Origin of the sequence: Candidatus Tokpelaia sp. (assembly GCF_008636115.1) — a bacterium.
GTDB lineage: Bacteria > Pseudomonadota > Alphaproteobacteria > Rhizobiales > Rhizobiaceae > QLZD01.
The window spans coordinates 173,014-403,699 of sequence record NZ_QLZD01000033.1 but is presented as its reverse complement, the minus strand read 5'-3'; the positions used below and the strand labels follow the sequence as shown (position 1 = coordinate 403,699).

General features: G+C 50.8%; 203 protein-coding genes, 7 tRNA genes and 3 pseudogenes (2 of these 213 running past the window's edge). 141 read left to right on the top strand and 72 right to left on the bottom strand.

All coding sequences use genetic code 11. The features are described from left to right. The 5 genes from DPQ22_RS07655 to DPQ22_RS07635 form a co-directional block, all read left to right on the top strand. A protein-coding gene (locus DPQ22_RS07655) for a M23 family metallopeptidase (RefSeq protein WP_150214715.1) crosses the window boundary here: on the top strand, positions 1 to 609 show its end. The gene continues 684 nt to the left of window position 1, outside the view; the window shows 609 of its 1,293 coding nt (coding positions 685-1,293); its start codon lies beyond the left edge, outside the window; it ends in the stop codon at positions 607 to 609. 96 nt (positions 610 to 705) lie between these two features. Further along, complete coding sequence (locus DPQ22_RS07650) at positions 706 to 1,107, top strand: hypothetical protein (RefSeq protein WP_150214713.1); 402 nt, start codon at positions 706 to 708, stop codon at positions 1,105 to 1,107. Between the two features lie 225 nt (positions 1,108 to 1,332). Next, positions 1,333 to 1,671, top strand: coding sequence for a preprotein translocase subunit YajC (gene yajC, locus DPQ22_RS07645; protein WP_150214711.1), 339 nt, complete (start codon positions 1,333 to 1,335; stop codon positions 1,669 to 1,671). 204 nt (positions 1,672 to 1,875) lie between these two features. Then, positions 1,876 to 2,262, top strand: a complete 387-nt coding sequence (locus DPQ22_RS07640) for an Mth938-like domain-containing protein (RefSeq protein WP_150214709.1) — start codon at positions 1,876 to 1,878, stop codon at positions 2,260 to 2,262. 1 nt (position 2,263) lies between these two features. Then, positions 2,264 to 3,208: a phytoene/squalene synthase family protein gene (locus DPQ22_RS07635; protein ID WP_190323184.1), complete on the top strand. Its 945-nt coding sequence runs from the start codon at positions 2,264 to 2,266 to the stop codon at positions 3,206 to 3,208. 140 nt (positions 3,209 to 3,348) lie between these two features. Here the strand turns inward: DPQ22_RS07635 and DPQ22_RS07630 are convergent, their stop codons facing one another. Next, positions 3,349 to 5,256 carry a SurA N-terminal domain-containing protein gene (locus DPQ22_RS07630; RefSeq protein ID WP_150214705.1) on the bottom strand — a complete coding sequence of 636 codons (1,908 nt, stop codon included), beginning with the start codon at positions 5,254 to 5,256 and terminating at the stop codon, positions 3,349 to 3,351. Positions 5,257 to 5,482: 226 nt separating this feature from the next. On the opposite strand from DPQ22_RS07630, the gene tpiA reads away from it, so the two are divergent. The 17 genes from tpiA (at position 5,483) to DPQ22_RS07545 (ending at position 22,891) form a co-directional block, all read left to right on the top strand. Next, a complete protein-coding gene (tpiA, locus tag DPQ22_RS07625; RefSeq protein ID WP_150214703.1) occupies positions 5,483 to 6,250 on the top strand; it encodes a triose-phosphate isomerase in 768 nt (255 codons plus the stop codon). Positions 6,251 to 6,428: 178 nt separating this feature from the next. Continuing rightward, a complete protein-coding gene (gene secG / locus DPQ22_RS07620; RefSeq protein ID WP_150214701.1) occupies positions 6,429 to 6,842 on the top strand; it encodes a preprotein translocase subunit SecG in 414 nt (137 codons plus the stop codon). 367 nt (positions 6,843 to 7,209) lie between these two features. Further along, complete coding sequence (locus DPQ22_RS07615; RefSeq protein ID WP_150214698.1) at positions 7,210 to 8,835, top strand: CTP synthase; 1,626 nt, start codon at positions 7,210 to 7,212, stop codon at positions 8,833 to 8,835. A gap of 111 nt (positions 8,836 to 8,946) precedes the next feature. Then, on the top strand, positions 8,947 to 9,816 hold the full coding sequence (gene kdsA / locus DPQ22_RS07610) for a 3-deoxy-8-phosphooctulonate synthase (RefSeq protein WP_150214696.1): 870 nt from the start codon (positions 8,947 to 8,949) through the stop codon (positions 9,814 to 9,816). A 120-nt stretch (positions 9,817 to 9,936) separates the two neighbouring features. Then, a complete protein-coding gene (gene eno / locus DPQ22_RS07605) occupies positions 9,937 to 11,232 on the top strand; it encodes a phosphopyruvate hydratase (protein WP_150214694.1) in 1,296 nt (431 codons plus the stop codon). A 181-nt stretch (positions 11,233 to 11,413) separates the two neighbouring features. Next, positions 11,414 to 11,629 (top strand): hypothetical protein, encoded by a 216-nt coding sequence (locus DPQ22_RS07600; protein WP_150214692.1) that lies wholly within the window; start codon positions 11,414 to 11,416, stop codon positions 11,627 to 11,629. A 357-nt stretch (positions 11,630 to 11,986) separates the two neighbouring features. Further along, positions 11,987 to 12,316 carry an FtsB family cell division protein gene (locus DPQ22_RS07595; protein ID WP_150214690.1) on the top strand — a complete coding sequence of 110 codons (330 nt, stop codon included), beginning with the start codon at positions 11,987 to 11,989 and terminating at the stop codon, positions 12,314 to 12,316. A gap of 278 nt (positions 12,317 to 12,594) precedes the next feature. Next, positions 12,595 to 13,635 (top strand): pyruvate dehydrogenase (acetyl-transferring) E1 component subunit alpha, encoded by a 1,041-nt coding sequence (gene pdhA, locus DPQ22_RS07590; RefSeq protein ID WP_150214688.1) that lies wholly within the window; start codon positions 12,595 to 12,597, stop codon positions 13,633 to 13,635. Between the two features lie 11 nt (positions 13,636 to 13,646). After that, a complete protein-coding gene (locus DPQ22_RS07585) occupies positions 13,647 to 15,059 on the top strand; it encodes a pyruvate dehydrogenase complex E1 component subunit beta (RefSeq protein ID WP_150214687.1) in 1,413 nt (470 codons plus the stop codon). Positions 15,060 to 15,071: 12 nt separating this feature from the next. Next, complete coding sequence (locus DPQ22_RS07580) at positions 15,072 to 16,412, top strand: pyruvate dehydrogenase complex dihydrolipoamide acetyltransferase (protein ID WP_150214685.1); 1,341 nt, start codon at positions 15,072 to 15,074, stop codon at positions 16,410 to 16,412. A 113-nt stretch (positions 16,413 to 16,525) separates the two neighbouring features. Then, positions 16,526 to 17,974 carry a dihydrolipoyl dehydrogenase gene (gene lpdA / locus DPQ22_RS07575; RefSeq protein ID WP_150214682.1) on the top strand — a complete coding sequence of 483 codons (1,449 nt, stop codon included), beginning with the start codon at positions 16,526 to 16,528 and terminating at the stop codon, positions 17,972 to 17,974. Positions 17,975 to 18,446: 472 nt separating this feature from the next. Further along, on the top strand, positions 18,447 to 19,439 hold the full coding sequence (gene lipA / locus DPQ22_RS07570; protein ID WP_150214681.1) for a lipoyl synthase: 993 nt from the start codon (positions 18,447 to 18,449) through the stop codon (positions 19,437 to 19,439). 6 nt (positions 19,440 to 19,445) lie between these two features. After that, complete coding sequence (locus DPQ22_RS07565; protein WP_150214679.1) at positions 19,446 to 20,213, top strand: type II toxin-antitoxin system RatA family toxin; 768 nt, start codon at positions 19,446 to 19,448, stop codon at positions 20,211 to 20,213. A gap of 97 nt (positions 20,214 to 20,310) precedes the next feature. Next, positions 20,311 to 20,913 (top strand): hypothetical protein, encoded by a 603-nt coding sequence (locus DPQ22_RS07560; protein ID WP_150214676.1) that lies wholly within the window; start codon positions 20,311 to 20,313, stop codon positions 20,911 to 20,913. A gap of 10 nt (positions 20,914 to 20,923) precedes the next feature. Continuing rightward, positions 20,924 to 21,199 (top strand): hypothetical protein, encoded by a 276-nt coding sequence (locus DPQ22_RS07555; protein ID WP_150214674.1) that lies wholly within the window; start codon positions 20,924 to 20,926, stop codon positions 21,197 to 21,199. Continuing rightward, positions 21,187 to 21,798 carry a hypothetical protein gene (locus DPQ22_RS07550; RefSeq protein ID WP_150214672.1) on the top strand — a complete coding sequence of 204 codons (612 nt, stop codon included), beginning with the start codon at positions 21,187 to 21,189 and terminating at the stop codon, positions 21,796 to 21,798. Before DPQ22_RS07555 ends, DPQ22_RS07550 begins: the two co-directional genes overlap by 13 nt. Beyond that, positions 21,791 to 22,891: a DUF2806 domain-containing protein gene (locus tag DPQ22_RS07545; RefSeq protein WP_190323183.1), complete on the top strand. Its 1,101-nt coding sequence runs from the start codon at positions 21,791 to 21,793 to the stop codon at positions 22,889 to 22,891. Before DPQ22_RS07550 ends, DPQ22_RS07545 begins: the two co-directional genes overlap by 8 nt. Before the next feature lie 521 nt (positions 22,892 to 23,412). Here the strand turns inward: DPQ22_RS07545 and DPQ22_RS07540 are convergent. The 3 genes from DPQ22_RS07540 to rirA all read right to left on the bottom strand — a co-directional run bounded on the left by DPQ22_RS07540 (position 23,413) and on the right by rirA (position 25,874). Next, positions 23,413 to 23,904 (bottom strand): CinA family protein, encoded by a 492-nt coding sequence (locus DPQ22_RS07540; RefSeq protein ID WP_150214668.1) that lies wholly within the window; start codon positions 23,902 to 23,904, stop codon positions 23,413 to 23,415. 206 nt (positions 23,905 to 24,110) lie between these two features. Beyond that, positions 24,111 to 25,337, bottom strand: coding sequence for a bifunctional 2-C-methyl-D-erythritol 4-phosphate cytidylyltransferase/2-C-methyl-D-erythritol 2,4-cyclodiphosphate synthase (locus DPQ22_RS07535; protein WP_246681543.1), 1,227 nt, complete (start codon positions 25,335 to 25,337; stop codon positions 24,111 to 24,113). Positions 25,338 to 25,379: 42 nt separating this feature from the next. Continuing rightward, complete coding sequence (rirA, locus tag DPQ22_RS07530; RefSeq protein ID WP_150214664.1) at positions 25,380 to 25,874, bottom strand: iron-responsive transcriptional regulator RirA; 495 nt, start codon at positions 25,872 to 25,874, stop codon at positions 25,380 to 25,382. Positions 25,875 to 26,493: 619 nt separating this feature from the next. Between rirA and DPQ22_RS07525 the strand changes: the two genes are divergently transcribed. The 8 genes from DPQ22_RS07525 (at position 26,494) to DPQ22_RS07490 (ending at position 39,423) form a co-directional block, all read left to right on the top strand. Beyond that, positions 26,494 to 28,752, top strand: coding sequence for a sensor histidine kinase (locus DPQ22_RS07525; RefSeq protein ID WP_150214870.1), 2,259 nt, complete (start codon positions 26,494 to 26,496; stop codon positions 28,750 to 28,752). Positions 28,753 to 28,803: 51 nt separating this feature from the next. Further along, positions 28,804 to 30,168, top strand: a complete 1,365-nt coding sequence (locus DPQ22_RS07520) for a sigma-54-dependent transcriptional regulator (RefSeq protein ID WP_150214662.1) — start codon at positions 28,804 to 28,806, stop codon at positions 30,166 to 30,168. Between the two features lie 14 nt (positions 30,169 to 30,182). Then, entirely contained in the window at positions 30,183 to 31,559 is a 1,377-nt protein-coding gene (gene trkA / locus DPQ22_RS07515; protein ID WP_150214660.1) for a Trk system potassium transporter TrkA, read from the top strand. Between the two features lie 191 nt (positions 31,560 to 31,750). Continuing rightward, complete coding sequence (clpP, locus tag DPQ22_RS07510) at positions 31,751 to 32,374, top strand: ATP-dependent Clp endopeptidase proteolytic subunit ClpP (protein ID WP_150214868.1); 624 nt, start codon at positions 31,751 to 31,753, stop codon at positions 32,372 to 32,374. 234 nt (positions 32,375 to 32,608) lie between these two features. Beyond that, positions 32,609 to 33,889 carry an ATP-dependent Clp protease ATP-binding subunit ClpX gene (clpX, locus tag DPQ22_RS07505; protein WP_150214657.1) on the top strand — a complete coding sequence of 427 codons (1,281 nt, stop codon included), beginning with the start codon at positions 32,609 to 32,611 and terminating at the stop codon, positions 33,887 to 33,889. Between the two features lie 612 nt (positions 33,890 to 34,501). Then, positions 34,502 to 36,943 carry an endopeptidase La gene (lon, locus tag DPQ22_RS07500; protein ID WP_150214655.1) on the top strand — a complete coding sequence of 814 codons (2,442 nt, stop codon included), beginning with the start codon at positions 34,502 to 34,504 and terminating at the stop codon, positions 36,941 to 36,943. A gap of 252 nt (positions 36,944 to 37,195) precedes the next feature. Further along, positions 37,196 to 37,474, top strand: coding sequence for an HU family DNA-binding protein (locus DPQ22_RS07495; protein ID WP_150214652.1), 279 nt, complete (start codon positions 37,196 to 37,198; stop codon positions 37,472 to 37,474). Positions 37,475 to 37,896: 422 nt separating this feature from the next. Then, complete coding sequence (locus DPQ22_RS07490) at positions 37,897 to 39,423, top strand: SPOR domain-containing protein (protein ID WP_425305156.1); 1,527 nt, start codon at positions 37,897 to 37,899, stop codon at positions 39,421 to 39,423. A gap of 41 nt (positions 39,424 to 39,464) precedes the next feature. On the opposite strand, the gene DPQ22_RS07485 is transcribed toward DPQ22_RS07490, so the two are convergent. Beyond that, complete coding sequence (locus tag DPQ22_RS07485) at positions 39,465 to 39,932, bottom strand: HIT family protein (protein WP_150214649.1); 468 nt, start codon at positions 39,930 to 39,932, stop codon at positions 39,465 to 39,467. Between the two features lie 228 nt (positions 39,933 to 40,160). Between DPQ22_RS07485 and DPQ22_RS07480 the strand changes: the two genes are divergently transcribed. The 15 genes and pseudogenes from DPQ22_RS07480 to DPQ22_RS08950 all read left to right on the top strand — a co-directional run bounded on the left by DPQ22_RS07480 (position 40,161) and on the right by DPQ22_RS08950 (position 56,648). Further along, positions 40,161 to 41,081, top strand: coding sequence for a cell envelope integrity EipB family protein (locus DPQ22_RS07480; RefSeq protein WP_246681532.1), 921 nt, complete (start codon positions 40,161 to 40,163; stop codon positions 41,079 to 41,081). Between the two features lie 358 nt (positions 41,082 to 41,439). Further along, the gene (gene rpsB, locus DPQ22_RS07475) at positions 41,440 to 42,231 is read left to right on the top strand and encodes a 30S ribosomal protein S2 (RefSeq protein WP_150214647.1); all 792 of its coding nucleotides are present in this window, start codon (positions 41,440 to 41,442) and stop codon (positions 42,229 to 42,231) included. 162 nt (positions 42,232 to 42,393) lie between these two features. Then, on the top strand, positions 42,394 to 43,320 hold the full coding sequence (gene tsf / locus DPQ22_RS07470; RefSeq protein WP_150214645.1) for a translation elongation factor Ts: 927 nt from the start codon (positions 42,394 to 42,396) through the stop codon (positions 43,318 to 43,320). A gap of 456 nt (positions 43,321 to 43,776) precedes the next feature. Then, on the top strand, positions 43,777 to 44,496 hold the full coding sequence (pyrH, locus tag DPQ22_RS07465) for a UMP kinase (RefSeq protein ID WP_150214643.1): 720 nt from the start codon (positions 43,777 to 43,779) through the stop codon (positions 44,494 to 44,496). Between the two features lie 78 nt (positions 44,497 to 44,574). Next, entirely contained in the window at positions 44,575 to 45,126 is a 552-nt protein-coding gene (frr, locus tag DPQ22_RS07460; protein WP_150214640.1) for a ribosome recycling factor, read from the top strand. A 110-nt stretch (positions 45,127 to 45,236) separates the two neighbouring features. Continuing rightward, positions 45,237 to 45,986: pseudogene (locus tag DPQ22_RS07455) on the top strand (isoprenyl transferase); the annotation flags it as partial. Positions 45,987 to 46,075: 89 nt separating this feature from the next. Next, positions 46,076 to 47,011: a phosphatidate cytidylyltransferase gene (locus DPQ22_RS07450; protein WP_150214638.1), complete on the top strand. Its 936-nt coding sequence runs from the start codon at positions 46,076 to 46,078 to the stop codon at positions 47,009 to 47,011. Between the two features lie 81 nt (positions 47,012 to 47,092). Further along, positions 47,093 to 48,217, top strand: a complete 1,125-nt coding sequence (gene rseP, locus DPQ22_RS07445) for an RIP metalloprotease RseP (RefSeq protein ID WP_246681531.1) — start codon at positions 47,093 to 47,095, stop codon at positions 48,215 to 48,217. A 313-nt stretch (positions 48,218 to 48,530) separates the two neighbouring features. Then, positions 48,531 to 50,996 carry an outer membrane protein assembly factor BamA gene (gene bamA / locus DPQ22_RS07440; protein ID WP_150214636.1) on the top strand — a complete coding sequence of 822 codons (2,466 nt, stop codon included), beginning with the start codon at positions 48,531 to 48,533 and terminating at the stop codon, positions 50,994 to 50,996. Positions 50,997 to 51,455: 459 nt separating this feature from the next. Next, the gene (gene lpxD, locus DPQ22_RS07435; protein WP_150214634.1) at positions 51,456 to 52,499 is read left to right on the top strand and encodes a UDP-3-O-(3-hydroxymyristoyl)glucosamine N-acyltransferase; all 1,044 of its coding nucleotides are present in this window, start codon (positions 51,456 to 51,458) and stop codon (positions 52,497 to 52,499) included. Position 52,500: 1 nt separating this feature from the next. Further along, positions 52,501 to 52,995: a 3-hydroxyacyl-ACP dehydratase FabZ gene (gene fabZ / locus DPQ22_RS07430; RefSeq protein ID WP_150214632.1), complete on the top strand. Its 495-nt coding sequence runs from the start codon at positions 52,501 to 52,503 to the stop codon at positions 52,993 to 52,995. Positions 52,996 to 53,112: 117 nt separating this feature from the next. After that, complete coding sequence (lpxA, locus tag DPQ22_RS07425; RefSeq protein WP_150214858.1) at positions 53,113 to 53,931, top strand: acyl-ACP--UDP-N-acetylglucosamine O-acyltransferase; 819 nt, start codon at positions 53,113 to 53,115, stop codon at positions 53,929 to 53,931. A 68-nt stretch (positions 53,932 to 53,999) separates the two neighbouring features. After that, complete coding sequence (locus tag DPQ22_RS07420; protein WP_150214630.1) at positions 54,000 to 54,833, top strand: LpxI family protein; 834 nt, start codon at positions 54,000 to 54,002, stop codon at positions 54,831 to 54,833. Between the two features lie 84 nt (positions 54,834 to 54,917). Beyond that, entirely contained in the window at positions 54,918 to 56,129 is a 1,212-nt protein-coding gene (lpxB, locus tag DPQ22_RS07415; protein WP_150214628.1) for a lipid-A-disaccharide synthase, read from the top strand. 360 nt (positions 56,130 to 56,489) lie between these two features. Further along, positions 56,490 to 56,648, top strand: a complete 159-nt coding sequence (locus DPQ22_RS08950) for a hypothetical protein (protein ID WP_190323182.1) — start codon at positions 56,490 to 56,492, stop codon at positions 56,646 to 56,648. Positions 56,649 to 56,817: 169 nt separating this feature from the next. Here the strand turns inward: DPQ22_RS08950 and gltA are convergent, their stop codons facing one another. Both gltA and gltX read right to left on the bottom strand, forming a co-directional pair. After that, positions 56,818 to 58,122 (bottom strand): citrate synthase, encoded by a 1,305-nt coding sequence (gltA, locus tag DPQ22_RS07410; RefSeq protein ID WP_150214626.1) that lies wholly within the window; start codon positions 58,120 to 58,122, stop codon positions 56,818 to 56,820. A gap of 253 nt (positions 58,123 to 58,375) precedes the next feature. Continuing rightward, positions 58,376 to 59,794, bottom strand: coding sequence for a glutamate--tRNA ligase (gltX, locus tag DPQ22_RS07405; protein WP_150214624.1), 1,419 nt, complete (start codon positions 59,792 to 59,794; stop codon positions 58,376 to 58,378). Positions 59,795 to 60,059: 265 nt separating this feature from the next. Here gltX and DPQ22_RS07400 point away from each other — a divergent pair, with 265 nt between their 5' ends. Then, positions 60,060 to 62,435, top strand: a complete 2,376-nt coding sequence (locus DPQ22_RS07400; protein ID WP_190323181.1) for a ComEC/Rec2 family competence protein — start codon at positions 60,060 to 60,062, stop codon at positions 62,433 to 62,435. Between the two features lie 47 nt (positions 62,436 to 62,482). On the opposite strand, the gene hemB is transcribed toward DPQ22_RS07400, so the two are convergent. Next, positions 62,483 to 63,502 (bottom strand): porphobilinogen synthase, encoded by a 1,020-nt coding sequence (gene hemB / locus DPQ22_RS07395; RefSeq protein WP_150214619.1) that lies wholly within the window; start codon positions 63,500 to 63,502, stop codon positions 62,483 to 62,485. 273 nt (positions 63,503 to 63,775) lie between these two features. On the opposite strand from hemB, the gene DPQ22_RS07390 reads away from it, so the two are divergent. From DPQ22_RS07390 to DPQ22_RS07330, 13 genes are all read left to right on the top strand, one after another. Further along, on the top strand, positions 63,776 to 64,207 hold the full coding sequence (locus DPQ22_RS07390) for a DUF6163 family protein (protein ID WP_150214617.1): 432 nt from the start codon (positions 63,776 to 63,778) through the stop codon (positions 64,205 to 64,207). Positions 64,208 to 64,251: 44 nt separating this feature from the next. Continuing rightward, positions 64,252 to 65,541, top strand: a complete 1,290-nt coding sequence (locus DPQ22_RS07385) for a L,D-transpeptidase family protein (RefSeq protein ID WP_150214615.1) — start codon at positions 64,252 to 64,254, stop codon at positions 65,539 to 65,541. Positions 65,542 to 65,834: 293 nt separating this feature from the next. After that, complete coding sequence (locus DPQ22_RS07380) at positions 65,835 to 66,932, top strand: COX15/CtaA family protein (protein WP_150214613.1); 1,098 nt, start codon at positions 65,835 to 65,837, stop codon at positions 66,930 to 66,932. A 523-nt stretch (positions 66,933 to 67,455) separates the two neighbouring features. After that, on the top strand, positions 67,456 to 68,757 hold the full coding sequence (gene glyA / locus DPQ22_RS07375) for a serine hydroxymethyltransferase (RefSeq protein WP_150214611.1): 1,302 nt from the start codon (positions 67,456 to 67,458) through the stop codon (positions 68,755 to 68,757). Positions 68,758 to 68,860: 103 nt separating this feature from the next. Then, the gene (gene nrdR, locus DPQ22_RS07370) at positions 68,861 to 69,370 is read left to right on the top strand and encodes a transcriptional regulator NrdR (protein ID WP_150214608.1); all 510 of its coding nucleotides are present in this window, start codon (positions 68,861 to 68,863) and stop codon (positions 69,368 to 69,370) included. 50 nt (positions 69,371 to 69,420) lie between these two features. Next, the gene (gene ribD / locus DPQ22_RS07365; protein WP_150214606.1) at positions 69,421 to 70,638 is read left to right on the top strand and encodes a bifunctional diaminohydroxyphosphoribosylaminopyrimidine deaminase/5-amino-6-(5-phosphoribosylamino)uracil reductase RibD; all 1,218 of its coding nucleotides are present in this window, start codon (positions 69,421 to 69,423) and stop codon (positions 70,636 to 70,638) included. A 62-nt stretch (positions 70,639 to 70,700) separates the two neighbouring features. Then, positions 70,701 to 71,327, top strand: a complete 627-nt coding sequence (locus tag DPQ22_RS07360; RefSeq protein ID WP_150214604.1) for a riboflavin synthase — start codon at positions 70,701 to 70,703, stop codon at positions 71,325 to 71,327. Positions 71,328 to 71,378: 51 nt separating this feature from the next. After that, positions 71,379 to 71,849, top strand: coding sequence for a 6,7-dimethyl-8-ribityllumazine synthase (locus DPQ22_RS07355; RefSeq protein ID WP_256371587.1), 471 nt, complete (start codon positions 71,379 to 71,381; stop codon positions 71,847 to 71,849). Between the two features lie 90 nt (positions 71,850 to 71,939). Further along, the gene (gene nusB, locus DPQ22_RS07350) at positions 71,940 to 72,413 is read left to right on the top strand and encodes a transcription antitermination factor NusB (RefSeq protein WP_150214599.1); all 474 of its coding nucleotides are present in this window, start codon (positions 71,940 to 71,942) and stop codon (positions 72,411 to 72,413) included. A gap of 378 nt (positions 72,414 to 72,791) precedes the next feature. Further along, positions 72,792 to 73,097, top strand: coding sequence for a hypothetical protein (locus DPQ22_RS07345; RefSeq protein WP_150214597.1), 306 nt, complete (start codon positions 72,792 to 72,794; stop codon positions 73,095 to 73,097). 429 nt (positions 73,098 to 73,526) lie between these two features. Then, entirely contained in the window at positions 73,527 to 73,703 is a 177-nt protein-coding gene (locus DPQ22_RS09335) for a type II toxin-antitoxin system RelE/ParE family toxin (RefSeq protein WP_320411426.1), read from the top strand. A gap of 1 nt (position 73,704) precedes the next feature. Beyond that, entirely contained in the window at positions 73,705 to 74,019 is a 315-nt protein-coding gene (locus tag DPQ22_RS07335; RefSeq protein WP_150214595.1) for an addiction module antidote protein, read from the top strand. Continuing rightward, positions 74,019 to 74,315 (top strand): helix-turn-helix domain-containing protein, encoded by a 297-nt coding sequence (locus DPQ22_RS07330; RefSeq protein WP_150214593.1) that lies wholly within the window; start codon positions 74,019 to 74,021, stop codon positions 74,313 to 74,315. Before DPQ22_RS07335 ends, DPQ22_RS07330 begins: the two co-directional genes overlap by 1 nt. A gap of 428 nt (positions 74,316 to 74,743) precedes the next feature. Here DPQ22_RS07330 and DPQ22_RS09205 read toward each other — a convergent pair. After that, positions 74,744 to 74,875 (bottom strand): annotated as a pseudogene (locus DPQ22_RS09205) (antA/AntB antirepressor family protein); the annotation flags it as partial. 601 nt (positions 74,876 to 75,476) lie between these two features. Beyond that, positions 75,477 to 75,923 (bottom strand): outer membrane protein assembly factor BamE, encoded by a 447-nt coding sequence (locus tag DPQ22_RS07315; RefSeq protein ID WP_425305160.1) that lies wholly within the window; start codon positions 75,921 to 75,923, stop codon positions 75,477 to 75,479. A 368-nt stretch (positions 75,924 to 76,291) separates the two neighbouring features. Between DPQ22_RS07315 and DPQ22_RS07310 the strand changes: the two genes are divergently transcribed. The 7 genes from DPQ22_RS07310 to DPQ22_RS07280 all read left to right on the top strand — a co-directional run bounded on the left by DPQ22_RS07310 (position 76,292) and on the right by DPQ22_RS07280 (position 81,423). After that, positions 76,292 to 76,909, top strand: a complete 618-nt coding sequence (locus tag DPQ22_RS07310) for a DUF177 domain-containing protein (RefSeq protein ID WP_150214589.1) — start codon at positions 76,292 to 76,294, stop codon at positions 76,907 to 76,909. A gap of 270 nt (positions 76,910 to 77,179) precedes the next feature. Further along, on the top strand, positions 77,180 to 78,229 hold the full coding sequence (plsX, locus tag DPQ22_RS07305; protein WP_150214587.1) for a phosphate acyltransferase PlsX: 1,050 nt from the start codon (positions 77,180 to 77,182) through the stop codon (positions 78,227 to 78,229). Positions 78,230 to 78,392: 163 nt separating this feature from the next. Further along, complete coding sequence (locus tag DPQ22_RS07300) at positions 78,393 to 79,364, top strand: beta-ketoacyl-ACP synthase III (RefSeq protein ID WP_150214585.1); 972 nt, start codon at positions 78,393 to 78,395, stop codon at positions 79,362 to 79,364. 213 nt (positions 79,365 to 79,577) lie between these two features. After that, positions 79,578 to 79,889, top strand: a complete 312-nt coding sequence (locus DPQ22_RS07295) for an integration host factor subunit alpha (RefSeq protein WP_150214582.1) — start codon at positions 79,578 to 79,580, stop codon at positions 79,887 to 79,889. Between the two features lie 68 nt (positions 79,890 to 79,957). Then, a complete protein-coding gene (locus DPQ22_RS07290; protein ID WP_150214579.1) occupies positions 79,958 to 80,485 on the top strand; it encodes a MerR family transcriptional regulator in 528 nt (175 codons plus the stop codon). A gap of 111 nt (positions 80,486 to 80,596) precedes the next feature. Next, entirely contained in the window at positions 80,597 to 81,055 is a 459-nt protein-coding gene (locus DPQ22_RS07285; protein ID WP_150214577.1) for a Panacea domain-containing protein, read from the top strand. A gap of 5 nt (positions 81,056 to 81,060) precedes the next feature. Then, complete coding sequence (locus DPQ22_RS07280) at positions 81,061 to 81,423, top strand: hypothetical protein (protein WP_150214575.1); 363 nt, start codon at positions 81,061 to 81,063, stop codon at positions 81,421 to 81,423. Positions 81,424 to 81,501: 78 nt separating this feature from the next. Here DPQ22_RS07280 and DPQ22_RS07275 read toward each other — a convergent pair. The 8 genes from DPQ22_RS07275 to DPQ22_RS07240 all read right to left on the bottom strand — a co-directional run bounded on the left by DPQ22_RS07275 (position 81,502) and on the right by DPQ22_RS07240 (position 86,472). After that, positions 81,502 to 81,576 (bottom strand) — tRNA-Val (locus DPQ22_RS07275). A gap of 188 nt (positions 81,577 to 81,764) precedes the next feature. Beyond that, a tRNA-Val gene (locus DPQ22_RS07270) sits at positions 81,765 to 81,839 on the bottom strand. Between the two features lie 217 nt (positions 81,840 to 82,056). Further along, positions 82,057 to 82,419 carry a cell cycle two-component system response regulator CpdR gene (gene cpdR / locus DPQ22_RS07265; RefSeq protein WP_150214573.1) on the bottom strand — a complete coding sequence of 121 codons (363 nt, stop codon included), beginning with the start codon at positions 82,417 to 82,419 and terminating at the stop codon, positions 82,057 to 82,059. A 486-nt stretch (positions 82,420 to 82,905) separates the two neighbouring features. Then, positions 82,906 to 83,844, bottom strand: a complete 939-nt coding sequence (locus DPQ22_RS07260; RefSeq protein ID WP_150214571.1) for a hypothetical protein — start codon at positions 83,842 to 83,844, stop codon at positions 82,906 to 82,908. A 109-nt stretch (positions 83,845 to 83,953) separates the two neighbouring features. Further along, positions 83,954 to 84,030 (bottom strand) — tRNA-Pro (locus DPQ22_RS07255). Between the two features lie 148 nt (positions 84,031 to 84,178). Beyond that, positions 84,179 to 84,712: a hypothetical protein gene (locus DPQ22_RS07250; RefSeq protein WP_150214569.1), complete on the bottom strand. Its 534-nt coding sequence runs from the start codon at positions 84,710 to 84,712 to the stop codon at positions 84,179 to 84,181. 154 nt (positions 84,713 to 84,866) lie between these two features. Further along, positions 84,867 to 85,766: a 23S rRNA (adenine(2030)-N(6))-methyltransferase RlmJ gene (locus DPQ22_RS07245; RefSeq protein WP_425305159.1), complete on the bottom strand. Its 900-nt coding sequence runs from the start codon at positions 85,764 to 85,766 to the stop codon at positions 84,867 to 84,869. 64 nt (positions 85,767 to 85,830) lie between these two features. Continuing rightward, positions 85,831 to 86,472: a L,D-transpeptidase gene (locus tag DPQ22_RS07240; RefSeq protein WP_246681530.1), complete on the bottom strand. Its 642-nt coding sequence runs from the start codon at positions 86,470 to 86,472 to the stop codon at positions 85,831 to 85,833. Positions 86,473 to 86,838: 366 nt separating this feature from the next. Between DPQ22_RS07240 and nagZ the strand changes: the two genes are divergently transcribed. From nagZ to DPQ22_RS07195, 9 genes and pseudogenes are all read left to right on the top strand, one after another. Then, positions 86,839 to 87,864, top strand: coding sequence for a beta-N-acetylhexosaminidase (nagZ, locus tag DPQ22_RS07235; protein ID WP_150214563.1), 1,026 nt, complete (start codon positions 86,839 to 86,841; stop codon positions 87,862 to 87,864). Between the two features lie 401 nt (positions 87,865 to 88,265). After that, positions 88,266 to 88,520: a hypothetical protein gene (locus tag DPQ22_RS08945; RefSeq protein WP_190323180.1), complete on the top strand. Its 255-nt coding sequence runs from the start codon at positions 88,266 to 88,268 to the stop codon at positions 88,518 to 88,520. Between the two features lie 71 nt (positions 88,521 to 88,591). Beyond that, a complete protein-coding gene (locus tag DPQ22_RS07225; protein ID WP_150214559.1) occupies positions 88,592 to 88,804 on the top strand; it encodes a hypothetical protein in 213 nt (70 codons plus the stop codon). A 59-nt stretch (positions 88,805 to 88,863) separates the two neighbouring features. Then, positions 88,864 to 89,423, top strand: a pseudogene (gene scpB, locus DPQ22_RS07220) (SMC-Scp complex subunit ScpB). A gap of 249 nt (positions 89,424 to 89,672) precedes the next feature. Continuing rightward, the gene (gene tatA, locus DPQ22_RS07215; RefSeq protein ID WP_150214557.1) at positions 89,673 to 89,924 is read left to right on the top strand and encodes a twin-arginine translocase TatA/TatE family subunit; all 252 of its coding nucleotides are present in this window, start codon (positions 89,673 to 89,675) and stop codon (positions 89,922 to 89,924) included. Positions 89,925 to 90,027: 103 nt separating this feature from the next. After that, positions 90,028 to 90,627, top strand: a complete 600-nt coding sequence (gene tatB / locus DPQ22_RS07210) for a Sec-independent protein translocase protein TatB (RefSeq protein WP_150214555.1) — start codon at positions 90,028 to 90,030, stop codon at positions 90,625 to 90,627. After that, complete coding sequence (tatC, locus tag DPQ22_RS07205; protein WP_150214553.1) at positions 90,627 to 91,520, top strand: twin-arginine translocase subunit TatC; 894 nt, start codon at positions 90,627 to 90,629, stop codon at positions 91,518 to 91,520. The genes tatB and tatC overlap by 1 nt, the downstream gene beginning before the upstream one ends. An 18-nt stretch (positions 91,521 to 91,538) precedes the next feature. Beyond that, positions 91,539 to 92,813 carry a serine--tRNA ligase gene (serS, locus tag DPQ22_RS07200; protein ID WP_150214551.1) on the top strand — a complete coding sequence of 425 codons (1,275 nt, stop codon included), beginning with the start codon at positions 91,539 to 91,541 and terminating at the stop codon, positions 92,811 to 92,813. 79 nt (positions 92,814 to 92,892) lie between these two features. After that, positions 92,893 to 93,561, top strand: coding sequence for a protein-L-isoaspartate(D-aspartate) O-methyltransferase (locus tag DPQ22_RS07195; RefSeq protein ID WP_150214549.1), 669 nt, complete (start codon positions 92,893 to 92,895; stop codon positions 93,559 to 93,561). A 136-nt stretch (positions 93,562 to 93,697) separates the two neighbouring features. Here the strand turns inward: DPQ22_RS07195 and DPQ22_RS07190 are convergent, their stop codons facing one another. Beyond that, positions 93,698 to 94,771: a YeiH family protein gene (locus DPQ22_RS07190; protein WP_150214547.1), complete on the bottom strand. Its 1,074-nt coding sequence runs from the start codon at positions 94,769 to 94,771 to the stop codon at positions 93,698 to 93,700. Between the two features lie 245 nt (positions 94,772 to 95,016). Between DPQ22_RS07190 and alaS the strand changes: the two genes are divergently transcribed. From alaS to DPQ22_RS07160, 6 genes are all read left to right on the top strand, one after another. Continuing rightward, positions 95,017 to 97,695, top strand: coding sequence for an alanine--tRNA ligase (gene alaS, locus DPQ22_RS07185; protein WP_150214545.1), 2,679 nt, complete (start codon positions 95,017 to 95,019; stop codon positions 97,693 to 97,695). A gap of 84 nt (positions 97,696 to 97,779) precedes the next feature. Next, positions 97,780 to 98,727 carry an ACP S-malonyltransferase gene (gene fabD, locus DPQ22_RS07180; protein WP_256371585.1) on the top strand — a complete coding sequence of 316 codons (948 nt, stop codon included), beginning with the start codon at positions 97,780 to 97,782 and terminating at the stop codon, positions 98,725 to 98,727. Positions 98,728 to 98,860: 133 nt separating this feature from the next. Continuing rightward, complete coding sequence (gene fabG / locus DPQ22_RS07175) at positions 98,861 to 99,598, top strand: 3-oxoacyl-[acyl-carrier-protein] reductase (RefSeq protein WP_150214543.1); 738 nt, start codon at positions 98,861 to 98,863, stop codon at positions 99,596 to 99,598. A gap of 415 nt (positions 99,599 to 100,013) precedes the next feature. Next, positions 100,014 to 100,250 carry an acyl carrier protein gene (locus DPQ22_RS07170; protein ID WP_150214541.1) on the top strand — a complete coding sequence of 79 codons (237 nt, stop codon included), beginning with the start codon at positions 100,014 to 100,016 and terminating at the stop codon, positions 100,248 to 100,250. Positions 100,251 to 100,354: 104 nt separating this feature from the next. Continuing rightward, positions 100,355 to 101,617, top strand: coding sequence for a beta-ketoacyl-ACP synthase II (fabF, locus tag DPQ22_RS07165; RefSeq protein ID WP_150214849.1), 1,263 nt, complete (start codon positions 100,355 to 100,357; stop codon positions 101,615 to 101,617). A gap of 593 nt (positions 101,618 to 102,210) precedes the next feature. Next, complete coding sequence (locus DPQ22_RS07160) at positions 102,211 to 102,591, top strand: hypothetical protein (protein ID WP_150214538.1); 381 nt, start codon at positions 102,211 to 102,213, stop codon at positions 102,589 to 102,591. A gap of 413 nt (positions 102,592 to 103,004) precedes the next feature. Here DPQ22_RS07160 and DPQ22_RS09290 read toward each other — a convergent pair whose 3' ends face one another. Beyond that, the gene (locus DPQ22_RS09290) at positions 103,005 to 103,136 is read right to left on the bottom strand and encodes a hypothetical protein (RefSeq protein ID WP_256371584.1); all 132 of its coding nucleotides are present in this window, start codon (positions 103,134 to 103,136) and stop codon (positions 103,005 to 103,007) included. Positions 103,137 to 103,176: 40 nt separating this feature from the next. On the opposite strand from DPQ22_RS09290, the gene DPQ22_RS07155 reads away from it, so the two are divergent. The 3 genes from DPQ22_RS07155 to DPQ22_RS07145 all read left to right on the top strand — a co-directional run bounded on the left by DPQ22_RS07155 (position 103,177) and on the right by DPQ22_RS07145 (position 105,866). Then, the gene (locus DPQ22_RS07155; protein ID WP_150214536.1) at positions 103,177 to 104,112 is read left to right on the top strand and encodes a HEPN domain-containing protein; all 936 of its coding nucleotides are present in this window, start codon (positions 103,177 to 103,179) and stop codon (positions 104,110 to 104,112) included. Positions 104,113 to 104,308: 196 nt separating this feature from the next. Beyond that, on the top strand, positions 104,309 to 105,688 hold the full coding sequence (gene mltG / locus DPQ22_RS07150) for an endolytic transglycosylase MltG (RefSeq protein ID WP_150214534.1): 1,380 nt from the start codon (positions 104,309 to 104,311) through the stop codon (positions 105,686 to 105,688). A 102-nt stretch (positions 105,689 to 105,790) separates the two neighbouring features. Then, positions 105,791 to 105,866, top strand: a tRNA-Thr gene (locus DPQ22_RS07145). A gap of 125 nt (positions 105,867 to 105,991) precedes the next feature. On the opposite strand, the gene DPQ22_RS07140 is transcribed toward DPQ22_RS07145, so the two are convergent. Continuing rightward, positions 105,992 to 106,243 (bottom strand): tyrosine-type recombinase/integrase, encoded by a 252-nt coding sequence (locus DPQ22_RS07140; protein WP_190323179.1) that lies wholly within the window; start codon positions 106,241 to 106,243, stop codon positions 105,992 to 105,994. Between the two features lie 534 nt (positions 106,244 to 106,777). Between DPQ22_RS07140 and DPQ22_RS07135 the strand changes: the two genes are divergently transcribed. The 5 genes from DPQ22_RS07135 to DPQ22_RS07115 all read left to right on the top strand — a co-directional run bounded on the left by DPQ22_RS07135 (position 106,778) and on the right by DPQ22_RS07115 (position 109,526). Next, positions 106,778 to 107,893, top strand: a complete 1,116-nt coding sequence (locus tag DPQ22_RS07135; RefSeq protein ID WP_246681539.1) for an AI-2E family transporter — start codon at positions 106,778 to 106,780, stop codon at positions 107,891 to 107,893. A gap of 2 nt (positions 107,894 to 107,895) precedes the next feature. Beyond that, positions 107,896 to 108,672, top strand: coding sequence for a hypothetical protein (locus DPQ22_RS07130; RefSeq protein WP_190323178.1), 777 nt, complete (start codon positions 107,896 to 107,898; stop codon positions 108,670 to 108,672). 130 nt (positions 108,673 to 108,802) lie between these two features. Further along, positions 108,803 to 108,879 (top strand) — tRNA-Pro (locus tag DPQ22_RS07125). A 121-nt stretch (positions 108,880 to 109,000) separates the two neighbouring features. Continuing rightward, entirely contained in the window at positions 109,001 to 109,306 is a 306-nt protein-coding gene (locus tag DPQ22_RS07120) for an ETC complex I subunit (RefSeq protein ID WP_150214530.1), read from the top strand. A 143-nt stretch (positions 109,307 to 109,449) separates the two neighbouring features. Further along, positions 109,450 to 109,526 (top strand) — tRNA-Arg (locus DPQ22_RS07115). 169 nt (positions 109,527 to 109,695) lie between these two features. Here the strand turns inward: DPQ22_RS07115 and DPQ22_RS07110 are convergent. The 3 genes from DPQ22_RS07110 to topA form a co-directional block, all read right to left on the bottom strand. Beyond that, a complete protein-coding gene (locus DPQ22_RS07110; protein ID WP_150214528.1) occupies positions 109,696 to 110,223 on the bottom strand; it encodes a DUF4145 domain-containing protein in 528 nt (175 codons plus the stop codon). Between the two features lie 353 nt (positions 110,224 to 110,576). After that, positions 110,577 to 112,925 carry a ribonuclease R gene (gene rnr / locus DPQ22_RS07105; RefSeq protein ID WP_246681529.1) on the bottom strand — a complete coding sequence of 783 codons (2,349 nt, stop codon included), beginning with the start codon at positions 112,923 to 112,925 and terminating at the stop codon, positions 110,577 to 110,579. A 3-nt stretch (positions 112,926 to 112,928) separates the two neighbouring features. After that, complete coding sequence (topA, locus tag DPQ22_RS07100; RefSeq protein WP_150214526.1) at positions 112,929 to 115,529, bottom strand: type I DNA topoisomerase; 2,601 nt, start codon at positions 115,527 to 115,529, stop codon at positions 112,929 to 112,931. Positions 115,530 to 115,991: 462 nt separating this feature from the next. On the opposite strand from topA, the gene DPQ22_RS07095 reads away from it, so the two are divergent. Continuing rightward, positions 115,992 to 116,369 carry a hypothetical protein gene (locus tag DPQ22_RS07095; RefSeq protein ID WP_150214524.1) on the top strand — a complete coding sequence of 126 codons (378 nt, stop codon included), beginning with the start codon at positions 115,992 to 115,994 and terminating at the stop codon, positions 116,367 to 116,369. Here the strand turns inward: DPQ22_RS07095 and dprA are convergent. The 5 genes from dprA to ruvX form a co-directional block, all read right to left on the bottom strand. Then, positions 116,280 to 117,638 carry a DNA-processing protein DprA gene (dprA, locus tag DPQ22_RS09200; RefSeq protein ID WP_246681528.1) on the bottom strand — a complete coding sequence of 453 codons (1,359 nt, stop codon included), beginning with the start codon at positions 117,636 to 117,638 and terminating at the stop codon, positions 116,280 to 116,282. The genes DPQ22_RS07095 and dprA overlap by 90 nt on opposite strands. 36 nt (positions 117,639 to 117,674) lie before the next feature. Next, positions 117,675 to 118,304 carry a glycerol-3-phosphate 1-O-acyltransferase PlsY gene (plsY, locus tag DPQ22_RS07085; protein WP_150214522.1) on the bottom strand — a complete coding sequence of 210 codons (630 nt, stop codon included), beginning with the start codon at positions 118,302 to 118,304 and terminating at the stop codon, positions 117,675 to 117,677. Between the two features lie 29 nt (positions 118,305 to 118,333). Beyond that, the gene (locus tag DPQ22_RS07080; protein WP_150214520.1) at positions 118,334 to 119,650 is read right to left on the bottom strand and encodes an amidohydrolase family protein; all 1,317 of its coding nucleotides are present in this window, start codon (positions 119,648 to 119,650) and stop codon (positions 118,334 to 118,336) included. Positions 119,651 to 119,654: 4 nt separating this feature from the next. Beyond that, positions 119,655 to 120,686 carry an aspartate carbamoyltransferase catalytic subunit gene (locus DPQ22_RS07075; protein WP_150214518.1) on the bottom strand — a complete coding sequence of 344 codons (1,032 nt, stop codon included), beginning with the start codon at positions 120,684 to 120,686 and terminating at the stop codon, positions 119,655 to 119,657. 101 nt (positions 120,687 to 120,787) lie between these two features. Further along, positions 120,788 to 121,261: a Holliday junction resolvase RuvX gene (gene ruvX / locus DPQ22_RS07070; RefSeq protein WP_150214516.1), complete on the bottom strand. Its 474-nt coding sequence runs from the start codon at positions 121,259 to 121,261 to the stop codon at positions 120,788 to 120,790. A gap of 202 nt (positions 121,262 to 121,463) precedes the next feature. Here ruvX and DPQ22_RS07065 point away from each other — a divergent pair, with 202 nt between their 5' ends. The 4 genes from DPQ22_RS07065 to DPQ22_RS07050 all read left to right on the top strand — a co-directional run bounded on the left by DPQ22_RS07065 (position 121,464) and on the right by DPQ22_RS07050 (position 125,337). Then, a complete protein-coding gene (locus DPQ22_RS07065; protein ID WP_150214514.1) occupies positions 121,464 to 122,174 on the top strand; it encodes a metal-dependent hydrolase in 711 nt (236 codons plus the stop codon). A gap of 62 nt (positions 122,175 to 122,236) precedes the next feature. Then, positions 122,237 to 122,524: an Asp-tRNA(Asn)/Glu-tRNA(Gln) amidotransferase subunit GatC gene (gene gatC, locus DPQ22_RS07060; RefSeq protein WP_150214512.1), complete on the top strand. Its 288-nt coding sequence runs from the start codon at positions 122,237 to 122,239 to the stop codon at positions 122,522 to 122,524. Positions 122,525 to 122,742: 218 nt separating this feature from the next. Next, entirely contained in the window at positions 122,743 to 124,227 is a 1,485-nt protein-coding gene (gene gatA, locus DPQ22_RS07055; protein ID WP_150214839.1) for an Asp-tRNA(Asn)/Glu-tRNA(Gln) amidotransferase subunit GatA, read from the top strand. Between the two features lie 150 nt (positions 124,228 to 124,377). Next, on the top strand, positions 124,378 to 125,337 hold the full coding sequence (locus DPQ22_RS07050; RefSeq protein ID WP_150214510.1) for a serine/threonine protein kinase: 960 nt from the start codon (positions 124,378 to 124,380) through the stop codon (positions 125,335 to 125,337). A 332-nt stretch (positions 125,338 to 125,669) separates the two neighbouring features. Here the strand turns inward: DPQ22_RS07050 and DPQ22_RS07045 are convergent, their stop codons facing one another. Beyond that, complete coding sequence (locus tag DPQ22_RS07045) at positions 125,670 to 126,110, bottom strand: VOC family protein (protein WP_150214507.1); 441 nt, start codon at positions 126,108 to 126,110, stop codon at positions 125,670 to 125,672. Positions 126,111 to 126,544: 434 nt separating this feature from the next. Between DPQ22_RS07045 and DPQ22_RS07040 the strand changes: the two genes are divergently transcribed. The 5 genes from DPQ22_RS07040 to DPQ22_RS07020 all read left to right on the top strand — a co-directional run bounded on the left by DPQ22_RS07040 (position 126,545) and on the right by DPQ22_RS07020 (position 129,938). Next, positions 126,545 to 127,138, top strand: a complete 594-nt coding sequence (locus tag DPQ22_RS07040) for a cold-shock protein (protein WP_150214837.1) — start codon at positions 126,545 to 126,547, stop codon at positions 127,136 to 127,138. A gap of 197 nt (positions 127,139 to 127,335) precedes the next feature. Next, positions 127,336 to 127,863, top strand: coding sequence for a DUF192 domain-containing protein (locus tag DPQ22_RS07035; RefSeq protein WP_246681526.1), 528 nt, complete (start codon positions 127,336 to 127,338; stop codon positions 127,861 to 127,863). 15 nt (positions 127,864 to 127,878) lie between these two features. Continuing rightward, positions 127,879 to 128,655 carry an alpha/beta fold hydrolase gene (locus DPQ22_RS07030; RefSeq protein ID WP_150214505.1) on the top strand — a complete coding sequence of 259 codons (777 nt, stop codon included), beginning with the start codon at positions 127,879 to 127,881 and terminating at the stop codon, positions 128,653 to 128,655. A gap of 72 nt (positions 128,656 to 128,727) precedes the next feature. Further along, positions 128,728 to 129,540 (top strand): serine O-acetyltransferase, encoded by an 813-nt coding sequence (cysE, locus tag DPQ22_RS07025; protein ID WP_150214503.1) that lies wholly within the window; start codon positions 128,728 to 128,730, stop codon positions 129,538 to 129,540. Positions 129,541 to 129,731: 191 nt separating this feature from the next. Further along, the gene (locus DPQ22_RS07020; protein WP_150214501.1) at positions 129,732 to 129,938 is read left to right on the top strand and encodes a DUF3126 family protein; all 207 of its coding nucleotides are present in this window, start codon (positions 129,732 to 129,734) and stop codon (positions 129,936 to 129,938) included. 53 nt (positions 129,939 to 129,991) lie between these two features. On the opposite strand, the gene radC is transcribed toward DPQ22_RS07020, so the two are convergent. Together radC and map are read right to left on the bottom strand one after the other, a co-directional pair. Then, on the bottom strand, positions 129,992 to 130,867 hold the full coding sequence (gene radC, locus DPQ22_RS07015; RefSeq protein WP_150214499.1) for a RadC family protein: 876 nt from the start codon (positions 130,865 to 130,867) through the stop codon (positions 129,992 to 129,994). Positions 130,868 to 130,971: 104 nt separating this feature from the next. Next, on the bottom strand, positions 130,972 to 131,805 hold the full coding sequence (gene map / locus DPQ22_RS07010) for a type I methionyl aminopeptidase (RefSeq protein WP_150214497.1): 834 nt from the start codon (positions 131,803 to 131,805) through the stop codon (positions 130,972 to 130,974). Between the two features lie 292 nt (positions 131,806 to 132,097). Here map and DPQ22_RS07005 point away from each other — a divergent pair, with 292 nt between their 5' ends. The 7 genes from DPQ22_RS07005 (at position 132,098) to DPQ22_RS06975 (ending at position 140,497) form a co-directional block, all read left to right on the top strand. Next, positions 132,098 to 132,997, top strand: coding sequence for an RNA methyltransferase (locus DPQ22_RS07005; RefSeq protein WP_150214495.1), 900 nt, complete (start codon positions 132,098 to 132,100; stop codon positions 132,995 to 132,997). Beyond that, entirely contained in the window at positions 132,978 to 133,844 is an 867-nt protein-coding gene (murI, locus tag DPQ22_RS07000; protein ID WP_150214493.1) for a glutamate racemase, read from the top strand. The genes DPQ22_RS07005 and murI overlap by 20 nt, the downstream gene beginning before the upstream one ends. 329 nt (positions 133,845 to 134,173) lie before the next feature. Next, the gene (gene rpsD / locus DPQ22_RS06995; protein ID WP_150214491.1) at positions 134,174 to 134,791 is read left to right on the top strand and encodes a 30S ribosomal protein S4; all 618 of its coding nucleotides are present in this window, start codon (positions 134,174 to 134,176) and stop codon (positions 134,789 to 134,791) included. Positions 134,792 to 135,000: 209 nt separating this feature from the next. Further along, positions 135,001 to 135,849 (top strand): tRNA 2-thiocytidine(32) synthetase TtcA, encoded by an 849-nt coding sequence (ttcA, locus tag DPQ22_RS06990; RefSeq protein WP_150214489.1) that lies wholly within the window; start codon positions 135,001 to 135,003, stop codon positions 135,847 to 135,849. A 141-nt stretch (positions 135,850 to 135,990) separates the two neighbouring features. Further along, positions 135,991 to 137,382 carry an amino acid permease gene (locus tag DPQ22_RS06985; protein ID WP_150214833.1) on the top strand — a complete coding sequence of 464 codons (1,392 nt, stop codon included), beginning with the start codon at positions 135,991 to 135,993 and terminating at the stop codon, positions 137,380 to 137,382. A gap of 102 nt (positions 137,383 to 137,484) precedes the next feature. Continuing rightward, the gene (locus tag DPQ22_RS06980) at positions 137,485 to 138,948 is read left to right on the top strand and encodes an amino acid permease (RefSeq protein WP_150214487.1); all 1,464 of its coding nucleotides are present in this window, start codon (positions 137,485 to 137,487) and stop codon (positions 138,946 to 138,948) included. 82 nt (positions 138,949 to 139,030) lie between these two features. Then, on the top strand, positions 139,031 to 140,497 hold the full coding sequence (locus DPQ22_RS06975) for an amino acid permease (RefSeq protein WP_150214485.1): 1,467 nt from the start codon (positions 139,031 to 139,033) through the stop codon (positions 140,495 to 140,497). Between the two features lie 20 nt (positions 140,498 to 140,517). Here DPQ22_RS06975 and DPQ22_RS06970 read toward each other — a convergent pair whose 3' ends face one another. From DPQ22_RS06970 to DPQ22_RS06935, 8 genes are all read right to left on the bottom strand, one after another. Beyond that, positions 140,518 to 141,789 carry a multidrug effflux MFS transporter gene (locus DPQ22_RS06970; RefSeq protein ID WP_150214483.1) on the bottom strand — a complete coding sequence of 424 codons (1,272 nt, stop codon included), beginning with the start codon at positions 141,787 to 141,789 and terminating at the stop codon, positions 140,518 to 140,520. 209 nt (positions 141,790 to 141,998) lie between these two features. Beyond that, a complete protein-coding gene (gene grxD, locus DPQ22_RS06965; RefSeq protein WP_150214480.1) occupies positions 141,999 to 142,325 on the bottom strand; it encodes a Grx4 family monothiol glutaredoxin in 327 nt (108 codons plus the stop codon). An 18-nt stretch (positions 142,326 to 142,343) separates the two neighbouring features. Then, on the bottom strand, positions 142,344 to 142,583 hold the full coding sequence (locus tag DPQ22_RS06960; protein WP_150214478.1) for a BolA family protein: 240 nt from the start codon (positions 142,581 to 142,583) through the stop codon (positions 142,344 to 142,346). A 114-nt stretch (positions 142,584 to 142,697) separates the two neighbouring features. After that, the gene (locus tag DPQ22_RS06955; protein ID WP_246681525.1) at positions 142,698 to 143,114 is read right to left on the bottom strand and encodes a hypothetical protein; all 417 of its coding nucleotides are present in this window, start codon (positions 143,112 to 143,114) and stop codon (positions 142,698 to 142,700) included. Between the two features lie 124 nt (positions 143,115 to 143,238). Then, positions 143,239 to 144,075, bottom strand: a complete 837-nt coding sequence (locus DPQ22_RS06950; RefSeq protein WP_150214829.1) for a phosphoribosylaminoimidazolesuccinocarboxamide synthase — start codon at positions 144,073 to 144,075, stop codon at positions 143,239 to 143,241. Positions 144,076 to 144,201: 126 nt separating this feature from the next. After that, the gene (locus tag DPQ22_RS06945) at positions 144,202 to 144,801 is read right to left on the bottom strand and encodes an alpha/beta hydrolase (protein ID WP_150214476.1); all 600 of its coding nucleotides are present in this window, start codon (positions 144,799 to 144,801) and stop codon (positions 144,202 to 144,204) included. Positions 144,802 to 144,990: 189 nt separating this feature from the next. After that, a tRNA-Glu gene (locus tag DPQ22_RS06940) sits at positions 144,991 to 145,065 on the bottom strand. An 83-nt stretch (positions 145,066 to 145,148) separates the two neighbouring features. After that, positions 145,149 to 145,823 (bottom strand): YcbK family protein, encoded by a 675-nt coding sequence (locus DPQ22_RS06935; protein WP_150214474.1) that lies wholly within the window; start codon positions 145,821 to 145,823, stop codon positions 145,149 to 145,151. Between the two features lie 431 nt (positions 145,824 to 146,254). On the opposite strand from DPQ22_RS06935, the gene DPQ22_RS06930 reads away from it, so the two are divergent. The 4 genes from DPQ22_RS06930 to DPQ22_RS06915 all read left to right on the top strand — a co-directional run bounded on the left by DPQ22_RS06930 (position 146,255) and on the right by DPQ22_RS06915 (position 151,743). Continuing rightward, complete coding sequence (locus DPQ22_RS06930; RefSeq protein ID WP_150214472.1) at positions 146,255 to 146,626, top strand: hypothetical protein; 372 nt, start codon at positions 146,255 to 146,257, stop codon at positions 146,624 to 146,626. A gap of 243 nt (positions 146,627 to 146,869) precedes the next feature. Further along, positions 146,870 to 147,874: a class II fructose-bisphosphatase gene (gene glpX, locus DPQ22_RS06925; RefSeq protein WP_150214470.1), complete on the top strand. Its 1,005-nt coding sequence runs from the start codon at positions 146,870 to 146,872 to the stop codon at positions 147,872 to 147,874. Further along, positions 147,852 to 149,789, top strand: coding sequence for a single-stranded-DNA-specific exonuclease RecJ (recJ, locus tag DPQ22_RS06920; protein ID WP_320411424.1), 1,938 nt, complete (start codon positions 147,852 to 147,854; stop codon positions 149,787 to 149,789). The genes glpX and recJ overlap by 23 nt, the downstream gene beginning before the upstream one ends. 154 nt (positions 149,790 to 149,943) lie before the next feature. Further along, entirely contained in the window at positions 149,944 to 151,743 is a 1,800-nt protein-coding gene (locus tag DPQ22_RS06915) for a DUF4209 domain-containing protein (RefSeq protein ID WP_190323177.1), read from the top strand. On the opposite strand, the gene parE is transcribed toward DPQ22_RS06915, so the two are convergent. Both parE and lipB read right to left on the bottom strand, forming a co-directional pair. Further along, a complete protein-coding gene (parE, locus tag DPQ22_RS06910; protein ID WP_425305158.1) occupies positions 151,740 to 153,755 on the bottom strand; it encodes a DNA topoisomerase IV subunit B in 2,016 nt (671 codons plus the stop codon). The two genes, DPQ22_RS06915 and parE, sit on opposite strands and share 4 nt — an antisense overlap. Positions 153,756 to 153,960: 205 nt before the next feature. Further along, entirely contained in the window at positions 153,961 to 154,647 is a 687-nt protein-coding gene (lipB, locus tag DPQ22_RS06905; protein WP_246681538.1) for a lipoyl(octanoyl) transferase LipB, read from the bottom strand. 293 nt (positions 154,648 to 154,940) lie between these two features. Between lipB and gmk the strand changes: the two genes are divergently transcribed. After that, complete coding sequence (gmk, locus tag DPQ22_RS06900; RefSeq protein ID WP_150214462.1) at positions 154,941 to 155,567, top strand: guanylate kinase; 627 nt, start codon at positions 154,941 to 154,943, stop codon at positions 155,565 to 155,567. Between the two features lie 14 nt (positions 155,568 to 155,581). On the opposite strand, the gene rsmA is transcribed toward gmk, so the two are convergent. The 5 genes from rsmA to lptF all read right to left on the bottom strand — a co-directional run bounded on the left by rsmA (position 155,582) and on the right by lptF (position 162,460). Further along, the gene (rsmA, locus tag DPQ22_RS06895) at positions 155,582 to 156,457 is read right to left on the bottom strand and encodes a 16S rRNA (adenine(1518)-N(6)/adenine(1519)-N(6))-dimethyltransferase RsmA (RefSeq protein ID WP_150214459.1); all 876 of its coding nucleotides are present in this window, start codon (positions 156,455 to 156,457) and stop codon (positions 155,582 to 155,584) included. A gap of 93 nt (positions 156,458 to 156,550) precedes the next feature. Then, on the bottom strand, positions 156,551 to 157,495 hold the full coding sequence (locus tag DPQ22_RS06890; protein WP_150214457.1) for a SurA N-terminal domain-containing protein: 945 nt from the start codon (positions 157,493 to 157,495) through the stop codon (positions 156,551 to 156,553). Positions 157,496 to 157,748: 253 nt separating this feature from the next. Next, positions 157,749 to 160,163, bottom strand: a complete 2,415-nt coding sequence (locus DPQ22_RS06885; RefSeq protein ID WP_246681524.1) for an LPS-assembly protein LptD — start codon at positions 160,161 to 160,163, stop codon at positions 157,749 to 157,751. Next, on the bottom strand, positions 160,164 to 161,267 hold the full coding sequence (lptG, locus tag DPQ22_RS06880) for an LPS export ABC transporter permease LptG (protein WP_150214455.1): 1,104 nt from the start codon (positions 161,265 to 161,267) through the stop codon (positions 160,164 to 160,166). Next, positions 161,267 to 162,460 carry an LPS export ABC transporter permease LptF gene (gene lptF, locus DPQ22_RS06875; RefSeq protein WP_150214452.1) on the bottom strand — a complete coding sequence of 398 codons (1,194 nt, stop codon included), beginning with the start codon at positions 162,458 to 162,460 and terminating at the stop codon, positions 161,267 to 161,269. The genes lptG and lptF overlap by 1 nt, the downstream gene beginning before the upstream one ends. 385 nt (positions 162,461 to 162,845) lie before the next feature. Between lptF and DPQ22_RS06870 the strand changes: the two genes are divergently transcribed. The 4 genes from DPQ22_RS06870 to DPQ22_RS06860 all read left to right on the top strand — a co-directional run bounded on the left by DPQ22_RS06870 (position 162,846) and on the right by DPQ22_RS06860 (position 165,389). Next, the gene (locus DPQ22_RS06870) at positions 162,846 to 164,369 is read left to right on the top strand and encodes a leucyl aminopeptidase (RefSeq protein WP_150214449.1); all 1,524 of its coding nucleotides are present in this window, start codon (positions 162,846 to 162,848) and stop codon (positions 164,367 to 164,369) included. 98 nt (positions 164,370 to 164,467) lie between these two features. Further along, on the top strand, positions 164,468 to 164,935 hold the full coding sequence (locus DPQ22_RS06865) for a DNA polymerase III subunit chi (protein WP_150214823.1): 468 nt from the start codon (positions 164,468 to 164,470) through the stop codon (positions 164,933 to 164,935). 3 nt (positions 164,936 to 164,938) lie between these two features. Then, positions 164,939 to 165,109, top strand: a complete 171-nt coding sequence (locus DPQ22_RS08935; protein WP_190323176.1) for a hypothetical protein — start codon at positions 164,939 to 164,941, stop codon at positions 165,107 to 165,109. A gap of 13 nt (positions 165,110 to 165,122) precedes the next feature. Next, positions 165,123 to 165,389, top strand: a complete 267-nt coding sequence (locus DPQ22_RS06860; RefSeq protein ID WP_150214447.1) for a hypothetical protein — start codon at positions 165,123 to 165,125, stop codon at positions 165,387 to 165,389. Here DPQ22_RS06860 and DPQ22_RS06855 read toward each other — a convergent pair. Beyond that, positions 165,378 to 167,306 (bottom strand): ABC-F family ATP-binding cassette domain-containing protein, encoded by a 1,929-nt coding sequence (locus tag DPQ22_RS06855; RefSeq protein ID WP_150214445.1) that lies wholly within the window; start codon positions 167,304 to 167,306, stop codon positions 165,378 to 165,380. The two genes, DPQ22_RS06860 and DPQ22_RS06855, sit on opposite strands and share 12 nt — an antisense overlap. Before the next feature lie 178 nt (positions 167,307 to 167,484). Between DPQ22_RS06855 and ndk the strand changes: the two genes are divergently transcribed. Beyond that, on the top strand, positions 167,485 to 167,907 hold the full coding sequence (gene ndk / locus DPQ22_RS06850) for a nucleoside-diphosphate kinase (protein WP_150214442.1): 423 nt from the start codon (positions 167,485 to 167,487) through the stop codon (positions 167,905 to 167,907). An 18-nt stretch (positions 167,908 to 167,925) separates the two neighbouring features. On the opposite strand, the gene DPQ22_RS06845 is transcribed toward ndk, so the two are convergent. Both DPQ22_RS06845 and pgsA read right to left on the bottom strand, forming a co-directional pair. After that, the gene (locus DPQ22_RS06845) at positions 167,926 to 168,828 is read right to left on the bottom strand and encodes an META domain-containing protein (protein WP_150214439.1); all 903 of its coding nucleotides are present in this window, start codon (positions 168,826 to 168,828) and stop codon (positions 167,926 to 167,928) included. A 34-nt stretch (positions 168,829 to 168,862) separates the two neighbouring features. Next, positions 168,863 to 169,435 (bottom strand): CDP-diacylglycerol--glycerol-3-phosphate 3-phosphatidyltransferase, encoded by a 573-nt coding sequence (gene pgsA / locus DPQ22_RS06840; protein WP_150214437.1) that lies wholly within the window; start codon positions 169,433 to 169,435, stop codon positions 168,863 to 168,865. On the opposite strand from pgsA, the gene DPQ22_RS08930 reads away from it, so the two are divergent. After that, complete coding sequence (locus tag DPQ22_RS08930) at positions 169,424 to 169,582, top strand: hypothetical protein (RefSeq protein ID WP_190323175.1); 159 nt, start codon at positions 169,424 to 169,426, stop codon at positions 169,580 to 169,582. The two genes, pgsA and DPQ22_RS08930, sit on opposite strands and share 12 nt — an antisense overlap. 68 nt (positions 169,583 to 169,650) lie before the next feature. Here DPQ22_RS08930 and uvrC read toward each other — a convergent pair whose 3' ends face one another. Beyond that, positions 169,651 to 171,624, bottom strand: coding sequence for an excinuclease ABC subunit UvrC (gene uvrC / locus DPQ22_RS06835; RefSeq protein ID WP_150214821.1), 1,974 nt, complete (start codon positions 171,622 to 171,624; stop codon positions 169,651 to 169,653). A 682-nt stretch (positions 171,625 to 172,306) separates the two neighbouring features. Here uvrC and DPQ22_RS06830 point away from each other — a divergent pair. The 5 genes from DPQ22_RS06830 to DPQ22_RS08925 all read left to right on the top strand — a co-directional run bounded on the left by DPQ22_RS06830 (position 172,307) and on the right by DPQ22_RS08925 (position 177,554). Continuing rightward, positions 172,307 to 173,467 (top strand): alpha-hydroxy-acid oxidizing protein, encoded by a 1,161-nt coding sequence (locus DPQ22_RS06830; protein WP_150214435.1) that lies wholly within the window; start codon positions 172,307 to 172,309, stop codon positions 173,465 to 173,467. Positions 173,468 to 173,553: 86 nt separating this feature from the next. Further along, entirely contained in the window at positions 173,554 to 174,990 is a 1,437-nt protein-coding gene (locus tag DPQ22_RS06825) for a c-type cytochrome (RefSeq protein ID WP_190323174.1), read from the top strand. A gap of 11 nt (positions 174,991 to 175,001) precedes the next feature. Then, on the top strand, positions 175,002 to 175,376 hold the full coding sequence (locus DPQ22_RS06820) for a c-type cytochrome (RefSeq protein WP_190323173.1): 375 nt from the start codon (positions 175,002 to 175,004) through the stop codon (positions 175,374 to 175,376). Continuing rightward, positions 175,373 to 176,878: an FAD-binding oxidoreductase gene (locus DPQ22_RS06815; RefSeq protein ID WP_150214428.1), complete on the top strand. Its 1,506-nt coding sequence runs from the start codon at positions 175,373 to 175,375 to the stop codon at positions 176,876 to 176,878. Before DPQ22_RS06820 ends, DPQ22_RS06815 begins: the two co-directional genes overlap by 4 nt. Positions 176,879 to 177,377: 499 nt before the next feature. Next, positions 177,378 to 177,554 (top strand): hypothetical protein, encoded by a 177-nt coding sequence (locus DPQ22_RS08925; protein WP_190323172.1) that lies wholly within the window; start codon positions 177,378 to 177,380, stop codon positions 177,552 to 177,554. Positions 177,555 to 178,609: 1,055 nt separating this feature from the next. On the opposite strand, the gene DPQ22_RS06810 is transcribed toward DPQ22_RS08925, so the two are convergent. Then, on the bottom strand, positions 178,610 to 184,357 hold the full coding sequence (locus DPQ22_RS06810) for a hypothetical protein (RefSeq protein ID WP_150214426.1): 5,748 nt from the start codon (positions 184,355 to 184,357) through the stop codon (positions 178,610 to 178,612). 225 nt (positions 184,358 to 184,582) lie between these two features. Between DPQ22_RS06810 and DPQ22_RS06805 the strand changes: the two genes are divergently transcribed. Then, positions 184,583 to 184,894 (top strand): 2Fe-2S iron-sulfur cluster-binding protein, encoded by a 312-nt coding sequence (locus DPQ22_RS06805; RefSeq protein ID WP_150214424.1) that lies wholly within the window; start codon positions 184,583 to 184,585, stop codon positions 184,892 to 184,894. 77 nt (positions 184,895 to 184,971) lie between these two features. Here the strand turns inward: DPQ22_RS06805 and DPQ22_RS06800 are convergent, their stop codons facing one another. Further along, positions 184,972 to 185,631 (bottom strand): DUF922 domain-containing protein, encoded by a 660-nt coding sequence (locus DPQ22_RS06800; RefSeq protein ID WP_150214422.1) that lies wholly within the window; start codon positions 185,629 to 185,631, stop codon positions 184,972 to 184,974. A gap of 124 nt (positions 185,632 to 185,755) precedes the next feature. Here DPQ22_RS06800 and folP point away from each other — a divergent pair, with 124 nt between their 5' ends. The 6 genes from folP (at position 185,756) to DPQ22_RS06770 (ending at position 190,609) form a co-directional block, all read left to right on the top strand. Continuing rightward, positions 185,756 to 186,598, top strand: coding sequence for a dihydropteroate synthase (gene folP / locus DPQ22_RS06795; protein ID WP_150214420.1), 843 nt, complete (start codon positions 185,756 to 185,758; stop codon positions 186,596 to 186,598). 20 nt (positions 186,599 to 186,618) lie between these two features. Further along, positions 186,619 to 187,158: a 2-amino-4-hydroxy-6-hydroxymethyldihydropteridine diphosphokinase gene (gene folK / locus DPQ22_RS06790; protein WP_150214417.1), complete on the top strand. Its 540-nt coding sequence runs from the start codon at positions 186,619 to 186,621 to the stop codon at positions 187,156 to 187,158. A gap of 209 nt (positions 187,159 to 187,367) precedes the next feature. Further along, positions 187,368 to 187,640, top strand: a complete 273-nt coding sequence (gene hfq, locus DPQ22_RS06785; protein WP_150214415.1) for an RNA chaperone Hfq — start codon at positions 187,368 to 187,370, stop codon at positions 187,638 to 187,640. Positions 187,641 to 187,739: 99 nt separating this feature from the next. Continuing rightward, entirely contained in the window at positions 187,740 to 189,137 is a 1,398-nt protein-coding gene (gene hflX / locus DPQ22_RS06780; RefSeq protein WP_150214413.1) for a GTPase HflX, read from the top strand. A gap of 44 nt (positions 189,138 to 189,181) precedes the next feature. Continuing rightward, a complete protein-coding gene (locus tag DPQ22_RS06775) occupies positions 189,182 to 189,718 on the top strand; it encodes a gamma carbonic anhydrase family protein (RefSeq protein ID WP_150214411.1) in 537 nt (178 codons plus the stop codon). 45 nt (positions 189,719 to 189,763) lie between these two features. Then, positions 189,764 to 190,609, top strand: a complete 846-nt coding sequence (locus DPQ22_RS06770; RefSeq protein ID WP_150214409.1) for a class I SAM-dependent DNA methyltransferase — start codon at positions 189,764 to 189,766, stop codon at positions 190,607 to 190,609. A gap of 262 nt (positions 190,610 to 190,871) precedes the next feature. Here the strand turns inward: DPQ22_RS06770 and DPQ22_RS06765 are convergent, their stop codons facing one another. From DPQ22_RS06765 to DPQ22_RS06740, 6 genes are all read right to left on the bottom strand, one after another. Then, on the bottom strand, positions 190,872 to 191,681 hold the full coding sequence (locus DPQ22_RS06765) for an MBL fold metallo-hydrolase (protein WP_150214407.1): 810 nt from the start codon (positions 191,679 to 191,681) through the stop codon (positions 190,872 to 190,874). A 98-nt stretch (positions 191,682 to 191,779) separates the two neighbouring features. After that, entirely contained in the window at positions 191,780 to 192,586 is an 807-nt protein-coding gene (locus tag DPQ22_RS06760; RefSeq protein WP_150214405.1) for a TatD family hydrolase, read from the bottom strand. After that, positions 192,579 to 194,138 carry a methionine--tRNA ligase gene (metG, locus tag DPQ22_RS06755; RefSeq protein ID WP_150214403.1) on the bottom strand — a complete coding sequence of 520 codons (1,560 nt, stop codon included), beginning with the start codon at positions 194,136 to 194,138 and terminating at the stop codon, positions 192,579 to 192,581. Before metG ends, DPQ22_RS06760 begins: the two co-directional genes overlap by 8 nt. Positions 194,139 to 194,308: 170 nt before the next feature. Continuing rightward, complete coding sequence (locus DPQ22_RS06750; RefSeq protein ID WP_150214401.1) at positions 194,309 to 195,382, bottom strand: DNA polymerase III subunit delta'; 1,074 nt, start codon at positions 195,380 to 195,382, stop codon at positions 194,309 to 194,311. A 2-nt stretch (positions 195,383 to 195,384) separates the two neighbouring features. Then, positions 195,385 to 196,050: a dTMP kinase gene (gene tmk / locus DPQ22_RS06745; protein WP_246681523.1), complete on the bottom strand. Its 666-nt coding sequence runs from the start codon at positions 196,048 to 196,050 to the stop codon at positions 195,385 to 195,387. Positions 196,051 to 196,160: 110 nt separating this feature from the next. Beyond that, positions 196,161 to 197,303 carry a septal ring lytic transglycosylase RlpA family protein gene (locus tag DPQ22_RS06740; RefSeq protein WP_246681522.1) on the bottom strand — a complete coding sequence of 381 codons (1,143 nt, stop codon included), beginning with the start codon at positions 197,301 to 197,303 and terminating at the stop codon, positions 196,161 to 196,163. A gap of 194 nt (positions 197,304 to 197,497) precedes the next feature. Here DPQ22_RS06740 and DPQ22_RS06735 point away from each other — a divergent pair, with 194 nt between their 5' ends. From DPQ22_RS06735 to DPQ22_RS06725, 3 genes are read left to right on the top strand one after another with little or no spacing between them, the layout of a single operon-like run. Continuing rightward, positions 197,498 to 198,793, top strand: a complete 1,296-nt coding sequence (locus DPQ22_RS06735; protein ID WP_150214399.1) for a metallophosphoesterase family protein — start codon at positions 197,498 to 197,500, stop codon at positions 198,791 to 198,793. Beyond that, complete coding sequence (locus tag DPQ22_RS06730; RefSeq protein WP_150214397.1) at positions 198,793 to 200,172, top strand: AAA family ATPase; 1,380 nt, start codon at positions 198,793 to 198,795, stop codon at positions 200,170 to 200,172. Before DPQ22_RS06735 ends, DPQ22_RS06730 begins: the two co-directional genes overlap by 1 nt. After that, complete coding sequence (locus tag DPQ22_RS06725) at positions 200,169 to 201,647, top strand: ATP-binding protein (protein WP_150214395.1); 1,479 nt, start codon at positions 200,169 to 200,171, stop codon at positions 201,645 to 201,647. Before DPQ22_RS06730 ends, DPQ22_RS06725 begins: the two co-directional genes overlap by 4 nt. Positions 201,648 to 201,708: 61 nt before the next feature. Here DPQ22_RS06725 and DPQ22_RS06720 read toward each other — a convergent pair whose 3' ends face one another. The 6 genes from DPQ22_RS06720 to DPQ22_RS06695 all read right to left on the bottom strand — a co-directional run bounded on the left by DPQ22_RS06720 (position 201,709) and on the right by DPQ22_RS06695 (position 208,372). Next, a complete protein-coding gene (locus DPQ22_RS06720; protein ID WP_150214393.1) occupies positions 201,709 to 202,092 on the bottom strand; it encodes an SUF system Fe-S cluster assembly protein in 384 nt (127 codons plus the stop codon). 32 nt (positions 202,093 to 202,124) lie between these two features. Next, positions 202,125 to 203,366 carry an aminotransferase class V-fold PLP-dependent enzyme gene (locus tag DPQ22_RS06715; RefSeq protein WP_150214391.1) on the bottom strand — a complete coding sequence of 414 codons (1,242 nt, stop codon included), beginning with the start codon at positions 203,364 to 203,366 and terminating at the stop codon, positions 202,125 to 202,127. Between the two features lie 22 nt (positions 203,367 to 203,388). Further along, entirely contained in the window at positions 203,389 to 204,690 is a 1,302-nt protein-coding gene (gene sufD / locus DPQ22_RS06710) for a Fe-S cluster assembly protein SufD (protein ID WP_150214389.1), read from the bottom strand. 12 nt (positions 204,691 to 204,702) lie between these two features. Further along, positions 204,703 to 205,458 carry a Fe-S cluster assembly ATPase SufC gene (gene sufC / locus DPQ22_RS06705; RefSeq protein WP_150214387.1) on the bottom strand — a complete coding sequence of 252 codons (756 nt, stop codon included), beginning with the start codon at positions 205,456 to 205,458 and terminating at the stop codon, positions 204,703 to 204,705. Positions 205,459 to 205,524: 66 nt separating this feature from the next. Further along, positions 205,525 to 207,036 carry a Fe-S cluster assembly protein SufB gene (gene sufB, locus DPQ22_RS06700; RefSeq protein ID WP_150214385.1) on the bottom strand — a complete coding sequence of 504 codons (1,512 nt, stop codon included), beginning with the start codon at positions 207,034 to 207,036 and terminating at the stop codon, positions 205,525 to 205,527. A gap of 172 nt (positions 207,037 to 207,208) precedes the next feature. Beyond that, positions 207,209 to 208,372 carry a cysteine desulfurase family protein gene (locus DPQ22_RS06695; protein WP_150214814.1) on the bottom strand — a complete coding sequence of 388 codons (1,164 nt, stop codon included), beginning with the start codon at positions 208,370 to 208,372 and terminating at the stop codon, positions 207,209 to 207,211. Between the two features lie 188 nt (positions 208,373 to 208,560). Between DPQ22_RS06695 and DPQ22_RS06690 the strand changes: the two genes are divergently transcribed. Continuing rightward, a complete protein-coding gene (locus tag DPQ22_RS06690; RefSeq protein ID WP_150214383.1) occupies positions 208,561 to 209,235 on the top strand; it encodes an alpha/beta hydrolase in 675 nt (224 codons plus the stop codon). A gap of 38 nt (positions 209,236 to 209,273) precedes the next feature. Here the strand turns inward: DPQ22_RS06690 and DPQ22_RS06685 are convergent, their stop codons facing one another. Continuing rightward, positions 209,274 to 210,476 carry an anhydro-N-acetylmuramic acid kinase gene (locus DPQ22_RS06685; protein ID WP_150214381.1) on the bottom strand — a complete coding sequence of 401 codons (1,203 nt, stop codon included), beginning with the start codon at positions 210,474 to 210,476 and terminating at the stop codon, positions 209,274 to 209,276. A gap of 101 nt (positions 210,477 to 210,577) precedes the next feature. Between DPQ22_RS06685 and tyrS the strand changes: the two genes are divergently transcribed. Next, positions 210,578 to 211,834 (top strand): tyrosine--tRNA ligase, encoded by a 1,257-nt coding sequence (tyrS, locus tag DPQ22_RS06680; protein ID WP_150214379.1) that lies wholly within the window; start codon positions 210,578 to 210,580, stop codon positions 211,832 to 211,834. A gap of 218 nt (positions 211,835 to 212,052) precedes the next feature. Here tyrS and DPQ22_RS06675 read toward each other — a convergent pair whose 3' ends face one another. Then, the gene (locus DPQ22_RS06675; protein WP_150214377.1) at positions 212,053 to 215,502 is read right to left on the bottom strand and encodes a hypothetical protein; all 3,450 of its coding nucleotides are present in this window, start codon (positions 215,500 to 215,502) and stop codon (positions 212,053 to 212,055) included. 122 nt (positions 215,503 to 215,624) lie between these two features. Between DPQ22_RS06675 and bcp the strand changes: the two genes are divergently transcribed. Next, positions 215,625 to 216,101, top strand: coding sequence for a thioredoxin-dependent thiol peroxidase (gene bcp, locus DPQ22_RS06670; RefSeq protein WP_150214375.1), 477 nt, complete (start codon positions 215,625 to 215,627; stop codon positions 216,099 to 216,101). 66 nt (positions 216,102 to 216,167) lie between these two features. Here bcp and prfB read toward each other — a convergent pair. The 4 genes from prfB to DPQ22_RS06650 all read right to left on the bottom strand — a co-directional run bounded on the left by prfB (position 216,168) and on the right by DPQ22_RS06650 (position 221,671). Next, positions 216,168 to 217,296 (bottom strand): peptide chain release factor 2 gene (gene prfB / locus DPQ22_RS06665; RefSeq protein ID WP_150214373.1). Its coding sequence is split into 2 segments (ribosomal slippage): positions 216,168 to 217,226 and positions 217,228 to 217,296, totalling 1,128 coding nucleotides; the frame shifts between segments, so codons are not numbered across the junction. Positions 217,297 to 217,382: 86 nt separating this feature from the next. Further along, positions 217,383 to 219,848, bottom strand: a complete 2,466-nt coding sequence (locus DPQ22_RS06660; RefSeq protein WP_150214812.1) for a penicillin-binding protein 1A — start codon at positions 219,846 to 219,848, stop codon at positions 217,383 to 217,385. 271 nt (positions 219,849 to 220,119) lie between these two features. Beyond that, on the bottom strand, positions 220,120 to 221,439 hold the full coding sequence (locus tag DPQ22_RS06655; RefSeq protein WP_150214371.1) for an N-acetylmuramoyl-L-alanine amidase family protein: 1,320 nt from the start codon (positions 221,437 to 221,439) through the stop codon (positions 220,120 to 220,122). A 31-nt stretch (positions 221,440 to 221,470) separates the two neighbouring features. Next, complete coding sequence (locus DPQ22_RS06650) at positions 221,471 to 221,671, bottom strand: hypothetical protein (RefSeq protein WP_150214369.1); 201 nt, start codon at positions 221,669 to 221,671, stop codon at positions 221,471 to 221,473. Positions 221,672 to 222,245: 574 nt separating this feature from the next. Here DPQ22_RS06650 and DPQ22_RS06645 point away from each other — a divergent pair. From DPQ22_RS06645 to queF (DPQ22_RS06620), 6 genes are all read left to right on the top strand, one after another. Continuing rightward, positions 222,246 to 224,792, top strand: coding sequence for an Rne/Rng family ribonuclease (locus tag DPQ22_RS06645; protein WP_150214367.1), 2,547 nt, complete (start codon positions 222,246 to 222,248; stop codon positions 224,790 to 224,792). A 310-nt stretch (positions 224,793 to 225,102) separates the two neighbouring features. Beyond that, positions 225,103 to 225,852, top strand: coding sequence for a transcriptional repressor LexA (gene lexA, locus DPQ22_RS06640; protein ID WP_150214364.1), 750 nt, complete (start codon positions 225,103 to 225,105; stop codon positions 225,850 to 225,852). Between the two features lie 118 nt (positions 225,853 to 225,970). Then, entirely contained in the window at positions 225,971 to 226,627 is a 657-nt protein-coding gene (locus tag DPQ22_RS06635) for a YrbL family protein (protein ID WP_150214362.1), read from the top strand. An 8-nt stretch (positions 226,628 to 226,635) separates the two neighbouring features. Next, on the top strand, positions 226,636 to 227,352 hold the full coding sequence (gene queC / locus DPQ22_RS06630; RefSeq protein ID WP_150214360.1) for a 7-cyano-7-deazaguanine synthase QueC: 717 nt from the start codon (positions 226,636 to 226,638) through the stop codon (positions 227,350 to 227,352). Positions 227,353 to 227,394: 42 nt separating this feature from the next. After that, positions 227,395 to 227,853: a preQ(1) synthase gene (queF, locus tag DPQ22_RS06625; protein WP_150214358.1), complete on the top strand. Its 459-nt coding sequence runs from the start codon at positions 227,395 to 227,397 to the stop codon at positions 227,851 to 227,853. A 174-nt stretch (positions 227,854 to 228,027) separates the two neighbouring features. Next, on the top strand, positions 228,028 to 228,495 hold the full coding sequence (gene queF, locus DPQ22_RS06620; protein WP_150214356.1) for a preQ(1) synthase: 468 nt from the start codon (positions 228,028 to 228,030) through the stop codon (positions 228,493 to 228,495). A gap of 230 nt (positions 228,496 to 228,725) precedes the next feature. Here queF (DPQ22_RS06620) and parC read toward each other — a convergent pair whose 3' ends face one another. After that, positions 228,726 to 230,686: the 3' portion of a DNA topoisomerase IV subunit A gene (gene parC, locus DPQ22_RS06615; protein ID WP_150214353.1), read on the bottom strand. Its footprint extends 283 nt past the window's final position; the window shows 1,961 of its 2,244 coding nt (coding positions 284-2,244); the start codon falls outside the window, past its right edge; its stop codon occupies positions 228,726 to 228,728.

The following is a 230,686-nucleotide window of genomic DNA, read 5'->3' as shown; positions in this document are numbered from 1 at the left end:
GCAGAAAACACGGCAGAAAATACTATAAAGCCGGTAGGGCAAAGTGATAATCCTGGCAAAGAAGCCGTAAAAGCAGGCAGTGACACGGCGACTGCTGCTAGTGTCGACACTGCTGCAAATAGTGGCAAGGCCGCGACACTTACCGGTACACAAACGAGCAGCGCTACAGTGCCGGCCGAGGCGAGCGCTGGTACAGATAAAAATAAAAAAGCAGAAACTGCGGCGGCTATGCTGTGGCCGGTCAAAGGCAATATTATCAGTTCTTATGGCCAGCGCACCGGCACCAGCACCAATGACGGTATAGATATTGCCGTGCCTGAAGGCACGAAAGTGAAGGCTGCCGATAAAGGTATTGTTATTTATGCCGGTGACGGTTTAAAGGAATTCGGCAATACAATTCTGATTCGCCATGATGACAATATAGTGACCGTTTACGGCCACAACAGCAAGCTGCTGGTGCAGCGCGGCCAACAAGTGGAACGCGATGAAGATATTGCTTTATCCGGCAGCTCAGGCAATGCCTCTGTCGCGAAATTGCATTTTGAAGTGCGCAAAAATTCTTCCCCGGTTAATCCAATGAAATATTTGTCTCCGGCCGGTCAATTATAGCTTCTCCTTTATATTTTGAGTCTAAAAGGGCTTTCTTGATGGAAGGCTCTTTTTTTTGCGCCTATATCTTTGTCGATAAGACAGGGAGATTGGTGTATGGGCAATAATCATATTATTACGCACGATATACGTGTTGGTAAAAATGCCGCAGAAGATGATGATTTATTACAGGAATGTTTTATCGATAGCGGTGCCTGGACAGAAATTTTGGATAAAAGGGAATATAAATATGTCTTGCAAGGGAGAAGCGGCGCCGGAAAAAGCGCTATTATCAGGCGTATAAGGGAAGAAAAGGCAGATAAAGAGAAATTCTTGCAATGTATTTTTGCGCTTTTATATCGCGTGGGCGCGATTGGGCTCAAAATTCGTGCAACAGACAAAGTACAATATAGTTATTTAAATGATGTTTTGGTAGAAGAAACAGATATAAGAGCCGATACAGCTATATATGTTGTGAAAATGCTGCATAGCTATCTGGATATAAAAATTCACGGCTAAAAGAAGCAATTATATTATGATTATTTCTACCTGAGATATTTAAGACAGTGACATAAAATTGCGGTAGAAAGAGTTTGCCAAAAGATAAATTTGTGTTAGATAAAAATGTAATTGTGTGAAACCGGGTAAGATCCGGCCGGTTGACGGCGCTGTCGGGCAGATATTATTATCTGATATATTATTTGCGCGCTTGCCGCAAAATTTTGCCTCTATAAGGAGTTTGGAATGTCGTTTATCGCGCCTGCTTATGCTGCCGCAGGGGGGGGGCTGCCGGAAGGGGTGGGCATGTTTATCCCTCTGGTTTTGATTTTCGTTATTATGTATTTTTTGATTATTCGCCCGCAGCGCGCGCAAATGGCGAAGCATAAAGCCATGGTTAATGCGGTGCGCCGCGGCGATATAGTGGTGACCAGCGGCGGTATTGTCGGCAAAGTCAGCAAAGTTTACGATGATAATGGTGAAATTGATGTAGAAATTGCCGAAAATGTGCGGGTGCGCATTATTCGCGGCACTTTATCGGCCGTGCGCTCCAAGGGTGAAACTGCCGAATCCGCCAAAGCATAATCAGCCTTTTGAGGCCAGGTGAGACTGCATTTTGATCTGCCTCCTGCTGTTGATATTTGTAAGCTTTGTTGCGGTAAAGAGCGGGGCGCAGCTAAAGGAAATGCCGCCTTTACCGGGATTTGTAAACTGGAATAAAGCCCTGTTATCCGGGGCTTTCAACCTTACTGGCTGAGGCTCGTGCCGGAAATTGCAGGAGGCAGGCCTATGGCCGGCGGTATAGAAATACGGAAAGCGCATTTTCCCGGCCGGGCGCCGGTTGAAGCTTATGGTAATGGCGGTTTTCGGTTCGCCGATATGTCGCATCGCGGCTCTATTTTATGCTTGCCTTCGGGTATATATGGCTGGCAGCCGCAGGCAAATGTGCCGGATAGTAAGGATTTGGCGCGTATATTACAGGAAGCCGCCACTATAGAAATTTTATTTATCGGCACCGGCACAGTAATGAGATCACCGGCACCGCAAATTATGCAAATATTACAAGCTCATAATATTGCTGCTGAAATTATGACTACTGGGGCAGCCGCGCGCAGCCTGAATATTTTATTAAGTGAAGGGCGCGCTGTGGCTGCCGCTCTTTATGCGGTGGAATAGTATGAAGGCGGCTGAAACTTATTGTTTGCAACTGTTACGCAGCCGTGCTTATGAATTATATTTCGCCGTTCTTTTTGCTCCCCCGGCTAAAAGGGGAGCTTTGGCGGCGCTTTATGCCTTTCATCTGGAAATTTTGCATATTGGCGAGCAGGTGCAAGAGCCGTTATTGGGGGAAATGCGGCTGCAATGGTGGCGTGACAGCCTGATAGAGGCCCTTAAGAAAGACACACAACATATTGCAGAGAAAGAACAAAATTCGGTTAAAACTTTGCCGGTAATGGCGCCGCAAAATCCGGTGATTGCGGCAGTGACAGCGGCAATTAACCGGTATAATCTGCCGCCGGCAGATTTTTTGTGCCTTTGTGAAGCGGCGCGTTTCGATTTATATCATGATATTATGCCGAGCCGCGCAGCTTTGGAGACTTATTGCACTGCGCTTTATGGCACGGTTTTACAACTGGCCTGTAGGATTTTGCAAGGAGAAACAGGCGATTTAGCTGACAAAACCTGCCGGCATGGCGGTATAGCTCAAGGTCTGGCCGCACTTATACGGCATTTGCCGCGCACTCAGCGGCAAGGAAAAATCTATATTCCCGCTGATATTTTGGCGAGCGTGGGGGCAGATGAGCAAAGCTTACGGAATAGTGTAGTGAGGCAGGATCCGGCAGAAAATCCGACAAAACGGCATAAGATTATTATAGAAAAGCGCAAAATTGCGATTGCGGCAATTTTCGCCTGGTTTCATGAGCATTATAAGGCTTTTATCCCGGCGCAAAAATTATTGCCTGCCGGTTTTCGCCCGGCTTTTTTGCCTTTGGCGGTTTTGCCCGCTTCCATCAAGCAGGCGGAAAAGCAGCAGGAAGCCGTTTTTACTACGCCGATTATCATCTCCCCTTTATGTAAACAGGCGAAAATCAGCCGCGCTGCTTTTTTCAACCGGTTCTGATTTATAATTTTTGTTAGAGTTTTGCTGTATCCCGCACTTATCAAAGTGATTTTTGCCGTAAGTCGTGCCTTTTATCTTCACCGCTGCGAGGCGGCGATATAGAGCAGCAATAATCAAACAGGCCGTTTGAGTGACAATCATCACTCCTGCGCCTGCATAAGCCTGTCATAGACAGTTTTATTGATGCGAACCGGTGTTTGCAAAGCCTGGGCGGCAATATAAAGATTAAGAAAATCCAGCGCTGAACGCGCCGAAATATTGGCCTGTTCTTCAGCCGAAAGCAAATTGCGGCTTGCATTTTGCGGCTCAGTGACGGCATTAACGCGGAAAACAAGGCGGCTATTATCGTTTGCTCCAATAGTCAGGCCGCTTTCGCCTTTAACTACGGAAAATATGGCAGATATTGCCGCCTGACCGAGTTTTTCATCAACCGGATTGCGGCGCAAATTATCTCTATGATAAAGCGTTAACTTATTCCGCCTGGCCAACTCGGCAAAATTCTCCCCTTTATTCAAGGCTTTGGCCAGTTCTGTGGCCTGATTATCCAGTTTTTGCTGCTGTTGTTCCTGCTGCCATGCGGCAGTGACCTGAGCCTTTACCTCATTTAAAGCAGGCTGGCGCGGCGGGATAATTTTGTCAATATTATACCAGAGGTAACCCCCATTATTTAAATTGAGCGGATCGGCATCAATATTTTCTGCCGCCGCAAAAATATTGGGCAGTAAGGCAGTCTTTTGTGGAAAATCGACAGCCTGTCCCTGCGGGTTATTGCCACTTTCGTCCAGGGTGACAAAATGCAGAGGCAAATTATATTGTGCGGCAATATCTTTTAAACTGATACCGTCAAAGCGGGCATCTTCAATTTTTTTGCGATAATCCGGCAAGGCCGCGGCGGCGTTTTTCTGCGCAATATCCTGGCGGATCTGGGCGCTGACAGCGGCCAGGGCTTTTGGCCTGGCCGCCTCAATCTGCTGCACATAAACCAGAACCGGGCCTCGCAGATCATCAATAACGGCGCTCACTGTCCCCCGCGGCAGAGCAAAAACTTCTGCGCCAAGCAAAGCCGGCAAATCTGCCTGGGCAACTGCTTCTTTATGCTCGCTTTTATTTGCCGGCTGCTCAGCATAGGCAGCAAAAGCCTGAGCCGGCTCCCGGCCGTTTTTTATCGCTGTTTCTATAGCGGCATAAGCAGAGTCGGCCGATTTTTTATCGGCAAAGCGGATAAGATCAAAACTGCGTTTTTCCGGGCTTGCCAGATAAGAATTTTTATGTGTGCTGTAATAAGCAGCAACAGCCGCGTCATCAATACTATCTGTGCCGGCAATATCCGGCGCCGACAGGCTGATATAGCTGATTTGCCGGTATTCAGGGGTTTTAAATTGTTCGCTATTGGCCTTGAACCAGTTGGCCAGGCTCTCCGCCTCAGGCGCAGCGCCGGCGCCAATAGCAGCGGCTGTCAGTTCGACATAATCCACATTGCGCGTTTGCAGCTGATACAGAGCCAAAGCCCGGTAAAATGTGTCAGGCGCATCAAGCCCTTCTTGCAAAGTGGCGACAAGCTGGCTGCGCAAGGCGCCTTTCACATAAAAATTATCAAGAAAATCATCACGCTTTACCCGCAAATTTTGTAAATAGAAATTAAAGGCGCCAAGGTCAAATTTGCCGTCCGCACCGCTAAAAAGCGGATCTTTCCCCAGTAAAGCGGCAATATTCTTATCCGACAGGCCGAGCTTCATCTGCCCGGCCTCAGTATCCAGCACAAGATTGTCATAAAGTCCGCGGAAAACCGCCTGCTCCAGGCCAAGGCGCCGGATTTCGTCAGGCGTCAAATACCGGCCGATACGCATGGATAAACGTAAAACCTCATTGCGCAGGGCCAGATCATAGGCAGAGGCGCTGACTGACCTGTCCTTTGTCGCCATCAGCGTATCATCACCGCCTGCCTGAAAAGCGCTTTGCCCGCCCCAGGCGATAAAACTGAGCAGGACAAGACACAGTAATATTTTGGCCGGCCATGAATTAACGGCAGAGCGTAGTTGATCCAGCATAATAACCCCGTTTATTCTTTGCAGAAATTAAGCCTGCGACCTTATCGATTTGCCCCAAACAGGCAAAATATGCAAGCCGAAACAATAAAATTTCCATATTTCTTAAGGGTAAGCCGGGCAAAATTGCTAAAAAAGCTTGCGCCGGCGATTTTGCAGAGATAATTTCAGCCTGAATCAAGCACTAATCAGGTAATTGGGCCGCAGGCTGTTTTTCGGGGAGAATATTATGACAAAAGATTCTATGCTTATTGCCGGCAACTGGAAAATGAACGGTTTGAGCGCGGCTCTGGCTGAATTGCAGGCAATAGCGGCCGGCTTGCCGGCGGCCTGCGCTCAGGCTGATATTGCGGCGCTTGTCTGCCTGCCGGCCAGCCTGTTGTCACGCGGGGCAGAAGCGGTGAGAAACAGTCGTCTGGCTTTGGGCGGACAGGATTGCCATTTTGCCGATAGCGGCGCGCATACGGGAGATATTGCCGCGCCCATGCTGAAAGATGCCGGTGCTTCTTATGTTATTGTCGGGCATTCCGAGCGGCGGGCAGATCATTGCGAGACTGACGAGCTTATACACCGAAAGGCGGAAGCCGCCTGGCGCGCCGGTCTTGTTGCTGTTCTCTGTGTCGGTGAAACATTGGAGCAGCGTGAGCAAGGCGCGGCGCTGGAAATTGTCGGCCGTCAGTGCGAGGCCGCCATTCCCGCCGGCGCGGCGGCTGATAGACTGGTTATTGCTTATGAGCCTGTCTGGGCTATTGGCACCGGTAAAGTGCCGACCAGAGATAATGTGGCGGAAATGCACAATTTCATTCGGCAAAAACTGCACCGGCGGTTTGGGGAAATGGGCGAAAAAATCCGCTTGCTCTATGGCGGTTCGGTGAAGCCGGATAATGCGGCTGCCTTATTATCTGTGCCGCATGTGCATGGGGCGCTTATTGGCGGCGCCAGCCTTAATCACAAGGATTTCCTGGCTATTATTGCCGCGGCGGCAACTTTGCCGTAAGCCGGCTCAAGGCGCAGTATTGCACTATTTGCCTCGCTGCTCTATAGTGCATTGCCGCGGCGGGGTGTTTAGTAAGAGGCCGCGAACTGTTTATAACAGCCTGCAAAAGCGGGGCTGTAGGCTGTAAAGCCGCCGCCGGCCGGTGTGAATTTGTCAAAAAAAGGTAGAGCCTTAATCTATGCAAACGCTTATTATCACGATTCATTTGCTTATTGTGCTGGCGCTTGTTGGCGTTATTCTCATTCAGCGCTCGGAAGGCGGCGGTCTGGGGATTGGCGGCGGCTCAGGCTTTATGACGGCGCGCGGCACCAAAAATGCGCTGACAAGGCTGACAGCGATTTTGGCTGCCTGTTTTTTCCTGACTTCAATTACATTGACCGTTTTGCAGCTTGTTCCCGGCAGAAACGGTTCCAATATTTTACGGCAAATTCCCACGCAAGAGCAGGAAGAGCAGCCCGGCAATTTGCTTGACCAGTTAGGCGGGGCAAAAACGACAGCGCCTGCTGCTGATAATCAACCGGGAACGGGAAGCACTATGCCGGGCAGTAATGCGGCGCCGGCAGAACCGGCAGAGAAAACCGCTGCGCCGTAATGAGATGGCAGGCTGCAAAGCCCTGAAATGGGGAGGCCGCAAGCTTTGGGGGCAGAATATCAGCTCTGCGGGGCGCAATATTTTGCCAAAGCGGGTCGCGCTGCGAAATTGTTCCGGATATTATAGCCTTAGACAAGGCGCGCTGCCTGCTTTTGCTGCTGCCGGGGCGGTTTTGGGCCGGGGCCGTGCCGCGGCAGCGTGTGTAACAGGCTGTCCTTTATGCCGGCGGAGCATCTGGGCATTGGCCGCCTGATTTTTCGGCCTGATTGGTGATTTGTTTCATTTCGGCATATTTTCCGGTTAATTAATGTTTTTTTGCCGGAAAGTTTTTGACAAAAATCAGCGAAGAGTTTAAGAATATACACCCATGGTGCGATATGTTTTTATTACTGGCGGCGTGGTTTCCTCTCTGGGGAAGGGTGTCGCTGCGGCAGCTCTGGCGGCGCTTTTGCAATCTCGCGGCTATCGGGTGCGGATTCGCAAGCTTGATCCCTATCTCAATATAGATCCCGGCACAATGTCTCCCTATCAGCATGGGGAAGTATTTGTGACTGATGACGGTGCCGAGACGGATCTTGATCTTGGCCATTATGAGCGTTTTACCGGCCGCTCAGCCAGTAAAAATGACAATATCACCACCGGGCGGATTTATCGCAATATTATTGAGCGCGAGCGCCGCGGTGATTATCTGGGGGCGACTGTTCAGGTTATCCCCCATGTGACAGATGAGATTAAGAGCTTTATCACCCGGGATAATAATGGCTATGATTTTGTCCTGTGCGAAATTGGCGGCACAGTCGGCGATATTGAAGCCATGCCGTTTCTGGAAGCCATAAGACAGTTGCATAATGAGCTGGAGCCGCGCTCATCTGCCTTTATGCACTTGACTTTAATGCCTTATATTCCCACGGCCGGAGAGTTGAAAACCAAGCCGACCCAGCATTCTGTCAGAGAATTGCAATCTGTCGGTATTGCGCCTGATATTTTGCTGGTCAGGGCTGATCGGCCAATCCCCGAGGAAGAGCGGCGCAAACTTTCTTTATTCTGCAATGTTCGCCCTTCTGCCGTTATTCAGGGGCTTGATGTCGCTTCTATTTACGATGTGCCCATTGCCTATCAGCGCGAGGGGCTGGATAAGGAAATTCTGGCGGCTTTCGGGCTTGCTGCCGACAAACAGCCGGATATGAGCAAATGGGAAAATATTGCGCGCAATATTCATAATCCGGGGGGGGAAGTTACTATTGCGGTTATTGGTAAATATACCGGGCTGAAAGATGCTTATAAATCGCTGGCGGAAGCTTTGGGGCATGGCGGTCTGGCCAATAATGTTCGTGTTAATTTAAAATGGATTGAGGCCGCTGTTTTCGAGCAGGAGAAAAATATTGCATCGCATTTAACCGGGGTAGACGGTATTTTGGTGCCGGGCGCCTTTGGTGCGCGCGGGGCAGAAGGCAAAATTGCCGCTATTCGTTATGCGCGTGAGCATAATATTCCGTTTTTCGGCATTTGTTTTGGTATGCAAATGGCCTGTATTGAAGCGGCGCGCAATCTGGCGGGCATTAAAGACGCCTCTTCCAGCGAATTTGGCAAAACAACTGAGCCGGTTGTTGGCCTGATGACAGAATGGCTGAAAGGCAATGCCCTGGAAAAACGTTCGCAAAGCGGCAATCTGGGCGGGACAATGCGTCTTGGCGCTTATGAGGCCGTTTTGAAAAAAGGCTCACATATTGCTGAAATTTATGGCAAAACAACTGTTTCTGAGCGGCATCGCCACCGCTATGAGGTGAATACGCATTATCAAAAGCAGCTTGAGGCTTGCGGGCTTGTTTTTTCCGGTATGTCGCCGGATAATATTCTGCCTGAAGCGGTAGAATATAAAAACCACCCCTGGTTTATTGCCGTGCAATATCACCCTGAATTGAAATCGCGTCCTTTTGAGCCGCATCCTTTATTTGCTTCTTTTATTGCTGCGGCGGTAAAATATGGCAAATAATCGGGCTTTGCGGCGGGATCAATGGTTTCTGTATATAAACCGGCAAAGCGGTAAAAATAAATTGCATCAAATGTGATTCCGTTTAAACAGGATTATCAGGCGGGTTGGATTATGAGCGATAATGGAAAATTGCCACCGGGTGAAAAACGGCCTAATGCTGTTATCAGGCTGGGCAATGTCACTTTTGCCAATAAAGCGCCGCTGGCGCTGATTGCCGGCCCCTGCCAGATGGAAAGCCGCGCCCATGCTTTTGATATGGCTGGGCGGTTGAAGGAAATTACCGCTGATCTGGGCATTGGTCTGGTTTATAAATCAAGCTTTGACAAAGCCAATCGCACATCATTGTCGGCGCAGCGCGGTATCGGCCTGGAAAAGGCGCTGGAAATTTTTGCCGAATTAAAGCAGGTTTTCGATTTTCCGGTAATTACCGATGTTCATACAATAGAGCAATGTGCCTTGGTCGGCGCTGTTGCCGATATTGTGCAGATTCCGGCTTTTTTGTGCCGGCAGACAGATTTGCTGGTGGCGGCTGCCAAAACAAAGCGGGTTGTCAATATTAAAAAAGGGCAGTTTCTGGCACCGTGGGATATGAAAAATGTTCTGGCAAAAATTGTCGAAAGCGGTAATCCGAATGTTATGGCCTGTGAAAGAGGGGTCTCCTTTGGTTATAACACTCTGGTTTCGGATATGCGCGCGCTGCCGATTATGGCGCGTTTTGGCGCTCCGGTGATTTTTGACGCCACGCATTCCGTGCAGCAGCCCGGGGGGCTGGGCGGTGCAAGCGGCGGCCAGCGGGAATTTGTTGAAGTGTTGGCGCGCGCCGCGGTAGCAATAGGGGTGGCGGGGCTGTTTGTTGAAACACATCAGAATCCGGATAAAGCGCCTTCAGACGGGCCGAATATGGTGCGGCTTGAGGATATGCCGGCTATGCTGGAGCGCTTGCTGGCTTTTGATCGGATAGCCAAAGCGGCAGGTCAATAAATTCTGTCGGGCTGGGGCCGGCAGTCAAGAAAATGCTGTTTTGCTGATATATAATCGGTAAAGTGGAAAGAGGGGATATATTGGGTCTGGCTGACAAATTTGTCGTAAAGGGAGGTTTCTATGACTGTTATTGCCAATATTATCGGCCGCGAAATTTTGGATAGTCGCGGCAATCCGACAGTGGAAGTGGATATTGTGCTGGAAGACGGGGCTTTTGGCCGGGCGGCAGTGCCTTCGGGTGCGTCGACGGGTGTGCATGAGGCGGTGGAGCTGCGTGACGGCGGCGCTCGTTATCAAGGCAAGGGGGTTGAAAAAGCTGTTGCCGCCGTTAATGGGGAAATTGCCGATGAAGTTATCGGTTTTGACGCAGAAGAGCAAATTGCTCTTGATAAAATGATGATTGATCTGGACGGCACTCCGAATAAAGGCCGTGTAGGGGCCAATGCGATTTTGGGTGTGTCGCTGGCTGCGGCCAGGGCGCAGGCAGCCTCCAGCGGTTTGCCGCTTTATCGCTATATTGGCGGCACTCAGGCGCATATTCTGCCAACTCCGATGATGAATATTATCAATGGCGGCGCTCATGCCGATAATCCTATTGATTTTCAGGAATTTATGATTATTCCTTTTGGTGCGCCGAGCTTGCGTGAGGCTGTTCGCTACGGGGCTGAGGTTTTTCATTGTCTGAAAAAACGCCTGAAAGATGCCGGGCATAATACGAATGTCGGTGATGAAGGCGGTTTTGCTCCGGGGTTGAAAAGCGCAGAAGAAGCTTTGAAATTTATTGTCGATTCCATTGCTCAGGCAGGCTTTACGCCGGGCAAGGATATTGCTCTTGGCCTGGATTGTGCTGCCAGCGAATTTTTCAAGGACGGTCAATATATTTATAAGGGAGAAGGTGTAACCCGTGATATTGCCGCCCAAACGGAATATTTGGCCAAATTAAGCAGGGAATTCCCGATTATTTCTATTGAGGACGGCATGGCCGAAGATGATTGGGACGGTTGGCGGCATTTGACCAAAGCCATTGGGGCAAAATGTCAGCTCGTGGGTGATGATTTGTTTGTGACCAATTCTGCCCGCTTGCGTGAGGGTATTGAGAAAAATGTCGCCAATTCCATTCTCATAAAAGTGAATCAAATCGGCACATTGAGCGAAACCCTTGATGCTATTGAAACAGCGCATAAAGCCGGTTATACGGCCATAGTATCGCATCGTTCCGGTGAAACGGAAGATTCTACTATTGCCGATTTGGCGGTGGCGACAAATTGCGGGCAAATTAAAACCGGCTCGCTCTCACGCTCGGATCGCATGGCGAAATATAATCAGCTGATTCGTATTGAGGAAGAATTGGGTAATCAGGCACATTATGCCGGCATATCCGCTTTCCGCCTTGCCGATTGGCCAATGGATAAGTAATATTTTGGCGGCAGGCAGCAGAGGCCGACCGGTCTCTGCTGCCTGCTGTTATTTGTGAATCTCCGGGACGGAGCTTATATCTGCCTTGGAATGAGGTGATTTCCCTCATTATGGGCTTTCCTGCCGATTGTTTTTTCAGTAATGCCGGTGGTTTGCCCGGTAATTGGTTTGGGGAAGGCCTATGGAAAACAGCGATTTTGATAAAAGAGCAGAATATAGAAGAGAATCCGGTTATTTTACTATCGGTTTCAAATTAGCTTTGGGGGCAATGGCGGCTTTTTTCTGTGTGATGATGATATTATTTGTGCTTTCAATAGTGTTTGCGGGGATAATATCCGTGACCATGGCCGATGCAATAGCTTATCAATCTATCCCCCATATCAAGGGAAAAGGATAAGCAGGAACAGGGTCAAACAACAATATCAGGGGCAGAGCCTGTTGGGAAAAACCAGACAGGCTGGCGGTTGTTTTGTCGCGAATATTGTGATGGTGTGATAGCGCAATCCGCGCAGGAACAGGCCGGTGGTGTGCGTGGTATTTAGCTTGTCCAACAGGGGCGAAGCTGCTCTGCCAATCCCTATTGGCAGGGGAAACAGGCTCTAAAGAAAGCAGCCTGTTTTGGTTAATTATCTGCCGGGCGGCTATTATGCCGTTTTTCTAAGAAAATCTTAAACAAACTGCGTTACAGCACTCCCTTGGAGCTGTTGCTTTAGCACAGTGCAGGTTCGGGTTAGACAATTACCGGAAATTTTTAATGTGGACAAAACAAAAGCGTCGGACAAATAAAGGCCGTTTTATTTTGCCTGTTTTTACCGTGGCGGTTTTATCTTATTTCGCTTATCACATTTATCACGGTGAATATGGGCTGGAATCAGGTAAAGCGGTGGAAAAGCGCATTGTTTCGCTTAATGCGGAATATCAAAAATTAACGGCGGGGAATTTATTGCTGAAAAAGAGAATTGCTTTATTGCAGGACGGCAAAATTGAAAAAGACAGTTTAGATGAATATGCGCGGCGTAATTTAAATTTTTCCCGGCCGAATGAATTGACAATTATCACCTCAAAAGAAGATGCGGCTGACTAATATGAGTCGCTGCCGGGGAATCGGCGCTATTTGCTGTGGCGGCTCAGCCGGTCTTATAAAACCGGGTGGAGCTGTTACCGGGCGTGCGGCTTTCTCCGTCTATCCTACCTCTGCAAAATCTGCCTGTTTGCGCCTTGCTGTTTATGAAAATCGGCCTTCAGGCGGTCTGATTATGCCCTTTTCCGGCCCGGAGCAGCCATTGTATTTTTTCAAAACAGATAGCTTGTATATTAGTGCAAAGGCGTCTATTTTGAGACAAAAGAACAGGGAGCAAAATTATGGTAGAGAAAGCCGGAAAAAGAGCTTTCAAAAATTCAGGCGCAGTTTTGCCTAATTATAAATCCGCCCCGCCGCCGGCCGAATTTACCAGACAGGAAGAGCTTGATGCCTATCGCGATATGCTGCTTATCCGGCGGTTTGAAGAAAAGGCGGGCCAGCTTTACGGCATGGGGGAAATAGGCGGTTTTTGCCACCTTTATATCGGCCAGGAAGCCGTTATTGTCGGCATGAAAAAAGTGACCGGAGAAGGAGATCAATTTATCACTTCTTATCGCGATCACGGTCATGCTCTGGCGCTTGGTTGCGCGCCGCGCGCCGTTATGGCTGAGCTGACCGGGCGTCAGGGCGGCGTGGCCAAAGGCAAAGGCGGCTCAATGCATATGTTTTCCAAAGAGAAGAATTTTTACGGCGGTCACGGCATTGTTGCAGCGCAGGTGCCGCTGGGCACGGGTCTGGCTTTTGCCAATCAGTACCGCGGCAATAATAATGTGGCGCTGGTTTATTTTGGCGATGGGGCGGCCAATCAGGGGCAGGTCTATGAAAGTTTCAATATGGCCGCTTTGTGGAAATTGCCGGTTATTTATGTTATTGAAAATAATCGTTATGCCATGGGCACATCTGTTGCCCGCGCTTCGGCCGAAGTGGATTTTTCCCGCCGCGGCATTTCTTTCGGGATTCCCGGAATGGCGGTAGACGGTATGGACGTCTGTGCCGTTGCCTCGGCTACGGAAGAGGCGCTTGCCTTTGCGCGCGCCGGCAAGGGGCCGGTATTGCTCTCTGTCGAGACTTATCGTTATCGCGGCCATTCCATGTCGGATCCGGCCAAATATCGCTCCAAGGAAGAATTAGATGAAATACGCCGCGATCATGACCCTATTGATCAGGTGGCAAAGCGTTTGCTGGCCAAAGGCTGGGCGGTTGAGAATGATTTGAAATCCATTGATAAAAATGTGCGGGCAATTATCGCCGATGCGGTTGATTTTGCTGAAAAAGATATTGAACCGGAAGAGACGCAGCTTTATGCGGATATTCTGGCGTAAGAGAGGAAAAAATGGCGATAAATATTTTAATGCCCGCTCTCTCCCCCACTATGGAAGAAGGTAATCTTGCCCGGTGGCTGAAAAAAGAGGGAGATAAAATTGCCGCAGGCGATGTGCTTGCTGAAATTGAAACCGATAAGGCAACAATGGAAGTGGAAGCAGTCGATGACGGCGTATTAGGTAAAATTCTTGTTCCGGCAGGCACGGCCGGGGTAAAGGTGAACACCGCTATTGCTGTTTTGCTGGAGGAAGGTGAAACGGCAGAAAATATTAAGGTGCCTGCCCCTGCAACTGCCGACAAGCCCGAAGACAGACCGGCACAAGCCGATAAGGCCGTTATCGCTGCTGCCCCGCAAGCTGCTATTGCTGCTGCACCGCAGGCAGAAGCAAAGCCGGCAATAGCAGCGGCACCCGACCCGGCTCTCCCCGCCGGCACGGAAATGGTTTCTATGACAGTGCGCGAAGCGCTGCGTGAGGCTTTGGCAGAAGAAATGCGCCGCGACAAAGATGTTTTCCTGATGGGGGAGGAAGTTGCTCAATATCAGGGCGCTTATAAAATTTCACAAGGTCTGCTGGAAGAATTTGGCGCGCGCCGCATTGTTGATACGCCGATTACCGAGGCCGGTTTTGCCGGGTTGGGTGTTGGCGCGGCTTTTGCCGGTCTGCGGCCGGTTGTTGAATTTATGACTTTTAATTTTTCCATGCAGGCGATTGATCATATTGTCAATTCCGCTGCCAAAACACATTATATGTCGGGCGGGGAGTTGACTGTTCCTGTTGTCTTTCGCGGCCCTAACGGCGCCGCCGCCCGGGTGGCCGCCCAGCATTCGCAATGCTATGCCGCCTGGTATAGCCATATACCGGGGTTGCGGGTTATTGCCCCTTATCACGCGGCCGATGCCAAAGGTCTGCTCAAAGCCGCTATCCGCGATAATAATCCCGTGGTTTTTCTGGAAAATGAGCTGCTTTACGGGCATGAATTTGCTGTGCCCAAGCTTGATGATTTTGTTCTGCCTATTGGTAAAGCGCGCTTGCATAAAGCGGGCAGGGACGTAACGCTTGTTTCTTTTGGCGCCGGTATGAAACATGCCGTGGCAGCGTTGGAAGAGCTGGCTTCCCTCGGCATTGACGCGGAATTGCTGGATTTGCGCACTATCCGCCCTATGGATATGCCGGCGATTATCGAATCGGTAAAAAAGACGGGACGGCTGGTGACCGTTGAAGAAGGCTTTCCGCAATCTTCTGTCGGAACGGAAATTGCCACCCGTGTCATGCAGCAGGCTTTCGATTGGCTGGACGCGCCGATTATCACCATTGCCGGCAAAGATGTGCCCATGCCTTATGCGGCTAATCTGGAAAAGCTGGCTTTGCCCAATGTGCAAGAGATTATTGAGGCCGTTAAAACGGTCACCTATAAGGCATAGAGGAGAGGCTTGATGTCTATAAAAATTACTATGCCGGCGCTTTCTCCAACTATGGAAACAGGCAATCTGGCGAAATGGCTGGTCAAGGAAGGCGATAGCGTCCGCAGCGGCGATGTTATTGCCGAAATAGAAACAGATAAAGCAACAATGGAAGTTGAGGCGGCTGATGAAGGTGTCGTAGCGAAACTTGTTGTTCCTGCCGGCAGCGATAATGTTAAAGTAAACAGTTTGATTGCAGTTTTGGCTGAAGAGGGTGAAGATGCGGCGCAAGTGGCAAAAAACGCTTTGGCGGAAAATGGCAGCGCTGCTGTTCCTGCCCCGCAACAGCAGCAGGCGGGAACCGGCAGCGCGCTGCCGGTTCCCGCCGGGCAAAATAGCGCTGCTGCCGGTGAGCAAAATCCCGTATCTGCCGCTAAAACTGCCGGCATTTTTGCTTCCCCCCTGGCGCGGCGTCTGGCGGCGCAAGCCGGGCTGAATCTGACGGCGATTACCGGCAGCGGGCCGCGTGGTCGTATTATTCAGCGTGATGTTGAAGCGGCCAAACGGGCAGGCGGCGCTGCCGCAGCAGCAGGCGCTGCGGCTGGTTCTGCTCCTGCTCCGGCGGCAGATGAAAGCGCGATTCTGGCTGTGTTTAGGCCTGAGGATTATAAAATTGTGCCGCATCAGCCGATAAGGAAGGTGATTGCGCGCCGATTGGTAGAATCCAAACAGCATATTCCGCATTTTTATGTGACGGCGGATTGTAATCTGGACGCTTTATTGAAATTGCGCTCAGATCTGAATATGGCGGCGCCGGTGATTAAAAAGGAGGAAGGAAGCGCTCCCGCTTATCGGCTTTCGGTCAATGATATGATAATCAAAGCCGTGGCCGTGGCTCTTAAACGCGTTCCTGACGCCAATGTTTCCTGGTTGGATAGTGGCATGATTCGCCATAAACACAGCGATATTGGTGTGGCTGTTGCTATTCCCGATGGTTTGATTACGCCGATTATCCGCCAGGCGGAAGAAAAATCTTTGTCCGCTATTTCGGCAGAGATGAAGGATTTAATCAAACGCGCTAAACAAATGAAGCTGAAACCGGAAGAATATCAGGGCGGCACCAGCTCTGTTTCCAATATGGGCATGTTTGGTGTCAAAGATTTTGCGGCCATTATCAACCCGCCGCAAGCCACAATTTTTGCTATTGGCGCCGGGGAGAAACGCGCTACGGTAAAAGACGGCGCGGTAGTGAGTGCCGATATTATGTCGGTTACGCTCTCTGCCGATCACCGCGCTGTAGATGGCGCTTTGGCGGCGGAGCTGGTGCAATGCTTTAAAAACATTATTGAAAATCCGCTGGCTTTGCTGATTTAGCCGCCGCCTTCGGTAAATAAAAGGGGTAATGACAAAGGCCGCAGGGGTGCTTTTAATCATTGGCTTGCTTTTGCCGGCGGCGCTGTCAGGCTTTGCTGAGGAGAAATTTATCTATGGTTTATGATATTATTATAATCGGTTCGGGGCCGGGCGGCTATGTAACCGCCATTCGCGCGGCGCAATTAGGGTTTAAAACTGCTATTATTGAGCGGGAGCATCTTGGCGGTATTTGTTTGAACTGGGGGTGTATCCCCACCAAGGCTTTGCTGCGTTCGGCTGAAATTAAACATTTTTGTGAAAATGCCAAAGATTACGGTTTGACACTTTCCGGCAAGGTTGCGGTCGATAATAGCGCCGTTATTGCGCGCTCCCGTGCTGTTTCAGCCCGGTTAAATGCCGGTGTCGGCTATTTGATGAAAAAAAACAAAATTGATGTGATTTGGGGTGAAGCCAGACTGCAAGGCCAAAAAAACGGGCAGACGCAAATAGAAGTGCATAAACCGCTCAAGCCGGCTTATCAGCCGCAGCACCCTGTGCCGAAAACAGTATTGGGTGAAGGTGTTTATGAGGCGCGTCATGTTATTCTTGCCACGGGGGCGCGGCCGCGGGCGCTGCCGGGCATTGAGCCGGACGGCAAATTTATCTGGACATATTTTGAGGCTATGGTGCCGCCGAAATTGCCGAAATCGCTTATTATTATGGGTTCCGGTGCTATTGGTGTTGAATTTGCTTCTTTTTATCGCGATATGGGAGCAGAAGTTACTATTATTGAGCTTATGCCGCAAATTTTGCCGGTGGAAGATAGTGAAATTTCGGCTTTTGCCCGCAAGCAGCTGGAGCGGCGCGGTATCCGCATTATGACTTCCGCCAAAGTGATTAAGGTAGAAAAAGGTGCGGATTCCGTCACCGCGCATGTTGAAAGCAGCGGCAAAGTGGAAACTATTACCGCTGACAGGTTAATTGCGGCTGTTGGCGTGCAGGGTAATATTGAAAATCTTGGTCTGGAAGCTCTGGGGGTAAAAACCGGGCGCGGCTGTATTATAACTGATGAATGGAGCCGCACTAATATAGCGGGGATTTATGCTATAGGCGATGTTGCTGGGGCGCCGATGCTGGCGCATAAAGCGGAAGAAGAAGGCGTTATTTGTGTTGAGAAACTGGCTGATTTGCCTGATATACACCCGCTGGATAAAAGTAAAATCCCCGGTTGCACGTATTGCCGGCCACAAATTGCCTCTGTCGGTTTGACAGAAAAAAAGGCGCAAGAGGCAGGCTATGATATACGCATTGGGCGCTATAGTTTTGCGGCCAATGGCAAGGCTGTTGCTTTGGGGGAAGATCAGGGGCTGGTGAAAGTGATTTTTGACAATAAAACCGGCCGGCTTTTGGGGGCGCATATGGTGGGAGCAGAAGTGACAGAACTTATTCAAGGCTTTGTTGTAGCCATGAATCTGGAAACGACAGAAGAAGAGCTGATGCACACCGTCTTTCCGCACCCGACTTTGTCGGAAATGATGAAAGAAAGCGTTCTGGACGCCTATGGCCGGGTGTTGAATGCTTGAAATCAGGCTGTTGCTGCCTGGCGCCCGCGAGAGCTGCCTGGTGGGGTGGCCGGGCAGCGGCAGGGCAGAAGCGGCAGCAAAGGAGAGATGGCGGCCGCAGGCTTCGACTAGCGCTGGCTTTAGCCGGCAGGCTCATGGGCTTGGGGGGTGGTGTGCGGCGGCGCTTTGCCCATAGCGCTGCTTATATTGGTTAACCTTGCTCAGATTAGGTTTGGCACAAACGTATAATAGTGTTATTGCAGCAGCGGCAGGGCAGAAGCGGCAGCAAAGGGGAGATGGCGGCCACAGGCTTCGACTAGCGCTGGCTTTAGCCGGCAGGCTCACGGGCTTGGGGGTGGTGTGCGGCGGCGCTTTGCCCATAGCGCTGCTTATATTGGCTAAATCTTGCTGAGACCGGTTTGGCACAAACGTATAATAGTGTTATTGCAGAGGCAATCTTTTTATCACGCGGGGCGGGATATAAGGAAAATATATGGTAGTCGTGCTTGATAATTTGGCTGAAAAACGCGTGCGCCACCCGGAAAAGGCGCACCGGCCGGATAAGCCGGTTTTTCCAAAGCCGGCCTGGATACGCGTTAAAGCGCCGACTTCCCATATTTATGCCGAGACGCGTGATATTGTGCGCAGCAATCGGCTGGTGACCGTGTGTGAGGAGGCCGGCTGCCCGAATATGGGGGAATGCTGGCATCAGCGCCATGCCAGTTTTATGATTATGGGGGAAATTTGCACCCGCGCCTGCGCTTTTTGCAATGTGGCGACCGGTATTCCTCTGCCGCTGGATAAAAATGAGCCGGCCCGGGTGGCGGAAGCTGTCGCCCAGATGAAGCTGAAACATGTGGTGATTACTTCGGTCGATCGCGATGATCTGGCCGATGGCGGCGCGCAGCATTTTGCCGCGGTAATTAAGGCGATAAGGGCGCGCGCGCCGGCAACAACTATTGAGGTGCTGACGCCGGATTTCCGCCATAAAGACGGGGCAGTGGAAATTATTGTGGCGGCGCGGCCTGATGTTTTTAACCATAATCTGGAAACTGTGCCGTCCAAATATTTGCAGGTGCGGCCGGGGGCGCGTTATTTTCATTCGCTGCGCCTGTTACAGCGGGTAAAGGAGCTTGACCCCGGAATGTTTACCAAATCCGGCATTATGCTGGGGCTGGGGGAAGAGCGCAATGAGGTTTTGCAGCTCATGGACGATTTGCGCTCGGCTGATGTGGATTTTATGACGATTGGCCAATATTTGCAGCCGACCCGCAAGCACCACTCCGTTATGCGTTTTGTCCCGCCGGAAGAATTCCAGTCGCTGGCGGTAATCGGCAAAACCAAAGGCTTTTTGCATATGGCTTCCAGCCCGCTGACGCGCTCTTCGCACCATGCGGGTGATGATTTTGTGCAATTAAAGGCAGCGCGGGCGGCAAAATTGGCGCAAAAAGCAGGGCAGAATGCACTGGCGGCGCAGACTGTGTGAGGAATTATGCCAAATTTCCATATGCAAAAGCAGGTCGGGCATTCGGCGCAAAAAATGTTTGCCCTGGTAGCGGATATTGAGAGCTACCCGCAATTTCTGCCAATGTGCGAGGCGCTGACCATTCGTTCGCGTCAGGAAAAAGAAGGCAATACGCTGCTGGTGGCCGATATGACGGTCGGCTATAAATTGATACGGGAGAACTTTACCACGCAAGTTTATTTGCAGCCGGCAGCGCGGCGCATTGATGTCCATTATGTCGATGGCCCGTTTAAATATCTGGAAAATCGCTGGCAATTTTTGCCGCTAACCGCGCCGGCTGCCGGGCGAAGCGAGCAAGCGGGGGAAGAATATCGACCTGATTCGGCTATATTGGCTTCCGGATCAAGATCCGAAGAAACTCTGCCGGCGGGGGAAGCGGTGCAGGGGATTCCTGCTATCGATAATATCGAGGAAAAGAAAAGAAAACAGCAGCAAGAAGATTCGCGGCGCATATCGGTTGATATACCCGAAATTACGCCGGGAGGCAGGAAAAGGGCAGAATCAGAGATAACCGGGCGACAGCCAGCCGGTGCAGAAAGCAAGGGAAGAGCAGAAGCGGCGGTAACTGGGCGCGCAGCGGAAGCAGAAACCTGCCGGGTGGATTTTTATATTGATTATGCCTTTAAAAACCCGCTGCTGGCGGCATTGATGGGGACAATGTTTGATATCGCCTTCCGTAGATTTACGGCAGCCTTTGAAACCCGCGCCGATGCAATTTACGGCATTAGTGGATAATATTTAAAATTTTACAAAAAAAAGAAAAATAAGAATTGACAGGCTCCTGATTGGCATGCTATTACCAAAGCAAGCTGATAAGATACAGGAGCATAAAATGTCAGGTTTGCTCATAGACACCAAACTTATTACCGATATTGACGCTATTGCAGATTATTTCAACAAGGACAGCAATAAAATTCTGCGGGATTTGGTGGCCGCTGAACTGGAGCGCATTCGGCCGTTATTGGAAGCTAAAAAAGCCTTGAATGCGGCTAATATCTCTCATAAAAACCTGGAAAAGCAGCACCTTAGTAAGGAATTGCCGAAGGTTCACTCAACCACAGAGCTGGAGAAGAGCAAGCCGGTCGAGGGGAGTTTTGCCGGTGAAAAAATCTGGGAGCGTAACTGGCGCGCCGTGATTGCCCAAGTGTTGCAGGTCTTATACGACAAAGCCTACACAAAGCGCGAAGAATTCACCAGCCTGCTGCCGGCCATCGCCAATATCAATATTGCTCGAGGTGTTCGAGAAGATTCCGGCTATATCCCTATGCCGGAGCTGGATATATCGGTGCAAGGCCTGTCGGCGCCGCGCGCCGGTGAGTTTATTCAGAAAGTCGCCGAGCATTATCATATCCCGTTTAGTTTTAAGCTGCGCTGGAGCAGGGCCGAATCCGGCGATTCGGCCGAACAATTTGGGCTGTTTACATCGGATCTTTGAGGATTGGGCAATGCCGGACGATTCTTCTGAACATGTGAATTCTTTGACGAAACTTGCCGGCAAAGCGGTAGAAAGTGTCGCGGCGCATGGGGGGAGCGCTTTTGCCGCTGTCGCTCTCAGGCTTTTAGGCAGCGGCAGGGATAAAGTGAAGCTTTATTTAGCCGGCGGAGCAAAAGCACAAGCACAAACGCAAGCAGAAATAGAGCTTATAAAGGCAGTGAATAAGCAGATTGTGGATAAGTTGCACAAGCAAAACAGGGAGAGGAACATAAAATGTCAGGTTTAACTATAAAAAATACCAGACTGATTGCCGGCATTGAAGAGATTGCAGCCTATTTTGGCAAAGATAGCGATGAAGTTATGCAGGATTTGGTGGATACTGAACTGAAGCATATTGCGCCGGCAATGAAAGCGAAACGAAAATGGGAAGAGGCCAGGCAAGCTGCTGAGCAGACTAAGCGGCAATATGAAAAGCTGATAAAACAGCCTGTTAGCGAAAATTTGCCCAAAATCTCCTCACCCGAGAAATTGAAAGGCACAAAACCGGTGGAAGGATATTTTGACGGCATAGAAGTAAAAATGGCTGACTGGAATAAAGTGCTTGAACAGGTTTTAAAAATTTTGTGTAAGAAAATCGGTATAAAGAGCTGGGATTTAGCGGCTTTGCTGAAGGAATTTACCGGGAAAACGATTACTCAAAGCATTCAAGGTTATCAGCCTATAGAAGAGCTGGATATATCCCTGCCGAGTTTAAGCGTGCCGAATATTGCTAGAACTATCCAGAAAATCGCTGAAAAATATGACATTTCTTTTAGTTTTAAGGTGCGTTACAATAAACCAAAATTTGGCGATACTGAGAAATATTGGCTGTTTACCAATGCCTGACGATGTTTTGGACAATGAAATTACTGTCGCGATAGAAGCAAATGGGCTATCGGCTCTGCCGGTTGAGATTAAAGCGAAAGTGAGGTCCCGTTGCCTCTCTGCTATCGACAGGTTTGCGGGGAATCTTGTCGATTGGCCGAATGCCTGGCTGGAAGCCGGGCCGGCTAAAAAACGAGCGAAGACTGAGGCAGAGCTTGCCGCTATCAAAGCGTGCGGTGAAACCGAAGCTGATGCCATCAGGACAAGTATCGGGCAGATTGCGGCGCAAAATACTCTGCCAGGGGCATTTGTGCAAAAAGCGATGGAACAGTTTTGCCGGAAAGCTGTTCGGTCTCAGGAAAAGAAAATTCTGCTGTTGCAGGAGACTATGGAAGATTTAAAACAGCGTCCGCCTGACATGGAAGAATCGACAAATGGAGCGGAAATTTTAGATGAAAGCTTCCTGAATCGGCTGGAAAAACGGGTAGAAGAAGCGACAGAGGAAGAAATTCGAGCCAAATGGGGCAAGATATTGGCGGGTGAGATACGCCGGCCGGGGACATTTTCTGCCAAACTTATGCGCCTTGTTGACGAGCTGGAGCCGGAAACAGCCAAGCTGTTTGAAGATATTTGCTGCTGGCGGATAAATGGTGGTATCCCTGCTTATTTGGTAGTGAATTTAAATTCGCCTCAACTTAAGAGCTTAGAGGCAGCCGGCTTATTTGTTCCTTCTGAGGGAGGATTGCTGACAGAATATATCGATACCAAGGCGGAAACATGGGGTTTTGCATTTAAAAACTATCTTATTGCTGTTCCAAAACAAGCGGTTATTGTCTCAGGCTTTTCGGAGCCATTAGAGCAGTATTTGAGGAAGAATATCCCCATCACGAAACGGGAAGAGGGGAAAGCTCCTGGCATAGCTTGCTATTTCTTGACTCGTGAGGGTATGGCGCTTGCTTCTATTCTGGAAGATAAACAGCAAGAGGCTTTTTATACCTATCTCAAAAAATTGTCAGAATTTCTATCTGATACAGAAATAGGTGAATTTAAAAAAGCCGATGATAATTCTCTGGAACTTGTGCGGAAATGGAAAAACGGCAAGCCGCTTTCGTGAGACAAAGCTGCTACTCGGGAGAGGGGTAAAACAGCGGAAAAACCGCTTCGTAGCAGCGCGGGCGAAGCGGTAAGCTCATCTTTGGCTATGTCCGCATATAGCGCAGAGAAACAGGACGGCGAAGCATAGGGACGTTCGCGCTATAACAGCTTTCATTTAATAGGCATATAGACCCGGCAGAACTCAACAGCTTTGCGCAGGCGCTGCGGAGAATGGCCGCAAAGCACAACAATCGCGCGAGTGCAGCAGCGCTTTGTGGTGAAACGGTGCTGCCCTTTAAGGTGCTGTTTTGCACCCCGCCTGACGGCGAAGTCAACTACCCCCGGCTGCCTTTGCTCTTATTCCCCTTTGCCTCCGCTTTTGTGCCGCGGCAAAGGGGCGCCACCAAGCCCTGCTCTTATTCCTGTCTCCGCTTTTGCAGCGCCAGTTGCAAAGCCTGTTCCACCGCGGCACGGCGCACACTCTGGCGGCCTAAATCGCCGAAATGGGGCTAACCCTGTGCTTTGCCCGATAAGCGCTTATTATTCCTGCTCCAGCTTTTGCAGCGCCAGTTGCAAAGCCTGTTCCACTGCGGCGCGGCGGACATTCTGGCGGCCCAAATCGCCAAAATGCGCTTCATAATGCAGCGCTTTTGTCCCTTTTAGCGCTACGGCCAGGTGAACAAGGCCGACAGGCTTGTCGGCATTGCGGCTGGCCGGCCCGGCAATACCGGTTGCCGCCACGGCAATATCCGCATTGCTGTGGCGTAGGCCGCCTTCCGCCATAGCAAGCGCTGTCTCGCGCGAGACCGCGCCATATTTAACCAAAATCTCACCCGGCACGCCGACAAGCTGCACTTTCGCTGCGCCGGAATAGGTGATAAAACCGCATTCCACCACATCAGAAGAGCCGGCAATATCGGTCAGCGCTGCGGCTATCAGGCCGCCGGTGCAGGATTCTACCGTTGTCAGCCGCAGCCTGCGGGCGCGGCAGGCTTCCAGAAGTTTTTGCGCCAGTTCTGCTGCAATCATCATTTTCTTCCTCTCTTCTGCTTTCGCTCTACCGGTTTTATCACCAGCCGCCGGCGGCTGAAAATCTTCCGGCGGGGCAGGCGCACAGGCGGGCAGTGCTTACGGCTCGGCTATAAATATTGGCACAGTCCTATCTGGCCGGCCGGCACGCAGGACGCAGGAGGGGTTTTACTCTTCACACTCCCTGAACCCGTCCACCCCGGCCGGAATTATTGATAATAAACATTGGCTGTCGCAATGGCGGCAATGCCTTCCCCCCGGCCGATAAAACCAAGAGTCTCATTGGTTGTCGCTTTAATCGAAACTCTCCCGGCCGCAAGATCGAGCATGGTTTGCAAATTCTCTGCCATCGCTGCCCGATATGGAGCAATTTTCGGGGCTTCGCAAATCAGTGTTATATCGACATTGACAATTTGCCCGCCTTTTTGTGCCACAATTTCAGCGGCGCGGCGGACAAAAATTTCTGACGCCGCTCCCCGCCATTCTTGCTCACTCGGCGGGAAATGGCTGCCAATATCACCGGCGCCGCACGTAGCAAGCAGGGCATCAGTCAAAGCATGCAGAGCGACATCGGCATCAGAATGCCCCTGCAGAGCCAGTGAGCAGGGAATACGCACGCCGCACAGCACCACACCGCTGCCGGTGCCAAGGCTATGCACATCATAGCCATTGCCGGTGCGTATATCGGGGAAAAGCGGCTTTGTTTCCGCTGCCTCGCTTTGTCCGCTTTGCTGCAACAGGCTGTCAGCCATAGCAATATCCTCCTCCCAGGTGATTTTGATATTGCGGCTGTCGCCGGCAATAGATTTCACCGGCAAACCATAGGCTTCTGCCAGGGCGCTGTCATCAGTAAAATCCGTGCGGCCTGCCGCTGCCGCCTGTTCATGCACAGCCAATATGGCAGCAAAAGGGAAGATTTGCGGTGTCTGTGCGGCATAAAGCCGCCCCCGCGGCACAGTCTCAGCGATAAAATCCTGCGCATCAAGCCGTTTCAGAGTTTCTGCTACCGGCAAAACCGGCACAAGGCCATATATTGGCGCCAGAGCCGCGTGGACTTTGTCCAGCAAATCATGGCTGACAAAAGGGCGGGCGCCGTCATGAATATGCACATAAGAGGGGGGCGGCCTTTGTGTTTTTAATAAATGCAGGCCGTTTAAGGTTGATTCCTGCCGGGTTGCGCCGCCGTCAGCCAGCAGGATTTTATCAGCTAAATCTCCCAGTGCCTGCCGGTATAAAACGGCATCGGCAGGATTCACCACGACAATAACCGGCGCAACAGATTTTACCTGGCTGCCGTTTTTGCCTCGATAATTTAAAAAAATCTCCACTGTGCGGCGAATAAGCGGCACGCCGCCTAAACGGGCATATTGTTTGGGGTGACGGCCGCCGGCACGCAGGCCGCGCCCGGCGGCCAGAATAAGAGCTGCAACAGAAATTTTAAACCTCGCTTTGAATCATGCCTGAATATCCGGATATGTTCAGGAAAACGGTGTCTGCGATGCTGTTGCCGATAGTGCGGCGGCAGCCGGCGCTGCCGTATCGCGGCCTGTCAGCCCCAGGCGGGCACGGTTTGTCGGCCTTTGCAAATCGGCAATAGTAGTGGCAGACAAAACTCCAAAAAAAGCGTCCAGAGCTTTTTTCAGGGTAACATTAAGGCCGCAGGCATTCACCAAAGGGCACTCTACCGCACCATTTTCAAAACATTCGGCCATAGCGAAATTTTCTTCGGTCACACGCACCACATCGGCCACGGTAATAGTGCCGGCCGGCCTGGCCAGGCGCACCCCGCCATTGCGGCCGCGCACAGTCTGCACCAGGCCGGCCTCGACCAGCGGCTGCAAAATTTTGAACAAAAACAAAGGCGAGACAGAATAGGCTTTGGCAATATCGGGAACGCGGCTCAAGCCCTCTTCATTGGCGGCGCAATACATGAGCATACGAATAGCATAATTGGTTTGCTTGGTGAGACGCATGGCTGGCGCTTTCCTTGAACAATTTTGAACTGAGCGCTAAAGGCGCCCGGATTCCTGTTTTATATCAGTATTAACCCGCAGCCGGCAAAAAACCGCCGCAAAACGGGACGGGCTGCCAGACCGGGTAAACGGATTTATGCCCTAGTTTAGAATTATTCTCAATAAGGGAAAAGCTTTTTTCTATATTTGCCCGCTTTATATTTGTAAAACTATTGGCAATCTATGCGGTAAACCCGGCAAAAACAGCTTTGCCGTCCTGTTTTATTTGTCATGCGGCTTTCTGTCGCAGAATACAAGGAAGTGCCGGCAATTACGGTAAATTATGTGCGCAAAAAGCAAATACTGTTGTATTGTTGCCACTATTTTACTAATATGAAAGCAGGGAACCTCGGTAAAACAGCTTAAGTGAGAGCGGAAGAGCCGGTATTGTTACAGGGGAAAGCAACCGGCGCCAAAGCGGAATATTATGAAAAAAATCCTGTTGCCGGAACAGATCGAAGCGGCAGAAACAGCAGAAATATCTGCGCCGGCTATTTTGCCAATATCGGCAGCGGGGGGCGGGGCCGCAGGCAATGGCGGCGAAATCAGTTTGGCACCGATTAAAAATATCAAGCCGGCCATGCAGCCTCAGAATAAAAAAGGCGCCTTTGGTGAGAACCCGCATCGTTTGCGTGCCTTTGTCGGGCTGGCCGTTATTATTCTGGCTTTGCTTTCGGCTGTTTTGTCCTTTTTCATTTTGATGGGTTTGACGCCGATAATGCCCGACCGCGCGGTAACGCGTCTCTTGACCTATATCAATGCTTTTATGGTTTTATGCCTGATTACCGGCATTGGCGCGGCGCTTTATCCGATTATCAAATCGCGCCGCGCGCGGCGCGCGGCCTCGCGCCTGCATGTGCGGCTGATTGCGCTGTTTTCGCTGGCGGCGGCCGTGCCCGCTTTGGCTATTGCCATTGTTGCCGGCTTTACCCTGAATATCGGCCTGGATCGCTGGTTTGACGTAAATACACGGCAGATTGTTGCCTCTTCCGTTAATCTGGCCAATGCTTATGCCGGCGCTACTTTGCAATCCCTGCAGGCCGCCTCTTACACTATGGGCAGGCAGTTGGATAATCGCCAGCTTTTAACCCTGAATCGGCCCGAATATAGCCGCCAGCTGACTTTGCAGGCTATTGGGCGCGATTTACTGGGAGTATTTTTGCTCAGGAAAGACGGCTCAGTTATTATTTCCAGCGAGCGCGGTGATGAGAAAAATCTGCCAATACCGCCGCAAAACTGGATAAAGGAAGCGACACTGGATAATCCTGTCACCTTCCAGCCGGGTGCTCACGGCTATTTCGGCGTTATTTTGAAAATGGACGATATTGATGAGGCCTGGCTTTATGCCGTGCGCGAGACGGATCCGCGGGTGCTGGAGGCTTTGCGCCTGACAGAGGCCAATACTAATTATTATCGTGAGCTGGAAGCCAATCGTGTGCCGACCCAGATTGTCTTCAGCGTTTTATATTTTTGTTTGTTTCTGATTATGCTGTTATCGGCCATATGGGCGGGCATTGCCGTAGCCGACAGGCTGGTGCGGCCCATTCGCCGGCTGATTGATGCGGCCGATAATGTCGCCGGCGGTAATCTGGCGGTGCAGGTGCCGGTGCATGTGCGGGACGGCGATATTGGCCAACTGGCGCGGACTTTCAATTATATGGTGGGGGAATTAAACAGCCAGCGCAATGAGCTGATTGCCGCCGGCCGGCAAATAGATGAACGCCGCCGTTTTTCCGAAGCCGTATTATCGGGCGTCTCGGCGGCGGTTATCGGTGTTGATGAAGAGGGGTTTATCACTATTATCAACCGCTCGGCCGAGCATATGTTCAACCTTTCCGGCCAGGCGCCAATGGGTAAAAGCCTGATGGCGGTCAATGCCGCTATTGGCAATGTGTTTGAAATTGCCCGCGCGCGTGACAAAAATATTTACGGTGAGCAAATCACGGTGAAAGAACGCAATGGTTCGCGCGTTTATAATGTGCGCATTACTATGGAAAATTCGGATCGCGTGCGTCATTCATGGGTGGTGACGATTGATGATATTACCGATCTGGCAGAGGCGCAGCGCTCTTCCGCCTGGGCCGATGTGGCGCGCCGCATTGCCCATGAAATCAAAAATCCGCTGACGCCTATCCAGCTTTCGGCTGAGCGTATTCGCCGCCGTTTCGGCGGGCATATTGAAGATAAAGACAAGGAAATTTTTGACCGCTGTGTTGAAACAATTATTCGCCAGGTGGGGGATATTGGCCGCATGGTTGACGAATTTTCATCTTTTGCCCGTATGCCCAGGCCGCAACTGGAATATATGGATATACGCGGGGCTTTGAGTGAGGCGTTTTTTCTTATTGAGGTTTCGCGTCCCGACATTATTTTTGAAAGAGAGCTGGCGCCAGCCCCGCTTTTCGGAGCATTTGATGAGCAGCTTGCCGGCCGTGCTTTCGGCAATCTTATCAAAAATGCCAGCGAGGCGATTGATGCCGGCCTGGCAGAAGCAGCAGTTCTTGGCAGGACAGGGGATAAAGGGCATATAAAACTGCGCGCGCAGCAAAAAGGCGATAAAATTATTGTTGATATAATGGATAATGGCAAAGGCCTGCCCAAAAAGGAAAGGCAGAAATTGCTTGAGCCTTATATAACCATGCGTGAAAAAGGAACCGGGCTGGGGCTTGCCATTGTGCGGAAAATTGTGGAAGAGCATAGCGGGCGCATGGAATTGCTGGACGCGCCGGCGGATTTTTATCAGGGGCGCGGGGCGATGATTCGCCTGATTTTCCCCTTTATTGCCCCGGTCGCAGAAAGCGAAGACAGAGGGGAAGAAAGCAGTGTGCGCGCTGTTTGAAAAAATTAAGGATTGTCACTATTTTCAGTGCCATAATAACAGGTAAGGCAAATGGGTTCCGATATTTTAATTGTTGATGATGAGGCTGATATTCGTGAGCTTGTCGCCGGCATTTTGGCTGATGAAGGGCATGAAACCCGCATTGCCGCCGATGCCGATGCGGCCTTGGCCGCCATTGACGGGCGGGTGCCGCATCTGGTTTTTCTCGATATATGGTTACAGGGCAGCCGTCTGGACGGCCTGGCGCTTTTGGACGAAGTTAAAAAGCGCTATCCTGAGCTGCCGGTGGTAATGATTTCCGGCCATGGCAATATTGAAACTGCCGTTTCGGCGACAAAACGCGGCGCTTATGATTTTATTGAAAAGCCGTTTAAAGTAGACAGGCTCATTCATGTCGCCGAGCGCGCTTTGGAGACGCAGCGCCTGAAGCGCGAAGTGTCGGAACTGCGCCGGAACACCATGGATACGCCGGAATTTTTAGGCAATTCACTGATTATGAGCCAGTTGCGGCAGATGGTTGAAAAAGTGGCCGCCACGAATAGCCGGGTGATGATTTCCGGCCCTTCCGGCTCAGGCAAGGAAGTAGCGGCGCGCATGATTCATGCTTTATCGGCGCGCCGCCAGGCGCCGTTTGTCGCCTTGAATGCCGCCGCTATTACGCCCGAAAAAATGGAGATAGAATTATTCGGCACGGAAATGGACGGCGGCGCGCGCAAAATCGGCGCTCTGGAAGCTGCCCATGGCGGGGGTTTATATCTGGACGAAGTAGCCGATATGCCGCGCGAAACGCAAAGCAAGATTTTGCGTGTTTTGACCGAGCAGAAATTTGAGCGGGTTGGCGGGGCGACATCGGTTCAGGTTGATGTGCGGATTATTTCTTCCACTGCGCAAAATATTGAAAGCATGATTAGCGAAGGCCTGTTTCGCGAGGATTTGTTTCATCGCCTGGCGGTTGTGCCGGTTAATGTACCGCCTTTATCGCGCCGGCGGGAGGATATTCCGCTGCTGGTAGACCATTTTATGCGCCGGATTGCCGCGCAGGCGGGGATAAAACTGCGCCCGGTGGGCGATGATGCCATGGCGGTGCTGCAGGCGCATAACTGGCCGGGCAATGTGCGGCAATTACGCAATAATGTGGAGCGGCTGCTTATTTTGACCCGTGACGATAATAAAGGTGATGAGCCGATTTCAGCCGATTTGCTGCCGGCTGAAATCGGCGATAATTTGCCACGTCTGGCCAATGAAAGCGACCAGCATATTATGTCCCTGCCTTTGCGTGAAGCGCGCGAAATGTTTGAGAAAGAATATTTGACGGCGCAAATTAACCGTTTTAGCGGCAATATTTCGCGCACGGCCGAATTTATCGGTATGGAAAGATCTGCCCTGCATCGAAAACTGAAATCTTTGGGGCTCTGAACCGGGAACAGACAATGAAGGTTATTATTTGCGGCGCAGGGCAAGTAGGTTACGGCATTGCCGAGCGGCTGGTGGTAGAAAATATTGACGTAACCGTTATTGACAAAGATCCGAAGCGGATTGAGGCAATACGCGATACTCTGGACGTGCGCGGCCTTGTCGGGCACGGATCCCACCCTGATGTGCTGGCCGCGGCCGATGCCGCCAATGCCGATATGCTGATTGCTGTCACCCTTTATGATGAAATCAATATGATTGCCTGCCAGGTGGCGCATACCCATTTTAATGTGCCGATAAAAATTGCCCGGGTGCGGTCACAAGCTTATTTAGGCCCTGAATTTCAAAGCTTTTTTTCACGTGAGAGCCTGTCTATTGATGTGGTGATTTCGCCGGAAGTTGAAGTAGGTGAAGTGGTTTTGCGGCGTCTTGCCGAGCCGGGCGCGCTTGATGTGGTGGTAGCGGCGGAGGGCAAGGCTACCCTGCTGGCGGTAGAATGCCTTGATGATTGCCCACTGCTGGAAACGCCTTTGCGGCAATTAAGCCAGCTTTTCCCGGATTTGCGGGCGGTGATTGTCGGGCTGAAACGCGGGCGCGATATTTTTATCCCCAATGCCGAAACGCAGTTGCAAAAAAGCGATATTGCTTATGTGACCGTAGCCAGCGACCAGGTGCGGCGGCTATTATCGCTTTTCGGCCATGAAGAACAGGAGGCGCGGCGCATTATTATTGCTGGCGGCGGCCATATTGGCCTTTATGTCGCCAAAGCGATTGAAAGAAAAAACCTCAAAACCAATGTAAAAATTATTGAGGCCGATCGCCATCGGGCGCTACATATTGCCGATGAACTGGCCAATACGCCGGTATTAAACGGCAGCGCTCTGGAACAGGCAATTTTGCAGGACGCAAGGGTGGAAGAGACAGATTTAATGCTGGCCCTCACCAATCAGGAGCAGGTGAATGTGTTAAGCGCTATGATGGCCAGGCGGCTGGGTTGCAAGGCTAATATGGTTTTGGTCAATAATCCGCTTTATGAGGAACTGACTCGAACAAACGGTATTGACGCCCATATTAACCCGCGCAATGTGACTGTTTCCAAAATTCTGCAACAAATGCGCCGCGGGCGGATTCGTGCTGTGCATTCTGTCTCACACGGGCAGGCAGAGCTGATTGAAGCCCAGGCGCTGGAGACATCTTCTTTGGTCGGGCCGCCAATAGCTGAGCTGGATCTGCCGGGAAATTTGCGTATTGGAGTAATTTATCGTGACGGCGCTATTATCCGCCCTGTCGGCTCTACCCGGATTATAGCCGGCGATTGGGTTACTATTTTCGCTCTGGCTGAGGCGGTGCATGATGTTGAGCAAATGTTCCGTGTCGGCCTGGAGTTTTTTTGAGCCGAGCCATATCAGCCTTTTATCGGCTTTTTCCTGCTGCCGCGATTTTTCGGCTTTTATTACGGGCCGTATTGGTGCCTTATCTAATCCTTATTGCAATTCCCAGTGGAAAAGCCTATCAAAGGGAGTTTGCGCTGTTTTATCAAATGCGGTAAATAGCGGCATGAGCTGAGAGCAGAAACAGAGTGACCATGCAGGATAAAATCAGAACAGCAATGAATCTTGTGCCAATGGTGGTGGAGCAGACCAATCGCGGCGAGCGGGCTTATGATATTTTTTCGCGGCTGCTGAAAGAGCGGATTATTTTTATCAATGGCCCGGTGGAAGATAATATGGCTATGCTGGTTTGCGCCCAGCTTTTGTTTCTGGAAGCGGAAAATCCCAAAAAAGACATCAGCCTTTATATCAATTCGCCCGGCGGTTATGTGACTGCCGGTCTGGCTATTTATGACACAATGCAATTTATCCGCCCGCAAGTTGTCACTTTGTGTATGGGGCAGGCGGCCTCTATGGGGTCGCTATTATTGGCGGCGGGGGCAAAAGGGCAGCGTTTTGCTCTGCCTAATGCGCGGATTATGGTGCACCAGCCTTCCGGCGGCTTTAAGGGCGTGGCGGCGGATATTCAGCGCCATGCGCAGGATATTATCAAATTAAAGCGCCGTCTGAATGAAATTTATGTCGCACATACCGGGCGCGATTATGAAACTATTGAAAAAACGCTGGATCGCGACCATTTTATGTCGGCAGAAGAGGCGAAGGAATTTGGTCTGCTTGATCAGGTATTAAAAAAACGGCAGGATTTTGATGAAGCCTAGCGCGGCCGGAGCGGCCTGATATAGACTGCGGCGAGGCTTGGGGGCATTATCTTTGCATTTACATCTTTGCCGTAAAAATGGGTATTGTGCTGTCGGGCTTTGGTGTAAATCTATATGCGGCAGCAAATCTGAACCGGGAAGTGTAATCCCCATACGGCGGGTATTGTGCCGAAACCGGTTGTGAAATTTGCGGTAACAAAGCCTGAAAGCGCAGTGTTGGAAAGGAAGGATAAAATGAGCAAAGTTGCAAATAGCGGCAGCGGCGGCGACAGCAAAAATACGCTTTATTGCTCATTTTGCGGCAAAAGCCAGCATGAAGTGCGCAAATTGATAGCCGGGCCGACTGTTTTTATCTGTGATGAATGTGTCGGCTTGTGTATGGATATTATCAGCGAGGAGAACAAGGCGTCTTCGGCAAAATTGCGCGAAGGGGTGCCGACTCCGCAAGAAATTATGCACGTGCTTGATGATTATGTTATCGGCCAGAATAATGCCAAAAAGATTTTGGCAGTGGCCGTGCATAATCATTATAAAAGGCTGGCGCATCAATCTAAAAATTCCGATATTGAGCTGACAAAATCCAATATTTTGCTGGTTGGGCCGACAGGCTGCGGCAAGACTTATCTGGCGCAGACTTTGGCGCGCATTATTGATGTGCCTTTTACCATGGCCGATGCCACAACCTTGACCGAAGCCGGCTATGTTGGCGAAGATGTGGAAAATATTATCCTGAAATTGCTGCAGGCGGCCGATTATAATGTTGAGCGGGCGCAGCGCGGCATTGTTTATATTGACGAGGTCGATAAAATTACACGCAAGGCGGAAAATCCGTCTATTACGCGCGATGTTTCAGGTGAGGGGGTGCAGCAGGCACTGTTGAAGGTGATGGAGGGAACTGTGGCTTCTGTGCCGCCGCAAGGCGGGCGCAAACACCCGCAGCAGGAATTTCTGCAGGTGGATACAACCAATATTCTGTTTATTTGCGGCGGCGCTTTTGCCGGGCTGGATAAAATTATTCTGGCACGCAGTGAAAAAACCTCTATCGGTTTTGGTGCTAAAGTAGCGGCGCCGGACAGCCGCCGTCTGGGCGCTGTCTTCCGTGATCTGGAGCCGGAGGATTTGCTGAAATTCGGCCTTATTCCGGAATTTGTCGGCCGTTTGCCGGTTATTGCCACATTGGAAGATCTGGATATTGAGGCTTTGGTGCAAATTTTGTCCAGGCCGAAAAATGCCTTGGTCAAGCAATATAAGCGCCTGTTTGAAATGGAAGATGTGGTGCTGACTTTTCATGATGATGCCTTGCGCGCTATTGCTGAAAAGGCGATTGAGCGCAAGACAGGGGCGCGCGGCCTGCGCTCAATTATGGAAAAGATTTTGCTGGATACTATGTTTGATCTGCCGGTGCTGGAAGATGTGCGGGAAGTTGCCGTCTCAAGCGAAGTGGTGGAAGGCCGCGCCCGCCCGCTTTATATTTATGCCGATAAACAGCATGAAAGAGGCAATGTTTCGGCCTGATGATTCTCCGGTTTAGTCCGGCAGCCACCTGAAAGGCGGCGCTTTTCCGGCCGCAATCAGCGCCGCTGCCGCAGTAATATTATCGCGGCTGATGCCGGCGTTTCGGCGTTGTGAATCTGAGAGATTTCCCTTTTATGATGCGGCTTTGCCGTAATGCCGGCAGTTTTCCTGCTTTTAAGTTATATTACCGGTATGACAAGCGGGCGATTTTAGCAGGCAAAATAAATTTGCGGCGAGCAATAAGATTGCTTTAAGAATATGCTGCTATTTTATTAACCGTGAAAAGGCTGTGATTTCAGTTTGGTCTTATCCGGCTCCTGTTGCTGTGCCGCGTATTGTGATGGTGTCTTGTCTGGTATTTGCCGTTTTTCTCCTAATCTCTGTTGAGCCGTCATTGCTTTGTTTATTTTCAGCTTTTGTGCCGGCTTTGTATTCTCTATGTGTTTTAGCGTATCGTGCCGGGTAACACAGTCTTTTCCTGACTCTTGAAATCGGGCTTTGGTGCAACCATCTATGAGGCTCGGCTATTCTCGTTCCCAAAAAAGAGACGAAGGGAGCAGGTTTTAAACTGCCTTTAAGCCTGTAAGCCAAGCTTTTGCGAAAGGATAAATAATGCAGGAACGTTCTGGAAAAACAGGGAAAGAAACAAGCGGCCTTTACGCTGTTTTGCCCCTGCGCGATATTGTCGTTTTCCCGCATATGATTGTGCCGCTTTTTGTCGGCAGGGAAAAATCGATTCGCGCCCTGGAAGAGGCTATGCGCGAAAATCGGCAAATTTTGCTGGTAACGCAAAAAAGCGCTGCCGATGATGATCCACAGCCCAAGGAAATTTATGATGTCGGCACTTTGGCCAATATTTTGCAATTATTGAAACTTCCTGACGGCACGGTGAAAGTGCTGGTAGAAGGTGTTGCCCGCACCGGGCTGCGGCATTTTTATGATAAAGGGGCCTATTTACAGGCAGAGGCAGAGGTTCTCGCTGAGGCGGTTGATGATGAGGTGGAGGTCGAGGCGCTGGCGCGTTCGGTTGTGGCCGATTTTGAAAATTATGTCAAACTTAATAAAAAAATTTCGCCGGAAGTTATCAGCGCTGTCAGCCAGATTGAAAATCCCTCCAAACTTGCCGATACTATTGCCTCGCATTTGACCGTAAAATTGTCGGAAAAACAGGAAATGCTGGCGCTGCTCGATGTGCGTGAGCGGCTGGAGCGCGCTTTAAGCTTTATGGAATCGGAAGTTTCTGTTTTGCAGGTGGAAAAGCGCATTCGCTCGCGGGTGAAGCGGCAAATGGAAAAAACCCAGCGCGAATATTATTTGAATGAGCAGATGAAGGCTATTCAGAAAGAATTGGGCGAGGGCGAAGACGGCCGTGATGAAATTTCAGAGCTGGAAGATAATATCAAGAAAACCCGTTTAAGCAAGGAAGCGGAAGAAAAAGCCCATTCTGAAATCAAGAAATTACGCTCTATGTCACCTATGTCGGCAGAAGCGACTGTGGTGCGCAATTATCTGGACTGGCTGCTTAATATACCGTGGAACAAAAAATCGCCAATTAAAAAAGACCTGAATTTTGCTGAAAAAGTGCTTGATGAAGAGCATTTCGGCCTGGATAAAGTGAAAGAACGCATTGTTGAATATTTGGCAGTGCAAAGCCGGGCCAAAAAAATCAAAGGCCCGATTTTGTGCCTGGTCGGCCCTCCCGGTGTCGGCAAAACCTCGCTGGCGCATTCTGTAGCCAAGGCGACAGGGCGGGAATATGTGCGTATGGCGCTGGGCGGTGTGCGTGATGAATCGGAAATTCGCGGTCACAGGCGCACTTATATCGGCTCTATGCCGGGCAAAATTATTCAGTCCATGAAAAAGGCAAAAAAATCCAACCCGCTTTTTCTGCTCGATGAAATTGATAAAATGGGGCAGGATTTCCGCGGTGATCCGTCTTCTGCTTTGCTGGAAGTGCTCGACCCTGAGCAGAACTCCACTTTTATGGATCATTATCTGGAGGTGGAATATGATTTGTCCGATGTCATGTTTGTGACCACTGCCAATTCGCTCAATATTCCCGGGCCGCTGCTGGATCGTATGGAGATTATCCGCATTGCCGGTTATACTGAAGATGAGAAAGTGGAAATTGTCAAACGCCATTTATTGCCTAAGACGATTACGGAACATGCCTTGCGCAAAAGCGAATTCTCTGTTGATGACGCTGCTGTCCGCGCTATTATCCAATATTATACGCGTGAAGCGGGCGTGCGCAGCCTGGAGCGTGAGCTGATGAAACTGGCGCGCAAGGCAGTGACCAGAATCATCAAGGAAAATGTCAAATATGTGCATATTACTGCCGGCAATATTGCCGATTATCTGGGCGTGAAGCGCTATCGCTTCGGCATGATTGATGCGGAAGATCAGGTCGGTATTGTAACCGGCCTGGCCTGGACAGAAGTAGGCGGTGAGCTGCTGACCATTGAAGGCGTGATGATGTCGGGCAAGGGCCGCATGACAGTTACCGGCAATTTGCGCGATGTCATGAAGGAATCTATTTCGGCGGCGGCGTCTTATGTGCGCTCAAGAGCGGTAGATTTCGGCATTAAGCCGCCGCTGTTTGACAAGCGGGATATTCATGTCCATGTGCCGGAAGGAGCAACGCCGAAAGACGGGCCTTCGGCCGGTATTGCCATGATGACGGCGATTGTTTCAATAATGACAGGCATTCCGGTGCGCAAAGATGTGGCCATGACCGGCGAAATTACTCTGCGCGGGCGGGTTTTGCCGATTGGCGGGCTGAAGGAGAAATTGCTGGCGGCCTTGCGCGGCGGCATTAAACGGGTTTTAATACCGGAAGAAAATGCCAAAGATCTGGCGGAAATACCGGATAATGTCAAAAATAATATGGAAATTATCCCGGTTTCTCACGCCAGTGAAGTTTTGCATTATGCCTTGACGCGTGAGCCGACACCTGTTCAATGGTCGGAAAAAGATGAAGAAGCGGCCAATAATGCCAATAATAATGTGGCTCAAAGTGATGACAGCACGGTTAATCCTATGCTGGCGCATTAAGAAAATCCGGGCAAAAGCCTGGGAAATCTGCAAGGACAGCGTGTCGTTTTTGCCGATTTTGCCCGGAAAAAGGCTGTTTTTGCCCAAGAAATTTGTGCAAAACCTGAGGAAAGGCCGAGTTTGGCGTCTTAAGGCTTTTTTCGGCTTTTCTTTGTTTTTATTTTTGCTAAACATAAGACAGGACTTTACCATTTGGCAGCGTGTTGTGGCCGCCAAATTGCCAGAGCGAGATTTAAGAAAGGAAGTATTCATATGAACAAGAAAGAACTTGTAAGCGCTGTTGCCAGGGAAGCGGGCCTTACTAATGCCAAAGCGGCGGAAGCCGTTGAGGCTTTTATTAAATCTGTCAGCGGGACTTTGCAGCAGGGGGAAGATGTTCGTATTCCCGGTTTTGGTTCTTTTGAGGTTTCTCATCGTGCGGCTTCCAAGGGGGTTAATCCCGCTAACGGCACGCCGATTGATATTCCGGCGCGCAATGTGCCGAAATTTAAGGCCGGCAATTTGCTGAAAGAAGCTGTCAACGATAAATAAGACAGTTTTGCAGCGCCTGTTATAACCGCTCCTTTGGGGGCGGTTATTTTTTGTCACCAGAATGCCGGCCTTAAGAAAAATCAGCCGCAACTGACAGTCGGCAAAATATGTGATTTTAGCAAAATTTTAAGGAATTTTGTAATTTATTGAAAAATAATATGGTTTATAGTACCGGGGTTTTATTTATCTGTAATCAAAGTCTTATAGCTCTCTCTTAAAGCGCTGATTTTACTTTTGCGCTATTTTAGTGTAGCCTGAAACAGGCTGTTTTTTATTTTTCGTAAACGAATTTGTAACAGAATTAGCCCAGTCTGCGGCAGAAATTCCGCGCAAGATTACTGCCGCTCGCAGCGGCGGGGGATATTTATCGCGATTTGGTCTTGTATAGCCGGTTTAATACCGGGTAATTTTAAGGTGTTTTAGTGCGTCTTGTCAGATTTTATGTGGAATTTTGTAAAAAAACAGCTATAGCGGCTTTGGGTGCCCTATTGACTATTGGGGTTCTGACCGTTTTTACAGTATCGGCTGAGGCTGTGCCCTCCGGCGTTTTTCCTGACAAATATGCTGCCATTGTTATTGATGCCAATAATGGCCGTGTATTATTTGCCGATAAAGCCGATATGCGCCGCTATCCCGCTTCTTTAACAAAAATGATGACGCTTTATCTGCTGTTTGATGCGATGAAAGCCAGGCGCATTGCTGCCGGAACTCCCATTCCTGTTTCAGCCTATGCCAATAGCCAGCCGCCGACAAAACTGAATCTCGGTGTCGGCCGTAAAATCGGCGCAGAAGCGGCTGCCAAGGCTTTAATCACCAAATCGGCCAATGATATTGCTGTTGCTATTGCCGAATATTTAGGCGGCTCGGAAAAGAATTTTGCCCGTATGATGACTATGAAAGCGCGGCAATTAGGTATGCGCCGGACAAATTTTACCAATGCTTCAGGCCTGCCTGATATGCAAAATTATTCCACAGCGCGCGATTTGGCTATTCTGGCTTTGGCCTTGCAACGCCATTTTCCGGATCAATATGCTTTATTCAGTACGACAAATTTTGTTCATCAGGGGCGGCTTATTCGCGGTCATAATCGCCTGGTGGCCAATATGGCCGGTGTCGACGGCATTAAAACCGGCTATACGCGTATGTCGGGCTTTAATCTGGCCAGCTCACGTCATATTGGCAATAAAAGCCTTGTCGCTGTTGTTCTGGGCGGCAAAAGCTCGGCGCTGCGCGATAGCCAGATGGCGGGTCTGTTAACGCGTTATATGGATAAAGCCGGCGGTAAAAAAGACTTTAATCCGGCACCGGCAGCGCCGGCGGAAACACCGGTTTTGATGGCGGCGCTGGCGCAAGGTGATAAAGCAAAGCCGGCAGCGGCCGGAAGAGCAGCCGCCATACCCGTGCCGACCGTAAAAATGACAGCCGGTAAGACCGGCGGGAATTCTGCTCAAAAAATGCAGGAAGATAAAGGGAGGACTGCGCCGCTCTCTGCCCCCGTAGCGGTGATGAGCGACAGGGAGCGGGATTCAGCTTTATTGATGATGCTGGCTTCGCAATCTGTTAATGAGCCGCAGCAAAAAGCGGCGATAGCAGCTTTGGATAAAGCTGTGTTACCTGCTGCCGGAGATGCGCAGGCTTTGGATAATATCGTTACTGCCTCTGTGCCGGCCGCCGGAAGTAACAAGCAGCCTGATAAAGGCTGGATTATCCAGTTGGCCGCCAGCAAAAATCTGCGGGAAGCCGAACATATTTTAACTCGGGCTACCAGGCGCGTGCATAAAATTTATGCCGCTGCCAGGCCCTATACAGAAAAATTCACGAAAAGCGGCACACCCTATTATCGCGTGCGCTTTGGCGGCTTTACTTCCATAACCGCCGCGCGCAATACCTGCGCTCTGCTTAAAAAAGACGGTTACCATTGTCTGGCAGCCGCAGGATCTGCTGCCTGAGCCGGCAATGTGAGCGGCCCATAATGGTAATCCTTATCAGCTTACAGTTTTTTCGCCAGCGCCGCGCTTATTTGTGCCGCTATCGGGGCCAGTTTTTCCGGCGGCACCGGATTGCTGCCATGCGCCTGCCGCGCCTTGCCGGCATAATGCGGAATAATATGAAAATGCAAATGAAACACTGTCTGCCCGGCCGCCGCTTCATTAAATTGCATAATAGCAATACCGTCAGCCGATAAAGCCTGCTGTACGGCCTGCGCCAGTTTCTGTAGAATCCGGATAAAATGCGGCAAAATTTGCGGGTCGGCGTCGAGCAAATTGCGGCATGGCGCTTTGGGGATAAGCAGAACATGGCCTTCTGCCTGCGGCATGGCGTCCATAAAAGCCAGTATTGTGTCATCTTCATAAACAGGAATTACGGGAATTTCGCGGCGCAGGATTTTGGCGAAAATATTGCTCTTATCGTAAAAGCCGGCATTTTTATCGGGCCGTTCCTCAGGCGATGCTGTCATGATTTCTCCTTTGTCGTCCGACTCAAAGCATATTGGCCGACATTATGGCAAAAATATTATAAAGCAAAACCGCTAAATTATGTGCCGCTTTGCCGATTATTTGCAAGCTGTCCCGGTTTGCTGACCGCTATCTGGCAAAGTTTGGCCTGTTTCTGCTTTTATCCTTTGACTAGGCAGCGGGGATTCCTGTATAAATTCCGGCAGAATGGAGCAAAGGGACAAAGCATTATGCCGTTAAAATGCATTATGGGAGCAATGAGCAAATTCAGGCTGGTTTCCGACAAATTTGCCGCTTCTGCCGCCTTGCTGTTTTCTCTGGCTGCCGCGGCAGGATTTGTCGCGGCAGCCGGCGCGGCGCCGGTGCAAAATGCGGCAGTTTCTCATAAAAAAAGCGGCTTTGTCTCTTATCGTGCCATATATGATATTACGCTGGAAAATATGGCCGAAAAATCTGATATAACCGGGCTTAACGGCCGTATGGCCTATGAATTTAGCGGTTCAAAATGTGAGGGCTGGACAACGCAATTTCGTCTTTTGACCCATGTGGATATGAAAGATGATGCCTCACGCCTGACAGACAGGCAAAGCACCAGTTTTGAAGCTGTTGACGGCAAAGAATTCCGCTTTGCTACCAAAAATTATCTGGACGGTGATTTGACAGAAGAGGTAGTCGGCACGGCCAGGCGTTCAAGAAACGGTTTGGAAGTAGTGCTGACCAAACCTGATGATGAAAATTATAAATTAAAAAAAGCCTATTTCCCGCTGGCGCAAATGGAAGATATTATCAAAAATGCGTTGGCAGGCAAGCATTTCATGAAAATGGATTTGTTTGACGGTTCAGGTGCCGCCGATAATGTGGCCGAGACGACTATTATTATCGGCAGCAGGCAAAAGCCTGCGCCTGATGATCGTGAGATCAAATTTATGGGCGATTTCGCCGATGAGCCGACCTGGCCTGTGACTATTGCCTATTTCGATGATGCGGAAAATAAAGACGGCCTGCCGGGTTACCGCACAGAATTTTTGCTTTATGAAAACGGCATAACGCGCAATTTATTTATGGATTACGGCGATTTTTCTATTCGCGGCAAATTGGTGCGGCTGGATATTTTGCAGGAAAAATCAGATAAAGCAGCTTGTAAAAAATAGCCTGTCCCCGGGCCGCTGCCAAAGTGAATGCGGCTTGCCGCCGCAGGGCAAAAGGGGGTTTTGCTCTGTCTTTCTCTCTATATTATGTGCGGGGCGCCTATATGCGCCACCCATAGGAGGAAGACTGCGGCCGGCAAATCCCGGTAACAAGGGCGGGGTGCGCCTGAAAGCAGAGTTTGCTGCCGCCGCTTTTCTTGGTTTCCTGTCTTTTTGCGCTATTGCGGCTTGCAAAAAGCCTGAATTTTTAGTAAAAGCCGCTTATCACACACACGGATAATAAGGGTTTGCCGGCTTTCGGCTTTCCCGCCGGTGGCTTTAAGGCCTGTATTCGTGGAGGTTTAACCGGAAAGGAAAAACAATGGCTTTGCCTGATTTTACTATGCGCCAGCTACTGGAAGCCGGTGTCCATTTTGGCCACCAGTCACATCGCTGGAATCCAAAAATGGCCCCCTATATTTTTGGCGAGCGCAATAATATTCATATTATTGATTTATCGCAGACTGTTCCGCTGTTGCACCAGGCGTTAAAGCTGGTGGCAGATACGGTAGCGCGCGGCGGCCGGGTGCTTTTTGTCGGCACCAAGCGTCAGGCTTCCGATATTGTAGCCGAGGCGGCGCGGGCTTCAGCACAATATTATGTCAATTCCCGCTGGCTGGGCGGCATGCTGACAAATTGGAAAACAATTTCCAATTCCATTCAGCGTTTGCGCCGGCTGGAAGGGGTGTTGTCCGGTGAAGGGCAGGGCTTTACCAAAAAAGAACGCCTGAATATTGAGCGCGAATGCGGCAAGCTCAACCGCGCTTTGGGCGGTATCAAGGATATGGGTTCTGTCCCCGATTTAATGTTTGTTATTGACTCCAATAAAGAAGCGATTGCCATTCAGGAAGCCAAACGCCTGGGCATTCCGGTGATTGCTGTTGTTGATACAAATTGCGATCCCGATAAAATTGATCACCCGATACCGGGCAATGATGATGCGTCTCGCGCTATTGCGCTTTATTGCGATTTGATGGCGAAAGCGGCTATTGACGGCATTGCGCGCCAGCAGGGCGCTATGGGTGTTGATATTGGCGCTCAGGCGGAGGCGCCGCTTGAGCCTGCTTTGGTCGCCGATATTACGGCAGAGGAAACAGCCGAAGCCAAGGCCTGATAGTATCGGCTTATGGATTATCGGCAGGGCAGCCCGTTTGCTGCTGTGAATCAGGCGGGCAAAATGGGGCGGGATCGCCAATATTAAGGGTTTTACGACATTATTCCTCAAATCCGGTTTTCGGTTGGGAATGCGATAATGCGGTGAAATGGAGAAGCGATAATGAGTATTTCTGCGTCTGAGGTTAAAAAGCTTCGTGAGATGACCGGTGCCGGTATGATGGATTCGAAAGCGGCTTTGGTGGCAAGCGGCGGAAATATGGCAGAAGCAGTAGACTGGCTGCGTAAAAAAGGCATTGCCAAGGCTGACAAAAAGGCTGGGCGCACGGCGGCTGAGGGTTTGATCGGCCTGGCGGCGCAGGGGCATAAAGCTGTTTTGGTAGAAGTAAATTCCGAGACGGATTTTGTCGCCCGCAATGCTGATTTCCAGCAGATTGTGCGCCATATTGCCGAAGCGGCGTTGCAGACAGACGGGGTTTTAGACGCTGTTCTTGCTGCGTCTTGTCCCGGCAGCAGCGGTAAAACTGTTGCGGCGGTGTTGAAAGATGCCATTGGCACAATAGGTGAAAATATGGCGCTGCGCCGTGTCGCCATGGTGGAGGCGGATAAAGGGGTAATTGCTGCCTATATGCACAATTCCATTGCTGAAGGCCTGGGCAAAATCGGTGTTCTGGTCGCTTTGGAGACAGCGGGGGACAAAGAGGCGGCCAAGGCTTTCGGCCGCCAGGTCGCCATGCATGTTGCCGCCACAAATCCGCTGGCTTTAACGCCGGAGGAGATCGATGCCGCTGCGGTTGAGCGTGAAAAAACTATTTTTGCCGAGCAGGCGCGCCAGTCAGGCAAGCCTGAAGCTATTATTGAGAAAATGGTGGAAGGGCGCTTGCGCAAATTTTATGAGGAAGTTGTGCTGCTGTCGCAGGCTTTTGTTGTGAATCCGGATATGACTGTGGCGGCCGCTGCCAAAGAGGCAGAAAAAGCGGTTGGCGCACCGGTGAAGATTGTCGGTTATGTGCGCTTTGCCTTAGGCGAAGGGATTGAAAAAGAAGTGACGGATTTTGCGGCGGAAGTAGCGGCTGCTGCCAAAAGCTGAAACGGCCTGTTGCGTAAACTGATTGACAAGCGGGACTTGCCCCTAAGGGTGAGTCCCGTTTTTATGCTGGCATATTGCCCGGCGGCGGAATAAATATAGAGCTGAAAATTTGCCGCTGCTCCGGCGGAATATTTGCTTTTGCGCGGTTCATTGCCGGTGCGGAGAAATCTTGCCTGCCTGTATGGGTTTATAATTAGAGCCTGGGCTTTTCCCCATAAGTTTTATCGGCTGAGGGTGAGTTTTATTGATAAAGGCTGTTTTTTGGTTTAGGTTGCGAAACCGCAAAGCCGGCCGGCTTTATAATCTGTCCGGGTTTTGCCGCTTTTGCATGATAGCGGCTTGTAAATGGGAGGGGCAGAGCGCCTTTCCGTCACCGGCTATTATATAAGGGGCGGGGCAGTTGTGACTTATCATATTTATCCGTGTTGCTTGTAAATAATATGTCAGGAGATAATTATGGCGGACAGCCCTCAATATAAACGCGTTTTGTTGAAAGTTTCCGGTGAAGCGCTTATGGGAGGGCAGAGTTTCGGTGTTGACGTTTCGGTAGCCGATCGTATTGCTGCCGATATTGCTGAAGTGCGGGCGCAAGGCGTTGATGTGGGGGTTGTTATTGGCGGCGGCAATATTTTCCGCGGTGTCGCTGTTGCTTCGCGCGGCGGCGACAGGGTAACCGGCGATCATATGGGTATGCTGGCTACGGCAATTAATTCTTTGGCTTTACGCACTTCCCTGACCCGGCTGGGGGTCGATGCGGTCGTATTATCTGCCATTGCCATGCCGCAAATTTGCGAAAGCTTTTCCCAGCGCAAGGCCATGGCCTATCTCAATGCCGGTAAAATTGTTATTTTTGCCGGCGGCACCGGCAATCCGTTTTTCACCACAGATTCGGCAGCGGCCTTGCGCGCGGCCGAAATCGGTGCTGATGTATTGCTCAAAGGCACACAGGTCGACGGTATTTATGCGGCGGATCCGAAAAAAGACAGCAAAGCCGCGCGGTTTGACCGTATTACCCATGAAGAAATGATAAAACAGGGCCTGGAAGTGATGGATATGGCGGCCATTGCCTTGACGCAGGAAAATAATATTCCCATTATTGTTTATTCCATTCATGAAAAAGGCGGTTTTGCCAAAATTATTCGCGGCAAGGGGCGGTTTACGCTGGTGTCGGGCTAAATCGAAGCCGGCCTGTTGTCGCAAACCGGCTTGCGGCAAATTTCTCCGCTATCGCGGCTTGCAGATAAAGGATTGATAATGTTGGATTTTGATGATCTTAAGCGCCGTATGGAAGGTGCTGTTGCCTCTTTCAAACATGAATTGACGGGTTTGCGTACGGGGCGTGCTTCTACCGCTTTGCTGGATACAGTTATGGTAGAAGCTTATGGTGCCACGCTGCCTGTTAACCAGGTCGGCAATATTTCCGTGCCTGAGTCGCGCATGCTGGCTGTTTCTGTGTGGGACAAAACTATGGTAGGGGCGGTGGAACGCGCTATTCGTGATTGCGGCCTGGGGTTAAATCCGATTACGGACGGCATGATTTTGCGTATTCCTCTGCCGGAGCTGAATGAAGAACGCCGCCGTGAATTGGTGAAAATCGCTCATAATTATGCCGAGCAGGCGCGCATTGCGGTGCGCCATATTCGCCGTGACGGCATGGATAATTTGAAAAAAGCTGAAAAAGAGGCGTTAATCGGCCAGGACGAAAGCCGGACTCAGGCTGATAAAGTACAAAAATTGACAGATGATATTATTGGGGAAATTGACAAGATTTTGTCTGCCAAAGAAGCAGAAATCATGCAAGTATAGGCCGGTGTGATTTTATTCCTCTTCCCGGCTTTGCCCGGGCTTATAAAGTGTCATGGAAAGCGGCAGGCGGGCGGGCGTGTTTCCGGCATATTTCGGCGAAGGTTTCCATTATGCTTCCACGCCATATTGCAATTATTATGGACGGGAACGGCCGCTGGGCGCGCTTGCGCAAACTGCCGCGTATGGCCGGGCATCAGGCAGGTATGGAAACTCTGCGCCGGATTGTGCGCCATGCAGGGCAAAAAAAACTGGAATGGCTGACCCTTTATGCCTTTTCTTCAGAAAACTGGCGGCGCCCGGCAGAGGAAGTCGGCAGCTTATTGGCACTGTTGAAATTATTTGTCCGCCGTGATTTGCGCGATTTGCGGCATAATAATGTGAAAATAAAAATTATCGGTGATCGCTGTAATCTGGCTGCCGATATTATCGCTTTATTGCATGAGGCTGAAGAGCAGACAAAAGCAAATAATGGTCTTAATCTGATTGTGGCCTTTAATTACGGCAGTCGCAATGAGCTTGTCCGTGTCGCAGCCAGGCTGGCGGAAAAAGCAGTATCGGGAGCATTGGCGCCGGGCAATATTGATGAGGCTTTATTTGCTGCCCATATGGATACGGCCGGTATACCGGATCCGGATTTGATTATTCGCACGGGCGGCGACATGCGTCTTTCCAATTTTTTGCTGTGGCAGGCTGCTTATGCCGAATTAAGCTTTGTTCCATGTTTCTGGCCTGATTTCAGTGTGCAGGATTTTGATGCTGCTCTTGATGCTTATTGCAAAAGAGAAAGGCGTTTTGGCCGCTTATTGTCACATTCTGCGGAAAATGAGCAAAATGCCGTCTTTTCAGATCCTATGGCCGGCCATAATCGCCATGCGGCCAGAGAAGCTGCTGAAATGGACAGGACAAAACAGCGTCATTATTCCGTTAAAAAAGCGTAAAGGGGCTGTTTATGGAGTCTTTGCCACAAAGCGATAAAGAGAAATGGACGGTAAATAAGGCGGTGAGAACGGATAACGGGCTGAAAAAGCCGGTGTCCAATTTATTGCTGCGCCTGATAACCGGTGTGATTATTGCATTTTTCACTGTGGTGATTGCCTGTTGGGGCGGGTTGGCTTTTCGTTTTTTCTGCTTTTGTGTGGGGGCGGCGGTCTTATATGAGTGGAACAGCATTATTGCCGTTTTGCAAACTCTACGCGGGCGCTTATGTGCCGGGATTGGCTTTCTTTTACCGGGAATTGCTTTGCTGATTGCCGCCCCGCCTTTATATGTTTTTGCCGCTTTTTTTGCCGGGCTTTGTTTATGTTATGGTCTTGTTCGGGCAGAAACGGGTGCCAGGGCTGCGGTTTTTCAGGCAGCGGGTTTTGTTTATGCTGTGCTGTTTCCCTTGAGTTTTGTCTTTTTGCGTGAGGGCCTGGCTCATGGCAGTGAAACCGGCCTTTACTGGCTCCTGTTTTTATATAGCACCGTTTGGGCCAGCGATATTGGCGCTTATAGCTGCGGGCGTCTTTGCGGCGGGCCGAAGCTGGCGCCCAAAATTTCTCCCAATAAAACATGGTCGGGGGCGATTGGCGGCGCGGTATCTGCCATATTGGGGGCCTGCTTTTTCACTTTTTTGCTGCGGCAGCAGAGTATTTTGACAGAAGGCAGCGCTATAATGGCGCAGTTTATGCCGTTTTCTCTCATTATTGTTTTGGCTTTTTTATTATCTGTTATTGCCCAAATTGGTGATTTGGCGGAATCTGTATTCAAGCGTCATTTCGGTGTCAAGGATTCCGGCCGCCTGCTGCCGGGGCATGGCGGGATTATGGATAGAATAGACGGCTTGTTGCCTGCCTGTATTGTCCTTGCCGGTTTACTGGCCTTTACCGATTGGGGTTTCCCGTAAATTTACCTTATTATTGTCATATATTATTTGTAGCGCGTAGCGGCAAAAACAGTCTATGCGAAAAAATCGGGAAAAAATTAATTGAGCTATTGGGATTTTCTCTGGGATATTTATCACGCTTTTTGCCGTCTTTTCGGTGTTCTGGCCGTTTTAATGGCAATTATTATCGTGCATGAAATGGGGCATTATCTGGTCGGCCGCTGGTGCGGCATTAAAGCTGCGGTATTTTCTGCCGGTTTTGGGCCGGAAATCTGGGCGAGGACAGATAAAAACGGCACACGCTGGCGCCTTGCTGCCGTGCCGCTTGGCGGCTATGTGCGCTTTTTGGGTGATGATGAGATTGATTCCCGCCCGGCGGCAGAAAAAACCGGGCGCCGTCTGCCCGCGGGTTCTTTTGCTGCCGCCAATGCCTGGCAACGCGCCGCCACAATTATTGCCGGGCCGTTTTTTAACGCTTTGCTGGCTGTGTTCATTTTAGCCTTTATGGCTTTTTATTTCGGCAAATTTACCCTTAGCCCGGTTGTCAGCCGGGTATTGCCGCATTCTCCCGCCGCAGTGGGCGGCTTGCAGGAAGGTGACCGGTTTTTGACAATTAACGGGGAGGCTATAAGGAGTTTTGAGGATATAGCGCGTTATATTATGCTGCATGACAGCGGTGCGATTCAGTTTGAGATAGAGCGGCAGGGCCGGCCGGTTGCGCTTACGGTTTTTCCTGAAATGAAACGGGTTGATGACGGTTTCGGTAATATTATTCGTGTTGGCCGTATCGGGATTGTCGGCTCCAACAGCCCGGAAAATATTCGTAAAAAAGCTTATACAATCGGCGCGGCCTTGCAGGAGGGTGTGCGCGATACAGCTTTTATTGTGCAGCAAACCGGCCGTTATTTAGGCAAATTATTGCAGGGCCGGGCAGATCGCTGCCAGTTAAGCGGCCCGGTTCGCACAGCACAAATTGCCTGGAAAGTGAGTGATATTGGTGTCTGGGCGCTGGTGCAGCTCGCTGCTTTTTTATCTATCGGCATTGGCCTGTTTAATCTTTTGCCTTTGCCGCCATTAGATGGCGGTCATTTGCTGTTTTACCTGATAGAAGGGGTAACAGGCTATGCCGTGCCGGCACGCGTGCAGGAAGCAGTTTTTCGTACAGGCTGGGTCATTATCCTTTTATTTACTGTTTTCGCAATATTAAATAATTATATACCCTGCTAAACTCTCGGCCGTGATATTGGTAGTTTGTCAGGGGCAGCCTGTCGGTACCCGCAAAAATAGGTGCGGATTATGTTTTTTTATTCCTTGTGAAACGGGAAGAATCTCTATAGAATCGGCGAAGGATTTTGTGGGTTGTGTCCCTTATTCTGAAGAAATTTGCCGCTGAGGGAGTATCTCTTTACAGTTTTGCGGTAAGATTGCGCTCTCAAAGCGGGGGCGTGTATATGGAAAAACGGTTTGTTACAATACCGCTATATGGGGTCGCTATATGGGGGTTGTATTTTTTGGGACAAAATACAAAGGTAGTATGCGAATGAAATTTAAATCCAGCCTTCGCAAATCAAGATTTCTGGCTGCCGGTTCGGCCTTATCATTGACGCTGGCTGTTTCTATGCCTGTTGCTTTTGTTACTGTCCTTAATGCCGCCGGTGAGGCGCGTGCCGCCATTGTGCGCTCTGTTGAAGTGCGCGGCAATAAAGGCGTTGATGCGCAGGTTATCCGGGATAATCTCGGTTTGCGGGCGGGGCAGGATTACAGCCCTGCCGATATTGATGCTGCAACAAAGCGTCTTGCTCGCCTGGGGATTTTCTCCGCTGTTTCCATTCGTCCGGCCAATGGTGTTCTGGTTGTAACTGTCTCAGAATATCAGACTGTCAATAAAGTGACGCTTGAGGGGAATAAAGCTGTAAAAACCAAGGATTTGGAGCGCGTTTTGTCTCTAAAGCCGCGCGAGGCTTTTGATATGGCCAAATTAATGGCCGATGAACAGACAATACGCGATGCTTATACATCGCTGGGGCGGAAAGGTGTAACCGTCAAGGGCCGCACGGCTGAGGCCGGGAACGGGCGGGTTAATGTCATATTCGACATTAAGGAAGGCAAAAGGACAAAAATTGACGATGTTGTTTTTGTCGGCAATAAGGCCTTTGGCAGCAGGCGCTTGCGCGATATTCTGGTGACCAAGCGCACAAATATGTTTTCCTGGCTGACTCACGGCGATGTTTATAATGATGATCGTCTGGCTGCTGATGAAGAAGTTTTGCGCCGCTTTTATTATAATCGCGGTTATGCGGATTTTCACATTGTTTCTTCTACGGCCGATTATAATGCCGAAAGCAATAAATATACGCTGACTTTTGTGCTTGATGAAGGAGCGCTTTACCGTTTCGGCGATATTAATGTAGAAAGCACAGTGCCGGGCGTTGATACAAAATCCATGATGCACAGGCTGAAAACCGAAAAGGGCGACAGATATAATGCTGCCAAAATTGAGGATTCTGTCCTTAATATTGGTGATAAAGTGGCTGATGCAGGTTATGCTTTCGCCAAAGTAGAGCCGATAACAAATCGCGATTTTTCCAATCATACTATTGGTCTGACCTATTCCATTGAACAGGGTGAGCGCGCTTATATTGAGCGGGTTGAAGTGCGGGGCAATACCAAAACGCGTGATCAGGTTATCCGCCGTGAATTTGACTTTGCTGAAGGAGATGCTTTCAGTCAGACTATGGTAAAACGCGCCAAGCGCCGTCTGGAAGCATTGGGGTTTTTCCAGAGTGTCAATATTGGGGTTAATCAGGGTTCGGCGCCGGATCAGGTCGTGCTTGTTGTCGATGTAGTAGAAAAACCGACAGGTGAATTTTCTATTGGCGGTGGTTATACAACAGGCGGTGAAACACCGGGTATTTCGGTTGATGCCTCCATTACTGAGCGCAATTTTCTTGGCCGCGGACAATATGTCCGTATTAGCGCCGGCGGCGGTGAGTCGGATTCGCGTAATTACGGCTTTTCTTTCACTGAGCCGTATTTTCTTGGTTATCGGATTGCTGCCGGGATTGATTTGTTTCATCAGGCTTATCGCCTTGATGATGATTATAAAGTGCGGCAAACCGGCGGCTCGCTGCGCTTTGGCGTGCCGATTACCGAAAGATTGACGGGCAGTATCGCCTATAATTACTCTGAAGAAAAATATAAGCTGAAACGTTATGGTTGCGACAGAGGCGTTCGCCGGCGGGCAGAGCGCGGCGATTATCTGACGCCGGAAGAAGAGGCGGCCTGTATAAATCTGCTCGATCGTTATTCCGGCGCTATTGTTGAGGCGGCTGATAATAGCCCGTGGAAGCGCTCTTCTGTCAGTTATGGTCTGACCTATAATAGTATTGATAATATAGATATTCCGCATGAAGGCTTATATGCGCGGGTTATACAGGAATATGCCGGTATTGGCGGCGATGCTGACTTTTTGAAAACAACCGCTAAAGCTACTTTATACAAAACGCTTTCCGAGCGCTATGATCTGGTCGGCCTGATTGGCGGCGGCGGCGGTTATCTGCATGAAAACGGCGATAGAAGCGGCGTTCGTATTTTTGATATGTTCAAAAATAATGCGGATATGATACGCGGTTTCCGTTATAATGGTATCGGCCCGCGGCAGAGATCGCGCAATGGGCGCTATAAATATTTTCTCGGCGGTGAAAAATATATCAACGCCACGGCTGAAGTGCAGTTTCCGCTCCCGGTTGTGCCGGAAAGCTTTGGTATGCGCGGCGCAGTCTTCGCTGATGCGGCCAGTTTATATGGCAATAATTATAAAGCCAGCGACCGCTTTGGTGAACGGCGCGTGACCGGTAAAGACAGCAAATGGCGTTCTTCTGCCGGTATCAGCCTGATGTGGGCTTCGCCTTTCGGGCCGTTGCGTTTTGATTATGCCTGGCCGATTAACAAGGAAAAAGGCGATCGGACACAGAACTTTAATTTTGGCATGTCTACCAAATTCTGATTTGCTTCAGGTCTAAATCGGTTAAAAATTTGCACTTTTATTGTGTATGATGCCCCGCTCTCTTTGCCGTGAGCATGGGGTATTTTAGCGGTAGTTATTTGTGCGGGCTGTTCCCTGATTAAGGGCAGCCTTCATATATGGCGTCTGTTGTCTGCCTCGCTATCTATATCTATCCTGCACATTATTGGATAGGGGCGCTTTCTTTTGCCGGCGGTCCGCTATTCCGCTTTTGTGTTTTTTCGCTTTTATTGTTATAATATTGATTTCGCGCTTTTATCCATAGTTTTCTGGTTGCTTTTGTGTTTTTTCCTGTTTTTCCGGGCGGCTTACATGCTAAAATAAGTGCTGTTATTATGGAGTTGCAGCAGCGATATTTCTTTATAAATAAGAGAATGGCTGCGGCAAAGTGATTGGTAAGATTTCCGGCAGGCTTTGTCTGGCCGGGAAATATATAATTAAGTGGCGGATATAATGTTTTTTACGCCGTCCCGTCCGATGACGGTTGCAGAAATTGCCGCATTAACAGGTGCCTTGCTGCATCGGAATAATCTGGCAGAACGCGTGGTAAAACGTCTGGCTGCCCTGGACGCAAGCGATGATGATGCCATAATTTTTATCGCCGGCAAAAAGCGCAAGGCACAACTGGAAAATCTGGCTGCCGCGGCTGTTTTTTGCCTGGCCGAAATAGCTGATAAAATTCCCGCTAATATTGCCGTTCTTGTCAGCGCCGATCCGCATGGCGATTTTTCTCATCTGGCGCGTGTTTTTTATCCTGAGGCGGTCAGGCCTTCTTCCCTGCTGGGAGAAACCGGCCTGTCGCCGCAAGCCTATATTCATGCTTCTGCCAGATTGGCGAAAAATGTTACGATAGAAGCGGGCGCCTCTATCGGTAAAAATGTAAAATTAGGGGCGGGAACACTGGTCTGCGCTTCTGCCGCTATTGGTGAAAATTGTGAAATTGGTGAAAATTGCACTATCGGCCCCGGTGTTACGGTGCAATCTGCTTATATTGGCAAAGGGGTGCACTTACATGCAGGTGTGCGCATTGGTCAGGACGGTTTCGGTTATGTCGGCGGGCAACAGGGGATAGAGAAAGTGCCGCAAATCGGCAGTGTGCGGATTGAAGATAATGTTGAAATCGGGGCGAACAGCACGGTCGATCGCGGCGCGCTGAATGATACAATTATCGGCGCTGGCACGAAAATAGATAATCTGGTGCAAATTGCCCATAATGTGCGTATTGGCCGTTTTTGCCTGATAGCGGCGCATTGCGGTATTTCCGGCAGTTGTGTGATTGGTGACGGCACGCAATTAGGCGGCCGTGTCGGGCTGGCCGATCATGTAACTATTGGTGCCGGGGTGCAAATTGCCGCTGCCAGCGGGGTGATGAATGATATTCCCGATGGTGAAAAATGGGGCGGTATTCCTGCTCGTCCTTTCAGGCAATGGTTCAGGGAAGTGGCGGCATTGCGTGATATTGTAAAGCCGGGTAAAGGGAAATAAAATGAAAAAAGAGGAAAAGCGCCAGCTTGAAACTGCGGATATTATGCAGATTACGCGTTTATTGCCGCATCGTTATCCCTTTTTGCTGGTAGATAAAATTATTGCTATAGATGGGGATAATTCTGCCACGGGCATTAAAAATGTAACGCTTAATGAACCGCATTTTACCGGTCATTTTCCTGAAAGCCCGATTATGCCCGGTGTTCTGATTATTGAGGCTATGGCGCAAACTGCGGGCGCTATTTGCCTTTTGCAGCGAGAAAAGAACGGTTGCCGGCCGGCAGCAGGTAAAAAACATTCTGTCTATTTTATGACTATTGATAATGCCAAATTTCGCCGTCCTGTTATTCCCGGTGACCAGTTGCATATTCATGTCACCAAAATAAAAGGTCGTGACAAAGTTTTTCGTTTCGGCTGTGTGGCAGAAGTTGATGGCGAAAAAGCGGCTGAAGCAGAGGTAACAGCCATGATAGATGAAATCGGTTTTGCCGGCTGAAGAGCTGAAGCCGGTGGGGCCGGGCTGTTTTGCCGCCGAATATATAAAATAAAGCGCCGGGTTTCAGGCGCCAATAGAATTACCGCCGGACAGGCGGGGCTTTGTGAGGATAGTATGATGCGTGGAACATATATTCACCCTACGGCAGTAATTGAAAAAGGCGCGCAACTGGGCGAAAATGTCCATATCGGCCCGTTTTGTGTTATCAGTTCTGAGGCGCAACTGGGTGATGATTGTGTGCTACAGGCGCATAGCGTTATTTTGGGAGCCACTTTTATCGGCGCCGGGGCGCGGGTTTCTCCTCATGCTATTTTGGGAGATTTGCCGCAAAACAATAAGCATTCCGGCGCGCGCACTACATTGGAAATCGGCAAAAACTGCATTATCCGCGAAGGGGTTACCATGCACCGCGGCTCAGATAACAGCGTGGGGCGCACGATTGTCGGCGATAATTGTCTGTTTCTGGCTTATGCGCATGTGGCGCATGATTCTGTTATCGGCAATCATGTTACCTTTTCCAATAATGTGATGATTGGCGGCCATGTGGTGATTGGCGACCATGTGATTATTGGCGGCGGTGCGGCGGTGCACCAGTTAGTGCGTGTCGGTCATCATGCTTTTATCGGCGGGGTTACGGCCTTGACCAAAGATCTTATCCCCTATGGCAGCGCTGTTGGGGTGCATGCCTGGCTGGGCGGTTTGAATATTATCGGTATGAAGCGCTCCGGTCTGGCGCGGGCCGATATTCATATTATGCGCCATGCCGTAGTCATGCTGTTTGACAAAACCAAACCGGTGCGGGAGCGGGCCGCCGATTTATTGAATATCTATCCCGATTCAGTGGCTGTGGCTGATTTGGTGGCTTTTGTGCGGACAGAAGGCCGCCGTGCTTTATGCACGCCGGGCCGCAATTTTGAGGCAACAGAGCCTGTGTGACGGCAAGAGTGCCTGTCGTAATCGGCATTTGAATAATTGGTTAATTTCTCCACAGGGCGGAGGCAGGTGTGATAAAAGGCAAAACGGCGATAATCGCCGGCAGCGGGGCTTTGCCTTTTGCTGTGGCGGAGCGTCTGTCCAGCCGCGGCGGCGAAAAGCCTTATCTTGTTTTATTGCGCGGTCAGGCTGATAAACGGCTTTATGTTTTTGACCATTGCGAAATTTCAGTAGTTGAATTTGCCAGGCTGATTGCTGCCTTGAAAGCTAAAAATATCCGTAATATTATTCTGGCCGGCGGCGTGGCGCAAAGGCCGAATTTACGCGATTTGCACTGTGATTGGCCGACTTTAAAGGCTCTGCCCAAATTGTTTTTTGCCTTGCGGCGCGGTGATGATGCTTTGTTGCGCGCTTTTATCAAGCTGATGGAAGGCTATGGTTTCCGGGTTATTGGCGCGCATGAAATTGTGCCTGAGCTATTGGCACCCAAAGGGCTGGTATTGACAAAAAAAACGGCAAGCAAAGCCGAAAAAGCTAATATTGATCTGGCAATGAAAGCTGCCAGAATTTTGGGCAGGCTTGATATTGGGCAAGGCGCAGTGACTATTGGCGGGCGGATTGTGGCCGTCGAAGGTGCTGAAGGCACAAATGCCATGTTGGAGCGGGTGGCGGCTCTGCGTATGGCCGGAAAAATTCCGCCTAAAGGCGGGGTTTTGGTGAAAATGAAAAAACCAAATCAGGAAATGCGGGCGGATTTGCCGACAATCGGGCCGGAGACTATTGAGCATGCCTATAAAGCAGGGCTGGCAGGGTTGGCGGTAGAGGCAGAAGGCAGCTTTATTCTCAATATTAAAAATGTCGCTGAACAGGCTGATAAATATGGTCTTTTTATTGAAACTTTATAATCCGGTATATTGGTTTGATCTGTCTGTGCTGCGTGCGGCTGCCTTACCGGTTTTCTCAGTCTTTGAATTCAAGGATAAAGCTTTATGTCCAGGCCGTTAAAAATTGCTGTTATTGCCGGTGAGGAATCGGGAGATTTGCTGGCTGCCGATATTATTACTGCTTTGCAGCACCGCTTAAAGGCTGATATTCAGTTGATTGGTGTCGGCGGGGCGCCTTTGTCGGCGATGGGGCTGAACAGTTTTTTTAACCGTGAGGATATTGCCTTAATGGGTGTGGCAGAAGTGCTGAAAAAACTGCCGCGGCTGCTCTGTCATATTTTTCGGCTCAGCCGCTATTTTGCCGGTGAGCGCCCTGATTTTTTGCTCATTGTCGACAGCCCTGATTTTACCCATAGAGTGGCGCGCCGTTTGCGCAAGCTTGCGCCTTCTATCCCCATTATCCAATATGTTGCGCCTTCTGTCTGGGCATGGCGGCCGCAAAGGGCAAAAGCCATGCGCAGTTTTATTGATTTGCTGCTGGTAATTTTGCCGTTTGAGCCGCAGATTCTGGCTAAATTAGACGGGCCGAAGGCGGTTTATGTCGGCCACAGATTACTATCTTATCCGCCGCTGCAACAGGCCTGGGCGGCGCAGAAAGAGCGGCAGAAAAAGCACAACCTGTCTTTGAGTGACAGTGGCAAAGCGGCTTCAAAAAAGTCTGAGACCGGAAAAAAGACTTTGCTGCTGTTACCCGGTTCGCGCCTGTCGGAGATTCGGCATTTAATGCCTGTTTTTGGTGAGGCTGTTGGACAAATACAAGGGCAACACCCAGCTATTACTGTTATTTTGCCAACTCTGCCGCATTTGGCGGCAAAAATACGGGCTTTAACTGCTGATTGGCCGTGCCCGCCGCATATTATCACTGATGAAGAAGAAAAATGGCAGGCTTTTGCCAAGGCAGATGCGGCTTTGGCGGCTTCCGGCACTGTATCGCTGGAGCTGGCTTTATGCGCTGTGCCTATGGTTTTGACCTATAAGGCCGATTGGTTTGCAACAAAATTTATTTTGCCGCAAATCACTATTTGGAGCGCCGCCTTACCCAATATTATTGCCGATGAGCCGCTTGTGCCGGAATATTTTAATGAATTTGTCCGCCCCGGAATGTTGGCGCGCCAAATTCACCGCTTATTGCAGCCAGGTGCAGCGCGGCAGGCGCAATTACAGGGTTTTGAAAAATTACGCCGGATTATGCAGACAGAAAAAGCGGCAGGAGATGCTGCCGCTGAGGCCGTTATCGCGGCCGGCTTTGTTGCTTAAGCGCCTGGGCAATTATCGTATGAGTAATGCTATTTGATAAATATTTCAGAATAAAGGAGAGGTGCGGGAATTTGCGGGAAATATGAGATTTTTTAAAGATAATCAGGAATCTTCAGGGAATTATTGAAAATTAAGGCGAGATTCAGAGCGCAGCGCAATGCCGGCATTGGGCGCACCTTTTGACTAAAAAAGCATAATATGGTGAAAATCGGCCATGTGAAGTGCAGGCGTTCAAAAGACCTCTAAAAATGCTCTCGCTATTTTTGAGAAGGCTTGAAAAGCAAAGTCAAACCGCCTTTGAGGCAGTTTTTATTTTATTAAATCACATTTTCCGGCTTACGGGCGAGCCGGGATAGCCGTGTGATGGAAGAAGTTAAAAATTGGGCACTGTATGCGGCAAGGTGCGCTGCAAAGACCGCATTTGGCGGCGGCAAGGTTTTGGAATTACTGTCAAAGATTCTGAAATCACTTGTCACTTGTCAGCTCATAGGGGAGCAAGAGCGGTTTGCCCAATTATAGCGCTATAGCGGCCGGGCCAGAGCCTGGTGGCCGATTCCGGCAAAATAAAGCGCTCCTTCACTCCGACCCTGACGGTGGCAAATTATGCCCAGAAATTTAAAACAAGCCGAGAAAGGGCAGCGGCGAAATCTGCCCTTTACAATCATAAAAACAGCGGCGATAAACCAGCTTAGCTAATGGCCCGGCTGCGCTTGTCCATCAGCACATAAGAGCGTTTGGTGTGGCCGGTATAAAGCTGGCGCGGCCGGCCGATTTTTTGCTGCGGATCTTCAATCATTTCTTTCCACTGGGCAATCCAGCCGACTGAGCGGGCAAGAGCAAATAACACTGTAAACATGGAAGTGGGGAAGCCCAAAGCCTTTAACACAATGCCGGAATAAAAATCCACATTGGGATAAAGCTTTTTCTCAATAAAATATTCATCGGTAAGAGCAATTTGCTCCAGCTCCATTGCAACTTCAAACAGCGGGTCATGATGCACGCCTAATTCTGCCAGAACAGATTTGCAAATATTCTGCATAATACGGGCGCGGGGGTCATAATTTTTATAAACGCGATGGCCAAAACCCATCAGGCGGAACGGATCATTATGATCTTTGGCTCGGGCAATATATTCCGGAATATGGTCTTTGGTGCCGATTTGCTCCAGCATTTTGAGGCAGGCCTCATTGGCGCCGCCATGCGCCGGCCCCCACAGGCAGGCAACCCCGGCGGCAATGCAGGCAAAGGGATTGGCACCGGAAGAACCGGCCAGCCGCACTGTGGAGGTCGATGCATTTTGCTCATGATCGGCATGAAGCGTAAAGATTGTATCCAGAGCATGGGCAAAAACCGGATTGACCTTATACTCTTCACAAGGCACGGCAAAACACATTTTGAGAAAATTCTCAACATAGCCCAGATTATTGTCAGGATAAATAAACGGCTCGCCAATGTGATATTTATAGGCCATGGCCGCCATAGTAGGGATTTTGGAAATCAGGCGGAAAGAGGCAATATCGCGCTGGCGATCATCAGTAATATCAAGGGAATCATGATAAAAAGCCGACATGGCGCCAAGGCTGGCCACCATAATCGACATAGGGTGAGAATTGCGGTGAAAGCCGTGGAAAAAGCGTGAAAACTGCTCATGCAGCATAGTGTGCATTTTAATAATAGAGCTGAATTCCTGCTTTTGCGCCCTATTGGGCAATTCTCCATTAAGCAGCAAATAGCAGGTTTCAATAAAATCACCTTGTTCCGCCAGTTCTTCTATCGGATAGCCGCGATACAGCAAAACCCCTTTATCACCGTCAATAAAAGTAATTTTTGACTGGCAGGAGGCGGTTGAAGTAAAGCCCGGATCATAGGTAAAATGACCGCTTTCTTTATAAAGCGGCGTAACATCAATAACACTTGGCCCCATTGTCCCGTCAAGAACAGCGAGATTCATTGTTTTGCCATTAACAGCCAGATTTGCAGTTTTCTCCGACATAATACTTCCTTCCACTATAAGGGGCCACATATACAGGACGACAGGGTGGAAGAAACTTCTCACCCTTTCTATCTTCCGGCGCTGTGGCGCCCGCCGGCCGACCGGATAGATTGCACCGGCAAGGTTAAACAAATTTACCCTGGGTGCAATGAAAATATGCGGCAGGTTTCATTTTTCCGCAGAGAATAGTCGCAGCTATTTATTTTAACCGCAGCCTGGCAGCTTTTTGCAATAGGCACCCCGGCATAATATTTCAGGCGATTTGGTCTTTTATCCGCGCCAGCGATTCCGGCTTTCCCAAAACGGCCAGAACATCAAAAACACCGGGGGAAACAGCGCGGCCGGTCAGGGCGGCGCGCAAAGGCTGCGCCCATCGCCCCAGCTTGACCGCTTTTGCTTCAGCGAAATCCTGTAGTAATTTATGCAGGTCTTCCGCTTGCCAGCGCGCGCTCTGTTCCAGCAGCGGCAATATTTCTGCCAGCGCGGCTTTGCCCTCTTTGTCTAATAGAGCTGCGGCTTTTTCATCAAGCTTTAGCGGGCGCGCGGCAAAAATAAAGCCGGCATTGTCAATAAGTTCCAGCAAAGTTTTGGCACGCCCCTTTAAGCCGGGCATAGCCTGCAATAATTGCGCTTTTTGTGCCGCTGTCATATTGACCGGCACTGGCGGATTTTCCAAACAGGGCAGCAAGGCCAGCACTTCACGCAATATTATCGCATCATCACCGGCGCGGATATAATAGCCGTTAATGGCCTCCAGCTTTTTAAAATCAAAACGGGCAGCACCTTTATTAACCGCGTCAATGTCAAACCAGGCAATCATATTCTGCATGGACATAATTTCATCATCGCCGTGGCTCCAGCCAAGGCGCGCCAGATAATTGCACAAAGCCTGCGGCAAGTAGCCCATGGCGCGATAGGCCTCCACCCCCAAAGCGCCATGGCGTTTAGATAATTTGGCACCATCTGCCCCATGAATAAGCGGAATATGCGCCATTGCCGGCACCTCCCAGCCCAGCGCCTGATAAATTACGGTTTGCCGCGCCGCATTGGTCAAATGATCATCACCGCGAATAATATGGGAAATATGCATATCATGATCATCAACCACAACGGCCAGCATATAAGTCGGCGTGCCGTCTGAGCGCAAAATGACAAAATCGTCCAGATCTTTATTGGGGAAGCGCACCGCACCCTGCACATGATCACGCACAATAGTATCGCCGGTTTGCGGTGCTTTGATGCGGATAGTCGGCTCTACCCCCCGGGGTGCCAATTTGGGGTCGCGCTCACGCCAGAAGCCGTTATAGCGCGGCGGACGGCCTTGTGCCCTGGCTTCTTCCCGCTCTGCTGCCAGCTCCTCAGCTTTTGTATAACAATAATAGGCCCGGCCTTGTCTGACCAGTTCCTGCGCTATCTGCCGATGGCGTTCGGCGCGCTCAAATTGTGAGACAGCTTCGCCGTCCCATGCCAGCCCCAGCCATTGCAAACCGTCTTTAATGGCCTTTACTGCGGCCGGGGTTGAGCGTTCTCTATCCGTATCTTCAATGCGCAGCAGCATTTTGCCGCCATAATGGCGGGCATAAAGCCAGTTAAACAAAGCTGTGCGCGCTCCGCCAATATGCAGGAAGCCGGTTGGAGAAGGGGCAAAACGGGTAATAACGGGGCGGGTCATAAATTTTGCTTTTCACTTTCTGCCTGCCTGGCGGGCTATTGGGCAAGGCCGGCCATTGCCCGGGTAATTGTGCCGGCAGGTGCTGCCTGATATTCTCCGGCTTTAATCCCTTAACTCCTTCTAAAACAATTCCGTGTAGCTGTGAAGCATTTTTCGCCTTTTTGCTGTAAAATCTGTTTATCCGGCGGCAGGCCCGGCCCAGAGCAGCAGACAATTTTTCACGGCAAAATCTGTTGCACAGTGCATGAAAAAGCAAGGAGGCGCAGTGAAGAGCCGCGGGGAGAAAAAGCAAAAAAGCGGTTTTGGCCAATTTGCCGTGCCGTATTTTACGCTGCCGCGCCGTGCCGGCTTTCTGCAACAATTCTGCCGGCCAATGCTGTTGCGTCTGCGTTTCCGGCTGAGTGAAGAAGAGGCTTTCGGCACGCGTTTTTTGTTTCTTCCCTTTTTTCTTGGGGCCGGCATTATTGCTTATTTCACTTTGTCGTTTGAGCCGGACTGGAGCGAATTGGGGGCGTTTTGCTGTTGTGCGGCCGGGCTTGCCTGCCTGTTGCGGCGGCATCGCTTTTGGCATCTGGTTTTTTCTTTTATTCTGGTGGCTGGTTTGGGTGCTTTATGCGCCAAGGGAGAAACAGCGCGATACGCCACTATTATGCTGAGAAATGGTGGTTTTACCCATATTGTGGCGCGTATTACCGCCATAGAGCGGCAGGAAAAAGGGGATTATCGCCTGATTGTAACCGTGCTTTCCACCCGCGACCCGGTTTTGCAGCCGGCACCGCAACGCCTGCGCCTGCTGGTGCGGCACTTGCCGATCGGGGCAAAATCAGGCAGCGGGCTGGAAGGGCTGGTATTTTTGCGCAGTTTTTCCGGCCCGGCGCACCCTGGCGGCTATGATTTCGCTTTTCAAAATTATTTTCGCGGGATTAGTGGGCAAGGCAATTTTGCCGGTCAGCCAAAAATTGTTTCCCTGCCGCCGCCAGGCGCAGCAGAACAGGCAGGTTTGCAACTGGCCGCTTTGCGCCAATCGATAAGCAAGCGTATTATTGCCGCTATTGGCGGTGAAACCGGGGCTGTGGCTGCCGCTTTGATAACCGGTGAGCGGGCCGGCATTACGCCGGCCACCAATCAGGCTTTGCGTTTATCCGGCCTGGCGCATATTTTGTCTATTTCAGGTTTGCATATGGCGCTGGTGGCTGGCATGGTTTTGCTGCTTTGCCGCTGGATTCTGGGGCTTTTCCCGGTATTTTCCTCACGCCACGCTGCCGGGAAAATTGCCGCTTTTGCGGCGATGCTTGTTGCCGGCGCCTATTTGGCAATTTCCGGCGCTGATGTGGCGGCCGAACGCAGTTTTGTTATGGTGGCGGTGATGTTGGGCGCGGTTATATGTGACCGGGCGGCGATAAGCCTGCGCAATCTCGCTGTTTCCGCCTGCCTGATTTTACTATGGCAGCCGCATGAAATTATGGGGCCGAGTTTTCAAATGTCCTTTGCCGCAACAGCGGCGCTGATTTCTGCTTTTGCCGGCTGGAGCCGCTACCGGCACGATAAAAATGAGCAGGCCGAGCTTGCCGCTTTGGCGCGCGGCCTGCCCAAAGCGCCTTACACGCCTTTGCCCAAAATACAGCTATATATGCGCAACCGGCTTTTTGCCCCGCTTGTTTCCACTTGCATATCGTCTCTGGTAGCCGGCGCTGCCGGCGGCCTTTATTCTGCCTATCATTTTAACAATACGGCACCTTACGGTGTGTTGAGCAATGCTTTGGCTTTGCCGATGATAAGCTTTCTGGTTATGCCTTTTGCGCTATTGGGCACAGTGTTAATGCCGCTGCATCTGGAAGCATGGCCTCTTCATATTATGGCTGTCGGCCTTGTCGGAGTGGAGAAAGTAGCTTATTGGGTAGCCGGCTTTTCACCCAATGGCAATCCGGGTTTTATTTCTCCTTTATGTTTGATATTTCTGACTGCCGGCATGGTTTTGCTGGTGTTTTTGCAGACCGGCCTGCGCTGGCTGGCGCTTGTTTTTATCGCTATTGGTTGCAGCCTTTATGCGGCTATGCCGCTGCCTCTGGCGCTGATAGCCGAAAACGGCCGACTGACCGCTATTTTTAATGCCGATAAAAGTTTAGGCCTGAGCAGTAATCGCCCTTCTGCCTTTCTGCTGCAGGATTGGCAGCGGGCTTTTGCCGCCAGTGCGGCTCTGCCGCCGGGAAGGGAAGAAAGCGCAACTCTGCCGCCGGCGGAAGAGGGCGGGCAAAGCGGCAATAGAGAGCGGGAAAACAGAGAGCAGCAGCGTTTTTTCTGCCACAAGGCTTTTTGTCGCGCCCGTTTGCGCAATGGCAAGGTTTTGACTATTGCCGAAGCGATAGAGGCACGGCAACAAGCCTGGCGCGAGGGTGATATTATTGTGCTGAATTTCATTGCCGACAGAAGGCAGGAAGAAATATGGCATAAAACTGCGGCAGACAGCGGCAAAATACTCATTACTATGCGGGATTTGGCGCTGTTTGGCGCGGCAGAAATCCGCCTGCCTTTATGGCGCCGGGTCAGGCTGGCGGAAATTTTATGGGCGGCAGGAGCGCCGCTTCGGCCATGGAATGCTTATCGCCGCTTTTCCCGCCGGGCACAAGGCATGCCGTCCTGATTTATCGGGAAAAACCGGCCGGATCAATTTTATCTGCAATTATGGCTTCAGGCCGAAGCCTCGCTCGCCGCCCGCAATTTTTTGGCTGCCTCAATCGCATAATAGGTGAAAATACCGTCACAGCCGGCGCGCTTGAAAGCCAGCAATGTTTCCATCATGGCACGCTCACCGTCAAGCCAGCCATTGGCGCTTGCCGCCTGCAGCATGGCATATTCGCCCGAGACCTGATAGGCAAAAAGCGGGGCAGAAAAATTATCCTTGATCCGGCGGATAATATCCAGATAAAGCAGGCCGGGTTTCACCATCAGCATATCGGCGCCTTCGTTCAAATCCTGCTCAACCTCACGCAGGGCGTCATTACTATTGGCATGGTCGACATAATAGCTGCTTTTGTCGCCTCTGAGCAAATCAGACGTGCCGATAGCCTCACGATAAGGGCCGTAAAAGGCTGAGGCAAATTTGGCGGCATAGGACATAATTGCCACATCTTGAAACCCATGTATATCCAGACAATCGCGAATGGCGCCAATGCGCCCGTCCATCATATCGGACGGAGCAATAATATCCGCCCCGGCCTCTGCCTGGGCCAGGGCGCCGCGCACCACCATTTCCACCGATTCATCATTGACAATAATGCCGTTGCGGCAAATACCGTCATGGCCGTGCGTAGTATAAGGGTCAAGCGCCGCATCTGTGATAATGCCAATATCGACCTTATGCTGTTTCAAGGCGCGCGTAAAACGATTGGTGAGATTATCGGCCGCGGCAATATAGGCGCCGTCATCGCTTTTGCGCGATAGCGGCTCGCGGGCAAAAGGAGCAATGGCGACAATGCCGAGTTCGGCTGCTTTCAGGCATTCTTCCACCGCAATATCCACGGACAGGCAGGAGACACCGGGCATAGAGGCAATAGGCCGGCGCTGATTTTCGCCTTCGCATAAAAATAATGTCCAGACCAGATCTGCCACATGCAACCGGGTTTCACGAACCAGGCGGCGCGACCAGGAAAATTTGCGCAGGCGGCGCAGGCGGCGGCTGCCGGTAATTTCATCAACTGTTCTTTTCATTTTTGCCTCATATATACATTTCCGCCGCGGCACGGCAATTACCGGCGGCCGGAATATGGGGGAGCGAAAGCGGGCTGCTCTCTCCGGCGCGGTTTGCCGCAATTATCGGCAAGAACCGCAATTTACGCAAGACAGGCACTTATATATAATAATCTGCCGCGCGTGAAGCTGTTTTTAACCCTGTTCCGGCACAATATGGCGGAAAGAGGCGGTAAGGCGGCGGAAAACTGCCGGCAGGCAATAACAGGGAAAGGGGATACAAGGGTTAAACCAATGCTGAAGGAAAATTTGCCCCGGCTGCATTTAACGGTAAAAGACAAAACCATTATGTCGCTGATGATGATTCCCGCTTTATTTTGCCTGTGTCTTGGTGTTTATTACTGGATAAGGCTTATCGGCGTTTTTCCCGGGCCGGCCTGGCGGTTTGATCTCATGCCGTGGTATTGGCGGGTTATGGCCTGTAGTCTGGCGGTTATTTATCCCATTGCCGCCTGCGGTTTGTGGACAGCCTCGCGCTGGGGCATAATTTTGTGGCTTTCCGGCGCTTTTTATGAAAGCTGCGCCTATATTTTTTATTCTGCCAGTTTTGGCCATAATTTCTGGATTATTTTCCTGCATAGCATTTTTCTGGGCTTTTATGCGATTTTGTGCTATTGGCTGCGGCTCAATAAAAAACAGGATAATCAGGCGGCGGTAGAATATTAAGCCGGTTTTGCGGCAAATCAGGCAGAAAACTGAAGCAGACGAAAATGGACAGGATTAAAATGGTTGAAAAGCATAAAAACCGGGGGCGCAGATATTTCCTGAAAAGCGTGTTAGGGGCCGGTATTTATGTTTTGGGCGGCGCCGTATTGCCCGCTGCTGCCGCTCCGGCCGAAATCGGGGCAAGCGGTTGGAGTGACCGGTTTGATGCGGACGCAAATAATATACCGCAAATTGCCTCCGATATTCCGGTGCTGAGCAAAGAAAGCCTGTTTTACAGCCAGATAGCTCTGGCGCATTATGGCGATATTGCCGCGGCCGGCGGCTGGCCGCAAATGCCGGCCGGGCAGGGTGCCCTGCGCCTTGGCTCGGTTGACCCGGTTATCCGCATTTTACGCCGCCGTTTGTTTATTTCCGGCGATTTGGAGCGTGAGGCCGGGCTGTCAGAGGCTTTTGACTCTTATGTTGATGCGGCTGTGCGCCGCTTTCAGGCACGGCACGGCCTGCCTGTCAACGGCACGGTTGACGATATTACCCGCCGCGCCATGAATGTGACCGTAGAACAGCGTTTGGGTCAGTTGCGCGCCAATGTCGACAGGCTGCGCCGCCTGGTTGCCGCAACGGCAAAGGAAAAGCGCTTTGTGATGATGAATATTCCCGCCGCGCAGATTGAAGCCGTGCAGGACGATAAAGTGGTGCAGCGTTATACGGCCATTGTCGGCAAAATTGACCGGCAAACGCCGATATTGGATTCCAGAATTTATGAAATTATTTTAAACCCGTTCTGGAATGCGCCGACCTCAATTATCCGCAAGGATATTATTCCGTTAATGCAAAAAAGCCCCAATTATCTGACAGAGAATAATATTCATTTATTTGATGCGCACGGGCAGGAAGTTTCGCCGCAATCGGTTAACTGGCACAGTGATGATGCCGTGCGTTTGCGCTTTCGCCAGGATCCCGGCAAAATTAACGCCATGTCGTCAACAAAAATCAATTTTCACAATAAATATGCCGTTTATATGCACGATACACCCAGTCAGGGCATGTTCAATAATTTAATGCGTTTTGATTCTTCCGGCTGTGTGCGGGTGCAAAATATTCGCGATCTGAATTTGTGGCTGCTGCGCGGCACGGCTGATTGGGACAGAAGCCGTATGGACGATGTTATCCGCTCGCGCAAAAATACGCCAATAGAGCTGAAAACCCCGGTGCCGCTGCATTTTGTCTATATTAGTGCCTGGTCAACGGGGGATAATGCGGTGCAGTTTCGTGATGATATTTATCATATGGACGGAGCGCCTGAGCTGGCTTTTGGCGAGCCGGGCGGCGGCTGATTTTGGGCATAAGCGGCTTGCTTGCCGGGAGAGGCTGCGTCTCCCTTTATCGCGGCCCGGTGGAGAGAGCTGTTCTTGACTATGGCTGCATGTGACAGTCTATCGCATCTGCAATACTTGTTTTTTATGGCGCTCTGCTTCATTTTCACATTATCAGGCATAGCCTTGATCAAGCGTAAGCCTTGCCGGGCCTGTTGCCCGGGCAGCCGGCAGCCGGCAGCAGGCATGCCGGCTGCCGAATCAAGGTGAAATCTTAAAGAGGATTCGGCCGGCAAGGCCGGTGAAGCAGGTCAATGATGCAAATTATAAAGGCAGACAGCAGAAATTATTTGACTGATGAACAGGCAGCCAATCGCAGACTTGTTCGCTATTGGCTGTATTTCGTTTATTTTCTGCTGATTCTTCTGGTCTTTATTGGCGGCGTAACACGCCTGACAGGCTCCGGCCTGTCCATTACCGAATGGCAGCCAATACATGGCGTCATTCCGCCGCTTAATCAGGAAGAATGGCAGGAGGAATTTGCCAAATATCAGCAAATTGCGCAATATAAAGAGATAAATCCTGATATGACTCTGTCAGGTTTCAAATTTATCTTCTGGTGGGAATGGCTGCACCGTTTATTGGCGCGTTTTGTTTTTGCCATTGCTGTTTTGCTGCCGCTGCTCTATTTCTGGGCGACAAAGCGGCTGGAAAAGCGGGTAAAATGGGGGCTGTTCGGCATATTTCTGCTGGGCGGTTTTCAGGGAGCTGTCGGCTGGTGGATGGTGCATTCCGGCCTTGGCCGGAGCGATTTGACCAGTGTCAGCCAATACAGGCTGGCGGCGCATTTTATCACTGCCTGTTTTATTATTGTCGCTGTTTTTGCTCTGGCGCGCGGCCTGGCTGTTTATACGGAGAAACCTGCTGCGCGCTCTGTTCGGCGTTTTGCCGCGATTCTGGTTGTTCTGGCGCTGGTGCAGATTTATTTCGGCGCTTTGGTGGCGGGGCTGCATGCCGGGCGCGTTTATAATAGCTGGCCGCTCATGGACGGCCGCCTTATTCCCTGCAATTTGCTGCCTTTGCGCCCGGTATGGCGCAATTTTTTTGAAAATATTATGACAGTGCAATTTGTGCATCGCTTTTTTGCCTATGCCCTGCTGATCATTGCCCTTATTCACGCCTTTATGGTGCAGAGAGAATGCCCGGCCAGCGGCTATGCCCGGCGCGCTTTTATTCTCTTCGGTTTGATTTTGCTGCAAAGTCTGTTCGGTATTGTGACTTTATTATTGGCCGTGCCGATTTTTTGGGGTTTGCTGCATCAGATTTTTGCTCTTGTCGTTTTATCTTTCGCTGTAGCGCATTGGGCCGCCGCCAAAGGTGCTTTGCCGCCGCCGGTGCCAAAGGCGGTTTGAAGTCGATTGCCGGATAGAGCTTTGCTGTTTTGCGGCCGGCTGTTTGGGCAGATTCAGTGCCGTTTTTATAAAGGGGGCTTGTTCTTGCGCGGCAGAATGGCTATCTTCTGCCGTGCACACGGCTTTGCTGCCGATAAATCATTTATGCTGCAATTTTTGCGATTTTAAAGCAGTCGCAATGTCAACAGGTCGAAGCATGGGATTAACATAGTTTGACCGATACAATTCAGGGGATAACAGCTTTGTTTACAAGTTTTAAATATGTCTCGCCGGCTCTGCTTTGCCCTGTTGGGACTTATCCGCCGGGCACCCCTCTGCAACCGGAGGAGAACTTGCCCGGGCTGTCAAATCAATCCGTCACCTTGCCCGAGAGTTGAGTGCTGCGGAATTTTACACGATACGCTTTCCGCGCCGGGGGGGCGGGGGCTTTTTCTCGGGTGCGTTGGGGAGAGGGGCAGGACAGAGCGGGGCGAAACTAACAGGCAAGGCCGGCTTTTCGGCATGCCAGGTGAGGCGAAATATTATGGCGCAGGCAGCAAAAGAAACAGTGAGCCGATTTTTCGATGACAGGCTGGAACAGGCTGATGAGCAGATATTTCGGGCTATTGCGGGCGAATTGCGGCGCCAATGCCGGGGGATAGAGCTGATTGCCTCTGAAAATATTGTTTCGCGCGCGGTGCTGGAGGCGCAAGGCTCGGTGCTGACCAATAAATATGCTGAAGGTTATCCGCATAAGCGTTATTATGGCGGCTGCGAATATGTGGATATAGTGGAAGATTTGGCGATTGAGCGCGCCAAAAAACTGTTTGATTGCCGTTTTGCCAATGTGCAGCCCAATTCCGGCAGCCAGATGAATCAGGCGGTTTTTCTGGCTCTGCTGCAGCCGGGTGATGTTTTTATGGGGCTGAATCTCAATGCCGGCGGCCATTTAACGCACGGTTCGCCGGTCAATATATCGGGCAAATGGTTTAAGCCCGTATCTTACGGTGTCAGCCGGGCCGATAACCGGCTGGATATGGCAGAAATTGCTGCTCTGGCGCATAAATACCGGCCAAAACTGATTTTGGCCGGCGGCACTGCCTATTCGCGTTTTTGGGATTGGGCGGCTTTTCGCCGGATTGCCGATGAGGTCGGCGCTTGTTTAATGGTGGATATGGCGCATATTGCCGGTCTGGTTGCCGGCGGCGTTCACCCTTCGCCCATGCCTTTTGCCCATGTGGTGACCGCAACAACGCATAAATCTTTGCGCGGGCCGCGCGGCGGTATTATTTTAACCAATGAGGAAAATATTGCCAAAAAGATAAATATGGCGGTTTTCCCCGGTTTGCAGGGTGGGCCGTTAATGCATATTATTGCCGCCAAAGCCGTGGCGCTGAAAGAAGCGCTGCAACCGGAATTCAAGCTTTATGCTCAGAATATTGTCACTAATGCCCGTGTGCTGGCAGAGAGTTTACAGGCAAATAATGTGGATATTATTACCAGTGGTACCGATAATCATTTAATGCTGGTGGATTTGCGCCGCAAAAATATAACCGGCAAACGCGCCGCGGCGGCGCTGGAGCGGGCAGGGATTATCTGCAATAAAAACAGTATTCCATTTGATCCGGAATCGCCTTTTATCACTTCCGGTCTGCGTTTGGGCACGCCGGCCGGCACCACGCGCGGTTTTAATGCACCGGAATTCCGCTTTATCGGAGAAATGATTGGCGAAATATTGGACGGGCTGGAGCGGGCTGGGCATGATGAAGATAATTATGCGGTTGAAGCGGCAGTGAGTGATAAAGTGCTGGCCTTGACAGAAAAATTTCCGCTTTATGCGTTTTGAGCCTGAGCGGAGCCGGGCAGGCCATAGTGATATTGCGGCTTTTCGGCGCGGATTATGTGAGGCAGGCTGGTTGCGGCTGCATCAGGCTTCAAGGAGGTAGGTAATGCGCTGTCCCTATTGTCAGTCAGGCGATAGCCAAGTGCGGGATTCACGCCCGGCCGAAGAGGGCAATGCTATTCGCCGCCGCCGTATTTGCCCGGTTTGCGGCGGTCGCTTCACGACATTTGAGCGTGTCCATCTGCGCGAGCTGATGGTGGTTAAAAAAAGCGGCAAAATTGTGCCTTTTGACCGGGATAAGCTGGTGCATTCTATTGAAGTGGCTCTGCGTAAGCGCAATATTGACGGAGAGCGCATGGAGCAGGCGGTTTCCGGTATTGTGCGCCAGTTGGAAAGCTCCGGTGAGGCGGAAATTGCCAGCCGGCAAATCGGCCTGCTGGCTATGGCAGCGTTAAAAGGCATTGATGCTATTGGTTATATTCGCTTTGCCTCTGTTTATCGTGATTTTCGCAATGCCGATGATTTTCATAAAATTATTGATGAAGTATCGAGCGCTGATAATCATCTGGCCGGCGCTGATGACGCAATAGCGGGCTGTGCTGCGGTAGAAGAATAAATTCCGGCGGCAAACCTGGCGGGCGCCGCCAGAGCCGGGGTGAGAGTGTAATGGCAAATTACAGCAAAAATAACGGCAATAAAGCAGCCAGGCATTGCGATTCTGCGCCGCGATTTAGTGATAGAGACAAATATTTTATGGCAGAGGCGGTTGCTCTGGCGCATGGCCGTCTTGGCCGGACGGGAGAAAACCCCGCAGTTGGTGCGGTGCTGGTACGGGAAGAGGAGGGGCAAGCGGTTATTATCGGCAGCAGTGCCACTGCGGCCGGCGGGCGGCCGCATGCCGAAATATCGGCTTTGCGCCAGGCGGGGGCAAAAGCGCATGGCGCCGCATTATATGTGACTCTGGAGCCTTGCTGCCATTTTGGCCAAACGCCGCCTTGTACGGAAGCCTTGATAAAAGCCGGGGTGACGCGGGTGATTATTGCCGTGTCTGATCCTGACCGGCGGGTAAATGGCGGGGGTATCAAAGTCTTGCGTCAGGCAGGCATAAAGGTGGAAACCGGTTGCCTGGCGGCACAGGCGGCAGAGGATTTGGCCGCCTATTTATGCCGCCGGAAATTTGCCCGCCCGGCCGTGACGGCAAAACTGGCCGTCTCCGCCGATGGTTTTATCGGCCGTTTGGGCGAAGGTAAAATCGCGATTAGCGGGGCAAAAGCACAGCAGGAAGTGCACCGCCTGCGCGCCGCGCATGATGCGGTGCTTATCGGCATTGGCACGGCTTTGGCCGATAATCCGCGCTTGGATTGCCGCCTGTCGGCCGGGCAAAAGGCGGCGGAAAAGCCGGAACTTCCGCCGCGCCTGCCTGTCCGTGTTGTTCTTGATACGGATTTGCGCTTGTCCTGTAACAGCCATTTGGCGCAGACAGCCGGCAGCCAGCCTGTCTGGATTTTTTGCGGCAGACAGGCGCCGGCAGCATCAAAGGCGCAATTACAGCAGGCGGGCTGCCGCGTTTTTACCTGTGAGAGCCGAAATGCGGCTTTGAATATAGAGCAGGTTTTGGCTTTATTGGCGGCAGAGGGGATAAATTCTGTTTTGCTGGAAGGCGGGGCAAAACTTATGCAGGCTTTTTGGGATAAAGCTTTGGTTGACAGGCTTATTATGTTTCAAACGCCGTTGATTATCGGCGCCGGGGGTTATAAAAAGCCTGACTTTGGCAGCAAAAACGGCTATGAGAGAATAGAGACACGCTGTTTTGGCGATGATGTCAAGGAGACATGGCTGCATCTTTGGGGTAAAGGTGGGCTTCTGGCGCCGGCTTGCGAGTAGAAAATTTGAGGCGGGCGCTGCGGCAGAGGCTGTTTGAGCCGGATTAACAGGATTTGAGATATATGTTTACCGGTTTAATAACAGATATTGGCGTGGTTACAACGCGTTCACCCATTGCCGGCGGCCTGCATTTGCGCCTGGCCACGCATTATCCTGCTCAATCTCTTGCAATCGGCGCTTCCATTGCCTGTGCCGGCATTTGTTTAACGGTTACAAAATGTGGCCGGGCGGCGCAAAAAACACCGCAGGGAGCAGAAAATTATTTTGAGGTTGAAGCATGGGAAGAAACTTTGCGGCTGACGACTCTTGCGTCATGGCAGCCGGGGCAGATGGTTAATCTGGAGCATTCGCTTAAAGCCGGCGATGAATTGGGCGGGCATTTGGTCAGCGGTCATGTTGACGGTGTGGCGCGGATTATCGGTGATAATGAAGAAGGGGAGGCACGGCGCTTCCATCTGCAGGCCCCGGCGGATCTGGCGCGTTTTATCGCCGCCAAAGGCTCGGTTTGTCTGGACGGCACATCGCTGACAGTGAATAAAGTTGACGGCGCTGTTTTTGATGTTTTATTGATTCGCCACAGTCTGGCGGTGACCAGTTGGGGGCAGCGAAAAACGGGTGATGCGGTGAATATTGAGATTGATCCTTTGGCGCGCTATATCGCCCGTATGATGGATTATAGACATAAGTGACAGATAAATAATTATCCGCAGCCGGCCGGAAGCGGCGGGGTGGGCGGTTTGTTGCGGCAGACAGAGCAGGATTTCATGAAAAAGCAATTATTCTCAACTTGTCGAATATTGATTGTTGAAGCGCGGTTTTACCGGATTTATGCCGATGATTTGCTGGCCGGGGCAAAAGCAGTGCTGGGAGAAGCAGGCGTGGCCTATGATGTGATAACCGTGCCGGGGGCGCTGGAAATCCCCGCTGCCATTGGTTTTGCTGCCGCCGGTGAGGTGAAATATGATGGCTATATTGCTTTGGGCTGTGTCATTCGCGGTGAGACGTATCATTTTGATTTGGTGGCTAATGAATCCTGCCGCGGTTTGATGAATTTGAGTCTGGAGCGCAGCCTGGCTATTGGCAATGGTATTGTGACTGTAGAAAATGCGGTGCAGGCCAAAGCGCGCACAGATAAAGAGCAAAAGGATAAAGGCGGTTTTGCCGCGCGGGCGGCCCTGGCAATGATAGAGCTGAAGCAAAAATTCCGCTAAGGCATTTGGTAAAATATAAAATCTGCTCTCCCGTTTGCCTCGGCCAGAGGAAACCGGAAGAGCAATAATGAGAATTTGAGGCAGCGCATAATGCAGCAAAAAACTGTCCAGCAGGCCAATAAGCGTGGCGCCGCACGGCTGGCGGCAATACAGGCGCTGTATCAAATGGATATTGCCGGTACCGGTGTTTTGGAAACGGCGGCGGAATATGAGACTTTTCGCCTGGGCAAAGAAATTGATAATGTGCAATATTTAGCAGCAGATGCGCAATGGTTCCGCGCTATTATTGTCGGCGTGGTGGCAGAGCAAAAGCAGCTTGACCCGATGATTCATGCCAGCCTGCCTGAGGCCTGGCCGTTATCGCGGCTGGATTCAACGCTGCGCGCTATTTTGCGCGCCGGCCTGTGGGAGCTGAAAAATCGCCGGGACGTGCCGATAGCCGTTGTCGTTTCAGAATATGTGGATATTGCCAAAGCATTTTTCAGCGGTGAAGAACCGAAAATTACCAATGCTGTTTTAGACAGGCTGGCGCGTCAGGTGCGGCCGCAAAGCGAAAATCGCTAAGGGTGAAAATTCGTTTGTCCGGGCTTGAACACAGGCCGCAATTCTGCGATGTATTGATAATATCAGGCAGCATAGCTAACCGGAGGGGCGCGCGGAGCGTGCAAACAGCACCCGGGTTGGACAGGCTGGCCTGTGGCGGCGGGCGCAACAAAGAGCAGGCGCGCGGAGCGTGCAAAATGCGGTCAGGCTGCAACGTAATGCAGGTGGTGCCCCTTTCAAATGGACAGACTTACCGCCATAGCCAACGCAATGAGAGCCGGGGCGGCATATAGCAATCCCGGCCAGGCAATAAGCGCTATGCGTGGATTTGGGCGGCAGCAAAGCGCCCTTGAAGCATAGCTCACGGCAACAGGCTTACCGCCTCGCTATGCCTTCGTGATGAGCCTCACGCCCGACCGTGCTAATGCGTATTTGGCCAAACGGCAAGGCAACACGGCGGATTTGCACAATTCTATTGAGAATCAGAACACGCCGAACGATAATCACTGGAACGAGAAATTCCGTAGCAGACGTGAGCTTTATGATGAATATAAGGGGCTTGGTGTTGCCGATACAGCTCTTACACACGCCGAGGACTTGTTAAGGGGCATGGAAGATTTCGGCCCGGCCGGGCTGCTTTTGGATAAAGGAACAGGTTTATTTACCGGAAGAACCCCGCGCACAACAAGTGACAAGCGCGCTTAATTTGGCGCTTGCCCAAGCTTCAAATTCAGAGAAATTTGCTACTGGCGCAGAGCAGCCTGGCTCGGCAATACAGAGCGGCAGGCGTGATGAGGCAATGCGGATAATTGAAATGCTGCGGGCTGAAACGGCCAAGCGGCGAAAAATCGTGCAGGACGGCTATAATAATCGGGGAGAATTGCCTGATAAGCTGTAAAATAAGTATAAAAACCAAAGCCCCGCTCAACGGCGTGTATTTTTTTATTTTTGCCCTTGCAGATTATAATTTATATGTTATATATCATTCATGATATGGAAAGCGGGCGAGTTGCATGATAAAAATAATAACAAGCACGGCGTTTGATAAATGGCTAAGAGGCCTGCGCGATAAAATAGCTGTTCGGCAGATTACCCACCCGCATTGACCGTCTGGCTTTTGGCAATGCGGGCGATGTGAAGCCGATTGGTGAGGGATTATCGGAGATAAGAATTCATCACGGCGCAGGCTATCGCATCTATTATACGCAGAAAGGCGATGCGCTGATTGTTTTGCTCTGCGGCGGCGATAAAAGCAGCCAAAGCCGCGATATTGCCAAGGCCAAACAAATAGCCAAAGATTTGGAGCTATAAAATGCAAGAGAGCTTTACACTTTACGATTCCGCTAATTATCTGAAAACGGAGGAGGATATTATCGGCTATCTTGAAGAAATTATGAAAGATGCCGGAAATAATCCCGCCTTGGTCGCCCATGCGCTTGGCGTTGCGGCGCGGGCGCATAATTTTGCCGCGCTTGCTAAAGAAACCGGCAAAAGTCAGAAAGGACTGATTAAAGCTTTGTCCGGGAATGGCAATCCAAGCTTTGCCACAATCGCCAAAGTAGCGGAAGCTCTCGGGCTTGATATAATTCTGCGCCCTAAGCAGAAAGCGGGAAAGGCTGCGCAATAATGAAAAAATTATCTAAATATGTGGCGGAGCGCGTGAAAGACCCCGAATTTAAGCGCGAATACGAAAAACTCGGCGATGAATTCAATGTTTTTGAAGCCCTTTTGAAGGCGCGCGCCAAGGCGAAAATGTCGCAGGTGCAGGTCGCGGAAAAATTTAAGACTTCACAGGCAAATATTGCGCGCCTTGAAAGCGGCAGAGTTTCTCCCAATATTGCCACGCTCCAGCGCTACGCAAGGGCTATCGGCGCAGAGCTTAAAATTGAATTTGTCCACAACAGAGACGCAAAAGCGTCATAAGGGAGGACGCTATGCTTCATGCAATGCTTATAACTTTCGGGGTGCTCTTGCTATTGTGATGTTTCCGCTGCTCCTCTGGTGCGGTGTGTGGTTGCTTGGGGTGGCAACCTTGCTTTTGAGAACGCTGTTTGTGGATTATTTCTGGATTTGGTGGATTGCCGCTTTTGCAGTGCCTGCGCTATGTATATGGAGAACAGGCGGTTCGTTTGGCAGTGATGATACGACCAAAACCTTAGGGGGGACTTATTTTATTTCTTTTTATCGGCATTGGTTGTCTTGGGGAATGGCTCCATAAAAAAATCTATCCTTACGGCTTTTAATAGAAAAACGCCGCGCTCTTAATCGGGCGCGGCGTTCAGATTTAAAGGCTCATTGCCGAGGGTGTATCCAATTTTGGAAAGACCTAATGAACGAAATTCGTCCATTAGCCGTCCTTTCTCATTGCGTTCCACCATGCACATCTCTTTCGCCATATCCAGCGTGAGGGCGTATTCCTTGCGATTATGGCCGCCGCGGCCTTTGCTTTCCAATTCCGGAAAGCAAATATAATCCTGATTTTCAGACTATTGCAGGAAATCTCCGCAATAGAAGTGTGTATTTACCACTTCTGGATACACCCGGTCAGTGTATATTTTCTCTACGCTGACACTCCCCAAACATCATAACTTTAATAGCTGCATTCACCTGTATCATAGCCGCCGCTGGTGATTTTCGGAGAGAGCGGCAATGTGTAAGGGGCTGGTTCATTTGTCAAAAAGTGAGGGAATATACAAAAATTTCAGCGCGCTACACAATGGCGCTGACAGGCAAGCAGCAGGCATGGCTGGCAAAAGCGGTTAGAGACCGCGCCGCTTTTGCCTGTTTGTTATGAAGAAGGAGTAATTTACCGTCTCATTATCAGCAATCAGGCCGGTTTTGCTTTTGTTGAAAATTTAATAGTGCGTGCCGTTAAGGTGGCCGAAAACCGGCATTGGGGCGGCTTTGTCTGGGCCGAAATCTGCTTTGCTCTTTTTGCTGCCGCCTTTTGCCCGCCCGATTTCAAGCGGGCAAAAGCACAGGCGCAGGCTGATTGCAGCATAGCCGCCTGCTGCTGTTGCCGCAACAAACCGGACACAGCGCCTGCAAACCCCGCCAAATGGCGACTGCCTTTTTATCGGCCGGTCACCGCGGATTTTTCGGTATTGGCAAAGCGGGGACGGCGCGTGTGCCCATAATAAGCTGATTGAGGAAAGACTGATCTTTACCGCCTGTCGGTGTCGTTTTGGAAGCAAAGTCAAATAATTTGCCGTCTTTCAGGCCATAATGCGCGATTTTGCTGACATTGCCCTGTTTGTCAAAATAAATAGCGATAACACGGCGATCAATAATTTTCGGCTTCATAAATTGCGCCCGGCGATAACGCGTTTGCGAAATATAATAAAAAACTTCACTATCATACATGGCTTTGAGTGACGGCGTGCCCAGAGCCAGCAAAACCTGATCGCGGCTTGAGCCGACAGCAACCGTATCCAGCGCCTGCTGATCAATAATATAGCCTTCATTATAAGTTTGCGTCGTATCAAGAAAACTGACTTTGCTGCAGGAAGCAACAGCCAGCCCCAGCCCCAGCCCCACACATAAACGCAGCGCAAATTTAAGCTGCGGCGAAAAAAACGCCGGCTCTGCCCCGGCCTTTACTGGCGAGATTAAGGTGTTGGACAAAGATATTCTCCCAAACACAGTTTTATAAATAAACAAATTGTATTTTAGAGTGGTAAAGCAATTTGCCCTTTATTGCAAGAGCTACGGGTTTTCCCCCGCCCAAACAGCTATTTTATGCCCTGAAAATTTGCGATTTGGAACTATAGCCGGCGATAATTATTATTATGAAATCCGGGCGAAAAGCGGCCGGCCTGGCTGTCGGGCTTGCCGCAGGCTTTGTCTTGCTTTATGGTGAGGGCGTTTTGCTGTGATATTTACTGTATTATAGGTGCGATATGTCTCATCACGCCGGCAGTGCGGCTTTGTCCGGCCTGTATTTCCCCGTTAATGTGCGCTTCCTGCCGCCCGGTGGCGTGCAGCTTGTGCTGGCGACAAATGCAAGGGAGAGAGCCGCTCTGGCGGCCGCGCATGATGTGGCGGCCGTGCTTGCCTTTTCGGTGGTTTTTCAGCTTCGTCCGTGGAAAAAGCAGGGTGTGCGGGTTGAGGGGCAGTTGAGCGCTTGTATTGAGCAGCCATGCAGTATCACCGCCGAGCCGCTGCAAAATACCTTGCATAAGCATTTTGAGGCCTGTTTTGTGCGGCAGAATTCGCGCCTGGCCAAATTGCCCGATAAAAATAATAGCGGTGAGCTGTTTCTGGATCCTGAGGGAGAGGATATGCCGGAAATTTTCAGCGGCGATGAAATTAATGTCGGCGCCCTGGCGGAGGAGTTTTTTGAGCTGGAAATTGATCGCTATCCGCGCAGGCAAGGAGCGTTTTTGCAAAATGCCGGCCCGCAGGAAGGAAATGAGACGGCCGGCAGCGGCCCGGCCGGCGGCAGTAAAGCGCAGTGCAAAAAAGAGGAGCATTCTGCTTCTCCTTTTGCCGTTTTGACACATTTAAAGAAAGATTAGGCCGGCTGCGCCTTTCACAATCGGGAGCGGGCGGCCTTGTGCGATTGGATATTTTACAATGAAATTGGCCTTTTGCCCTGGGTTTTGCAGTGTTCCGGCGCAGCGGGTTTATGGTTAACAAAAATTGAAAAAGCTTTTGGAGCAGTTGAAAACCTGCTATAGGCCGTTAGGCATTTTGTAGCTTTGGCGGTGCCGATGAGCCTGGCAGAAAGCGAGGCCTGCAGGGCAGAAAGCCGGGGAAACAGATTATTGGATTGATTGGGAGTTTCAGTGATTACAATCGCGGTAGATGCTATGGGCGGAGATAAAGGGCCCAAGACCAATATTGCCGGTGCGGCTTTGGCGGTGCGGCAATATCCGGATATGCGTCTGGTTTTTTATGGTCTGGAGCATGAGGTAAAGCCGGTTTTGGCGCAATATTCCGAGCTGGCTGCCAGTGTTTTCCACCCTTGTGAGACCGCTACGCAAATGAATGAGAAGCCGAGCCAGGCCCTGCGGCTGGGGCGCGGCAAATCCTCCATGTGGCATGCGCTCGAGGCGGTCAGAACCGGTGAAGCCGATGCCTGTGTTTCTGCCGGTAATACCGGTGCCTTAATGGCTATGTCCTATTTTTGTCTGCGTATGCTGGCTGAGGCGGAGCGCCCCGGTATTGCCGGCATTTGGCCCACTATAGACGGAGAAGGGCTGGTGCTGGATATTGGCGCCACAATCGGCGCCGATGCCAGCCAACTGGTGGATTTTGCCGTTATGGGTGCGGCTATGTTCCGCGCTTTATATCATGTTGAGCGGCCGACTGTCGGCCTGCTCAATGTCGGTGTTGAAGATGTAAAAGGCCTGGAAGAAATTCGCAAAGCGGGGCATATTTTAAGGGAAGTGCAATCGGAAGTATTGGATTATAAAGGCTTTGTTGAAGGCAATGATATTGGTTTCGGCAAAGTTGATGTTGTCGTAACGGAGGGCTTTGTCGGCAATATTGCCTTGAAAACGGCAGAAGGCACAGTGCGGCAGGCGGCCTTTATGCTGGCGGCGGAAATCAAAAAATCCTTACCGGCAAAAATCGGCTATTTGCTGGCGCGGGGAGCTTTCCGCCGCTTGCGGGAAAAAGTGGATCCGCGCCGTGTTAATGGCGGGGTATTGCTGGGGCTTAACGGTCTGGTCATCAAAAGTCACGGCGGCACAGATGCGCAGGGATTTGCTTCTGCCCTGCGTATTGGTTATGAAATGGCCAAATATAAATTACTGGAGAAAATATCGGCCGATTTGCGCTATTTTCATCGCAGCAAGCCGGATTTTTCGCTATTGCAGGAAAAGAAAGAATAAATTTGCCGTCTTTCAGGCAAGCGGCCTGTCGGCTTGAATTGCAGGGCGTCTTGTATTTTCCGGTTTAGCGGTTTGCTGCCTTGTTTCGCCCGGTGCTTCGCCGTTTCCCGGCCGCAAACGCAGCCTGTATGGGAAGAGCAAAACAGAAATTTGAGGAGACTATATGATACGGTCGGCAATTTGCGGCATTGGGGCGGCTTTGCCCAGGCATGTCATGACCAATAGTGAGCTTGAGACAAAAGTGGATACTTCAGATGCGTGGATTGTGCAGCGCACAGGTATCAGGCAGCGTTATATTGCCGGCAAGGGTGAAACCACTGTTTCCCTGGGCACGGCCGCGGCGCAAAAAGCGCTGGAAAATGCGAGGCTTGGGGTTGATGCTATTGATATGATTATTTTGGCTACTTCAACGCCTGATCATACTTTCCCCGCTTCCGCTACAGAGATTCAGAGCAATCTGGGCATGAATCACGGCTTTGCCTTTGATGTGCAGGCTGTTTGCTCCGGCTTTGTTTTTGCTCTGGTCACAGCAGATAATTATTTGCGGGCGGGCATGGCCAGACGGGCGCTGGTTATCGGCGCTGAGACCTTTTCCCGTATTCTGGATTGGCATGACCGCTCGACCTGCGTTCTCTTTGGCGATGGCGCCGGGGCGGTGGTGCTGGAAGCGCGCAGCAGCAAAGGCACTATAAATGATACCGGTATTCTGGCTTCCTGCCTGCGTTCAGACGGCCGGCATATGGAGAAGCTTTATGTCGATGGCGGGCCTTCCACCACCCGGACAGTCGGGCATTTACATATGCAAGGGCGGGAAGTGTTTAAATATGCTGTCGGCATGATTACCGATGTTGTTGATAATTGCTTTGCGCAAACAGGCCTGTCGGCGCGGGATTTAAACTGGTTTGTGCCGCATCAGGCCAATAAGCGCATTATTGATGCGGCGGCCCATAAATTGGGCATTGCTCCTGAAAAAGTGGTGATAACCGTAGGAGAACATGGCAATACTTCTGCTGCTTCCGTGCCATTGGCGCTGGCCGCGGCCAGCCGGGACGGACGCCTTAAAAAAGGCGATTTGATTATGCTGGAAGCTATGGGCGGCGGTTTCACCTGGGGGGCAGTGTTACTGCGCCGTTAAGGCGCCGGATTATTTTTGCTTTATTATCTCCACCGCAAAGGCGCGGCGATGAAAGGACGCTGACCCCGCCAGTGAAATGCGGCAAAAGATAAATAAAAATCACATGTTAATAAAAATCGCGTTGAAACTCGCGCCTGTCTCGATTAGAAAAGAACAGGAAATTTGCGGGAATCGCTAACAAGGCGATGAAATATTACAAAGGGTTGCAAGCTCATGACAAGTAAAACTGTAACGCGCGCTGATTTGGCAGATGCCGTCTGCAGGGAAGTGGGGTTGTCGCGGGTGGAATCGGCTGCTCTGGTTGAAATGATTATTGAAGAAATATGTGATGCTATTGTGCGGGGAGAAACAGTTAAATTATCGTCTTTTGCCACTTTTCAGGTGCGCAGCAAAAAAGAGCGCATTGGCCGCAACCCGATGACAGGGGAAGAAGCGGCGATTTATCCCCGCCGGGTTGTTGCTTTTAAAGCCTCTAATGTCCTGAAGCAAATGGTTCTGGAGCGGCAGCGCAAATTGCATGATTAGTGCCTGTGGGGGTGTGCCGGGGCAGTGCTTTTGGCCTGTCTGGCGGGTTTGATAAAGGGGCCGGAACAATGGAAAAAGCGCCTGAGGCGTTTCGCACAATTAGCGAAGTGGCTGAATTGCTGGATTTGCCCCAGCATGTTTTGCGCTTTTGGGAAACGCGTTTTTCGCAATTAAAGCCGATGAAACGCGGCGGCGGCCGCCGTTATTACCGCCCGGCCGATGTCGATTTTCTCAAGGCAGTGCAGTATCTGCTTTACGAAAAAGGCTATACTATCAAGGGCGTGCAGCGCTTGTTGAAAGAAAACGGTGTGGCTTTTATTGCTGCTTTAGGCAGCGGTGACAAAGAGCAGGCTGATGCACTTATCAAACAAAAACAGCAAAATGAGCTGGAAGAATTATTTCCCGGCGATATTGTGCCTGAATATAAGGAAAAGGGGGGTGGACGCGGTTTTTTCGGCTTTTTGCGCAATGAAGAGGCTGACAGGCAAAGCGAGAATTCTGCCGCGATTGTCAAAGATAAAAATGCGCTTTTGCAGCGGGCTTTGCTGGAATTGATAGAATGCAAACGCCTGCTTGACCGCGCTCGCCAGGGGTGAGATAGTGGGTTTGCTTTCCTGTGATAGTGGATTTTTTAAATCTCCTCCCGGAAGAATCATGGTAATAATTTAGGGTTATTATCAGGTGATAGGAAATTTTGGGGATATAAAATGCATGGCAGCGAGAAAATTGCCGACCAATTTCTTAACTTGGCGCGGGAACAGAAGACAACTTTAACGCCTATGCAACTGCTCAAGCTTGTCTATCTGGCACATGGCTGGATGCTGGGTCTTTATGGGCGCCCGCTGATAAAAGATGGGATACAAGCTTGGCAGTACGGGCCTGTTATTCCAACTCTTTATGATAAAATAAAGCATTTTCGCAGCAATCCGGTTGAGGGTAGGCTCTCGAATGAAAATTTTGCGCTTGATGAGAGCGAGAAGAGCATTGTTAAACAGGTTTATGATATTTATGGCAGCCTTACCGGGCCGCAACTGTCCCGCTTGACACATGCGCCCGGAACCCCTTGGAGCAACACATATTGTCCGGGTATTTTTGGCAGTGTAATTTCGAATGATTTGATTGCTGATTATTTTAAAAGAAAAGCAGATAATACGCCGGCGGGGTGAGGCATATGGATAGTTTGGGGCAGCCTCCTAAAAAAGTCTCTTCGCTTTCTGAAGAAGATAGAAAACTCGCGACGCCCGCTTCCAATGATGAAGATTCGGCAGATAAAGAGGCTGCTTCTATAAATAATGAAGATTTGGATAGAAAAGCAGCGCAAAATGAGCATAAGAGGGAGCAGAGCTTTAAAAATCATTTTGAGACCTTAATGATAGGGGCTTTATGGATAATTGGGATTAGCAGTATTGCTGTCTTTTTGATTTTTATCCTTCATATGATTTTCCCGATATGCTGTGCTGGTGCTGGCTGTCGGAAGAGCAACTCAAAAATGTGCAGGTGTTTTTGTTCGGCAGTTTTGGCGGAGCGGCGGTAACGACCGCTTCGCGCCATTTGCATAGAAGAATGCATGGAACCAAATAAACCCGAATATTTGTTTTGCAATGGCGGCATTTGGTGGGCGTGACAGGGATTGAACCTGTGACCCCTACAGTGTGAATGTAGTGCTCTCCCGCTGAGCTACACGCCCCGAAATCATGGTCTATAGACCATATTGCGGCCCGGAGCGCAAGCCCTAATTCCGCCGATAGAGCAAACTCTCAGGCGCGACCGGTTTAGCTTTTATGCTTTTGCCGGATTGCGGCCGGCAGATATATTGACAAAAGCTCTCAGGGAAGCCGGATTGAGAGGAAATTGCCGCAAATTTGCCGGGATAAATGGTGGGCGTGACAGGGATTGAACCTGTGACCCCTACAATGTCAATGTAGTGCTCTCCCGCTGAGCTACACGCCCGTCAGGCTGCCTTGAATGTGGCACCTCATAGTCTCTGGCATAGACCATATTAGCCGCTAAAGGTCAAGCTTTATTGCGGCAAAACGAACAAAATCCTGCCGGGGACAGCAAATAGCAGCGTGCCGCCCGCAACAGAGCCGATCCGGTTTGAAGTTTTGCTTTTTTGGCAATTATGCCGGCTTTTTGGCAGAAAATAGCGCAAAAGCGCTAAAATCATTCAGGCTGCCAGCAGCATTTTCTGCACTTCCTGCACTAATTGGCGCAGATGAAAGGGTTTGGATAAAACATGCGAATCACGCGGGGCGCGTGAATCGGCGTTTAAAGCCACAGCGGCAAAACCGGTAATGAACATGACCTTTAAATCAGGGTCTATTTCTGTAGCGCGGCGCGCCAATTCTATCCCGTCCATTTCCGGCATAACAATATCGGTCAATAAAAGGGAGAAAGGTTCTTCCTGCAGGCGCTCATAAGCGCTGACACCATTGTCAAAATCACTCACTTCATAACCGGCGCGTTCCAAAGCCTTGACCAAAAAACGCCGCATATCATTGTCATCTTCCGCCAGCAGAATACGCTTCATCAAATTATCCGATTAGTTTTGTTGTCGCCCCGATAGCACAGCCTGTCATCAGGCCCGGCTGAAAAATAATGCCCTTGCAGCTATTGTAATCGCGGCCGCTTTGTCGCCGCTATGCCGCAACCTTGTTTTATAATACAGAATTTTTGGCAAAAGAGAATAAAGGCGGGGTGACTGCTTGTAATAATGGTTAATTTTTGCTTGTTCGCTGCTGCGGTTTCAAGCGTGAGGCGCGCTTATCGGCTCCGGCGCGTCTGCTGTCGGCAACTCTGCCTTGCCGCTATGGAACGGCCGGATAATCGGGGCCGTCCCATTATAAATATGAGATGCGACTGGGGATAACAGGCGGCAATTTCTTAATCCGACAAAATATTATCTTTGCCGGCAAAGCTATGTGACTGATTTTCTCTGGCGCCTGATTCTATATCCGGCCATTGGGGCTTTGCTTTTGCCAAAAATCGCGGCGCGCTGCCTAAAGGGCAGGCCGGCCTAAAGCAGGGCCGCATGTTCCAGAACAGGATTGGCGCTGCTCGTATCACTGCCGGGGATAAAAGCATCAAAAGCGGCCCAGAACTGGTGGCGCTGATAAGCGGATTCCTGCAGCAAAGCGGGAGAAGCCGCAGGAATAATGAGATTATCAACAAGACGCAATTTTTCTGCCAGCAGCCGTGCCTGAGCAATATTGGCTTTTGTGTCACGGGCGGCAGAAATAAGGAGACAGGGCAGAGTCATATTTTTGCGATAGCTGCCGGAAAGAATATAGGCAGCGTGATCCAGCAAATTGGCTTTATAGGCAAGGCTGTTCCGCCCTGTTTCCTTGTGTTTTCTGGTATTGCAGGTCAAAAGGCTCGCAGCCTTTATGCCGAAATGATAGAGGCTGTTTGGCCTGTGGCGGCCAATGCTCATCGGCACGGCGACAAGCACCATGCGGCGCACAGTGCTGCGCAAAATATTTTGTGTCGTCAAGGCGAACAGCCCCCCCAGACCTTGCGCCAGCACATAAAACGGCGCCGGATAATCCGGCAAAAGCACATTTTGTACAAAACAGCCAAGCGCTTTGCTGTTAAAGCGGCAGGCATAGCGATTTTGCCCTGTTTGCCGCCTGTTTGCCTTATTGCCCGATTGAGGCCGGCTACCCTGCCGATACCAGTCATAGCCCGCACTATAAAAACCGCGCGCGCTCAAAGCAGCAAGCAGCGCTTGATCATTGTCAAAAGGCACGCCCCAGTCGTTAAATAATAAAATTGTGCCCCGGGCTGAAGCTGCTTTGCCCTTCCCGGTCGCAGACTCTGCTTTTAGCAGGGCCTTATGCGCCTGCCAGGACAAAAAGCGCCCGGCGCCAATAGCAAAGCGCCCAGTCATAAATTGTGCTGTAGCGGCAGCAGATTCAGCTTTTGCGCTGCTATCGGCATTTATCGGCAATATCATATAATAATAATAACCGATTCTTCAGCCTGAAGGTAAAATTTCGGCAGCAAAAAACAGGCGATCTGACAAAGAACAGTAACAGGGAACTAAAAAGCGAAAAAGCCCAAAATGGTCGGAGCGGCGGGATTCGAAACCACGACCCCTTGACCCCCAGTCAAGTGCGCTACCGGGCTGCGCTACGCTCCGCTGCTTTTGTCTGTAAATCAAGCCCGGAGGAAAGGCAAGCCCCAAACAGGCAGAAAGCAGAAAAAGCGGCATTATGCCCGCCCTGCCTGCCTTATGAATATATTAGCCGGCTTCCGGTTTAATTTTGGCGGGGAGGCCAGGACATTGCTTAATAAACGCTGAGCGCCGGTGCGCGCAAACTGCGACAATCATTATCGCGCACCAGCCAGTTATCAAGACCGACCACGCAGAAAGAGACATGCAAAGGGCCAATGCCGGCAAAGCCCTGGCCGCGCGCCACAATATAAGTAGCAGGGTAGCTCTGCCCATTAGTCATAGTGACCGTAGCGGCGCAATAATGGCGGTTAATATCATAGGATTCAGGCCCGTATTGAGACTGCACTTCTTCAACATTGTTGAAAGATTTTATGGACAGGCGCGGCTCATGCGGCACACGGCGCATTTGCCGGGCAAAGCGCAACCTTGCCTCAGCCCGCACCAGAAAATTGCTGCATATGCCTTTATAAGGCCGCGATGGCAGCGGTGTGGCCTGCGCCTCCGGCCCTTCCGGCGCCGGCGGAAAATAGGCCTTGCCGCCTGTATCGGCAGCATAAGCAAAACAGTTTCCAAAAGACAAAGGCACAGCAATCAGAACGGGCACGGCATAATTTTTTATACAGGTTTTTATAGAAAGAGCGGGCATAATATTATTTATCCTCAGGGCGCAGCGGCCTGTTCTACCGATAAAGCCGCTGCCGAAATCCTATGCAAATTTTGCCTGCTTGGCAAGCTTTTATGCAGCCTGTGCGCCGATAAAACAGCCGGCTGCCGTATTTGCGCCTGATCCGCTCGGCAGATTATGGCCCTTTTAACCAGTTTTGCCGCAAACAGGCGCTGCTATCCTCGGCAAAGGCGCGCAAAAACAGCGGTTCGAGCTGCCGCAACTGCTCAGATAAAATATAAGGCGGATTGATAAGAATAAGGCCGCTGCCGTCTAAGCGCGGTAAAGGCGATTTTTGCCGAATATGCAGCTCTGCCTGCAAAATTGTCCCGGCTCTGTTTTGCGGCAGAATATCAATAAATTGTTCAATTTTATGCTCATTTTTTATCGGATACCACAGCATATAAAGGCCGTGGGCAAAACGGCGCAAGGCCTGAGAAAGGCCGGCGGCCTGAGCAGCAAATTCGTCCTCCCGCTCAAAAGGCGGATCAATCAGAATGAGGCCGCGTTTTTCTTTGGGCGGTAATTGCGCTTTTAAGGCCAGCCTGCCGTCCAGATGCAAAATACGGCTTTGATAATCGCCGGCAAAATGCTGTTTTAACTCGGCATAATCCTGCGGCTGCAATTCAATCGCCGTGAGTCTGTCCTGCCGGCGCAAAGCAAGGCGGGCAAATAAGGGAGAACCGGGATAATAGCGCAGGCCGCCTTGCGGATTGACGGCAGAGAGAGCCTGCATATAGGGAGTAAGCAGGGCACTGACAGGGGTGGACGCTGTCGGAGAAGCCGCATAGGCCGCAACAGCCTGCTCAACCGGGCCGGGCACAAGCGCTGCCAAAAAGCGCCCAAGGCCGTTTTGCCACTCGGCTGTTTTATTGGCCGCTGCGGCGCTCAAATCATAAAGACCGGTGCCGGCATGTGTATCAATAACCCGGAAAGCAGCGGGCTTACGCTGTAAATAGGCGATAATAAGTGTCAGAACACTATGTTTGAAAATATCGGCAAAATTGCCGGCATGATAAATATGACGATAATTCATGACTAACGGGTCGGTAAATACAGGCAAAACAGCCGCCCGGCGGGCGGCTGCGGCGAATTATTGCCTAACCGAGAACAATAACACGCGCGCCGACAGGAACGCGATTATAAAGATCAATAATATCCTGATTGAGGAAGCGGATACAGCCTGAAGAAACATTTGTGCCAATGCTCCACGGCTCAATCGTGCCGTGCAGGCGGAAATATGTGTCTCTGCCGTTACGGTAGAGATATAAAGCGCGGGCGCCCAGCGGATTGGTCGGCCCGGGCGCCAGGCCGCCGCCCATATGGCCGTAACGAGCCGGCTGGGCGCGCATCATATTGACAGTCGGCGTCCAATGCGGCCAGCTTGCCTTGCGGCCGACAACCGCCTGACCGCGGAAATTGGCCGATCGGTTGAGGGCAACACCAATACCGTAACGAATAGCCCTGCCGCCCGGTAAAACAAAATAGGCATAATGCTCTGACGTGCTGATAATAATAGTGCCGGGGGCATAAGGCTTGCTAAAAGCCACTTCACGGCGCAAAAATCTGGGGTCAATCTGTCGCAAATCCACCGCCGGTATAGGAAACTGCTCGTCTGTTACCGCGCCGTAAATCCTGTGATAATAGGGGCTGGCAAAATAGGCATGCCGCCGTGATGACGGGCCGCTGCCCACCTGCCGGCCGGTGGTAGTGCAGGCCGCCAGAAAGCCTGGAAGAGCCATAAGAAAAAATCTGCGATTCATAAGCCGGTTATCCTCGTTTATCCCGATTGCATATTTTCGGGCCGGAATGGTCTGTTGACAGAAAATGGGCGAAATTTGAAGACACCCCCGTTTATTACCGAAAAAAGCAAGCTCCGGCACGGGCGGGGACTCAGGAAACCATACAGGAATCGGGTAAAATATTGGGCGCTCAGTCAAACATAAATTCCCTGCTTGTGCCAGCTCTTTTTTGGAAAAAGCGGTTTTGGGCATGGAATCTGTGAGAATCTTAATTTATAAAATCATGGTTTACAGAGAGTTAACGCCGGGCGTATAAACAGGCCGGCAGTTTTGCTCGCAGGCGCATGAGCCGGTTTGAGGTGTGTTATGCAAAATTACAGGGCTTTTATTACCGGGCTGGCAGGGCCGCGCCTGAACGGGGAAGAAAAGAGCTTTATCGCTGAATATGCGCCTTGGGGCTTTGTGCTTTTTGCCCGCAATATCAAGACGGCGGCGCAGATAAAAACCTTGATTGATGATTTGCGCAAGGCAACCGGGCGGCAGCATTTGCCGGTTTTTATTGATCAGGAAGGCGGGCGGGTGCAGCGCTTGAAGCCGCCTTTGGCGCCCAATTATCCTGCTGCGGCACAAATAGGCGCACTTTATCGGCAAAACCGGCAGCAGGGTTTGCGTGCGGCCTGGCTCAAAGCGCGCCTGATTGCGCTTGATTTGCGCCGTTACGGCTTTACTGCCGATTTTATGCCGCTGCTCGATTTGCCTGTGGCCGGCAGCCATCAGATTATCGGCGACCGCGCTTATGACAGCCGGCTGGAGGCGGTTATTGCGCTGGGGCGGGAGACAGCAAAAGCTTTGCGTGCCGGCGGCCTGTTGGCGGTGATGAAACATATACCCGGGCATGGCCGCGCTGCGGCCGATACGCATAAAGAGCCGGCCCGGGTAAATACGGCTAAAGAAGTTTTGCAAAAAACGGATTTTGCGCCTTTTGCTGCTTTGGCAGCCCTGCTGCCGGCAGCGATGACAGCGCATATTATTTATGAAGCCTATGATGCCGGCAATGCCGCCACTTTGTCCAAAGCGGTGATTGGGCAGGTTATTCGCCGGGAAATCGGCTTTGACGGTTTATTGATGAGTGATGATCTTTCCATGCAGGCTCTGCCCGGCACGCTTGCCGAGCGCGCCAAAGGCAGTTTTGCCGCCGGCTGTGATATAGCCTTGCATTGCAATGGCGCTATGGCAGAAATGCAGGCTGTTGCGGCGCATAGCCCTTATCTTGCCGGGCAGGCTTTAGCACGGATAGAGCGGGCAGAAAGCTGGATAACCGCACCGGCAGAGATTGATGAACAGGCTTTGCGCGCAGAATTTGCCGGGCTTATGCCCGCTGCCGCAGTTTGAAACTCTGGTGACGAGCGGGATATATTTTGGCTTGATTGCTTGTTTTTTGCCGCGGCCTTTGTATGTTTTATAAATATTGCCGGCTCATATCCGGGAGCGAAAGCAGGGCGGAAACAGATTGAAAGGCCGATTATGCCGGGAATGACGGCTAAAGGACAGCAGGCCGGGCCTTTGCCGCCGGGCGAGCAGTTCTATCTTGATCGAGACGGTTTTGAAGGGACGCTTGATATGCTGCTGCCTTTGGCGCAAGCCAAAAAACTGGATTTAAGCACAATTTCACTGCGGGCCGCAGCCGGCCAATATTTGCGTTTTATCGGGCAGGCGCGGGTTTTACAATTAGAGCAGGCGGGCGAATATTTGCAAATAGTCGCCCGGCTTATTTATATAAATCGCACCTGCTTTTGCCGCAGCAAGAGGAAGAAGCGGATAATGAGCGCCAATCAGCGGCATATTTGCGCTCTCAACTGGCGCGCCTGGCAGCTATGCGGGCGGCGGCCGAAAAATTATTTCAGCGCGATTTATTGGGTGAGGCGGTTTTCCCCGGCGGCTTGACAGAGGAAGCGACCCGGCCGGAGGCGGCACTATATCAGGAAAGTCTGTATGCCGTGCCGGCAGCCTATGCTAACGGGCAAAAAAACGGCATAGACTGCCGCTGAAACTGAGGGATAGGCGCAGTTTCCGGTCGCTGGCGCAGGCAAGGCTGGGCCTGACGGCTTTATTGCAGCGTGTGCCGCCGAGAGAAGGGCTGGATTTGAGGCAGGCTTGCGCCGGTCTTATTGCCGGGAAGCGCAGTCAAAGGGCAGGGCAGGGAGGGCGCAGCGCTTTGGCCGGCTCTTGTGCCGCCGGGCTGGAAATGGTGCGCAAATGCCGGGTGAAACTGCGCCGGAAGCGGGCTTTTGCGCCGTTTTATCTGCGCCTGAGAGAGGTTGACAGGGCATGAGCGCAAGCGGGTAAATAGCGGGGGAAGCCGGAGCAGCGCCGGCCGAATCGCCCTTACTGATGCGTATGCCGGAGGCACTGCTTTTTGCCGCCAGGGAGCCGCTATCGTTAAAAGCGCTGGCTCATAGGCTGCCGCCGGCCTATGCCGGGCAAAACCGGCAAATAAAAGCAGCTCTGGCAGCATTGGCAGACATATATAGCCGGCGTGGAGTGCGTTTGGTGCGGCGTGGGGAAGCTTATGCTTTTCGCCCGGCCGCAGATTTGCAATATTTGTTTACGCAAGAGGAAAAACAGGTAAAAAACTGTCACGCGCCGCGCGGGAAGTGCTGGCTGTTATTGCCTGTCATCAACCGTTAAGCCATGCCGGGCTGGAAGATATATGCGGGGTAGAAACTGCGCGCGGCACATTGGATATTTTGCTGGAAACGGGCTGGGTAAAGCTTGCCGGGCGGCGTGATGCTCCGGGCAGGCCGGTTCTTTACGGCATAAGCACTGCTTTTCTCGATTATTTCGGCCTGGCTGATAGTGCCGATTTACCGGGTTTGAAAGAGCTGGAAGGCGCCGGCCTGCTGTCATTTACTGCCCCATTTGAGGGTGAGAGCAGCAATGAAGCCGAATAATACCGGCGCTTGAGGCGGAAAGAGAAGGCTTTGAGGCGGTAAAAAGCAACTGAGGAGCTTGAAAAATAGAGAACGGGCTTTCTTAAATCCTGTAAATCGGTTAAGAATAGAGCCTGTCCGCGGCAGTTTTGGGCAAATTCTGCCGGCCGGGAAATATGAGCCAGCGGATTTATTGCCTGGCCGGCGGGCTGCCTTATGGCTGCCCTGTCAGCTTGCAGTAAAATCCGGCAGAATTCAGGAGGCCGCCTAATGGGCAATCTTTTTTCACCGACACATTTGCTTGTTATTTTATTGATTTGCCTCATTCTGTTCGGGCGCGGCAAAATTTCAGAATTTATGGGGGATTTTGCCAAAGGTATCAAGAGCTTCAAAAAAGGCTTGAGCGAAGATGAAGACCAGACGCAAAGGCCGCATAATCGGCTTGATGATGATCATATTCGCGGGCAGGCACAAAGCGAGCAAGCGAAGTCACATAGGCCGGCAGATAATGAGCCGCGCTAAGAGCTGATAGAGCAGCCGGCTTAAAAGACGGGCCGGTTGAGAAAAGCCGCTGCTGTTCCGCCCGTCGGGCGGTGCGGGCGGAAATTTTTAAAGCAGCAAATATATGTTCGGCATAGATGGAATTGAATTCCTGGTGATTATTCTGGTGGCGATTATGGTTATCGGCCCTGGAGATATGCCCAAAATGTTGCGCGCTTTTGCCCAGGCTACGGCGCGTATGCGGGCTTTGGCGCAGGAATTCCGCGGCCATTTTGATGATGCCATGCGTCAGGCCGATATGCAGGAGACTGTAGACAGCCTGAAAACAATGAGCGACAGCGTCCGAGAGCTGGATCCGCGCCGGAAATTGCGCGAATTTTATGCATCTCTGGAAAATGAAACTATATTGGAAAAAGAGCAGCGTCTGCAAGCGGAAGAATTTGCCGCAAAAGCCCGGCCCGCTGAGAAAAAACCGGCCGAGGCGAAACTCAGGCCGGTGCAGACAGGGCGAAAAACCGGCCAACAGGCCGAACCGGTGGGAGATTTCACCCGGTGCCATGCCGGCGAGGGGGAGGCCTGGCCACAGGACAGCAATATTGACAGGCTGGCCGCTTATGCGGTGGAGGGCCGCAGCTTTTTTACACTTTATCCTTTGGAGCGGCAGGCAGTGAAAAATAATGCGATTAAGGCGGCTGCTTCTGCCCGGCGGGAAAGCGAGGAATAATGGCAGTATTTTCTCGCAATAAAGCAGCTAAATCGCTGTCGGATCGCGGCGCCCCTGAAGGCGCGGCGGCAGCGGGCAAGACGGCCGGTCAAAAAAGCGCCGATTATGATGAAATTGCCGCCAGTCAGGCACCGCTGCTCGACCATCTGGTAGAATTGCGGCAACGGTTAATCCGCTCTTTTATCGCCTTTGCTCTGGCTTTTTTGCTGTGCTTTGCCGTTAAAAATTATATTCTGGAGTTTTTATTATTTCCCTATCAATGGGCGATAAAATTTTCCGGTGCCAATCCTGCCAATATGATGCTGCAATCTACCACCGTGCTGGAGACATTTGCCGCCAAAATGAAAATTGCCGCTTTTGGCGCGGTTATACTGGCTTTTCCGGTCATGGCTTTTCAGCTTTACCGCTTTATCGCACCCGGCCTTTATAAAAAAGAGCGGGCGGCTTTTTTGCCGTTTTTATGTGCCTCGCCGCTGTTGTTTTTGCTTGGCGCGGCTTTTGTCTATTGTTTAATAGCGCCGCTGCTTTTATGGTTCAGCCTGTCGCAGCAGCAGTTAACGCCGTCTATCGCCATTCATTTTATTGCCAGAATTTCCGATTATCTGGATTTTATTATTTCCTTTACCCTGATATTCGGCCTTATTTTCCAGTTGCCGGTTATTACTTCATTGCTGGTGCGGGTGGGGCTGCTTACAGCAGGGCATTTGGTGGCGCTGCGCAAATGGGAAATTGTGATTTCCTTTATTATTGCAGCGGCGGTAACCCCTTCTGATCTTTTCAGCATGTTCGGCCTTGCCTTGCCTTTGGTTCTGCTTTACGAAATTTCCATTATATTGGCGCGTAGAATAGAAAAAAGGCGGGCGGTCAGGCAAAGCCCGGTTTTAAAAACATGATAATGAACAGGGGAAATAATGCTTGATATAAAATGGATAAGAGAAAATGCCAAAGCTCTGGACGAAGCTTTGGCAGCACGCAATATTGCGCCACGATCGAGTTTTTTGCTGGAACTGGATAAAAAGCGGCGCGCCCATATTGCCCTTTTGCAGGATATGCAAACGCGGCGCAATCGTGTTTCCGGCGAAATCGGTCGCGCTCAGGCGGCCGGCAATCAGGCTCAAGGCGATATTTTAAAGCAGGAAATGGCGGCTTTAAAGACTGATATGGTCGCAGCGGCAGATGATGACCGCCGGTTAAGCGCCGCTTTTGACGAGATTTTGGCTGAATTGCCTAATATTCCGGCGGCAGATGTGCCTTTCGGGCGTGATGAAAAAGATAATGTGGAATTGCACCGTTTTGGCCGGCTGCCGGAGTTTGACTTTCTGCCAAAAGAGCATTTTGAGCTGGGCGAGGCGCTGGGGCTGATGAATTTTGAGCGGGCGGCCCGGCTTTCCGGCGCGCGCTTTACCGTTTTGTCCGGCGCTTTGGCGCAGATGGAGCGGGCGCTGGGGCAGTTTATGCTTGATATGCACACGCGCGAGCATGGCTATTGTGAAGTCTCAGTGCCGCTGCTGGTGCGTGATGAAGCTGTTTTTGGCACGGCGCAATTACCCAAATTTGCCGAAGATTTGTTTCAGACACTGGACGGCCGCTGGCTTATCCCGACAGCCGAAGTGCCGCTGACTAATCTGGTCAATGGTGAAATTGTGGAAAAAGCGGCTTTGCCTTTGCGTTTTGCCGCTCTTGGCCCGTGCTTCCGCTCTGAAGCCGGCTCTGCCGGGCGTGATACGCGCGGTATGCTGCGCCAGCACCAGTTCTGGAAAGTAGAAATGGTTGTCATTACCACAGCGGAAGAATCAGCAGCGGAGCATGAGCGTATGACGCATTGCGCTGAGGCGGTATTAAAGAAATTGGGCCTGCCTTTCCGCACTCAGGTTTTATGCAGCGGTGATATGGGTTTTAGCGCCCGCAAAACTTATGATATTGAAGTCTGGCTGCCGGGGCAAAAACAGTATAGGGAGATTTCCAGTTGCTCAAATTGCGGTGATTTTCAGGCGCGGCGCATGAATGCGCGTTATCGGCTCGAGGGTGAAAAGGGGCTGCAATTTGTCCATACGCTAAACGGCTCCGGCACAGCGGTGGGGCGCTGCCTGATTGCGGTAATGGAAAATTATCAGCAAAAGGACGGCACTATCAGTATTCCTGAGGTTTTGCAGCCCTATATGGGCGGTCTTGATCATATTGGCTAAAAGAGCGGCCCGGCCGGCGGCTGCGCCGGCCTGTTATTGGCCGCCGAAGCAGGGATTGACCGGTTTTTGAGGATATAGAATGGCGGCAGAAAATCCGGCTGATAAACAGATAAAGGGGGAGGCTTTTATCAGCCTGTTTATGCGCCTGCGCGCTAAAGGGGTTGAAGATTCGCGCCTTTTCTCTGCCCTGGAAAAAACGCCGCGGTATTATTTTGTTGAGGCGAAATATAAAAATCTGACACTGGCTAATTGTGTGCTGCCGATAGAATGCGGCGAATATATTGAGCGGCTTGATGAGCAGTTGCGCATTATCCAGGCCTTGCGGCTTGAGCCAAAGCACCGGGTGCTGGAAGTGGGGACAGGCTCCGGTTTCAGTGCGGCTTTAATGGCGCTGCTGGCCTTGCGTGTGACAAGTCTGGAGCGTTACAAGACTTTGTGTGAGCGGGCGCGGCAGAATTTTCTGGCGCTGGGGCGGGGGAATATTATCCTGCGCCATGCCGATGCCTTACAGGAGCGGCAGGATAGCGGGCCTTTTGACCGCATTATTTTATGGCCGGCTATCGAGCAGGAGCCGCGGCGCTTTATTGACCTGCTGGCGGGTAACGGCCTGTTGATTGCCCCGATAGGAGCGGCAGAGGGCGAGCAAATGCTGATATGTTATCACAAGACCGGCAGCCGTTTTGAGACAAGTGAGCTTTTCCCCGTGCGCTATTTGCCAATAGTGCCGGGCATTGCCGCAATGCTTTAGGGGCAGTATTTTACGCCTTAACTTAAACAGGCATAATAATAAGAGCGGCAGAGATTGTGCGGGTGAATGAGCCTGTGAAGCTGATTATAACCGCAATCATATTAAAGCGCCTCCCTATATTCTTATATAAAGAAGTTTAAAGTTTCAGAATAATAAAATTGATAAATCCGCCGCCAATAAGCAGAAACAAAAATAAGGCAAAAGCCAGCGCCAGCGGTCTTGTTCCCGCCTGGCGAATAGAGCTGTAATGCGTGCGCAGGCCCAAAGCCGCCATGGCCATGGTTAATAATAATGTGCCGGTAATTTGCAAAAAACGCAGTAAAGCAGCCGGCATAATATGTAATGAAGCAATGACAGAAGCCAGCACAAAAAACAGGGCAAACCACGGAATGAGGATTTTGCCTCGGTTGCCTTCGTTGGCGCCGGCTGTCAGACCCGCTTTTGCCGTTTTTCTTGTCCTCCATCTGGCTTGCCAGGCAGATAAAAGCAATAAAAACGGCACCAGCAGCATAACGCGAATCATTTTGACAATAATGGCATTTGCCGCTGTTTCTTCACTCACCGCTTTGCCTGCGGCCGCAACTTGCGCCACTTCATGCACGGTAGAGCCGATATAAATGCCGAATTGCCGGGAATCAAAACCCAGATAAGGGTAAAGCAACGGATATAAAAACAGGCTTATAGTGCCGAAAACCACGGTAGCAGCCACAGCAAGGCTCACTTTCGGCGGCGGCGTTTTCAGCACCGGCTCAACAGCCATTATCGCTGCCACTCCGCATATGGCGCTGCCGGTGCTGATTAAAATACTGCTTTCTTTATCCAGCCCAAACAGTTTTGGCCCCAGCAACAGGCCGAAGAAAAACACGGCGCTTACCATAATTATGTCAATAATAATGCCGCGGCCGCCGACAGCGCCGATTTCCTGCAAGGTTATGCCAAAACCATATAAAATAATGCCAAGTCGCAAAAATCTGTTTTTGGCAAAATCTACGCCCCGGCCGGTTGAAAGGGCGAGCCTGGCAAAAAATGTATTACCGACAAGCATGCCGATGATAATGGCAAGAGTCAGGGAGCCAAACCCGGCTTTGGCAAAAAACGGCATTTGTGCCAGAAAAAAGCTGATACAGGCCAGAACAGCCGTAAAAACAATACCGCAAACTACCGTAAAGCCGGCAGAGTATTTTGGCGGCAGGCCGGGCATAACAGGCATAATCAGATTTCCTTATGAGCTGTATCATTGCGCCAATCAGGCAGTTTTATAATATTGAAAAGCGGTTTTCCTCAAGCTTTTTTACTGTTTTGCAGCAATATCTTGCAGAGGGGCGTTTTTTTTCGTAAAAAAAGCAGAGTTATTGTGCCAAAATGGCCTGTTGCGGCCAAGGTCGCAAACCGGCTTTGGCACAGACGGCAGGCGGCGATTTAAAGGCAGATTTTGTTGAAAAATAAGGTGCTTTGATGAAAAGCGTTAATGAAATTCGCGCTGTTTTTCTGGATTATTTTCGCCGTCAGGGGCATGAAATTGTGCCCTCAGCGCCGCTGGTGCCGCGCAATGATCCAAGCCTGATGTTCACCAATGCCGGTATGGTGCCGTTCAAAAACGTGTTTACCGGTTTGGAAAAACGCCCTTACAGGCGGGCAACTTCGGCGCAAAAATGTGTGCGTGCCGGCGGCAAGCATAATGATTTGGATAATGTCGGTTATACGGCGCGCCATCATACTTTTTTTGAAATGCTCGGCAATTTTTCCTTTGGTGATTATTTCAAGGAAGAGGCGATTTATCATGCCTGGAATGTGTTGACCAAAGAATTTGAACTGAAGCCGGAAAAGCTGCTGGTCACTATTTATCATACAGATGATGAGGCTGCCGCTTTCTGGAAAAAAATTGCCGGTCTGCCTGATAATAAAATTATCCGCATTGCCACTGCGGATAATTTTTGGGCGATGGGCGATACCGGCCCATGTGGTCCGTGCTCAGAGATTTTTTATGATCATGGCGATAAAATTTTTGGCGGCCCCCCCGGCAGCGCCGATGAAGACGGCGATCGGTTTATTGAAATCTGGAATCTCGTTTTTATGCAATATGAGCAGGTGGCCCCCGGTGAGCGGCGCGATCTGCCGCACCCTTCTATTGATACCGGCATGGGGCTGGAGCGTATTGCCGCTGTTTTGCAAAATGTGCATGATAATTATGATATTGATCTGTTCCGCGCGCTTATCCACGCTTCTGAGCAGGCGACCGGCGTCAAGGCTGTCGGTGAGTGGCAGGCCAGTCACCGTGTCATTGCCGATCATTTGCGTTCTTCCGCTTTTTTGATTGCTGACGGTGTTTTGCCTGCCAATGAAGGGCGCGGCTATGTTTTGCGCCGCATTATGCGGCGCGCTATGCGTCACGCGCAGTTATTGGGGGCAAAAGAGCCGCTATTATGGCGGTTATTGCCGGTTCTGGTGCAGGAAATGGGGCAGGCTTATCCGGAGCTTATTCGGGCGCAGGCGCTGATTGCCGAGACCTTGCAGCTGGAAGAAAAGCGTTTTCGCAAAACTTTGGAGCGCGGCTTGAGCCTGCTTGATGATGAGTCCGCCGGTCTGGCTGCGGGTGACAGTCTGGCCGGTGATATTGCTTTCCGGCTTTATGATACTTACGGTTTTCCGCCGGATTTGACGCAAGATGCCTTGCGCCGCCGCAATATTGGCGTGGATATGGCCGGCTTTGATAAAGCCATGGCCCGGCAAAAAGCTGAGGCGCGCCGTCATTGGGCCGGCTCGGGTGAGGCAGCGACAGAGGCTGTCTGGTTTGGCCTGCGCGATAAATTGGGCGCTGTTGAATTTTTGGGCTATGATACGGACAAAGCAGAGGCGGCGATAACGGCTTTGCTGCGCAACGGGGAGGAAGTTGCTTCCGTCAAAGCCGGGCAGGCTGCCGCAGTTTTATGCAATCAGACGCCGTTTTATGCGGAATCCGGCGGGCAAATCGGCGACACCGGCACAATTTCAGGCAAAAATTTTCTGTTCAAGGTAGAAAATACCCGGAAAAAAGCTGACGGTCTGATTGTTCATTTCGGCACAGTGGCAAAAGGCACAATAAAAACCGGAGATACGGCCGAATTGGCGATTGATGCGCCACGGCGCCTTGCTGTTCGCCGCAATCATTCGGCCACGCATTTATTGCATGAGGCTTTGCGCCGTGTTTTGGGGAATCATGTGGCGCAAAAGGGGGCACTGGTCAGTGATGAGCGTCTGCGTTTTGATTTTTCGCACCCTAAACCGCTGACAAAGCAGGAAATAACTGAGATTGAGGCCTTGGCCAATAGCTTTATCCTGCAAAATACGCCGGTGCAGACGCGGATTATGGCGCTTGATGAGGCGCGTGCTTTGGGCGCGCGGGCGCTGTTTGGCGAAAAATATGGTGATGAAGTGCGGGTTGTCTCAATGGGTCTGGCGGAAGCAGGGGGGCTGCCGGAAACGGGCTCTAAACCGGCGCCGGCATGGTCGATAGAATTATGTGGCGGCACCCATGTGCGGCAAACAGGCGATATTGGCCTGCTGCATATTATCACTGAGGGGGCGGTTGCTGCCGGTCAGCGGCGGATTGAGGCTTTGACCGGGGCGGCGGCGCGCCGCTATTTGGCCGGGCAGGACGAAATAGCGCAAGCCGCTGCCGCGGCACTGAAAACAGCGCCGCGCAATGTGGCGGAGCGTTTGGCTGTTGTGCTGGAAGAGCGCCGCAAGCTGGAAAAAGATTTGCAGGAAGCGCGCAAAAAGCTGGCTTTAGGCGGGGTCGGTGATAATGCAGAAAAAGTAGAAATGATTAACGGCCTGCCCTTTATGGCAAAAATAGTGGCAGGCATGGGGTCGCGTGAGCTGAAATCGCTGGCAGATCAAGCCAAAAGTCAGATAAAATCAGGCATTGTGGTTTTTATCGGCCTGGCGGAAGATAAAAAAGCTGTCCTGACTATTGGCGTGACGCAAGATAAGACGAAACTTGTCAGTGCTGTGGATCTGGTGCGTATCGGTGCCGCGGCGCTGGGCGGCACGGGTGGCGGCGGCCGCGCCGATATGGCGCAGGCCGGCGGGCCGCAGGGTGACAAGGCCGAGCAGGCGATTGCCGCTATTCGCCGCAAACTGGCGAGCCTTTAATCTTTGTTGCGTTTGATGGGCAATATGAAACGGATCAAATAGCCGGGGCAGAAGAGCAAAATTTGAAGAAATGGGGCTGATCTTTTGACAAAAAAAGCTTTTATTTTTCCAGGGCAGGGCAGTCAGAGTGTCGGTATGGGCAAAGCGCTGGCTGAAAATTTTGCCGCCGCGCGTTATGTGTTTGAGGAAGTTGATGAAGCGCTTAAGCAGAAACTCTCGAGCATTATATTTACCGGCCCGGAAGAAGAGCTGACTTTAACCGCCAATGCACAGCCGGCTTTAATGGCTGTTTCTCTTGCCGTTTTGCGGATAATGGAAGCACAGGGGCTGGTTCTGGCTGATAAAATCGCTTATGTTGCCGGTCATTCTTTGGGAGAATATTCGGCTTTATGCGCGGCGGGTGCCTTTTCTGTGGCGGAAACGGCGCGGCTATTGCGTATTCGCGGCAATGCCATGCAGGCTGCTGTTCCGGCCGGGCAGGGGGCTATGGCGGCGATTATTGGCCTGGATAATGCAGTGATTGCCGCTTTATGCCGTGAGGTTGCTTTTTTCGGCATTTGCCAGATTGCCAATGATAATGGCGGCGGGCAAACTGTCATTTCGGGGGCAAAGCGCGCAGTAGAAGAGGTTGTTTTGCGGGCGCAGCAAAAGGGGGCCAGGCGAGCTTTATTATTGCCCGTTTCGGGGCCTTTTCATTCGGCTTTAATGGAGCCGGCCGCCAATATTATGAAAGAATCGCTGGCAAAAGCTGAGAAAAAGCCGCCATCTGTGCCGCTTATTGCCAATATTTCGGCGGCGCCTGAAACAAATAGTGACAGAATCGCCGCTTTATTGGTTGAGCAAATAACCGGCCTGGTGCGCTGGCGGGAAATAATGGAATGGTTTGCTGCCCATAATGTGCATGAAATTTATGAAATCGGCGCCGGCCGGGTTCTGACCGGTCTGGCAAAGCGCAGCGGTCAAGATCTGTCTGCAATGGCTGTCGGCACACCGGGAGAAATAGAAAAAGCGCTGGCAAGCCTTTTGGCCTGAATGTTCGGCCATTGACATGCGGGGTAAAGAGCCTGTTTGCACATAAGGCAGATTGTCGGCGGGCAAGAGGGCGCGGAAAATGCAAAGCCTGTTAATTATATAAGCCCGTTAATATTTATTGAGCGAGGAAATAATGTTTAAGCTTGAAGGACGAAAAGCCCTGATTACAGGAGCAAGCGGCGGTATTGGTGAGGCTATTGCCCGGCAGTTTTATGCTCAAGGTGCCATTATCGGCCTGCACGGCACGCGCGCCGACAGGCTGGCCGCTCTGGCAGAAGAACTGGGGGAGAGAGCGCATATTTTCCCCGCCAATCTGGCTGAGCGCGCGGCGGTAAAACTGCTGGCAGAAAAAGTGACGGCCGCTTTTGGCGAGCTGGATATTCTGGTTAATAATGCCGGTATCACGCGTGACAGCCTGTTGGTGCGTATGCGTGATGAAGATTGGGATCAGGTTCTTGCTGTCAACCTGACCGCTGTTTTTAGCCTGACGCGGGAATTTGTCCATGCCATGATGCGCCGCCATTATGGCCGCATTATCAATATTACTTCTATTGTCGGGGTTATCGGCAATGCCGGGCAGGCGAATTATTGTGCGGCCAAGGCCGGGCTTATCGGTTTTTCCAAAGCTTTGGCGCAGGAAATTGCCGCCCGCAATGTGACGGTAAACTGCATAGCTCCCGGTTTTATCAAATCGGCGATGACTGATAAGCTCAGCGATAAAATCAAGGAGAATTTGCTGGATAAAATTCCGGCAAAGCGCATGGGCAATGGTGATGATATTGCTTCTGCCGCTGTTTATCTTGCGGCGGAAGAGGCCGCTTATATAACCGGGCAGACATTGCATATTAATGGCGGTATGGCAATGATTTAGCCAATATTTGCCGATAATTTCGGCAGGATTTCCCGGCAGAAATCTGTTGCCGGCCGGGTGAGATAAAGCAAAGGGGCGAAAAGGCAGAAAAAAGCCGGTAATTCGGGGTAAGCATTGGTATCGGGTTAAAATTCCTTTGCTTATTATTTTAAGTCGTGCTAAGGCGCGCAAAGCGGCTCATATGATTTCCGTGCCGATTGCAGATTATATTGGCGGGAGATGAGTGAGCTGCGGGGAATTATGTGATCAGGCAGAGGGCGGCATGAGTTCCGCTTCCCTGCCGTTTAGTGTCCGCCGGCGGGTTTTCTGTGCCGAGAAAACTGTGTTATAAGCTTTGTTTGCGGCATTTATGGCTTGATTAAAATAATCCATGCGGCTACTCATGGGTAAATATGGTTTAAATTGAGGTTTTGACATGAGTGATACACAAGAGCGCGTGAGAAAGATTGTCGTTGAGCATTTGGGGGTTGACGCCGATAAAGTAACCGAGGGTGCGAGTTTTATCGACGATCTTGGTGCCGACAGCCTTGATACGGTTGAACTTGTTATGGCTTTTGAAGAGGAATTCGGGGTTGAAATTCCCGATGATGCGGCTGAGACGATTTTGACAGTTGGTGATGCTGTCAAATTTATCGATAAAGCTTCCGCCTGACAGGCTGGAAAACGGGGCCGTAAAAACGGGTTCTTTCTGTAAACTTCGTTTGTGCCGCGTGGTGCCGCCTTATTGTTTTTGTTGCTGACAGGCTGTTGCTTATGATGAGACGCGTCGTCATTACCGGTTTGGGGCTGGTTTCGCCTCTGGCCGGTAATGTTGAAGAGAGTTGGCAGAGGCTTCTTGCGGGGCGTAGCGGTGCGCGCCGCATAAATGAATTTGATGTGGAAGATTTGCCGTGTCAGATTGCTTGCCGTATCCCTTTGGGAGACGGCACAAATGGCAGTTTTAATGCCGATTTATATATGGATCCGAAAGAGCAGCGTAAGGTTGACCCTTTTATTGTCTATGCTATGGCGGCGGCCGATCAGGCGCTAAATGACGCGGATTGGCACCCGGAAACAGAAAAAGACCAGATAGTCTCAGGCACAATGATAGGCTCCGGCATTGGCGGCGTCGAGGGTATTGTTGAAGCGGGCTATACATTGCGCGATCGCGGGGCGCGGCGGATTTCGCCGTTTTTTATCCCCGGGCGGCTTATTAACCTGGCTTCGGGTTATGTATCGATAAAACATCATTTGCGCGGGCCAAATCATGCGGTTGTAACCGCCTGTTCCACCGGCTCACATGCTATTGGCGATGCGGCGCGTCTTATTGCTTTGGGTGATGCCGATATTATGGTGGCCGGCGGCGCAGAATCGCCGGTTAACCGTATTTCCATGGCGGGCTTTGCCGCCTGCCGGGCGCTTTCTACTGCCTATAATGCCGAGCCGGAGCGGGCTTCTCGCCCTTATGATCGGGATCGGGACGGTTTTGTTATGGGCGAAGGTGCGGCTATTCTGGTTCTGGAAGAGCTGGAGCACGCCAAAAAGCGCGGTGCCAAAATTTATGCCGAAATTATCGGCTACGGCCTTTCGGGCGATGCGCATCATATTACGGCGCCGGCTGAAGACGGTAACGGGGCAGAGCGGTGTATGCGCGCTGCCATTAAACGGGCCGCTATCAAGCCTGAAGCTATTGATTATATCAATGCTCACGGCACTTCCACTATGGCAGATACTATTGAGCTGGCGGCGGTTGAGCGGGTTATGGGCAAAGCGGTTGACAGAGTTTCCATGTCATCGGTCAAATCTTCTATCGGCCATTTATTGGGCGCGGCCGGTGCTGCCGAAGCGATTTTTTCTGTCCTGGCTATTCGTGATAATATTGCCCCGGCGACATTAAATCTGGATAATCCCTCGGTTGAAACAAAAATTGATCTTGTGCCGCATAAAGCGCGGCCGCGCAAAATTGATGTGGTTTTGTCTAATTCTTTTGGCTTTGGCGGCACAAATGCCTCGCTGATTATGCGCCGTTATCAGGCTTGATTTATAGTGGCGATAAAGCAGATTTGCCGGCAGAAGCCGGGCAGAAAATTTGCCAAATCCGGGTGAGCGTGTTTTGCTGTTTTGCAGCTAATATTGTCAGCTAAAAAGGCAAATGCGGTTGCGCCGCGGCCAATTTGCGCGCACAGGATCCCATTATAATAATATCGCGTCAGAAAAACAGGGCAGGCGCAGCGTAACGCCGGATTGGTCTCTCCCACCCATTATAGCGGCTTGCTGTCAGGCGGTGGGCGTGTTGCTGTTTTTTGTCTCTGTTATTTGCTTATTGTGGCCGGGTAGAGCATAGCTTGCGCTTTGCCTGCCGGCGGGCGCTATCTGCTGTTTTGTGCGCGCAGGAGCCGGCTTTGGCGGCATGAGTGCCTCACTGATTATGCGTCACTGTCAGCCTATGGTCTTATAGTGCAGAAATTGTGCCGAATCCTTGCCTTTAACCTTTGCTCCCGATAAACAGCTTTATATAGATTGCCTTTTTATAAATTGTCTCACCATTGCTTTGATGTTGCAGCTACCATGATTGATGACCCCGATAAGTGATACTTGTCTTTGCCGTGTTGCTCATGCGCAATATCAGAGAAATGAAAATAAAAGATTCGCAGAAAACCTTAAGGGTATGGCTTACCGAAAAGCTGCAAGAACACGGCTATGGGGTTGCGGCGGCCTTGGCTCGAGCGTTAAGCACAGATAGTGCCTCTATTATGCCTATGCAAAAACCGCCAACCGGCAGAAGTCATTGTGGAATTACAGGAGACGAGCTTGTAAAAATGGCGGAGTTTTTTGGCGAAATCCCGCCGGGCTTTGCTTCTGTCGCTATTTATCCTTCTCAGTGCGAGTTTTTGGACTTGGCGCGCAACTTATCGAAGGAAGAGACTGATTGGCTTTTGCCCTCTGTGAAAGTTTTACACCAACAAATTTCAAAAGCTCCGCTGTCTCTTTCTCGGAAAGGGGAGAAAAAATAATGCGTGTTAATTCGCGCTTATTGTCTATACTGCAATGCTTGCTGCATAGAGCAAAGGCGGCGTTGCGGCTTGGCCGCATTTCCTGATAGGCTATACTGGCGCTGTGCTGTCATTGGGCAGTTTGGCCGGCGCAGCTTGGCTGCATTTTGCACAGCTCACGCGCGCCTGTTCTTTATTGCGCCCGCCGCCACAGGGTCGAGCGTCCAAACCGGGCGCTGTTTGCACGGCTTACGCGCGCCCCTTCGGTTTCTGATAGGCTGGTGTTGGTTTTACCGCTATTTCAAGTGCAAGGTGCCATTGGTTAATTGGGTTCTACAGAGAAAGCCTGATTATAGAGGCCTTTATCCCGGAGGTGCTGCGGTTTTCGGCCTGCTTTTGCAAAAACTATGCTCAAACCGGGCGCCTTTGTCATACTACGCCGGGCCTGTCTTTTTACGCCCGCCGCCACAGGGTCGAGCGTCCAGGCCGGGCGCATGGCGGCCAAAGCTCTTGTCTTTGCGGCAAAAACCGGTGCCGGCGGTAAATAATTTTGCATAAGTCCGCACATTATCTTGCCTGTATCTCCTGCCGGTTTTACAAAAGATTATGCTTATTGATGAAAATGCACTGGAAGAGCGTTTGCGCCATTTGCCGCCGCGCCGGCGGCGGGAGCTGGCCTATGTCGTCAAGCTGCTGCTGGAAAATTTCCAGCCGGCAAAACTGCCGCAGGCGAGCCAGGCCCTGCGCCGCGGCCGGATTTTAAAAATTATCCTGTTTGGCTCTTATGCCCGCGGCAAGCAGGTGATAGACCGCAAAAGCGGCTATAATTCCGATTATGATTTGCTGATTATTGTCAATAATAAGGAAGCGGCAGCACCGGAAAACTGGTATCATGTGGAAGGGGTTTTGCTGCGCGAAGAGCTGGTGCTCAAGCGGATAAACGTGCCGGTCGAGTTTATTGTCCATAGCTATTATGATGTGAATGCCCAGCTTAAAATCGGCCGGCCTTTCTTTCTCGATATTTTGCGAGACGGCATGACGCTTTATGCTGAGCCAGGCTACCGGCTGGCCACCCCCGGCAATATGACAGAAAAACAGCAATATGAAGAGGCGCAGAAATATTTTAACGAATATTACGGAACCTCTCTATGGCGGCTGGAACTTGCCAAAATCTCTTTACGTCAATCAAAAGGCGTAATGGGCACAGCTATGAGGATTGCTGCTTTTGAAGCCCATCAAGCCACGGAAAGCATTTATCATTGCCTGCTATTAACACTAACGCTTTACAGCCCCAAGCTGCATAATTTGCGTAAATTGCGCTCAATGACCAATGCGCTGGCGCCGGAACTGGCCACTGTCTGGCCGCAGGACAAGCGCGCCTATAAGCGCTGTTTTGAGCTGTTGCGCCGCGCTTATGTTGAGGGGCGCTATTCGCCGCATTATAAAATCACCGCTCTGCAGTTACAATGGCTGTTTAGCCGCATTGAAACCTTGCAGGAACGTGTCCGGCAAATTTGTGAGGCGCATTTGCAAAAGGTATGAAAATTTATTTGCCGTAAAATCTATTGTCAAACTTGCCTGCCGGTAATGCTTGGCAGGCGCCTATGCTTTTATATATTATAAATAGCGGTTTGGGTGCCACCGATTCAGGTGCTGCGGTTTTTGGCCAAAGGCAGAAAATATATTTATCAGGCAAGGCGGCCTGTTGGTTCGTCTCAGCAGGCGGTGTATTTTGATAATGAAACAGGAAAAAAATCCGGTTACAGGGCCGGAAAATGAGGGAAACTCCACTATAAAGCCCGGTTCCAATGAGCCGGCTTTGAGGTCTGCTCATGCCGGCGAAAGTGTAAAAGCTCGTAACAGGCCGAAATTTTTTCCTGTTTTCAGGCGCCGCCGGGCTTCAAGCGCACCAGCCGCAGTCGCCGCTGCTGATATGCGCTCTAAAACAGCGCATAATCCCTTGATTGTTTTTGGTAATTTTATTTTTATGCTGGCTGCCTTTATTATTCTGGCGGCGGCTTTGGCTCTTTATGGCATTAAAAATCTTTATGATCGGCCGGGCAGCCTGGAACAGGCGCAGACAATATTGATTCCCCCCGGCTTCGGGATTCAGGCTATTGCTGATTTGCTGAAAAAACAGAATATTATTAAAAATGCGCCGGTTTTTGTTTATGGAACTTATCTGGGAGATAAAAGCAAATTGTTAAAAGCGGGGGAATATGAAATTCCCGCGGGGGCCTCGATGCGGGATATTGTCGATATTCTGGTGCGCGGCCGCAGTGTGCAGCACTCTATAACTGTGCCTGAGGGGCTGACCACTGCCCAGATTTTTGCAAAATTGGCGGAAGAGCCGTTATTAACCGGCGATTTGCCGCAAAATCTGCCGCCTGAGGGCAGTTTAATGACTAATACGGTGCATTTTATCCGCGGCACGGCACGGCGTGAAATTATCCGGCGTCTGGCGGCCGGGCAGGCGCATATGGTGGAGGAAATCTGGGCGCGCCGCGCTGCGGATTTGCCGCTGAAAAGCCGGGAAGAAATGGTAATTCTGGCTTCTATTGTCGAGAAGGAAACCGGTATTGCGGCTGAGCGGCCGCGTATTGCCGCAGTTTTTTATAATCGGCTGAAAAAGCATATGCGGCTGCAATCCGATCCGACAGTTCTTTACGGTATTTTTGGCGGGCAGGGCCGGCCGGCCGGCCGGCCGATTTATCGCTCGGATCTGGAGCAGGAGACAGATTATAATACTTATAAAATTTTCGGCTTGCCGCCAACGCCGATTTGTAATCCGGGGCGGGATTCGCTATTGGCTGTTGCCAATCCGCCGCAGACAGAAGATTTGTATTTTGTTGCCGATGGCAGTGGCGGGCATATTTTTTCGGCGACATTGGGTGAGCATAATAGCAATGTTTCCAAATGGCGGGCTTTAAAAAAGGCGCGGCAAGAGGAGCAGGCTTCTGCTCCGGCAAATGCCGGGCCGGAGGTGAATAAACCCGGTTTGTCAGCTTTGCCTGATAAAGATAAGGCCCCTGAAAAGCGTAATTTATTGCTGCCGCCAACCGAGTGGAGGCACCCGAGCTGGGGCACAAGCAGCAGTTTGATCGAGGAAAAGCCGTAACTGTTTTATTCATTGCGGCCTGATAGTAACGAATTATTTTAGCAGGAAGATTGCTTTTTTTGTTTACCTTGCGTGCCGCTTTATGATAAATGAGGCGCTAAAGCCCTTATAGCTCAGTTGGTAGAGCACCTGATTTGTAATCAGGGGGTCGGCGGTTCAAGTCCGTCTGGGGGCACCAGATAATCAGTTGTTTTTACTGCCATTTTTCATTACTTCCCTGATTTCTGATAGAAGGTTTGACACTTTTTCAGGCAGGTTTGATAATTTTTGTTTGCCTTATGTTTATTTCTGCCTCAAAATTCTCTACCACGCCCGACAGTTTTTTGAGCGATTTGCCCGGCGCGAATAATGTTGCGCCATAGCTATAGTGCGCTGACCAGGCATATCGGCAATAGTTCGGTCATCATATCCCATTTCAGCCAATATGCTTGCTCCTGTGTGTCGAAGCCCCTTCAGTGTCAGTTTCTTTCCGATCTTACCGCCGCTTTCCAAGTGCTTTTTAATTTTCTGCCAATTCGAATTAAGCCCGTCCGTTGTCCAGGACAGCGCCCGCAAGCCAGCTACTATCTACGCCGTGGCCGCGCCCGGCTTTTCACCTGATGCCGGTTCAAGCAGTGTATCCATTGCTGCGGGACTCGAACCAGCCTTACCCTTTTTCCGCTTATGTAAAATGTGCATAATTCTGCCGCTTGCCGCCGGTGAGTGAGCGTGCTTTATTTTGCGCTTGGTTTTAACCGGCGGTCAGGTTATTCTCAATAAAGGGTAATTTTTTATAACCGCCGGTGATGATAGTATTGGCGGTTATAAAATCAGCTTGCACCGCAATAAAGACTGGGGATTGAGTAAAAGCGAATCCGGGAAATATCAGGTAATATGAGCGACAAAAACAAAAAAGCTGCCCCTGCAAAGCAAAAAGCGCAGCCTGACAGGGAAGATATGGCCAAATCCTCATTAAAAAGGTCATTGCCGGGTCGCACAGTTATTGCCGCTGCTAAAAGGAAAAACAGCAATAAAAACAAGGAGAAAGCCGCGCAATCCGGTCAGGTTAAGCCCGGCCGCAATCTGGCCGCTCGGGCGCTGGAAGCAGAAATGCAGACTATGGGCATGGGCGAGGTGATGATTATCCCCTTTGGCGGCAATTTGCGCCGCGTTTTGTTCTGGCTGGGGGTTATGGTGTTTTTCGCCCTGTTTTTATTTGTTTTTGCTGATATTCTTTTGCCTTTTGTCGCCGGTTTTGTGCTGGCTTATTTTCTTAATCCGATTGTAGAATTTTGTGAAAGAATCGGCATTTCCAGATTATGGGCAACAGTAATGATTGTGCTTGTTGCCGTTATTGTGCTGGCCGCGGCGCTGATTTTGCTGGTTCCGGTTTTAAGTGAACAGCTTTTTGGGGTTATTAAAAATCTGCCTGATTATTTCAGTCGTTTGCAAAATATTTTTGCTCATCATGATACAAAATGGCTGCGCCAATATATTGGCATTGATATTTCCAATTTGCAGAGCAGTGTGAGTTCTCTCCTGGGGCAGGCCGCTAATTTGCTAAAAACAATTTTGCCGTCTTTATGGAGTTCCAGCAAAGCGCTAATGGGTATGGCGACCTTGATGGTAGTCACCCCGGTTGTCGCTTTTTATATGTTGCTGGATTGGCAGAAAATGGTTGGCGCAGTTGATTCGTGGATACCGCGTAATCGTTTGCAGACTGTCCATGCCATTGTCTGGCAAATGAATCGCGCTGTTGCCGGCTTTATTCGCGGGCAGGGCACATTATGCCTGATTCTGGGTTGTTATTATGCTGTTATGCTCACTTTATGCGGGGTGAATTTCAGCCTGCTTATCGGCCTGTTTATCGGTCTTATTGCCTTTATTCCCTATGTTGGTTCCACTATTGGCCTGCTTTTATCGGCCGGCATGGCCTGTATCCAGTACTGGCCGGAGCAATGGCCGTGGATTGCCGCTGTTGTCGGCGTATTTCTGGTTGGCCAGTTTCTGGAAGGCTATGTGCTACAGCCGAAGCTGGTCGGCTCTTCTGTCGGTCTGCACCCTGTCTGGCTGATGTTTGCTTTATTTGCCTTTGGTTCGCTTTTCGGCTTTACCGGCATGTTGATTGCCGTCCCCGCTGCTGCGGCTATTGGCGTTCTGGTTCGCTTTGCTTTGCACAGCTATCTGACTTCTGTTTTTTATGAAGGTGAGGGTAACAAGGGCTGATTATGGAGATAAAGCAGCCTTTGCTGCCGCTTGATGCGCGTTTTGAAAATAAAAGCGATTTTGGCGTGCCGCGGCAGTTGCCTTTGGCGCTTGGTTCGCCAGTGCCTTTCAGTGTCGATAATTTTATTGTCAGTATGGCCAATCGCAAGGCTTTTGAAATGCTGGAATCCTGGCCGCACTGGCCGTCTCCCGTCACTATTCTGGTGGGGGGAGAAGCTTCAGGCAAAAGCCATTTGGCGGCGGTTTGGGCGGCGCAGGCCTATGCGGTGCAGGGTGATAAAAACCGGCTGGACAAAGCGGCCAATATTGCGGCGCAGGGTATCCCCGTTTTGCTGGAAGATATGGATAGCGGCACATTTGACGAGGTCAGCCTGTTCCATCTGATCAATATTGTGCGGCAGGTACAGGCGGCAAATCCGCAAGCGGCGCTGCTCATGACAGCGCGAACCCGCCCGGCTTTGTGGCCGGTCAGGCTGGCTGATCTGGCTTCGCGGCTGAGGGCTGTCAATCTGGCAGAAATCAATGCTGCCGATGATATATTGCTCCAGGCTGTGCTGGCAAAATTATTTGCCGACAGGCAGCTTCTGGTAGAGGCGGATATTCTCCGCTTTATTTTAAATCGCAGTGAGCGTTCTCCGGCCAGGCTGGCGGCAATAGTGATGTGCCTTGATAATCTGGCGCTGGAGCGCCAAAGCCGGATCAGCCGCTCGCTGGCGGCAGAAGTTCTGGCGGCCATGACTGCCGGCGATAAAAATGAGGAGACAAGCCTGCTTTTATAATAAGGATATGGCGGTGAATATATTATATCGGCCGCAGCGAGCGGTTTTTGCTGCTTTTACTGTTTTTAAGCTTGCATTCCGGCAGGGAAAACTTTAGGAGAAAGCCCTTGTGGTTTTTCAGCCCAAAAGGCGGAGCGTAGCGCAGCCTGGTAGCGCACCTGATTTGGGATCAGGGGGTCGTAGGTTCAAATCCTATCGCTCCGACCATTTTTCCTGCTGCCGGCCCGATTTTTAGCCCCGGAATTTCTCTCCCGGCGTAAATAGCGGTTTTCTTGACACTCATATCATGTTAGATAGTAAAGCCTCAATTCTGTGCGAGGGAGATATTATGCTTGCCCATATTTACAGCCCGGCTAAAACTGCCACACAATCAGGGCGGGCGCATAAAAGCGCGTGGGTTTTGTGCTACGAGCCGCAAAGCCCGAAATTGATAGAGCCGCTAATGGGCTATACTTCCAGTCTGGATATGCAGGCAGAGGTAAGACTGTGCTTTAATACAAAAGAAGAAGCCATTGCTTTTGCTGAAAAAAACAATATTGCCTATTATATAAGCGAGCCGCAGCCGGTAGCGCGGCAAAAAATTGCTTATAGTGATAATTTTCGTGCCGACAGAAAGCAGCCATGGACACATTGAGACAAATGAGCGGGCAGGGCTGCAAGGTGATGCCCCGCATACCCTGTGCCGGTGATTTTGCCGGAGAGGGAAAAATCATTCGCTTTTTTGCCGGCATTATTATAAAAGCATGACAGGCTGCCGGTGAAAAGCGGCGATCTCAAGGCTCCGTAGCTCAACGGGATAGAGCAACGGTCTTCTAAACCGTAGGTTGCGTGTTCGAGTCACGCCGGAGTCACCATTTTTTCTCAGGATAATAATTCGCTGCGTTATGAGGAAGGCTGCCAGCCAGAACCAAGGGGTAAGTCGGCAGTTTTGGCTTGCGGCCGGGGCGGGAGACGGTCTGAGTTGCGGCTTTAAAGCTATCTCTTGCCTCGCAGGTTAGCAGCTTGCCGGCCTTCTGCACGCCTCTATGCTTTGACGAAGTCCGCCCCTTCTGCCGGAACAGGTTCATCGGCTGCGGCGGTTCGTTTTCCGGCGGCATTAGTCTGTGCGCGCCTTTGCCGGATTTCTTCCGGCAGGCCAAGGCAATATTGCAAAAAGGCGGCGGCAAAAGCCTGTGCTGCTTCAGCGTCAGCACGGGTGACGCCGGATAATCCATGCGCGCCGTCATTGCCGATTGAACGAATTTCATGCGCCCAGTCTTTCATTGTCGCAGGGATAATATGCTGCGCTTCCAGCCCATCAATTTTTTCTTTTAAGTTTTTCCCGGTAATATGCGGATATTGCGTGCCGATAGCGATTTCAAGGGCGCGGCGACACATTATGACAGCAGGCTCTTCGCAATTTTCCATTGTCATATTTTTCTCGGCCTGAGTAAAAGCTTTCTGAACTTCGACCGGTAAATATTTCAGTTCCGTATTTTGCGGTGGCGGAATAGCGACACTATATTTCACCCCGAGGGAGTATGGCGTTTCAGAATTATCTTCATCAAGCAAAGCTGGAAAAACTTTATCTTCTTTCTACCTCCACGATTTACTTTGCCATTTTAATCTTAAACCGACAGGAACACCGCAATTTAGACAAATGGCTGCACCAAGTGCCGTATGTATATACATGGACTAAATACCTTGTTCATTTCGGATAGCTTCATAATTTGTATGATCGGGATAGGCAGTGCGTTCTACGCCAAAAAATTTTCATCGTCATATTTTGCGCATGGCAAAAAGGACAGGTGATAACGATTTGTGCCATAAAGTGCACCTGATTCGCTGTAAATATACTGTGCAAATCTAAATCGGCGCAGCAGAAAATTCAAGCTGCGGGCAGGGTAACGCGGTTTGCGGGCAGATCAACGGTACTTGTGGGGGCGGCCGGCGGCGCGGGGCGGTTTTTTACCGCGCGCGGCTTTATGGAAAGATTTGCCGGTAAAAGGCAGTTTTCTCGGCGGCGACAGCATGGCAAAGCGCAGGCTGCCGGCGGCTTTTTGCACGGCCAGCAGCCGCACTTCCACATTATCGCCTAATTGAAAACCTTTGCCGCTATGCTCGCCGATAAGGGCAAAATGCGCTTCATCAAAATGATAATATTCGCCCTGCTCTGAACCGGTTTTCAGCGAAGCCAGGTTGACCTTCCCGTCTGCTCCGGTTTTATCCAAAGTAATAAACAGACCGGCGCGGGCAACACCGTTAATCCGCCCGCTAAATTGCGCGCCAATATGATTGCTCAAATAATGTGCCAGCAAACGGTCATTTGTGTCACGCTCGGCCAGGCTAGCGCGGCGCTCAGTCGCAGAAATCTCGGCAGCCACTTCCGCCAGCTCTGCCTCTTGCGCTGCGGTAATGCCGTCTTTGCCCAAATGCAGGGCGCTAATCAGGCTGCGATGCAGAACCAAATCGGCATAGCGGCGAATGGGAGAGGTAAAATGGGCATAATGCCGCAGCCTCAGGCCGAAATGGCCAATATTGACAGGGCTGTATTCTGCCTGGGCCTGGCTGCGCAAGACGAGCTGATTAACCAGCGCTTGATAATCGCGCCCGGCGGCCTGCGCCAGAATATGGTTGAATTTTTCCGGTGTTACAGCCGCGCCGTTGGCCAATTTTATACCGATTATACGCAAAAATTCTCTCAGGCTTTCCTGTTTGGTGGGGGAAGGGCTGTCATGAATGCGAAAAAGCAGCGGCCGATGCTGCGCCTGCAAGGTCTCTGCCGCAGCAATATTGGCGGCAATCATAAATTCTTCAATCAGCCGGTGGGCGTCAAGGCGGGTTATGGTGCGTATATCGGCGACACGGCCATTTTCATCAAGAATAATTTTGCGCTCCGGCAAATCCAGCTCCAGCGGCTGCCGATTATGGCGCGCCTGTTGCAAACTGTGCCAGGCGGCCCATAAAGGCCGTAAAACCGGCTCTAATAGCGGCGCGGTCTCATTATCCTCGCTGCCGTCTATTGCTGCTTGCGCCTGTTCATAGCTTAATCCGGCGCGGCTTTGTATCAAAACGCGGTGAAATTTATGCCGTATTATGCGCCCTTTGGCACTAATAGTAATTTCCGCTGCCAGCGCCGGGCGGTCTTCCCCCGCGCGCAGCGAACACAGATTATTGGAAATTTCTTCCGGCAGCATTGGCACGACCCGGTCGGGGAAATAGACTGAATTGCCCCGCCGCCGCGCCTCTTTATCCATGGCGGAACCGGGCAAAACATAAGCGGCAACATCAGCTATTGCTATGAGCAGAATATGGCCGCCTTTATTGCTGCTATCCATATCGGCTTTGGCAAAAACAGCGTCATCATGATCTTTGGCTGAGGCCGGATCTATAGTGATAAAGGGGATATGCCGCCAATCCTGCCTTTTGCCGGACAGTTTTTGTCTGGTTGCTTTTTGTGCTTCTGCCAGAACTTCCGGCGGAAATTCTGCCGGAATATTATGGCTGTAAAGAGCAATGCTTGACAGCGCTTTTTCTAAAGCCGCCGAGCCGAGATGCTGTTTTATTATAGCAAAACGCGCCTGCGCCCCATATTTGCCACTTTGCGGCTCAGCCCACACCAGATCACCGCTTTGCACCTGGGCGGCAGCCTGTGGATCAAGCCGTAATTCAGCCTGTTTACGGTCAGTCGGCTCCAGATAAAACTGATTTTGCCCGTTTTGCCGCACAATGGCCAAAATTGCTGCCGGCTGCGCGGCCAGAATGCGGATAATGCGGCCCTGATAGGGCGCTGTCTTTTTATCCTCACCTTTGGCAGGAAATATTTTGGCCAGAACACGGCTGCCAATGCCCGCTGCCGGCGCGCGCGCGCCGGGCAGCACGGCAATCATAATGGAGCTTGCCGGCTCAATCGCCGGCTTTGGCCGCCCCCGGCTTTTTTTATTGGCAGATTTTGCTGTATCTGCGGCGAAAGGGCGCGCCAATAACAGGCCGTCTTTATCACGTGCGACAATTTCCAGCACGCAAATTGGCGGCAATTCCGCCTTTTTTGCTGTTTTTGCCGCGCGCTTGACCACCCGCTTTACCGGCAGCAAAGCTTCCTCCCGCAATTCCTGCAACATATCGGCAAGCTGGAGCAGCAAAGCTCCTTTAAGGCCAAAAGCTTTGGCAATATCCTTTTCCCCTGCCTGGCTGTTATCACGCATAAAAGCCAGCAGGGCAGATTTTTCCGGTAAAACAGGCTTTTCTATTGAGGCAGAAGGGGCTTTGGCCAAAACTCAACCTTCTTTTCCGGTTTTTTTGCCGCCGTTTTTACCTTTTGCCGCCGTTTTGCCCCTGCTTTTGCCGGCTTTGGCGGCAATCAGTTCCAAGGCCTCTGCCAGCGTAATCTCAGTCGGGTCTTGCTCTCTCGGCAGGGTGGCATTGATTTTTCCCCATTTGACATAAGGGCCGTAGCGGCCGCTATAAACAGCTATCACCCCGCCTTCCGGGTGGTCACCCAAAGTTTTGAGCGCCGCCGCAGTGCCGCTGCGGCTTTTGCCTTTTTGCTGTTTTTCCGCCAGCAGCGTGACAGCGCGGTTAACGCCGACAGTAAAAATTTCTTCCACCGAATCCAGATTGGCATATTGGCCGTCACATAAAATATAAGGGCCGTAACGGCCAAGGGCGGCACTTATCATTTTGCCGTTTTCGGGGTTTGGGCCGATTTCGCGCGGCAGTGACAACAGCGCCAGCGCTTTTTGCAAATTCATTTCTTTTTCTGTCCAGCCTTTCGGCAGGCCGGCGCGCCTGGCCTGTTTATCGGTGCCGCGCTCCACATAAGGGCCAAAGCGCCCGCTTTTCAGCATAACATCTTCGCCTGTTGCCGGGTCTTGCCCCAAAATATTGGGGCCGGCCGCGGCTATCTCTGCCGGCTCGGCCATATTTTCGGCTGATTGCTGACCGCTTAATTGTTTGGTATAAGTGCATTCGGGATAATTGGAACAGCCGATAAAAGCGCCGTAACGCCCCAGTTTTAACGACAGGCGGCCATTGCCGCATAAAGGGCAAAGGCGCGGATCGCCGCCTTCCGCCCGGGGGGGGAAGATGAGCGGCGCCAGCACATCATTGAGCACATCAAGCACTTGTGCCACGCGCAAATCCTGCGTTTGCGCCACAGCGGCAGAAAAATTCTGCCAGAAATCGCGCAGCACATTTTTCCATTCCAGCTTGCCGTCAGAAATAAGATCCAGTTTCTCTTCCAGATCGGCGGTGAAATCATATTCGACATAACGGTTAAAGAAATTTTCCAGAAAAGCGGTGACAATGCGGCCGCGCGGCTCCGGCGTCAAGCGCCGCTTGTCAATAAGAATATAATCGCGGTCACGCAATGTGGTTAAAGTGGCGGCATAAGTGGAAGGGCGACCAATGCCCAATTCTTCCATTTTTTTAATCAGCGAAGCTTCAGAATAACGCGGCGGCGGCTCGGTTGTATGTTCGGAAACAGTGATTTTCTCTTTATCCACTGCCTCCCCGGCCTCTATCCGCGGCAGACGCAGTTCCGCTTCAGCCGAATCGGCGCTGTCACTGTCTTTTTTCTCTTCCTGATTATCTTTATAAACGGCGAGAAAACCCTCAAACAGGGTGACCTGCCCGGTTGCCCGCAATAAAGCCTGTGTTTCACCATTGCGGGCTTCAATATCCACTTGTGTGCGCTCAATATCGGCCGGGCACATTTGGCTGGCAAGAGCGCGTTGCCAGATAAGCCGGTAAAGCTCCAGTTGATCTTTGGCCAGAAAAGCGGCCATCTGCTCCGGCCGGCGTTGAAAATCTGTCGGGCGAATGGCTTCATGCGCTTCCTGCGCGTTTTTGGCCTTTGCGGCATAATGGCGCGGACTTGACGGCAGATAATTTTGTCCGAATATGTCTTTAACCGCATTGCGGGCAGCGGCAACGGCCTCCGGTGCCATTTGCACGCCGTCCGTTCGCATATAAGTGATAAGCCCGGCTGTCTCTCCGCCCATATCTACGCCTTCATAGAGTTTTTGGGCAATTTGCATGGTTCTGGCAGCAGAAAAGCTCAGGCGGGAAGAGGCCGCCTGCTGCAGGCTGGAGGTGGTGAAAGGCGGCGCCGGGTGGCGTTTAACCGGTTTTGCCTGCAAATCCGTAACAGCAAAACGGGCACCGTCCAGAACGGCGCGCATATGCTCGGCCTCCGCCGCGGTTTTAATATCCAGTCGACCGGTTTTTTGCCCGTTAAAAGACATAAGACGGGCGGGGAAAGACTCTGCCCGCACTGTTTTCAGCAAAGCTTCAATCAGCCAGTAATCTTCGCGGATAAAACGCTCAATTTCCAGCTCACGGTCGCAAATCAGGCGCAGCGCCACAGATTGCACCCGCCCGGCTGAACGCGCGCCCGGCAATTTGCGCCATAAAACCGGAGAAAGGGTAAAGCCGACCAGATAATCCAGCGCCCGGCGCGCCAGATAAGCATCAACCAGATTGGCGTCAATCGCGCGGGGGTGAGCCATGGCATTGAGCACCGCGGTTTTGGTGACAGCGTTGAAAACAACGCGCTCAATCGGCTTGTCTTTCAACAGTTTTTTATGGCGCAAAACGTCCAGAATATGCCAGGAAATCGCCTCACCCTCACGGTCAGGGTCGGTTGCCAGAATAAGTTTGTCGCCATTTTTCACGGCCTGGGCAATTTCCGCCACCCGCTTTTCCGCCGTTTTATCAATACTCCATTTCATGGCAAAATCATCATCAGGCAGAACCGAGCCGTCTTTGGCCGGCAAATCGCGAATATGGCCGAAAGAGGCAAGAACTTTATAGGTTTTGCCCAGATATTTATTGATTGTTTTGGCCTTTGCCGGGGATTCAACGATAACAATATCCATTTTGGCTTTCTTGAATTTTAGGCGGAACGCTCCGCCTGTTGCTGCCTGAGTATTTTAGCGGTCTCTAAAACGGGGTTACTGCCCCGTTGTGCGAAATCCTGAGGAGAATATTTAATCTGGAACCATAAAATTTTTTACAAAAGGTAAAGAAGACATAAAGCAAGCCCATTTATACTGGCGCCTTGTTGATTCGTCTCCGGCGGAATTCCGCGAGCTTCCAAGATAGAGTTGTCTTTCCGGATTTACAAGCCGGATTATGGAGCAAGGCGGTAATTTACCGCGATATGAGAAAAAAAACTCTTTTAAAACCAGAAGCTTGCCATAAGACCTGGAATATGCGGACAAACTTATAAGCTGCGGCAACAAGGCCGGGGAGCAAAGATAGATACCGGGCTTGAAGGGGAGTAAGCTTGCTCTACCTAAGATTGTGCTGACGCTGTTGACGATATTTCGGAGAGCAATATGACTGCGCATATGGATAACAGGCAAGCCACTATTCGCTATTTAATGCAGATGGCAGACGAAATGAAGAAAATGGCGCAAGGTGTTTTTGTTCCGTCTCTGGCGCTTTTATTTGATATGGCAAGCGATGAAGCTCGCAATTTTCTGGAGGATAAAATCTCCGGCGGGAACAAGGCTGATATTGGAAAAACGGACGCCGGAAATAGGGATAAAAGCAACAAAGCAGCAGCGCAGGCAATAACCGGCATAGCTGAAAGAACACGCGCCGGTATGCGCAGCAAAACGGCGTCAATCCGGCAGGGTCGAAACCATGCCGCCATTATGGCGAACAAGGCGCCCCGCAAGCTCAAGCTCCATCAATCCGAGATAAAGGCGTGACAGCGGGATTTGTGTAGCGCGCGCCAGGCTGTCAATGGCGATTGGCGTGAGCGACAGGCTTTGTTGCAGGCACTGTCTTTCTGCTTCTGTTAAATCTTCTGCGCTTTCGTGCCTTGCATCTGCGGCAGCAGTGATTGGCGCGGCTGTAGCAGCGGGTGGTCGGATTGGGAGTTCCGGACTGCCTCTATCCATTGCGCTTGCGGTTTTTGCCGCGCCGCTTCCTCCTTCCGGCGCGATTATGTTATATTGCGGTTCGCGCTCTGGCGGCGCGGCAGAAATTGCCGGTTCCTCTTCATCTGCCATTATCGCGGCACCTGCGGCAAAATGCTGCTGCGCTTTATCGGGCCGGGCAAATAGTGTAACATCGTCAGCGGCCGCACTGCCGCCATGCCGGCCTGTCAGCGGAGTTAAAATTTCGATAATATCTTCCGGTCTGTCTACCAGACAGGCGCCGTTTTTTATCAAGCTATTTGTGCCTTTGGCGCGCGGATCAAGCGGTGAGCCGGGAGTGGCAAAGACAATGCGCCCGGCCTCAGCCGCATAACGGGCGGTAATGAGCGAACCTGAACGCTCAGAGGCTTCAACCACCAGCAAGCCCAGGGATAAAGCGGCGATAAGCCGGTTGCGGCGAGGGAAATCGGCAGCGCGCGGCTGAAAGCCCAGCGGCATTTCACTTAAAAAGACGCCGCCTTGCGCCAGAATTTCCTGATATAATTTGCCGTTTTCAGCCGGATAAACATAATCAACCCCGCCGGCGACAATAGCGATTGTGCCGCTTTTTAAGGCGGCTTTATGAGCGCAACTGTCAATACCGCGGGCAAAGCCGGAGCAAATGGCAAAACCCGCTTCGCCCAAAGCATGGGCAAACAGGCTGCTCAGACGCTGGCCAATGGCAGAAGCTGAACGTGAGCCGACAATCGCCAGTGAACGGCGCTGCAGCAATTTAATATTGCCTTTTGCGGCAATAAGCGGCGGCGGATTATCACTCTCTTTGAGGTAAAGCGGATAATCCGCCTCACCCAAAGCAATAAAGCGCGTGCCGGTTTTTTCAGCATAAGCAAGTTCACGCTCAACTGCCTCGCGCCTGGCCAAATGGACAGGGCGTCTGGCTGCTTTACCCGGCAACAGGGCTGCGCCGCTGCGCAAAGCCTCCAGCGCCGCTCTGGCCGAGCCGAAACGGGCAAGCAAAGCGGCAAAACTGTGCGGCCCGATATTTTCACTGCGGATAAGCTGTAGCCGGCATAAAATTTCTTCTGATTCCATCTGCATAATTGCCGCCCCCGGCGGAGTAAATTTGGCCGATAGTCACGCTTTTTTGCTGTTTATCCGGCTTTCCGTGCCGTTTAACAGCCGCTTTATATTGTCTTTATGCCGCCCGATGATAAGGATAGCCAGCAGAGTGAGCAATAGAAAAGAAAAATAAGGCACAGTGAAAAAGGCAAAAAACGGAGTGATGAAAGCGGCAAGCAAAGCAGCAAGAGAAGAATAGCGGCCAAGCCGGGCTGTGCCCAGCCAGACAAGAGCAAAGAGCAGGGCGCAGAACCATGAAACGGCGAGCAATACGCCCAAATAAGTGGCAACGCCTTTGCCGCCCCTGAATTTCAGCCAAATGGGGAAAATATGGCCGATAACGGCAAAAAAACCGGCAAATGTCCCCAGATTAAAAGCGATAAAAGCAAAAAAACCGGCGGGCAGGGCACCTTTTACTATATCACACAGCAAAGTAGCCAGGGCAATTTTACGATTGCCCAGCCGCAGAACATTGGTTGCTCCAGTATTGCCGGAGCCGACAGCGCGCACATCACCCAGCCCGGCAAGGCGGGTAAAAATCAGGCCGAATGGAATTGAGCCGAGTAAATAACCGAAAATTGCGGCCGCCGCAATCCAGCCGGGCCCGATATTATGCAGGGCAACAATATCGGGGGGAAAAGACATAGGCTGTGCTCCTTGCATATTTGCCCGCCTTACAGGACGGACAGATTGGATAAATTGCGCTCATAAACGGCTTTGCCGTTAATAAAGCCGGCTATAAGGCGCCCCTGAAACGGCATTTTGTCAAAAGCCGTATTATTGCAGGCTGAAGCCAGTTTGTCTTTGGCAAAAAGCCATGTTTCCTCTAAATCCAGAATAGCGAAATCCGCCGCTGCGCCTGGTTGCAATGTGCCGCCCGGCAGGCCGAAAATTTGTGCCGGGCGCGTAGATAAAACCTCAATCAGCCGCAAAAGCGATATATGACCGCTGTGGTAAAGGCGCAAGGCAGCAGGCAGCAGACTTTCCAGCCCGACAGCGCCCGCTGCCGCCGCGGCAAAAGGGCGCGCTTTGGCGTCTGCGCTGCGCGGTTCATGGCAGGAAGTAACAGCATCGATTACCCCGTCGGCGATAGCGGCAATCAGCGCCTGGCGATCCTCCTCCGCCCGCAAGGGCGGGAAGAAACGCCAGGCGCTGTCATAAGCGCCGATAGCGGTTTCGTTAAAGCTCAGACTGTTAATAGAAGTGGCGGCGGAGACAGCCAGACCTTCAGCCTTGGCCTGTCTGATTATCTCAACTGCCGGCGCGGTGGAAATATGGGCGGCGTGATAGCGCACGCCGGTCAGACGCGCCAGTTCCATATCGCGCTGCAGGGCAATGGCCTCTGCGGCGCGCGGCGCGGCGGGCAGCCCCATAAAGCTGGCCTGCCAGCCTTCTGTCATTACTGCTCCGGCGCTTAAATCCGCCTCTTGTGTCTCCAGCATGACCGGCAAATCATAATCGCGCGCATATTGGAACGCCCGGCGCAAAATTGCACTATTGCGCAAGGTCTCATGCCCTTCGGCCAAAGCTATGGCACCGGCGGCGCGCAACAGGCCGAATTCGGTTAATTCACACCCTTCCATGCCTTTGGTCAGCGCCGCGACAGGATAAATCGGCACAAGAGAACCGTTTTGCCCGGCGGCGCACAGAGCGCGGATAGCGGTGACAGTATCAGCCGGAGCGCCACCCTTTTCCGCCACGGCGACAAGAGCCGCAACCCCGCCTGCCGCTGCCGCTGCCCCGGTAGTTTTTACTGTTTCACCCGGCAGGCTGTCGGCCGTGCCGATAAAGGCGCGCCCGTCCACCAGACCGGGAATAACAACCCGGCCGCCGAGATCATAATGTTTTGCCCCCTCCGGCCGGCCCTGATTATGCGCTTGCGCTCCGGCAGCGGCAATTTTGCCCTCTATCACAATCAGGCTGCCATATTCATCACATTGGCGGGAAGGATCGATAATCCGCGCATTAGTGAAAATAAGGGGCTTTACCATAGTTTCATACCCTGCTTTTCCCGCCGGCCGCCTTTTGCCCGGCCGGCCTGTTTCCACGCGCGGCCTTGGCTCCGGCAGGCTGATAGTCACGCATTGTGAGCAAAGCCTCAATCACCGCCATGCGCACGGCCACACCGTTTTCTACCTGAGTACGGATCAGGCTGCGCGGGCCGTCAGCAATGGCAGAGGCAATTTCCACGCCGCGATTCATCGGCCCGGGGTGCAGCACCAGACAATCCGGCGCTGCCGGCGCCAGTTTCGCTGCGTCAAGGCCGAAAAAATGGAAATACTCCCGCTCGGAGGAGAAGAAAGCGCCGGTCATACGCTCCTTTTGCAGCCGCAGCACGATAATGACATCAACATTTTGCAAACCTTCTGCCATAGAGTGGAAAATTTCTGCCCCGCTCTGCTCTATACCGGCAGGCAGCAGGGTAGAGGGGGCAATCAGCCGCAGCCTGGCCCCCAGCAGGCCAAGGCAGAAAAGATTGGAGCGCGCCACGCGCGAATGCAGAATATCGCCGCAAATAGCGATATTCAGCCCTGCCAGCCGGCCTTTGGCACGGCGAATAGTTAAAGCGTCCAGCAGCGCCTGAGTCGGGTGCTCATGCGTGCCGTCACCGGCATTGATCAAGGCGCAATCCAGCCTTGGCGCCAGAAAATCAGCCGCGCCGGAGCAATTATGGCGCAGCACCACAATATCAGGCTGCATGGCATTTAAGGTCAGCGCCGTATCCAGCAGGGTTTCGCCCTTGCCGACAGAAGAATGGTCAATATCAATAGAAACATTATCCAGACCCAGCCTCTGCCCGGCAATCTCAAAAGAAGAGCGCGTGCGGGTGGAATTTTCAAAAAACAGGTTAATCTGTGTCCGCCCGCTGAAAAGCGGCTGTTTTTTGTTTTTCTGCCGCGACAGGGCAATATAATTTTCCGCCCGGTCGAGCAGGGCGGTAATTTGCGCCGGTGATAAAGGCCGAATAGCAGTCAGGCTGCTCAAATCCGGGCAGAAAGGCAGAGAGGGGGGAGAAGATTTTTTCATGGCAAATGCGTTTTATACAGCAAAGGGCAGTGGCTGTGAAGCCTGTTTGAGCGTAAACAGGCGGCAAATTATGCGTGGTGACAATCCCGTTTATCCCGCCTTTATGCCGGCCTTAAAAAATGCAGCCGATCCAGCGCCCCCTGCAGGATAAAAGCGGCAGCGGCCGAATCAATCCGCGCGCTTCTCCTGGCGCGGGAAACATTATTGGCAATCATGCTGCGCTCAACCGCCACAGTAGAGAGCCGTTCGTCCCAAAAAATAAAGGGAATGGCGGTCACAGCCTCCATATTGCGGACAAAAGCGCGGGTGGCCTGCACGCGCGGGCCGCTGCTGCCATTCATATTAAACGGCAGGCCGATAACAGCCAGCGCCGCCGCTTCACGCTCAAAAACAGCGCATAGAGCGGCGGCGTCCTGAGCAAATTTTACCCGCTTTAATACTGGACGCGGATTGGCAAAACGCAATCCCAGATCCGAGGCGGCAATGCCGATGGTTTTGCTGCCCAGATCCAGGCCGACCAGGCTTTTGCCCGGCTGCAAAAAGCGATAAGCGTCCTTTATATCAATCACCGGCATAGTATTTTACTTGCCTTTTTCCTGCGGCTTTGCCTTTATTGTCTTTTTTATAGCATTTTGCTATAGAAGACGGCAAGGTTCTGCCGGCCGTGCCGGCCTGTAATTGCCGCCGGGCTTGCGGGTTCCGCTATTTCTCTGATTCCGGCGCTGTCAGGCTGGCGGTTAGTGCCGGCAAAATGTGTCAGTTCCAAGGAGAAAGCGCATGAAAATTACCTGGCTTGGCCATGCTGCCTTTCGGATAGAGGTCGGGGAAGCCGTCATTTTGATTGACCCGTTTTTAAGCGGCAATGCCAAATTGGCGGCGGCAGGGCTTGATATGTATAAAGCGGCAGAAGGCCTGACTCATATTGCTCTCACCCACGGCCATGGTGATCATCTGGGTGACACAATCGCCCTGGCGCGCGAGAAAAATGTGCCGGTCTCAGCCAATGCCGATCTGGCGGCCTGGCTCAAAGCGCGCGGTGTTGAGCGGATAATGCCGGGCAATACGGGCGGCACCCAGCGGCATGAAACTTATACGCTGACTTTTGTCAATGCCCTGCATTCTTCTGCGGTAATGGAGGAAAACGGTCTATCCTCTTCGCTCGGCAATCCTAACGGCCTGATTTTTCATTTTACCGAGGCGCCGACTGTTTATCATATGGGCGATACGGATATTTTTTCCGACATGCAGCTGATTGATGAACTGCATCGGCCGGTTATCGGCCTGGTGCCGATTGGCGATTGCTTTACTATGGGCGGGGCGGTAGCGGCCCTGGCCTGCCGCCGTTATTTGAATTTGCGCTATGCTCTTCCTTGCCATTACGGCACTTTCCCATTATTGGATCAAACGGCAGATAAATTTATAACGGCAATGAAAGGGGCGCAGACAGAAGTGAAAGCGCCGCAAATCGGCGAAATGCTGGAATTTTAACGGCCTGTTGCGCCGGCGGCGCGCAGAGATTATAAGCAGGCAAAACCTGTTGCGGAGGCTTTATGTCGGTTAATGTGGAAACGGTCAAACATATAGCGTATCTGGCGCGCATTACTTTTGATAAGCAAGAGGCAGAGGCAGTGACCGCCGAGCTGAATGCCGTGCTGGATTGGGGCCTGCTGCTTGATGAAGCGGATATTGCCGGGATAGAGCCGATGGTATCGCCGGTGCAGGCGGTGCTGCCCATGCGCGCCGATAAAGTGACTGACGGCCATAAACAGGCCGATATTTTAGCCAATGCGCCGCTGACGGAAGAGGGCTTTTTTCTGGTGCCGAAAGTGGTGGAATAGGGCAATAGCCAAAGGGCAGCCGCGCCGGTGCCGGCTGGCCGGCCTTTTATGCTTTTTGCTTCGCTTTCCCAATCAAGGCAAAAGGTGCCGCGTGGTTTGCTCTTGCTTTGTTCCGGCAGTTTGAGACTATAATAATATGAAGCGGCGGCGGGGTTGACCGCCTGGCCGGGTTGAAGCCTGATATTCCGTGAGGATAAATAATGAATAAATCAACCAATATATCTGCCTTGACGGAACTGACCATTGCCGCGGCGCGGGATAAATTGCAAAAGAGGGAAATCAAGGCTGTCGAAGTGACAGAGGCCTATCTGGCGGCAATAGATAAGGGCAATAAAGCGCTTAATGCCTATGTCGCGGAAACACAGGATTATGCCCGTGAGCAGGCGAAAGCAAGCGATGCGCGCCTTATCGCCGGTACAGCGCGGCCGCTGGAAGGTATTCCGCTCGGCATTAAAGATTTATTCGCCACAAAAAATGTGCATACGCAGGCGTGTTCCCATATTCTGGCCGGCTTCAAGCCGCCTTATGAATCCACTGTTACCGCCAATTTATGGCAAGACGGCGCTGTTATGCTGGGCAAGCTCAATATGGACGAGCTGGCTATGGGATCTTCCAATGAATCTTCCTGTTATGGCGCAGTTGTCAATCCGTGGCGGCGCAAAGGCTCGGCTGAGCCGCTTGTTCCCGGCGGCTCAAGCGGCGGTTCTTCCGCCGCCGTGGCGGCACATTTATGCGCCGGCGCCACGGCCACAGATACGGGCGGTTCCATTCGCCAGCCGGCGGCCTTTACCGCCACAGTGGGGCTAAAGCCGACTTACGGCCGTTGTTCGCGCTGGGGCATGATTGCCTTTGCCTCTTCGCTGGATCAGGCCGGGCCGATTGCCCGCACTGTGCGTGATGCCGCTATTATGCTGAAATCCATGGCTTCTTATGACAAAAAGGATTCCACTTCCGTTAATATCCCGGTGCCGGATTATGAGGCTGTGCTGGGGCGCTCCGTCAAAGGTATGAAAATCGGCATTCCAAAAGAATATTGCATTGGCGGCATGGCTGATGAAATTGATATTTTATGGCGCAAAGGCTGCGCTATTTTGCGCGCTGCCGGGGCAGAAATTGTGGAAATATCGCTGCCGCATACCAAATATGCGCTGGCAAGCTATTATATTATCGCGCCGGCAGAGGCTTCTTCCAATCTGGCGCGTTATGACGGTGTGCGTTACGGCTTGCGCGCCGCCGGCAAAGATATAGTGACTATGTATGAAAACAGCCGGGCTGAGGGTTTTGGTCATGAAGTGAAACGGCGTATTTTAATCGGCACTTATGTTTTGTCGGCCAATTCCTATAATGCTTATTATGTCAAGGCGCAAAAAGTGAGGGCGCTTATCCGGCGTGATTTCGACCTTGCTTTTGCTGAAGGGATAGATGCTGTTTTAACGCCGGCTACGCCGAGTGCGGCTTTCGCCATTGGCGATAAAAAGCAAAGGCAGGATCCCGTGGCCATGTATCTCAATGATATTTTTACGGTGCCCGTTAATATGGCAGGCCTGCCGGCGATTAGCGTTCCTGCCGGTCTATCGGCTGCTGAGGCGCTGCCTTTGGGCCTGCAGCTTATCGGCCGCCCTTTTGAAGAAGGGAAAATATTGCAGCTTGCCCAAATAGTGGAAAAAGAATGCGGCACATTTACGCCCGAAAAATGGTGGTGAAGCCGCTGCCGCTGGCGCCTGATACCGGGAGAGAAGCGCTTTCAGACTGCCGCAGTTCCTTCTGCGGCGTTTTTTGCCTTTTAAATTATTTCATCTTGACATATTACCGGGGGGTAAGCTGTTTCTTTATCACGCATAAAGGAGCAGATTATGGCTACAGAAACAGCAGCACACAAACCGGCAGCACAGCCGATTACAGTGCCGGCAGGCAGCCTGGACGGTTTTTGTTGCGAACAATATAAAGGCATAGAAACCGATTCCGGCAATTATTTTAAAAATTATGCTTTTCTCGGCAAAGGCGGCAGCGGCATCGCCTATCTGGTGCAGGCAACAAGCGGTGCTTATAGAGGCGGCTTGTTCGTGCTGAAGGGGCTGCATAGAACCAGTGATTCGGCTCGGCTGAAACGATTCCGGCAAGAGCGCGCTTTTTTAAAAACGCTGAATCACCCGAATTTGCTGCGGCTGATTGATGAAGGGGAGTATTATGGCCGTCCCTTTATCGTCCAGCCTTATGCGCCGGAAACTTTGCGGCAGGCGCTGGGCGGCAAGGCTCTGCCTTTCGGCACAGCGCTGGCTTTTGCCTGTCAACTGCTTTCGGCTTTACAGGCTTTGCATAATCAAAATGTGCTGCACCGTGATATTAAGCCGGAAAATATTTTTGTTAACGGCGCTCATGTTCAGCTTGGAGATTTCGGCTTAATGAAGCGGCTTGACGGGGCGGCCGATGCAGCGGACAGAGGTGATTTTCAGGGTTATCGCGCCGGAGCTTTTTATTATCGCACGCCGGAGCTGGCCGCTTACGCTAACGGCACGGGCGCGCTTGATCTGCGTTCCGATATTTTCCAGCTCGGGCTGGTGCTGGCAGAACTGTTTTCAGGCCGCAATCCGCTGTCCAAGGCAGAAAATTTCACCGATGCTATCAGCCTGAATTCTGTTGCCCGTATAAACGGCAGATATGCCCCGCGTGTTGTCAGCGCCATTAACGGAATGCTGGCGATAAATCCTGGCGAGCGGGCAAGTATTGAAAAAGCCTTAGACGATTTTACCGGTATTTTTGAGCAATATGCCAAAGATCACCATGATCTGCATGGGCAGTTTTTCCTGAATTAAAAAACGGGGCGCCGGCGCTGTATCTGCTCATTGGCTCTGCCGGTTGCCGCGGTTTCATAAGGCCGGCTTGGTTATGTGGAAGAGAGCGGAGCCCAGCCGCTTAAGGCGGAATAGCCCCTGCGGGCGGGTGCTGCTTGCAGCCGCCTCGGCGGCGCGGTAAGCTCGGTGCGGGTTGCGCCTAAGCGCCGCAATGCGCCTATGGCGGTGGCCGGCTGTTTGGCAGAGCGCAGCGCCGTAAGGCCCACCAGTGCCCCTGCGAACAAGCGGTGATTATAAGAGGCGGAAAGATTACAACCAGGCCGGCGCGGAAACATTGTCTGGCCTGGTTACCTTTACCACGAACCGCTATTTTCCATGCTTGCCCAGGGTTCCTTTGGCTCCAGCGGGCCTCCTTTTTGCAGCAATTCAATAGAAATGCCGTCCGGCGATTTGATAAAAGCCATATGGCCGTCACGCGGCGGGCGGTTAATTATAATGCCTTTATCCATCAAGCTGCGGCAAGTGGCATATATATTTTCCACTTCATAAGCCAAATGGCCGAAATTGCGCCCGCCCGTATAAATTTCTTTATCCCAGTTCCATGTCAGCTCAAGCTCCGGCGCTTTTTGCGCCCTTGCCGCCGTTTTATCGGCCGGTGCGGCCAGATAAACAAGGGTAAAGCGCCCTTTCTCATTTTCCAGACGATGTGTTTCCACAAGGCCGAAAACTTCGGTGTAAAATTGCAGCGATTTTTCAAGATTGCTGACACGAACCATTGTATGCAAATAACGCATTGGCCGGAAACTCCCTGTTTAATACTGCTTACAGCCCTTATTGCCACTCTGCTTATCGATTCTGCCCAAAAAGTGAGAGAATCGATAATGCGGCGCTTTGTCCCTTTGATTGTCGCCCCGATTCATGGTTTTTTAACGGCAGATACAACCCGAAATTTTCCCCTTTGCGTTGTTTTTTTACAATTTTAGAGAGAAATTTTTGCTTTTTTACTGAAATTTTACAATCTTAAGTGGAAATCACGGCAGCAGTGCTTGCACAGTCAGGCCAAGTTTAGCAATCTTTTATTTATGAATGAATCGTGTGTTTTAACAAGTCAGGCGTTTATCAGGGGTTTCCGAGGATTTGAAATTATCCTCTCAGGCTTTGTTTGTTGCATTTTCTTGAATGGCTGGAACAGCATGGGGAAATGCTTTTAGGGTTAGGAAACGGAATTATGACGGATAAGCAATTTTTGAAAAATGAACCGGCAGCGGCAGAAAAAAGGGAACAGGCTTTTGCGCCTGACGATGCGCTTGAAATTGCCGAATTGAGCGGCCTTATCAAATGGTTTGATGTGGCCAAGGGTTATGGTTTTATTGTGCCTGATGACCCGCAACTGCCTGATATTTTGTTGCATGTTACAGTTTTGCGCCGTGACGGTTATCAAACTGCGCTGGAAGGGGCGCGCGTTGTTTGTGCCGCCCGTCACGGTGAACGCGGCCTGCAATGTATTCAGGTTTTGTCTATGGATCTGACAAGTGCCGTTCACCCCGCTGAAACAGAGCCGCGGACAAGAGCCAGTGTTGTGCCCTCCAGCGGCCTGGAGCGTGCTATTGTCAAATGGTTTAACCGCAATAAGGGCTTCGGTTTTTTAACCTGCGGCGAAGGCACGGGGGATATTTTTATCCATATGGAGACTTTACGCCGCTACGGGCTGACAGAATTGCGCCCCGGCCAGGTTGTGCTGGTGCGTTATGGCGACAGCGGCAAAGGGCATATGGCGGTGGAAATTCACCCGGATATTCCAAGCCCCTTTCCTGTGCATTGATTGGCTTTGGCTCGGTTCAGGCAAGGCGGGGTTTGGCCCCCGCCTTATTTTTATTTATCGGCCGCTATTATTTTAGTCTGTTTCATCTGCAATATTTGTTGTAAACAGGCTTTTGCCTTTGCGGTAATTTTGCTATTACCGCGGGCTGAGAGGGTGTAACAGGACGACACTCTGGATTGAGGAAAAAGAGAATATTTATGCTTACCCGCCCGGTATATGTTATTTTTCTGAGTCTGTTATGGCTTATGCCTGCTTTTGCCGGCCGGGCTTTGGCGCAGGGCAATATGGTGAGCGGCAGCTCTGCCGATAATAATACGCCAATGGCTCTGCCGGTAGATAAAGCACCGTTGATTGTCGCAACCAATAAAGGTCGGCAGATTTTTGCCGCGGAAATTGCCCGTTCAGATGATGAAAAGGCGCGCGGCCTGATGTATCGCCGCCAGTTTCCTGAAAATCGCGCTATGATGTTTGTTTTTGCCCCGGAAGAGCGGGTTGTCACTATGTGGATGGATAATACGCCTTTGCCGCTGGATATGATATTTGCCGATAAACAGGGTAAAATTGTTTATATTTATGAGCATGCCGAGCCGTTTTCGCATAAATTGATTTCTTCTCTCCACCCGGTTTCTTATGTTGTTGAGCTGCGTGCCGGGCAGGCAAGAGCCAGAGGCATAAAAGCGGGGCAAAAAATGTTGCACCCCGCTATTTGCGGCGAATGCAAGTGAAACGGGGCAGTTTTAATGAGTGCGGAGCAGGTTGATTATTTTTATCATGACGGTTTTCGTCTGGCTTTTCGCCAGGCGGGAAAAGAGCAGGGCAGCCCGGTTTTGCTAATTCACGGTTTTGCCTCCTCAAGCCTGATAAACTGGGTTGCCACCGGCTGGTTTGAGGTGCTGCTTGCCGCCGGCCATCATGTAATAGCCATTGATAATCGCGGTCACGGCAATTCGGACAAAAGCTATAAGGCCGCAGCCTACAGGCCGGAAGCCATGGCCGATGACGCGGCGGCGCTGCTGGAGTATTTGCAGGTGCCGCAGGCGCATATAATGGGTTATTCCATGGGAGCGCGTATCAGCGCCTATTTCGCTTTGCGCGCGCCGGCAAAAATACGCAGCCTGGTTTTTGGTGGGCTGGGTATTGGCATGGTAACGGGGGCGGGGGACTGGCAAACTGTGCGTGATGCCCTGCTTGCGCCGGATAGTGACGCGGTGACCTCAATACGCGGGCATATGTTCCGCAAATTTGCCGAACATACCAAAAGTGACCTTAAGGCACTGGCGGCCTGTGTTATCACTTCCAAAAAAGAGCTGACAGAAGCAGAAGTGAGGCAAATTGCCGCGCCTGTTCTGGTTGCCGTGGGCAGTAAAGATGAAATTGCCGGTGCACCGGAGCCTTTGGCGGCTTTATTGCCGCGAGGTGAGGTGCTGACAATTCCCGGACGGGATCATATGCTGGCTGTGGGGGACAAAATTTATAAACAAAGCGTGGTGGATTTTTTTGCCAAATATCCGTTTTAACGCTGCTTGTGTTGATGTGTGCCTGGGTTTCATAGCCGGGAAACTGGTGGGATTCAAGAGAGGAGGACGGCATTGCGGCCGATAAAACAGCGAGCAGACGCGGCGCCAGACAAATCGCTTTGGCCGATAATTTGCCGGGAAGCGGCAGAAGCAGCCGCGCGTGACCCGGTTATGGGGCTGTTTTTGCGCTATTTCATTCTTGACCGGAAAAATTTGCAGGAGGCGCTGCTGATGCGGCTGGCTGAGCGCCTGCATTATGGGGCGATTATTGATAAAAATGTGCTTTTATTCAGTTTTGCTGCGGTTTTTGCCCGCCTTAAACAGGCGGAAAACCTGGTGGAAGCCGATTTGCGCGCTGTCATGGAGCGTGATCCGGCAACAACGCATTTTATGAATATTCTGCTTTATTATAAGGGCTTTCAGGCGCTGCAGACTCATCGTATTGCCCATGCTTTATGGCAGGACGGCCGCAAGGATTTCGCCTGTTATCTGCAAAGCCGCTCTTCTGCTGTTTTTCAGACAGATATTCACCCGGCGGCACAAATCGGCAAAGCCGTGTTTCTGGATCATGCTACCGGAGTAGTGATTGGTGAAACTACTATTATAGAAGATAATGTTTCTTTATTACATGAAGTGACCCTGGGCGGCACAGGTAAAAGCGGCGGCGATCGCCACCCGAAAATCCGCCGGGGCGCGCTTATTGGCGCCGGGGCAAAAATATTGGGCAATATTGAAATCGGCGCGGACTCCAAAGTAGCGGCCAATTCTGTTGTTGTGAAAACTGTGCCGCCGCATGTGACCGTTGCCGGTGTGCCGGCGCGCATTCTCAGCAAAGCGGAGGCAGGGGCCATGAATCTGTTTTTTATCGGCGGTGACGGCATATGATTTAACCGGCGCTGCTTTGTTTCTTGTCGGAGCGCTTTGCTCTCCGGCGGTAAATTAAGGCTTTACAGTTTCAGGCGGTTGTTTTAATTTGCTGTTAAAGGGAATTGAGCCGGGCAGTCGGGTTTTGGCAGATTTTGCCCCGATTGGGGCGGGAGGGACGCTGCGGTGCGGCTTGACAGCAGGAGATTGGCATGAACCCCGAAGAAATTAAAAAGCTTGATGCCTATTTTAAACGCGTTTTCCAAAATTCTTCTCTGATAGTGAAAGGGCGACCGCGCAAGAGCGATTCCTGCGAGCTTTATCTGGGTGATGAATTTTTAGGCATTATTTATCGCGATGAAGATGAAGGCGAGCTTTCTTATAATTTTTCTATGGCTATTCTGGATATAGATTTATAAATTTTTTGCGTGCGCCGGCCCGTTAAAGCTGCCGGCATGTGCGCCCTGCCTGATTACAGTAAATCCAGCTTGCGGAAACTGGCATAGCCGTTGCGGCCGATAATCAGATGATCATAAATTGTAATATTCATGCCGGCGGCGGTTTCCTGCAATTTTGTGGTCATGGCAATATCCTGCCGCGAAGGCGTGGGGTCACCGGAGGGGTGATTATGCACCAGAACGAGAGAGGAGGCAGCAAGATCCAGAGCATGTTTTATAACCTCACGCGGGTAGACCGGGGTGTAATCTACCGTGCCTGTTTGCATGATTTTATCAATAATCAGGCCGTTTTTCTTATCCAGAAACAAAACGCGGAACTGCTCGCGTTCTTCGCTGGCCATGACGGAGCGGCAATAGGCAACCACCTTATCCCATGAATTGAAAACATCGCGTTTCAGCAGACCGGAAAGCAGCATACGCGCCGCTGCCGTGCCGACAATTTTGAGATCTGTCGCTATTGCTGCGCCGCAGCCTTTCACCTCTTGCAGGCGGCGTATATCAGCTGACAAAACTTCCGCCAGCGAACCGAAATGCGCCAAAAGCGCTTTAGCCAGAGGTTTGGTATCTTTACGCGACTGCGAGCGAAACAGCAAAAGCTCCAGAAATTCATAATCAGGCATATCCTGCCCGCCAGTATTGAGAAAACGCTGACGCAATCTCTGCCTGTGGCCGTCATAATGATGCCACTCTTTATGTTTTGCCGGCGCTTTTGGCGAAAGATTTATCTCTGTCTCCGGTTTTTGCGGCTCTTGCTTATCGCTCAAAGCAAGATCTATCGGCAAAAACCGGGATAAAGCCAGATCCGGCGGCAAGGGAATATTTTCCGGGTTGAAGGAAAGAGTATGACTTTCTTCAAAGGCCTGTTTTTTATCTTTTTTCTTGCGTGCCATTTTACCCTGCGCCACAATGCCGTAATCTGTAAAATCCGCAAGCCGGGCTCTGCCGCCGGCCTGCGGGCTGAAACAAGGAGCAGCCTTTGATTGCCCGTATTATACTAAGCTTTAGCTTTATTGGGTAAATAAAAAATATCCCGGGGTGAAAGGGTAAAAACCTCACACCCGGCAGAAGTAACGCCGATTGTGTGCTCATATTGGGCGCTCAACGAGCGATCGCGCGTCACCGCTGTCCAGCCGTCTTTTAAAATTTTCACCCCATATTTGCCAAGATTGATCATAGGCTCAATCGTAAAAATCATGCCTTCGCGCAATATCGGCCCTTCATCTTGCCGGCCATAATGCAGAATATTGGGCGTATCATGGAAAATTTGGCCAATGCCGTGGCCGCAAAAATCACGGACAACAGAGCAAAATTGCGATTCAGCATAAAGCTGGATAGCGGCGCCGATAGCGCCAATATGCGCTCCCGGCTCGACTGCGGCAATACCGCGCAGCAGGCTTTCATAAGTAACTTCCATCAGTCTTTCAGCCGCGCGCCTGACTGTACCGACAGGATACATGCGGCTGGAATCGCCATGCCAGCCGTCCAAAATATAGGTCACATCAATATTGACAATATCTCCCTCACGCAAGGGGCGGTCATCGGGGATACCATGGCAGACGACATGATTGACAGAAGTGCAGCAGGAATGTGTATAACCGCGATAATTCAGAGTAGCGGGCAGGGCATTGTGTTTTGCCCCGAAAGCCAAAACAAAATGGTCGATTTCGGCTGTGGTCACACCCGGTTTGACAATATCGGCCAGCGCGTCCAGGCAGCGGGCGGTAAGCTGACATGCCCGCCGCATGCCGGCAAAAGCTTCAGCATCAAACAGGCGTATCTGCCCGGTATATTTCAGCGGCGCTTCTTTATAATCAATGTAGCATACCATAATTATTCTCTAAATACGGGCTTTACCGCGGCTTTTGCCGGCATGCGGCGAAGACGGCCTCAGGCTAAGGCGGCGGCGGGGAAAAAGCAATATAAAAGTTTCTGGCCTGCGACACAAGCGGCATCGCTGCCGGCGATTTTTGCTATTCTGCCGGTGGGTGAAGCGAGGTTGGATTCCGGCCGCCGGGCCGGGGCAAAAGACTGTGGCAAAAAAATATTTTTCTTTTATAATAAAGCCGGCATTCAAATCAGCCTGCGGCAGGCAACAGGCGTAAAAGGCAGGTGAATAATTTATGGCGGGAACCAACAGGAAACGGGCAAAACCGGCCGCACCGGCGCCTATTATTATTTTGGTTGAGCCGCAATTACCGGAAAATATTGGCATGGCGGCGCGGGCTATGGCCAATTTCGGCCTTTGGCAGTTGCGCCTTGTCCGCCCGCGGGAAAAATTCCCTAATCCGCAAGCTGTTGCCGCTGCCAGCAAAGCCGATGCGCTTATTGAAAAAGCCGTTATTTTTGACAATTTGCCGGCTGCTATTGCTGATTTGCATTATGTTCTGGCCACAACAGCGCGTGAAAGAAGCGGGTTCAAGCCTGTTTTAAGTGCCATAGAGGCGGCGCGGCAATTACGGCACCGGCAGGCCGAAGGGGGAGATAGTGTCAAAACCGGCATTCTTTTCGGCCGGGAGCGTTTCGGCCTTTCCAATGAAGAAATCAGCCTGGCCGATGCTTTGGTGACCTTTCCTGTCAATCCCGCTTTTGCTTCATTAAATATTGCCCAGGCTGTTTTGCTAATGTCTTATGAATGGCTGAAATCCGGCCTCAATGCAGAGACGCAAACTGTCTTTCGCGGGCCGGAATTTTTGCCGGCGCGCAAACAAAGCCTGCATGGCCTGTTGCGCCGGCTGGAAGAGGCGCTGGCGGCGCGCGGTTATTTCCGCCCGCCGGCGCGCAAACCGGTTATGGTTGATAATTTGCGCGCCGTGCTGACCCGCCCGGCTTTTACCGAAGCAGAAGTGAAATTATTAAGCGGGGTTTTTGCCTCGCTCGATCGCTTTGCCCGCAAAAAGTCGCAAAGCGGGCCGGCTGTTTTGCCTGAAACTGCTGTCGACAAGCAGAAGCACGATAAGGCGCAAAAGACAATAATAGAGGGCATAAAGGGAGAGGCCGATAATGTTGCCGCCAAAGGGTGAACAAAGGCTGAAAACCCGGCCTGTGCTGTTTTTTGACAGCGGCATAGGCGGGTTGACTGTTTTGCGGGAGGCGCGGTTGTTAATGCCGGCCTGGCCGGTTCTCTATATTATGGATAATGCCGGCTTCCCCTATGGCGCCTGGGGAGAGGAGGCCCTGCGCGCTCGTTTATTGCATTTATTTGCCGGTTTTTTACAAAAATATAATCCCGCTTTATGTGTGCTGGCCTGCAATACTGCTTCAACGCTGGTGCTTGATGATTTGCGCCGCGTTTTTCCGGATTATTATTTTGTCGGCACTGTGCCTGCTATTAAACCGGCGGCTGAGCACAGCGCCTCAAAGCTGATTTCGGTTCTGGCCACGCCGGGCACGGTAAAACGCGCTTATACGCAGGATTTAATTGCCAAATATGCCGGCCAAAGCCGGGTGACGCTGGTTGGCAGTGAAAATCTGGCAGCTCAGGCAGAAGATTATGTCCGCGGCCGGCCCGTAAATACGGCAAAAATCCGGGCAGAAATTGCGCCCTGTTTTGTCGAAGAAAAGGGGCGGCGCACGGATATAATTGTCCTGGCCTGCACGCATTACCCGTTTTTAACGCCGCTTTTGCGTAATCTCGCCCCCTGGCCGGTAGATTGGCTTGATCCGGCAGAGGCGATTGCCCGGCGGGCGCAGTCACTCTTGCAGACAAAAGCTTTATTGCCGGCCTTTGATGCGGAACCGGGCAAGAGCAAAGGCCAATGTCAGGATTATGCAATTCTGACAGATAATAAAGCCGGCGCTGATTTTGTCAGTGAGCGCTTGTTTCATGCTTTTGGTCTGAAAATGAAGAGAAAAAATGACAGGCCGTGATGGCCCGGATCGGCGCCGGATAAAAGGCGATAGTCGGCAGCGGCGATTTGGGCGTAATTGGCGCAGGGTTCAGATATTTAGTGCCTTGACTCTGGCGGCAAAATTGCCTAAAGGAAGAGCGGGCTATGAATTCTGCCGGCTTTGGCCGGGCATTATGGCCGATATGTCCCGTGATTACTTGCTTTAAGTTTTATTCCGGCTTGCGGTGAGTTTTCTGTCAGTCCTTGTTTGCGGTGTTTTTCAGCGAGTTACAAGGGCAGAGGAGGGGCGTTTTCCTTTAAACTCAAGGCACTTTCTGCCGAAAGTGCTATAATATTACGGGAAATGCAATGAGCAAGCGTAATTCTGCAAAATATAAAATTGATCGCCGTATAGGAGAAAATATTTGGGGGCGCCCCAAATCTCCTGTTAATCGCCGTGAATATGGCCCGGGCCAGCATGGCCAGCGCCGTCAGGGCAAGCTTTCCGATTATGGTGTGCAGTTGCGCGCCAAGCAAAAGTTGAAGGGTTTTTACGGCGATATTTCAGAAAAGCAGTTTCATAAAACTTATGAGGAAGCTGTGCGCCGCCGCGGTGATACGGGTGAAAACCTGATTGGTCTGCTGGAAAGCCGGCTGGACGCTATTGTTTACCGGGCGAAATTTGTGCCGACAATTTTTGCCGCGCGTCAATTTGTCAATCACGGTCATATTCTGGTCAATGGCCGCCGCACCAATATTCAATCTTATCGCTGCAAGCCGGGTGATGTCGTTGAATTGCGTGAAAAATCGCGGCAGTTGGCGCTTGTGCTTGAGGCTGTTATTTTGCCTGAGCGTGATGTGCCTGATTATATTGAAGCCGATCACACCAAAATGAGAGCTGTTTATAGCCGTGTGCCGCAATTATCCGATGTGCCCTATGCTGTGCATATGGAGCCTAATCTGGTTGTTGAGTTTTATTCGCGCTAGTTTTTGTTTTATATAAGGTTACGGCTCCTGGCGCGGGTCTGTTTATCAAGGGGGCTCAGGCTCCCTTGATTTTTGCGGTCAACTTTCTTCTATAATGGTTTTCTAGCTTTTATCAGGCAGGTCGAAGCGGCGAGGCTGATTTCGCCCGCTGCGGCCGATAAAGCAAGCAAAATTGTGTGATTTTGCAAAGTTAAGGGAGCGGGTTTCGTATGCCGGCAGAAGAAAACCCCTCAGGCGCGGCCTGTGCGCCCATGTTTCGTCATATTGCCGCTACGGTGGAATTTAATAAATTGCGCAAACGCCTGTTGCGGCATATGCGTCAGGCAATGGCAGATTTCTCCATGCTGGCGCCGGAGCCGGGCAGGCCCAGGCAAAAATGGCTTATTGCCCTTTCCGGCGGCAAGGATTCTTATGGCCTTTTAGCCCTGTTGCTGGATTTGCAATGGCGCGGCATGCTGCCGGTTGAGCTGCTGGCCTGCAATCTGGATCAGGGCCAGCCGGATTTTCCCAAACATATTTTGCCGGATTATTTACGCCGGAATGGTATTGCCCATCGCATAGAATATCAGGATACTTATACTATTGTAACCGACAGGCTGGAGCAGACACAAACTTATTGTTCGCTGTGCTCGCGCCTGCGCCGCGGTATTTTATACCGCATTGCCCGGGAGGAGCAGTGTTCGGCGCTGGTGCTGGGGCATCATCGCGATGATGTTCTGGAAACTTTTTTTATGAATATGTTTCATGGCGGGCGATTGGCCGCTATGCCGGCCAAATTGCGTAATGATGAAGGCGATATGCTGGTTTTGCGGCCGCTTATTTATGCGGCAGAGGAAGATTTGGCCAAATTTGCCGCTTATATGCAGTTTCCTGTTATTCCATGCAATTTATGCGGCAGCCAGGACGGTTTGCAGCGTCAGGCGATGAAATCCATGCTGACGGAAATAGAAAAGCATATGCCCGGGCGCAAAGATATAATGATACGCGCTTTGGGCAATATTCGTCCCAGCCATTTGCTGGATAAGACACTGTTTGATTTCACCGCTCTTGCGGGTTGATTTCTACCGCATTATCAAGTTTAATCAGTCTGCTGCCGGCGAAATCGGCCGGCGACAGGAGCTCCAGTGACAGATAAGATAACAAACAAAGCTGTGCCGGAGCCTCGGCTTGAGCGCCGCCTGCAATCCCGCCATATTCAAATGATTGCCTTGGGCAGCGCCATTGGCATCGGCTTTTTTTATGGCTCCGGTGAGGCTATTGCTATCGCCGGGCCGGCTGTGCTGCTCTCTTATCTTATTGGCGGCATTTTTATCTATTTTGTTATGCGCATGCTGGGAGAAATGGCGGTACAAGAGCCGGCAGCTGGGTCTTTCAGCCATTTTGCCTATCATTATTGGGGAGAATTTGCCGGTTTTCTGACCGGCTGGAATTACTGGTTTCTTTATATTCTTATCGGCATTGCCGAATTGACTGTTATCGGCATTTATCTCGATTACTGGCTGCCTGTCGCCCATTGGAAAACGGCTTTTACCCTGTTGCTCATTATTACTTGTGTGAATTTGACTGCCGTGCGTTTTTTTGGCGAATTTGAGTTCTGGTTTTCCGGCATTAAAGTGCTGGCGGTTATCGGCATGATTATTTTCGGCACTATATTGATTGTCGCCGGCACCGGCGGCAGCAAATTGGCCAATTTATGGGAATATGGCGGTTTTTTCCCTTTTGGTGCCGGCGGCATGTTAATGGCGCTGGTGGTGGTGATGTTTTCCTTCGGCGGGGCCGAGCTTGTCGGCATTGCTGCGGCCGAAGCGGAGCAGCCTGAAATAGTAATTCCCAAGGCATTACAGCAGTTTATGTGGCGGATTTTGCTGTTTTATCTGGCCTCTACAGCTATTATTATGGTTTTAAGCCCGTGGAATAGTGTCATAAGCTCCCGCGGCAGCCCGTTTGTAACGGTTTTTGACACAATCGGCATAAAATCGGCGGCCGATATTCTTAATCTGGTGGTGATTACTGCCGCTATTTCTGTTTTTAACAGCGGCGCTTATGCTAATGGCCGCATGTTGTTCAGCCTGGCCGGGCAAAAAAATGCACCGCGCTTTCTGGCACAATTAAACCGGCACCATGTGCCGTATAAAGCCGTGTTATTTTCTTCCTGCTGCACAGCTTTGGGGCTGGGGCTGAACTATCTTATTCCCGGCGGTGCCTTTATGCGCATTTTGGCCGTGGTAACGACGGCTGCCCTTGTCACCTGGGCGATGATTGTGCTGGTGCATTTGCGTTTTCGCCGTGCCTATAGGCGGCAAAAAGCGGCAAACGGCCAAATGCGGGGTTTAATTTTCAAATCACCGTTTTACCCTTATAGCAATTATCTCTGCCTTGCCTTTTTAGGCGGCCTGTTTGTGCTTATGCTGTTGACCGGTTTTACTGAAAGCGGGCTGTTGACGCGGGCTTTTGGCCTGAGCCTGCCGCTTATCACTTTGCCTGTGCCTGATGTCAGTATTTCGGCGCTGATTGTGCCGCTGTGGATTTTGGCGCTTTATCTCGGCTTTCGCTTTAAAAATTATAAAAGCGGGGTGAGGGGAAATAAATAAGTGAGCTGGCAGCAGCGCTCCGGCACAGAGCAAATTTTGTAAGCCGACAAGCGCGCCCGGCTTTTTGGCCGGTGCGGCCGGAATAAATAGACGGAGGCCGGCATGGCAGAGCAGAATTCACAAACAGCCAAGGTAACTGAGCCCCGCCTGAATCGCACATTAAAAAGCCGCCATATTCAAATGCTGGCACTGGGTGGTGCTCTCGGCACCGGCTTGTTTTACGGCTCCGGTGAGGCTATTATTATTGCCGGCCCGGCTGTGCTGCTCTCTTACCTTATTGGCGGCCTGTTTATGTATCTGGTGCTGCGTATGCTGGGGGAAATGGCGGTGCAAGAGCCGGCGGCAGGCTCTTTCAGCCATTTTGCCTATCATTATTGGGGCGAATTTGCCGGTTTTCTGGCCGGCTGGAATTACTGGTTTATGTTTGTGGCGGTTGGCATTGCCGAGCTGGTTGTGATTGGCATTTATCTTGATCATTGGATAATAATTGCCCATTGGCAGACCGGTTTTACCCTGTTACTGGCCATGACTATAGTCAATATAGCCGCTGTGCGTTTTTTTGGCGAATTTGAGTTCTGGTTTGCCGGTGTTAAAGTGCTGGCGGTTATCGGCATGATTATTTTCGGCGCTTTATTGATTATTACCGGCGCCGGCGGCAGTCAAGCCGGCCTGTCCAATTTATGGGCGCATGGCGGCTTTTTCCCTTTCGGCTTTGGCGGGCCGATTATGGCGCTGACTGTGGTAATGTTTGCCTTTGGCGGCAGTGAGCTTATTGGTATGACGGCGGCGGAAGCCAGCGAGCCGGAAACAAGCCTGCCCAAGGCTATTCGGCAATTTATGGTGCGGATTTTGATTTTTTATATTGGCGCCACAGCAATTATCCTGATTTTAAGCCCATGGAACAGTATAGACAGCCGCAGCGGCAGCCCGTTTGTAACGGTTTTTGACACAATCGGCATAAAATCGGCGGCCGATATTCTTAATCTGGTGGTGATTACGGCCGCTGTTTCGGTCTTGAACAGCGGCCTTTATGCCAATGGCCGCATATTGCTCAGCCTGGCCGGGCAAAAAAATGCACCGCGCAATTTCATGCGGCTTAATCGTTATTCTGTTCCTTATGTTGGTATTATATTTTCATCACTCTGTATCGCTTTGGGGCTGGGGCTGAATTATCTTATCCCCGGCGGTGCCTTTATGCGGGTATTGGCGATTGTGACCACTGCTGTGGCTTTGAGCTGGGCGATGATTGTGCTGGTGCATTTGCGCTTTCGCCGTGCTTACAGGCGGCAAAAAGCGGCAAACGGCCAAATGCGGGGTTTAATTTTCAAATCACCGTTTTATCCTTATAGCAATTATCTCTGCCTTGCCTTTTTAGGCGGCCTGTTTGTGCTCATGCTGTTGACCGGCTTTACTGAAAGCGGGCTGTTGACGCGGGCTTTTGGCCTGAACCGGCCGCTTATTACATTGCCTGTGCCTGATGTCAGTATTTCGGCGCTGATTGTGCCGCTGTGGATTTTGGCGCTTTATCTCGGCTTTCATATTAAAAAACGGCGAGAGCAAAAATGATAAACCCCGCCTGGCTTATAGCTGTTTATAAAATCCGGTTCGCTTTTTCCTTTGCTTTTCGGCAAAGCGGGCCGCATGGATAATGGGAGATAAAGTGTCAGATCCGCACCGGCAGAAAATTCATCTTAAACGCACATTAAAAAGCCGCCATATTCAAATGCTGGGGCTTGGCGGTTCTATCGGCACCGGTCTGTTTTACGGCTCCGGTGAGGCTATTGCCATTGCCGGGCCGGCTGTGCTGCTCTCTTACTTTATTGGCGGCGTTTTTATTTATTTTGTCATGCGTATGATGGGGGAGATGATAACGCAGGAGCCGGTGGCCGGCTCTCTCAGCCATTTTGCCTATCGTTACTGGGGTGAGTTTGCCGGTTTTTTTGCCGGCTGGAATTCCTGGTTCCAATATATATTGGTCGGCATTGCCGAATTGACGGTTATCGGCATTTATCTTGACCATTGGCTGCCTGTTGCCCATTGGAAAACGGCTTTTACTGTGCTGTTTATAATCACATGTATAAATTTGATTACGGTGCGTTTTTTTGGCGAATTTGAGTTCTGGTTTGCCGGCATTAAAGTGCTGGCGGTTATCGGCATGATTATTTTCGGCGCTTTATTGATTATTACCGGCACTGGCGGCAATCAAGCCGGCCTGTCCAATTTATGGGCGCATGGCGGCTTTTTCCCCTTGGGGGTCGGCGGTTCAATTATGGCGCTGGCTGTGGTAATGTTTTCTTTTGGCGGGGCAGAATTTATCGGCTTTACTGCGGCTGAGGCCGAAAAGCCTGAAATAACCATTCCCAAAGCGATCAAGCAATTTATGGTGCGGATTCTGGTTTTTTATCTGGCTGCCATGGCAGTTATTATGATTTTGAACCCGTGGGACAATGTTGCGAGCGGCAGCGGCAGCCCGTTTGTAACGGTTTTTGACGCAATCGGTATAAAATCGGCGGCAAATATTGTCAATCTGGTGGTGATTACTGCTGCTATTTCTGTTTTTAACAGCGGCGCTTATGCTAATGGCCGCCTGTTAATGAGCCTGGCAGAGCAAAAAAATGCACCGCGTCTTTTTGCTCGCCTGAATCATTATAGCGTGCCTTATATTGGCATTATATTTTCGGCTCTGTGCACCGGGCTGGGGCTGGGGCTGAATTATCTTATCCCTGACGGTGCTTTTATGCGTATTCTGGCGATTGTGACCACAGCTCTGGCCACGTGCTGGGCGATGATTGTTCTGGCGCAGCTAAAATTTCGGCAGCATTATGAAGAAGCGCGCATAAAGGGGGAAGAAAAGCGGCCCTTAATTTTTAAATCACCGTTTTACCCTTATAGCAATTATCTCTGTCTTGCTTTTTTGGGTGGCCTGTTTGTGCTTATGCTGTTGACCGGTTTTACTGAAGGCGGGCTGTTAATGCGGGCTTTTGGCCTGAACCGGCCGCTTATCACTTTGCCTGTGCCTGATGTCAGTATTTCGGCGCTGATTGTGCCGCTGTGGATTTTGGCGCTTTATCTCGGATTTCATATCAAAAAACGGCGGCAGCAGCCTGAATTGTGACAGCCCGTAAGCAGAATTGGCTATTCTTCCCCGGAGGCGGCAGATTTTCTATCAAATAATTTGCCTTTTTCGGCCAGCAGCACCAGGGCCAGTGCAATAAGGCCGAGAAGCATAAAATCGGCTGCTATTGGCAAAGTGGTGCCGTTAAAGCTTTGGCTGATAATAATGCCAAGAAGCGCGCCGATAAGTGTTTGCATAAAGCCGAAGACGGAAGAGGCTGTTCCGGCATATTGGCCCAAAGGCTCCATGGCCAGGCTGTTGAAATTGGCGCCAATAGCGCCGAAAGAAAACATAATAATGGTAAACAGCACCATATGAGCGGGAAAAGGCACGATAATTGCCGCCCATGACCAGATAAACCAGATAAAAGAGGCGGCGATAAAGCTTAATAACAGGCCGTGCGACAGGCTGTGCATGCCAAAGCGCAAAACCAGTCTGGCATTGCCGTAAGCGGCAAGCGCCTGAAAGGCGGCAACTGCGGCAAAAGCGGCGGGGAACCAGGCGCCCAAATGATAAATGCCTTCATAAATTTGCGGCGCTGTGGTCAGTGAGCAAAACAGGGCGCCCAGCATAACAGAAAAAGCCAGACTATAGCATAAAGCGATACGATTGCGCAGAACATGAGCAAAGGCTGAGCCGATAGAACCGAAGCTGAAGGGGCGTTTCTGGCAGACTGTTTCCGGCAGTCGCCATAATACCCATAAAATAGTGGCCAGCCCGGCATAGGTCATAATATTAAAAATGCTGCGCCATGTGCCGAAAGATAAAATCAGATTGCCGCAGGCCGGGGCAATAATCGGCACAATCATAAAAATCATCATTACGATTGACAGAATTTCGGCCATTTTTCGGCCGTGATACATATCGCGAATAATGGAAACAGTAATAGCGCGAGTGGCGGCGGCACCCACGCCTTGAACGGCGCGCAAAATCAGCAAAGTCTCAAAATCAGGAGCACGGGCGCAAGCAAAAGAAAATATAGTGTAAAGAGCAAGGCCGACAATCAGCGGCAGCCGGCGGCCGAAACAATCCGATAGCGGGCCGAAAAATAATTGCGCCAGAGCAAAGCCGACCAGAAAGGCAAAAATCACATAATGCTGCCGGTTAAGCCCGGTCATGTCAAAGCCGGTTTTTATCTGCTCCAGCGCCGGCAGCATAATATCAATGGCATAGGCATTGGTGGCCATTAATACTGCCATTAAAACCACAAATTCCTTACGCCCTATGCGGGCTTTAACAGCCTCAATATGGTTTTCCTGATCGGCTGCGCTTATTTCCGGATTTTGTGCCATTAAATTTTGCCCTCTCTGCCCTGCGATAAAATTCTCTGCCTGAACGAGCCCCGTTACAGGCGCAAGGGAACAGCGGCAAAAGCCCCATACAGGCCACAGGCAAGGAGAAGGCTTTGCCGCTTTACTGTTGAATATCTGCTTGAGGGCTGCAACAAAATTGCAGCGGGAATGGAGGCCCGGCCTGCGCTTTGTCGCAGAAAAGACCTTTATCAGCCAGCAATCAGGCCTTTTTCAACCAGCAATTTTTGCAATTCACCCTGTTGAAACATTTCACGGATAATATCGCAGCCGCCAATAAATTCCCCTTTAATATAAAGCTGCGGAATAGTCGGCCAGTTGGAATAATCTTTAATCGCCTGGCGCAATTCTTCCGAGGCCAATATATTAATGCCTTTATAAGGCACATTAAGATAATCCAGAATTTGCACAAGCTGCCCGGAAAAGCCGCATTGCGGGAAATCAGGCGTGCCTTTCATAAACAGCACGACAGCATTGGTCTTGATTGCCTCAGCGATAAAATTATGCGTGGATTCCATCAATTTCTCCCATCGGGGTTAAACTTTTTCGGGAGCCGAAGTTTGCAGCGCCAAAGCATGCAGGCTGTCACCTATATGGCCTTTTAAAGCGGCATAAACCATTTGGTGCTGCTGCAGGCGGCTTTTGCCGCGAAAACTTTCGGCAATAATTTCGGCAGCATAATGGTCGCCATCACCGGCCAGGTCGCGAATAGTCACCTGCGCATCGGGAATAGCCGCACAAATAAGCTGCTTAATCTGCTCTGCCGTCATAGCCATTCAGCATGTTCCTTAAAGGCATATTGCGCGCGATTATAAGAAAAAGCGGCAAGCAATCAAGCCCGCGCCGGTGGCAGATACTGCTTTTTTCCGCTTCAGCGCTGATATTCTGCTTCAGCCTTGGCATTTTTTGCCGCCGCCAGACCAATTCAGCAAATCGCGACTGATTTTTTGGGAAAGATTTGTCTGCATTAACGGGCCATAAGCGGCAATGCGGGCGGGATTGCCTCTGGCCTCAACTACCAGCAGCGGGCGCTCGCCCGGGTTATGATATGGCACAATTAGCACTCGCGGCCTGTCGGAATAAGATTTCAACTCCGGCGCCAGACGATAGGCCTGAAAGCCTTTGGCGCCGGATTTAAACCAGCAGTTACGGGCATTCAGGGCGATATTTTCCATAATTGGCAGCGCCGCCTCATTGCCGGTAAAATTTTTGTCACCAGTAGCGCTGCAAGCGGAAAGCAGCAGGGTTGCGCCCAGGAAAGTGCCAAAAAAGCGAGCAAGTGAACAAGAATTTATCTGGGAAAACATGATAATAACCTCAATTTGCCATAGCCGGCGCAGTAAAAATAATGGGTAATGAGCGAGAGCAATTCTACCAGTCTGCCTGAGACAAAATTTTGCTCTCTTTCTTTATTTCTATAAAATGCAGTACTCAGGAGCGCACCAGAACCGGCCCTTTGGTGCAAACAGGGCGATTTTTGTTAAGCAGCCCCAGCCTGTGCGCCACTTGCTCATGGACTGCGCGCCGGAAGAGCGGCGCCTTATTGTGGCTTTCCGTTTTATCATTGTGGTTTTCCACTTTATCGCCGGGTCTGTCAGGCGCAAGGCGGAATTTGCTCTCCCACAATTTTCTATCCCACAAGCGGCAGGAATCGGGAGAAATTTCATCAGCAAGGACAATGCGCATTATATCGCCCTCCCATAAGCGGCCGAATTCCAGCTTGAAATCTACCAGATACAGGCCGATTGCGGCATAGAGACCGCAAAGAAAATCATTAATGCGTGCCGTAAGAGTCAGCATTTCTTCCAAATCCTGCTCATTGGCCCAGCCAAAAGTCAGAATATGTTCTTCCGACACTAAAGGGTAATCCAGCTTTTCATCTTTATAAAAAAATTCAAAAACAGAACGGGGCAGGGGCGTGCCCCCTACGAGGCCTAGACGCCGCGCCAGGCTGCCGGCCACGGCATTGCGGCAGACAAGCCGCAGCGGAATCATTTCAACCGTATGCACAAGCTGCTCACGCATATTAAGGCTTTTAATAAAATAAGACGGAACGCCGATTTCAGCAAGGCGGGCGAAAATATATTCGGAAATGCGATTATGCAGGACACCTTTGCCATCAGGCCTCGGCTCTTCTTTGAAGTCGTTTTCTGCTGTGTCTCCAGGGTAGCTGCTGTCATCTTTGAAAAATTGAATATATGTGCCGAGTTCGGCTCCTTCAAAAATAATTTTTTCCCGAACTTCATAAATGCGCCGACGTTTTTGCATAAAAACCCCAAAATTTATAGTTTCATTGCGATAAAGCCGCTTGGCAAATTTACCTGTTGGCGGCGGCAAACTGCCGATTCTTTATCCTTTTGCTCACCGGCAGCAAGATACAGGCCGACAGATTTCCTATATTTTCTTTCCCGCTTGTTCCGCTGCCGCTTTTGTTACCCCGGCCTCGGGCAAATTTGCCAGAAATTGCGAAAATACCATTAAACCTTCCGGCCATGGGCCATGCCCTGATTGCTCATTGATATGGCCCGATTCGCCGGCATCAAGAAACAGGGAATGCCATGCTTTGGCCAGATTTTCTGCCATTGTAAAACTGCAAAACGGATCATTGCGGCTGGCAATAACAAGGCTGGGAAAGGGCAAAGGCTGAACTGGATAAGAGCCGAAAGCCGGCAGGTTTTGGCGGCGGCCCCCGGCCTTTGTCAAATCAGGCGGCGAAACAAAAAAACCGCCGCAGATTTTATCTCCCATCTGCGGCACGGCATGAACGGCAACCGGCACGCCGAGCGCATGCGCCACCAGCAAAATCGGCTTACGGCAGCTGCGCCCTGTTTCTACCAGTTCTGCCACCCATTCTTTCAGAACAGGTTTGACCCGATCCTTTTGCTCTACCCGTCTGGCGGTGGATAATTTTGCTTCCCAACGGCTTTGCCAATGATCTTCGTCAGCATTGGTAAAGTCGGGAATAATCAGAATATCAACTTCGTTTGCTTTCATAATTCTTTTTCATAGGGCAGATTAAGCGGCAAGACAAGGGCAGCCCGCTTTTTGCCCCGGACTTGTCACAGAAAAGCTGTAATGAAAAAGCCGGCAAGGCCCGCCGCAATTCGTTAAAAACCGGTGCCAACCGGCCGGCTCTCACCCGCGGCGCAGATGCCAGATATTATACCGAAAAAAACAGCAGACTGGTACGCCCAAGGGGAATTGAACCCCTGTTTCCGCCGTGAAAGGGCGGCGTCCTGACCGCTAGACGATGGGCGCCCACAATATTGCGTGCTTATATAGGCCTTATCCGCATACCGCAAGGCGTTTTTTTATTTTGCACAAATATTATTGCACTATATTTAGTGTTTGCGGCTGCCGCACCAGTTCCACTCACGCGGTGTGCCAATATCAACATGCACGGCCTGATGGCAATAAAGGCCGACACCGCCGCGATTGGGCAGCGAGCGAACAAAACCGGCTAATTGATATTTATCAATGCCGGGCACCTTAATATCGGCGGCGGCACAGGCAATATGCAGGGAATCGCGCACGCCGCCGGCGCGGGCATTATGGACAGAACCGCGATAGCCGGAAGTGACAATAACCGGACGATGATATTTATAGTGAATACCGGCCAGTAAAGCTACCAGACGCGGTCTGAAGCAATGCGTGCTGATATTGGGGGAAGCCGTGTATACGCCCCTTTGTGTAGAACGCGCCATGCCGCCAAGTGAAGCAGGGATAATCGCCGCTTCAGTCTTGCCGGGTCGATAGCTGTCAGGCAGGGTCGGATTTGTGTTCGTAACAGAACGGCGTTTGGGGGCCGTTTTTTTAATTGTTTTGCCAAAATTACCGCTTGCGACCAAAGCTTGCGCATTGGCCGGGGCAAGGGCAGAAGCAACAGCTATAATCGTTGCAATATGGGCGAAACCTGCTATGCTCCGCCCGGCTTTGCAGCCTGTCTTCTGATTCGATTCATCTTTGGCCGCAAATTTGCTGTTTGCGCCTGTTCTGTGTTTTTGTATTAAAGCCAAATGGTTAACTCCTCACATTATGGGGCAGGCTTGTGGTCGGCTCCGTCTGCTCAGGGTGTTCCTTTGTCAGTATTTATATAATAAAATCCGTATTTTAGCTTATAAAAATATGTTCATGCCTGTTATATTTCGTATTGGCGGCCTTTATCTTTGCCGGTGAGGGATTGTCTATATTATCTAACTCTTTGTTTTATATGGATAATTTTGTTTCACAGTGTTTTTGCTTTTGTGTTTTTATCGGCTCAGGGGCGGGGATAAAGCGATAAAAGCTTTTGCTTTTGCGGCTGGAAATTTGTATTGATTTTTATCGCGCTATCTCTGAACCCGGCGGAAACAGAGCCGCCGGACAGCGAAATTGAGGCTTGTTTAACTCCGTGGGCGCATAATATTGGGGATATATCTCGCATGACGGTGCAAAGTGAGGACTAAAAATGCGCAAAACAGCCTGTAATATTGCAAAAGCCGGATCCGGCAGTTTTGTCATGGCCGCCGGTTTTATTATGCTCTTTGCGCTCGCTGCCTGTGCGCCGTCTTCCGACTTTAAGACTGTGCCGCAAAAAGGGGCATGGCGCACCGGCACTTATCCTGATTTTTCTACCAGGCCGCAAGGAGAAACGGCGCAGTTTTCTGATAGTGAGCAGCAGAGTTTGAGCCGGATTTTGCAGGCAGAAGGGCGGCAGGCGCGCAATGCGGCCGATAATGCTGATAAAAAGCAGCAATCTCAGCCCGATGCAGTATCCTCCCAAAAACAGGCAGATCAGGAAATTGAGAAAACCCTGCGGCAAATTACCGGCGATCACTGATTTTTCCTGAAATTTCGATTATTTTTGGGCAGAGCCTTTTTGCTGCCAATATCGGGCTTTCCGCTATATAGGCGCCGGGGCCAAAGCCCGGCTTTTACGGCGCAGCCCAAGGGCAGATTTTGCCGGAACAAGCCTTTATTCCTGTAAACTCTGCCTTGAGCCGTTATTTTGGGTTTCTTATAGCCGTCAAATAGTCTATGCAGAGGGCAGCGGGCTATTATCACATATCGGAACCTGGAAATAATGAAAAAATCTTCGGCAGATTTGCACGGCAGCGACACTAAAACAAGTTCTATTGACCGTATTTTGACCCTTGAGCTGGCGCGGGTAACCGAGCGCGCAGCAGTAGCTGCCGCCCGTCTGCGCGGGCAGGGCGATGAAAAACAGGCCGATCAGGCAGCGGTAGATGCCATGCGCCAGGAGCTCAATCGCCTGGCTATTGACGGCCGTGTCGTCATTGGCGAGGGGGAGCGCGATGAGGCGCCCATGCTCTATATTGGCGAAAAAGTGGGAACAAAAGCCGGCCCCGCTATTGATATTGCGCTGGATCCGCTGGAATGCACGACTTTATGTGCCAAAAATCAGGCCAATTCTCTTTCCGTCATTGCTATTGCTGAAAGAGGAAATCTGCTTTATGCGCCTGATGTTTATATGGAAAAAATTGCCGCAAGTCCGGCTTACAGTGCTCATATTCACCTTGATGCCTCCCCTGCCGATAATGTACGCGCTGTGGCCAGAGCCAAGGGGGTTGAGCCGCATGAAATTACTGTTTGTATTACCGACAGGCCGCGCCATGCTGCAATGGTGGCGGAAATCCGCGCTTTGGGTGCGGCGATTAAATTTATTACTGATGGTGATGTGGCTGCCGTTATCCAGACCCAAAATCCGGAAAAATACGGTATTGATTTATATATGAGCATTGGCGGCGCGCCGGAAGGCGTGCTGGCCGCGGCGGCTCTGCGTTGTATTGGCGGTTTTTTACAAGGGCGGCTGATTCTTGACACTAAGGAAAAGCGCGCGCGGGCGCGCGCAATGGGGGTGCGGGATCCGCAGTGTATTTATGAGGCGGCAGATATGGCCAAAGGTGATGTGCTGTTTGCCGCCAGCGGTGTGACCAATGGCGATTTGCTTTCCGGCGTAAAATTTGCTGAATCCTATATTGAGACAGAGAGCCTGGTTATGCGCTCCAGCAGCCGCACTGTGCGTGGAATTAAAGCGCGCCATTATGATATGGCCAAATTTGCCTGAACCAGCCTTTGCGGTGGCAAATGGGCAGTTGATTGGGATTTGGGGGTTAAAGCGCAATTTTATGGGGCAAAGCGGGTTTGATTATCTTGGCATTGCGCGCTCGGCCGGCGGTAAAAGCTGGCGTCAGCAGTTAAATGAGCATGGCGAAAATGCCGCTTTGCATATAGAGCAAAAATATAATGTGCCGGCGGCGCTGGCGCTGGTTTTGGCAGCGCGGGGGATAGAGGCGGGCAATGTGCCGGCTTTTCTTAACCCTTCTTTGCGCGCACTCATGCCAGAGCCATATAAGTTGCAAGATATGGAAAAAGCGGCCAAACGCTTGTGCCGGGCCTGCCTCAGCCATGAAAAAATTGCCGTTTTTGCCGATTATGATGTCGACGGCGCCTGTTCTGCTGCGCTTTTGCTGCGGTTTCTGGCGGCTGTTGGGGTAGATTGCCGCCTTTATGTTCCCGATCGTTTGACCGAAGGCTATGGGCCGAATGAAAAAGCGTTGCGCCTGTTGGCGGCAGAAGGCGTGAGCCTGATTATTACGGTGGATTGCGGCGCCAATAGCAGCGCCGTTTTCAAAGCCGCGCAATTAGCGGAGGTAGATATTCTGGTGCTGGATCACCACCGGCCGGCACAGCCGCAAAACGGCCTGAACAAGGCCGGCGGGGAGAGGGCAGGGCAGCAGATTATTGCCGATTTTATTCATGTTAACCCTAACCGCCCTGATGATGAGAGCGGCCTTGGCACTTTATGCGCGGCCGGTGTGGTCTTTATGTGTCTGACGGCCACGGCGCGGCTGTTGCGCGCCCAAAATATACAGACTATCCCGGATTTATTGGGGCTGCTGGATCTGGTTGCTCTGGCAACAATTTGCGATATTGTGCCGCTTTATGGGCTTAACCGCGCTTTTGTCACCAAAGGTCTGCTTATTGCCCGGCAGCAGCGCAATATTGGTCTACAGGCGCTGGCGCAGGCGGCGCGCATCAAGGCGCCGCTGAACAGCTATCATTTCGGCTATATATTGGGGCCGCGCATCAATGCCGGCGGCCGGGTTGGCGATGCTGCTCTGGGGGCCAGATTGCTTAGCTGCGATAAAGCGGAGGAGGCAGATCATATAGCAGCGCAGTTAGATAGCCTTAATTATGGGCGGCAGGCGCTGGAGGCAGAACAGCTACGCCAGGCAATGGAACAAATAGAGACGGCAGCGGCGTCAGAGCAAAGTGAGGCGGCAAAAATGGTTTTTGCCTGCGGCAACTGGCATATTGGCATAATCGGCCTGCTGGCTGCCCGGCTGAAAGAGCGCTTTGGCCTGCCTGCTTTTATTATGACAAAGCAGGCAACAGGGCGGGTGACCGGCTCAGCCCGGGCAAGCGGCGCTTTTGATCTTGGGGCTTTAATAGCGCAGGCTGTAGCTGCAAATATGCTGGAGAAAGGCGGCGGCCACCGGCAGGCGGCGGGGTTTTCACTTGCCGCCGATAGGTTGGAAGATTTTCGCCGCTTTCTGGCGGCGAATTTGGCAGCCGTAAATTCGGCGCAAGAGACAAGCGCGCATGAAGAAGCGCATATTTTGAAGCTGGACGGCAGCCTGAGCGCCGGCGGCGCTACTGTTGAACTGATTGAAGAACTGGCAAAAGCCGGCCCTTATGGTGCCGGCTGGCCGCAGCCTTTATTTGCCTTTCCCAATCACAATCTTGCCTATGTGCAGGCTGTCGGCAAAGACGGGGCGCATTTGCGGGTGATTTTGGCTGACGGGCATGGCGGGCGGCTTAATGCTGTGGCTTTCCGCGCCGGGCAAACAGAATTAGGGCAGTTTTTGCTAAGCCATGCGGGTCAACAGGCCCATATTGCCGGCACATTAAGCCTGAATTACTGGAACGGCCAAACCACCCCGCAATTACATATTATAGACGCGGCGGCAGCGGAATAAATTTATAGGTAAAATTTTTATTATGTTCTATAATGGGGCGTATAATGTTCTTTTATAGAGATGCGCTGTGCTTGAGTTTTTAATGAAATATTATTTATCTTCCGTTTCTCATATAAATTTTTTGCCAAAACATGAAATTGTGAGGAGATTCATAATGAGCCGCCCGCCGGTAGATACAGCTATGACGCAAGCAGATTTTGAAAATTGCGGTTACCGGCAGGTAATGGAAACGGCCTTGCCTGATTATGGCTCTATGCGGGGAGTTCTTTGCCGCGCAGCGGAGAATAAATTTTTGGAGCATAAAGCGGGGGAGAGCGCTGTTTTATATTTATTTGCCGATTTATGCGGCATGCTGTTTCAGCCGGATTCCTTTAATGAGCCGTTTCGTCCTTATGCAATCTGGGGAAATCGGTGCTCCACGCTTCCTGATGATCTATCGGCTGAGCAGCTTGCCTTTATTGAAAGCATTTATAACCGGGTTGGAAATAATTTGCTCCGCGCTCGCCTGGCAGAAATTGTTTATTTGAAAAACAGGAAAAAATTCGCAGCGGCGCTGGCGGTGATTAAGGCTTACAGCGCTGTGGAATTAACTATAAGGAAACGCCGTCACGAAACTCTAAAATGTTGGGAAAGAGGCATTTTCCTTGCTCAAATGCTAAAAGATAAAGGCCAAGAGCCTTTGGCAAAATTAGAGGAAAAAGTAACGGCAGCGCTTTTTTCTGAACAGGCACAAAATGATGAAACATATCCTGTAGTGCAACTGGCCAATATTTTGCACAAAAGAAATTTATGGCTTAATAAAGCTGTTGAGATTGCAAAACTGCTGGAAGCAAAGGCGCGAAAATTTGAGGAAAAAGGAACTTCCGGCATAGAAGCCGGCGCTTATTATGATGCGGCACACCAATGGTATCATAAGGCCAAAATGCCAGATGAAGAACACAGAATTATTGCGTTAAAAGCGGCGGCCATAGAGCGCTATGCGAATACCCGTAAAACGGGCAAGCAGCATAATTTAGCTTCCCGGCATTTTTTGGAGCAGGCAATTCAGGAATACAGGAAACTGTCTGCCAACTATCGCGAGACTCATGGTATAGGCAGCAAACTGCACGACTTACAGGTGGAACTGGACAAAGCTAATAAAGAATCCCTTGCTTCTATGGAGTCTTTTACGCTTCCGCCGATCGATATATCGCCTCTGCAAAAAACAGCAGAAAATCATGTTGCGGGGAAAACACGTGATGAAGCGCTTCTACATTTTTGCAATATGCTTCCTGGAACAGATTTTCAAAAATTAGAAGAACAGGAAAAACAGTGTACAGGAGAAAATATATTATCCGCTATTGCTCGGCAGGTTACAATAAACCGTAATGACGGGCGCGTTACGGCTCGCGGTAGTTCTGGAGTTGCGCAATTATACAATACCGGAATAAACCTTAATATTCAGGCTGGTATTCTGCCTGCTTTATTTGTTCTGCGTTTGGAGCATAGAATACGGGAGCAGGATTTTTATGAATTTATCCATAATAACCCGCTTATCCCGCCCGACAAAGAAATATTGGCGGCAAAAGCCCTTTACGCCGGCTATGAAGGAGATTTTATAGCCGCTCTTTATATGCTGGCACCCTTGATGGAAGCTATTGTGCGTTTTCATTTAAAAGAGCATAAAGTGCCGACAACGTATTTAGATGCGCAGGGGATAGAACAGGAAAAAGGCTTAAGCACACTCATTACCGAGCCAAAATGCAAAGAAATTTTCGGCGAGAATATAACAGAAGAAATTCGTCTGTTATTTTGTGACCCTATGGGTGCAAATCTGCGCAATAATGTTGCGCATGGGCTTGTAAGTGACGGGGAGGGTGATGGCGATTATTCTGTTTATGCCTGGTATCTGCTGTTTAAAAGAGTCTTTAATACATATTATAATATGAGCAAAGGAGCGGAAGAGGCGGTTTAAATATCCAGATCTTTGGCAAAGGCGGCATTATCCTGAATAAAGCGGAAGCGGGCTTCCGCCTTCGTGCCCATTAAATCGCCGACCGCTTCCTCAGTTGCCGCGCTTTCTGCTTCAATCACCTGCACTTGCAGCAGGGTTCTTTTATCCGGCTGCATAGTGGTTTCCTTAAGCTGTTCGGCCCGCATTTCACCCAGGCCTTTAAAACGGCCAATCTCTATTTTGCCGCGGCCGCCAAATTCTGTCCGCAGCAGCTCATCTTTATGGCTGTCATCACGGGCATAGGCAATTTTGCCGCCCTGGGCAAGGCGATAAAGCGGCGGCACCGCCAGATATAAATGGCCATTGCCGATAAGCGCCGGCATTTCCTGATAAAAAAAGGTCATGAGCAGTGAGGCAATATGAGCGCCATCGACATCGGCATCGGTCATGATAATAATTCTTTCATAGCGCAAATCCCCTTCATTATAGGATTTTCCGGTGCCGCAGCCCAGCGCCTGAATAATATCGGCCAGTTGCTGATTGGCGGTAAATTTGTCGCGCCCGGCGCTGGCAACATTTAAAATTTTGCCGCGCAAGGGTAAAATCGCCTGATTGGCGCGGTTGCGCGCCTGTTTGGCCGAGCCGCCGGCGGAATCTCCCTCAACAATAAAAATTTCCGCCCCTTGCGCGGAATTTTGGCTGCAATCGGCCAATTTGCCGGGCAGGCGCAGCTTGCGCACCGCGGTCTTCCGGCTGATTTCGCGCTCCTGCCGGCGGCGCAGCCGTTCTTCCGCCCGCTCTATCACCCAGGCCAGCAGCCTGTCAGCCTCTTGCGGGCTGGCCGCCAGCCAATGATCAAACGGGTCGCGTATGGCGGTTTCAACAATGCGCTGGGCTTCAATCGTGGCCAGCCGGTCTTTGGTCTGGCCGACAAATTCCGGCTCACGAATAAAGACAGAAAGCATGGCCACGCAGGAGGTCATAACATCATCGGCCATAATAATGCCGGCGCGCTTATTGCCGGCCAGCTCGGCATAGGCTTTCAGGCCGCGGCTTAAAGCCTGACGCAGGCCGGCCTCATGGGTGCCGCCTTCCTGTGTGGGGATTGTGTTGCAATAAGAGCGAATAGCGGCCTCACCGCCATGCCATGCGACCGCCCATTCTACCGTTCCATGGCCGCTCTGCCCCTCTGTCCTGCCGGAAAATATATCAGCAGTAATGCGGCTTTTGGCCGGGTAACTGCTTTCCATAAAATCGCGCAGCCCGCCGGGAAAATGAAAAACCGCTTTTTCAGGGATAGCGGCGCTGTCGGCCCGGCCTTGCAGGCAGGCCGGGTCACATTGCCAGCGAATTTCTACCCCGCCAAATAAATAGGCCTTGGCCCGCGCCATATTATAAAGCCGCGCCGGGCTAAAGGCGGCTTTGGCGCCAAAAATTTGCGGATCGGGGTGAAAACGCACTTTGGTGCCGCGGCGATTATGAACCTCGCCCAGTTGCTGTAGCGGTGTTTGTGCTATACCGCGGGCAAAAACCTGACGATAAAGGCGGCGCGCCCGCGCCACTTCCACCTCCAGCACATCGGATAAAGCATTGACAACGGAAACGCCGACACCATGCAAACCGCCGGAAGTTTCATAGGCCTTGCCGTCAAATTTGCCGCCGGCATGCAACTGGGTCATAATCACTTCCAGCGTTGATTTACCCGGCATTTGCGGGTGATTATCAACCGGAATGCCGCGGCCATTATCATTGACGGTCACAAAACCTGCTGCGTCCAGATAAACTTCAATAAAATCGGCATAGCCGGCAACAGCTTCGTCCATGGCATTATCAATCACCTCGGCAAAAAGGTGATGCAGCGCCTGGGCATCAGTGCCGCCAATATACATACCGGGGCGCAGGCGCACCGGCTCCAGCCCCTGTAAAATACGGATAGAGGAGGAATCATAAGCTTCTTCTGCCTGTATTTGCCGGTTTTGCATTTGTTTATTATTCGGCAATTTTCTGTTATCTGCCGGCATTTGTCCTTCCATTTTGCTGCCGGCCGCTGCCGGCTTTTCAGGCTGCGTCTGGCAGGGTGCCAGGGCAAAAAGATCCATATCACGCATAATATATAAGGCAGTCCAAAAAAAATTATAGAACGGGCCGATAAACAGCCTGCCGCCAGACGAAACCCTATGCCCCGTTTTGTAATTTCTTTCAACAGGTTAAAGCGGTTTTCAACCGGTTTGGCTCTGTTTATTTCCTGTTATTTGCAACTTTGCCGAAAATCTTCCGGAAATTATCCTGCAAAACCTTATCCCATTCGGCAAAGCTGATAATTTTGCCAAGTTGCGCCATACTGGTTACCCCATATTCGGCCAGGCCGCAGGGCACAATACCGCTATAATGCTCCAGATCGGGAGCAATATTAACCGCCATGCCGTGGAAACTCACCCATTTGCGCAGACGCAGGCCGATAGCGGCAATTTTGGCCTCACTATGCGGCGGCAAAGCGGCAGTGCTTTGGCTATCGACCCAAAGGCCGACACGATTTTGCCGCCGCATAGCCTTTATGCCGAATTCCGCCAGGCTGTTTATGCCCCATTTTTCTATAGCGGTGACCAAAGCGCGTATATCCTGTTTACGGCGCTTGAGATCCAGCATAATATAAATCACCCGCTGCCCCGGGCCGTGATAGGTAAACCGGCCGCCGCGGCCGGTTGTGTAAACCGGAAAACGGCCGGGCGTCAGCAAATCACCGGCCTGCGCGCTTGTGCCGGCCGTATAAAGGGCAGGGTGTTCCACCAGCCAGATCAATTCATCAGCCGTGCCGGCGGCAATATGTTCCACCCTTTCTTCCATAAAAGCCAAGGTCTCAGGATAAGGAGTCAAACCCTGTTCTACCCGCCATTCCACTGCGGGGGAAGCCGAATCCTGCGGCATAAAGCGGCAGATCGGCTCTACGGCCGGCACTGCCACGCCGGTGCCGGCTCTTTTGGCGGCTGCTAAATCTGTGTGAGAAGTTTTATCTACGGGGGCCATAGCGCTGTTTATAGTGATTTCCACCGCTTTTTTAGCGGAAAAGGCGACTAAAAGCAAAAGATAAGATAAAATTTTGCCGGCGGGCTTTACATAAAACCGGCAATTTGAAAAATAAGGCCGCAAATCCCAGCTGCAATCCTGTGACCGGGCGGGTCAATGAGGCCGCCGATTTTGCCTTATAGAGAGAAAGTTTTATGCAACATTATGGTATGATTCTGGTATTATCTTCCCCCTCCGGGGCGGGGAAATCTACCTTGGGCCGTATGTTGCGCGCCGATAAAGCCATGAATCTCGGCCTGTCCGTCAGTGTTACAACGCGACCAAAGCGGCCAAGCGAGCGCGAGGGGGCTGATTATTATTTTGTCAGCAAAGATGAATTTAAACATATGGTTGCGGCCAATGCTTTTGTCGAATGGGCAGAGGTGCATGGCGCCTATTACGGCACATTGCAAAAAACTATTGACAAGGTTTTGCGCGATGGCCGCGATATTGTTTTTGATATTGATTATCAGGGCGCCGGGCAAATACGCAAAAAGCGGCCGCATGATGTGGTTTCTGTCTTTATTTTGCCGCCTTCCATGCCGGAATTGCAGCGGCGGCTGCTGGGGCGGGCAGAAAACAGCGCCGCCGATATAGAGCTGCGTTTGCACAATGCGGTTAAGGAAATGCGCAAATGGAAAAGCTATGATTATATTCTGATCAATGATGATGTGCAGCAATCTTTGCTGTCGTTAAAAGCGATTATCAGCGCTGAAAGATTAAAACGCCATCGTTTGCCGGCAATGAAGGATTTTGTTGATTCGCTTATTGCCAAAGCCTGAAATATTGCCGCGGCCTATAAGCGACCCAGCGCATTGGCCAAAATTACAAATTGCTCTATTGTCAGTTTTTCGGCCCTTTGGGTTGGGTCAATACCGGCTTTATGCAGAAAATCGCCGGGAGGCATGCCCTTTAAATCCAACTGTTTCAGGCTTTGGCGCAGCATTTTGCGTCTTTGACCAAAAGCCGCCTTGGTCACCCGGCTCAAATTTTGCGCCGCACAGGGCAGGGGTTTTTCCCTTGGCACAATATGCACCACGGCAGAATGCACTTTGGGCGGCGGGGTAAAAGCTTGCGGCGGCAAACTCATCACTATTTCAGCCAGGCCACGCCAGCCGCATAATATACTCAGGCGACCATAGGCTTTGTCACCCGGGCCGGCAGTGATGCGCGCTGCCACTTCCTGTTGAAACATAAGCGTCAGCGATTGATAAAAGGGCGGCCACGGCTCAGCCAATAGCCAGTTTAACAGCAATTCTGTGCCAATATTATAGGGCAAATTGGCAATAATTTTCGGCTTTGCCTTGATCTTTTGCTCAAACGGGCTTTGCCCTGCCAGGGCAGCGAAATCATAATGCAGCGCGTCAGCATAAATACAGTGTAACCGGCCGGGATAATGCCGCCCTATTTCTTCCAGCGCCGGGCGGCAGCGTTCATCGCGCTCAATGGCAGTGACATAAGCCCCTTGTGCCAGTAAAGCGCGCGTCAGGCCGCCGGGGCCGGGGCCAATTTCAATTACCGGGCAATCGGCCAGCGGCAGCGCCTGCCGGGCAATTTTGGCGGTCAGGTTCAAATCCAGCAGAAAATTTTGCCCCAGTGCTTTTTTAGCCGCCAGACCGTAATTTTCAATCACCTGACGCAAAGGAGGCAAACTGTCAAAAGCTGCTGGCACTTTTGTCTCCTGCCGCACGGCGTGCACAAAGTTTAAAGCCGGCAAAGGCAAAAACTGCCTCTGCCTTAAAGAAATATTCGATAAGTCAAAAAATCAGGGTTTTTGGATAGTAGCGGCTGCCCGCAATTCCTGCATATATTTTTTCTCCAGAGCAGCGCCTCTTTCTGCGCTTTTGCTGCTGTCCTGCATGGAATAGACAAGTTGCGCCACGCGGTCATCTGTGGCTTTTTGCATTGAGCAGACAACCAGAAATTCTACTCCGCGCTGAGTGGCCTGCGCCGGGGTGGCTTTACCTGTAGCGGTTGCCCGCACTGCTCTTTCCCATTCGGCCGGGATTTGCGGCTCCAGAAAACGGCCCAGAGTGCGCACAGTAGTGTCCATTGAGCCTTTGGTAATAGTATGAAGATTATCGCAGCCATTCACTTTGCTGCGCAAAGCATTGGCTTCGCTCATACGCCGGCCGAGAATGGCCCCCCGCCGGTTGGCCGGCACAACCAGAATAACCTGTTGTAACAAATATTCATTCAGGCTGGGTTTTTTGCCGCCGTTTTTCAACATACGCTGGACAGCGTCCCGCGGTGAAACAGCAGATTCTGCCTGGAAGCGGGCGCTGACAAGGCGCCCCCAGCCCATTTGGTCGCGTATATAGGCTTTGAAATGCGCCGGTGTTACTCCGGACTGGTTCATAATCTGGTTTAACTGATCTACACTAATATTATTACTGGCGGCAAAGCCGGCATAAGCTTTGTCAATATCGGCTTGCGATACTGTAATATTATGCTTGCGGATTTCCTGACGGCGTAGAACTTCATCTGTCAAATCCTGCCGGGCAATTTGTTCCAGATTACCGCTGCGATGCTGCAGGCGTAAAAAAGCAACGCGCTCAGTAATATCGCTGCCGGTAATGGCATTGCCATTGACCAGCAGCGCAATGCCGTTGCCTTTCGGTGCGGCAAAAGCGGGAGGGGCGGCAATAGAAGCCGCAAAAACACTAAAGGACAAAATTGCCGCCAAGGCGTATTTTTTGGTGTTTTTCATCTGATTATTCCAGACCGATCTGAACCTGTTAAGGTTTTGGCAGAATAAAATAATTGCAAAACATAGGCTGATTTGCCTCTTTTATGGAAAAATAAAAAAAATGCAAGAGCCTGGACTAATTCCTTCTTCTAGAGAGGCCCGTTCTTAACTCAGCCCACTATCGCAGCCAAATCCTGCCTGGCCGGCAATAACCGGGAAATGGCTGTCAATAAATTACGCCGCCCGACAGAATAAAGAACACAAAAGGCCGGAATTACCTCCAGACAGTTTTACCGTTGCCAATATCACCAAGAGTGCGGAAAGAGAGCAGGAAATGCCATTTGTTTGAAATTGCGCTCTTGCCCGGATTACGCGTTTGCGCATAGCCGAACATCATGCCAAAACATTCATTTTGATAGCCCAGCCCGCCGCCGGCGCGCACCCATGTATCAGAAACAATATCATAAGTGGTCTGGCCGTTAACGCTCCAATTCTCAGTTAATTTATAAGTGCCGGTGACACTGGTTTCTTCCCTGTCTTTGGCATAGCCGTAATCCGGCTGCTTTTGAATATAGGCATAGCGCACGCCCAGCGTTAAAGGCTGCCATTGCTTCTGCGCCTCTACCTCGCCGCGGCGGGTGGTAAAATCATCACGGTCAAAACGGCCGCGCGCCGCCACAAACAGACCATTGCCGTCATTAACGCCCAACATGCCGACATAATCGGAACGCGCATGCTCAAGCCCTGAATCGGCGGTTACTCCGGTTAAATCATGGGAAGCAAAGGAATTGCGCCCTCCTAATTGGTAAGACTGCCCGGCCAGGCTGTAAACAGACCAGCCATTGGCAATATCACCGGAATAGCGGACGCCAAGATTGGCGCGCGTGCCGCCCTCAACCCTGTCATAGCCCGAAAATTTATCGCGCGAGAACAAAGTGGTGGCATCAAAGACAAAGCTTTGCGCATCTTCATTAACCAGACGGCCGGTATATTGCTCATGATTGCGGACAAAAATTTGCGCGACCGGCTCAATAATATGGCTGGTATTTGCGGTTGCCATCAGGAAGGGATAGCGCATTTCCAGCCCGGCTGTCGCCAAACCGCGGAAAGTGTCATCACGCAGATTAACATCTTGATAATGATGGTTTTGATCAATAGTAATGCCGTCACCGCGCAAAGCCATAATCGGCGAGAAAACAAAACCGTAATCGCTGATAAAGCTGCGTTTCCACTCCAGCTCACCGGTGAGGCGGGCACTGGTGCCGCTCATGCCGACCAGCCGCGCATTTTTAATATTGTGATTGCCGGACCAGTCTGTCCGCCCATAATCGCTTTTATCGCGATAAATAGTCTGCAAATTGCTGTTAAACTGTAGTTCCCCGCCCAAAACAGAGGTTTGCGGTATATAATTATAATCTATGCGCGGCAAAACCCATGGCTGTTTGGAATAACGCTCATCAGGATTACGGCTGCCGTCACTTCTCCATTTGCGTATATCGTCCTGCACTTCAAAATGGTAAAAGCGCATGTCAAAATAATTGCGTTTATTGAGCCCCTGCAAATAAACCTGCGAGCGATGCAAACCGCTATCATAGCCGTCAAGATCATAAGTGCGGCTGAAATTATGGTCGGATTGTGCCAGAATATCCCAGCCGTAAGACCAGCGGGGGTTAATGATAAAATTACCCCTGGTTGCGCCCATATAGCGATTAGTCTGGCGGCTGTCGATAGTGTCCCGCTTGAAAGCATCGCGCTCTTCCTGACGAATATAGGCAAAGCGCATATCATAACTGCCGTTTTGCAGACGGTGCCGCCAGACACCTTCTGTCAGAAAACCTTGTTTGGTAAAGCCGGTTTCCGACAGAGTAAAATCATAATTAGGCGCCAGATTCCAGAAATAGGAAGCCGTTACCCCCAAACCGAGCTTGGTTTTATAGCTGATATTCGGGGTTAAAAAACCGCTTTTGCGCTTGACTGTCGAATCAGCCATCTCAAAAACGGGGAACCAGGCAACCGGCTTGCCGAAAATTTCAAACTGGCTATCTTCAAAACGCATGGTCTTGATAGCGCCGTTCCAGATAATTTTCTTGGCTTTAACCTGCCAGAAAACATTTTTTGCCGGTTTGGTATAACACGGCTCACAGGCCGTATAAATGCCATTGTTAAAAACCGTCATTTGCCCGGCGCTGCGTTCAGCGCTTTCGGCAGCAAAACGCGTATTATCAGGCGTCTCAGCGCGCAGGCCATTGACAAAACCTTCACCCAGATCATCAGTCAGGTCAATTTGCTCGGCATAAATTTTAATGCCGTGCGTATCTATAATTTCCACATTGCCATAGGCCATGACGCGTTTGGTCTGCTGATTATAGACAATACGCCGTGCCACAATTTTATTGCCGTCATATTCAATCTGCACATGCCCCTGAGCAGTAATGGAGCTGCCATCGCGATCATAAATAATCTCATCGGCCGAAAGCAGCATGGGCGCGCGCGAACCCGCTTCCTCTTTCAGCATTATCGGCTCTTTGTCTTTATTGCTGCCGGTATTACCACTCGCCAAAGCAAACATACCCTGCCCGTAAGCAGGGAGGGCACCCGGTAAAAAAGCAAACAAGGCGGTCAGCGCCGTGCCGCAGGCCAAAGCTCTGCGGCGCCCGGAACGCCCGGAATGTTTGTTTTCAAAACCCACTCAACCGTCCTCCCTGTGGAGCAAAAAGGAAATCCCGAAAAACAGGGCAACCAGCACCGGCGCCCAGGCAGCAATAACGGGAGGAACATAACCGGCATTGCCAAAGGCTTTAACCAGAACCGACACAACATAAAGGACAAAGCCGGCAATAATACCGCCTAAAATCAGCATGCCCGACTGGCCAAGCCGCACAAATCTCAGCGATACTGCGGCTGCGATTAAAGTCATAGTCACCAACAGCGCCGGCAAAGCCAGGACAGACTGTAAATACATATCAAATTCATTAGCCGAATAGCCGAATGAACGGGCAATTTTTATTTTGGCCGGCAATTCATAAAAAGGAACTGTTGCCGGATCACCCAGACGCTCTTCAATAAATTGCGGCTTTAATTGCGTCTTTATCCGCATTGCATTGACTGTGAGGGGGGCCCCCCCTGAACGGTATAACGCACCTTCACCTAATTGCCAATAGCCGTTTTCCAGTTTTGCCGTGCCGACATTGATCCAGTCACGAATCGTTCCGTCTTCATTAAAGCGGATAAAGGCGGCATCAATCAAGACATGCCCGTGATCTGTGACCATTTTTGCACCGATTGTTGTTATGCCTTCATCGGTTTTTTGCGTCAGCCACGGCACGCGATTGCCGTTAGCGCTTTGTTTGCCGGTTAAGGTGCCGCTATTACTGCGCCAGTCGGCAATAATAATTTGGGCTTTGGCGTTGCTCCAGGCGGCAACAGGATTGACAACAACAACAGCAAACAGGCCGAGTAAAAAGGCGCCGAAACAAACAGGCAGTAAAAACTGCCAGGCGGAAATGCCGATAGAGCGGGTAATGACCAGTTCCAGCCGGCGGTTGAGGGAAACGAGAGTGGCCATAGCGGCAAACAGGGCCACAAAGGGAAATAATTGCTGCATGATAAAAGGAATGCGCAGACAGGATAAAACAAGTGCACCAAGCGGGCTGTAGCCGGGCAGGCCGGCCAGCCGGCCGGCATTTTCAGTAAAATCCATCAGCAGTGACAGTGAAAAAATACCCAGCAGAAAATAACCGGTAATTTTCAGATAACGGCGGAAAAAATACCGTGCCAGAGTGGGGCCTATCATTATCGCCCCCCTTTATTTGCGGCAGTGCGGTGTTTGTGCCGCAAATCGGCCGTTTTATAGAAAAAATCCGCCCATTTCGGCGGCAGACGAAAAGAACGATTGGTCAGCAGCATGAAAAGCAATAAAAACGTAACGGCCAAAGGTAAAATATATAAAAGTGGAATATAGGCAATATCGGTTTCAGCTTTTCCGGCGAAAAAATAACTCAGCCAGTAAAAGGCAAAAGACAGGGAAATAGCGGTAAAAGAAGCAGAAATGCGCGCCTCACGATGCGAGCGGGCATCGCCGGCGGCAACCAGCGCCAGCAGAGCGAAAATAAGGGGGTAAAGCCATTCTGTCAGCCGCTTGTGCAATTCTGCCGTATATTGCAAAGGCCGCTTTTGATAATAAGAATCATCAGGATCGGGGTGGAAAAGATAGGTCAGGAATTGATCTTTGGGATAAATAGTAACATTTTTGCCGGCCGGAGCAAATTCGCTCAAATCAAAAGTATAAGAATCAAACCGGATAATAGAGACATCGCCTGTCTTATTATCTCGCCTTTCAATTTCACCGTTTTTCATAATCAGATAATTACCGGCGCGGCCATCACCTGTATTTTGCTTTTCGGTAATATAGGCGCTGACAGCGTAATAATAAAGATCCAGATTGGCATCTCTTTGATCAACAATAAACAGACGGCCAATGCTGCTATCGGCTTTTCTTTCACCGATTTCAAGATAAATTTTATCACTGAGCCGGCGAAAACTGCCTTCCTGCAAAAAAACATTAAGCAAATCGGCATGGGCATTAGCGGTCATATCACGCATAGTGAGCCGCGCATAAGGCGTAATAAAATTGGCTATGCCGAAAGAGAGCAGCGACAGCCCAAGCCCAAGCAGCAGCACCGGGCGCCAGACAACCCGGTGCGGGCTGCCGGCGGCATTGATAACCACCAGTTCTGAATCCTGATTCATGGCGGAAAGTGTCTGCGCCACGGCAATCACCAGCGCGAAAGGCATAACCAAAGGCAGGACGGCAGGGATAAACAGTGACGAAAATTTCAGAACCGTAAAAAAGGTTTGGCCGCTTGTTGTTAAAAAATTGATGCGCGCCAGTAATTGCACTGTCCAGGCCAGCACAATGGCAGCGCTGAAGGCGGCAATAAAAAATACGACAATGCGGCGCAGAATATAGGCTTCAATCAAATACATGGAGTCTCATATCCTTATTGCCTTTACCGCCGTAATAACAATCAGCCAAGGTTAAAGACCCAAACCGGCTGCATTTTGGTTAATTCCATATTCCCAATAAAAGGTAAACACCCCAGGCCGCTTTCAAGGAAAAATATAGAAATAACAGGAAAACCGGAACAAAATGAAACGCTTTTGACGAAAGACACATTTTTTTGACGACCTGAATCAAGGCGCTGCCCCGGCAATTTATTATAAAGGAATTCTGCCAGAAAGCAATTTTGAAAGGCCTGGCTTTAATAATAAAATTTTGCCTTTGCCTTACGGATTTATTCTGTTTATGACTGTGTTTGAGCCTTGACTATAAAGAACTATAAAATTCTTGCTCTTATCACAAGGAGGTGCCGTGTCTTTGCCTGTTTCTTTCAAGATTGCTTCTTTCTCTGCGCTACAGAGAGGCGTGCCCGCCAAAAGCACTCTTATTCTGCTGGGTGACAATCAGGGCAGGGTGGCGGAAGAAGCTTATAATCTTGCTGAAAAAAGCATAATTCACAGCCTTGCCGATAGTGACGCTTTTCGGCAAAAGCGTTTTGCCGTGCGCCAGACTTTTCTTTTCCCGTCTGGTGCGGCCGCTGCCGATAGGCCGCAATTTGCCCGTTTGGTTGTTATCAATGCGGGAGACAGCAGGAATTTCAGCAATGAGGATTGGCTAAGTCTGGGCGGCATATGCCGCAAGGTTGCCGGGATTTGCAACACAATTTTCATAGCAGCGGCTTTGCCGGATAAAATAGTAAGCGAACAGGCATTAACACAGCTTGTTTGCGGCTTTAGGCTGCGCAATTATCGCTTTGATAAATATAAGACAGCAGATAAAAGCGCGACAGAAGACGCTATGGCTGTTACTTTGGTCACAAAAAATAGCGGAACAGCGCTGCGTGCTGTAGAACATGCCAAAATTCTGGCGGATTCTGTTATATTGGCGCGCAATCTGGTTAATGAGCCTGCCAATATTCTGGGGACAGAGGAGTGTATTGCCCATATTCGGCGATTAACCGGGCTTGGTATTGAGGTGGAGATTCTGGATAAGCAGGCTATGGAGCGTGAAGGGCTGCGCGCTTTGCTGGCTGTGGCGCAAGGCGCGCAAAGACCGCCTTATCTTGCCGTTATGCGCTGGAATGGCGGTGCGCCGGCACAGGCGCCGCTTGCCCTTATTGGCAAAGGCGTAGTATTTGACTCCGGCGGCATTTCGCTGAAGGCGGCGCTCAAAATGGAAGATATGAAAGGAGATATGGCGGGGGCAGCGGCCGTTATCGGGGCTATGCACCTTTTGGCTGCACGCAAGGCAAAGGCCAATATTATCGGTCTTGTCGGCCTGGTGGAAAATATGCCCGATGGCAATGCCCAGCGCCCGGGCGATATTGTTACTTCTCTCTCCGGCCAGACGATTGAGATTGTCAATACAGATGCGGAGGGGCGTCTGGTTCTGGCCGATGTCTTATGGTTTGCCAAAGAAAGATTTAATCCTTGTTTGATGGTTGATTTTGCCAGTTTGACCATGGCTGTTATTATAGCCCTGGGCAATCAATATGCCGGGCTTTATGCCAATAATGCCGTTTTATCTGAAAAGCTGGCAGCGGCCGGCCGCCTGACAGGGGAGCTGCTCTGGCCGATGCCGCTTGATAGCGCCTATGATAAAAAACTGGCATCGCTTTTTGCCGATATGCGCAATAGCTGCGGCCGTGAAGCCGGCTCTGTTGCCGCCGCGCGCTTTTTGCAGCATTTTGTCGGTGATACGCCATGGGCGCATCTGGATATTACCGGCACGGCTTTCGGCACGGAGAAAAATGATTATAACCGCTCATGGGCAACAGGATTCGGCGTCCGTCTGATCAATCAGTTTATTGCTGATTTTTATGAAGAAACGGCCTGAAATAGAGGCAAAGGCGGTATATATTCAAGGCCGGTATTCAGGGCCAGGGCGCTGTAATGCGGCTTTATTCTGCGCTGATTTTTCCAAAGGCGGCAAAATTGAGTGAAATTCTTTTTTATCATTTGACACAATCACGTCTGGGGGAGACTCTGCCTGCTTTACTTGAGCGCTCCTTGCAGCGGCAATGGCGGGTGGCAGTTTTATGCAAAACGGCGGCCGGCTGCAAGGCGCTGGACAGCCTGTTATGGAGTTTTTCCGATGTGTCCTTTATTCCGCATGGCATGGAAAATGAGGCCTATGCGCAGCAGCAGCCGGTTTTGCTCGGCCTGCAGGATAAAAACAGCAATCAGGCGCATGTGTGCTTTTGCGTAGAAGGGGCAATAGCGCATAACCCGCAGGATTATGCTCGTTTATGTATTATGTTTGACGGTAATAATGCTGAAGAACTGGCTGCCGCCCGTGCCGCATGGAAAGAGCTGAAAGCCGCGCAGAAAAATGGTGAAACTCTGCATGAGCTGACATACTGGCAGCAGACACCGCAGCGAAAATGGGAAAAACAGGCTTGAATCATGCGTCTTGCGCCGATTATTCTTGCTCTCATTGCTGTTTGGGGTTTGCTTTATCCGCAAAGCCTGCTGGCGGCCGATAAAAGCGGCGGCCGCTGGCTGTTTTGCCTGATTTTGGCGCTGGCGATTTTTGCCTTTTGGCGCAGTTGCCGCCCCAATAAGCCGTCAGAATAAATAGAGCGGAATTATGCACTATATCGGGATTCATCTGCCGCTGATAATAGCGGCTGTTTTATCGGCCATGACAACAACCGGCCTGCTGGGGCGCACGCACAGCCTGTCGCTGCTCTTTGGCACAGGGCAGATAGCGGTAATAGCCGATAGTATTTTTTTCGTTTTCACTTTGCTTTACTGCCTGCTTTTATGGCAGGCGCGGCAGCATTTATCGCCGCGTTTTTTCTGCCTGTGCCTGTGGGGGATAATTATTATAAATTTATTAGTGCTACTGCTGTAAGCGGCGTGCTGCCGCCCCGCTTGCTGCCGGCTGATTTTGTTCGGCTTTATCCAGCTCTTCCTGCAAACTCAGCCATTCGGCTTCCTGCTGCTGCAGTTTTTGTGTCAAGGCTGCATGCAAGGCGGTTTTTTCTGCCAGCCTGTTATTGGGCTGCTGATAGAATTCAGGCCGTGCCAATTCATCATTCAAATGCTGCAAGGCCTGTTGCTGCCGATGCAGCAAATCCTCTATCCGGTTTATTTTTTTGCGCAGTAAAGCAGTTTGCTCCCGTTTTATGGCCCGGATTTGCGCTGAAGCTGTCTGCGGCGCTATTTGCCCGGCAGGCAGCTTTTTATCTTTATTTTTACGCCGGCTCTCGGCCAGAATATTGGCGGCATAATGAGCCATATCGCCGTCATAAGGGGTAATGCCGCCTTCTGCCGCTTGCCATAAACGGTCAATCCCGGCTTCAATCAAATAGCGATCATGGCTGATCACTATAATGGCACCGTCAAAATTATTTAATGCTTCTATCAATTCTTCACGGCTATCTATATCCAAATGATTGGTCGGCTCGTCCAGAATCAATAAATGCGGGGCATCATACACAGCCAGCCCCATAAGCAGCCTTGCTTTTTCCCCGCCGGAGAGATTTTTTGCTTTTGTTTGCATTTTTTCCGTCGACAGGCCGGTGCGTGCTATGCGCGCCCGCAATTTTGCCTCGGGCTCTTGCGGTAATAAGCGGCGAAAATGTTCTATCGCTGTCTCTTCCGGGTAAAGATCGTCCATCTGATGCTGGGCAAAAAAGGCAATTTTTAAATCAGGGGCAAAAACGGCTGTGCCTGTTTGCGGTTTTAACCGTCCGGCCAAAAATCTGGCAAAAGTGGATTTGCCATTGCCATTGGCTCCCAAAAGGGCAATGCGATCTTGCTTGTCAATGCGCAGATTCAAATTTTGCAAAACCGGTTTATCCGGCTGATAACCGAGGCTGATATTGGTCAAATGAATAATAGGAGAGGCTACGGCTTTGACTGCATGGGGAAAGCGGAAGGGTTCAACCTGTTCATCACGCCAAATAGTGACAAATTGCATTTTTTCCAGCATTTTCAGGCGCGATTGCGCCTGTTTCGCTTTGGTCGCCTTGGCGCGGAAACGGGTGACAAAAGCCTCCATATGCCGGCGTTTGGCCTCCTGTCCGGCCGCCTGTTTTTGCTGCAGTGCCATTTTTTCTACCCTTTGGCGGGCAAAAGAATCATAATTGCCTTGCCAGAAATGCAGTTTCTGCCTGTCCAAATGCAAAATAGCGTCAACAGATCGGTTGAGCAAATCGCGATCATGGCTGATAATAAGGGCAAGATGCGGATAGCGCTTAATATAATCTGTCAGCCATAAAACCCCTTCAATATCCAGATAATTGGTCGGTTCGTCCAGCAGCAGCAAATCCGGCTCGGCAAACAGCATGGCTGCCAAAGCCACACGCATGCGCCAGCCGCCTGAAAATTGCGCTGCCGATTGCTGCTGCGCTTCGGCATTAAAACCCAGCCCGTGGAGAATAGCGCCGGCGCGGGCAGGGGCGGCATAGGCATTTTTATCGGCCAGGTGCATATGAATCTCTGCCAGACGCATAGGATCCCGCACTGTTTCTGCTTCGGCCAGCAAGGCTGCGCGCTCTTTATCGGCCGCCAGCACAATATCAATCAGCCTGTCATTACTGCCCGGCACTTCCTGCGCTACCTGGCCGATACGAAGCCCTGCCGGCATGATAATAGTGCCGGTCTCCAGGGTCAAATCTCCCATAAGCGCGCGAAACAGGGTAGATTTGCCGGCGCCGTTACGGCCGACAAAGCCGATTTTGCCGTTTTCCGGCAAAGCAACTGAACTATGATCAAGTAACAGGCGCCCGGCCAGACGGATAGAAATATTATCTAAAATAAGCATGGCCGGATTTTAGGCGGAAAAAAGCAGAAATTGCAAGAGGCGGGGGCGCTAAAACAGCCGCCCGCCCTTGGCAAGCGTTTTTAATGCGCCTATAAGCTTTATTTAAATAAAGCGGCCTGATTGAATAGCTTGCTGCAAGCGGAAATCACGGCAAAATATTTGGCGATAAGAGGATATAATGGCTATAGAACGCAGTTTTTCCATGATCAAACCCGATGCCGTGCGGCGCAATATAACCGGAGCAATTACCACTATGCTGGAAGAAGCAGGTTTGCGAATTATTGCCTGCAAACGCGTCCATATGAGCAAAAGCCAGGCAGAAGAATTTTATGCCGTGCATAAAGAGCGGCCGTTTTTTGCCGAATTGACAGAATTTATGTCTTCCGGCCCGGTTATTGTGCAAATTCTGGAAGGGGAAAATGCCATTGCCCGTAATCGCGATATTATGGGAGCCACTAATCCTGCAGAGGCAAAAGCCGGCACAATCCGCAAAAAATTTGCTCTCTCCTTAGGCGAAAATTCTATTCACGGTTCAGATGCGGCCGCGACTGCCGCTCAGGAAATGGCTTACTGGTTTTCCGGATCAGAAATTACCGGCTGATTGGCCGGGCGGGGCGATTTAATGCAGAGTAAAGCGGGCGAGGGGGCGCTGCGCTTCATCAAGTAAATAAAACGCGCCTGTTTGGTCAAATTTATAGCCGCGCACTTTGTCCATAGCGGCGATAAAATCAGCCTCCTGCCGGGCAATATCAGGGGCGCAAGCAATAAAAGTGGCGGTGAGCGGTGAAAAGCGCAGCATTTTATTGGTCTCATCAATGACGGCGCTGCCCATATAGCGGTTACAACCGCCGGATCCGCTGACAGGGTAGCGTTTGACATTTTCTGCCGGATCAGTTCTGGCAGTCGTATCAATATAAAGACTGATTTCCGAACTGGCCTCAACCGTTTTGCCCAAAAGGATTTCTGCCAGCCAGTTTTGGCCGATAAAGCTGCCTGTATCGGCCTTATCACCGCTGCCATTATCCAGTTTTTCCAGGCGCATAATATAGGCGGCACGGTTGCGATCAACCGGCAGAGGCGCCGTATTGACAAATAATAAAGTATCGCCGCCACTGATTTTTGCCTGCAGGCTATAAGATTTTTGTGCGTCAAGCGCGCTTAAGGCAACAGGCAATTTCCAGTCAAGCGGCGAACGGCCAAGTAATTGCTGCCGGGTTTCGGCTATGATAACGGCACTTTGCTGCCCGGCAGGGTCATCTGCTGTCAGCTTGACATCAAGAACAGCCTGCGGGGTCAAAGCGCTGCGCGCATCATAAATAACCTGGCCGTGAATCTGTTCAGATAAAGCAGCGGCGGGCTGTTTTTCCGCCGGTTTTATCTTTATCCCGGCCGCAGCGCTGTTTTGAGCCGGACTCTGTCTATCGGCAAAAAAGCCTTTATGCTGCATATAATAAAATATATTGGCTGCCGTAAGAATAATCAGACAGGCAAACAGCATAATTCTTACAAAATTTTTATACATCAACAAATACCTGATTACAGTTTACCATCTGCCCTCAGTTAATAACATGCTTCAGCCCGGCGCGAAAATAATCCCAGCCGGTTATCAGGGTTAAAATAGCGGCAATCCATAGCAAAATGCAACCTGTATCAGTGAGATGGGCATTCCCCGCCGGGCCGATAAGCAGCAGGCTGAGCGCCGCCAGCTGCAAGGCGGTTTTCCATTTCGCCAGACGGGAAACGGGAACGCTGACTTTAAGCTCGGCCAAATATTCCCGCAGGCCCGAAACCAGAATTTCACGGCATAAAATAATTATGGCGGCCCATAAGGTCCAGCCGGCGATTGTGCCGTCTGCCGCCAGCAGCAATAAGCAGGCCGAAACCAGCAATTTATCGGCAATCGGATCAAGCATACGGCCGAAATCGGAAGTCTGGTGCCAGATACGCGCCAGATAGCCGTCAAAAAAATCACTGACGCTGGCAATAAAAAAAATAGCAAAAGCCCACCAGCGGGCAGCAAAGCTGGAGCTGAAATGGCCGTTGACAAAAAAACACAGAACCAGCAAAGGCACAGCCAGAATACGCCCATAGGTCAAAATATTGGGAAGCGATAATTTATGTTGTTTCATGCTGTTATTCTGCCAAATGTCAAAAGAAAATACAAAGCCGGTTTTGCCCCGGATTTACCGGAATACGCTTTTACCATTAACGCACAGCGGCTGCACCGCCCATTGCCGGAGCTGCCTTTCCGTGAGATTTTACAGCAGAATCTTTAGCAGAATTTGCCGGTTTCGCGCGCCATATTATCCTGTTTTCCTTCTTTTATACAAGTATGAAGAAAATCTTATTCGTTAAAATAGGCATAAACTGTTTGCGCTACAGATTGAGAAATGCCCTTGACCTGTAGCAAATCTTCAATCGCGGCGCGCGCTACTGCCCTGGCCGTGCCGAAATGCTTTAGCAGCGCTCTTTTGCGCGCGGCGCCTATGCCCTCAATATCATCAAGCGGGCTTTTTATCATATCTTTTTTGCGGCGTATCCGATGCGAGCCAATGGCAAAACGATGTGCTTCATCGCGCAAACGCTGGATAAAATATAGAACAGGATCCCGCGGCGGCAATGAAAACTCAGGCCGCCCCTTCATAAAAAAGCGTTCGCGCCCGGCATTGCGATCAACCCCTTTGGCAATGCCGATAATGGTCACCAAATGGGCAATTTGCAATTCTTCCAAAACCTGACGGACAATTTTTGTTTGCCCTGAGCCGCCGTCAATCAGCAAAATATCCGGCCAGGCAGGAAAATCCTCTTTATCCTCTTCTGTTTTTGCATGCTCTGCCTGTTCCGCTTTTGCATGCTCTGCCGGCGGCAATTTTTGCTCTTTTATCAGGCGGGAAAAACGCCGTTCCATCACTTCGCGCATCATGGCATAATCATCGCCCGGGGTAAGGGTAGTGGAGCGAATATTAAATTTACGATACTGGTTTTTGATAAAACCGTCTTTGCCGGCAACAATCATGGCGCCGACAGCATTTGTCCCCATAATATGAGAATTATCATAAACCTCTATTCGCTGCGGCACGGAATTAAGGTTAAATATTGTTGCAAAAGCCTGCAAAAGCCGGGTTTGTGACGCTGTCTGCGCCAGTTTGCGCTCCAAAGCTTCGCGCGCATTGGCCTCGGCATATGTTACCAGCTCTTTTTTTTCACCGCGCTGCGGCACAATAATATAAGTCTTACGATTATTCTTCAGCGATAAAGCTGCTTCCAGCACATTATGGTCTTCTGCGGCATGGGATAATAAAATAAGGCGCGGAATCGGCTTATTATTATAAAACTGCATTAAAAAAGCTGTCAAAATTTCACCGGCAGCCATATCGGCGGCAGCAGCAGGAAAATAAGCGTGATTACCCCAATTCTGGCCGCTGCGGAAGAAAAATACCTGCACTGATGTCAGCCCGCCTTTTTGATAAAGGGCAAAAACATCTGCTTCTTCAGTATGTTGCAAGTGAATACCCTGATAGGCCTGCACCTGCGCCAGCGCCGCCAGCCTGTCGCGATAAGCGGCCGCCTGTTCAAAATCCATAGCGTCTGAGGCCTGCATCATCACATGCGCTATATTGTCTTTAACCGCATTACTCTTGCCCGACAGAAATTTTTTGGCCTGATCTGTGAGATTGAGATAATCCTGCCGGCTGATAAGCCCGGTGCAGGGGGCAGAACAGCGTTTTATTTGATAGAGCAAACAGGGGCGGGTGCGCAATTCAAACACATTATCAGTGCAACTGCGCAATAAAAATGCGCGCTGCAGGCTGGAAATTGTGCGATTTACTGCCCCGGCGGCGGCAAAAGGGCCGAAATATTCTCCTTTTTTAGTGCGCGCCCCTCTATGTTTAAACAGGCCCGGTGCCCATATATTGCCGCCGATAAAAATATAGGGAAAAGATTTGTCATCGCGTAGCAAAACATTAAAGCGCGGCGCCAAATGCTTGATAAGATTGGCCTCCAGCAATAATGCCTCTGTCTCTGAGCGCGTAACGATAAATTCCATATTGGCGGTTAAATGAATCATGCGCGCAATGCGGGCGGTATTTTTTTCCGGCCTGGTATAATTGGCCACTCGTTTTCGCAAATTGCGCGCTTTGCCGACATAAAGCACATCGCCTTTTGTGTTCAGCATACGATAAACGCCCGGTTTATTCGGCAGATTTTTTAATAAAGCGGCAATCAAAGCAACACCGCGCAACTCAGCCTTATCGCTTTTACCGGCAGCCTCATTATTCTCCGGCAGAGTGGAAAAAGCGGCCTTTTCCCACGCCATAGCGGCCGCTACAGCCAATTTGCCCTGCACAATGGGTCGGTCGTCCTGCCTACTGGCTGCTGCCGTTCTATGCGGCATAATTAAAGGCGATTTATCATTTTCACGCTGCATTATCGTAATCCGATATTATTGTGCTTTTATCATTATTGCAGTCAAAAAGACGCGGGGCGCGCGCGCTGCCGCCGGCTGTGACATTGCCCCTGTTCCGGCGTTATCGGGGCTGAATATAGCAGATAATTTTGCCAAATTCCGCAAATTTCGGCATAAAGGGCAAAAGCAAAGTTTCGCCGGATTCGGCATGATCAGTCGGCTCAGGCCTGAAAAAATGGCCGCTTCTGTTCTGATGTTCTTTTTTGATTTCCGGCTCTTGCAATTTTACCCTTAACAGGGTATCATATTACTGTCCCAACTGGGAAGCTATTTCCGGGTTTATTTTGTAGTCTCACGCTCTTTCGGTTTGATGTTTTCGGGACAGAAACCCTCGCCGGGCGGTGCGGAGGTGATGTCGGGATTATATTTCTTACCGAATTGCTGAAATCGGTATTCATTGGTTCGTTTAATGAATTCCTCAATATTTGGGCGGCTGTTTATTAAGGAGTATTTCATGAGAAGCAAAAGATACGAACTTTCTATGGCCGCTTATAGAGCGGGCGAGGCGGGTTTTATCCGCAGGGTGGTATGAATGTCATCTAAGCCGCTAGATGTGTTTGATTATCGCAAATTGGCACGGCGACGTCTGCCGCATATAATATTCGACTTTCTTGAAGGCGGGGTCGATGACGAAAAGGGGCTGGCGCATAATAGAGCGGTTTTTGAGCGGCTGTTTTTTAGCCCGCATCGTTTCACCAATATTAGCAAGCGTGATATTTCTATCAAATTATTTGGTCGCAAGCAAGCCGCGCCTATCCTGATTGCCCCGACCGGAATGAACGGGGTGCTCTGGCACAATGGCGATATTGCCCTGGCGCAGGCTGCCGAGCAGGCGGGGATACCTTTTTTGTTGTCGACGGCTTCGAGTAGTTCTATTGAGGAAGTAGCCGGGCGAACCAAAGGCGATAAATGGTTTCAGCTTTATGTGATGAGTCGCGCTATTGCTGAGAAACTGGTCGCGCGTGCTTTGGCGGCGGGGTATTCTCGATTAGTGCTGACCACTGATGTGGCAGTTAACGGCAATCGTGAGCGCGATGCGCGCAATAATTTTGGTCTGCCGGTAAAATACACTCCCAGCCTGCTGCTCGATGGCATTAAACACCCGGCCTGGAGTATGGGCTTCCTCATTCACGGTATGCCGACTCTGGGTAATTTTGTTAGCGCCGATGCCCATGATACGCAAAGCCAGGCGGCCGTAATGAGCCGGCAGATGGACGCTACCTTTGATTGGAAAGCGCTGCGTTGGTTGCGCAAATTATGGCCGCGTGAATTGCTGGTTAAAGGTATATTGCGTGCCGAAGATGCGGTGCGGGCTATTGGTGAAGGTGCCGATGGCGTGATTTTGTCCAATCATACCGGCCGTCAGAATGATTTTGCTATTTCGCCTATGCAGGTATTGGCCGAGACTCGCAGCAAAATTTCCCAGCCTATTTTGATTGATAGCGGTTTTCGGCGCGGATCCGACATAGTCAAAGCCTTGGCATTGGGAGCTGATGCTGTGCTGATCGGTCATGCCGTGCTCTATGGATTAGCTGCTCGAGGTCGGGCCGGCGCGGCAGATGTGCTGCAGATTCTTTGCCGGGAAATTGACAATATTCTGGCCCAGATCGGCTGCACCTCGATTGCCGATCTTTCTCCGGATTATCTGCGCGAAGATAGTCGGTCATTATTATTGCCTGATACTGCGCGATGACCTGTAGCTTAAATATCGCTGTGACGATCTGCTTTTCATAATTATGAGGCAGTATATCCGGTTACCCTGCAATGCAAGGCGATGGCATGAAAGATAAGACAGTGCTTGCAAAACGAGAGTATAAATCTCGCAAAAAGCGTGTAAATAAAGGGCATAGTGCGCCTGAAAAGCGTGCAAATGGGGGGCATCATTCCCCCAAACGGCATTGGCTGATCCGGCTCGTGATTCTGGGTCTGTTCCTGGTGGGATTAGCCTGGGGGTTGACCTTGATTGCGCCGCTGCCCGGTGGCGATAAGGCAGCTCAGGTGGAAATCGCTTTTACTCCGCAAAATATTCAGCGCGGTGCCTATTTGGCGCGGATCGGCGATTGTGTGGCCTGTCACAGCAAGCCCGGCGAGCCTATGTTCTCCGGCGGTGAGGCGCTAAACTCACCGATTGGCGGTATGGTTCCGTCTAATATCACGCCTGATCCGCAATATGGCATAGGCCAATATAGCTATGCCGAATTTTCCCGCGCGGTGCGTTACGGTGTTGCCCGCAATGGTTCGACGCTGTATCCCGCAATGCCGTGGCCCTCATATGGCAGTATTACTGAGGCCGATATGCAGGCGCTCTATGCCTATTTCATGAAAGGGGTTCAGCCGGTAGCGCGCGCGGCCGATGCCAATACAATCCCCTGGCCGCTCTCAATACGCTGGCCGGTTACCTATTGGCGCTGGCTGTTTGGGCCTAAAGTGCCGACTCCGCCAATGAACCCGCCTGAAGAAAACATTGCTCTTGGTGCTTATTATGTCAATGGTCTGGGGCATTGCGGCGCCTGTCATACGCCACGCACCCTGTTTATGAATGAGGCGGCGATCAATGAGCATGACGGCAGGCATGGCGATTTATATTTGTCCGGCGGTCAGGTGATTGACGGTTATGCCACGCCGAATTTGCGCAGCGACCCCTCTACCGGCCTGGGTCGGCTTAAGAGCCAGGATATTGCCCAATTACTCAAAAAAGGCCATTATAACGGTCTGGCGACTTTTGGGCCTATGTCGGAAGTGATCACTAATTCCACCCAATATATGACGGATAGTGATCTGCTGGCCATGGCAGATTATCTCAAGACTTTGCCGCCGAGAAATCCGCATGAGCAGCCGGGTTATTATGATGCCGGCAGCACCTTCGAGCAGCTCCAGGGCAAGCCGGCTACAGCAGGTGCGCAGCTCTATAAGGATCGCTGTTCGGCCTGTCACATGGATAATGGTTTTGGCCGCCGCAATGAATTTCCGGCGCTGGCACAGAATCCGGCAAGTTTGAATCCCAATCCTTCCGCCCTGATTCAGATAGTCCTGAAAGGCGGCATTCAAGCCCGGACAGAGCAAACGAAACAGCGTTATTTCATGCCGGCTTTCACCGCGCTGTCTGACCAGGAAATCGCCGATATTTTGACCTTTGTCCGTTCTTCATGGGGCAATGCTGCTTCGCCGGTAACCGCCGGCCAGGTTTCTGCCGCCCGGAAGAACCTCTCGAAATAAGGATAGAGATTATGCCGCGTAATAAATTTTCTTCCATGGCAATCAAGCCTGCTCATTTGTGGTGCAGTCTGTTTCTATCCCTGTTTGCTGCTTCATCTGTCACTCAAGCGGCTGAACCAGGCCCGGACAGGCCCAGGGATTTGTCCGGTCTGGTCGGTCAGTGCATGACCTGCCATGGCCCTGCCGGCGTGGCAGAAAATCCTCAATGGCCGGTTATCGCCGGTCAAAACGAACTTTATTTGGGGAAGGCGTTGCGTGATTTTCGCAGCGGCCGCCGCCAGGACGGCATGATGAAACTGATGACCGAACAATTAACAGATCGGGATATTAGCGAACTTGCCCATTATTTCAGCCAGATCAAGCCGCGTGGGGGATTGCATCAATGAAGCCTTCTGATACGACTTCGCGCCGCCGCTTTTTGCAGTTGTTTAGCAGTTTGGCTGTAGCTGCAAGCGGTCTATTGCGTTCAGGGGCCGCTCAGGCGGCCGGCAGCGTTGGAACCGCCGGCGGGAATTTATCGGATATTCCTGAATTAAAGGCTTTTAAAGGCGTTGTCGTGACCCAGAAAAACCCTCTCTACAAAGACTGGTTCTGGGGCATGACCTGGTATAAGAACAAGCCCAGGCGCTATCCCAAATTGATTGTCCAGCCGTTAGATGAAGCTGATGTGCGCCTTGCTGTGAATTATGCCAATCAGGCCAATCTGCGAATCACCATGCGCAGCTCGGGGCATAATATTACGGCCGCGCCCTTGCGTGATGGTGTGCTCACTATTGATATGTCAAAATTTACTGGAATCAGTATTGACCCCAGGCAGAAAACCGTCTGGGCGGGGCCGGGCGTATTTAGCGAGCAACTCAATGCGGCACTGGCCGAACATGGTCTGGCTTTTCCCTCGGCCCATACTGGTTTCGTCACTATTGGCGGCTATTTATTGGGCGGCGGTATGGGGTGGAACATGCCTGCCTGGGGAATGGCTAATAATTCCGTGCTGGCGCTGGAGGTTATTTTGGCCGACGGCCGCAAAGTGCTTGCCTCAGCAAACGAAAACCCTGATCTGTATTGGGCCGCGCGCGGTATTGGGCCGGCTTTTTTCGGGGTGATTCTGCGCTATCACCTACAGGCTCATAATAGCCCGCAAATTGTTCAGAATATCTATTATGTGCCGGCCGATAAAGTGGAAGAGGGGGCGGCTGAACTGGTGCGTCTGGCTCCGGCCAGCCGTAACCGCACAGAAATTCTGGGTTCCATGGGGCTATTCTCAATGCCCGGTACACCCGAGGACGAAAAGAAGTGGCATTGGGTATTGATGCTTTACTCTTATGCCGCTACCAGGCAGGAAGCGTTGGAGGCTGCGGCAGTATTTAATGAAAGCGAATTCCTGAAGAGGGAAGCCTTTCAGTTTTCTCGTAACAAGCCGCTCAACTATATGGAATTATATGCGCAGCTTGGCGATACGGACGCTTATAGTATTCTGCGCTCAACTGAAATTGCTTTCTTTACCGATAATCCCGGCCGTTGTTTACGCAAAACCATTGACGCGCTCAATACCAGCAATCCTTTGTCCTTTGGCTTCTCGGTTATTGCCTGTAATCCCACAGTAGAAGGCTCAGCCTGCTATACTTATGGGGCGCCGAATTATATTGCCTGGTATCTTGTCAGTGAAACGGCAGAGGAAGTGGAGGCTAATAAGGCTTTGGCCGTCAGGCTGCATGAAGATCTCAAGCCCGATATCAAGACTTATTACATGAATGAAGTCGATTTTGATCTGTTCCCGGAGGCTCCCCAAAAATCTTTCTCGCCTGAGAAATGGCAGAAATTACAGGCCGTGCGCCGCCGATACGACCCGCATAACCGCTTTATGTCTTATGTCGGCATGGATAGTTAAATAATATTCCCAGACATAGTCTGCACAATGGGTCGGTTTGTCATCAGTATTGAGGATTGTCCATTGATAAAGCCTATTGCCGCGCCTTTGTATTTACGGTAAACATATTGTCTCAAATGTTGATATTGGTAAAGGCCGGGGTTGTGCCGGGTGCTATCAGAGCGCTAGCGATAATTTATCGACAATAAGCGGTAGGCGAGCACACGCTGTCACATGCCTGGCGCAGCGAAGGAAAAGGCCGCTATACTGAATCGGATTCAATGGGCAGCCGACATAACAGGCCGTAGACCGGGTCATGCTATACTGAAGCCTTTCCCGGCATGGGTGGCGTCTTTCTGCGGCGACGCTTTAAACCAAAGGCTGAGATAGGGAATGACATCAGCGATAATGTCGTAACACTATTCCGCGTTTTACCGCGGCATTACCCTTGGTTTCTGGATTTCCTCAAATTCCGCTTAATCTCGCGCTGAATTTGAACGGCTAATAAAAAACCGGCACTTTGACGGATTTAGAGCGCGCCGCCCGCTTTAACATATTACGGCTGGAGGCAAGGCTGGACGCACTCAATGAGCGGCTGGCGGGCGTAACTATTGAACGGTTGCCGTGGCGGTCGTTTATCGAGCGCATGGGCGGTGTGCGCGAGGGAATGCTTTTTTACCTCGACCCGCTATATTGAGGCAATGAAGCAGATTATGGCAAAGCTATATTCTGTCGCGCCGATTTCGCCGAAATGGCAGAGGTTTTGCGAGGGCTTCAAGGCCGCTTTATTTTATCTTTAAACGCAGCGCCGGGCGTGTATGAGACCTGTGCTTCAATGTGGAAGAGGTTGACAGCTTTTATACCATCTCACATACTGGCACAAAAGCTGCAAAAGAGCTGTCTATCAGCAATTAAGCTGCCACTGCCTGCCGTTTCGCTTTAGCTCGTCTATCCACTGGACAGTGGCGCGATGGGCTTCATGCGGCTTTTACCTCGTTCACTGTCCGACCGGAACCGTCCAGGCATGGTCATAATGCAGCTTATATGAGAAAAGGCATAGTATTATGGCTGATATAATTGAAAATGCCGGCGTCTTTGCTCTGAAAGACGGAATTAACGGGGGCACTGGGATAGGCTCTTTGCCGGCGCAGCTTGAGGAGCTGTTTTTTATACGGAAAGAGAAAATAGCCCGGAGAAAATCCACTATATTCCGGACAGGATTGAGATTTTGAAAGCTTGTCTGCATAAGCAAATGGCAAGGCGAAATCAAACCGCCGCCTGATTACGGTATTGATAAGGCAAAAGAGGCGGAACAATCCGCCTCTTTTGTGTCTTGATCTGCCTCAAATATCGTATGAATTTGTCTTAAAAATCGTGCCTTGCTACAGATAGCCGGTATGGCCGGTGCAGTGGAGGAGGAGGCTGCTTTCGGCGAGGCTTTATTGCTCAGCAATTATAGCTGAGATAGATCAGGTAAGCCGCTCTCAGAGGATAAAACCCGCAGCGCAGGCCTTTAATATAGCCGACTGGAAAATGCGTTCAAACCGCAACGATAGCAACGCGATAATAAATCGTAATCAGAATATAGCTAAAAAGATAAATGCGGAAAAGCCGCAATGGCAGGGTGCTCTTACTATTTTTTTACAAAGCACAGCTAATCGGCGAATACAGCCGAACCGCAATTCACCACCCAACACTGACCCGCTAAATGAACAGAGTCTATCAGAAAACAGGCCCAGGCCTCAGCAAAACCTATTGAATACGACCGCTGACATGGGCAAGCATGGTATAAACTTTGCCGGTATCAGAGGTTAAATATTCACGCACCGTGCCATTATTGCCGCCATTGCGCGTAACATCACCCAAAAGATGCTCAAAATCGGTTATATATTGACCGACAGCCCGGCGGAACTCACCGTCAAAGGCGTATTTTTGTTTAATATCTTCAAATACACGATAGCCTTCAGCCGTATACAGGCTGTCGGGGGAAATATTTTGCTGGCCGCGGCGATAATGCTGCCATAATTTGGTAATGCCGTCCCGGTCAATAGCCTGCACAATATCTGCCGACATAGAGTTCAACATTGCGCCGGAGCGTCCGCTTTGTGCCTCTCGCTGGCCGTTTAAACCGGGCGCCGCCGGGTGCGGTGTTTCTTCTTTTGAGGCGCGTGCTAACAAGTCGGAAACCCAGCCGCGTGATTGCGGGTCGCGATTTGCCGCGGCAGCAGCACCATTAACCGCCCGCGCCGCAGTATAAGGAGCCGCCGGATCGCTTTTCCTGAAGCCGTTACTCTCAGCATAGGCCGTATTGGCAGATGTCGTGCCATTTGCACTATAGGCAGGGCGCTGAGCTGCCCGCATTTCCGGTCTTTGGGCGGCAGCCTGTGGCTCTGCTTTCGGCCTGGAGACATCAAACAGCAGGCCGGATTCCTCAACAATACCGGAGAGATCTTTCAAAGCTTCAATCTGATCCATAACGGCCTTGCGCATGGCATCTGTATATTCTTTAGTCTGCATGGGCAGGCCGCGTATACCCCGGCTTAAATCGCCCTGTGTGCGTGCCAGTTCCTCGCGTATTTCACCGGCAGATTTGCGAATATCCTCAGTCGCGCCTTCAAACCGTCCGGCTGCTTCGCTGATGAGGGCCGACAGGCTGGAGCGCAACTCCGCGGTGGAAGACCAGGTTTTATCCTCAATATTTTTGATAACCGTGCTGATAACGCGCTCACAATTATGCATGGCACCGGCAATTTCATCAGATTTGGCGACAAGGCCATTAGCCAGCTTGTCGAGATTTTCCCGGCCGTTTTCCAGTTTTTCTGAAAAGACCGTGTTGGAATTGGCCAGAATATTGGTCGCTTCTGTCAAAAGGCTGGCATGGGCGTTAAATTGCTCAGAAAATTTGGCAATATTTTCCAGAGCATCTTGCGATTGTCCGTTAAAACGCCGCAAATCTTCATTCAGCACATTGCCAGAAGCGGTAAAACTTTCAGATAATTGATGAATATTCTGCCTGAAATCCGAGGTCAGATTGCTCAGTTTTTTATCAACTTCATTAACATTATCATGCAGGCTGCCGACTGTCAGCTGGATAGAACTATTGGAATTTTCCAGTCCTTCCAAAAGACGGCTCACCTGGCCTTCCAATTCAGATTTCGCTGTCTGCACGGCAAAAACAGCCTCTTCCGTATGGCCGGAAAAATTACTGATGAAGTGCTCATTTTCCTGCCGCAGCCTTTCTTCTGCCGCTTGTGTTACTTCATGCAGTTGTTTGCTGAATGTGCCGGTCAAATTAGCCAGGGAATCGCTGGTTCTGGCAGCCGCATTTCTTAATTGCTCGGTGAGGGAATGCAGATTATCGGTTTTTTCAACCAATTCCTGCATTGTATTATGGGTGAGCTCGGTAACGCGCTCGCGAATTGTGTCGACACCGCTGCCGATTTCCGTGCCTATTTTTTGCAGGTTTTCCTTAAAGAGCAGCGATTTATCATTGAGTTTCTGCTCAATTTCGTTTGTTGTCCCCAGCATATGCTCCTGAATGGTTTGCAGGCCGTAATTCAGGCGGCCTTCAACCATTTCAAGATTATTTTGCAAAACTACACCGCGATCGGCAAAAATTTTGTCAGCCTGCTCGGCAGCCTGAAGAACTGAGCCGGAAAGCCTGTTGCCGGCACCGGTAATCACAGAGCCGGCTTTTTCTGCCTCATCGTCCAGAGAAACAGCAATATTGGTAAGCCGCGTTTCAATATTGGCCATATCCGTATCCAGCCTGGCTCCGGTATGATTGAGCATATTGCTCATGGCCAGGCCGCGATTTGCCAGTTTTTGATCCATATTATCGGCGGCATCAAAAACCGAACTCAGCAATTTACCGGCAGCGGCAGAAATAATATTTTCCGCTTTATGGGTTTCATCACCAAAATTACTGGAAATATCAGCCAGATGCTCACGCAAAAGCTGTGAAAAGGCCGCAGCATTGTCTTCCATAGTGCCGCGTATATTATCTACCCCGGTTTCCAGCGTTTTCTGGACAGTTTTGGCGCGTTCGTCAATAATAGCGGTTTGCCGCAAAAAAGAATCCGACAAGACAGTGCTGTTATAATCCACGGCATCGCGCAGATCATAAGCGCGCTTATCCAGAATTTCGCTTTGTTTGCTCAGTTTTTCATCAACGGAAGCCAGAGTTTGCGCCAGATTATCCTGCAAATGCAGGGCTCGTTCGGAAATAATCGTGCCGTGATTATCAAGCAAGGTTTCAATAGAGCTCCGGCCACTGGCAAAAGCGGCCGCAAGCGCGCCGATTTTCCCTTCCAGAGAATCAGCCAGAGCAGCGGAACCGGTGTTGAAAGTCTCTTTCAGGCGCCCGGTCTGCCCTTCCAGTCTTTCCAGATGAGTCAGGAATATAGCCTTTAAATCCGCATCGCCGGCCGCAACCGAATCGCCAAAAGCAGCAACATGACGCTGCATTATTTCGGCAAAAGCGCCGTCACTATTGGCCACAAGCTGACGAATAGCGGCAATGCGCTCTTCCAGCACGGCAGCCTGCTCACCCAGCACGGCATTCAGCTCTTTGCTGTTAAGATTAAGGGAATCCCGCAGCGAATCGGCCCGCATATCAATATTATGCGCCTGTGTCTCAATCAGCTCACGCGTAGCGCCGAAACTGTCTGTCATTGCTTTTTCAAAAGCATTGGTTCTGATATCAATCTGCTGCATATGATGATGCGCCTGGCTGTCAATATCGCTTACCCGCTCCAGCAGATTTTTCTCTATCCCGGCGACATAGGCGGAAAGTCTGGCCATCTGCCCGCTTACCGTATCGATAATGCGGCCGGTCTCGTTTTGCAAAATATTGGAGAGCTTTTCACGCCCTTCAATAAACTGGTAAATAAAACCGCCCGCCCGCTCATCGACAAGTTTGCCGATAGTGGCGCCGACAATTTCCATTTCATGTGACAGGCGCGTTTTGGTTTCGTCAACAATAGAGAGAATATCATTGCGGCCATTGGCCAGGCTTGCCGTAATATCACTGGCGCGCGAGCGGAAAGCTTCATTAACGCGCTCCACATGCATTTCCAGCGCCGTATTCAATTTATCCGTGCTTTGTTCCAGATTTTCTGTTTTGTCAATGAATGAGCGAATAAGCGAAGTGCTTTTATGACTGAGCAGATTATCTACTTCATTGAGCCTTTCTTCAAAATGCTGCACGGCGATTTGCGTAGCGGAATCAAAATCGGCAGAAAGATTTTGCGATTTTTTCTCCAGTTTTTGCACTTGTTCGGCAAAAAGGCCGATAGAGCGGTTGCTCCTGTCAACAAACAAATTATCCAAAGCGTTAAATTTGCCTTCAAAGACTTCTGCCACAGCTTTTGAGCTGACAGTAAGACGCGCGTCCATTTCACCGGCGCGTTGCTCTGCTTTTTGCAGATTTTGCAGAATAGATTCTGTCAAAGCCGCGCTGTTTTTATCGGCCTGTTCGCTAATATAGTGGAATTTTTCTTCCGCCGCGTTTATATGCCTGCCAAAGGCTGCCGCTGCTGTTTGCGAAGCCTCATCAAACAGGGAAGATAAATCCTGCGCCCGATCGCCGAGCCGGTCAATCTGCTCACTGAAATCCGCCAGAGAATGATTGCTGCGATCAATAACAGCATTATCCAGCTCACGAAATTTATCGTCAAATTTGCCTAATACTTTATCGGCCGTAGATTGCAGACGCGTTTCAATATGCTGCGTTCTTTGCTCAATTTCGCCGACACTGCCATTGACGGAATCAATAATTTTATTGCCGCTATCGGCCAGCCGGCCTGAAAATGTTTCAAACCGACCTTCTACTTCCTCCGTGCGCTCGCGGACAATTTTAACAAAATCGTCCATTTTATTGCCCAGCCTCTCAGCCACAGCCTTGCCGGCTGCGTCTGTATGAGCATCAATCTGCGAAAAGCGATTATCCAATTCTTCAAAAAACTGCCCGCGTGAGGCGTCAAAACTCTGCACTGTATCAATAAATTTTTGCGAAAGCTGCCGCGCCACTTCCTCATTGGCATTGTTAAATTCGCCGACCAGCTCGCTCCAGCGGGAATTCAGGGTCTCTGATAAAGCAATAGTAAAAGATTCCGCAGTGGCATTAATATGATCGGCAATAGAGTTAAATTCCTGCGTGAGCTGGTCTTTTGCTCCGGTAATCTTGGCTTTGACATTATCGGCATGGGTCGCCACAGCTTCACGCTCATTTGCCAGTTCGGCAATAAGGGAGCGAATGCGCACTTCATTTTCGCCGTAAGAGCGCTCAAGATTGTTCACTTCGCTTTGCAACAATGCTTCAAGCTCGCTGGCGCGCGACATTGTCCGGTCAATACCGGCGTCCATAGCCGCAACCTCACGGCGAATAGTGTGACCAAGGCTGGCAACGCTGTCTTTTGAACCGGATTCCGGCTCAAGCAGGCGCTGGGCTGCGCCGGTCATGATCTGAACAATTTTTTGCAACTCCCTGGCGCGATGGGCAAGCTGGGCAAAACCCCAAAGCAGCAATACCGGCACTATTGTGCCGGCGGTGACCAGAAAACCCTGCGCTCCGGTAATGAAACCGGCAAAATTACCGCCGCTTTCTGATAAAACTTTGTAAGCAATGCTTATGCCGCCGACAATCCACAAAACACTGATCGCTGCTATTATCCAATAGAGCGGATTTTTTGCCAGCGAATGCCTGAATCCTTTTTTCTCCGGCGGGGAGGGGGGGGTGCCTTGAGAGGAAGAACTGCCGCAATTACCGGACATTCCGCCATTTTGCTCCCGCTGAAAATCTTCAATCGATAGTGCCGATTTTTCACGGAGAATATCAGGAGCCTGAAAATCCTGCTCCTGCAGAAATTTTTCCAGGCTCTCCGCTGTGCCGGCCTGATCGCCGATTGCCGCATTTTCCTGCCCGGCAATGGCAATCACCGCTTTTTGCCCGCCGGCGGCAGAATCCTTATCCGGCTTTTTACTGGATAAGGATTCTGCCTGGCCGATAATAATATAATTTTTCTCTGCCGCAGTTTTATCGCTGTCTCTATCAGCCGCCGCCGCAGGAATTATTTTTTGCGCCCGCTCATTATTTCCTTTATTCAGCTCTTTGGCAGCAGAGGCAATCTGCCGCTCCAGATTTTTCAGGTCAAAAACATCGTCCTGCAAGTCAATATTGTGATTGAATTCCTTATCATCGGGCGACAAATCATCGAAAGAGAAAAAAGCCTCGGGGAAAGACGGTATTTTCCTGCCTTCCGCCAGAGCCGTCTCCACTGCGCCAGACGCGGCAGACACAGTTTTTACCTTTTTTTGCGCTGTAATATCCCGTCCGGCAGAATCATTATCGGCCTTTACGGCCGAAATCACATCATTTCTCGCCGGGAGGAGAATTTTGTCGGCAGAATTGGGAATAGTGTCAAAACCAAAGCCCAGCGCCGCTTCGAGTGCGGCCTCAACTTCAATATCAAACTTTTCTTCTTTGGTTCTGCGTGCCATATTCAATCCCGTTGCCGATAAATGCGTCCTTTACCGGCGCGATATTTCGTGTCATTGAAAAGCTGTATGCGCTGGGAGATCACAAACGAATCCTGATTCTGCCAAGGATTGAGTCTATGGCATAGAAAGACAATAATTCAAGGATAAAATAACCTGAAAATTTAAAAAAATGAATAATATCCATTCTTTGCAGTAATTTATTTCTGAAAAAACAGGAGTTGTTTTATGGTAAAGCTTATCTTTATCCGCTTGCCGGACGGCAAAAAATATGAAATACATGCCAAAAGCGGGCAATCCGTGATGGAGGCGGCCATTGCCGGCCGCATTCCGCGCATTATCGGCGAATGCGGCGGTGCCTGCGCTTGTGGCACGTGTCATGTTTATATTGAAAAAGCGGCGCAAAAAAATCTGCCGGCCGCCTCGGCCATGGAAGAAGATATACTTGCTTTTATTGATAAGGCAAAGCCGACTTCACGACTCGCCTGTCAGATAAATGTGACGGAAAATATGCAGGAACTGACACTTTATCTTCCCTGAATTTCGGCAGTAACTTGCTGTTTTTGCTGCTATATTATGCTTTATAAGGCATTACTGGGGCAGGTGCAAAGCGGGCTCTAGGGGTGGCTGCGCAGCTTTGTCCCGGCCGGCATTTTGTGTTTTTGCCCGGCTTTATGCACCAGGCTGTTCAGGCGTTGTTTGAAACTCCTGCCTTCAATATAGTCAAACCGCATTTGCGCTGAATCGTTTTTTTGCTCAAGGCGTTGCAGGACGGTTTCAGTCTCCTGCTGTAATTGCCGGCAATGACGCCGATAGGGCAAATTGCGCAATTCCTGCTCCATAGCATTGCCGTAATGGCGGGCTATGATAATGTGGTTTTCTTCGTGGCGTTTAATATCACGCAGCAGCATATCCCAAAACAGGGTAACAGCGCTGTCTTTGCTGTCTTGTCGCTGTTGCCATTGCGGCAAATATAATTGTGCCTTAATGCTGATATCAGCCTGCATTACCCGGCAATAAGCGCCTGCTGGCGCCAGTTTTACAGTATGCTGAAAAGAAATAATCGCCGCGGCGGCGTGGTGCCGGCCGGTTTCGGCAATATAAGGCCCGTAGCGATTAAGGGCAGATTGTAATCCGTCTATAGTCTGGGCAGAAATAGTGTAATAATGGTAAGAGAGGCGGACAGTTATTGCTGCCGCAGCACCTTCAAGCGCGCCTGATAGCGCTATTGTAAGGCCAAGCAGCGTGAGAAAGCGTGTAACAGCAGCGCCTGTCATGATAACCTGTAATATTTTGCAATAAACTATCAGGAGGTAAATTAGGGCGTATTTTATAAAACTCAGTTATTTATGGTATAATTTGCCTTGTAAATAAGCAGGCAGAATATTCAAAGGTCGGCATATGGTAAAAAACTGGCACATAAAAGGCGGCAATTCTCTTGTTTTAGGGCATAAATCGCTGTTAATGGGCATATTAAATGTCACGCCTGATTCATTTTCTGACGGCGGCAGCTATTTTTCACCGGCGGCGGCGCTGGCTCATGCGCAAATCATGCAAAGCGAGGGGGCCGATATTATCGATATTGGCGGTGAATCCACCCGTCCGCAGGCTGTGCCGGTATCGGCAGCGGAAGAACAGCGCCGCATTTTGCCGGTTATTGCAGCTTTGTCGGAACAAAAACCCGGCCTGCCGCTTTCAGTAGATACATATCGGGCGGAGACGGCTTTGGCCGCTCTCAGGGCGGGGGCACATATTATCAATGATGTTTTCGGCCTGCAAAAAGATACGGCTATGGCCGATATTATTGCGGCAACCGGGGCGGGCCTTATTATTATGCATACTGGCCGCGAAAGGCAAAAACACCAGGATCCGCTGGCCGATCAGCATATGTTTTTTAGCCGCTCGCTGGAAATTGCCGCCAAAGCCGGTATCCGGCCGGAGCAAATTGTGCTGGATCCGGGTTTTGGCTTTGCCAAAACCGCGCAGGAAAATATTACATTACTGCGCCATGCGGTAAAATTGCAGCATTTCGGCTTACCCTTGCTGGCGGGAATCTCCCGTAAAGGCTTTTTGGGCGCATTAAGTCAGCAGGAACTGCCGCAGCAGCGTGATGTAGCCGGTGCAGCCGGCGCTGTTATTTTGCGATTACAGGGATTTTCGCTGTTTCGCGTTCATAATATTGCCGTAAACAGGCAGGCTCTGGCCGTGGCCGATGCGCTTGGCCCGGCAGCGGCTTCTGCCTGAAAATATCAAGGCGTTCTATTATGCGGCATGCGACTCTATATCACAAAGCCTGGCTGGGGCTGGGAGGCAATTTAGGCCCGGTGGAAGAAAATTTTCGCTATGCCTTGCAAAATCTGGCCAAAAATGCCGCCTGCCGGATAAAAGCCGTCTCTTCCCTTTATCGCACCCAGGCCTGGGGGAAAGAAAATCAGCCCGATTTTTTAAATGCCTGTATCATGCTGGAAACAGCCCTGACGCCGCAGGCTTTATTACAGGTCTGCCTGCGGCTGGAGCGGGAAAAAAAGCGGGAAAGAATTGAAAAATGGGGGCCGCGCAGCCTGGATATTGATATTCTTTTTTATGAAGGTTACACGAGCGGAGGGAGCGATAATAACACACTTGTTTTGCCGCATCTCTATAGTGCTGAGCGCCCCTTTACGGTTATTCCACTTGCCGAAATCAGCCCGGATCTCTCGCTTGACGGGATAAATTTTCGCCAAAGAGCCGCAGTCATGAGAAAAAACGGCCAGAGCAGGACTGTGAGAAAAATAGCTAAATCAGCGTATTGGTATAAATTATAAATATTTTTGTTCAAGATACTATCAGCCAGATCTCATTGGGCTTGCCGTTATTGGCCAGGTTTCCCGCTATTACCCTTCTGTCCGGGCAATATATAAGGCAAAATCGGCCTTATCCCCGTTTTTATCGCTGCTGATTATTGATTTTTTTGTATTATAAAGGCTATGCTGGCAGGGCTTAGGGATAATGTCGGCGGCAATAAAGGGATAAAATGGCAGAAAAAACCAAACAGCGCTATGATAAGCTGCAAGATAAATTTTTGAGCAAAGTGCTGATACGCAGCTCTGATAAAAATGCAGAAAAAAAAATGCTGACAGTGTTTTTGGTGAATGGCGTTAAATTGACCGGTACCGTGGCGGATTTTGATGAAGCCACTTTGCTGCTGGTGCGCGAAGGGCATTCGCAGCTTATTTATAAACATGCAATATCTACTATTATGCCGGCTCAATCATTAAATCTTGCGGATCTGGCGGTAAAGGAATAGGGGAGCAATCCTGGCCGGCAGCGGCTCATCAGTGTCGGATTGCGCTATATTAATTGTGGTTTTCCCGGTATTTTAACAGGCAGCACTATAAGAGGAATTTTGAGCAAGAACGGACTGCTCCGCGAAGAGACTGCTTTTATTATTCACGAGACAAAGCCTGTCAATGTGTTGATAATTGTGCCCGTATTAAACCGGGAAACGGGTTTTGACAGGCCGGCGGAGCTGTCTTCCCGGCTGGAAGAGGCAAAAGGCCTTGCCCATGCCATTCATCTTAATATTATTGCAGCGCGCTATTGCACCGTAAGCAGACCCAGCCCGGCCGTTCTGTTCGGCAAAGGGCGAGTGGCTGAAATTGCCGAAACCGTTACAGCAGAAAATATCAGCCTGGTAATTATAGATCACCCGCTTACTCCAGTGCAGCAGCGTAATCTGGAAAAAGCCTGGAATTGCAAGGTAATTGACCGCACGGCACTGATTCTGGAAATTTTTGGGGAAAGGGCGCGCACCAAAGAAGGCGTATTGCAGGTAGAGCTGGCGCATTTGAATTACCAGAAGGGCAGGCTGGTACGCAGTTGGACTCATCTGGAACGCCAACGCGGCGGCAGCGGTTTTCTCGGCGGGCCGGGCGAAACGCAGATTGAGGCCGACAGGCGCCTTTTGCAGGAAAAAATCAATCATATCAAGCGCGAACTGGCCAAAATTGTTAAAACCCGCCAACTGCACCGCGCCCGGCGTAAAAGAGCGCCCCATATTATTATTGCTTTGGTCGGTTATACAAATGCCGGCAAATCTACTTTATTTAACTGCCTGACCGGCGCCGATATTATGGCAGAAAACAGGCTTTTTGCTACATTGGATCCGACTTTGCGGCGTATCCGTCCTGATAAGGGGCAGGGCAGCGCGGCAGGGTTAAATAGCGGAGAACAAAACGGGCAAATGCTCATTATTTCAGATACTGTCGGCTTTATTTCTCATTTGCCAACGCATTTGGTGGCTGCCTTTCGCGCTACATTGGAAGAAGTGACGGAAGCTGATATTATTTTGCATGTGCGGGATATGGCCGATGCCGATAATCCGGCGCATAAACGCGATGTGGTAGAGATTCTCGCTTCGCTGGGGATTGATGCGGAAAATCCCGACAAAATCCTTGAAATATGGAACAAGATGGATCTGCTGCCGCCGGAGAGTCAGGCCTATCTGGCGGCACAGGCGAAAACTGCTTTATTGCCGAGTGTGCCTGTTTCAGCCCTGAACATGCAGGGGATAGATAATTTGCTGGCTCTGATCCGGCAAAAAGCGCTGGGTGATAGCCGCACGGACAGAATCCGCCTGCTGCCGCGGGAATTCTCTTTGCTGGATTGGCTTTATCGCCATGGGGAGCAAAAGCATCGGAGCTATGCCGAAAACGGCGATATTATTCTGGAAATAAATTTGTTAAATACAGATTGGCAGGTTTTTGCGGCACTGCGCCGTAAATTGGCAGCAGAAAAGCGGTAAAGCCCGTTAAAAGCCGGCAAGCCCGCACATTGTGAGAGGATAAAATGGCAATTTACAGTCTGGAAGGACATAAACCACAAATAGATAAAACAGTTTTTGCCGCAGCAAGTGCCGATATTATCGGCAAAGTGACCATCGGCAAAGGCGCCGGTATCTGGTTTGGCGCGGTTTTACGCGGTGATATTGAGCCTGTTATAATCGGCGAAGGCAGCAATGTGCAGGATTTATCTGTTATTCATACTGAAAAAGGGGCGCCGGCACTGATTGGCAAAAACTGCACTATCGGTCATAAAGCCCTTATTCACGGCTGCACTATTGGCGATAATTGTTTAATCGGCATGGGCGCTATTATTATGAATTATGCTGAAATCGGGGCAGAATCGCTGGTTGGCGCCGGCGCTTTGGTAACTGAGCACAAAAAATTCCCGCCACGCTCGCTTATTATCGGCAGTCCGGCCAGTGTCAAGCGCAGTTTGACATTAGAGGAAATTGCCGGGATTCGCCATAATGTAGAAAACTATCAAAAAAATGCCGCTCGCTACCAAAGCAGTCTGGAAATTGTGCCGGAACTTGCCTTTTAAACTGCATAAAAGGCGTGCCAGGCAAATAGCGGGCGGAGAGCAGTGATGAAGCAGGATAAACAAAAGCAGGTGGAAGACGCTTATGAGCGCGGCCTGGCTTTAGAAAAAAGCGGCAATTTTGCCGCTGCGGCGGCGGCTTATTATGAAGTTCTGGCGCTGGATAAAGAGGATTGCGCCGGTGTGACTGTGCGGCTGGCAGCAATGGGGCTGGGCGCTGTGCCGAAAACTGCGCCGCCGGCCTATATAGGCGCTTTATTTGACCAATATGCCGATGTTTTTGATATGATTTTGGTGGATTCTCTGGGGTATAATGTGCCCAATCTGCTCTGTGAGCGCATAAGCGCGCATTATCCCGGCCGCTATTTTAAAAATCTGCTGGATTTAGGCTGCGGCACCGGGCTGGTGGGGGAGGCTTTTATCGCTTTGGCCGATAAAAAAACCGGCGTCGATTTGTCGCAAAATATGGTGGAAATCGCCCATGAGCGGGAAATTTATCACCGGCTTTTTACCGGCGATATTAGCCGTTTCCTGCGTGAAAAAAGCAGGCAGCAACAGTGGGATTTGATAATTGCCGCCGATGTGCTGCCTTATATAGGCGATTTGCACGAATTTTTCAGTCTTGTCAGCCGGGCGCTGGCCAAAAATGGTGTTTTTGCCTTTTCCAGCGAAAATATGGAAAAGATAAAACCGCATGCCGGACAGCAAGGCGCGGTAAACAAGGCAGAAGATTTCACCATTGGCCCGCATCAGCGTTTTGCCCATAATCCGGCTTATATTGACCGGATTATTGATAAAGCAGGATTGAAAACAAAATATTATAGTGACATAATTGTGCGGCAGGAACAAGGGGAGCCTGTATCGGGGCAAATTTTCCTGACAGAGAAATTGTAAGACAGCCAGTTGCTTTACGCTGATACGGGCCAATGGTGGAATCTTCTGCCGTTTTGCATTTGTGCCGCTTGTCTTCAAATAGTTCCGGGCGGGCGAAAGGCAGGCAGGATCCGCTGCCCCCGCTTTTTTAATCTCAAAATCGCATAATCAATATTATGGAACTTTTTTAGATATAAAGAATGGGTAATTTATTTTATATAGTAAAAAGTTCCATAATATTAAAGTTCCATATATTCTGCGAACAATGCCCGTAATCTGTGTATCAGGCGGGCAGCTCAAAGCTCAGGCCGTCATAAGCCGGCTCAGTATTGGCCGGTGTCTCCTGCATGACTGTGTCATAATCCAGTGGAATATGCATATGCGTCAAAATTGCTCTTTTGGGCTTTAAATCTTTAATAAGAGCCAAAGCCTCGCCAAGTGAAAAATGGCTTGGGTGCGGCTTATATTGCAAAGCGCCTAAAACAAGTATTTCAAGCTTGTGCATTTGCGCCAGCGATTCTGCCGGCAAGCAGCCAACATCTGTGGCATAAACAACATTGCCGATACGGAACCCCAGGCTGTTAATATCGCCGTGAATTTGGCGGAACGGTTCAAAACGCACTGCACCGCCTCTGCCTTCTATTAAAAACGGTTTTCCCGGCATAATTTCCGTTGCCGCCAAAATAGGCGGATAATCAGAGCCGGCCGGTGTTTTAAAGCAATAGCCAAAAGCCTGCTCAAGCCGTTTACGGCAGGCTTTATCGGCATAAATCGGTATTATGCGCCCTTCTGCCAGGACAAAACTGCGCAAATCATCAATGCCGTGAATATGATCCGCATGGGCATGCGTGTAGATAACAGCGTCAATATGCTGAATATTGGCGGCCAATATCTGGTTGCGGAAATCCGGCCCGGTATCAATAATAATAGTGGTTTTACCGGTTTCGCTGAATTTTTCTATCAGTAACGCAGTGCGGGAGCGCCGGTTTTTCGGATTGCCGGCGCAACAGGCCCCCCAATCACCATTGGGGCGCGGCACACCGGAAGAAGAGCCGCAACCCAATATTGTAAATTTTATATGCGCTCCTGTCATAATTGCTCACCCTTTGCCTCAGCCCTGTTATTTACAGAAATATTTATAGCAAGGGCTTTGTTTCCAGCATTCAAAAAGCTCTGCGCTTACCCCTGCGCTCAAGCAGGTTGCATTTTTTTAAATATAGCATAAGCATTTTCCGTTGTTTGCTGCGCCAGGGCAGATTTTTCCATATTCAGGAATTCTGCCAGAAATTCTGCCGTTTTTACCACAAAAGCCGGTTCATTACTCTGACCGCGATAAGGCACGGGCGCCAGATAAGGAGCATCTGTTTCCAGCAAAAGGCGATTTTTTGGTGTAGCGGCCGCTGCTTCCCGCACTATATCGGCATTTTTAAAAGTGACAATACCGGAAAAGGAAATATAACCACCCAGTTCCAGCCCCGTTTGCGCCAGTTTTTTTCCTGAAGAAAAACAGTGCAAAATAAAAGGAAAGCGGCCTTTGGCGCTCTCGCCGCGTAAAATTTCTACCATATCTTCATCAGCGTCACGGCTATGAATAATCAGCGGTAATTGCGTTTGTCGCGCCGCCGCAATATGCAGAGACAGGCTTCTTTTCTGCGCTGCTTCTGTTTCCCGGCTATAATGATAATCCAGCCCTGCCTCGCCAAAGCCCACTAATTTGGGGTGGCGGCTTAAAGCCAGTAATTGCTCTATATTTACCGCCTGCTCGGCCTCTTCATGCGCATTGCATGGGTGTGTGCCGACTGTGAAAAAGACAGAAGGCCAGGCTTCAGCCAAAGCCTGTAACTGTGCATAATGGCTTATGCGAGTAGAAATAGTGATTTGTCGCCGCACATTCTGCGCCAAAGCGCGCGCAATAACAGCAGCGCGATCGGTCGCAAAAACATCAAAATCCAAATGACAATGTGTATCTATCCAGTAGAGTTTATCAATTTCAGGCATGACCGCCTTCTTCTTTGGCCGCAACAAAACGAGGAAAAACCGGCTGCGGCGGCGGCAAGGCCGCCCCTGCTGCCAGTTTTCTGCCGGTTATATGTTTAAACAGGCGCTCATCTCCCGGCACGGCCAGCATATCCAGAAGAACATTGGCCGATTGCGGTATAAAAGGCAGCAGCAGCAAAGCAGCGCGGCGGATAATTTCAGCCGTTACATAAAGCACAGTGGCAAATCGCTTTTCATCTGTTTTACGCAATTTCCACGGCTCCTGCGCGGCAAAATAACGGTTGGTCTCAGCAATTATGGCAAAAATGCGGCGCAAAGCCATATGCGGCGCAAAATCTGCCATAGCCTGTTTTATCTCAGCCGGCATAGTATCGGCACAGGCCAGCAGAGCTTTATCTTCTGCTGTGAATTCTCCCGGTTCCGGCACCAGACTGCCGCAATTTTTGGCAATCATTGATAAAGAACGCTGGGCCAGATTACCCAAATCATTGGCCAAATCAGCGTTAATGCGATTGATAATTGCTGTATCGTCAAAAACACCGTCCTGTCCGAAGGGGATTTCACGCAAAAAAAAGTAACGAACGGAATCCAGACCGAATTTATCTACCAAAGCAAAAGGATCAACAATATTGCCGACAGATTTTGACATTTTTTCACCGCGATTGAGCAAAAAACCGTGGGCAAAAACATGTTGCGGCAAATTTATCCCCGCCGACAGCAGAAAAGCCGGCCAGTAAACAGCATGGAAGCGAATAATATCCTTGCCGATAATATGGGCATTGACCGGCCAGAAACGGCGGAAAGCCGCACTTTTTTCGTCCGGATAGCCAAGAGCGGTCAAATAATTGGTCAAGGCATCAACCCAGACATACATAATATGTTTGGGGTCGCCCGGCACCGGCACACCCCAATCAAAACTGGTGCGCGAAATAGAAAGATCGCGCAAATCGGAACGCACAAAACTGACAATTTCATTATAACGCTCGGCCGGGCCGATAAAGGCCGGATTTTCAGCATAAAGCTTGAGCAGTTTATCCTGATAATGCGACAGGCGGAAAAAATAGCTTTCCTCTTCATTCCAGATAACGGGTGAGCCAAGCTCTTTTTCACGCCGAAGACCGTCCTCCCCTGTTTCCGTATCTTTTTCGTCATAATAGGCTTCCTGCCGCACAGAATACCAGCCGGCATAGCGGCTTAAATAAATATCGCCCGCTGCCGCCATTTTCTCCCATAAAGCCTGACAGGCTTTATGGTGCCGCGCCTCAGTCGTGCGGATAAACTCATCATTGGATATAGCAAATTTTTGCAGCATATTCTTGAAGATAGCGCTGTTTTTATCGGCTAATTGCTGCGGCGCCAGCCCCATTTGTTCGGCTGTCTGCTGCATTTTGCGGCCGTGTTCATCTGTCCCGGAAAGGAAAAATACCTCCTCCCCTTGCAGGCGATGAAAGCGCGCCAGGCTGTCTGCCGCCAGAGCATTATAGGCATGGCCGATATGCGGCCTGCCATTGGGGTAGAAAATCGGTGTTGCAATATAATATTTCTCAGACATTTATTTCCTGATTATGTTCAAATAATCCGCCGGGCAGCCTGAAAAAGCTGAATTTCTTCCTCCACCCGCCTGCTCTTTTACATAGTCCTTTCAGGCTGTTTTGTCATTAAATTTGTCACAAAAAAGCACGGCAGCAAAATGTCAAAAGCAGCAGCCTCGCCAATACCGGCCTATTGCGCCGGCAAACCTGCCCTGCCGGCATGAAGAAACTGGTGAATCTGTTGCAGCAATACCAGAATAAACTGCTTTTTATCAAGGTTAAAAGCCTGCGCTTCCTGCATTGCCTGCTCCTGATTGCCGACAAACTCAGCCAGAGCGGCAGCCTGTGCCAGGTGCCCCTGTCGGGCAGCAAAGCGTGCCTGTTGATGCAGAAAATCAATAATATGCTGCAAAAACACATTACAGGCCGCCGCATTATCGCGTTTGCTTAAATTATCGGCCAGGTTTTGTGCCTGCGGCACCGGAAAAACAGTTTTTTTCAGCAGATCTTCGACAATAGCAACACTTCCTGCCCCGCCGGCGGCCAGCACAAGCAAGGCACGGCGCAGACTGCCTTCCGCCAGTTCAATAAGCGCCGGGTCTTGCGCCGCCGTTTCATCATAACCAAAAGAAGCAGCAAGCGATGATAAGGCCGTGCGCATAATATGTTCCGGCAAAGGTTTAAAGCGAATCCCCTGACAGCGCGAGCGTATAGTAGGCAAAAGCCGCCCCGCATTATGCGAAATCAGGATAAACAGCGCTTTTTTCGGCGGTTCTTCCAGAGTTTTTAAAACAGCATTGGCCGCATTGCGATTCATCTCATCGGCCGTATCAATAAGTACAATGCGCCAGCCATTATCGGCCGCGGTCTGCTGTAGAAACCGGCTGATACGCCGCACATCATCTACCGTTACCGCCTGACGTAATTTCTGGTTTTTGGGGTCGCGGCCACGGCTGATATAAAGCAGGCCGGGGTGCGCACCCTGTTCCATTTTGCGCCAGATAGAGCAATTTGCCGCAGGGAGAGGCCATGGCTCTGCCGCATTCTGCCCTGTGGGGGCCGGTTGCCCGGCCAGGATATGATAAGCAAAATGAAAAGCCAATGTCGCTTTGCCTATGCCCTCTCCGCCTTCAAACAGCAAAGCATGCGGCATTTGCCCGCTTAAAAACTGCTTTTGTAAAAATTGCCGCTCATTCTCATGACCGAAAAGGCGCAAATTGCGCATATTATCGGCAAGATTGTCATAGTGATTGCTGGCGGTCACCTTTATCCCTTTATCCCTGTTTTGTTGTCAAGCCGCGCCAAAATGTCTTTTGCTATTATTGCGGCCGGGCGGTCTGCGTCAATAATATAACAGCGTTCCGGCTCTTTGCGGGCAATTTTTAAAAAAGCTCGCCGCCTTTGCTCCTGAATTTTCAGATTATCTTTTTCAAACCGGTCGGCCTGCTCCTGCAAGTTGCGCCGCCCGCCTGCCCGCGCCATACCGGTTTTAGCGGCAATATCCAGAAAAAAGCTGATATGCGGCCGATAAGGCGCAACCGCAATTTCTTCCAGCAAAGCCAGCATATTGGCAGGCACTTTCCCCGCCAGCCCCTGATAAACGCGGGTAGAATCCATAAAGCGATCGCATAGGACAATTTGGCCGGCGGCCAGGGCGGGAGCAATAAGTTGCTCTATATGGTCGCGCCGCGCTGCCGCAAACAAAATCGCTTCCAGCAAAGGGCTATAGTGAAATTTGCGCGCATGGAGCAAAATATGGCGCAATGCTTCTGCCCCCGCTGTGCCGCCCGGTTCCCGCGTGACAGTAACAGCAAAACCTTGCTCCTGCAAAGATTCTGCCAGTTTTTGAACCTGGGTAGATTTGCCGCTGCCCTCTCCGCCTTCAAAGGAAATAAACAAACCTCGCTCAGGATTTTTGCCTGCTTGTTTCACTGCTCTTCCGCCTCATATGCACCCCGGCTTCGCCCTGTCCTCAAGGCAAAGCACCGCTAATACCGGCCATTCTAATCCATTGCAGCAAAAAGAAAAGTAAAGCCGCCAAATTATTCCGGCGATTTTGTTTTTTCAGTCAAAATTGCGGCCGGGTTTTTGCCGGTAGCGGCGGCAAAACTGTCATAAGAAAGCAGATCAGGCATAAGGCCTTTTTCAAAGCCCAGGCCGGCCGGCAAAGACAGGCCGGCTTGCAGCCTGTCGGCAAGCCCGGCTCCCACAGCAAAAGTCGCTTTTTGCTCTGCCGCCGGAAAAGTTTCTGCCGGCAGATTTGCCGGCCCTGCTATAATAGCGGGGGCCGGCGCGGTTTCACTCTCTGCCTTGCCCGGCACTAAGGCTGAGAGAGAATCGATTGCTTTATTGCCGGTAAGCGGAGCGTCATTCTCCTCCCTGTAGGACAAACTCCTGTTTGCCCGCACCTGAGCCGGTCTCACCGGTTCAGCCACAGTTTTTTGCGCGGGTTTGATGCGACTCTCCGGCACTGCGGCGGTCGGTTTTGCCGCATGATATGAAGCGCGCAAATAGGCTTTATCATCGGCTTTTGCCGGCGCCGGGCCGACATAATCCACCTTGACATTGGCCAGGCCGCCGCGGTGATAGCCCAATAATTGCGCGGCTCTTTGCGATAAATCAATCAAACGATTACGGGCATAAGGGCCGCGATCATTAACCCGCACAATCAGTGAGGAGCCGTTTTTCAAATTGGTAATGCGGGCATAACTGGGCAGAGGCATAGTCCGGTGCGCCGCAGTCAAATTGCCCATATCAAAAATTTCACCATTTGCCGTGCGTTTGCCCTGAAAAGCAGAACCATACCAGGAAGCACGGCCAATGCTGGAATAATTGCGCCCGGCTGCGGCGGTCATGACAGCCTTATGGCCGGCAGTGCGGCTTGTCATGAACGGCCTGTAGCTTTTTGCCCGGGCCGTATTTTTTGCTTTCAGTGCCGGTGCAGTGATTGTCTTTGCCGCACCGCCACTCTCGCCGGCCGGCAATGTGGTGCAGCCGGCGACAATTAAGGCCGCAAACAGGCCGGCTATAGCCGCAAGGCGCGGCCACAGGCTTTTTTTATCTATTGCGCATTTTCTGTTTGTTCTTTGGCAGTTATATTGTGTCAACAGGCTGAGCACTCGATAATCCTTACGGCTGATAAAGCGCCGATACGGTTTTTGCCGGCCGGGCTTTCTGCCTCTCAATAGATTTCTGTTAAAAAATATATAGAAGTTCCAAACATTATTGCCTTATCGGCGCCAATCAAATAACGCTACAAAGCGTAATATCTTGTCTTATAGTTTGCTTTTTGTCAAAAAATATTGGCAAAACAATGGCTTTTCAGAGATTGTTGTGACAGATTCTTTGCTTGTAGGGTCTTGATGCGGGTTTTTAAAACATGATAAAATTTTTGCACACGGCTGATATTCATCTGGATTCCCCCTTGCGCAGCCTGGCTTTGCGCAACAGGGAGCTGCAAAACCATGTGCATATTGCCAGCCGCGCTGTGTTGCGTAAAATTATCAACCTGGCAATAGCAGAAAATGTGGCGGCGCTGCTGCTGGCCGGTGATGTTTTCGACAATGCCCGGCGCAGCGCGCAAAGCCTGGCTTTTTTGCGGGCGCAGTTGGAGCGGCTGAAAACTGCCAATATTCCGGTCTTTTACATTAAAGGCAATCATGATGCGGAAAATTCGCTAACCGATATTATGGACTGGCCGGATAATGTCACCATTTTTGGCGGGCGCGGCGGCTCTTCCCTGCTTGAGCAAAAAGCCTTGGGCGGCCGCGCTGTTTATGTGCATGGTGTCAGCTTTGCCAAGCGCCAGGCGCCTAATCTTTTAGACAAATTCCCGCCGCCGGTGGCGAATGCCGTTAATATCGGCCTGTTGCATACATCGCTGAACGGCGCTGCCAATCATGATATTTATGCCCCTTGCACAGTGGCAGAACTCACCGCTAAAGGCTATGATTATTGGGCTTTGGGGCATATTCACAAAAGGCAGATCTATTCTGCGCAAAACCCGTTAATTGTCATGCCCGGCGCGCCGCAAGGGCGTGATATTGGCGAAGAAGGTGACAAATCGGTTTCTCTGGTGCGCTTGACGGCAGATGGCACATGGCAGGAAGAAGCCAAAATTCTGGCCGATACGGCCTTTTATCGCTGCGCCGTGGCGCTGGACGGGGTGGAGGAGACTTCTGCCGTGCATGACAAAATAACCGCCGCGCTGCAGGAATTGCGCCGCACGGTAAAAACCTCTGACGCCATAGTGCGGCTCAGCCTGCAAGGGGCGACAAAACTGCATTGGCAAATAGCGCGCGACGAGGATTATTGGCAGGAGAGCGCCGCCGAAGCAGCGGCCAATATCGGCAATATATGGGTAGAGAAGCTGGATTTACAGCTCACTGGGGAGACAAGCAATCAGTCTGACAGCAGCGCTGAAAATGCCCTGCCGGCGGCCGAGCTGACCGCCTTGATGCAAAAAGCGGCAGGCACGCCGGAGCTGCAACAGGATTCGCTCAAAAACATCAACAAATTGCTCAGTTTTTTACCGCCGGAAGCGCGCAAATTATGGCAGGATATGAAGCCGGAAGAACTGGCGGCAAGATTTCTGCCCGCCGGGGCAGAAAATATAGCTGCTCTGCTCTCCGCCTATGGGCAATCGGGCGAGCAGGCGGAAGAGGAAAATGAATAATGCGTATCAAGAAGTTGATATTACGCGCTTTTGGCCATTTTAGCGATAAAAGCTTTGATTTCGGCTCTCAGCAGCCGGGGAAAAGTGATTTTCATATTATTTACGGGCGCAATGAAGCCGGCAAAACCACTTTAATGGAAGCCTGGCTAAGGCTGTTATTTGGCATTCGTAAAAATGAGAAATATGCGTTTCACAGCTACTATCAAAGGCGAGATTTAAAACTTGCCGCGGTGCTGGAAGCAGACGGGCAGAATTATGAAGTAATACGACAACCGCAAGGGCATGGCTCTGTTCTGCTGGATAAAAACGGCAAGCCGGCTGAAGCATGGCTCCAGCCCTTTTTACGCAATTTTAGCGGCGAAGGAGATTACCGCAACCGGCTATGCCTTGATGACGAAGTAATAGAAAAAGGTGCGCAGGAAATAATTGACGGCAAAGGCGAGCTGGGGGATTTGCTGTTTTCTTCGGCTGCCGGTATCCCGGTTTTATCGCAGTTGCTGGAAGAAGAAAAAGCCAAAGCAGCAGAAATATATAAGGGGCAAAATAAAAGTACCCGTCTGGGAGAATTAAAACGGCAATATGAAGAAGTGAAAGAGCAAATTGATGCCGCTGATATGAGTGCCGGCCAATATCAGGCTGCAAAAGAACAGTTTGCCGCAGCCAAAGAAACAGAGCAAAACTATCGGCAGCAAAGACAGAGAGCCGATGATAAAAAGACAAGGCTGACCAGAGCGCTGGAAAATTATCGGGATTTACAGGCGCAGGAAAAAGAATTTGCCGACAAGCTTGGCGAAATAGTGGAAAAACTGGCCGTTTTAGGCCTGCCGGAAAATATGTTGCAGGCCGAGAATAGTCTGGCGCTTTATGCTAAATTGCGTCCCTTTATCCTCACCTCGGCGCAAATAGAGGCTTTGCGGCAGGCGCGCGCTAAAACAGCGAAATTGGTAGATAGACAGGCAGAAATAAGCGCAGGCTTAGAGGAAAATGAGAAAAATTATACGGCCGGACAGCAGGCATTGGCCCAGCTTGAACAAAACCTGCCGCCGGCGGCGGAATATGACACAATGGCCAGCGCCTTGCGCGGTTACCACGCCGGGCAATTAAAGCAGGAATACCGGGCGGCGCAGGAACGCATAAAATCAACAGAGCAGCGCGCGCAAGCGGCACTGGCGGAACTCTCTACCGTGCAGGGTGAGCATTTTACTGCCCTGCCTGCTGCCGGCTTAAGCCCTCACGATGCGGAAAGATTATTGCAAGACAGGCGCGCCGCCAAAAGCGCCTATGATAAAGCGAGTGAAAAAGAAGCCGCCCTGCTGGCGCAGCAGAAGGCGATTAAGGCCGAGCTGGCGGAAATGCAGAATAAAGGAGAAAATCTATGACCCTGCTTATGCTAGCTTTTCTCTTATTCTGCGCTATTGCTGTTATTGCTCTTTTATGTTTCCAGTTACAAAAGAAGGATTCCCGCTTACGGCAGAAGCAATTTGATGCGCGGCTCCTTTATAAAGATTGCGAAAACTTGTCAAAGGCGCAAAGCGCTATCGAAAAAGAGCTGGCCGCAATACAAGGGCAAAAGGCACTGGCGGCAACCAATATAGAGGCGATCGACACAGAATTGCGGCAGGCGCAGGAAAATAGCGGCCTGCAAAGCCCGCTATCGCCGGAAGATTTTATCGATTGGCTGCGCAAACTGGAAAATGCAGCCAAAGCGCAGGGGGAAGCGCAGCTTTGCGCCGCTAAGCAAGCGCCTTGCCTGAGCAAAGCAGAGGACTTGCGGCAGATTTTACAGCAATGCCGCTTGTCTTTGCGTTTCCTCAATAGTGATAATGAAGATTTTTATGCGCTGGTCAGCGCAGCAGAAAAAAAAGTCGAAACTATTACTTCACTCAAAAAGGAAATAAGTCGGAAAGAACAGGAGCAACAGAATATTCTGGCCGAACAGCAGCAAATAAAACAAAAGCTGGAGCAGAATCAGCAGCAGACGCAACAGGCGGAAACTGCTTGGCAGACATTGCTGCAAGAATATTTTAACGGCCGGATAAATGCTGCTGTAATAGCAGAGAATCTGCCGCTTTTGTCAGACCTTATCCCGCTTAAAGCAGCGGCTGAGCAAAAGGAACAGGCCATAAAGCGCCGGCACAACGAATTAGACGAGCTGCACCGGGCTTTGCCGGATATAGCGCCTGAGAAAAATGCTGTAGAGGCCGCCTTTGCCCGGCAGCAGGAAGAATTGAGCGTGCTGGACGAGCATTACCGCCAGGCCATGGCGGACAAGGCCAAGGCAGAAAATGCGTTACAGCGGATAAGCGGCGGTGACACAGTGGCGCAGTTAGAACAGCAAAAACAGCTTTTGCTGCTGGAAATGCAGGAACAGGCGGAAGAATATTGGCGGCGGGAATTGGGGTGGCAACTGGCGCAGGCTGCTAAAACTGCCTGGCGCAAGGCGCATCGCGGCCCGATGCTGCAGGCGGCCGAGCGCGCTTTTGCCGCTTTGACCGGCGGCACCTATCCGGCTTTGCAAACCCAACAAAACGGCAATACGGAAATTCTACAGGCAATCGCGTCCAATAATACCAGCAAAGCCGTAACCGAAATGTCAAAAGGCACGCGTTTCCAGCTTTATATGGCTTTGCGCGCTGCCGCTTATGAAGATTTATTAAGCAAAAGTATCAATATGCCGTTTTTCTGTGATGATATTTTTGAAAGTTTTGATGAAGAGCGAACACGCGCCGCCTGCCGGCTGATGCAGCATATCGGTCAAAAAGGTCAGGCGATTTATCTCACCCATCACCGCCATGTCGCCAATATTGCCCAAGAAATATGCGGTGATAATGTAACCCTGCATAATATCAATTAGCCAGAAATTGTATCCCCTTGTTTTGCCGGCAAAACAGCGCGCCGGCGGTAAAGCGCGCGCTTCAATACCAGCCTACCGCCACTTGCGCTTCTTCCGACATGCGCTCCGGTGTCCATGGCGGGGTAAAGGTCATGCTGACCTCGACGCCGCTTACCCCCTCTACCGCCGCTACGGCATTTTCTACCCAGCCCGGCATTTCCCCTGCCACCGGGCAACCGGGCGCGGTTAGCGTCATTTCAATTTTTACCAGCCGGTCATCTTCAATATCCACTCGGTAAATCAGCCCCAATTCATAAATATCGGCGGGAATTTCCGGGTCATAAACCGTTTTTAAGGCGGCAATAATATCCTGAGTCAGGCGCTCCAGCTCTTCCGCCGGCAAAGCTGAGCCGGAAACAGACAGAAGCTGCTCCTGTTTTTCTGCTTTTGAATTGTCCGCCGTCATAATATTGGCCTTCTCTTGTGTCCTGCCTCAGCTCAGCTAAAAAAAGCTTTGGCTCTTTCAAGCTCGGCTGCCAAAACATCAATTTCAGCCTTATTATTATACAGGCCAAACGAGGCACGGCATACTGCTGTCAAGCCGAAATTATTGAGCAAAGGCTGGGCGCAATGGGTGCCGGCGCGCACGGCAATGCCCTGCCGATCTAAAAACATCGCTAAATCATGCGGGTGAATATCGGCCAGATTAAAGGCAATAATCGGCCCCTTGCCCTTGGCGGTGCCAAGCAGGCGCAAATCTTTTATTACCGCCAGGCGCGCCTGCGCATAGGCCAGCAATTCCTGCTCATAAAGGTGAACGGCACCCCGCCCCAGATTTTCCAGATAATCCAGCGCCTGCCCCAGGCCGACAGCTTCAATAATCGGCGGCGTGCCGGCTTCAAACCGGTGCGGCGGCGCATTATAAACGACCGCATTTTGCTCTACCGTCTCAATCATTTCACCGCCGCCCAAAAACGGCCGCATAGCAGCCAGCAGAGCGCGCTTGCCATATAAAACGCCAATGCCGCTCGGCCCATAGAGCTTATGCCCGGTCAGCACATAAAAATCACAGTCCAGCGCGCCAACATTAACCCTCTCATGCACGGCGGCCTGCGCTCCATCGAGCAAAACCGGAATATTATCGGCATGGGCGCGCTTGACAATCTCTTTGACCGGCAAAATTGTGCCCAATATATTCGACATATGGGTTATGGCGACCAGTTTCGTCCGCTTGTTCAGCGCTTTATCCAAACTCTCTATAGCAAAACTTCCATCGGCCGCCACCGGCAGAAAAACCAGCTTGACCCCCAGCCTTTCACGCAGAAAATGCCACGGCACCAGATTGGAATGGTGCTCCATAAGGCTTAAGATAATTTCATCGCCAGCCTGTAAATGCGCCATCGCCCAGCTATAGGCGACAAGATTGATCGCCTCTGTCGCATTTTTGGTGAAAATAATGCTGTCGCTACTCTCAGCATTGATAAATTTTTGCACCCTTACTCGCGCCTGCTCATAAAGCTCAGTGGCGGCATTAGCCAGATAATGCAAGCCGCGATGCACATTGGCATAAGAATGCGTATAGGCTTGCTGCATGCTATCCAGCACGCATTGCGGCTTTTGCGCCGAGGCGGCATTGTCCAGATAAATCAGCGGCCTGCCGTAAATTTTGGTCGCCAGAGCGGGGAAGTTGCGGCGGATAGAAGCATTATCCAAAAGCTCTATAGCGTTGTTTTTTATCATGCCGCTTTTCCTTCCCCTGCCTTCAGGCTGCCGTGAAATGGCTCTCCAGCCAAGCGGCTAAAACCTTATGCAAGGCTCCCGCCAGATTTTCCGGCAATTCGTCCAGCAGGGCGCCGACAAAGGCTTTTATCAACAATATGCGCGCCGCACCCTCGGGGATACCGCGCGCCATCAGGTAAAATAAATGATTATGGTCAATTTCTGCCACCGTAGCGCCATGGCCGCAAGCGACATCATCGGCAAAAATTTCCAGCTCCGGCCTGGCGCTGAATTCCGCTTCATCTGAGAGAATAAGACTGTTACAGGCCATGCGCGCATCAGTCTTTTGCGCTGCCTGTGCTACCCGAATCATACCCTGAAACACACCGTGCGCCTGTTCCGCCACAACATTGCGGAAAATTTCGGTAGAAGCGGTATTTTCTACCAAATGGCGCACCACCATTGTATTATCTGTATGCGCACTGCCGGCCAGCAGATTGATACCGCGCAGTTGAAAATCTGCCCCCTCGCCGGCCAGGTCGACATGGATTTCCTGCCGCACGAGCTGCCCGCCAAGATTCACCACATAAAGCCGCAAGCGTGATTTTTGACCCAAAATCGCCTGAAACCGGTTCAGTTCTGCCGCGTTCAGGCCTCTTTGCCGCACAATAATCCAGGTGACTTCCGCTTCTTCCGCCAATTCCAGCCGGCTGGCAAAACTCAGGAAACTGGCCTGATTATCGCCAGCTTGCCGCTCAATCAGCGTGAGTTGTGCGGCTTTGCCGACCGAGGCGGCCAAACGGCTATGAGATTGACCGCTATTTTGGATATTTTGCAACTCAATAACTGCCTTATTGCCGGCCGCCACTTCAATATGCCAGCCGTCCCGGGCAAAAGCCGTATTTATCTGGCTGATAATAGCGCCTTTATCTTCCAGCTCAGTGTCAAAACCGGCATATTGCGTTTCCGCTTCACTATTGGCAGCCAGAGAAATGGCTTTAAATACCTTATTTCCTGAATTTGGCGCTTCCCCGGCCCGGCCGTTAATCAGCGTCAGCACAGGCGCCTCAGCCAGCAAAGGCGGCAATTCCACCCCGTCTATTTTATCGCTAAAAGCAGCAATATCAGGCAGCAGGCGGCGCAAATCGCTATAATGCCAAGCTTCCAGCCGACGTGTCGGCAGGCCATGCGCCCCAAGAGCGGCAATAGCGGCCTGACGCTGCGGCAAAGACGGCAAAAAGCCTGCCCTTTGTGTGTCTGGTGGAAAGACCCCCTGCTGCTGCAAACCGGCAAACTGGCGGATAAGCGCGGTTTCAGCCGCGGTTTTTGGCAAATTTGTCATCATTTCCGGCCCCTTTTATTCCGCTGCGCCGATAATATCAGCATAACCGTTTTGCTCTAATTGCAAGGCCAGGTTTTTATCGCCGCTTTTAATAATACGGCCTTTATAGAGCACATGCACCCTATCGGGCACAATATAATCCAACAGCCGCTGATAATGGGTGATCACCAGAAAGGAGCGGGTTTTGGCGCGCAAAGCATTGACGCCATCGGCGACAATTTTCAAAGCGTCAATATCGAGACCGGAATCGGTTTCGTCCAGCACGCAGAGCTTTGGCTGCAACAGTGCCATTTGCAAAATTTCGGCGCGCTTTTTCTCGCCGCCGGAAAAACCGACATTTAACGGCCGCTTCAGCATGGCCATATCCATTTCCAGACCGGCTGTTGCTTCTCTGACGATTTTGATAAATTCCGGCACTTTCAGCTCGGCCTCGCCGCGCGCCTTGCGCTGGGCATTCATCGCCACTTTTAAAAATTCCATGGTCGCCACGCCCGGTATTTCCATCGGATATTGAAAAGCCAGGAATATGCCCAAAGCCGCGCGCTCAGCAGCATCCATTGCCAGCACAGAGCGGCCATTATAGAAAATATCGCCCTGGGTTACCTGATAATCTTCGCGCCCGGCAATAATATAAGAAAGTGTCGATTTGCCGGCGCCGTTCGGTCCCATAATGGCCGCCACTTCGCCGTCCTGCACGGTCAGATCAAGCCCGCGCAAAATCTCAAGCCCGGTCTCGGCAATAGAAGCATGAAGATTTTTAATTTCCAGCATAATTTATCCTGTATATTTTCTGTTCTCCCGGCTTGTCCGGGCCTGATAACACATTAAAGCAAATAATCAGCCGACACTGCCTTCCAGGCTGATATTGATAAGTTTTTGCGCTTCAACGGCAAATTCCATCGGCAATTCCTGAATCACTTCCTTGACAAAGCCGTTGACAATCAGGGCAATCGCCTCTTCTTCAGGAATGCCGCGCTGCATGACATAAAACAACTGATCTTCTGAAATTTTGGAAGTTGTCGCCTCATGCTCAAATTGCGCTGTAGCATTTTTGGCCTCAATATAAGGCACAGTATGAGCACCGCAATCATTGCCGATAAGCAGACTGTCACATTGGGTGAAGTTGCGGGCATTAGCGGCTTTGCGCTGAGCGCTGACCAGACCGCGATAAGTATTATTGGAAAAACCGGCGGAAATCCCCTTGGAAATAATCCGGCTGGAGGTATTTTTGCCCAAATGAATCATTTTGGTGCCGGAATCAATCTGCTGATAACCATTGGAAACAGCGATAGAATAAAATTCCCCGCGCGAATTATCGCCGCGCAGCAGGCAGGAAGGATATTTCCAGGTAATAGCTGATCCGGTTTCTACCTGAGTCCATGAAATTTTGGCATTATCACCGCGGCAATCACCGCGTTTGGTGACAAAATTATAAATGCCGCCTTTACCCTGCTTATCGCCCGGATACCAGTTTTGCACAGTAGAATATTTAATTTCGGCGTCTTTCAGGGCAATAAGCTCAACCACTGCGGCATGTAATTGGTGCTCATCGCGCTGCGGCGCGGTGCAGCCCTCCAGATAAGAGACATAGGCACCTTCATCAGCAATAATCAGAGTGCGCTCAAATTGCCCGGTATTACGCTCATTAATGCGGAAATAAGTGGAAAGCTCCATCGGGCAGCGCACGCCTTTGGGCACGTAAACAAAAGAACCATCAGTAAAAACGGCGGAATTAAGGGCGGAATAAAAATTATCTCCCACCGGCACGACCGAACCAAGATAAAGCCGCACCAGCTCGGAATGCTCACGCACCGCCTCAGAAATAGAGCAGAAAATCACCCCGGCGCGCGCCAGCTCGTCCTTGAAAGTAGTGACCACTGACACCGAATCAAACACCGCATCAACCGCCACCCGGCCGGAAGCATAAATATTATCATCAAGGTGAGACGGCTCATTCTGCCTGCGCACCCCAGCCAGAATTTCCTGCTCTTTCAGCGGGATACCCAGCTTTTCATAAGTGGCCAGCAATTCCGGGTCCACCTCTTCCAGCGATTTCGGCCCGTCCTGATTTTTCGGCGCGGCATAATAATGCGCGTCTTGAAAATCAATTTTGGGGTAATTGAGCCGCGCCCAATCCGGCTCAGCCATAGTCTGCCAGCGCGCAAAAGCCTGCAGCCGCCAGGCCAACAGCCATTCCGGCTCTTTTTTACGGGCCGAAATATAACGGATAATATCCTCATTCAGGCCTTTAGGCGCTTTTTCTGTCTCAATTACCGTTTCAAAGCCGTATTTATATTGGTCGACATCAATTTCACGCACCTGGCGTATGGTTTCTTCTACGGCGGGCATGGGCATTCTCCCTGTCTTACGGTTGTTACAGTGCTGCCGCCCGGCTTTTTCTTCCGGCCGCCCTGCAATAACTGCAAGCTGTTTTACAAAATATGATAAAATTACTCAAGCTTTTTCAGCTTTCTTTTAAAACAATTCTAAATTACTTGGCAAGGGGGCAATAAAATTATTTTTACTGTGGCGCGGCGCGGCCGGCTTCACGTGCCAGAATTTTTTGCAAAACCTGCAAAAAACGGGCAATATCGGCCGGCTTTGTCGCCGGGCCTGTCGAGACGCGCAATGCACCCTGCTCAGACCTGGCGCCCATGGCCGCCAAAACCGGGCTAGCCCCGACTTTGCCGGAAGAGCAGGCGGCGCCGCTTGAAGTGGCAATACCGGCTAAATCAAAGGCGATTTGCAATGTTTCCGCCTTAATAGAGGGAAGGGAAAAATAGGTGGTATTGCTCAGCCGCGCTGCCTTTTCACCGTAAATAATACAATCAGGGCAGAGTTTTTTTAAACCCTGCTCCAGCGCGCTTTGCAAAGCCGCGCTCCTGTCGTCCTGTTTGAGCCGCTCTGCCGCATTAGTGGCGGCCGCGCCAAAAGCGGCAAGAGCCTGCACCGGCACTGTGCCGCCGCGCAGCCCTTTTTCCTGCCCGCCGCCGGCCATTAGCGGCCGCGGGCGGATAAGACTGCCAGAGGCGATATAAGCGCCGGCGCCTTTTAGCCCGCCAATTTTATGCGCCGAAACAATCAAAAAATCAGCGCCGCCGCCCTTAATATCCAGCGGCATTTTGCCCAAAGCCTGCACGGCGTCCGCCACCAGCAAACCGCCGGCCTGGCGGGTAATCTCGGCCAAAGCGGCAACAGGCTGGATAATACCGGTCTCATGATTGGCATATTGCACCGCCACCAGGGGCAGCCCCTGCTTTTTATCGTGACCGGCTAAAATGGCCGCCAGTTTTTCCGGCAGAACCTGGCCATTGGCGTCAACCGGCAGTTTTATCTGCGCCGCCGCGGCAAAAAAGCCGCCCTGAGCAATGGCCGGGTGTTCGGTTGCCCCTATATAAAGGCGAGACATAAAAAGCGGTTTGCGCCCCATAGTATAATGCGGGGTTAATAATGTCGCCGCTGCTTCTGTCGCGCCGGAGGTAAAAACAATATTATCACTGTCGGCCTGAACCAGAGCGGCCAGAGCATAGCGCGCTTTTTGCACCAGAGCATAAGCGGCGCGCCCCTCGCTGTGGACAGAAGAGGCATTGCCGAACAGATCAAGCGACTCAAGCACGGCCTGCCGCGCTCCTGGGGTAAGCGGCGCCGTAGCATTATAATCCAGATAAAGGCGTTCCATGACGATCAAAACAGCTTATAAAAATCAAAATTTCCGCCAGCAAGCGCTTTTCCTGCGTAATTTTCTTGAAATAAGCGCCTAAAAAAGCCTATTTAAGGCGTGGAAAGCCCTGAAAACTGGCCGGGCGATCCTAAAATTTTTGGCGCCGGCCGTCAAGCCGGGCGCCTTTTCTCTTGAATGCGGAGCAGATAATTATGCCTGAAGTGATTTTTAACGGCCCGTCCGGGCGTCTGGAGGGGCGTTATCAGCCTTCAACCGAAAAAAATGCCCCTATTGCCGTTATTTTGCACCCGCACCCGCAATTTAAGGGCAATATGAATAATAAAATCGTTTATGACCTGTTTTACCTGTTTCAGCAACGCAATTTTACCAGTTTGCGCTTTAATTTTCGCGGTATTGGCCGCAGTCAGGGGGAATTTGATTATGGCACGGGCGAATTATCGGACGCCGCGGCGGCGCTGGACTGGATCCAGGGCCTGCACCCGGATTCCAAATCCTGCTGGGTGGCGGGTTATTCCTTCGGTGCCTGGATCGGCATGCAACTGCTGATGCGCCGGCCTGAAATTGAAGGCTTTATTGCCGTGGCGCCCCAGCCTAACCTCTATGATTTCGGCTTTCTGGCGCCCTGCCCCTCTTCCGGCCTGATTATTCACGGCGATGCCGATAAAGTAGCGCCCGTCAAAGATGTACAGGCGCTGGCGGATAAATTAAATATGCAAAAAGGCATTACCATTACCCGCGAAGTCATAGCCGGCGCCAATCATTTTTTCACCGGCAAAACGGCAGAATTGTCGGCACAATGCAGCCTTTATCTTGATGAGCGGCTGAAGGCAAAGTCGGCGGCAGACAGGCCGCTGCTCCTGCGCTAAACGCTGCCCCGTGAGCAGGCTATAGTGAACCGTCCGTCTTATCCGCCGGCCGCTGCGTAAAAAACACCGCCGCTGACCGGTTTTTGGCAGCCGGTGGTTGCCGGGTAAGTCAAGGGTAAATGATAAAAAGAGCGAACCGCCAGATAGGCCCAGGCCTCCGCTTCCATAAAATCACTGTCCAGCCCTGCCTGACCGGCAGAGAGAATTTCTATACCCTGCTGCCTGCCCGATTGCTGCAAATAAGCCATAATAGCAGCATTTTTCGCCCCGCCGCCGCTGATAAAAACCGTGCCGGCTTTTTGCGGAAAATGCCGGAATGATGTTATAATGCAGTGAGCCGTGATAAAAGCCAATGTCGCCGCGCCATCTTCATAAGTAACAGATTTATCAGGATAAAGTGACAGAAAATCCGGCAAAGGCGGGAAATCTGCCCGGTCAAAAGAACGGCGTTGCTGATGAAAAACCGGTAAAGCACAATAGGCCTGCGCCAGCCAGTCCGCAATTTGCCCTTTTTGCCCGGCCTCACCGTTTTTGTCAAAAAACGCCCCTGTTTTTGCTTCTGCCCATTGATCGATCAGACAATTACCGGGGCCGCAATCAAGCGCCGCCAGCCCGGCAGCAGAATTTTCTGCCGTTTCGGCCACATAAGTGCAGTTGGCAATACCGCCAATATTGACAAATATTAGCGGAAAACGATATTTCTCCTGCAAATTGGCGGCCAAAGCCCGGTGATAAACAGGGATAAGCGGCGCGCCATTGCCGCCTTCGCGCATATCGGCGCTGCGCATATCGGCGATTGTATCAATACCTGTTTGCTGCGCCAGTAAAGCGCCATTGCCTAATTGCACAGTAAAGCCTTGCGGCAGGTTTTTGCCGGGGGAGGCCGGGTTTGTCGCCGCCGGCGGGTGGTGCAGAACAGTCTGCCCGTGAAAGCCGATAAGATCTATGGCGCCGGCGAACCTGTTTTGCTGCTGAAGCAAAGCCTCGACTGCCTGCGCATGATATAAGGTCAATTCTTCTTCCAGTTGCGGCAAAAATCCCGGGCGCTCGCCAGGCTGTCTGATAGATTGGGCTATTTTCAGGCCCTGCTGCAATTTTTGCCGGAAAGCGGCGCTATAGGGCCGATGATATGCGCCGAGAGCAGTCACATAAGCCTGCCCGTTGCTTTGCAGCAAAGCGGCATCGATACCGTCAAGAGAAGTGCCGCTCATCAGGCCGATTGCGGTTTTTATTTGCCCCATAATTGCTTTCCCCAATATTAAAGGCTATTTATAATGCCGGCGGCCTTGCTGCCGAGCCTATTTCCCCTATTACAGCCTTTTACAGGCGACAGGAAGAAGCAATGTCTCACTATAAGTCTGAGTTTCTTAATATTATGAGCGAGCGCGGCTTTATCCACCAATTATCTGACGCTGAAGGGCTGGACGCGCTGATGGCCAAAAATTCTGTCAGCGCTTATATTGGTTTTGATCCGACTGCCGCCAGCCTGCATGTCGGCAGCCTTATTCAGATTATGATGCTTTATTGGCTACAGCAAACCGGCCACAGGCCGATTGCGCTTATGGGCGGCGGTACCGGGCTTGTCGGCGATCCTTCCTTTAAAGATGAAGCAAGGCTGCTGCTGGCAGAAGATAATATTGCCGCCAATATTGCCGGTATCCGCCAGGTTTTTGCTCATTACCTGCAATTTGGCAAAAGCGGCGATAAAAATAAAGCCTTGTTGCTGAACAATGCCGATTGGCTGCGCAATATTGATTATCTGCAATTTTTGCGCGATATTGGCCGGCATTTTTCTGTTAATCGCATGCTGTCTTTCGACTCGGTAAAATTGCGGCTGGAGCGTGAGCAATCGCTTTCTTTTCTTGAATTTAATTATATGATTTTGCAGGCTTATGATTTTGTCGAGCTGCACAAGACTTACAATGTGCGCCTGCAAATGGGCGGCTCAGACCAATGGGGCAATATTATTAACGGCATTGATCTTGGCCACAGGCTGGGGACAAAACAGCTTTACGCTTTAACCTCACCGCTTTTAACCACCGCTTCCGGCCAGAAAATGGGCAAATCGCTGGGCGGCGCTGTCTGGCTGAATGCCGATTGGCTCAGCCCTTATCAATTCTGGCAATTCTGGCGTAATTGCGAAGATGCCGATATTATTCGCTTTCTCAAGCTTTATACAATTTTGCCTTTGGCCGAGATTGCCCGTCTGGCCAAAGTGAAGGACACCGAAATCAATGAAGTAAAAAAGATTTTGGCGACAGAAGTAACAGCTTTGCTGCATGGCCGTAAGGCGGCGGAAAACGCCGCAGAAACGGCGCGCAAGGTTTTTGAAGAAGGCAGCCTGGGTAAAGATTTGCCGCAAATTACCCTGCCCGCCGCCGAATTTGACCAGGGTATAGGGCTGCTCACTTTATTGGTAAAAGCCGGTCTGGCTAAATCCAATGGCGAAGCGCGCCGTCATATTCAAGGCGGCGCTATCAGGATAAATGATAAAACAGCGACTGATGAGACACAAAATATCACTATAGCGGAAGCCGATAATAATATTATCAAGCTTTCTTTTGGCCGCAAAAAGCATGTGCTGATAAAAATTGCCTGAATCCGGCAGGTTTTCACTCCGCAGAAATCGCGCTATCGGGCTGGTTGCAGCTTAACTACCGGCCGAAGAGAGCTTCGCCGCCGGGCGGTGTTTTTGTTGCGCTTTGTTCCGCCTGATTATCCTCAATGCCTGGCACAATAATTGGGTCAGGCTGCCTTTCCCAGTGGCTGTATGAAACCCAATTCTGCCGGCAGTCTGGGCGCGCATCAGGGTGTCCTTCACGGTTTTGCCTGCTGCTTGAATTCAAAAATAGAACGCAAAATACCCGGCGCCAGGGCAGAGACCGGATTGACAATAATTTTCGGCGATTTGAATTTGCCTTCTACCTTGAAAGTTATGCCGATAAGCCCTTTGTCGCGGCCATTGCCCAATACTGAGCCTAAAAGCGGCACATCGCCAAAAAGGCGATTAACGCTATAAGCAGGCATATAAGTGCCGGTCACGGCAATATTGCCGCCGGCATCATAAACAACGCCCTGAAAAGTGGCACCCAGGCTCGCCCCGCGAATCACCCCATTATCAATAGTCAGATAATTGGGCCCTTTAGTCAGGCGGCCATAAGCCTGCTCAATCGCCAGAGAGGTGCTGCCTCCTCGGCTTTTTTTACCTTTTTTACTTTTATCGGCTGAAACCAGCGCCGCCAGTTTCGGCTCATTGACAATAGCAAAATCGCGCATATGCATCGAGCCGTTTAACACATTGCCCGCGCCGGATTGCAGCTTGCTTTCCAGTTTTCCGCCCTGCACTTTGTCATAATAATTCATAAAACGCAGAAAGGCTCCGGCATCATCACTGCTGACACTAATGCGCTGCAAGCCTTTTTGTTTGGAAAGCTGCGCTTTTAACGGTGCTTGCGTTTTGCTCACGGCATTGACCATAATATTATCGTCTCCGGTGCTGCTATGATTATAAATAACCCGGAAACTGCGTAGATTTTCACCGTAAAAGCCTTGCGCATTATCCAAAGTGCCGGTTAAAGCCACGCCAAGGCCGTTAGTATTGTTAGTCGCCGTGCTTTCCGCCAGGCTTTTGACAATAGCGCGCAGATCAAAAGACGAACCATTGATCTTGACCTGATACGTCTTGCCGATACGCACTATAGAAAGCGCCAGCCGATCGGTGCGATTAAGATCAAATTTATCAAAATCCGCCGCTATAAATTCGCCATCGCGAATTTTGATTTTGCCGCTAAGCTGGAAGCTCGATCCGCTTAAGACAAAGTCATTAATATCCATATTTTTCAGGCTGCCGTCGGCCGGCAGGCTCATCTCCGCTTTGGCGGCAATGCCGCTGCCTTTTTTCCAGCCTATCCACGGAATTTGCACAATAGCCGGCGTTAAATCAACGCTGGCATGCCGCTTCCCCGCCTGTTCTTCTCCGACATTGGCGGTAATGGCACCCTGCAGGAAAATATCCAGAGCCGGGAATAATTTATGCCGCAATTTATCGTCAAAATGGAAAGCAACCTGCTCTTTTTTTGTGATAATTTCATTCGCCGCCTTGCCGGCCTGAGCGCTGCCGCCTAGCGGATAGCGTATGGATATGGTCGCCGGCAGGCCGTTTAATATTGTATCGCCATCAATTTGCACCAGCCTCTCGTCAATTTGTGCTCGGCCATTGGCATTAGCAATTTGCATAGTGCCGCGAAAAGGCTCGCCCAAAGAAAAATTGCGAAAACGAATATCTGTCTTCCAGATAACAGCCCGCGCATAATCCGCCTGTTTGTGCAAAGGAAAACCCATTTTTAAAACGGTTTGCAGCTCTCCTTTAGCTGTCTGCATATTAAAGGGCACTTTTTGCGCGGCATTAACCGGCTGACATTCCAGCAATTTGCCCATAGCGCCAATAGTGCCGCCAATATTCATTGTCATATCGGCCCAAAGCGGCGCGCCCGGCTTCCAGATAAAGGTCATTTGCCCATTGGCGACATTAATTTTCTGCCCATCTTCAACATAGGCAAGAGCTTTGGTCAAATTGACAGTAGTATTTCTGCCTGTAACCTGAACCTGCCCATAGGCTTCACGCAGCGGCGGCAAAGTGCCGACAAGATCCGTGCGCGTATTTTCAATACCGGTAGTCAGGCGCAATTCTTTTGCCGTTATTAGTGGCGGCAGCTTGCCTTTCTGATAAAAACCTTCAGGCAGCGCAATTTCTATTTGCATTTTGGTTAAATTGCCGCCGAAAATATGCGATAATACCCAAGCTCGCCCGGAGCGCGCAACATTTATCGGCCATAATTGTTTGGCTTCATCGACCGGCATATTGGCTGTGTGCAAAATAAAAATCGTTTCCGGAGAGCCTTGCTCACCAAAACGCAGGCTGCCATTGCCAAGCAAGGCGGCCTCTGCCGTTTTTAAGGCAATATTATCCAGATTAAGCTTTTTTTCCAATGCTAAAAAGCGGCCGCCTGTTTCCAGATTAAAAGGCAGAGCCTCGGCCGGTGAATCTGCCGGCGAAGAAAGTGCCTTTTCAGCTTTCAGTCTGAAACCATATTGGCCATTGCCTATATTCGCGGCAACGGGTGCTGCCTGATTCGCCTCAGTCGCCACCCCGGCCGCCGGCAAATAACCGAATTGACCGCTAAAAGGAATTTCCAGCCCGCCTATGGCAAAGACAGAAGGCTGCACCATAATTTGCCCGCTGCCCTGCTCATAGCCGGCGGCAAAAGTAAATTTGGTCACAATGCCGGTTTCAACGGCAATATCGCTATGCGTATTGATGAAATCTGTTGTGGCCGATAATGTTTTTTTGCCGTTTGCTGCTATTGCACCGCTTATAGTGACATTGGCCGCGCCTCTCAGGCGGAAAAAACTGCTTCTGGTGCGGCCATGAGCAAGATAAGGCGTCTCATTATCGGCCGCACCAAAGCGGAGAGGCAGATTATCGGCCGCGGCAGCAAAATTTTGCACCCGCCCGTCTTTATCGACAGCAGCAGAAGCACTAAAGCCGACAAGCTGCCCCAGCCATGAAATTTTGGCTTCAATATCCACGGAGTCACGCAACCGCCGCAGCCGAAAATATTGAACCGAGAATTTCTGCTCATTTTGCGGGCCGGAAATAGTAAAATCAATATTACTGAAATGAAAAATATTGATTTTTGTCGCATCAATTTTTCCAATCATCTGTTCCAGTGACCGGAAAGCAAGCTCTGCCACCGCATCAAAATCAACGCGCTGCCGGTCATCTTGCGGCAAAGCAGCAAACAGGTTTTGCTGATTATCCGCTTTATGAACAAGCACAGCGGCCTTATCAGCCTCCAACTGAATCGGCTGAACCTGCCGCCGCAATAGCGGCATGGTGGCCAGGCCGAAGCGCAACCGCCCCAGCCGGCTTAACTCAATATTACTGTCATGGGGTGTGATCGGCGTATTTTTCATTTCCAGGGCAATGTGATAATTTTTATCCAGAGAAAGGCCGACATCGGCAATATTTATATCGGCAAAAGCGCCGATTTTTTTTCGTAAAGCTGCCTGCACTTTGCCATCAAGAAAATCACCGGCGAGATCTGATTTCACCATAAAGGCAAAACCGGCAGCAAGCCCTATGATAATAAGGATAATAGCGTAAAAAAACCGCTTCAGCCTTGAGCGGGTTTTCCGCTTGACCGTTTTTTGCCTGTTATCCGCAGCCTCTGTCGGAGTTTTGGTTTCATTCTGCTCATTTGGCAAGGATAAAATTCCTCCGGCAATTAGTAATAAAATTTGACAAAAACAATTGTTAAGCCGTGTTGCGGCATTTATTATGCCTTAAACCAATATGCAAGCAATTTATAATAGAGAAAGGCCGGTTCATGACAAATTTGCAAAAAGGTGATATAGCACCCGATTTTACCTTAGCCAGTGAAAATAATGAAAAAGTGACATTATCGGCTTTGCGCGGCCAGCCGGTAGTTTTATATTTTTACCCCAAAGACGATACAAGCGGCTGCACCGCAGAAGCAATACAATTTACTGAATTAAAACCGCAATTTGATGTTCTTGGTGTTACGCTTATCGGCATTTCGCCGGATTCTGCCGCAAAACATCAAAAATTCCGCGATAAATATAGCCTGACAGTTACACTTTTGGCTGATGAAGAAAAGAAAATTGCCAATCTTTACGGTGTCTGGGTAGAAAAAAGCATGTATGGCCGCAAATATATGGGGGTGGAGCGCAGCACTTTTCTGCTGGATTCTACCGGCAAAATTGCCGAATTATGGGAGAAAGTAACAGTCCCCGGCCACGCGCAAGCCGTTTTAACCGCAGCCGAAACTCTGGTAAAAGCCTAAGACAGCATTTCCTGCCTGTCGCGCTAAAGCCACAGGCAGGAGCCGTATCCGGCAGTTCGAAGGTCTTTATTCTATATCCTCAATATTTTGTTTGCTGCCTTCTATTTTCTGCGCCAGTGCGGCCTCCATAAACCGATCCAGCTCACCGTCCAGCACAGCCTGCGGATCAGTGCTCTCGATCCCGGTGCGCAAATCCTTCACCAGCTGATAAGGCTGCAGGACATAAGAGCGAATTTGGTGCCCCCAGCCAATATCGGTTTTGGAATCCTGCGTTTCCTGCGCTGCCGCTTCACGCTTTTTCAATTCTTCTTCATAAAGGCGGGCGCGCAACATGGCCCAGGCGGCAGCGCGGTTTTTATGCTGCGACCGCTCAGCCTGACACTGCACAACAATGCCGGTTTTTATATGGGTGATACGCACGGCTGAATCTGTTGTATTAATATGCTGTCCGCCGGCGCCGGAAGCGCGATAAGTATCAATCCGCACATCGGCCTCGGTCACATCAACGGCAATAGTATCGTCAATAACGGGATAAACCCAGATACTGGCAAAAGAAGTATGGCGGCGCGCATTGGCATCAAAAGGTGAAATACGCACCAGCCTATGCACGCCGGATTCCGTTTTCAGCCAGCCATAACTATCAGCGCCTTTCACCAGAATAGTGGCGGATTTTATCCCTGCTTCTTCGCCGTCATGCACTTCCAGCACTTCTGTTTTGCGGCCGTGCCCTTCTGCCCAGCGTATATACATGCGCAGCAGCATGGCAGCCCAGTCCTGGCTTTCTGTGCCACCGGCGCCGGCATGGACTTCCAGATAAGTATCATTACCGTCTGCCTCGCCGGCCAGCAGCATGGCAATTTGCCGCTTGTCCAGCTCATGCCGAAGCTCAGTGAGGCTTGCTTCCGCTTCTGCTATAATTGCCTTATCGCCTTCTTCTTCTCCCAGCGCAATCAATCCCAGGCAATCATCAAGAGTTTGAGAAAAACGGTTAATGGCAGCAACCGAATCATCGAGAAACTGGCGCTCACGCATCAAATTTTGCGCGCGCTCAATATCATTCCACAAATCAGCATCTTCAGCACATTGATTGAGATAATCAAGTCGCTTCAGGGTTTGATCCCAGTCAAAGATGCCTCCTCAGCAGAGCTATTGCCTGCCTGATTTCATTAGCCAGATTTTCTGTTTCCGCACGCACGCAGCATAACTCCCTGTCTTGACAAATCGAGCCGATCTTTCCGCCGAAAAGACCGGAAAAATTTCCTCACAATGCAACAGCTTTTATCAATATAAACCGCCGGCACCGCTTTGAATAGCCTGATTAACCTGCGGCGATTTCAGCGGCACTTTTACCCCTTCCCTGAAGGATTCGGTCGCACCGATAACCTGATAAACATCAGCCGGCCCTGTTCCGGGTTTGAATGCTTCGACAAAAGCATTGGCATTGCCGGCAGAAGCGCGCATACCGGTCTTGCGGTCAATCGCTATTTGTATCATGCCTTCCGGCATTTTAAACGGGACATCAGGCTTGCCGACCATAGCATGCGACATAAATTCGCCAAAAACAGGAGCCGCCAGAGAACTGCCTGTGCCGGCTGCCCCCAGCGATTTCGGCGAATCATAACCCATATAAACGCCGATAACAATATCCGGCGTAAAGCCGACAAACCACGCATCTTTGGAATCATTGGTCGTGCCGGTTTTACCGGCAATATCGCGTTTTAAATATTGCAGCCGCCGTGCCGTGCCGCGCTGGATCACCCCTTCCATCATTGAGGTAATCTGATAAGCGGTCATTGGATCCAGCACCTGATCACGCTCATCAATTAAAACCGGTTCAGGCTGGTTTTGCCATGATGTTACATTACATTGCTCGCAAATACGGCGATCATGCCGGTAAATGGTTTTGCCGTAACGATCCTGAATACGGTCAACCAGTGACGGATCAAGCGAGCGCCCGCCATTGGCAATAACGGCATAAGCACTGACAAGACGCAAAACCGTTGTCTCCCCCGCCCCCAGAGCCATAGCCAAAACCGGCTGCAAATGCTCATATATGCCAAATCTCTCGGCATATTCTGCCACAATGGGCATGCCGACATCATTAGCCAGACGCACTGTCATCAAATTACGCGAATGCTCAATGCCATAGCGCAAGGTGGAAGGCCCGGCAAAAGTGCCGCCATAATTTTTAGGGCGCCAAATGCCGGCCGGCCCCTGATCAATTTCTACCGGCCCGTCCAGCACCACGGAAGACGGCGTATAACCATTATCCAAAGCGGCAGAATAAACAAACGGCTTGAAAGCCGAGCCCGGCTGGCGGTAAGCCTGTGTAGCGCGGTTAAATTCCGATTTGGCAAAGGAAAACCCGCCAATCATCGCCAGAACACGCCCGGTTTTAGGCTCCATAACCACCATAGCACCCTGAATTTTGGGGAATTGCTGCAAATTATAGGCGTTGAATTTCCCTTTTATGGCCTGCACAAAAACGACATCGCCCGGTTTTAAAACCCCGGTCGGATCCCTGGCCGTTGAACGATACCCCCTGGCATCTACCAGACGATAGGCCCATTTCATATCGGCAGCGCTAATAAAGGCAGTTTTCCGCTGGCTGGAAAGGGCGCCGGAAAGCTCTTTTTGCGGCTGCAGGCCGATTTTCACCCTGTCTTTGGCTGTCTCCAGCACAACGGCCAGCTGCCATTCCGGCAAATCGGCATAGGCTTCAATCGCGGCCAGCGGCACTCCCCAGTCCCCCATAATGTCAATATGGTCAAATGCCCCGCGCCAGCCATAAATATGGTCAAATTTTACCAGGCCGTCATGCAGCGCCTGGCGCGCCATATATTGTAATTGCGGATTAAGCGTAGTGCGGACAGAAAGCCCGCCCTGATACAAAGTGTCGGAACCATAACGAGCCACAATCTGACGGCGGACTTCTTCGGTAAAATAATCGGCGGCAAAAACATAATTATCATTGCCGCGCAAAGTCACGCCGAGCGGCTTTTTCCTGGCAATTTCTGCATCTTCCTGCGAAATATAATTATTTTCCGCCATACGATCCAACACCCAGTTACGGCGCGCAAGGGCACGATCCGTATGCTTGAACGGGTCATAATTGGCCGGCCCTTTGGGCAGGGCGGCGAGATAGGCAATCTGCTCTACTGTCAGCTCATTGACAGATTTGTTAAAATAGGTCAGAGCGGCAGCGGCAATACCGTAAGCGCCGCGGCCAAGATAAATCTCATTGAGATAAAGCTCAAGAATATGGTCTTTGGAATAGGCTTTCTCTATCCGCATGGCCAAAATCGCTTCCTGCACTTTTCTTTGCAAAGTGGCATTGGCCGTCAACAGGAAATTTTTGGCGACTTGCTGGGTAATGGTGGAAGCCCCTTCGGGGCGGCGGCCGGAACCGATATTTTTCACATTATTGACAATAGCCCGCAAAAACCCTTCAGGATCCAGACCAAAATGCTCATAAAAATTTTTGTCTTCAGCAGAAATATAAGCGGCCTTAATCATATCCGGCACAGCCTGTATCGGCAAATAAAGCCGCCTCTTTATGGCAAATTCCGCCATGAGTTTGCCATTGGCAGCGTGCATGCGCGTCATTACCGGAGGCTGATAATTTTCCAGCACCTCATAATCGGGCAGATCTTTACTGACAGCGCCGACATAAGCTGCGGCCACACCCAGACCAATAATCAAAACTGCTGCGCCAATCGCAAATATATAGCCGAAAAATCGTATCATATCACCGAAATTGCTCTTTAAATACCGCATCAGGCATAGCGCACCCCGTCTTGAGCCTAAAGCACAACTGCCCGTAATTTAAGACTAAAATCGAACCCCTGCACCATCGATAAGCGATTTTACGCTCGTCTTGTGGTTTTCTTGCGGCAAAGCCCCTTTTTGCCCGAATTATAGATAGTCGCAACAAATTGCTGCTTTTAAAGATATATCGCCGGAAAAGCAATTTATTTTGCCTTTTTTGCCCGGAATTTCAACGCCGACCGGTCATTGTTTACGGTTTTACCCCGATTTTTCCATGCAGCCAGGCATAATGGGCAATAATATCGGCCAGAATATGCGCCATTTTATCCTGCCATAACGGGTCGGCTATTCTTTTTTCGTCCTCAGGGTTGGAAAGATAGCCAAGCTCGATCAGGACAGAAGGAATATCAACCGTTTTCAACACCTGAAAACTGGCAAAACGATGTGGATTTTTGATAAGGGCAATGCGGCTGTCTTTAAGGGCGGCCACTGTCATACGGGCAAAATCTTCAGAGAAAAGACGTGTTTCCCGCCTTGCCATATCTAATAAAATATCGGCAACTGCCGGCGGTTCATCGGCCGGCAAGCCGTCCAGCAAATCGGCTTTATTTTCATGCTCGGCCAATAATTTCGCCATATCATCGGAAGCTTTGTCAGACAAAGTGTAAATTGTCGCTCCTTGCAGGCTCGGTGTGTCAATATGGTCGGCATGAATGGAAATAAACAAATCAGCATTGAGCCGGCGGGCCTTTTCCACTCTTTCACCAAGACGCAAAAAACTGTCTGTCTCGCGCGTAAGATAAGGCTTTATCCCCGCTTTTGTCTGCAAAACCCGGTAAAGTGCCTGGGCAAAAGCCAATGTTACCTGTTTTTCCCGCACATTATTCACGCCGATTGCCCCACTGTCAAAATCACCATGGCCGGGGTCAAGAACAATAATAAATGGGGCATTGCTGTCGCCGCTGCCTGTTGCGGCCGCCTGTTGCCGGTTTGATAGTGTTTTATTCTGCCTTGTCTCATTATTCGGGATAAGGGCGGCAGCTTTATCCGCTTGCTGCAGGCTAAGATATTGCTGGAAGCTCTCCGGTGTGGCGGGCGCAATTTCCCAAATTACACGCCAGGCAGGCGGCGTCCCGGCTGTTGCCAGGGCTGCCGATTCTATAATTTGCAAATGAAAGGGCTGCCGCAGGCCAAAAACCAGGCGCGCATTCTCTGCCCCGGTTGCGCCATAACGGAAATCCCGCAATAAAGCCGGGCGCGATGTCGTATCCATGCCTGCCGCAAAGGCAAATTGCGTGGCCGGCAGGGTGACAATAAAACGCGGCGGCTGATCCAGCACCATCAGGCTGTAATCCGGCCGGCGATTGAAAACAGCAATAATATGCAGCTTTTTATCTTTGCCCTCGCCAAAAGTTTCAAAGCCGATATTTACCAGTTTCAGAGACGCGGCGGCCGGCTCCTGCCCTTGCGCCAAAGGCGGCGCAAAGCTGCCTGTCGGCAGCAAAAACAGAAAAATCAAGACAATCAGTTTTAAACTTTCTGGCAGTTTTAAACTTTCTGGCCGAAGCATTTCAGCAAACTCTATCAATTTTCAGCCGGTTTTACCGATAATTATGGGCCGCTACCACACGGCTTTTGCCATAAGCCGCTCGAAAATTACAAGATTTTATTGCTTTGTCCCCAAAGCTTTTCAGGCCTTCCAGGCAATGATGATAATTTGCCGGCAAACGAGCCGCAACGACAGGGGCAAATATCAGCAGGCCAATCGCCTTGCATTTTCTTTGCCTTTTCGCTAATATCATGAAGGCGGCCGATTTTGTCTTTATTCGGCACAATCGGCCGGGGGTGGGGCTGCGATATTTTGGGGGAATGTGCTTTATAACGGTTTTACTGCCCTTCCCTTTTTGGAATATCGCCCGAAATTTTCTGGAATCTGCTTAACAGCCGGCAAGGCCTATGCGGTTCCGCGTTTTAATTATCCAGGGTCAGGATTATGGTTTTTTTGCCAGAGCCGGTGACAAACAGCAGAGACTATGTAAGTGATGACGCTTTGTTTTCGTTGCAAAGCTCTGTCTCGGGCAAAGCCTTGCTCCAGGGCAAAAATATTTATCAGGCTCCGGCTTCGGCCGGGCAGATAGCCGATCATGCGGACAAGAGCAAGTCTGCCATAACGAAACCGGCCACATTATATGGATATTATTCACTGAAAATGCAGGCTCCCGGTTACGCATTTGCCGTAATGTGTAAAACCGCCGGCCTGTTTTTTATTATGTTTATCATGGGGGTAAAACAATTATGCGGGAAGAATTCCCGTCCGCATAGTGTTTTATCTGCCCTATTTGTCGGCAAAATTTCATGCCGTCGGGATTTTACACAATGTCAAACAAAATGCTTATCGATGCCTCTCACCCGGAGGAAACGCGCGTTGTCGTAACCAAAGGTCATCGTATTGAAGAATTTGATTTTGAATCAGAGCATAAAAAACAGTTAAAAGGCAATATTTATCTTGCCCGGGTCACGCGTGTTGAGCCGTCCCTGCAGGCCGCCTTTGTTGAATATGGCGGCAACAGGCACGGTTTTCTGGCTTTTTCTGAAATTCACCCGGATTATTATCAAATCCCCGTAGCTGACCGCCAGGCCTTGCTGGAAGCGGAAGAGAGAAGCGTAGCTGATGATGACGGCGCCGATTCTGAGGTTAAAAAAGCCGGGGCGGATAATAATGGGGCCGCAGCAAACGGCCGCAAAAGCCGGGGACGCCGCCCTGCGGCGGTTGCCGCTGCTGCGCCTGAGAATAATATTGCTGAGGACAGCGAGGAGCTGGAAGGCGATAATCATGAGGCTGACGAAGACGGCGCTGATGATGAAGCTCCGATAGATCTGGTCGGGGCGGAAGATGTGCTGGAAGAAATGCCGAAGCGCGACACCGGCAGGCGCGGCGCGCATTGGCGTGATTATAAAATTCAGGAAGTTGTCAAACGCCGCCAGATTTTGCTGGTGCAAATTATCAAGGAAGAACGCGGCAATAAAGGCGCGGCCTTGACCACATATTTGTCACTGGCCGGGCGTTATTCAGTCTTGATGCCGAATACGGCGCGCGGCGGCGGTATTTCCCGCAAAATTACCAATATGGCCGATCGCAAAAGGCTGAAAGATATTGTCAAGGATCTTTCCGTGCCGCGCGGTATGGGCATTATTTTACGCACAGCCGGGGCGGCGCGCACGAAAACGGAAGTGCGGCGCGATTATGAATATTTGATGCGCCTGTGGGAAAATGTGCGTAACCTGACCCTTACCTCTATGGCTCCTGCCCTTGTTTATGAAGAAGGCAGCCTGATTAAACGCTCGATTCGCGACCTTTATAATAAAGATATAGATGAAATTTCAGTGGCCGGTGACAAAGCCTATCGCGAGGCCAAGGATTTTATGCGTATGCTCATGCCCAGCCACGCAAAATTTGTCCAGCCTTATCGCGATCCGACCCCTATTTTTGCCCGCCGCGGCATTGAAGCCCAGTTGGACGGTATGCTGCAGCCTGAAGTCGGGCTGAAATCAGGCGGTTATCTGGTGATAAACCAGACAGAAGCATTGGTGGCCATTGATGTCAATTCCGGCCGTTCCACCCGCGAGCATTCGGTAGAAGAAACAGCCCTGCAAACCAATCTGGAAGCAGCGGAAGAAATAGCGCGGCAATTACGCCTGCGGGATCTGGCCGGGCTGATTGTCATCGACTTTATTGACATGCAGGAAAAGCGCAATATTCGCAATGTGGAAAAACGGCTGAAAGATTGCCTGAAGGGGGATCGGGCGCGTATTCAGGTTGGGCGCATTTCGCATTTCGGTTTAATGGAAATGAGCCGCCAGCGTATCCGCGCTTCAGTGCTGGAGAGCACAACAGAGCCCTGCCCGCATTGTTTCGGCCAGGGCTATGTGCGTTCGCAATCTTCGCTGGCTCTGCATGTTTTGCGGGTTATTGAAGAATATTTGCAGCGCAGCCCCAGCCATAATATTATGGTCAGGACACCGGTCTCTACCGCGCTTTATGTGCTCAATCATAAAAGACAGGCGCTGACCGAGCTGGAACAGCGTTTTGGCCTCTCTATCGGCGTTGAAGCAGATGATACGATCGGCAGAGAACATCTGGCAATTCACAAAACTTCGGAAGCCGGGAATTTGGCAAGTGATGAGACAGAGCAGAATAATGAGCCAGCAGCACCGGCAGCAGACGAATCGCCGACAGAGAGTGCCGGACATGGCAAAACGGTAAAGAGCAAAGCGGGCCGTGAAAAAACAGGCAGGACAGGCGGAGATTCTGCCATGCCGGCGCCGCGGCGGGCGGCGGCCCTGTCCGAGCCTGCTTCTTCCGCATCTGAGGATAACCCGAAACGCCGGCGGCGGCGTGGCAGGCGCGGCGGGCGGCGCAATCGTGATCACACAAACCGGCTTGTGCTCCCTATGGCTGAACCTGTCGGGCCTTTTGCGGCGCAATTTGCTATTGCAGATAAACAGCCGCCGGCAGAGCCGCCTGCCGGCCTGAATGGTCGTCCGGCAGCCGAACCGGTCGGCGCTCTGGCGGCAGATGAGACAGAAAAAAGCGATGCCGGCAAAAAGGCGGTGCAAAAGCGGCGTAATAATAAAAAAGCCGAAAATCGCAATTCTGCCAATACGTTGCCCGGGGCAATGCAGGCGGGAAAAACCGCCCCGATAGCCGCTAAAAAACAGGATAATCCGGCAAATAACGGCCGGGATGCAGCAGTGCTGCTTGCGGCAGAGGATAAAGGCGCCTTAAAGAGAAAAAGCCGCTCCGGCAAAATGATAGAGGAACCGGCGGCTGAACCGGTGATAACATCTTCTGCTGCCAAGGGAGAAGAAAAAGCCGATAAGGTAAAAAAGAAAGGCTGGTGGGGGCGCCGCAGTTTCCTTTAAAATTGCTTTTATTCTATCAGATTCATTTGCCCTTTGGGGAAATCGACCGTAAAGGCCGGTTCCCTTTTGGCGGGAATCGTGCTTTTATCCGCAAAGGCGGCCAATATTAACCTGTCTGCCGAAATTTTGGCGATGATAAATTTCGCTTGTTCGGCTTTTGGCAAATTTTAAAAAAGCGCGCGGTCACCGGGCTTTGTGGAAAGTTTTTTAATCACTGCGGAACAGTATCGGAAAGGAGAATGATTCTCTCTGAGTGAGGAGGTTTGTTTAAGGCACTGTTTTATCCGCTATAATTTTTAAAGAGGGCTTCATGCTGACGCGTAAACAACAGGAATTGCTGTTTTTCATTCATGACAGTATGAAAAAAACGGGCATATCGCCGTCTTTTGATGAAATGAAAGAAGCGCTGGATCTCGCCTCCAAATCCGGCATTCACCGGCTGATAACTGCTTTGGAAGAACGCGGCTTTATTCGCCGCCTGCCCAATCGCGCCCGGGCTCTGGAGGTTATCCGTCTGCCGCAAACCGCTTTTGCGCCGGCAAATATGGGGTATAAATTTTCGCCCGCAATTATCAGTGGCGACAGGAGGGAAAATGAAAACGGGCACTATGCCTCTTATCACAAATTGCCGCCTGATATTGTCTCTGCTGAGGAGAAAACAGACAGGTTTACGGGCGGCAGCGCCACCCTGCCGCTTATGGGGCGGATCGCTGCCGGTGTTCCTATTTCTGCTATTCAGCATAAAACCGATATATTATCCTGCCCGGCCAATATGCTGGGCAAAGGGGAATATTATGCGCTGGAGGTCAAAGGCGATTCCATGGTCAATGCCGGCATTTTGAACAATGATATTGTCATTATTCGCCGCACAGATACAGCCAATCCCGGTGACATTGTTGTGGCTTTGATTGATGATGTCGAGGCCACCTTAAAGCGTTATCGCCGCCGCGGCAATTCTATCGCGCTGGAAGCTGCCAACCCCGCTTATGAAACGCGCATTTTTGGGCCAGATCGCATTAAAATTCAGGGCGTGCTGGTGGGGCTTTTGCGCCATTATTAGCGCTTTGGGTAGCAGAATATTGGCCTTTTCCGACTGTTTTCGCCCGGCTGGCGCTTGCTAGCGGCATGAAAATCATAGTATAAAAGCGCAGGCCCAAGATCAAACATATAGCCGGTTCATGCGCGATTCTATATCTTATTTCCTGGATTTGTCGGATAATGAGCCGCTGTTTTACGGCACGACCCGGCGTGTCTATCGCCACCCGCACGACCCGGCGCTGTTGGTAAAAGTGCCCAGCCGGCAGGAGGAAGAGCGCCGGCATGCCAACCGGCCGGCCTGGAAGCGGCGTTTCAAGCCGACCGGCATTGCCAATATCACCAATTTGCGTGAAATGGCGGAAATAATGCGCCTGAACCCGGAGGCTCTGCCCTGCCCGCCGCATATTTTCAGCTTTATCGGCCTTGTTGCCACCAGTTACGGCTGGGGGCAGATAGTGAAAGCGGAAAGAGATGAAAACGGCAGCTATGCGCCAACGCTGGAAAGCATAGCGCAGGACAGCAGCCGCTATGAAAAGCCGCTGCAGGAATTTATCGCCTGGGTGAAAACCGCGCCGATTGTGCTGATTGACCTTGAGCCGTGGAATTGCGTGCTGGCCGAGCGTAATGGCAAACAGCAAATTGTTTTGATTGACGGCATGGGAGAAAAAACCATTATCCCCTTGCGCACTTATTTTCCCTCACTCAATAATAAAAAAAATGCCCGGCAAATTGCTCAGTTTTTTAACAGTCTGGAGCTGGTCAAACAGGGCAAAACCCCAGCCCGCCGCCGCGCCTGAAAGATATTATGCTGCAAGACGACACTTCTCTTAATAAAACTGCGCTTATTGGTTCCGGCGGGCTGGATTCCGTCTGTCTTGCTTACCGGCTGGCAGCCAAAGGCAAGCTTGCTATGTTTATCAGCTTTGATTATGGCCAGCGGCATAAAAAGGAGCTGCATTTTGCCCGCCAATGCGCCGATGCGCTGGGGGTGCCGTTTTTCCTTGCCGATATTTCAACCATTGGCGGGCAATTAACCGGCTCGGCTTTGACTGATAAAAATGTCGCCGTGCCGGACGGCCATTATGCCGAAGCGACCATGAAACAGACTATTGTCCCCAACCGCAATGCCATTTTTCTTGCTATTGCCTTTGGCATAGCCGCGGCGCATGAGTTAGATAGTGTGGCTATTGCCGTGCATAGCGGCGATCATTTTGTTTACCCCGATTGCCGGCCGGATTTTCTGGCGCTGTTTAACCAAATGGAAACAAAATCGCTGGAAGGCGCGGTGCGCCTTTACGCCCCCTATGTCGATAAAAACAAGGCCGCTATTGTGGCAGACGGGGTAAAATATAAGGTGCCTTTTGCCGCGACATGGTCATGCTATAAAGGCGAAGAGAAGCATTGCGGCCGCTGCGGCACTTGTGTCGAGCGGCGTGAGGCTTTTTATCTGGCCGGGGTAGCCGACCCAACGCTTTATGCCGATCCGGATTTCTGGTTGACCTGCATAGAGTCGGAACAGTAAATTTATCGCACGGCCGATTAACCGCAAAATGGGAGGGAATTTATGCCGAATACAGAGAATGCGTATAAAGAGCTGAACATGGAGAATGTCTATGAAGATTTTGCCGAATTCGGTATCAAAACCAAAATTTCTAACCCACGAAAAGGCAAAGATTTTGCTGTGCGTTTTATCGCACCGGAATTTACTTCCATTTGTCCGCTGACAGATCAACCGGATTCCGCTTATTTAATGATTGATTACATACCGGATTCCTGGCTGGTGGAAAGTAAAGCTTTAAAATTCTATCTTAGCTCCTTTGCTAAAAAAGCTCTTCTTCGTGAAGATTGTGCTGTCACTATCGGCGAGAAACTGGTAAATTTACTGCAACCGCGCTGGCTGCGTATCGGCAGTTATTGGTATCCGCGCGGGGGAATTCCGATTGATGTTTTTTGGCAGACAGGCGAACCGCCTAAATCTGTCTGGATACCCGAGCAAAATATAGCTCCCTATCATGTGCGCTAACGGTAAGAATTTTAAAAGCAATACTTTTAAAATTTTAAACTTAGTGATTATCTTTCTAATTTATCTCTCTCCAGCCTAATTTATTTTTGCTTTTATTTGACAAAGCAGGACAAGCCGCTTTAAAAAGCGGCACTATCTTTGTGTTCCGGTTATATAAAATTTGAGTAATTTATAATGAATGATAAAAAGGCGCTCTACGGAAATCTGAAGCAACTGGGTCATTATGTGGAATGGCCGCAATCGCCGGAAGAAGCAGAGCTGGAAAAAGTGCCAAACCCGCAGCCGGGCAGCCCTTATCTTGTCCGCTTTACCGCGCCGGAATTTACTTCTCTCTGCCCCATAACCGGCCAGCCGGATTTCGCCCGGCTAATGATTGATTATGTGCCGCAAAACTGGCTGGTGGAGAGCAAATCGCTCAAGCTTTATCTTGGCAGTTTCCGCAATCACGGCGCTTTTCATGAAGATTGCACTATTCGTATCGGCCGCAAGCTGGTGGAAGTGTTGGAACCGCATTGGCTGCGCATTGGCGGCTATTGGTTCCCGCGCGGCGGCATTCCTATTGATGTCTTCTGGCAAACCGGCGAGCCGCCGCAATCCATGTGGATTCCGCCGCAAGATGTGCCGCCTTATCAGGGGCGCTAGCCCCGCTCAAGCGCAAGGATCCCGGCAGTGAGGCCTCTCCCTGCCTGTTATGTATCCGGCGCGCCGGCCGGCTCATCACCGGCGCCGGCTTAACCGGGTTTTTTGCGGCTCTTCCTTTTGAGTGTTTTCGCTGCTGCGTCCTGCCCTTGCTCCCGGCGGCAGCTTCTCGCTCCTTCCCCGCTTTTTTTGCCGCGGCGCGGCCTCCAGCCGGCAATAAGCTTCCCACTCACCTAGCCGGCAAATTTGCCTGAACGGGGGAAGCCGCGCGGCACAATTTTGCCGCTATCGGCGCGGTTGCCGCGCCATTCCTGCAATTCTTCTCCCCGGCGGCGAAAACTGCGGCCGCCGCTATCTTGCCATGTCACCCCTTCTGCCTCAGTAAATATTTGCACATCGCTGACATGGCCGTCACGATAGCGTTGCAGCCGCACGCCACGGCCGCGGCCGAGCTCCGCCACCTGATCCAGCGGGAAAACCAGCATTTTGCGGTTTTCGCCGACAATAGCGACATTATCGGCTGCTTTTTTGTCACCTGTCGCCGGTATTTTAGCGCAAAGCAGCAGGCTATCCGGCGCTTTAATATTCATAACCTGGCGGCCTTTGCGCGTATTGGCAAAAATATCCTCGGCCTTGACAATAAAACCATAGCCTTTGTTTGATACCGGCAAATATTTGCTCTCCGCCTCATAGACAAAACAGGCGGCAATATCCTGATCTTCTTCCAAATCCACCAAAATGCGAATAGGATCGCCATGGCCGCGGCCGCCGGGCAGGCTATTGGCGTTAAGGACAAAAAATTTGCCGCCGGTGGAAGCAATAATAATTTTATCGGTGGTTTGCGCCGGAAAAGCCAGTTTCAACTCATCACCTTCCTTGAAATTAAGGGCAGAATAATCAGCTAAATGCCCCTTTAAGGCGCGCAACCAGCCTTTTTGCGAGACAATAATGGTCACCGGCTCTTTTTCTATCATCGCCTGGTGAATATCTTCAGCATCATGTTGCGGCGCGGCGGCAAAAATCGTCCGCCGCCGGCCCAAAGGCGTCTCAGGTGCAAATTGCCGTTTTACTGCGTTAATTTCTGCCGCCAGCGCTTTCCATTGCCTGGTGGTCGAGGCTAATAAAGCTTCTTTTTCTGTCTTCTCAGCACTTAAAGCCTCAAATTCACGGCGGATTTCAAATTCTTCCAGCCGGTGCAATGAGCGCAAGCGCATATTCAAAATCGATTCCGCCTGCATATCGCTCAGCGTAAAGCGGCGCATTAACACTGCTTTTGCCTCATCTTCCTCGCGAATAATGCGGATAACCTCATCAAGATTAAGATAAGCGATTAAATAGCCGGAGAGAATTTCCAGCCTTTTGGCAATATTTTCCAGCCTATGGTGCAAGCGGCGCTGTAACACCTGGCGGCGATGCTCCAGCCATTGCTGCAACACAGTTTTCAGCGACAAAACATTGGGGATACGCCCATAGCTCAACACATTCATATTAAGCGGAATGCGCGCTTCAAAATCGGTCAGCCTGAACAGCGATTCCATCAATAATTCCGCATCTACTGTGCGGCTTTTCGGCTCCAGCACAATGCGAATATCTTCGGCCGATTCATCACGAATATCGTCCAAAAGCGGCAATTTGCGCGCCAGCAGCAAATCTGCCGCTTTTTCGATCAGGCGCGATTTCTGCACCTGATAAGGGATTTCCGTGACAATAATCCGATAGGCGCCGCGGCCGGTTTCTTCTTTTTGCCAGCGGGCGCGCAGGCGAAAACTGCCGCGACCACAAGCATAGGCTTCGGCAATATTTTCCGGCTCTTCCACCAGCACGCCGCCGGTGGGGAAATCCGGCCCGGGGATAAAACGCAGCAAATCATGGTCAGAAGCCTCGCTATGGGCAATCAAATGCAGCGCCGCATCGCATAATTCTGCCACATTATGCGGCGGAATAGAGGTCGCCATACCAACCGCAATACCGGTAGCGCCATTGGCCAGAATATTGGGGAAAGCCCCCGGCAGCACGGCCGGCTCTTCATCTTCCTCATTATAAGTAGGGCGAAAATCAACGGCATTTTCTTCTATTCCCTGCAAAAGCAGAGTCGAGACTGCGGTCATGCGCGCCTCGGTATAGCGCATGGCGGCGGCACTGTCGCCGTCAATATTGCCAAAATTGCCCTGACCGTCTACCAAAGGGTAACGGC

Excerpts from the sequence above, each read along its gene's own strand:
- DPQ22_RS06955 (WP_246681525.1), bottom strand. The coding sequence starts at position 143,114 with ATGTTTTCCCAGATAAATTCTTGTTCACTTGCTCGCTTTTTTGGCACT.
- DPQ22_RS07020 (WP_150214501.1), top strand. The coding sequence starts at position 129,732 with ATGAACCCCGAAGAAATTAAAAAGCTTGATGCCTATTTTAAACGCGTT.
- tatA (WP_150214557.1), top strand. The coding sequence starts at position 89,673 with ATGGGCAATCTTTTTTCACCGACACATTTGCTTGTTATTTTATTGATT.
- DPQ22_RS07295 (WP_150214582.1), top strand. The coding sequence starts at position 79,578 with ATGACAAGTAAAACTGTAACGCGCGCTGATTTGGCAGATGCCGTCTGC.
- DPQ22_RS07260 (WP_150214571.1), bottom strand. The coding sequence starts at position 83,844 with ATGATATTGCCGATAAATGCCGATAGCAGCGCAAAAGCTGAATCTGCT.
- DPQ22_RS07630 (WP_150214705.1), bottom strand. The coding sequence starts at position 5,256 with ATGCTGGATCAACTACGCTCTGCCGTTAATTCATGGCCGGCCAAAATA.
- DPQ22_RS07080 (WP_150214520.1), bottom strand. The coding sequence starts at position 119,650 with ATGGTAAAGCCCCTTATTTTCACTAATGCGCGGATTATCGATCCTTCC.
- DPQ22_RS07195 (WP_150214549.1), top strand. The coding sequence starts at position 92,893 with ATGGCGGCAGAAAATCCGGCTGATAAACAGATAAAGGGGGAGGCTTTT.
- DPQ22_RS07170 (WP_150214541.1), top strand. The coding sequence starts at position 100,014 with ATGAGTGATACACAAGAGCGCGTGAGAAAGATTGTCGTTGAGCATTTG.
- DPQ22_RS07650 (WP_150214713.1), top strand. The coding sequence starts at position 706 with ATGGGCAATAATCATATTATTACGCACGATATACGTGTTGGTAAAAAT.
- DPQ22_RS06720 (WP_150214393.1), bottom strand. The coding sequence starts at position 202,092 with ATGACGGCGGACAATTCAAAAGCAGAAAAACAGGAGCAGCTTCTGTCT.
- queC (WP_150214360.1), top strand. The coding sequence starts at position 226,636 with ATGCTGCAAGACGACACTTCTCTTAATAAAACTGCGCTTATTGGTTCC.
- radC (WP_150214499.1), bottom strand. The coding sequence starts at position 130,867 with ATGGCACGCAAGAAAAAAGATAAAAAACAGGCCTTTGAAGAAAGTCAT.
- DPQ22_RS07360 (WP_150214604.1), top strand. The coding sequence starts at position 70,701 with ATGTTTACCGGTTTAATAACAGATATTGGCGTGGTTACAACGCGTTCA.
- ribD (WP_150214606.1), top strand. The coding sequence starts at position 69,421 with ATGGCAAATTACAGCAAAAATAACGGCAATAAAGCAGCCAGGCATTGC.
- DPQ22_RS07250 (WP_150214569.1), bottom strand. The coding sequence starts at position 84,712 with ATGCCCGCTCTTTCTATAAAAACCTGTATAAAAAATTATGCCGTGCCC.
- DPQ22_RS07240 (WP_246681530.1), bottom strand. The coding sequence starts at position 86,472 with ATGGCTCTTCCAGGCTTTCTGGCGGCCTGCACTACCACCGGCCGGCAG.
- tatB (WP_150214555.1), top strand. The coding sequence starts at position 90,028 with ATGTTCGGCATAGATGGAATTGAATTCCTGGTGATTATTCTGGTGGCG.
- DPQ22_RS06830 (WP_150214435.1), top strand. The coding sequence starts at position 172,307 with ATGTCATCTAAGCCGCTAGATGTGTTTGATTATCGCAAATTGGCACGG.
- cpdR (WP_150214573.1), bottom strand. The coding sequence starts at position 82,419 with ATGAAGCGTATTCTGCTGGCGGAAGATGACAATGATATGCGGCGTTTT.
- DPQ22_RS07245 (WP_425305159.1), bottom strand. The coding sequence starts at position 85,766 with ATGAATTATCGTCATATTTATCATGCCGGCAATTTTGCCGATATTTTC.
- alaS (WP_150214545.1), top strand. The coding sequence starts at position 95,017 with ATGAAAAGCGTTAATGAAATTCGCGCTGTTTTTCTGGATTATTTTCGC.
- DPQ22_RS07030 (WP_150214505.1), top strand. The coding sequence starts at position 127,879 with ATGAGTGCGGAGCAGGTTGATTATTTTTATCATGACGGTTTTCGTCTG.
- DPQ22_RS07525 (WP_150214870.1), top strand. The coding sequence starts at position 26,494 with ATGCAGCCTCAGAATAAAAAAGGCGCCTTTGGTGAGAACCCGCATCGT.
- DPQ22_RS07045 (WP_150214507.1), bottom strand. The coding sequence starts at position 126,110 with ATGCGTTATTTGCATACAATGGTTCGTGTCAGCAATCTTGAAAAATCG.
- DPQ22_RS07615 (WP_150214698.1), top strand. The coding sequence starts at position 7,210 with ATGGTGCGATATGTTTTTATTACTGGCGGCGTGGTTTCCTCTCTGGGG.
- DPQ22_RS06970 (WP_150214483.1), bottom strand. The coding sequence starts at position 141,789 with ATGGCACAAAATCCGGAAATAAGCGCAGCCGATCAGGAAAACCATATT.
- queF (WP_150214358.1), top strand. The coding sequence starts at position 227,395 with ATGCCGAATACAGAGAATGCGTATAAAGAGCTGAACATGGAGAATGTC.
- DPQ22_RS07330 (WP_150214593.1), top strand. The coding sequence starts at position 74,019 with ATGAAAAAATTATCTAAATATGTGGCGGAGCGCGTGAAAGACCCCGAA.
- DPQ22_RS06805 (WP_150214424.1), top strand. The coding sequence starts at position 184,583 with ATGGTAAAGCTTATCTTTATCCGCTTGCCGGACGGCAAAAAATATGAA.
- tyrS (WP_150214379.1), top strand. The coding sequence starts at position 210,578 with ATGTCTCACTATAAGTCTGAGTTTCTTAATATTATGAGCGAGCGCGGC.
- DPQ22_RS07095 (WP_150214524.1), top strand. The coding sequence starts at position 115,992 with ATGACTGCGCATATGGATAACAGGCAAGCCACTATTCGCTATTTAATG.
- sufB (WP_150214385.1), bottom strand. The coding sequence starts at position 207,036 with ATGCCCGCCGTAGAAGAAACCATACGCCAGGTGCGTGAAATTGATGTC.
- kdsA (WP_150214696.1), top strand. The coding sequence starts at position 8,947 with ATGAGCGATAATGGAAAATTGCCACCGGGTGAAAAACGGCCTAATGCT.
- DPQ22_RS06975 (WP_150214485.1), top strand. The coding sequence starts at position 139,031 with ATGGGAGATAAAGTGTCAGATCCGCACCGGCAGAAAATTCATCTTAAA.
- DPQ22_RS07075 (WP_150214518.1), bottom strand. The coding sequence starts at position 120,686 with ATGAAAAAATCTTCTCCCCCCTCTCTGCCTTTCTGCCCGGATTTGAGC.
- DPQ22_RS07050 (WP_150214510.1), top strand. The coding sequence starts at position 124,378 with ATGGCTACAGAAACAGCAGCACACAAACCGGCAGCACAGCCGATTACA.
- lpxA (WP_150214858.1), top strand. The coding sequence starts at position 53,113 with ATGCGTGGAACATATATTCACCCTACGGCAGTAATTGAAAAAGGCGCG.
- DPQ22_RS06765 (WP_150214407.1), bottom strand. The coding sequence starts at position 191,681 with ATGACAGGAGCGCATATAAAATTTACAATATTGGGTTGCGGCTCTTCT.
- sufD (WP_150214389.1), bottom strand. The coding sequence starts at position 204,690 with ATGATGACAAATTTGCCAAAAACCGCGGCTGAAACCGCGCTTATCCGC.
- lipA (WP_150214681.1), top strand. The coding sequence starts at position 18,447 with ATGGTAGTCGTGCTTGATAATTTGGCTGAAAAACGCGTGCGCCACCCG.
- nagZ (WP_150214563.1), top strand. The coding sequence starts at position 86,839 with ATGCAAAATTACAGGGCTTTTATTACCGGGCTGGCAGGGCCGCGCCTG.
- DPQ22_RS07300 (WP_150214585.1), top strand. The coding sequence starts at position 78,393 with ATGATACGGTCGGCAATTTGCGGCATTGGGGCGGCTTTGCCCAGGCAT.
- DPQ22_RS07035 (WP_246681526.1), top strand. The coding sequence starts at position 127,336 with ATGCTTACCCGCCCGGTATATGTTATTTTTCTGAGTCTGTTATGGCTT.
- uvrC (WP_150214821.1), bottom strand. The coding sequence starts at position 171,624 with ATGGCGTGGGAAAAGGCCGCTTTTTCCACTCTGCCGGAGAATAATGAG.
- grxD (WP_150214480.1), bottom strand. The coding sequence starts at position 142,325 with ATGGAATCCACGCATAATTTTATCGCTGAGGCAATCAAGACCAATGCT.
- lipB (WP_246681538.1), bottom strand. The coding sequence starts at position 154,647 with ATGCCGCAGGATTCGGCTTCCCCCGCAGTGGAATGGCGGGTAGAACAG.
- ruvX (WP_150214516.1), bottom strand. The coding sequence starts at position 121,261 with ATGCCGGTGATTGATATAAAGGACGCTTATCGCTTTTTGCAGCCGGGC.
- serS (WP_150214551.1), top strand. The coding sequence starts at position 91,539 with ATGCTTGATATAAAATGGATAAGAGAAAATGCCAAAGCTCTGGACGAA.
- gltX (WP_150214624.1), bottom strand. The coding sequence starts at position 59,794 with ATGACCCGCCCCGTTATTACCCGTTTTGCCCCTTCTCCAACCGGCTTC.
- mltG (WP_150214534.1), top strand. The coding sequence starts at position 104,309 with ATGAAACAGGAAAAAAATCCGGTTACAGGGCCGGAAAATGAGGGAAAC.
- lexA (WP_150214364.1), top strand. The coding sequence starts at position 225,103 with ATGCTGACGCGTAAACAACAGGAATTGCTGTTTTTCATTCATGACAGT.
- DPQ22_RS07380 (WP_150214613.1), top strand. The coding sequence starts at position 65,835 with ATGATGCAAATTATAAAGGCAGACAGCAGAAATTATTTGACTGATGAA.
- ttcA (WP_150214489.1), top strand. The coding sequence starts at position 135,001 with ATGCCGGCAGAAGAAAACCCCTCAGGCGCGGCCTGTGCGCCCATGTTT.
- DPQ22_RS06860 (WP_150214447.1), top strand. The coding sequence starts at position 165,123 with ATGCACTATATCGGGATTCATCTGCCGCTGATAATAGCGGCTGTTTTA.
- DPQ22_RS07310 (WP_150214589.1), top strand. The coding sequence starts at position 76,292 with ATGTCTCATCACGCCGGCAGTGCGGCTTTGTCCGGCCTGTATTTCCCC.
- frr (WP_150214640.1), top strand. The coding sequence starts at position 44,575 with ATGTTGGATTTTGATGATCTTAAGCGCCGTATGGAAGGTGCTGTTGCC.
- DPQ22_RS06635 (WP_150214362.1), top strand. The coding sequence starts at position 225,971 with ATGCGCGATTCTATATCTTATTTCCTGGATTTGTCGGATAATGAGCCG.
- topA (WP_150214526.1), bottom strand. The coding sequence starts at position 115,529 with ATGGATATTGTTATCGTTGAATCCCCGGCAAAGGCCAAAACAATCAAT.
- DPQ22_RS07545 (WP_190323183.1), top strand. The coding sequence starts at position 21,791 with ATGCCTGACGATGTTTTGGACAATGAAATTACTGTCGCGATAGAAGCA.
- rpsB (WP_150214647.1), top strand. The coding sequence starts at position 41,440 with ATGGCTTTGCCTGATTTTACTATGCGCCAGCTACTGGAAGCCGGTGTC.
- DPQ22_RS07160 (WP_150214538.1), top strand. The coding sequence starts at position 102,211 with ATGAAAATAAAAGATTCGCAGAAAACCTTAAGGGTATGGCTTACCGAA.
- nusB (WP_150214599.1), top strand. The coding sequence starts at position 71,940 with ATGCAGCAAAAAACTGTCCAGCAGGCCAATAAGCGTGGCGCCGCACGG.
- DPQ22_RS06730 (WP_150214397.1), top strand. The coding sequence starts at position 198,793 with ATGCGTATCAAGAAGTTGATATTACGCGCTTTTGGCCATTTTAGCGAT.
- bamA (WP_150214636.1), top strand. The coding sequence starts at position 48,531 with ATGAAATTTAAATCCAGCCTTCGCAAATCAAGATTTCTGGCTGCCGGT.
- DPQ22_RS06950 (WP_150214829.1), bottom strand. The coding sequence starts at position 144,075 with ATGCAAAAACGTCGGCGCATTTATGAAGTTCGGGAAAAAATTATTTTT.
- DPQ22_RS06715 (WP_150214391.1), bottom strand. The coding sequence starts at position 203,366 with ATGATAAAAAACAACGCTATAGAGCTTTTGGATAATGCTTCTATCCGC.
- lptF (WP_150214452.1), bottom strand. The coding sequence starts at position 162,460 with ATGTATTTGATTGAAGCCTATATTCTGCGCCGCATTGTCGTATTTTTT.
- DPQ22_RS06820 (WP_190323173.1), top strand. The coding sequence starts at position 175,002 with ATGCCGCGTAATAAATTTTCTTCCATGGCAATCAAGCCTGCTCATTTG.
- DPQ22_RS06915 (WP_190323177.1), top strand. The coding sequence starts at position 149,944 with ATGAGCCGCCCGCCGGTAGATACAGCTATGACGCAAGCAGATTTTGAA.
- rirA (WP_150214664.1), bottom strand. The coding sequence starts at position 25,874 with ATGCGTCTCACCAAGCAAACCAATTATGCTATTCGTATGCTCATGTAT.
- DPQ22_RS07335 (WP_150214595.1), top strand. The coding sequence starts at position 73,705 with ATGCAAGAGAGCTTTACACTTTACGATTCCGCTAATTATCTGAAAACG.
- DPQ22_RS06760 (WP_150214405.1), bottom strand. The coding sequence starts at position 192,586 with ATGCCTGAAATTGATAAACTCTACTGGATAGATACACATTGTCATTTG.
- lptG (WP_150214455.1), bottom strand. The coding sequence starts at position 161,267 with ATGATAGGCCCCACTCTGGCACGGTATTTTTTCCGCCGTTATCTGAAA.
- glyA (WP_150214611.1), top strand. The coding sequence starts at position 67,456 with ATGGCGCAGGCAGCAAAAGAAACAGTGAGCCGATTTTTCGATGACAGG.
- lon (WP_150214655.1), top strand. The coding sequence starts at position 34,502 with ATGCAGGAACGTTCTGGAAAAACAGGGAAAGAAACAAGCGGCCTTTAC.
- clpP (WP_150214868.1), top strand. The coding sequence starts at position 31,751 with ATGCAGGATAAAATCAGAACAGCAATGAATCTTGTGCCAATGGTGGTG.
- pgsA (WP_150214437.1), bottom strand. The coding sequence starts at position 169,435 with ATGAAACAACATAAATTATCGCTTCCCAATATTTTGACCTATGGGCGT.
- sufC (WP_150214387.1), bottom strand. The coding sequence starts at position 205,458 with ATGCTGGAAATTAAAAATCTTCATGCTTCTATTGCCGAGACCGGGCTT.
- DPQ22_RS06855 (WP_150214445.1), bottom strand. The coding sequence starts at position 167,306 with ATGCTTATTTTAGATAATATTTCTATCCGTCTGGCCGGGCGCCTGTTA.
- DPQ22_RS06810 (WP_150214426.1), bottom strand. The coding sequence starts at position 184,357 with ATGGCACGCAGAACCAAAGAAGAAAAGTTTGATATTGAAGTTGAGGCC.
- DPQ22_RS07040 (WP_150214837.1), top strand. The coding sequence starts at position 126,545 with ATGACGGATAAGCAATTTTTGAAAAATGAACCGGCAGCGGCAGAAAAA.
- lpdA (WP_150214682.1), top strand. The coding sequence starts at position 16,526 with ATGGTTTATGATATTATTATAATCGGTTCGGGGCCGGGCGGCTATGTA.
- DPQ22_RS07190 (WP_150214547.1), bottom strand. The coding sequence starts at position 94,771 with ATGCCTGTTATGCCCGGCCTGCCGCCAAAATACTCTGCCGGCTTTACG.
- glpX (WP_150214470.1), top strand. The coding sequence starts at position 146,870 with ATGAAAAAATCTTCGGCAGATTTGCACGGCAGCGACACTAAAACAAGT.
- DPQ22_RS07565 (WP_150214679.1), top strand. The coding sequence starts at position 19,446 with ATGCCAAATTTCCATATGCAAAAGCAGGTCGGGCATTCGGCGCAAAAA.
- clpX (WP_150214657.1), top strand. The coding sequence starts at position 32,609 with ATGAGCAAAGTTGCAAATAGCGGCAGCGGCGGCGACAGCAAAAATACG.
- DPQ22_RS07580 (WP_150214685.1), top strand. The coding sequence starts at position 15,072 with ATGTCTATAAAAATTACTATGCCGGCGCTTTCTCCAACTATGGAAACA.
- bcp (WP_150214375.1), top strand. The coding sequence starts at position 215,625 with ATGACAAATTTGCAAAAAGGTGATATAGCACCCGATTTTACCTTAGCC.
- DPQ22_RS07290 (WP_150214579.1), top strand. The coding sequence starts at position 79,958 with ATGGAAAAAGCGCCTGAGGCGTTTCGCACAATTAGCGAAGTGGCTGAA.
- DPQ22_RS07345 (WP_150214597.1), top strand. The coding sequence starts at position 72,792 with ATGAGCCTCACGCCCGACCGTGCTAATGCGTATTTGGCCAAACGGCAA.
- map (WP_150214497.1), bottom strand. The coding sequence starts at position 131,805 with ATGGTATGCTACATTGATTATAAAGAAGCGCCGCTGAAATATACCGGG.
- pdhA (WP_150214688.1), top strand. The coding sequence starts at position 12,595 with ATGGTAGAGAAAGCCGGAAAAAGAGCTTTCAAAAATTCAGGCGCAGTT.
- yajC (WP_150214711.1), top strand. The coding sequence starts at position 1,333 with ATGTCGTTTATCGCGCCTGCTTATGCTGCCGCAGGGGGGGGGCTGCCG.
- DPQ22_RS07600 (WP_150214692.1), top strand. The coding sequence starts at position 11,414 with ATGGAAAACAGCGATTTTGATAAAAGAGCAGAATATAGAAGAGAATCC.
- DPQ22_RS06815 (WP_150214428.1), top strand. The coding sequence starts at position 175,373 with ATGAAGCCTTCTGATACGACTTCGCGCCGCCGCTTTTTGCAGTTGTTT.
- DPQ22_RS06930 (WP_150214472.1), top strand. The coding sequence starts at position 146,255 with ATGCGCAAAACAGCCTGTAATATTGCAAAAGCCGGATCCGGCAGTTTT.
- DPQ22_RS06890 (WP_150214457.1), bottom strand. The coding sequence starts at position 157,495 with ATGAAAAACACCAAAAAATACGCCTTGGCGGCAATTTTGTCCTTTAGT.
- DPQ22_RS06960 (WP_150214478.1), bottom strand. The coding sequence starts at position 142,583 with ATGGCTATGACGGCAGAGCAGATTAAGCAGCTTATTTGTGCGGCTATT.
- DPQ22_RS07285 (WP_150214577.1), top strand. The coding sequence starts at position 80,597 with ATGCATGGCAGCGAGAAAATTGCCGACCAATTTCTTAACTTGGCGCGG.
- DPQ22_RS07120 (WP_150214530.1), top strand. The coding sequence starts at position 109,001 with ATGCTTGCCCATATTTACAGCCCGGCTAAAACTGCCACACAATCAGGG.
- DPQ22_RS06845 (WP_150214439.1), bottom strand. The coding sequence starts at position 168,828 with ATGTATAAAAATTTTGTAAGAATTATGCTGTTTGCCTGTCTGATTATT.
- plsY (WP_150214522.1), bottom strand. The coding sequence starts at position 118,304 with ATGTCTTTTCCCCCCGATATTGTTGCCCTGCATAATATCGGGCCCGGC.
- fabF (WP_150214849.1), top strand. The coding sequence starts at position 100,355 with ATGAGACGCGTCGTCATTACCGGTTTGGGGCTGGTTTCGCCTCTGGCC.
- DPQ22_RS06655 (WP_150214371.1), bottom strand. The coding sequence starts at position 221,439 with ATGCTTCGGCCAGAAAGTTTAAAACTGCCAGAAAGTTTAAAACTGATT.
- trkA (WP_150214660.1), top strand. The coding sequence starts at position 30,183 with ATGAAGGTTATTATTTGCGGCGCAGGGCAAGTAGGTTACGGCATTGCC.
- DPQ22_RS08935 (WP_190323176.1), top strand. The coding sequence starts at position 164,939 with ATGCGTCTTGCGCCGATTATTCTTGCTCTCATTGCTGTTTGGGGTTTG.
- DPQ22_RS07550 (WP_150214672.1), top strand. The coding sequence starts at position 21,187 with ATGTCAGGTTTAACTATAAAAAATACCAGACTGATTGCCGGCATTGAA.
- DPQ22_RS07385 (WP_150214615.1), top strand. The coding sequence starts at position 64,252 with ATGGACAGGATTAAAATGGTTGAAAAGCATAAAAACCGGGGGCGCAGA.
- DPQ22_RS07595 (WP_150214690.1), top strand. The coding sequence starts at position 11,987 with ATGTGGACAAAACAAAAGCGTCGGACAAATAAAGGCCGTTTTATTTTG.
- parE (WP_425305158.1), bottom strand. The coding sequence starts at position 153,755 with ATGGAAGGACAAATGCCGGCAGATAACAGAAAATTGCCGAATAATAAA.
- gatC (WP_150214512.1), top strand. The coding sequence starts at position 122,237 with ATGTCGGTTAATGTGGAAACGGTCAAACATATAGCGTATCTGGCGCGC.
- folK (WP_150214417.1), top strand. The coding sequence starts at position 186,619 with ATGCGGCATGCGACTCTATATCACAAAGCCTGGCTGGGGCTGGGAGGC.
- DPQ22_RS07065 (WP_150214514.1), top strand. The coding sequence starts at position 121,464 with ATGAAAATTACCTGGCTTGGCCATGCTGCCTTTCGGATAGAGGTCGGG.
- DPQ22_RS07585 (WP_150214687.1), top strand. The coding sequence starts at position 13,647 with ATGGCGATAAATATTTTAATGCCCGCTCTCTCCCCCACTATGGAAGAA.
- DPQ22_RS06650 (WP_150214369.1), bottom strand. The coding sequence starts at position 221,671 with ATGATATTAGCGAAAAGGCAAAGAAAATGCAAGGCGATTGGCCTGCTG.
- DPQ22_RS07135 (WP_246681539.1), top strand. The coding sequence starts at position 106,778 with ATGCAGACTATGGGCATGGGCGAGGTGATGATTATCCCCTTTGGCGGC.
- DPQ22_RS07485 (WP_150214649.1), bottom strand. The coding sequence starts at position 39,932 with ATGACAGCATCGCCTGAGGAACGGCCCGATAAAAATGCCGGCTTTTAC.
- nrdR (WP_150214608.1), top strand. The coding sequence starts at position 68,861 with ATGCGCTGTCCCTATTGTCAGTCAGGCGATAGCCAAGTGCGGGATTCA.
- queF (WP_150214356.1), top strand. The coding sequence starts at position 228,028 with ATGAATGATAAAAAGGCGCTCTACGGAAATCTGAAGCAACTGGGTCAT.
- DPQ22_RS06690 (WP_150214383.1), top strand. The coding sequence starts at position 208,561 with ATGCCTGAAGTGATTTTTAACGGCCCGTCCGGGCGTCTGGAGGGGCGT.
- eno (WP_150214694.1), top strand. The coding sequence starts at position 9,937 with ATGACTGTTATTGCCAATATTATCGGCCGCGAAATTTTGGATAGTCGC.
- dprA (WP_246681528.1), bottom strand. The coding sequence starts at position 117,638 with ATGCAGATGGAATCAGAAGAAATTTTATGCCGGCTACAGCTTATCCGC.
- DPQ22_RS07635 (WP_190323184.1), top strand. The coding sequence starts at position 2,264 with ATGAAGGCGGCTGAAACTTATTGTTTGCAACTGTTACGCAGCCGTGCT.
- DPQ22_RS06660 (WP_150214812.1), bottom strand. The coding sequence starts at position 219,848 with ATGATACGATTTTTCGGCTATATATTTGCGATTGGCGCAGCAGTTTTG.
- DPQ22_RS06685 (WP_150214381.1), bottom strand. The coding sequence starts at position 210,476 with ATGGGGCAAATAAAAACCGCAATCGGCCTGATGAGCGGCACTTCTCTT.
- DPQ22_RS06775 (WP_150214411.1), top strand. The coding sequence starts at position 189,182 with ATGGCAATTTACAGTCTGGAAGGACATAAACCACAAATAGATAAAACA.
- lpxB (WP_150214628.1), top strand. The coding sequence starts at position 54,918 with ATGTCCAGGCCGTTAAAAATTGCTGTTATTGCCGGTGAGGAATCGGGA.
- murI (WP_150214493.1), top strand. The coding sequence starts at position 132,978 with ATGTTGCCGCCAAAGGGTGAACAAAGGCTGAAAACCCGGCCTGTGCTG.
- gmk (WP_150214462.1), top strand. The coding sequence starts at position 154,941 with ATGCAACATTATGGTATGATTCTGGTATTATCTTCCCCCTCCGGGGCG.
- DPQ22_RS07480 (WP_246681532.1), top strand. The coding sequence starts at position 40,161 with ATGCCGTTAAAATGCATTATGGGAGCAATGAGCAAATTCAGGCTGGTT.
- DPQ22_RS06735 (WP_150214399.1), top strand. The coding sequence starts at position 197,498 with ATGATAAAATTTTTGCACACGGCTGATATTCATCTGGATTCCCCCTTG.
- recJ (WP_320411424.1), top strand. The coding sequence starts at position 147,852 with ATGATATGGCCAAATTTGCCTGAACCAGCCTTTGCGGTGGCAAATGGG.
- DPQ22_RS06725 (WP_150214395.1), top strand. The coding sequence starts at position 200,169 with ATGACCCTGCTTATGCTAGCTTTTCTCTTATTCTGCGCTATTGCTGTT.
- DPQ22_RS06985 (WP_150214833.1), top strand. The coding sequence starts at position 135,991 with ATGATTGCCTTGGGCAGCGCCATTGGCATCGGCTTTTTTTATGGCTCC.
- DPQ22_RS07555 (WP_150214674.1), top strand. The coding sequence starts at position 20,924 with ATGCCGGACGATTCTTCTGAACATGTGAATTCTTTGACGAAACTTGCC.
- hfq (WP_150214415.1), top strand. The coding sequence starts at position 187,368 with ATGGCAGAAAAAACCAAACAGCGCTATGATAAGCTGCAAGATAAATTT.
- gltA (WP_150214626.1), bottom strand. The coding sequence starts at position 58,122 with ATGTCGGAGAAAACTGCAAATCTGGCTGTTAATGGCAAAACAATGAAT.
- DPQ22_RS06645 (WP_150214367.1), top strand. The coding sequence starts at position 222,246 with ATGTCAAACAAAATGCTTATCGATGCCTCTCACCCGGAGGAAACGCGC.
- DPQ22_RS07495 (WP_150214652.1), top strand. The coding sequence starts at position 37,196 with ATGAACAAGAAAGAACTTGTAAGCGCTGTTGCCAGGGAAGCGGGCCTT.
- DPQ22_RS07155 (WP_150214536.1), top strand. The coding sequence starts at position 103,177 with ATGCTTATTGATGAAAATGCACTGGAAGAGCGTTTGCGCCATTTGCCG.
- fabZ (WP_150214632.1), top strand. The coding sequence starts at position 52,501 with ATGAAAAAAGAGGAAAAGCGCCAGCTTGAAACTGCGGATATTATGCAG.
- tsf (WP_150214645.1), top strand. The coding sequence starts at position 42,394 with ATGAGTATTTCTGCGTCTGAGGTTAAAAAGCTTCGTGAGATGACCGGT.
- DPQ22_RS07130 (WP_190323178.1), top strand. The coding sequence starts at position 107,896 with ATGGAGATAAAGCAGCCTTTGCTGCCGCTTGATGCGCGTTTTGAAAAT.
- DPQ22_RS08930 (WP_190323175.1), top strand. The coding sequence starts at position 169,424 with ATGTTGTTTCATGCTGTTATTCTGCCAAATGTCAAAAGAAAATACAAA.
- DPQ22_RS07640 (WP_150214709.1), top strand. The coding sequence starts at position 1,876 with ATGGCCGGCGGTATAGAAATACGGAAAGCGCATTTTCCCGGCCGGGCG.
- DPQ22_RS06825 (WP_190323174.1), top strand. The coding sequence starts at position 173,554 with ATGAAAGATAAGACAGTGCTTGCAAAACGAGAGTATAAATCTCGCAAA.
- ndk (WP_150214442.1), top strand. The coding sequence starts at position 167,485 with ATGGCTATAGAACGCAGTTTTTCCATGATCAAACCCGATGCCGTGCGG.
- DPQ22_RS07520 (WP_150214662.1), top strand. The coding sequence starts at position 28,804 with ATGGGTTCCGATATTTTAATTGTTGATGATGAGGCTGATATTCGTGAG.
- pyrH (WP_150214643.1), top strand. The coding sequence starts at position 43,777 with ATGGCGGACAGCCCTCAATATAAACGCGTTTTGTTGAAAGTTTCCGGT.
- fabG (WP_150214543.1), top strand. The coding sequence starts at position 98,861 with ATGTTTAAGCTTGAAGGACGAAAAGCCCTGATTACAGGAGCAAGCGGC.
- DPQ22_RS07560 (WP_150214676.1), top strand. The coding sequence starts at position 20,311 with ATGTCAGGTTTGCTCATAGACACCAAACTTATTACCGATATTGACGCT.
- DPQ22_RS06945 (WP_150214476.1), bottom strand. The coding sequence starts at position 144,801 with ATGAAAGCAAACGAAGTTGATATTCTGATTATTCCCGACTTTACCAAT.
- DPQ22_RS07450 (WP_150214638.1), top strand. The coding sequence starts at position 46,076 with ATGGAGTCTTTGCCACAAAGCGATAAAGAGAAATGGACGGTAAATAAG.
- tatC (WP_150214553.1), top strand. The coding sequence starts at position 90,627 with ATGGCAGTATTTTCTCGCAATAAAGCAGCTAAATCGCTGTCGGATCGC.
- folP (WP_150214420.1), top strand. The coding sequence starts at position 185,756 with ATGGTAAAAAACTGGCACATAAAAGGCGGCAATTCTCTTGTTTTAGGG.
- metG (WP_150214403.1), bottom strand. The coding sequence starts at position 194,138 with ATGTCTGAGAAATATTATATTGCAACACCGATTTTCTACCCCAATGGC.
- DPQ22_RS07280 (WP_150214575.1), top strand. The coding sequence starts at position 81,061 with ATGGATAGTTTGGGGCAGCCTCCTAAAAAAGTCTCTTCGCTTTCTGAA.
- secG (WP_150214701.1), top strand. The coding sequence starts at position 6,429 with ATGCAAACGCTTATTATCACGATTCATTTGCTTATTGTGCTGGCGCTT.
- DPQ22_RS06980 (WP_150214487.1), top strand. The coding sequence starts at position 137,485 with ATGGCAGAGCAGAATTCACAAACAGCCAAGGTAACTGAGCCCCGCCTG.
- rpsD (WP_150214491.1), top strand. The coding sequence starts at position 134,174 with ATGAGCAAGCGTAATTCTGCAAAATATAAAATTGATCGCCGTATAGGA.
- DPQ22_RS06800 (WP_150214422.1), bottom strand. The coding sequence starts at position 185,631 with ATGACAGGCGCTGCTGTTACACGCTTTCTCACGCTGCTTGGCCTTACA.
- DPQ22_RS07005 (WP_150214495.1), top strand. The coding sequence starts at position 132,098 with ATGGCGGGAACCAACAGGAAACGGGCAAAACCGGCCGCACCGGCGCCT.
- tpiA (WP_150214703.1), top strand. The coding sequence starts at position 5,483 with ATGACAAAAGATTCTATGCTTATTGCCGGCAACTGGAAAATGAACGGT.
- DPQ22_RS07390 (WP_150214617.1), top strand. The coding sequence starts at position 63,776 with ATGCTGAAGGAAAATTTGCCCCGGCTGCATTTAACGGTAAAAGACAAA.
- DPQ22_RS06770 (WP_150214409.1), top strand. The coding sequence starts at position 189,764 with ATGAAGCAGGATAAACAAAAGCAGGTGGAAGACGCTTATGAGCGCGGC.
- hemB (WP_150214619.1), bottom strand. The coding sequence starts at position 63,502 with ATGAAAAGAACAGTTGATGAAATTACCGGCAGCCGCCGCCTGCGCCGC.
- DPQ22_RS07540 (WP_150214668.1), bottom strand. The coding sequence starts at position 23,904 with ATGATGATTGCAGCAGAACTGGCGCAAAAACTTCTGGAAGCCTGCCGC.